The organism is Spirosoma oryzicola (genome assembly GCF_021233055.1).
GTDB lineage: Bacteria > Bacteroidota > Bacteroidia > Cytophagales > Spirosomataceae > Spirosoma > Spirosoma oryzicola.
Window position 1 is genome coordinate 1032572 of the sequence record NZ_CP089538.1, and the last position, 230686, is coordinate 1263257.

Here is a 230686-nt window from a genome sequence, read left to right on the forward strand (position 1 = left end):
CGGGACGGTTGTGTCGTTACTGAGTTCTTTGAGCGTTTCCAGGAAGGGAGGTAGCGGTTCGAACTGAACAAAGCTGTGCTTGAGCTCTTTACCCCGGTGCCAGAGCGTCATCACCGTAATAAGAATCAACCCGAGGAGAATTGATATCCAGCCGCCTTCTTCGAACTTGATCAGATTGGCGATCAGAAACGAGCTTTCGATACCCAGGAAGAGCAGGGTTATGGCGAGGGTCAGCAACGGATTAACGCGCTTTATGCGAAGGTAAGCGTTCATCAGCACGGTAGACATGAGCATGGTGAGCGTTACGGCCAGACCGAAGGCAGCTTCCATATTTTTCGACTCCCGAAAGTGAAGTACCACGCCGATACAACCCGCCATCAAAAGCCAGTTGATCTGTGGAATGTACAATTGCCCCCGGAAATCAGTCGGGTAGACCACGCGCTGACGGGGCCAGAGCTTGAGCCGTATTGCTTCGCCAATTAGCGTAAACGATCCACTGATAAGCGCCTGGCTGGCAATAATGGTGGCGAGTGTGGCAATGCCGATGGCAAAGATCAGCAACGAGGGCGGTACAATTTCGTAGAAAGAACTCGTCGGGCCGAGCTGTTTCCCCAAATGCTGCATCAACCAGGCTGCCTGCCCGGCGTATGACAGCAGAAGCATCAGTTTCACAAAGCCCCAACTAACCCGGATATTACCCCGACCGCAGTGTCCCATGTCCGAATAGAGTGCTTCGGCTCCGGTCGTGCAAAGGAAAACACCACCCAACAGCCAGAATCCTCCGGGGTAGTCGCGCAGCAAGGTAACAACATGCCAGGGATTCAGGGCACGTAGCACCCCCGGATGCTGCACCAGCGATAAGAATCCAATAATACCGATAAAGGCAAACCAGATAACCATGATTGGGCCAAATAATCGGCCAAGCCATTGCGTGCCAAACTGTTGCGTAATAAACAGCAGAACGATGATCGCGAGTACAATCGGAACGGTGTCGAGTTTGGGATAATAAATCAGCAAGCCTTCGATGGCCGATGATACGGAAATGGGGGGCGTAATGATGCCATCAGCAAGGAGAAAGCTGCCACCGACAATTGCTGGATAAAGCATCCACCGTCCCGTGTATCGGCGCACGAGGGTATACAGCGAGAAAATACCGCCCTCGCCATTGTTGTCGGCATTGAGGGTGATGATCACGTACTTAAGCGTAGTCTGAAACGTTAGTGTCCAGAAAACAGCGGAGAACGAGCCAAGGACTAGATTTTCCGTCAGGATGCGTTCGCCGAAGATGGCTTTGTAGGTGTAGAGGGGCGATGTGCCGATGTCGCCGAAGACGATACCAATCGAAATTAGTAAGCCTTGTAAAGAAACTTTATTGAGATGAGAATGGGCAGAAGGTAGCGAAGCCGAGTTCATGCTGCAAAGCAAATTAAATCTAATCAGGCGTTAAGTACCGGGTAATCGAAAAAAGAAAACGGCTCCGGCTTCTGGGTCGGTTCGTAGCCCGATTTCGCCACCCATCGACTCGATAAATTCTTTCGAGATAGCGAGTCCCAGCCCTGTACCACTCGATTGCCCGTTGTTGCCCGGTGCCCGAAAATAACGGTCGAAAATACGATCCCGGTGCTCAGGACGAACCCCGGCTCCATAATCGCGGACTTCAAACTCGACCTGCTTACCGAGCGAAGAAACCGATACATCGATCTTGTTTTCCTCGGGGCTATGGCGTACGGCATTCGACAGAAAATTGACCAGTACCCAGGAGGCTTTATCCGGATCGGCTTTTACGGTTGGCAGGTCGGCGGGCGCATGAATGGCAAAATGAACGTTTTTTTGGCTGGCTGACACCTGAAGCGCCCGGGTTGCGTACCGGACAATGTCCATCGGCGCTACGTTTTCGATCTTGAGTTGAATCTGCCCGGATTCGACCTGCGCCATATTGACCAGTTCGCTTGTGATACTGAGCAGCCGCTCGGCATCGTCGCGGACGTGGCCGATGAGTTGCTTTTGTTCGACGTTCAGTTCGCCGATGCGACTGTCTTCCAGGAGTTTTAAACTCAGTTTGATGCTGCTGATTGGTGTTTTCAGCTCATGCGAAACCGTAGCAATGAAGTTGGTTTTGGCCTGATCAAGTTCTTTGAACGGAGTAATGTTTTCGAGCATGATGACCCAACCCGCCGGACGTAATTCACCATCGCCGGTGGGAGCGACCGTAACCGCATGAATTTGTTTGTTGAAAAAGCTTTCTTTGCCAGCGCCATCTAGTCCCGGATCGTAAATTTTCAACAGGCCGTTATAAGTCGGTTGACTGGGTGCTTCGGTCCAGTGCTCGGCCATGAGGTCCTGAATCAGCGTGCGTAGCAGGTCGTTGACGGATGCCACATCGGGCGCATAGCGTCCAACCAGCTTGGCTTCGTCAATGCCGAGCAGGCGGCACGCCACCGGATTGGCGAACAGGATTTTTTTGTTTTCGTCGAGGCCAATAATGCCGTCGCTCATCAGTTGAATCAGCGTGTCAATCCGCTTTTTCTCAAACAGCAGCTTAGCCAAGTTCGAATGTTCGTACTCGTCCAGCTTCTGCGCCATCGAGTTGAACGACCGCGCCAATTCGCCAAACTCGTCACTCGACCGAAAATGCAATCGCTCTTCAAAATTGCGGCTGGTTATTTCCCGAATCCCTCGGGTTAGCTCCCGAACGGGTCGGGCAATGTAGCTGGGGAAATTAATGATAAACGAAAAGACGATCAGAAAGCAGATAGTACCCACCACGGCCAGCAGCAGCAGCGCGTCCGTAGCGGTTTTTTCGGCGGTACCGTTCTTTCGGAACATGGCCTGCCGGTTGATGTCATCAAGCTGGAGCAAAGCCGATTGCAATCGTTTCAGGGCCGCTGAGTCGGCGGGTATCGTCTTTAGCCGGTTAAAATCGCGTCGTAAAGCGGTGGTAAGTTCCTGCTCGCCTTCTTCTGTCACATTGGCTTCCTGCTTCATCAAATTCTCGTTGAACCGGTGCAGGGCGTCGGGGTCGGTAGCCCGATCAAGCAGGGCTTTCTGCATGTCGCTGGTGTACTGAAGCGAGCTGTAATTGTCTTTTAGAATCGCCTGCGAATCGTCGGCTAGCTCATGGAGGTAATAAGCTCCCAGCCCGCCGAGTCCGAGAATGATGGCGAACATAAAGCCTAAGCCGAGCGATATTTTTGCTTTGATCGTCATGACAGAATAATCAGGTCGGTAGCGGAGTCAGATAGTTTATTCAGCAATTGGTTAAAGGCGTTTGTGCGTAAAATGACCTGAATTAAGGTAATGTGTGGTTTCCCAATGCATACGGTGGTGACTTTTCGTTGTTCCGCCGTTTCGGCAATAGCGCTGACAATGTTCTTGCTTTTAACCTGTATTACTTCCGCCCCCAGCTCCGTCGCCAGTTTAAGATTGTTGATCAAATAGCGCTGCACATCCAGTTTGATTCGGTCGGCGTCTTCGTCGGGTGTCTGAACGTAGAGTACAAACCAGCGGGATTGGTAGTAACTCGCTAGCCGTGCCGTTTTGCGAATGACCCGCCGGGCTACCTCGTGGTTACTGCTGATAGCCGCCAAAAACCGTTCTGGCTTCAACTGCGTGCTGGGCGACACCTGTGTTTCGATCTTGCGCTCGACGGCGGTAGCCACTTCTTTGAGCGCTAACTCGCGAAGTTGCAGGATCTTATCGGGCTGAAAAAAGTTGCCCAGCGCCGTTTCGACTTTCGCTCGGTCATAGATCTTACCGTCTTTAAGCCGGGTAATTAGCTCGTCGGCAGTCAGGTCGATATTGACCACTTCATCGGCCATCTGAAGCACCCGGTCAGGGACGCGTTCGGTTACATCGATGGCCGTAATCTGACGAACGGCGGAGTAAAGACTTTCAATGTGCTGAATATTAACCGCGCTGATCACATTGATGCCCGCATCCAGAATCTCCAGGACATCCTGCCAGCGTTTTTCGTTTTTCGAACCCGGAATGTTCGTATGCGCCAGTTCGTCAACGATGACCAGTTCAGGGTGTAAATTGATCACCGCCTGCAAATCCATCTCGTCGAGTTCGCGCCCTTTATAAAACAGCCGACGGCGGGCAATAACGGGTAAACCCGTAACCAGCGCCTGGGTTTCGGCCCGGTTATGGGTTTCGACAAAGCCAATCCGGACATCAATGCCCCCGCGCAACAAGGTGTGCGCTTCCTGCAACATCCGGTATGTTTTACCTACGCCGGCACTCATACCAATGTAAATTTTGAACTTCCCCCGCCTGGACTGGCGGAGGAGGTTCAAAAAATGTTCGGCGTTCTGATCGCGGTTGTCGCTCAGCATTATGGGACGATTGACGGCTAGAACGAAACAGCCAGACTGGTTGTCAGCGACGTATTGGTCCGGCTAAGGTTGCTAGTGGATTCAAAGATAGCGTCTTGGCTATTGTAGAGTTTACCTTCGATGCGGAACACCGCCGAGGGCAGGATAAAGTAGTCGACGTTGAGCGAATACCCCCAGGTTTTAAAGCCGTTCGGTGTACCCGTTGCAATGATGACACCATTCTTGTCGTCGTAGTATTCAACGCGTCCCGCCAGTTTCAGCGCGTCGCTGATCGAGTACCGCACGATAACCACGGGCGAATACCAGACGTAGCTACCAGTACCAACCCGCTGATTGTTGGAGTCGACGGGTTTGCGGTCAGCACCAATATCGAAGCCGAGAATGGCGCTGACCTTTCGGTTGGCGTTCAGGATAGTATAGACATTATTGTAGAAACGCGTCTGCTTCAGCGAGTCAGGACGATCACTACCGAGGAACGCGCTCCAATTCAGGACAACGTTGGCGTTGGGTTTGTACTGCACCTGCGTGCTGAGGGCAGGACCCGAATAGCCGGGCAATTTAGCAATCCGTTGCCAGCCATTAACGACGGAGCCAAGCAACGTCCATTTGCCGTTCGGCGTGTTGTAGGTCAGCTTGGCTCCCGACAGGTAGTAAGGCGAATTTTCGGCTACCAGGCTGCGGGTCAGCGTCCAGCAATCTTTCGAGATGGCGCTTTCGAAACCGATGTGCGATCCGAATATACCCGCGTCCAGCCATAAATCGCGCGATTTACTTAGCTTAACACCCGCATTTGCTTCAAACACGTTTCGTAACAATGGTTGTTCAGCCGCGTAGTTGTATTGGGCATACGTACCGACCTGAATCGCCAGATTAGCCCGTACGCGTTCGGCGCTGTAGGCGGCTTTCAGGAAGGCCAGGTTGATGTTGATTTCTCGGTTACGCTTGTGGTTGTACAGAAAGCCGGGCCGTTCCTGGCTGGTTTTGGGAGCCGTAAAATCGTGGGTATAATAGGCTTCTGCGTAGCCACTAATGGTAAGCCCCCCATTAGCTGGTGGGGTTGGAGCCGTGGTTGTAACAATTGTCGTATCTGTGGTTGTTTGTGCCCAGCAGGGGAGGGTAGCCGCAGCACACGCGGTAGTCAGCACGACGTAAACGAATGGTTTCATGGTTGTTTTGTTGTACTCAATGCACGAAGCGAAAAAGAACTAAATTGTTCAGCGACAGAAGGCTCCGTCGCTGAACGGGAGGGTTGATGGTGTTATTTTAGCTGGTCCAGGGCGACATTCAGTTTCAGGACATTTACCGTAGACGGACCCAAAAGCCCCAGCAGTGGACCTTTGGTTTGTTCGTCTACCAGTTGATTCAAGCGTTCGGCACCGATACCCCGGATTTTGGCGATCCGAGCCACCTGAATTTTAGCGGCTGCGGGCGACAAGTCCGGGTCAAGTCCCGAACCCGAAGCGGTGACTAATTCCGCCGGAATGTCTGCCTTCCGAATCCCCGGATTGTGCACCAGAAACGTGTCGATGCGGACCTGAACAGTTTTCAGGTAATCGGGATTGGATGGCCCTTTGTTCGAGCCAGCGGAACCGGCTGCGTTGTAATCGACGGCTGATGGACGGCCGTTAAAATACCGGTCTTCCGTGAATTTCTGACCGACTAGCGCGTATCCGACGACCTTACCGTTAACGGTGACCGTTTCGCCTTTACCACCACCCGGGGCCAATCGGCTGACGCCAGCGATCACAAGCGGATAAATAACGGATAAGATGACCAGCATCACAAGCGTGAGCCGAAGTGCGGGGCCAATGTGCATTTTCATGACGATTAATTTTTTATTGAGCCGTAACCGGGCTTGCCGGTTGCGAAGTACTATTTAGATGAATAAGCCAATAACCAGATCGATCAGTTTGATACCGATAAACGGAGCGATAATACCGCCCAGGCCGTAGATAAACAGGTTTCGACGGAGTAGCGCCGATGCGCCAATCGGTTTGTATTCGACACCCCGCAGCGCTAAAGGAATCAGCATCGGAATAATGATTGCGTTGAAAATAACCGCCGACAGAATCGCTGATTCAGAACTGTGCAGCTTCATGATGTTGATCGCCTGCAAAGCCGGGATCGATACGACGAACAGGGCGGGTACAATGGCGAAGTATTTGGCTACGTCGTTGGCAATCGAGAAGGTCGTCAGTGTACCGCGCGTAATCAACAATTGTTTACCGATTTCAACGACCTCAATCAGCTTGGTTGGGTCGTTGTCCAGGTCCACCATGTTACCCGCTTCTTTGGCCGCCTGCGTTCCTGAGTTCATCGCAACCCCTACATCGGCCTGGGCCAGTGCCGGAGCATCGTTGGTACCGTCGCCCATCATCGCGACCAGTTTACCCCCGGTTTGCTCGTGGCGGATGTAGTTCATCTTATCTTCCGGTTTGGCTTCGGCGATGAAGTCGTCTACCCCTGCTTTCTGCGCAATAAACTTGGCGGTCAGTGGGTTATCGCCCGTTACCATCACCGTCTTGACGCCCATCTTCCGAAGCCGGTCAAACCGTTCCGAAATGCCGGGTTTAATGATATCCTGCAACTCAATAACACCTTTCACAACTTCATCTTCGGAGACAACCAGCGGTGTGCCCCCGTTGGCGGCAATCTTTTTGGCTTGCTCTTCTGTTGCGCTCGGAAATGGATTGCCCGCCCGCGTCACGATGTTCCGAATGGAGTCGGTAGCCCCTTTGCGAATGCGGGTAACCGAGCCGTTCTGACCCGTCGGAATGTCGATACCCGACGAACGCGTTTCGGCGGTGAATTTGATCAATGTTGCGCCATCCGTCGATAAGCGGTTGGTCAATGTTGGACCCCACTCTCCGCTGCGCGCCAGCTCAACAATGGATTTTCCTTCCGGCGTTTCATCGGCCAGCGAACTGAGCGCCGATGCCCGCACCATGTCGTCTTCCGATACGCCCGGAGCCGGGTAAAAATGAGTTGCTTTCCGGTTACCAATTGTGATCGTTCCGGTTTTATCGAGCAGCAAAGTGTCGATGTCGCCCGCTGTTTCGACGGCCCGGCCTGACTTGGCAATAACGTTTGCCCGCAAAGCTCGGTCCATACCCGCAATTCCGATGGCCGACAGTAGCCCGCCAATCGTCGTTGGAATCAGACAGACAAACAAAGAAATCAGGGCCGCAATCGTGATCGGGGTGTTGGCGTAATCGGCAAACGGTTTGAGCGCTACGCAGACGATAATAAAAATCAAGGTAAAACCGGCTAATAGAATCGTCAGGGCGATTTCGTTCGGCGTTTTCTGGCGGCTGGCGCCTTCAACGAGAGCAATCATTTTATCGAGAAACGATTCGCCCGGCTGCGTGGTAACCTGTACTTTGATCCGGTCCGACAGCACTTTTGTACCGCCCGTGACCGACGATTTATCGCCACCGGCTTCGCGAATGACCGGAGCCGACTCGCCCGTAATCGCGGATTCGTCGATGGTAGCCAGCCCTTCAATGATTTCGCCGTCGGCGGGGATGATGTCACCCGGTTCGCAAAGAAAAATATCCCCTTTAGCGAGTTGCGCCGACGAAATAATCTCTACTTCGTTGGTGTACATGTTGCCCACCGGACGAACCACTTTGGCGGGCGTTTCCTGCCGCGTTTTGCGGAGTGATTCGGCCTGTGCCTTGCCCCGTGCTTCGGCAATGGCTTCGGCGAAGTTCGCGAACAGGATCGTCAGTAACAGAATCGCGGTAACAGCAATGTTGTAACCCAGCGAGCCTTGGGATGTGTCGCCCGTTGTGGCAATGTAAGCTGTTACCAGCACCATGACCACCGTACCGATTTCGACCGTAAACATGACCGGATTCTTGATCAGAATCGACGGACTTAATTTAACAAATGACTCCCGGATGGCGGTACCAACGAGTTCACGCTGGAATAAAGAGGGAGAAGATGATTGCTTTGCCATTGTATGGGTATGAACGATGACTCCGTTGATTTCAGGAGTGGTAGCTTCGGGTGAAACCAGCGAGATCAATGAATCAGAAAATCAGTGTTTGAGACTAAAGTACTCGGCCAGTGGACCCAGCGTCAGCGCGGGGAAGAAAGAAAGCGCCGTGATGATGAGGATGACGGCGAAAGTCATCAGGCCAAACGTGGCGGTGTCGACCGGAAGCGTACCGGCTGATTCAGGAACGAATTTCTTTTTGGCGAGCAACCCCGCAATCGCAACTGGTCCGATGATCGGAATGAACCGACCCAGGATCAGGACGATACCCGTTGCGTAGTTCCAGAAAAAATTATTGTCGCCCAATCCTTCGAAGCCCGATCCGTTGTTGGCGTTGGCCGACGTAAATTCATACAGCATTTCGGTGAATCCGTGATTGGCCGGGTTATTGAGCCAGGCCGATGGTTTGACAAGCCAATCGGACGCGACTCCCGAAACACCGTCGGCGTTGACGAAGTACCACGCGGCCAATGCCGTACCGCCTTTGACTAGTAACGTACTCAGGAGCGCTACGACGGACGCAATCTTGATCTCCCGCGCTTCGACTTTCCGTCCGAACAGTTCGGGGGTACGACCGACCATCAGCCCGGAGATAAACACGGCAATGATCAGGTAATAATAGTAGTTCAGGAAGCCGACGCCACAGCCGCCGTAGAACGCATTCGTCATCATACCCAGCAGTTCCATCGTACCCGAAAGTGCCATCGAAGAATCGTGCATGGAGTTGACCGAGCCGGTCGAAATAACGGTTGTCAGAATGCTCCAGTAAGCCGACGCCATTGGTCCAAACCGTACTTCTTTGCCTTCCATCGCCCCCGTAGGCTGGCTAACGCCCAACTGGGCAATCGCCGGGTTGCCGTGTATTTCGGCGATTAGCGTGGGAACGAGCAGGCAAAGCACGCCAAGCGTCATGACGCCATATACTACCCAGGTAAACCGTCTCCGTTTGATCAGGAAACCCAGCGCGAAAAGCATGGAAATCGGCAGGAACACCTGCGCTACCATCTCAACGATGTTGGTGAAGTAATTCGGGTTTTCGAAGGGGTGCGCCGAGTTTGCACCGAACCAGCCACCGCCGTTGGTACCAACGTGTTTAATAGCGATCATGCCAGCCGCCGGACCGCGCGAAACACCGACCGTGTCGCCCTGCATCGTGACAATGCTGTCCTTGCCGTCGAAGCTGGCTGGTGTTCCGTTGAAGGCCAGTAGCAGGGCAACGATAAAGGAAATCGGCAGTAAAACCCGGGTGATCGCCTTGACGAAGAATACGTAGAAGTTGCCGACCGTCTCGACCACCGTGGGTAAAAAAGACCGGACAATCAGCAGCAGCGAGGCCATGCCTGTAGCGGCTGATACAAACATCAGGAAGTTAATGACAAACAACTGCGTCAGGTAGGTCACGCCCGATTCGCCCGAGTAGTGTTGCAAATCGCAGTTCACCAGAAAGCTGATAGCCGTATTGAACGCCAGATCGGGGGGCATGGATGGGTTTCCGTCGGGGTTGAGCGGCAATGTTCCTTGTAGCACGAGCAGCGTGAAGGCAAACGCCAGCCACACCGCATTGATCGTTAAGAGCGCTACCAGATTTTCTTTCCAGCTCATTTCGCGGGTCGGATCAATACCGCCCAGGCGGTAGATGAACCGCTCCAAAGGGCCGTTGGCGGATTCTGGTTTAAAGACGTTGGCAATGTATTTGCCTAGTGGTATAGCCAGTAAAACGGTTATTCCGTACATAGCCACAACCCCTATTAATTCAGTTGACATTTGTTTTAAAGAGTGAAAGCGTGAATAATCAGCGGAGTATCAGCAACGTCAGCTTTTGCTCGTGGGTGATTAGAATTTTTCGGGTTTTATCAGTACGTACAGCATGTACGCGAAAACCAGAAGCGAGATGATGAATAAGCCGGTAAGCATGAGTATGGAGTGCGGGATTGAATAAGTCATCGAGTGCGTTATTGGCAGATTTTAATTGCCTGATCACTCATTGGCTCAGATGTGTTCAAACCACTCGATGACTTTATAAAAGAATAGGAAGCAGAGCAGGGCCGTTACGATCAAAAGGACGGTTTCCATGAAAGCATTTCTGTTTGGTTCGAACAGGATATGCCAAAAAGTATTCCAGTGAAAAGATAATTAGTTGCTTTGTAAGCTAATCAACTGGTGATCAATCGACTGTATGTTTTCGGCTTATGTGTTTTAGCAAACACAGTTGTCTTGACCTTCTCATTTTGGGAAGGTCAATTTTCATTTTGGGAAAGAAGAAACAGGAGATATTGTATGGGATGGCTCGAAAAACGACCAACGCTAGGCTAGCCTAATCGGTATTCTTCGATCTTTCGGTAAAGCGTACTTAAGCCAATACCCAGTAATCGGGCTGCTTCCGCTTTGTTACCGTTTGTGTGGCGTAAAACCTGTTCAATATGATTTTTTTCAACGCTTGTCAGGTCGTACGAAAACGGGGTCGAAGAGGAATTTGAAGGAGATTGAACATCCAGCGGAAGGTATTCAGGCAGTAAGGTTTGTCCGTCGCTGAGGATGACCGCCCGTTCAATGACATTTTTCAATTCGCGGATATTACCCTTCCAGTTATACCGGGTAAGGGCTTCCATAAAAGCCGGACTTAGGCTCATCTGCCTTTTGCCAATTTTGGCGGCTTCCTGCTGAGTCAGTACTTGGGCAAGCGCCGGAATGTCGTCGCGCCGGTCGCGCAGGGGAGGTAGTTCAATGGAAAACACCGAAAGCCGATAGTACAGATCCGACCGAAAAAGGCCCGACTCGGCATCGTGTTTCAGATCGCGATTCGTAGCGGCAACCACGCGTACGTCGGTTTTCGTGGGTTTTGTGTCGCCCACGCGCATAAACTCGTGCGTTTCGAGCACACGCAATAATTTAGCCTGAAGGTCGAGGGCCATTTCTCCGATTTCATCCAGAAAAATAGTGCCTTTGTTGGCTTCTTCAAACAATCCTTTTTTGTCGCGTGCGGCACCGGTAAAAGCACCCGCACGATGCCCAAAGAGTTCGCTTTCCAGAATTTCTTTGCCCAGTGCACTACAGTTGACGGCAACAAACGACCCCGTCCGGCGGGGGCTGGCCTGGTGAATGGCCTGCGCAAATACTTCCTTACCGGTTCCGGTTTCTCCGGTCAGCAGCACGGTGGTATCGGTCACCGCTACCCGGCGCGCCAGATCCACCGCCTGTTGAATGGCTTTTGAGTGGCCTATGATCTTCTCGAAACCGTACTTCTGCTGGACCTGCTCTTCCAGCCGCTTGATCCGAAATTGCAGTTCCGCTTTTTCGATAGCCCGGCTCACCAGCGGAATGATTTTATCGTTGTCGTCGCCTTTGGTGATGTAGTCGAACGCGCCGTTTTTAATTGCTTTCACGCCGTCGGCAATGGTGCCATACGCGGTCAGTACGATAACCTCCGTAGCTGGTTGCATCTTTTTTACCTGCGCGGTCAGATCGATACCATTGCCATCGGGTAGCTTTACATCGCTGATGACCAACTGCACTTCGGTGCGTTCCAACGTACGAAGCCCGCTCCGGACATCGTCTGCTTCCAGAACCTGATAATCTTCTAACGTCAGGATTCGAGCGAGCAACTGACGGAGTTTAGGTTCGTCGTCAATAATCAGGATGGTGCCAGGCATAGGGGTAAGTGCCGGTTGGGCGTAATGGAGAGGCCGGAGTCGGCTTGATTCGTTCGGCAAAGATGATAAAGCCGTTGAGGATTTTCAGCGCGAGCGACCAAATAAATTACGTACTGATTCGCAGCCAGCTCCGAACCGACACCTTAAACCCGACTGTAACTCGCCGTTCGGTTTTCGAAATAATGACCAACAGGCTGATTGTAGTGGGTGTTTAACCACCAATTCATTTACTCAACAGCTTAAGGGTGATGGCTGATTCATATCACTTCCTAGGAACGTTCGCCGAATTGATTGGAAACAATCCTTTGGGTAAGTCATCGATAGGTTCATCTGGCGATTTGGGGCAAATAATACAGCTTTTGGGATAAATGTTATAGTGGCTGATACATATGTTATAGTCCAGAAAGGACTTGCTCCGTTACCTTTGCCTGTCTTGGCTATTCAACAATTGCCGTCGACCCCAGGTGTTTAGCCAGGACTGTCCCGTTAATGTTAGAGCACGGGCTACATCGAATACAGCTTCAATGCGGAAGCGGGCAACCTGATTTCGAAGGATGAGTGGGGTCCCCTGGATGTTCCGCTCTGTAAGCAGGACTGCAATACGTTTAACCAGCGCGATGGCTATTCGTATAGCAACAACAGCAGTTACTCAACCCCGGATCTCGGCTTGCTCCGCCTGAAATTGGGCGTTTTTAACTAAGCGTTGCAGGCCATAGATCGAGTAATTGACAGCGATACTCCACTGGGCTAAGCTACCCTGTAAGAGCGGTTCTTTGTCAGCAAAATCCAGTGAGTGCTGAGCAACATACAACTGATCTTTACCGAATTATCTATCCGCATGCTATCAACGATACGTTATCAGCTACAAACTTATATTAATACAACCCACCCCCGGACCCGGAAAATACACATCAATACCGTATTCAGTTTATTCAGTAAGGCCGGTAGCATGGGGGTATCACTGCTGTTAGTTCCCTTAACGATTGATTACTTATCGGAAGCTACGTACGGTACCTGGGTGACCATTAGCTCAATGACTTCTATGCTCATGTTTTTCGATTTAGGCATTGGTAATGGTCTACGCAACAAATTTGCGGAGGCTGTTTCTAAGCAAGATCGCAGGCTAGCACAGACGTTGGTAAGCACCGCCTATGGTATTTTCGGTATCGTGCAAATAGGCTTTATCGTATTGTTTTTTCTCTTCATTAATTACATTCCCTGGGCGCGGTTGCTCAATACGACTATTGATCAGCAGCAATTGCAACTCGTGCTGCTGGTAATGATCGTGGCTATGGCCATCAAATTGGTACTCGACATTCTGACGTATGTGCTGCTGGCGTTGCAGGAGTCGGGTCAGGTAAACGTGATTAATTTTTTGGCGAACGGGCTAGTGCTAATTACTACCTACGCACTCACCCAGTTTAGCCACAACAAGTTGATTTATCTGGCTGCGGTGACGGCCCTAAGTCCGATCCTGGTGCTGCTGGTGAGCGGTATCCTGTTCTATCGATCTCGCCTAACCATATACCGGCCATTGGTTGGACTCATCGACTGGACTCATGCCCGAAGTATCTTATCGCTCGGCTACAAGTTTTTTCTGATTCAGCTCTGTTTTATCGTGGTATTTTATACCGATAATCTACTGATCAATTATCTATTTGGCCCCGTAGCGGTAACCACCTATTCGATTGCCTTTCGCTATTTTATGATTGTCAACACGTTGTTTGGGCTGGTTGCTGTACCCTACTGGTCGGCCTTTACGGAAGCCTCTACCCGGAATGACATAACGTGGATGAAACAGACGTGTCGGCACTTGTACAAGCTGTGGCTGGGCTTAGTAGGCGTGGTGACCTTGATGGTTGTGTTCGCCCAGCCGGTCTATACGCTTTGGGTTGGTCAGCGGGTAAGCGTTCCGGTAGAACTAAGTAGTAGTTTAGGCTTGTTTGTGATCATTACCAACTGGAATCTGGTAGCCAGCACGGTGCTCAATGGACTAGGCAAAATGCGCTTGCAAGTCTACTATGCCCTCCTGACAGCGGTGACCAACATTGCTTTAGCGCTGTTTTTCGGGAAGTTCTTGGGGTGGGGGAGTACAGGTGTGGTGTTGGCCTCGGTTGTGGCGTTGTTGTGGGGAGCGATTCTGGGTACAATCCAGATGTACAAACTGCTTAAAGGAACGGCCTCTGGCTTCTGGAATCAATAAGCTGCTTGTTTATTGATGATTCCAGGACTCATCGGGGCTTAGCGTTGTCTGGAAGCATGAACAAGAGAGGGTTTATCATCAGAAACAATTGACTCCTGACGATAAACCCTCTCTCGTTGCTTGACCGATTATCCGTTTATTTTATGACACTGGTTTGACCGAACTTGGTCCCAAAAAAATCAGCCTTGTTCCACGTTGGGCGGCTGTCGGCCTGGGCGGCTAAGTAGCCAATCAGAAACTGCAACTGCACGTGTTTGGCCGCAGCGTTAAAATCGAACGGTTGATTGATGTCGTCCTGTGGCGAATGGTAGATCGTCGCCCGCCAGTCGAGGTTGAGCTTCGTCCCGTCGAGTTTAGGATTGCCCGTCTGAGAGCCGCTTTTAATGTAAATAGCTGGAATTCCCTGCCGGACAAAGCTGAAATGATCGCTTCGCATAAACACGGTCTGTTCGGGAATTGGGTCAGGGCTAATTTGCACGCCCACAAAGTCAGCAGCCAGTTTCGTTTCGCGTCCCAGGCTCGAATGTTCTGCGCCATACGGAACAATGTCGAGCAACGGATGGAAAAAGAAAGGCATGTCCAAGCAGAAATTCGCGACGATTTTTTCTTTCGGTACGGTCGGATTGCTGGCGAAGTAATCGGAACCGAGTAACCCCATTTCTTCGCCCGTAACGCCAACGAACACGATTGAACGTCGGGGGGCTTTCGGTAATGCAGCAAATAAACGAGCCGTTTCGAGGTTGATGGCGACGCCCGATGCGTTGTCGTGCGCACCGTTGTAAATCGAATCGCCCGGCGTGGATGCGCCGTTCACGGGTCGGCCAATACCCAGGTGATCGAGATGCGCGACGTAAACGATGTACTCATTCTTGAGAATCGGGTCGGAGCCGGGTAGAACGGCCACTACGTTTTGTCCCGCGACGTCTTCCACTACATCGGTTTGGGTGCGCATCCGTACCGAAATATTCAGCGGGAAAGCTTGTGGTCGGTTCTTCAGGGCAGCGGCAACCGCATCGGTAAACGAAGTTCCGGCATTGGCAAAGACCAACCGCGCTGCCGAATCGCTTAGCGAAGCTGATCCTTTCAAACTGGGAAAGGTGCGCTGGGGTTTGCCGCGTTTGTCGAGCCAGCGGTAGATGCCTTGCCGGGCGCGTGGAGCGGCTGTTTCGATGCGATTGCGCAGGTCGGTGGGCAGGCTAAACGACAGAACGCCCACGGCACCGTGAGCCGCAGCCATTTCGGCTTTTGCCGATGAATAATAAGCTCGCTGGTTCGACGGGAAAGCGGTTGGTGCTCCGTTGGCATACGCTACGATTTTTCCTTTCACGTCAATGTTGGTGTAATCGTCGTAACCCAGTTCCGGGGCCGAAACGCCATAGCCGACAAAAACGACGGGCGCATTGACATCGCTATCCGCATGGTCGGGGTTAGGGTTCAGGATAAACTGCTTACCGTACGTCAAAAGCTGGTTATTGCCTTTATTTGACAAGGTCAGCGAACTGGTTTTTTCCCGCACCTGCCACCGGCGTAGCGGTACCGCCTGACGGTACGTGTTGTTTTCGCCAGCCGGTTGCAGACCCAGCGCTTCCAGTTGCGTTTGTACGTAATTGGCCGCCAAGGCAAACCCCCGAGTACCGGGCTTACGACCTTCGAGCGCATCGTCGGCCAGAAAACGCATGGCCGCTCGGATCGCTTCGGGTCGAACCGTTTTGGCAACGGCCTGGGCTTCGGTGGGTATCGTACCCGGTTGGGCAAAAGAGAGTGCCGCTCCACCTAGACTTAGGAGTAGGGTGAGCGGGAGAGAAACAGAAAAACGCATGATGCAACGCTGAAATACGAAAACAATTGACTAAGATAGCCGACGATTTCGTGTCGATCAAATGGTACCGAAGCTACTAGCCGCAGTACGGTTGGTTTCCTGTAAACGGGCGATAGCGTTTATCGCCGTAGCTATTCGACCTGAGTGGTTATCGTAGCGAGACGAATGAACTGAATGTAAATTGACAATGAAGAAAGTACCGGTAATTATTGACTGCGATCCCGGCCACGACGATGCTGTAATGCTTATGCTGGCGGTTGGCAGTGGCTTGTTTGATATAAAAGCGATCACTACCTCAGCGGGTAATCAGACGCAGGAAAAAACGCTCAAAAATGCGCTTCGGCTAAAGACGCTACTGGCGATTGACACGCCCATTTACAAAGGAAGTGACAAGCCGTTGTTTCGTAATCTGATCATTGCCGATCAGGTGCACGGCGAAATGGGAATGGACGGACCTATCCTGCCGGAGCCGGTCATCACGCCAGAGTCTTTGTCGGCTATCGAAGCGATTGCCAACATCCTGACGGAGAGTTCAGAAAAGATAACGATTGTACCAACCGGTCCTCTGACGAACATTGCTACGTTTCTGCTGGCTTATCCGCACCTGAAACCGCGCATTGAGCGAATCTCGATGATGGGTGGTGGCGCTTTTCGGGGAAACATGACGCCTACTGCCGAGTTCAACATTTACGTCGATCCCGAAGCGGCTGCCATTGTTTTTCAGTCGGGCGTGCCGATTACCATGTGCGGTCTGGACGTTACGCACAAGGCGCTGGTTTTTCAGGAAGACATCGAACGCTTCCGCTCGATTGGCAACCGGACGGGGCAGGTCATCGCCGAACTGATGGACTTTTTTTCGATCTTTTACCGGAAAGAACGGCCCGAACTCGACGGTGGTGCCGCACTACACGATCCCTGCGCCATCGCGTGGCTGATCGATCCGTCCATGTTTCAGTCGAAAGCCTGTTATGTCGATGTAGAAGTGACGGGTAAACTGACTGCCGGAACGACGGTCGTTGATTTCTTCGACGTGCTTAAAAAGACGCCCAACGCCGAAGTCGTCTATGACATCGACCGCGAAAAATACATTCAACTGATCTACGATTCGGTTCTTGGGTTGCCCTAGAACCAGGGTCGTCTGACTTTGAACGAACGCTTGAGGCCGCTGATCAGCAACAGGGCACCGATGATGCCGAAGATGACAGCCAGTATCGTAACGTGCAGAATGGCGAACAACACCGCTACGATAAGCACAATGACGGACGCTTTCAGTTTCCAGCTGATGCGCTGCCACCAGTTAAGTTCTTCGCGGAGCGGCATGCCTAAACTTTGCCGGATTTTGTTGCCAAGCCGGAGTTGCCCTTTGGGTTTGGGCTTCGGACGCGGTTGCTGACTAAGCGATTCCGTGGATTTCGACAACAACGACTGAACCCGGTGCATCCGCTGCTGAACCCGGCTCGTAACGGATGCGCTAAACTCATTTTCGCGACTGGCAACTGCCGGGGCGGCTGCCTCTGCCGTACTTATAATAGGCTGTTCACTGGCCAGAGCCGAATCCGGAACGGCTGGTGCTGGAAGCGTAGCAGGACGATCAACGGCTAACCGGGCAGCCGCTGGGTGGGCTGTGTGTTGAAAATAAGCGACGGGCCGGTGGCAGGACGAAAGAGAAAAGTATAACGCAGTAACGAAAAGGACGGCGGTATTTTTCATCAGGCTATGTTGTACGAGCGGAAATGGCAAATGCAAAACGTTCCCATACAACGAATCGGAATGGCTAGTTGATATGAATTTAGAAAAAAAGTCTACTAAGCCGTTTTCGTTTGCCCTGAAAATAAGCTAGATAAGTATGATCGGTAGCGCATCTTTCTTTTGTCGTAAACTCTCGTTCCATGAAGCGAATTCTGATCGGACTGTCTCTTAACCTTTGCGTACTCGGTTTGGTCAACGGACAGGCAACGGAGCCGACGTACAACTACGACGAAGCAAAAGTAGGAACCTACACACTACCCGACCCGCTGCTTACAAAAAGTGGTCAGCGCGTAACGGACAAAAAAGGATGGGAGCGTCGCCGGGGCGAACTGCTGGATCTGTTTGCCCAACACGTGTACGGTCAAACGCCCACCGACAAGGTGAAATTGCGGTTTCAAACCGTAAAGACGGATAACAATGCCCTGAACGGGCTGGCGATTCGGAAACAGGTGTCTATTCGCTTCGTCGATTATCCGAAACTTCCGCCGATTGAGGTGCTGTTGTACGTACCGAAGTCCGCTAAAAAATCAGTTCCGGTATTTCTCGGGCTAAATTTCTGCGGCAATCACTGCGTAACTACGGAAACTGACATACCGCTTTCGACGCGATGGATGAGCAAAGCTGCGGACGTTACAACAGACGGACCGAACGGCGAACCCCGCGCTACCGAAAAAGCCCGTGGCTTGCAGGTTCGGCGCTGGCCTATCGAAACAATTTTGAAGCGGGGCTACGCGCTGGCAACGGCTTATTACGGCGATATTGAACCGGATCACCCACAGGGTTGGCGTTCGGGAATCCGCTCGGTTTTGGGCGATACCAGCCGCGCGGATAACTGGGGAGCCATTGGAGCCTGGGCCTGGGGAATGAGCCGTATTGCCGATTACCTTGCCACCGAATCGGCGATTGATGCACAGCGGATTATTAGTATTGGCCATTCACGCATCGGGAAAGCTGCTTTGTGGGCGGGGGCGCAGGACAAACGTTTTGCCGCCGTAATTGCCAATGAAGCCGGAGAAGGCGGTTCGGCACTAGCCCGACGGTGGTACGGCGAAACCGTTGAACGAATCAATACGTCTTTCCCGCACTGGTTTTGCAACCGGTACAAAACCTACAACAAACGTGTTTCTGACTTGCCCGTCGATCAGCATGAACTGCTGGCGCTGGTAGCACCGCGACCGTTGTACGTTGCCAGCGCGGAGGAAGACCAATGGTCGGACCCGAAAGGAGAGTTTTTGGGAGCGGTTCAGACCGAGCCTGTGTACCGCCTGTATGGTAAAGTAGGGCTGGGAACGACCACCCTTCCAGTGGTCAATCAACCGGTTGGGCAAACCGTGCGCTACCACGACCGCACCGGTAAGCACGACGTTACGGACTACGACTGGGAGCATTACCTGCGGTTTGCGGATGAATTAGTTCGGTAGTCCTGCCTACCTTTGCGGTATGACTCCCGATAACGATCCCCGTCCGTGGACGGTTGAAAGCTCCGAATACATTCACCAGTTGCCGTGGTTTACGGTTCGTAAGGATGCCATCCGAATGGAAAGTGGCGGCTCAATTCCCGATTATTTTATTCTTGAATACCCCGATTGGATCAACGTCGTCGCGGTGACAACGGACGGCCAATTGGTGCTGATCCGGCAGTATCGCCACGGCATCGCAGGGGTTCACTACGAACTATGCGCGGGTGTTGTCGATCCGAACGAAGATCCGCTTGTGGCAGCCCAGCGCGAACTACTAGAGGAGACGGGTTTCGGGGGCGGTCAGTGGACACCGTTGATGACACTCTCTGCCAATCCGGGGACACACGCTAACCTGACCCATGCTTTTCTGGCAGTGGGCGTAGAATTGCAACAGGCGCAGCATCTCGAAATAACCGAAGAAATTACGGTCCATGTGGTGTCGCCGGAACGCACCTGGGAAATTATCAATAACGGCGAAATGATGCAGAGCCTTCATCTGGCTCCTTTGCTGAAGTATCTGGCTGGTCGATGATTCTTTATATTTCCTGACCAGCTGGACTTATTTCGCGGTATCTTTGCGGTTCACTATTGGGATTGGGTTGATTTGTTGAACAGGCAACCCAATTTGAAGACGAATCGTTAGGAATGATCATCCCTCTTGCCCACCGCGCTGATCAAACGCAGGAATACTATTTTTCGGTAAAACTGACCGAAGTCCGTCGCTTACAGGCGGCTGGAAACGATGTAATTAACCTGGGTATCGGGAACCCGGACCTGATGCCGTCGGCCAATACGATCGATGCGCTTATTCAGTCGGCGCAACAGCCAACGGCGCATGGGTATCAACCGTATAAAGGTACCCCCGGCCTACGTAAGGCTATAGTGCAATTTTATGCGCATACCTATGGTGTGCCCCTCGATGCCGATACCGAAATTTTACCGCTGATCGGTTCGAAAGAAGGCATTACGCATATCTCGATGACCTTTTTGAACGAAGGCGATCGGGTCCTTGTCCCTGAACTGGGTTATCCGGCCTACCGGGCCGTGAGCAGCATGGTAGGGGCGAAGGTTGATGAGTATCCGTTGCTGGAATACGGTGGCTGGCAACCCGATTGGGACGTTATGGCTGAGCTGGTGGCGCAGTCGTCGGACAGCGGGCGGACCAAAATTCTGTGGATGAATTATCCGCACATGCCGACGGGCGCACCTGCTACCCACGCGTTGTTCGAGCGTGCCGTACGGTTTGCGCATGATCATCGGATATTGCTCTGCCACGATAATCCGTACAGCCTGATTCTAAACAAAAAATCACCCATCAGTCTCTTGTCCATCGATGGAGCGAAGGACGTGGCTATCGAACTAAATTCGTTGAGCAAATCGCACAATATGGCCGGTTGGCGCATTGGCTGGATGGCTGGTACCAAAGCGTACGTCGATGCGGTGCTGACGATGAAGAGCAACGTCGATTCGGGGCAGTTTAAACCGCTGATGGACGCAGCCTCCGAAGCGCTGACCAACTCCGACGACTGGCATCGGGAGCGTAACGCCGTTTATCAGGGACGATTGGATGCTATTCACGCGTTTCTGGATGCGCTTGGCTGCACGTATACCACCGATCAGGAAGGATTATTCATCTGGGCTAAACTACCCGAGTCGGTGGAGTCGGCGGAGAAGCTAGTGGATGATCTGCTACAAACGAAACATATATTTATCGCACCGGGCTTCATCTTTGGACCGAAAGGTAATCGCTACATCCGGGTGTCACTCTGCATGCCAAAAGAACGCATTGAAGAGGCCGTAAAACGCTTAACATCATGGTCGTAAGTATAGTGGGAATAGGGTTGCTAGGCGGGTCGTTCGCGCTGGCAATTCGTGAGAAATATCCGAAAATGCGCTTTATCGGCGTCGATGCGTCGGTTGTGAATGGTCAGCTGGCGTTGGCTAAAGGCATTGTTGATGAGGTGTTGCCACTGGCCGAAGCGGTAGCGCAAAGTACGCTGGTTGTCATGGCTACGCCGGTCAATGTTATTATTGATCTGTTGCCGGTTGTGCTTGAGCATTTGCCGCCGGGGGCTACCGTAATCGATCTGGGATCAACAAAAGGGCTGATCTGTAGCATTGCCGATGCGCACCCCAAGCGGGCGCAGTTCGTCGCCGTTCACCCGATGGCCGGAACCGAAAATTCGGGACCCGGCGCGGCTTTCAAAGAGTTGCTGCCCGGTAAGAACCTGATTGTCTGCGATCGGGAGAAAAGCAATCCAGAAAGCCTGACGCTCACCGAAAGCCTGTTCCGGGATATTGGCATGAAGTTGTTTTACATGACTCCGAAAGAGCATGACCTGCATCTTGCCTACGTATCGCACCTGAGTCACATCAGCGCATTTGCCCTCGGGTTGACGGTGCTGGAAAAAGAAAAAGACGAGCAGGCCATTTTCGACATGGCGAGTACCGGCTTTAGCTCGACGGTGCGACTGGCCAAAAGCTCTCCGCAGATGTGGGCACCCATTTTTGACCAGAATCGGGCGAATGTTTCGGATGCGCTGACGGCTTATATCGAATTTCTGCAACGTTTCAAAGAAGTTATCGACAACCAGGATTTGACGACCTCCTTCGAGTTTATGCAGCGAGCCAACGTCATTCGGCGCGTACTGGACGGTATTGAAAAACGGTAATAATTTTATTGCCGACAGACACTTAGACGGAGTTATCTAAAAACTTGACAGCACGGGTTATACAAAAAACGTTTCTGTTGGTTTATGAAGAGAATACAGGACAGTCATACTTGTCCCGTTTCTGACTAACCAACTATAAATAGTTATGCAATCAACAGAAACACCAGCAGTGCAGGCTGGCACAATTACAATTGGCGGTGATCTGACCGTAAATCGGATGGCTTTTGGGGCAATGCGCTTGACGGGTGACGGTATCTGGGGACCACCGAAAGATCACGACGAGTGCATTCGCGTGCTGAAACGTACGGTCGAACTCGGAATTAATTTTATTGATACCGCTGACAGCTACGGTCCCTACGTGTCCGAAGAACTCATTGCCGAAGCGTTACATCCGTACAAAGAAGGTCTGGTAATCGCAACAAAAGGGGCACTACTTCGTACGGGTCCAAACCAGTGGCCGGTAGATGGGAGCCGTAAACACCTGGAAGAAGCTCTTGATGGTAGCCTGAAACGACTGAAAGTAGAGCAAATTGACTTGTATCAATTGCACCGATTTGACCCCCAGGTGCCTTCTGAGGAGTTTTTAGGCTTTCTGAAAGAAGCTCAGCAACAGGGAAAAATCAAGCACATCGGTTTGTCGGAGGTAGATATCGAGCAAATCGAGGAAGCCAAGCAATATTTCGAGGTTGTGTCTGTCCAGAACATGTATAATTTCGGTGAGCAGCGATGGAATAACGTCCTGAAATACTGTGAGCAAAATAACATCGCGTTTATCCCGTGGTATCCGTTGAACGCCGGTAACGTATCTGCTCAGCAGGCGATCAAAAAAGTAGCCGAGCGTCACAACGCAACGGATTATCAAATTGCGTTGGCCTGGTTGCTGGCTGCATCGCCGGTTATGCTGCCGATCGCTGGAACGTCGTCGGTCAAACACCTGGAAGAAAACGTGCAGGCCGCAACCATCAAGTTGACGGACGAAGATTTTCAAGATATGCCGCTTCCTCAGTAAGGTACTTCCATTCGGCTTATGAACGGTTATAAGTGCATAAGTCGAATGGAGCATCGCTATTCATCACAAATCAAGCGCTAAACGATCATGGCTATACCAACCAATCAGGATACCCAGCAATTGCTGGTTTCAACGCTACAGCGGTTACAGCAGGGAGCCGAGCATATAAGTCCGGTCGATGAGTTAATTAGTCAATGGAGTGATGCCCTGGGAGAAGGTAATCTAACGCTCGAAAACGTCGCTGATGAGCTGTTCGCGCTGAAGCAGGCACTCGCCGAAGGAAAAGCGGCTAAAATTGCCGGATCGTTGCACACGCTTAGCAAACTGACCAAGCAAGCGGCCAGCGAATCGTCGGAGGTGGGTTTGGTTGGGCAATTGCTGCAACTAGCCGAAGTTCTTGATGGTTTATCTGCCCGAGTCGCTCAGTCGTGATTGTATCGCTGATAAACGAGCAACAAAAAATGGAATGTCGAACGACATTCCATTTTTTGTTTAAGCATGTATAATCTTATGCTGCCTGATGCAAAGCTTTGATCTTTTCGTGAGCGCCTTTTAGCTCGCTCAACTGCTTCTGTAGATCTTCTTTGATGTATGCGGGGATGTTGTCCTTCTCAATAGCATCCTGATAGGCTTCCACCGCTGCGTTCTCACCGAATTCTACGGAACTCAGGATGGTATCCCGGTTTTTGCCCGTAACAGCCGATTTAATGTCGATCCATGCCCGGTGCAATTTGCTCGACAGATCTGTCGAACCTGCGTCAGCAACAGCCGTACCATCGATCCGAACGATGTGCTCAGCTAATTGGCTGCGGAATTGTTCGCTCTGGATGATCATGTGGCGGAACAGATCGTTCAGTTGAGCATCTTCGCTGTCTTTGATAGATTCTTCGTAGCCGTGAATGCGGTCATTGTTGATTTTGACCAGATCGTTGAGGTCATCAACGATTTCTTTGTTATCAATCATGACAATTTTGCTTTGATAGTTAATGAATTCAAAGTCAATAACCCTTCGATTGATTAATTGTTTGTGATGTAACGACCTGACAATAAAAAAGAGACTACTAAGAGCCTCTTTTTTATTGCTGTTGCAGGAAGACTGTGATTACAACCGGATAATCTCAGCGCCGATAGCGTTCAGACGGGTATCGATGTGTTGGTAACCCCGATCAATCTGCTCGATGTTGTCAATGATACTGGTGCCCTGCGCCGATAAAGCCGCGATCAGTAAAGCAACGCCCGCCCGAATATCGGGAGACGACATGCGAATACCTTTTAGGGGAATCTGACGGTTCAGCCCAACAACGGTTGCCCGGTGCGGATCGCAGAGGATGATCTGCGCGCCCATGTCGATGAGCTTGTCCACGAAGAACAACCGGCTTTCAAACATCTTCTGGTGAATGAGTAGCGTTCCCTGGGCCTGAACCGCCGTAACGAGTACAATGCTCAGCAGATCGGGGGTAAAACCAGGCCAGGGCGAATCGGCAACGGTCATCATGCCGCCATCAAGGAAGGATTCGATTTGATAACGGTCCTGCGCCGGAATGAAGATATCGTCGCCCCGGTACTCGATCTGAATGCCTAACCGACGGAACTGGTCGGGGATGATACCCAGCTCGGGAATCCGGCAGTTCTTGATGGTGATTTCTGATTGGGTCATAGCCGCCAGGCCAATGAACGAGCCAATCTCGATCATATCGGGAAGCATGGTGTGCTCGGTCCCGTGGAGTTCCGATACGCCTTCGATGGTGAGCAGGTTAGAACCGACGCCCGAAATTTTGGCCCCCATCGAATTAAGCATTTTGCTCAACTGCTGAAGATAGGGTTCGCAGGCTGCATTGTAGATAGTCGTTGTGCCTTCGGCCATAACAGCGGCCATCAGAACGTTGGCCGTACCTGTTACCGAAGCTTCGTCGAGCAGCATGTATGTACCCCGCAGATTGCTGGCATCCACCTGATAATAGCCGCCATCGTTAGCATCGTAGTTGAACTGAGCTCCTAGTTTTTCGAAGCCCAGGAAGTGCGTATCCAACCGACGACGCCCGATCTTATCGCCACCGGGCCGCGGAATCCGGCCTTTTTTGAAACGGGCGAGCATGGGACCGAGCAACATGACCGAACCCCGGAGAGCTGCGGCCTTGCGCTTGTACGTGTCGCTTTCGAGATAATCGAGGTTAACATCCGATGCAACGAAGCGGTACGAATTTTCGCCGATTTTGGTTACCCAAACGCCGAGGTCGCCCAGCAGATCGATGAGTTGATTGACATCCCGGATTGTTGGAATGTTATGAATCGTGACGGGTTCTTTGGTTAACAGAACAGCGCACAGGATTTGGAGGGCTTCGTTTTTTGCCCCCTGAGGAATCAGTTCACCTTTGAGCTTGCGCCCACCCGTAATTTGAAATGAAGCCATTGCTAGTATAATGAATGATGAAATAACAAACGATGAATGATCAATGCTTTCGGAAAAGGACATTCATCATTCACCGCCCGTTACTGTCGATACTACCGTCTCCGGCGGTCGTTATTGCGATTATTGTTTGGTCGGCCTCCCTGGTTTGGCCCGTCGTTGCGGAAGTTGCGCTGATTACCGCCCTCGTTGCGGTTGTTGGGACGCCCTTGTGGGTTGTCGCCCCGGTTGTTCCGATTGCCCGGTCCGTCGTTGCGGAAATTGCGCTGGTTGTTGTCGTTCCGGTTATTAGACCGGCCCTGGGCGTTATCGTTCCGGTTGTTCCGGGCCTGATTGCCGCCGTAATTTCCACCGACGCGTTGTGGTTGATTTTGGTCACCGGTGCGTTCGCGCGGAGTCGCGTCTACCAGACCCTGTTCCCGAATCAGTTTGATATCGTCGCTCAACTTCCCGTTTGACAGTTCGATCAGACTTTGGTAGATCGTTTCGTCTTCGACGGCCTCCTTGTTCCAGGCCTGATAAAAAGTCCGCATGAGCCGCATCAGGTATGATACGAACGCGCGCTTTTCTTCAGGGTCTTCTACCGAAATTGCTTTCGCTATCAGTAAATCAACGTTTCGGCCGAAGTGTTTAAATTTCAGATGGTGCGTATTATAAGGAACGGGCTGCGGTTTCTTGCCCAGTGCTTCTTCCGACGGTGGTGGATATGGACTATCTACATCCAGCGTAAAGTTCGATATGATGTACAGGTCATCCCACAATTTGTTGTAGTAGTCCTGCCCATCTTTCATGTTGGGGTGAATTTGACGCATCAACTCAACCAGAATATGCGCGTAGCGGGTGCGCTTTTCCCGGTCTTCGATGTTGACCATGTTGTCAACCAGTTTTTGGATACTGCTGCCGTATTCTTTCAAGGGCATTGACTGATTTATGAAAAGAAAACAAAAGTACAAAGAATGCCGCAAGGGGCAAGGGACAGCCAGCACCTAGTCGGTGATAGATGCGTTCATTGACTGATCTGCAAGTAACCGCACTCGTATAAGCAGAATAGTCAATATCGTTACTTATTTAACAACAGAGCCTTTAGCAACCGAACAGGATGGGCGGAAAGCCCTATCTTTGCCGGCCATAGTCAAATTCCGGCCTAAGGCTGTTTACCATGTCATTAATTCGCACCTACCGACCTGAGCTTACCGATACATTCCGATTGAGCGTGCCTATTATCATTGCTCAGCTGGGCGTTGTGTTGATGGGTGTTACAGATAACCTGTTTGTCGGGCGATTGTTAGGAGCCGTTCCGCTGGGAGCCGCTGGTTTGGCCAATTCGCTGTCTTTCCTGATGTCGAGCATTGGTGTGGGCGGACTAAGTGTTGTCGCTGCGTTGGTGTCAAAAGCGCACAGCCAGCAGGACGCAGCCGCCATTAATCGGTTGTTTCGGGGTGGATTACGCGTATCGCTGCTTTTCAGCGTAGTATTCGGCGGTTTGTCGGTATTGCTGGCGTTTAATTTTAGCTTGTTTGGACAGACTGCGGAAATAACCAAGCTCGCCCGCGATTTTATGCTGATCGTCAGTGTATCGCTGTTGCCCTTGCTGGTTTTTGTCGCCACTCGACAATTGGCGGATGGCCTACGCTACCCACGGATCGCCATGGCAATCACCATGTCGGCGCTGGCGCTGAATGCCTTTTTCAATTATGTACTGATCAAGGGAGTCGGGCCATTTCCCGAATTAGGATTAATGGGGTCGGCAACGGCTACGTTGCTTTCCCGGCTGTTTATGGCGGTGGCCATGTTGGCTTATGTGTACCGATCAGCACGATTTAAACCGTATCTGCAACAAGCGTTTCGAAAGCTACCTATCAATGAGGAAGTTAATACGATTCTGAAGCTCGGTGTTCCCGGTGGATTAACGTTCTTTTTCGAGGTCGCCACGTTTTCATTGGCTGTTGTGATTGTTGGCTGGCTGGGTGAGGATCGACTGGCCGCTCACCAGATTGCTATAAACATGGTGTCGGTGACGTATATGATGGCAACCGGTATTTCGTCGGCTGCGGCTATCCGGGTGGGGGCCGCTGTTGGCTCGGGTAATCGCGAGGGTGTGTTTCGGGCGGGTATAGCGGCTTTTATGCTGTCGGTAAGCTTTATGAGCCTGGCCGCTGTCTTATACCTGACAGCCAACGAATGGTTGGTATCACTTTACATCCGCGATAATCCTGCTGTTATGCGCATCGCTGCTTCCTTGGTCATTGTGGGTGGATTCTTTCAGCTTTCCGATGGGGTTCAGGTTGTAGCGTTGGGATGTCTGCGGGGCTTATCCGATGTCAATGTACCCACCATCATTACGTTGTTTTCGTACTGGGTCGTCGCGCTGCCGTTGAGCTATGTGCTTGCTTTTTCGTTTCGCATGGATGCCATTGGCGTGTGGATCGGTCTACTGATGGGGTTGAGCATAGCCGCTGTTTTGCTTACGATCCGTTTCTTTCGGCGCATCCGTCGCTTTGATCTTAACGGAATTGATCTACAGCCGAGTTCAGGTAGCCATTGATGAGCGAACATATCTAGCTATCTGCTAGATTTATACCACTTTAGCCTTATGTCTCTTAAATGTATAGACTATACTAGGCAAATTAAACAGTGGCTAAAGGAAGATAATATAGGATAAAATATTGGATGTATAATTTAAGGATAAGAAGATAATCGGAAAATAACAGGATGTCGGTATCATTGTGTAGCGCCAGACCTGGTAAACGTGTCTTTGTCGAGATAATGACTCGTTTGCACAGATCGTGGATCTATTCTTTTACCAATAAACCCCGATTGTATGTCTGTTTATCTACTTAACCATGCCCGAAAAAAGCTTCGGCACTGGTGGTTGTTCACCCTCTTGCTGCTGATCTCCTCGGTCGGCTACGCGCAGACAAGTATTACCGGAACCGTTACCGACGCGGGTACGGGTGAAGCACTGGCTGGAACAACAGTCCAGGTTAAAGGAACGAACGTCGGTGCGACCAGCGACGCCAAGGGACAGTATCAGATTTCGCTGCCTGCTAACGGACGGATACTTGTTTTTTCGTTTATTGGCTACCAGCCCACGGAAGTTACGGTTGGTAATCAAAGTGTTGTCAACGTTAAGCTGACGAACTCAGATAATGCGCTGGGTGAAGTCGTTGTGGTCGGGTATGGCGTGCAGAATCGCCGGGATATTACCACCTCGATCGGATCAGTGCGGTCGAAGGATCTGGCCAATCAGCCTGTGGCCAGCTTCGATCAGGCACTGGCGGCTAAGATTGCCGGGGTGCAGGTAACGCAAACGTCGGGGGCTCCGGGGGCGGCTTTGTCGGTTCGGGTGCGCGGTACCGGCTCAATCAGTGCGGGTAACGATCCACTCTACGTCATCGACGGTATTCCGCTTTCGCGCGACACCAAATACGCGACCGGGAGCACCAACACACAGTTTCCCGACAATCCGATCAACGTACTCAGTACGATCAATACCGACGATATCGAGTCGATTGAAGTGTTGAAAGATGCGTCGGCGGCTGCCATTTACGGTTCACGCGGCTCGAACGGGGTGGTCTTGCTGACGACCAAGCGCGGAAAAGAAGGAAAAACAGTCGTTAGCTACGATGGCTACGCGGGTGTTCAGCAGGTGTCGAAGAAGATCGATATGGTCAACGCCTATGAATATGCCCAGCTTAGCTACGAAGCTAAAAATAACGCGTATCTGGACCGCAACCCGAACGGTAAAGCGACCGATGCCAATGACGTTCGCAGTCGGGGGGTTGGTGCGCCAAGTACGCTTATCCAGCCCGAAATTGTGCCGTACCTGTCGGGTCAGTCCGGTTTGACAAATACCGATTGGCAGGATGCAATTTTCCGGTCGGCGGCCATTCAGAATCATACACTGTCTATCTCGGGCGGAAAAGATAACGTTCGTTTTTACGTATCGGGCAACTACCTGAACCAGCGGGGCGTCGTAATCAATTCTGGCTACAAACGCTATAGCGCGCGGGCTAACGTCGAAGTGAAAAGCGGTCGGTTAACGGCTGGTATCAACCTGAACCCAACTTACGGGTACCACGATCTGGTCAAAGCCGAAGGGCCTTATCTGGGCGAAGGAATCATTGGATTGGCCTTGCAAATGCCGCCGATCTTTCCGGTTTACAATACCGACGGATCGTATAACTGGGGTGGCAACGCCTGGGGCTACGGGGCTACGTCCATCCTGAACCCGGTGGCTATTACCAATGAAGTACGGGACAAAATGAGCCAGATTCGGTTGCTGGGTAACGTGTACGCGCAGTATAACTTCACCAAAGATTTGTCGTACCGGCTTAGTCTGGGTACCGACATCAACAGTTTCCAGCGCGATTATTACCGACCCTCGATCCTCGAAGTGCGCGACCGGAAGGGAGCATCGGTACCGACGGGTTTTTCACGGGCGCAGAATTTTGTGGACTGGCTGGTTGAAAACACGGTTAACTACAACCATGCATTCGGCGCGCATAACGTATCGGCGCTGGTCGGTTTTACGTCGCAGAAAGATCGTCGGGTTGCGAATGAACTTACAGCTACCAACTTCCCGAATGATCTGGTAACGACGCTCAACGCTGGGCAAGTTTCGTCGGGTAGCTCGGATATTCAGGAGTGGTCGTTGCTGTCGTATTTAGGTCGGGTTCAGTACGATTACAACGGTAAATACCTGCTGTCGGGCGCCGTTCGGGCGGATGGGTCGTCGCGGTTTGGTCGTGATAACCGGTGGGGTTATTTCCCCTCGGTATCGGCTGGCTGGAATATTTCGCAGGAGCCGTTCCTCAAATCAGCTACCTGGATGAGTGATCTGAAAGTACGCGCCAGCTACGGTCTGACCGGTAATTTTCAGATTCCAAACTACGGTTCAATCAGTCTGCTGAGCTACCAAAACTACATTTTGGGACCTGAAACGATTGTGAGCGGTCTGGCACCGAGCAACTCGGCCAACGACAAGCTGAAGTGGGAAAAAACGGCGATGCTTGACATTGGTTTCGACGTTAGTTTCTTCCGCAATAAACTGAACCTTACCGTCGATTACTACAACGCCAACACCTCCGATCTGCTGCTAAACGTGCCTGTTCCGCGTGCATCCGGCTTCAGCACGGAGTTGCAGAATATCGGTAAGGTGAACAACAAAGGAATCGAGTTTACGCTGGGAACGCGCCAGACATTCGGGCGTTTACGCTGGGATGCCAGTGCGAACATTGCGTCCAACAAAAACAAAGTCGTCGCCCTCGGACCGTCGGGTGATCCGATCATTGTGGCGGGTGGTGTGGCCGGAGCGCAGTTCATTACGCAGATCGGTCGTCCTATCGGCGAGTACTACACCATGATCTACGACGGTGTATTCAAAAATCAGGCAGAGGTCGATGCTTACCCGCATACGTCTACGACCCGCCCCGGCGACTTCAAATTTATCGACAATAACAAAGACGGTAAAATCGATTTCAGCAGCGACCGGGCGGTTACGGGTAGTTATTTTCCAAAGTATACGTTTGGGTTCAACACCAATCTGGCGTACGGTGGATTCGATCTGGGCGTTGCTGTACAAGGTGTTCAGGGCCACAAAATTCTGAATCTGCTGCGTCGCTACGTTTATAATATGGAAGGAAACGGTAATCTGTTCAAAGGTGCGTTGAACCGCTGGCAGTCGGCCGAAAATCCGGGCAACGGACTGGTTAACCGGGCCAATCGGCTGGCATCAGGATCGAACGGTGAAATTTCGACCTGGCATATTGAAGATGGCTCGTACGTACGAATCCGTACCATTACGCTCGGCTACACGCTACCGTCTACGCTGCTGTCGCGTCTGGGACTTAGCCGGGCACGCGTGTACGTAACCGCTCAGAACCCGTTCACCTTCACCAAATACCTCGGTTTCAACCCGGAGGTGAACAGCCGTCCCGATAGTGCTTTATCGTCGGGTGAGGATTATGGTACCTATCCGTTACCGCGCACAACGTCGGTCGGTTTAAACCTTTCATTCTGAAACAGCCATGAAAAAGATAACCTTACTTGTTGCCTGTCTGATCGGCTTGTCGGCTTGTCAGAAAGATTTTCTGGATTTAAAGCCTCAGTCGCAACCTAACGTCGATAACTTTTATAAAACCGCCAACGATTTCGGCAATGCGGTAAACGGTGCGTACGACGCGTTGCAAAGTGCCAATCAGTACGGTGGCGATTATAACACCTTGAGCGAAGCGCGGAGCGATAATGTTCTCGATAACGACCCTTCGTCCGGTTCCGGTCTGCGCTACAACATAGACCGGTTTATTGAACCAACAACGAATACGGTGCTGCGGGATACCTGGGGGAGTCTGTACACGGGCATAAACCGGTGTAATCTGATCCTGGACAAGATCGACGCTGTATCGATGGATGCTACGCTGAAAGCCCGTTACAAAGGAGAAGCGCAGTTTATTCGGGCGTTGTCGTATTTCAATCTGGTGCGGTTGTGGGGGCGTGTTCCGCTCGTGCTGACCGCCGGAACGACTACCGAAGCTCGTTCGTACAAGCGTAACGAGGTAACCGAAATCTATACCGCGATTGAAAAAGATTTGACCGATGCCGCAGCGGGTTTGCCAGCCAGTTATACGGGTAACGATGTCGGACGGGCTACGTCGGGCGCGGCCAAAGGGCTGTTGGGAAAAGTTTACGTTACCGAGAAAAAATATGATCTGGCTGTACCCGTACTGAGAGATCTGGTAAACGGAACAACGTACCAACTGCTTCCGAATATCGCCGATGTGTTTTCGGTGACGAATAAAAACAACGCTGAATTGCTGTTCGCGGTGAAATTCAAAAAAGGCGGGTTGTTAGGCGAAGGGCACGGCTCCTGGTACGGAACGAGCATCGGCGACAACATCGAATCGTCGCTACGGGCGGCTTACGCGGCAACGGACAAGCGGCTACCCCTGACGGTTCAGGTTCCGGTACCTAGTAGTATCAACGTTGTACCAAGAAAGTTCTACGATGAGCTATCGGCTACCAACGACGTCGGCAACGACTTTCCGGTATTGCGTTTTGCTGATGTGCTGCTGCTGTACGCCGAAGCGTTGAACGAAGTAGGGTATCAGGCCGATGGCGAAGCGTTCAAAGCGCTGAACCGGGTCCGTACGCGGGCGGGCGTTGCTACCTACACCGCTGCTCAACTGGCAACGAAAGAAACATTTCGGACGGCGGTTATCAACGAGCGACGGCTGGAACTAGCACTGGAAAATGATCGCTGGTTCGATCTGATCCGCACCGGAACCGCCGTTGAGGCTATCAAGGTAACGGGAATCACCATGCCCGCCAATCGGGTTGTATACCCAATTCCGCAGTCGGAAATCGACGTATATAACAACAAAACCACCTTTCCGCAGAACGACGGTTATTAACTGTAACGTGGGCCTCTGGTCCGCAGGGTGAAGATGAGTGTTGTTGGTGACTATAGCAACCGGCTTCTCTCTGCGGACCAGAGGTCCGCGTTACGTTAGAAGACCAGGTTAAAGGTGCTGCCCGTTCCGGGAGTGGACGTAGCGGTTAACTGACCACCGTGAAGCTGCATGATCTGTCTTGACAGGCTCAGGCCAATGCCGGAGCCTGTTTTTTTTGTGGTATAGAATGGGATGAAAATCTGTTCCAGCGCTTCGGGTTCGATGCCCGGTCCATTGTCCGATACGCTGATGATAACGCGTGGACCATCCGCTACGGCTTCCAGATGAATTGCCGGGTCGGGCGTTTTGTCAAGGCTTTCTACCGCATTCTTCAGTAAGTTGATCAGAACCATTTCGATCTGATCGGCGTCGGCGCGGATAGCCAGATTGGGCAGCGCTGTTGTCGTCGTAATTTTGACCGATTGTTTATGGCTGTTCGCTTCGGTGAGTTGTACGGCGTGTCGCATCAGCTCAGCTACCGAAACGTCGGCAAAGTTGGGTTGCGGAATCGTTGTGAAGTGCCGGTACGCGTCCACAAACCGCATCACACCCGCACCGCGTTGCTCGATGGTGGTCAGGGCATCCCGAAGATCGGTAACCGAAGAAGAAAACAACTGATCCGATGTATCGAGGGATGAGAGTCCGGATTCGGTGATCGGTACCAGATCGGTTTCGACAATATCGCGCATCGTGCCCGCCAGTGATACGATGGGCGTAATCGAATTCATGATCTCGTGCCGGAGAACCTTGGTCAGGTTTTGCCACGCGTCCAGTTCGCGCTGTTGCAGCTCGGTACGGATATTTTGCAGTGACGCTACCGTTACCAACCGACCCCGTAGCCGAACAGCGGTGCACCGAACGGATAATTCGCCATCGGTTCCGGTTTGGTACGAAACGGGTGTAGACGAAGCCGTGGATGACTTAAGCACGTTGACCAGATCGGCATGGGTAGCGTTAAGATCGCCGAGTGTGCGCAGTCGGTACGTGCCTAACAAGCGCAGGGCGGTCTGATTGACTAACTCCACTTGCCCTGCCGAATCAAACGTCAGCAAACCGACGCTGACGTGCTGAACAATGGTATTGACATAATGAAGGTTCGCTTCTTTTTCGGCTCGTGCCTGCCGGAACGCATCCAGTACTTCGTTGAACTGGTCGTTGAGTTCGTGAAACGACGGACCAAGGTTGCTGTCGGCCCGGAAGGCAACGGCGAAATCGGAGTAGCGCACTGACTCCAGAAAGCGCGTTAGCTTGCGGTTCAGGCTGGTAACATATCGGTAGAGGTTTACCGATATGACCACCAGCACAATAAACAAGGGCAAGAACACCAGGCCGTTACTGCCTTGCAGGTAAAAGTAGGTTACGGCAATAGTCAGGGCGACCATCACCGCGATACGCCACCCAACCCCCAAGGCAAAACGATTCATGGCTTAGGCGATCCAGGTGAATGGGTATTCAAGAGTGGGTACTTTGGTTCGATCAGCAATCCGACGTAGCCGGTTTGGTAAGGCCATCACATAATCGCGGGCGCGTTGACCGGCATCGTCGAGATCCGTTATCGATGCGATTTTCCAATCCGTCAACAGATCATCCAGAATCTCAATATAGTCGTGCGTCGTGTAGACACCGAGCCGCTGGGCCGCGTCGGAGAAGTGGCTAAATGTCTGCCCGATTTTAACGCCGGTTTCGCGCAGGAAGTGAGCGGGCATCACAATCTTTTTGCGCATCATATCCTCAAAAGCCAGCATCATCTCCGTAGGATCAACCTCAAAAATCTGACTCACGAACGCTTTGTACGCTTTGGCGTGACGCATCTCGTCGGAGGCAATGACACCACAAATTTTAGACAGTTGGGTACAACCCGCTTTCTTAGCCAGCGTAGCCGTTCGGCGGTGCGACAGGTTGGTGGCTAATTCCTGAAAGGAGGTGTACACAAAATTGCGGTACGGATCGCGGCCCGTTCCAATATCAAAGCCGTCGGCAATGAGGTACTGGGTTGATACTTCCATCGCCCGCATGTTGACCCGTCCCGACAAGTACAGAAACTTGTTCAGCAAATCACCATGCCGGTTTTCTTCGGCGGTCCAGCCCCGTATCCACTGCGTCCAGTTCTGCGGACCACTCTGATCGACACCTTCCATATCCATCAACCAGGATTCGTAGGTGGGCAGTGCTTCTTCGGTAATTGTATCGCCGACAAGTACGGCTACGTAATCGTAGGATAGTTCACGAACGCTTTCGCGCAGCAACTTAACTTCGTCCAGAAAATTGTCCTGTGTGGTGTCAGGCAGCAGGTCAGCCGGTTGCCAGTTTGTTTCAATTGGTTTAAGAAAATCACCTAGTACGGTATCTATTTTCTCACCAACGAAACGCATTACGTCCACACGTGAGGCTGATAATATCATAGGAATAATAAAAGAAAATGATCAATCCAATCAATCGTATTGCAAGGTACGCTTAAAACAAACGATAGATTGGGTATGGTTTGCTTTTTATGGCAGACTAAAACGGACGGATTGCTATTTTTGGGGTAAAATGCCGTTACAGGCGCTTGTGCTACCGAAAAAGACTGTATGAAAAAAATTCTGGATTATCTGCTGAGCTGTGTCTACCTGCTTTTCTTTGGATTAACGTTATGTGTATTTCACGTTCTTCAGGTGGTGGCATTTCATGGATTCGGTAAGCCAGCGCACAAGAAAGTAGTTGACTGGATGAATGCGTTTATTTCGTACGGCTGGTACCTGACCGGAAGCAGCATCCGGTTTGAGCAACCGCAAAACCTGCCAACCGACCGCCCGATTATTTTTGTCGCCAACCACCAGAGCATGTTCGATATTTCGCCGATTATCTGGTTCTTACGTCGGTACACACCCATCTTTGTTTCCAAGATCGAGCTGGCGCGGGGAATTCCGGGCGTATCGTACAACCTGCGAAAAAGCGGAGCCGCCCTGATCGACCGTAAAGACCCGAAACAAGCGATTGTTGAGATTGCCCGGCTTGGCAAACACATCCAGCAAACCAAGCATTCGGCGGTTATTTTCCCCGAAGGAACGCGGTCATCGTCCGGTCAGATGCGCCCCTTCGTGGCGGGCGGACTGGCTATGCTGCTCAAGCGGGCTCCATCAGCGCTTGTTGTTCCCATTGCGGTTCGGGGAACAGGACATTTCAACCCCAAAGGAATCTTCCCGCTGACCTCGTTTTCAAAAATGTCGTGGTACGTTCTGCCGGGTATCGAACCTGCCGGACTGACGCCAGATGATATTGTTCGGCAGGCACAGGAAGCTATTGCGCAGGAGCTTGGTGTTGCGGGAGGTGTCGTTAGCGAGTAAGCCAGTACCAGCGCAGACAAGGCCGTAGAATCCAAACATTTATTGCCCTAGAACAGCCAAAAGGCGTATTTCTGAGGTAACAGTTGCTCCTGCCTCCATTACCTCAGAAAAGAAGATTTATAAACCGAATTTTTCGAGCCGTCTGTACAGCGCCTGACGCGATACGCCCAGTTCGCGGGCCACGTCGGTAATGCTACCCCGGTGTTTTTGCATGGCCTGCTGGATGAGTTGGCGTTCCATGTCTTCCAGTTGCAGCGTTTCGTTGACCGGCGAGGCTGTTGCCGATGAATCTTTTCTGAATACGAAATTATCGGGCTCCAGCAGCGTTCCCTGTGTTAGTTCCGGACGGGCCAGAATGACGGCTCGCTCGACGGCATGTTGCAACTCTCGGACGTTTCCCGGCCAGCGGTACTGTTTCATTTCAGCCAGCAAAGCCGGGCTTAATCCCGAAACCGAACGGTTGTACTGCTTGGCGTACTTTTTTAGGAAATAGTCGGCTAGTGTACCAATATCGGACGGACGTTCGCGCAGGGGAGGTAGATGAAGCTCAATGGTGTTGATCCGGTACAGCAAATCCTGTCGGAATTGCCGCTCAGCTACCCGCTGGTTCAGATCCGAGTTAGTCGCACAAACGAGCCGAACATCAATTGCGCGGGCTTTGTTTGAACCGACACGGGTAACCTGCCGCTGTTGAAGCACCGTTAGCAAGCGGGCTTGCTGGGCTGGCGTAAGGTTACCTATTTCGTCCAGGAAAATGGTGCCGCCGTTGGCTTCTTCGAACCGACCCGCTCGGTCGTCACGGGCGTCGGTGAACGCGCCCTTCACATGGCCGAACAGTTCGCTTTCAAACAAGCTTTCCGTCAATGCGCCCACGTCAACGCTGACAAATGGTTTGTCGCGTCGGTCCGACTGGTCGTGAATGGCGCGGGCTACTAAATCTTTGCCCGTACCATTTTCACCTAAAATCAGCACGTTAGCGTCGGTCGGGGCTACCTGCTCGACTGTTTCCAGAACAGGACGCATTGCCGAACCGATGATGGTTGCGTGTTTGCCGTTCGTTTTTCCGGCGGGTTTTTCCTTCGATCCTTTTTCGGATTCTTCTTTATCCGGCTTCCGGCCTTCAACAGCTCCCCGGATCGTATCCAGAAATTTATCGTTCTGCCAAGGTTTCAGCACAAAATCGACGGCTCCTGCTTTGATGGCTCGTACGGCCATTTCGACGTCGCCGTACGCGGTAAACAAGATGACTCTGGCTTTTGGGTCGATGTCCAGAATTCGGTCGAGCCAGGCAAATCCCTCGCGACCACTGCTTACATCGCGCTGAAAATTCATGTCCAGTACAATCGCATCGTACCGGTTGTTATTCAGTAGAAAAGGCAATTTTTCGGGATTCTTTTCGATGTCTACCGCACTAACATGCCTTTTTAGGAGCAGCCGGGCCGCTAGCAGCACGTCGGGATCATCGTCGACGAGGAGGAGTTTAGCATCTTGCATATACCAAAGATAAAGAGTCAGCCGATTTGTTGCACGCAGGCACCATTTTCCACTAAATTAAGCATTTCTTACGTACTTTCGCCCCTAAAGTCGTTGAGCGGTTATTGGTCGTGATTTATGGTCATTTACTGGCAATTAATCGTCCAACGATTAGTTAATGCCAACTGATGACAGATAATCCTCAACCACTCAACGACCGCTGGTTTTACGCGCTGGTAGCGGCTGGCGTCTTCCTGAACGCAACGGGATTGTTCCCGCCAATTCTCGAACCCGACGGGGCTTTGTACGCCTGCATCGCCAAGACGATGGCCCAGACGGGTGATTTTGTTGATCTCTACGCCGTTGGTCACGATTGGCTCGATAAGCCCCACTTTCCGTTCTGGGTGTCGGCGCTGAGCTACCTCGTTTTCGGCATCAACACGTTTGCCTATAAATTTCCGGCGCTGCTGTTTTTTCTGGGTAGCGTTTTGTATACCTACAAATTCGTTCGACTCTCATACGCCAAACTGACAGCTCAGGTTGCCGTTCTGGTGTTGCTGACGGCCTTTCACGGTGTGCTTTCGAACAGCGACGTGCGGGCTGAACCGTACCTGATTCTGCTAATCATTGGTCCGGTTTACCATTTTTACCGCGTATTTCTTGGCACGTCTCGAAGTTGGCTGCATCTCGTCTTAGGTTCGTTTCTGACGGGTTGTGCGCTGATGACAAAAGGACTGTTTGTACTCGTGCCGATAGGTGGGGGATTGGTAATTCACTGGCTGCTGACGGGCAACTGGCGTGAGTTCCTGAAGCCGCGCTGGTATCTGGCCGTGGTCCTGTCGTTTGTGTTTACGCTTCCCGAAATTTACTGTTTGTATCAGCAGTTCGATCTGCATCCGGAGAAAGTGGTATTCGGCAATACCAACGTTTCGGGTATCCGGTTTTTCTTTTGGGACAGTCAGTTTGGCCGTTTCTTCAACACGGGGCCCATCAAAGGGGCAGGTGACAAATTTTTCTTTGTCCACACCCTGCTTTGGGCGTTTTTGCCCTGGTCGTTGCCGCTGTACCTGGGCGTCGGAAAAACAATCACAGCCCTGGTCAAACGACAGAATCCTTGGCCAACTCAGTCCCTCCAGACCGGGTCAATCCAGACCGGATCCCTCCAGACCGGGTCAACTGGAACTAGTTCTGAGTATGTCTCGCTGGGGTCAGGACTCGCTACCTTTCTCTTATTTTCGCTATCTGGCTTTCAATTGCCGCACTATTTGAACATCGTTTTTCCGTTTTATGCCATCATGACCGCTCAGTTTCTGGTCGATCTGAGCCCCGTGAATCTCCGTCGCTGGACCAATGCGCAGACGGTTATCGGGGTGCTATTGGCTGTGCTGATCGTTGCGGTATTAGTCGTTGTGCAACCTGCGCATCTGGGTCTGGCCCTGAGCTGGACAATGCTCATTGGTTTTTCGACGTTTGCCTTTTTTCGGAAAAATACGATGCTCTCGTTGATGGGGCGCATGGTCGGGGCGATGCTGTTGCTGGCGGGTATTTTGAATCTGTTTCTGTATCCGACGTTTATGCAGTACCAGGCGGGTTTGGCCGCAGCCCGTTTTGTGAACGAACAACCGCAGCTTAAGAAGCGGCCAACTGTGCTCTACGGTTCGGAAACGTTTGGCGAAAGCTCATGGTCGTACGAATTCTACGTACAGACTCCAACGCAGTACATTCACGAAAACTCGATTGCCGTACTGGAGCAAATGAGCCGTCGGCAGCCCGTACAGGTTTTTACGACCAACACCTACGCGGATTCGCTCGAAGCGCACGGGTTTCAGGTTCGTCGGGTCGCCATCTTTCCGTACTTTCATATCAGTCAGCTGACGTACGACTTTCTGAATTACAACACGCGGTCAACAACACTAAAGCCCTACGTACTGGCCGATGTCAGGCGGTAGAGAGGGCAATTGTGAAACCGGACAGCTATCTGTCCGAAAGCGGACATGATATTTGCTTCACATGTGCGCAATAGTCTGTTAATCAGTGGGTATTGTTAATTGGCATGACTATTGGCGAAGTGAAATAGGCGGACGAGCTTGGGCCACTGCTCTTTTATTCCCTCGTTCGCTTATTAAACATGGATCGCGTCTTACCTAAACGTTTCTGGACAAACCAACGTATCGCCATTTTCGCAGGGGGTACGCTGGTCGTGAGTTTATTAGCATACACATTTTTGTTCGCCGACCGCCGGTCGAAGCTGAACGTCGAAAAAGATAAAATAACCGTATCGAACGTAGCCACCGGACCTTTCGAAGATTTTATTGCCGTTACGGGCGTGGTGCAGCCGCTAAAAACCATTCGGCTGGACGCTATCGAAGGCGGTTATGTAACGCAGAAATTGGTCGAAGGGGGGAACATGGTTAAAAAAGGCGAGGTGCTGCTGAAATTGGAGAACCAAAGCTTAAAACTAAGCTTCCTGCAATCCGAGACCGAAGCCAACCGACTTGTCAACGACTTACAAACTACCCGCCAGCGCTTACAGGTCGAGCGGTTTACGCTCCGTAAAACACTGGCCGATCTCGATGCCCAAATCGATCAGTTAAAAGATACCTACGACCGTCAGGCTAAGCTATACAAAGATAAAGTCGTGTCGGAAGAAGACTACCTGAAAGCCAAGCGTGCCTACGAGCGGATGGCGGGCCAACGTACGATTGAAGTCGAAACGCAGAAGTACCAGGAGCAGAATGCTAAGATACAGATCAAGCAACTCGAAGAGACACTGCAACGCACGCAGCGCAACGTTGCGCTCTGGCAGCAGACTCTGGACAATCTAGTTGTGAAAGCACCGGTTTCGGGACAGCTGTCGAGCATCGATGTAGAAGTGGGCTCGAACATCAACCGGGGACAGAACATTGGCCAGATCGATGATTTGAACGGGTTTAAAATGCGCGTGGGCGTTGATGAACATTACATTAGCCGCGTATTTTCGGGCTTGAAAGGTTCATTTGAATTCAACGGTAAAACGCACGAGCTGGAGATCAGCCGCGTGTATCCCGAAGTGAAAAGCGGCCGGTTTGAAGTCGATATGAATTTTCCAAAAGGTGCGCCCGAAGGCATCAAGCGGGGGCAGTCGTCACCTATTCAATTGGAACTGGGTAAAGCCGCTAAAGCAACGCTGCTGCCGGTTGGTGGCTTCTTCTCCGACACGGGCGGTAACTGGGTGTATGTGCTGGATAAGTCGGGTAAGCGGGCCGTGAAGAGACAAATCACATTAGGTCGCAAGAATCCTGAGTATTACGAAGTGCTGGACGGCCTACAACCCGGTGATCAGGTTATTACGAGTTCCTACGAGAATTTTGGTGACAACGAAGTACTTGAATTTTAATCTTTTTTTGACAGGATTTACAGCCGGGCCGCCGGGCGGATTGAATGATTTCAATTGTCTGCTTTATCCTGTCAAAAAACACGAATCGTAGGGCTGCTCATAGGATTGCCATGATTTCAATTGTCTATTTAATCATGTCAATCCTGTAAATCCTGTCGAATAAAACATGATCCTGTAAATCCTGCCAAGAAAAAAATATGATCCAGACAGTCAACCTTCAAAAACTCTTCGCCACCGAAGAAGTAGAAACCACCGCCCTGAACGGCATCAACATGGAAGTGCGCGATGGCGAATTTGTTGCCATCATGGGCCCGTCCGGTTGTGGCAAGTCCACCTTGCTGAATATCCTTGGTTTGCTGGACAACCCAAGCGAAGGTGAATACAATTTCTACGGAACACCCGTTGCCCGAATGACGGAGCGCCAGCGGGCACAACTGCGTAAAGGGTCCATCGGGTTTGTGTTTCAAAGCTTCAACCTGATCGACGAATTGACGGTTTATGAAAACGTTGAGCTACCGCTGTTGTACCTGAAAACGCCCCCCGACGAGCGTAAAGCGCGGGTTGAAGAGGCTCTGGAACGGATGAGTATCATGCACCGGCGGAATCACTTTCCGCAGCAACTCTCGGGTGGTCAGCAGCAACGGACAGCCATTGCGCGGGCGGTTGTCGCCAAACCAAAGCTGATCCTGGCCGATGAACCGACGGGTAACCTCGACTCGAAAAATGGAGAAGAGGTGATGAAACTACTGGGCGAACTGAACGACGAAGGCACCACGATCATCATGGTAACGCACTCACCCTACGATGCTGGATTTGCGCACCGGATCGTGAACCTGTTCGATGGTAAAGTGGTGACCGAAAATTTCCACGTATAACCCGAAACGGGGTTTAAACCGATTGCTAGAAATAAATAGGCGGCTGAGAAACGGCCTGTCTAATTCCGCGCATCTTTTTAGTGCTGTTGATGGCTCTGTTTCGACTTTTATCCTGAACCCTTATGCTCCGCAATTACTTCAAAATCGCTGTTCGAAGTCTGCTCAAGCACAAACTTTACTCGGGTATCAACGTGTTTGGGCTGGCGCTTGGCATGGCCTGTAGTCTGTTGATTGGCCTGTGGGTAAAGGACGAGTTGAGCTATGACCTGTTTTTGCCCGACGCGGAGCGTATTTGCTTTGTACGAGTCAACTTCACGAATCCAAATGATCCTGCGGCTGACATTGCCACCAATTTTGTGACGCCCGGCCCGTTGCAGGAAGCCATCGCCAAAGACGTTCCCGAAGTAGCGGCCACTGTTAAAACGGATTACGGCCCGGAATACCTGATCAAAGTCGGTGATAAGACAGCCAAAGAACGCGGCCATTTTGCTACCGATGATTTCTTCGGCGTGTTCAATTTGCCCGTCGTTGCCGGTAATCCTAAAGCGGCTCTGAAACAGCCCAATCAAATCATCCTCACCCGAACAGTCGCCGAGAAGTTCTTCCCGAATGGGGAGGCTTTAGGACAAAAACTTCAGCTGAATAACGATAAATACTACGTAGTAGGAGCTGTGATTGAGGATGTTCCGCATAACTCCAATCTGCAATTTGGCTGGCTTGTCAACTGGAACGTTCAGGCGCAGGACTGGATGAAAACCTGGGGAAATAACTCTTTCAGAACGTATGTTCGGCTAAAACCACACACCACCGTGGCGCAGGCCGAAGCCGCCATGAGTACCATTTATCCGCGCCACGCGGGTAAAAATTTCGCGACTGGGCGACCGACGCTTCAGCCGCTTACCGATCTACATCTGTATTCGGATTACAAAAATGGAAAGAGCGTGGGTGGACGTATCGAATACGTTCGCGTTTTTGCGTTGGTGGCTTTGTTTATCCTGCTGATTGCCTGCGTTAACTTCATGAATCTGGCCACGGCCCGCTCGGCAACCCGCGCTAAAGAAGTAGGCGTTCGCAAAGTAGTTGGGGCCTTACGTTCGTCATTGGCGGGGCAGTTTCTAAGCGAATCCGTGCTGACAAGTCTGCTGGCGGCTACGTTGTCGCTGGGCTTTGTATGGCTTGCGTTACCGTCATTCAATACGGTGTCCGGTACTACATTAACCCTCGATCTGACCGATCCAGTACTCTGGCTCATTGTGCTGGGATTAACGATCATTACGGGCGTGCTGTCGGGAAGTTATCCGGCGCTGTTTCTGTCCTCGTTACAGCCTATTAAAATTTTGAAAGGCCGCCTTCAGGTAGGCACGGGGCCTGCGCTGTTTCGTCGGGCTCTGGTTGTTTTTCAGTTTTCGCTGTCTGTTTTCCTGATTGTCGGTATGATGGCAGTCAGTAAACAAATGAATTACCTACGTACCAAAAACCTCGGTCTCGACCGTGAAAACGTGTTGTACTGGCCTATCGAGGGCTTTTCCGAAACAAAACAATACGAAGCGTTCCAGCGCGAAGTTGTCCGGTTACCGTCGATTGCCTCAGCCACTACGGCTGGGTCGTTACCAATCGACATCCAGGGTTCATCGGGCGATTTGCAATGGCCGGGGAAAGATCCGCGTCAGGACAATCAGGTATTCGCTATGTTTGTGGGTAGTGATTTTGCCCGGACGATGAACATCAAACTGGCCGACGGACGTGACTTTCAGGCCAGCAGCCCCGCCGACTCATCGAACTATATCATCAATGAAGCAACGGCCCGGTTGATGCATATGAAAGACCCGGTCGGTAAAGAAGTGCAATTCTGGATGGGAAAAGGTCGGATTGTTGGGGTGCTGAAAGATTTTCACATGCAGTCGCTTCACGAAACCATCAAGCCGATTATACTTTGCTTCAACTACCTGAACACAAGCTATCTGCTGGTAAAGACCCGGCCTGGGCAAACCCAGCAGGCGATTGCGGATCTGGAAAAGCTGTCCAAAGGATACAACCCGAACTACCCGTTCAATTTTCATTTCCTGGATGAAGAATACGAAAAGCTGTACCGGGCCGAGCAGCAGGTGCATACGCTAATTAACTATTTCGGAGTACTGGCTATTTTGATTTCGTGTCTGGGCTTATTTGGTCTGGCCGCATTTACGGCCGAGCAGCGCCGGAAAGAAATTGGCGTTCGTAAAGTGTTGGGAGCCAGCGTTACCAACATCGTTGGGCTACTGTCGCAGGATTTCCTCAAACTGGTTCTGATTGCGCTCGTGCTGGCTTCCCCCTTGGCGTGGTGGGCGTTGAGCAAATGGCTCGATACGTTTGCTTACCAGACGGAGCTAACGTGGTGGCTCTTCGGAGTGGCGGGTGCTCTGGCTATTGTTATTGCGTTCCTGACCGTAAGTTATCAAAGTATCAAAGCCGCTCTGGTCAACCCGGTTACTAGTCTGAAAGCCGAATAACATCACAGTGCTATACGAAAACAAGTATGGCCTATTATCATACCGTTTATGCTTCGTAACTACCTCAAGGTTGCTTTCCGAACGCTTTGGAAAAACCGAACGCACACCTTTATCAATGTCATTGGCTTGTCGGTGGCGTTTGGCACATGCATCCTGTTGTTTCTGACGGCTACTTTCGAACTGTCGTACGACCACTTTCATACCGATTCAAACCGGATTTTTCGGCTGCATTTCCTGTCGTCAAATCGGGATGGTTCGGTTAACAAAGAGTCGCCTATGCCTTTCCCGATTTCGCCCGCGCTGAAAGCCGAATTCCCCGAACTAGAAGGGGTGACGCGCTGGTTTGATCGGAGCGCGAGCGTTCGACGGAATGACCAGACGTACACCAAAGATGTTCGGATGGTAGACGCCGATTTCCTGCACATGTTTACGTTTCCGCTCCAGAAGGGAAATACCCGGACGGCTATGAACAGCCTAAGTGATATCGTCATCAGCGGAAACATGGCCAAAGATATTTTTGGTAGCGAAGACCCTGTCGGTAAACCACTTCAACTACGGCTAAACAATGAATGGAAGGCATTTACCGTAACCGGTGTTATCAACAATGCCCCAAAAAACTCGTCGTTCGAATATGATGCGTTTATTCGGAGTGAGAACGCGGGCGACTATGCCGATAATAAAGGCCGCTGGGATCACGGTAGCCATGATGTTTACGTCAAGCTAAAGCCCGGTACGGACCCGCAAACGCTGCAACGACGTACGCAGGCGCTGATGAACAAGTATTTTGCTTCCGATATGAAGGAACGGCAGGAGCAGGGGTACCCGAAAAATGAACTGGGTTTTCAGCGAAGCCTGATACTTCAACCGCTGCTGGACGTTCACTTCGACACTGAAACGACGCATGGTGCCGGTATCAGCCGCACCTACGTATTCACGCTGATGCTCGTTGGCCTGTTCATTCTGGCGATTGCCTGCATCAATTTCATCAACCTGACCATTGCGCAGTCGCTTTCTCGGGCGCGGGAAGTCGGGGTACGGAAGTCGCTGGGGGCGCAGCGGGGGCAACTGTTCGGCCAGATCTGGGGCGAAACCGTGCTACTGTGTTTCGGTGCGTTGCTCATCGGGTTAGGTCTGGCTTATGGTCTGCTACCGGTATTCAATCGGCTGTTCAGAAGCCAGCTGACGCTGTCCGACTTTCTCCAGCCAACCGTTTTGTTGACAACGATCCTGGGCTTTTTGCTGATCACCTTGGTCGCGGGCGGTTATCCATCCTGGTTTGTAACCCGCTTCAATGCGGTGGAAGTGCTTAAAGGAAAAGTGAAAGTGAGCCGTCCCGGATTACTGCGTAATTCACTGATCGTAACGCAGTTCACAATAGCCTGTCTGCTGATTGTCTGTACCGTTATTGTCCGCCAGCAGATTACGTACCTTCAGCAGAAACCGGTGGGGCTGGATAAAGAGCAGGTCGTTAGCATACCGGTCGGCAACGGACTAAACGGCAACGACGTACTGAAAACCATGCGCGACCGGCTGTCCAATCAACCCAACATCGTGGCTGTGTCGGGTTCCGGCGTCAACATTGGCGCGGGGCTCGACGGGAGTTCGTCGCGGTCCATATACGGATTTATGTACGGTAAACGCGACGTCAGTTGTGACTGGCTACGCGTCGATACGGATTATTTGAAAACAATGGGTATCAAGCTGCTGCAAGGACGCGACTTTAGCCCTAGTTTCAGCACCGACTCCAGCTCGAGCGTGCTGATTACGCAAAGCATGGCCAAGGCGTTAGGCGAAACGAATCCGGTGGGCAAGTTTATCAAGCCTGACAATAAGACGTTCCAGATCGTTGGTGTCGTTGCGGACTTCAATCTATACTCGCTGCACCAGGAAGCAAAACCCATTGCTTTACAAATGCAGTCGAGCTTGCCCATTCAGTACATTCTCGTGCGGGTGAACCCCCAGAATCTAACGGGCGCGATGGAAACCATTAAGGCATCCTGGAAATTGATAGCGCCCAAACAAGAATTTATCGGCTCGTTTCTGGACGAAAACACCGAACGCTGGTACAAACGAGAACGACGACTGGCAAATATCTTCTCATCGGCCGCCGGTATTGCTATCGTGCTGTCGTGCATGGGTCTGTTCGCGATTGCTTTGCTTACCATTCGGCAGCGGACCAAAGAGATCGGCGTTCGGAAAGTGCTGGGTGCGTCGGTGTTTAGCATTGTCGGACTGCTCTCCCGCGATTTTCTCAAACTGGTCATTGCGGCTATTATCATCGCATCGCCGATTGCCTGGTACGCGATGGATCAATGGCTGGCCGATTTCGCTTACAAAATTGACATCGAGTGGTGGGTGTTTGCGCTGTCGGGAATTCTCGCTATCGTGATTGCGCTCCTGACGGTGAGTTTCCAGAGTATCAAAGCCGCTTTAATGAATCCGGTTAAATCGCTCCGTAGTGAGTAAATAACCACTGGTCTACGCCTTCGGAAAGAAATACTGTTTATTGTTCTTAAAAAAAGCCTGGACACAATTGTATCCAGGCTTTCTGTTTAACGAAAAATCAGTGCGTAAAAGTAACAGGTAGTTTTCCGTGAGGCTATTACATTTGTGTCAAAAAATATATAATTCAGGTAGGATTGATTGCCGTGAACGGTGGTGTCGGCGGGGCCGCCCGCGCGGTTCTCAAAACCGACACGGATTGTTGACGCCGAGTGTCGGTTTCTCAAAACCGACACGGATTGTTGACGCCGAGTGTCGGTTTCTCAAAACCGACACCACTCACCCAGCATCACATCACGTATTTTACGGATTCCGGACAATACGTGATGTTTTAAGAACCGCGCGGGCGGCCCCGCCGACACCACCGTTCACAGCAAATCTGACAGGCGTGTGGGATGCGCGGTCGATCATACTCGTCTACGAACAGGCTTTACCCCAGGACGTGGTTAGCCAGGACTTTTTGCAGATCGTAGATATTTACGCTCTTGTTGAACTTCTTGGTGATGCTGGGCGTCTGTTCACTCGAGATCCATATTTTCAACTCCGCGTCCAGATCTAAATGTCCGGCTGTTTCGATGTTGAAGCGCGTGATGGCCCTATACGGAATAGACAGGTAATCGATTTTACGGCCCGTAACACCTTGCTTATCGACCAGGATTAACCGTTTGTTGGTGAACATAAACATGTCTCGGACAAGCGTAAAGCCAATTTCAATGACTTCGCTGTCCGACAGTAAATGCCCGTATTCTTTACTGAGTGATTCAGGTGTTACGGTACCTGCGTTGCCTAATAGTGCGGAGAATAAACCCATGCCACGAACTGTAATTGGTTGAACAGGTAAAGTACGATATTCGCACTTTTTACCTTTAAAATTATTTCTATAGTTGCCGCTACGTATTCTTGATTGCTGGAGTCTGGGCTAGTGTCCACAGCCGTACGAAAATGTCCGGTATCGGACATTTTTTATGTCGTTTTCTAGTTAATGGTCTGATTAATAGTAAGTTGTTGGTCTGGCATGATCCTGGCTTTGAATAGCTACGCATAAGCCTTCTAATTAAGACCTACCCATTGCCGATTATGAAAACGCTACTTACATTATCCCTTCTTGTAATCGGCTTTAGCGCAATGGCGCAACGGTCGTCGTTTAGTAAAGAAGTGACGACCGACGGTCAGCAACTTCGTATTCGTGTTGATGCGCAACAGGGGGAGCATTCGGTTCATTACAACCGTTCCTTCGACGTGTCAGAAATGGACGCCAGAGCTGTCAAAGCACTAGAAAATCACATCCTCGATTCACTAGATCAGGCCTTTGAGGGGCGGTATGCTGGAATGTTCAACGAACGCAGACACGACGCGAAGCCCAGAAAAAAACAGGAGGAATCGAGTTATACCGTCAGCGTTACGACCAGCACTACCGAGAGTCGCGATGAAACGGCGGTGGCCAAAGCGACGGGTGAGCTTTCGGCGAGCGATACTACACCTTTGTCGGTTATTCACCGGGAAGACAAAGAGAACGGGCGGCTATGGATGCAGTATACGTTTCAACGGGATGGCGACGAGCTCGTGTTTGAGCGTACGGCCAATGTACTCGGCAAAAGCGACCGTGAAAAGAAAGCGATCATCCGGGAAACGGAGCGTAGCCTGGGCCTTAAATCCGTGAATCAATAAAAAATACGACCTTCAGAAGGGCCACCGGGAGCAAGCGTAATCTTGCTCCCTGATTCTTCATGGACAATCAATTCGTTTGCCGAGACTATACAAGCGAAACTGCAACCACATCATGCGGGTAATTTCTTCGGGACGATGTTGGCTGTTGGCGACGGTCGGTGGAGGAAACGGGCCTATAAATTTGCAACCTCATGTTGACAAGCTATCTCAAAATTGCCTGGCGAACGCTTCAAAAACAGCGCGGTCTCACCTTTATCAACATCGCTGGCCTGGCGGTCGGCCTGGCATGCTGTCTGCTCATTACGCTGTATGTGCTCGATGAGCTAAGCTATGACCGGTACAACACGAAAGCCGATCGAATCTACCGGGTGCAGGCCGATATCAAGTTCGGCGGTAACGATGTTCACCTTGCCGTAACGCCCGATCCAATGGGGCCAACGCTCAAGAAAGATTACCCGCAGGTCGAGCAATTTGTCCGCCTGCACCAACGGGGTACATGGTTGGTCAAGCGGGCTGGTAGCCCAACGAATTTGCGGGAAGATAACATCACGTTTGCCGATTCTACCCTGTTTGACGTATTCACGCTACCCCTGCTGACGGGTGATCCTAAACGAGCACTGGCTGAACCCAATACCGTCGTCATCAGTGAGTCGGCTGCCAAGCGACACTTCGGGAAGCAAAACCCGGTCGGACAGATTCTGGTGTTTGATAATAACGAATCGTATCGCGTATCAGGAGTGATGCAGGATATGCCGAAGAACGCGCATTTCCACAGTGATTTTTTCGTGACCATGCTCAGTGACAAGTACCCCTGGGGGCAGTGGTTGAGCAATAATTATCATACGTATATTGTGCTGAAACCCGGTACGGACCCTGCCGTTTTTGCCCAAAATTTCGAGACCGTCATTCAGAAATACGCCGGACCACAGGCCCAGCAGATGGTTGGTGTTACCATCGATCAATTTCGAAAATCAGGGAACCGGCTGAACTACTGGATGACACCGCTCACCGACATTCATCTTCGCTCAAAACAACAGATCGAACTAGCCCCCAACGGCGATATTCAGTACGTCTACATTTTCTCGGCGGTGGCGCTTTTCATTCTGCTGATCGCCTGCATCAATTTCATGAATCTGGCTACGGCCCGTTCGGCCAACCGGGCGCGGGAAGTGGGTGTTCGGAAGGTTCTCGGATCGGAGCGTAATCAATTAGTTGGTCAGTTTATGACCGAGTCGGTCTTAACAACCGTACTGGCGATGCTGGTAGCGTTGGTAATCGTCGGTATCGCCTTGCCCGGCTTTAACGCACTGGCCGCCAAAGAGATGCGTATTGAGCAACTGATGTCGCCGGTTATGCTGTCTATCCTGGTCGTTTTACCGATAAGCGTTGGCTTACTGGCGGGTATTTATCCGGCTTTGTTTCTGTCGTCGTTTCGTCCGATTACCGTTTTAAAAGGTAAACTGAACGTGAGTTTCCGAAGCGCCGGATTACGAAGCGGCCTGGTCGTGTTTCAATTTATGATGTCGATTATCCTGATTGTCGGCACCATCATCGTCTATCGTCAGCTAACGTACATTCGAACCAAAAATCTGGGCTTCAACCGGGAGCGGGTGCTGAAGATCAACGATGCCTACGCGCTCAACAAGCAAGCCGAAACGTTCAGGCAGGAAGTGCTGCGGCTGCCGGGCGTCGTTAGCGGCAGTATGTCGGGCTATTTGCCAACGCCATCCGATCGAAGCGACCAGTCGTTTTTTCCGGAAGGGCAGGTCGATCAGAAGAAAGCGGTTAGTATGCAAAAATGGCTTGTCGATTACGATTATGTGCAAACGCTTGGTATGCAGCTAACCAACGGACGAAATTTCTCGCGGGGGTTTGGCTCCGATTCGTCGGGCATCATCCTGAATGAGACAGCGGCTAAACTGTTTGGCGGAAAAAATATCATTGGTAAACGTATCGCAACCTTCGATAATCCGCAAAACACGGTATTGAAGACGTACACGGTCCTGGGTATCGTCAAAAATTTTCACTTCGAGTCGCTTCGCCGTAACATTGGTGCCTTGTCGTTAGTCCTTGAGCCTAGTACGGGTGCGGTCTCGTTCCGGCTTAGCAGTACCGATCTACCCGCATTGCTGCAACAGATCGAAGCCAAATGGAAAGGGCTTGCCCCCGGTCAGCCGTTTAGCTATCAGTTCATGGACGACAGTTTCGACGAGATGTACCGGACTGAACAGCGGGTTGGAAGCATTGCGCTGACGTTTGCCTTGCTGGCTGTACTGATCGCCTGCCTGGGACTGTTCGGACTGGCGGCCTTTATGGCTGAACAGCGTACGAAAGAAATCGGGGTTCGGAAGGTATTAGGAGCCACGACTTTCAGCATTGTTGGGCTTCTGTCCAAAGACTTTCTTAAACTGGTATTGATCGCCATCGTACTGGCTTCACCCATTGCGTGGTGGGCTATGACCCAATGGCTCGCTGATTTCGCCTATAAAGTTAATCTGGAGTGGTGGGTGTTTGCGCTGGCAGGAACGGTAGCCGTCAGTATTGCCCTGCTGACGGTGAGTTTCCAAAGCATCAAAGCCGCCCTGATGAATCCCGTGAAGAGTCTGCGGGCAGAATAAACGGGTACTATTAATTTTAGTCAATCTCTTTTTTTTGTCATTCCGAGGAACGAGGACTCTTCGCGCTCGCCTATTTTTTGTGCCGTGCGGAGGTTCCTCGTTCCTCGGAATGACAAAAACAATCTGAAAATGACATTCTAGAGTACTTTACGTGTAGCTTATGCTTAGAAACTATCTCAAAATTGCCGTTCGGAACCTGGTGACAAACAGGGTTTTCGCTGGTATTAATATCATTGGTCTGGCGGTCGGACTGGCGTCGTGCCTGTTACTGTTCGTGTACATTGCGCATGAACTGAGCTACGATGACTTTCAGCAGAAAGCGGATCGAATCGTCCGGGTGACGATGGAATACAGCATGGAAGGCAAGGTCGGTAAAGTACCAGAGACCGGCACGAAAGTAGCCCCCGAATTTGGTCGTCAATTTCCTGAAGTTGAATTGGGCGTTCGGATGATCAACCGGGATGCGGTGGTGATCAAAGGGGACCAGCAGTTCAGCGAAAAACGCGTTGTGTTCGCGGATTCTACTTTCTTCACGATGTTTTCCTTTCCCCTGCTCAAAGGAAATCCGCAAACTGCACTGGCCGGGCCAAACCTCGTTGTACTGTCTGAAACAAAAGCCCGTACTTATTTTGGCATGGAAAACCCAATCGGAAAGTCCCTTCGCATCAATACCGGCGGCTCTTTTCGGGATTATTCCGTAACGGGCGTGGTGGCCGATTGTCCGGCTAATTCACAGATTAAATACGACCTGCTGACCTCGTTTGCTACATTGCCCGCTGCCAAAACCGAAGAGTGGTACTCCGCTAACTACGCCACATATTTACTGCTTCGTAAGCCCGACGATATAGCCGCTTTACAGGCGAAGATACCGGCCTTTATGAAGACCCAGTTTCCTGATGAAACACCGTCAGCCAGTGATTACCTCACGTACAATCTTGAACCAATTCGGCGGGTACACCTACATTCTGACGTGGAAGGGAATTTTGAACCCAACGGTGATTTAACCTACATCTACATCTTTGGGGCCATTGCGGTGTTGATTCTGCTCATCGCCTGCGTTAATTACATCAACCTGGCTACATCGCGGGCCGTCGAACGGGCGCAGGAAGTGGGCGTTCGGAAAGTGATGGGTGCAATGCGCGGGCAACTGTTCGGACAGTTCATTGGCGAGTCGGTTATCGTTACCGCAGTAGCCACACTACTCGCGGTGTTATTGGCCTGTTTGACCTTACCGCTTTTCAACAGCGTGTCAGATCGCCATTTCGCCATCGATGTTTTCTTTAAGCCGGAAAACGGGCTGGTGTTGTTGGGTGCTAGTGTGCTGGTCAGCTTACTAGCCGGCAGTTATCCGGCGTTGGTGTTGTCCGGCTTTCAGCCAATTCGTGTGTTGAAAGGTCATTTGAAAACAACAGGTGCGGGGCAGTTTCGGCGGGCGTTGATTGTGTTTCAGTTTGCCATCACGGCAATCCTGATTGTCTGTACGTTACTCGTTCGGAACCAGTTGCAATTCGTTCAGCAAAAAAAGTTAGGCTACAATAAAGACCATGTCCTCTTATTACCCGTCGACAGGGAGGTCAACGAAAAAATAAGTGCCATCAAAAGTGAGTTTAGGCAAAACGCGGATGTACAGCATGTTTCCTTGGCGTCCAATTCGCCGGTGTTCGTAGGCGGTGGCTATGCGATGCGCCAGCCGGGTATGCCGGAAGGCCAGCGTAAGATGGTGACCGGGCTGACCATTGACGAGGATTTTGTGAAAACAACGGGCTTGCATCTCATTGCGGGTAGCGATTTAAATGCGGTGGATATGGACCGCATTGCGCGTTCGGATAATGATAGCCTGACGCGCAGCCGATTTATTCTGAACGAATCGGCGGTGAAAGAGCTAGGCTGGACCCCGCAGCAAGCCATCAACCAGCGGCTCGATGTAAGCGGGCGACTGGGTCTGGTCAAGGGTGTTGTGTCCGACTTTCACTTTGCGTCCATGAAACAAAAAATTGGCCCAATGGCACTTTTCCCGCAGAACGGTGGTGAAATTCTGCTCGTCAAGCTCTCGGGTAATCAGTTGAGCAATACGCTCCAATTTCTGGAAAGCAAATGGCGGACGCTCATCCCGAACCGGCCATTCACGTATGCGTTTATGGATGAAGAATTTGATAAAATGTATGCCGCCGAAACGCGTACCGGACGTATTTTCAGCGTTTTTGCTTTTTTATCGATCTTCTTGGCGTGCCTGGGTCTGTTTGGCTTGTCGGCTTACACAACTGTTCAGCGCACCAAAGAAATTGGCGTTCGCAAGGTGCTGGGCGCATCCGTATTCAGCATTGTCGGATTGCTGTCTAAAGATTTCTTAAAGCTCGTGCTGGTGGCTATTGTCGTAGCCGTTCCTATTGCGTGGTACGCTATGAATCAGTGGTTACAGGGATTTGCCTATCGAGTCGCTATCGAGTGGTGGGTGTTTGCGCTGGCGGGCATACTGGCTATCGGCATTGCACTCATTACGGTCAGTTTTCAAAGCGTAAAGGCGGCTCTACTGAATCCGGTGAAGTCGTTGCGTTCTGACTAATAAGCTTAACGTTTTTTAACACGCTGATAAACAGGTTTGCACGTACCTTGCTAGTACTTGGTAATGTCCGTGCACGATGATTCAGAACTACGCTAAAATTGCCCTGCGCACGTTGCGTTCGCAACGGTCTTACACGCTACTCAATGTAGTTGGCCTTACGGTCGGTATGGCGGGTGGTCTGCTTATTTTTCTGTTTATTCATTATCATCTGAGTACAGATCGGCACCATGCTAAATTCGACCGTATCTTTCGGGTAGTCACCGATTTGCACCTCGAGGATGGCTCGGTCGAATACTATCCTGAAGCGCCCCTGCCGATGGCACAAAAGCTGCGCACCGCCTACGCGCCGGTGGAACAGGCGGCTTACCTGAAAATGATTCGTGAGTTGACGGTCAGTATACAACGGTCCGATCAAACGACGCCAGTCCGTTTTCTGGAACATAAAAGCACGGCATTTGTCGAGCCCGAATTGTTTGGTATTCTGGATTATCAGTGGGTACGGGGTAACCCGAAAACGGCGCTTCGCGAACCCAATAGCGTTGTCCTGACCGAGTCGTGGGCCAGACGGTATTTTGGCAACGCTGATCCGATGGGCCAAACGCTGAATCTGAACCACCGGGCCGATGCTACCGTAACCGGTATTCTCGCTGATCCGCCTAAAACGACCGATACCGACATCAATCTTTTTGTTTCGTTGCCGACGATTGGACAGCTCGATCCCGGTTATGACCGACAGGATTGGGGAAATATCAACAGCACAGACCGCATTTTCGTTGCGCTCAAAAGTCCGGAATCGGGTGCAGAAATGGAGGCTGCCATGCCCGCCCTGCTAAAGACACAGTTCGGTAAAATGGCCCGGTTTTACCGGTTTCATTTTCAGCCCCTTGCAGATGTCCATTTCGATGTCAAACGAATTGTAGGCGGGGCAGTTCGTTCCTCGCTGCTGTGGTCGCTGGGTCTGGTCGGCTTGTTTCTGGTGCTGACGGCCTGCATCAATTTCGTCAATCTGGCGACGGCTCAGGCAATCCGGCGAAGTAAGGAGGTTGGTATTCGTAAAACGCTCGGCAGTACGCGCGGGCAATTGGTGCGACAGTTTTTATTCGAAACCGTCCTTATTGTGGTGGCGGCTGCGATTCTTGCGCTCCTGTTGGTTCTGGTGACACTACCGTTATTCAACCAATGGCTATCCAGTCAATTAGCGCTTCAACTGGACTGGCCAACGATCGGATTTGTGGTGTTGCTGTTCGGTAGTATTGTTGGGCTGGCGGGCGGCTATCCGGCTGCGGTGTTGTCAGGGTTCAGTCCCTGGGCGGCTTTGAAAGGAAGTTTACCTGCTCGGGCTGGGGGCAATTATTCGCTGCGCCAGGGATTGATCGTCGTTCAGTTCGTTGTTTGCCAGGCGTTGATTGTCGGGGCTATGGTCGTCGCTACGCAAGTGCGGTACATGCGCGAGGCTGATCTGGGGTTCAACAAAGATAACGTCGTTATGGTGGCGCTTCCCGATAATCAGAAAAATCGACTAGAAACACTCCGCAATGAACTGCTACAGTATCCAGAAATCAAATCGGTTAGCGTTAGTCGTGATCCACCTTCGGGGCGGTTACTGTATGGCGGTTCATTCAAGCTAGATAATAAAGCGGATTGGGAGGCTTACCCCATCCGCGAACGAATTGCGGATGCCAATTATCTGAACACATATGGCTTACGGCTGGTTGCCGGACGTAATATTATCCAGAGTGATACCATTCAGGAGTATCTGGTCAACGAAGCGTTTCTACAGAAAATTGGCGTGCGCAACCCGCAGCAGATTCTGGGCCGTAAACTGCACTATCATCTGTCGAAAGTGCCCTTGCCCATTGTCGGTGTTGTTAAGGACTTTCATCAGCGTTCACTCCACGAACAAATAGGCCCTTGCCTGATCGCCAGTTACGCACCTTTCTTTAGGCAGGCGGGCATTCGCGTGTCTGGACAAAATTCGGAACAGACGCTTGATCAGATCAGAAAAACCTGGGAGCAATTATTCCCGAACGAAGTTTTCGAATACAGCTATCTGGACGAACAACTGGCTAAATTCTACGAAACGGAAAGCCTGGTCTTTCGATTAGTAAACATTTTTGCGGGCATTGCCATTCTGATTTGCTGTCTGGGCTTATACGGGTTGGTTTCTTACGCGGTAGTACAGCGACGAAAAGAGATTGGCGTTCGGAAAGTATTGGGGGCATCGGTAGCGAGTATCGTTTCGCTGCTTTCGGGTGATTTTCTGAAACTGGTCCTCCTGGCTATTGTCGTTGCTTCGCCCATTGCGTGGTGGGCCATGAACCAGTGGCTACAGGATTTTGCCTACCGGATTGATTTGTCGTGGTGGATGTTCGCGCTGGCGGGTGTACTGGCAACGGGAATTGCCTTTCTGACTGTTAGTTTACAGAGTGTGAAAGCCGCTCGGGTAAACCCAGTCAAAAGTTTGCGAAGCGAATAATCGACGCTGAAATCGAGTGTTCTAGCCGGTTGTAAGCTCGTCCGGTTCAGGACGGTTAATTGTCCATAATCGGACATTGGTTTTTGTTGTCAAGGTGATAAAAAGCGGCTCAGACGTATCTGAGCCGCTTTTTCGTTTTCTGGCCGGTCATTTGCTCAGCAAAAATAGAAGTAACCCTGCCGATGGAATGAAACGCACGTACTTGGGCGAGTTTGAAGAAGTGGTTTTGCTGACGGTTGCCGTGCTGGAACTGGAACACCGGGCTTATGGGGTAGCCATCACGCACGAGATTATCGGGGAGACGGGCCGGTCGGTGCGGTTGAATCAGATTCACGCGGCACTGCAACGGCTGGAAGAGAAAGGTATGGTAAAATCAGAAATGGGGGAGCCCACCGCCGAGCGGGGTGGGCGTCGTAAGCGGTTATTTACGGTCACGGCCTATGGGCGTCGGACCATGCAAGAAATTCAGGATGTGCGGGCGAGTTTGTGGACCCGCCTGATTAGTCCGTTCAAACTGGTTACGAGCTTATGACACCCACCCCACCTCGCTTCGCCGATCGACTGCTTCGGTTTTTCTGCGATCCGTATCTACTGGAAGAAGTGCAGGGCGACTTGCACGAGGAGTTTGCCTATCAGGTTCAGCGAGTTGGCGAACGGCGCGCGCGCTGGCGCTACTGGCGGGATGTACTGGGGTTTATCAGGCCACTGGCTGGACGGTCCCGGACTGGACGGTCCCAGACTGGAGGGTCGTCTTTTATGAAGCGAAGACAGCGTAATGATCCATCCACTTTTTTCCTAAACGCAGCCATGATTCGAAATTACGTTGCTATTGCCCTCCGCCAATTGTGGAAGAATCAGTTGTTTAGCTTGATAAATATCACAGGACTAACCGTTGGTCTGGCCGTGAGTATGTTCATTGCGCTCTACGTGTGGCACGAATTCCATTATGATCGTTTCGAGCCTTTTGCCGACCGTACGTACCAGATCGTATCGGTTGCCAAGTACGGTGATCAGGAGGTTACCTTCTCTGGATTGCACGAATCGTTTGGGCGAGCTATTCAACAGCAGATTCCGGAAGCCGAAGCGGTCGTTCGTTTTTCGGCGGGTTTGGGTGAGGTTGTGTTGCAGTCGGATCAAAACCACCGCTTCAAAGAGTCTGCCATTGGTTTTGCTGATCAGTCGATGCTGTCGGTGATGGGGCTGAGGTTGCTTCATGGTGATGCGAAAACCGCACTGAGCGAACCGAGTCGAATGGTGTTGACGCGTCAGTTGGCCGAGAAATATTTTGGTGCGCAGAACCCGGTAGGTAAAACGCTTATTTTCGATAAACAATACCCATTCACAGTGTCGGGTGTTCTTGACGATCTGCCAACCAATTCGGTAATTCAGTTCAACGGGTTGGTGTCGCTAAATTCCATGCCAGCCCTTGGTGCCCGGCATCAGGATACATACCAGCGAACCGGCTTCTTGACTACGTATCTGGTGCTGCGCCAAGGTGCTAAAGTGAGTCAGGTCGAAAAGAAACTGGATAAAGTAAAAGTAGGCGTCAATTTTGTTGATGCGTCCGCAAAGATCTTTCTTGAACCACTGCCAACGCTTCACCTGGGTGGACACGGTGACGGTGCTCGCAATGAGCGGCAGTCGCTGTACATTTTGTTGACGGTCGCTTTGGTGATTCTGGTGTTAGCGGTGATCAACTACGTTAGTCTAACGACTGCTCGTGCAACGAAACGTGCTCGTGAGGTGGGTGTTCGAAAAGCAATCGGCGGACAACGTAGCGAACTAATCTCGCAATTCTTTGTGGAGTCATTTTTGACAACAACGCTGGCCTTTCTACTGTCACTGATCCTGCTTCAGGTGCTTTTCCCGTGGGCGAATCAGGCGCTTGACCTGCACATGGACAAGCGCGTTCTGACGCAGGGACCTTATTGGGGTGTAATGATTGGCTTGTGGTTGAGTTGTTCGCTATTGTCAGGAAGCTATCCGGCCTTGTTGTTGTCCGGTTTCCGACCGGCCCTTGTTCTGAAGGGAAATGTCAGTTCGCGGCAGAGTGGTGCCAGCGTGCGTCGGGTCTTCACGACAGTTCAGTTTACGGCCTCGATTGGACTCCTGATTTGCAGTGTCGTGCTTTACACGCAAATGCAGTTTTTACGGACAAAGAGCCTGGGTATTGACCGGGCGCAGGTTGTCGGCTTACGCATAGACGGCGATATGGTGCCTCAGTTTTCCGGCTTACGGGACAAAATTCGGCAATGGGCGGGTAGTGAAAACGTGGCCGTTACAAACACCCAGTTGTTCACCAACAACATCATGACCTATTTCCTGCAAGCTGAAAAAACAAAGAAACAGCTTATGGTCAATTCCATGACCGTCGATAAGCCGTTCTTTGCCATGATGGGAATCCGATGGCAGTACCCGCCAATGGGGTGGGAGGCTGGTCCGGTAACCAAGGAATTGAATATTTACAACCAAACGCTTATCAAAGAAGCTGGTATAGCCGACGATCCGCGACAGCAGGCGGCTCCCTTTAAAAATGAACCAACCGACGGGGTTGTCAACGATTTCCACGTGCGCAGTCTGCACGGTCCCGTATCACCCATGCGTCTGACCGTAGTGAGCGATACCAACCGGACGATGCTGGCGGATGGCGGCTATATTCTGGTGCGGCTGAACCCGCAGACGAACGTGCCGCAAGCGCTGGACCACCTCAAAGAATTATACAACGCGCATCAGCCAACATCCCCATTCGACTATTATTTTCTGGATGAAGCCTATAACAAACTGTATGCTTCTGAAACGCGGTTGATGCAGCTGTTCAACGGCTTTACGGGACTTACGCTCTTAGTCGCCTGTCTGGGATTGCTCGGGTTAATGACGTTCACGGTTGAGGTACGGACTAAAGAAATCGGCGTGCGGAAAGTGCTAGGGGCTAGTGTCGCGGGAATCGTCATGCTGCTTTCCCACGATTTTCTCAAACTAATCGGTATTGCTCTCGTCATTGCCTCTCCGATTGCCTGGTGGGCGATGAACAGCTGGTTGCAGGATTTTGCCTACAAAATTGACATCGAATGGTGGGTGTTTGCGCTGGCGGGTGGACTGACAACTGGTATCGCTTTGGTAACCGTCTCGATGCAAAGCCTAAAAGCGGCTCTGACGAATCCCGTCAAAAGTTTGCGGTCCGAGTAGAAATAACCAGGGCGCCTGCGTAGTCATCAATGACTCGTCAGGCGTCTTTCCCTTACTGTCTGTAAAGCGGACAAACGCTGTCCAAAAACGGACAGTGTTTTCAGCGTTATCTTACCCAAAACTACCAATGTAGCCCGCAAGAGGCTTATTAGTTAATTGGCATCGCATTTGATCGGCATTATCGTATAAAATAGGTCAAAGTATGAAAAGGGCTTTTCTGGGTGAATTTGAAGAGGTCGTTCTACTAGCCGTCGCGATTCTCGATGAGAGTGCTTACGGCGTTACGGTAACGCAGGAGATCGAGCAGCAAACGGGCCGTGCGGTTGGATTCAGTACGGTTCACACCACGCTGCAACGACTGGAAGAAAAAGGGTTTCTATCGTCTACAATGGGCGGTGCTACGGCTGAACGTGGAGGCCGACGAAAACGCTTTTTCGCCGTAACCGCTGCGGGCCGGAAAGCCTTGCAGGAAGTGAAACAGGTACGCGAGCAGTTGTGGAGTGCGTTGCCTCCGCAAACACTTCAACTGATGGGGGGCTGATATGGATATGAACCAGCCTAATCCGCCCCGCTGGGCGCAGACGCTACTAAGAGGGTGGGGGGACCCTAACACGGAGGAAGAAGTCCAGGGCGACCTGCTCGAACTCTACGCTTATTGGCTACAAACGGTGGGGAAGCGAAAAGCAGACACGCGCTACTGCCTCAGTGTCCTGAAGTTGCTGCGACCGCTGGCCCGCCGGAAGCGATCAAACGAATATTCTGCTCCTTACTTTCTCCATCCCATGATGATCTGGAACTACCTAAAAATTGCCCGCCGTCAATTGTGGCGAAACCGGCTTTTCACGGCCTTAAACGTAGTGGGCTTGTCGATTGGCGTTAGTGCCTGCTGGATTATTTACCGCATCGTCGCGTTCGATTTCAGTTTCGATACGCAAAACCCGAATCGGGATCGTATCGTCCGGGTGGTAAGTGGGTATGAAGTGGACGGAAAAGAAGTCAGAAATCCGGGATCGCCCCTGCCGATGGCCGACGCGGTACGTGAACAGATCGAGGGCGTAGAACGAGCTATTCCCGTACGGAAACAGTGGATGGAGTCGGTACAGATTCCGCAGGCAGTGGGCAAACCCGTACGATTTAAAGACGTTGAAGACATTGTGGCTACGGACACCAACTATTTTCGAATGGTACCTTACCAATGGCTTTCCGGCGATCTGGCTCACGCGCTGGTCCGTCCTAAGCAGGTTGTGCTGACCCAAAGCCGGGCGAGTCGCTATTTTCCCGGCTTATCGCCCCGGCAACTGCTGAACCGAACGCTGGTGTACGAGGATACGCTTCAGATGCAGATAGCGGGGATCGTTGCGGATCTGCCTTACGCATCCGATTTTAGAGCGCAGGAGTTTGTCTCCGTTTCGACGTTCAAGGAAGTGGCTAGTCCCGAAGAGTGGAGCAACACTAACTCTGGTACGCAACTGTATTTGATGGTCCAGGCCGGAGTAAATTATAAGCAGCTGGAAGGGCAATTGAATGACCTATCACGCAAGAACTCCGAAGCGGCTACGAAAAAATGGAGTCATTTCAAACGGTGGCACTTGGTTCAGCCATTGGCCGATTTACACTTTGGCGTAGAATACCACGAGCGCGAACGCCGGGCCAATAAAAACGTTTTGTACGGCTTAATTGGACTCGCCGGGTTTATCCTGGCACTAGCGGTGATCAATTACGTCAATCTGGCTTCGGCGCAGATACCACAAAGAGCCCGCGAAATCGGGATTCGAAAAACGCTCGGTAGCCGTCGCCGTCCTCTGATCATGCAATTTCTGGGCGAAACGGCGGTCATTACGCTGCTAGCGTTCGTTCTGGCATACGGTCTTTCCGGGCTCTTTTTTACAAACTTCAGCGATCTGGTACCCGAAGGCATGGATCAGCATACGAACTGGGTGGTCGTGATACTATTTCTGGTTGTGCTACTGGCTGTTGTAACGATGCTGGCTGGTCTATATCCCGGCTGGCTGATTACCCGGTTCAAGCCCGTCGTCGTCCTGCGCGGGCAGACGGGCTACACGCTGACGGAAGGCCAAAATCGGCTAACGCTCCGTAAGAGTTTAATCGTATTTCAGTTCTTTGTTGCTCAATTATTTATCGTCGGTGCTCTCATTGTCAACCAGCAGCTAACCTACTCGCTTCAGGCCGACATGGGCTTTGTTCGGGATGCGATATTGATGGCGCAACTGCCTTGGAAAAGCATCGAAAACCAGCGGATTGACAAGCGATTAGCGCTGAAACAGGAGTTGCAGAGAATACCGGGTGTGGCGGCTGTTAGTCTGGGTGATCAACTGGCTTCCAATTCGTATTCGAGCAATGTGCACCAGTACGTTGGGAAGAAGGGAACGGTTGAATTAACCCTCTTTCGCAAACACGCTGATACCGATTACATTCCGTTCTACAAAATTCCGTTGCTAGCCGGGCGTAATCTGCAACCCAGCGACACCATTCGGGAGTATGTCCTTAACGAAACGGCGGTCCGGGCGTTGGGCTTCGACCATCCCCAGCAAGCTATTGGCGCTTTTTTGAAAGAGAATGGGGGCGATGCAAACCGGACGGTGCCGATTGTAGGTGTAGTCCGCGATTTTCACACGCGTTCGTTCAAAGAAGAAATTCAACCCGTTGCGCTGATGACTGACCGGGATAATCTTAGTACGTTCAACATCAAGCTAACATCGGGTCGACCCACGGACTGGCAAACGACCATTGACGAAATACGTCGTGTCTGGAAACAGTTCTACGCGGAGGCTCCTTTCGACTACCAATTCTACGATCAGACGTTAGAGGAGTTTTATAAGCAGGAACTACAACTGTCACGGGTTGTGAACCTGGCCACTGCCGTAGCGATCCTGATTAGTTGCCTGGGTTTGTTTGGGCTGGCGACCCTGACGGCTCATCAGCGAACGAAAGAAATTGGCGTTCGGAAGGTGTTGGGAGCCAGCGTTGCCAGTGTGGTGGCCCTGCTTTCCAAAGACTTCGTTAAACTCGTGATCGTCGCTATTGGCATTGCCTCGCCGTTGGCCTGGTACGTGATGAATCGCTGGCTGGAGGAGTTTGCGTACAAGATTGCTATGCCGTGGTGGGTCTTCGTGCTGGCGGGTGTACTGGCAACGGGAATTGCTTTATTAACCGTAAGCTACCAGAGCGTCAAAGCGGCCTTGCTGAACCCAGTCAAATCATTACGAAGTGAATAGCTCATGCGCATCCCGAACAACGAATCCCGAAATGGTGGTGATGCGCGGTTTACCAGCGGAGCACCCCGACCGCCCCGCTGGGCGCAGACGCTGCTAAGGTGGTGGGGCGATCCCACTACCCAGGAAGAAGTCGAAGGTGATCTGCTCGAACTCTATGCCTACTGGGTGCAGACCGTTGGTGAACGTCGTGCCCGCTGGCATTACGGCCTCAGTGCCCTGAAATTGCTGCGACCGCTGGCCTGTCGGAAGCGATCAACCGTGTATTCAACCCCTTTTCCCCTAGGCCCTGACATGATCCGAAATTATTTCAAAATCGCTTTCCGAAACCTTGTCAAGAACAAGACGTATTCGTTGATCAACATTGGCGGACTAGCCGTAGGCATGGCTGTGGCGATGTTGATCGGTTTATGGGTGTACGACGAATTATCGTTCGATAAATCGTTTGCCAACTACGACCGGATTGCGCAGGTGATGCAGCACCAGACGTTCAACGGAACAACATCATCGAGCGAAGTAGTTCCTATTCCAATGCGGGCGGCTTTACGCAATGAATACGGAACGAACTTTAGCCATATCGCCCTGTCGTCGTGGGCTACTGAACACATCCTGGCGGCCGGGCCAAACAAATTTATGAAGCTGGGCAGTTTTGTCGATCCTGATTTACCCGAAATGCTTTCCCTGAACATGGTGAGCGGAACGCGGTCGGCGCTCAATGATCCTACGACTATTCTGCTGTCGGCATCGGTGGCGAAAGCCTTGTTCGGTGAAAAAGATCCCATCAACAAACTGGTCCGATTTGATAACAAGCAGACGGTCAAGGTAGCGGGTGTCTACGAGGATTTTGCCAAAAATACGACGTTTAACGAAAACTCGTTTTTGCTGCCCTGGCAATTTTGGATAAACACGCAGGCCTGGGTAAAACGGTCGGAAGAGAACTGGTCCAACAATTCGTTTAAACTGTTTGTGCAACTGGCGCCGAACGCCGATCTGAGCCGCGTTTCAGACCAAATCAAACGGATCAAAGCGACCCACGATAAAGACCTAGCCAAGTTCGATCCGAGGGTTTTTCTGTACCCAATGAGCCGCTGGCATCTGTATTCGGAGTGGGAAAACGGGGTGCCTGTTCGTGGGCGGATTCAGTTCGTGTGGCTGTTCGGAATCATTGGCGTTTTTGTCTTGCTGCTGGCTTGTATCAACTTCATGAATCTGTCAACGGCGCGTTCCGAAAAACGAGCGAAAGAGGTAGGCATTCGCAAAGCGGTCGGGTCGATGCGCAGTCAGTTGATCAGCCAGTTTTTTAGCGAGTCGTTACTGGTCGTGTTTATTGCTTTGGTGGTGTCGCTGGGACTGGTACAGCTTATGCTGCCGTGGTTTAACGCTATTGCCGACAAAAAGATGGTCATTCTGTGGGCTGATCCGTTGTTTTGGGCACTTACGTTCGGGTTCAGTCTGCTGACCGGTTTGCTGGCGGGTAGCTATCCAGCTTTCTACTTGTCGTCTTTTCAACCAATCAAAGTGTTGAAAGGAATGGCTTCATCGACTCGGGTGGGTTTCGGACGGTTGGCCGCTACTCCTCGTCGGGTGTTGGTTGTGGTGCAGTTTGCCGTGTCTGTAACGCTGATCATTGGTACGGTCGTTGTTTTTCGGCAAATCCAACATGCTAAAAGCCGTCCGACTGGCTACGACCGGAACGGCTTGCTGGGTATTGCGATGAACACCCCCGAATTGTACGGGCATTACGAGGCTATCCGAAACGAACTACGCCAAACCGGTGCCGTACTCGACATGGCCGAATCATCGAGTCCAACGACTGATGTGTGGGCCAACGACGCTAGCTTCGACTGGAAAGGTAAAGATCCGGATCTATTGGGCGATTTTGGTACGGTAGCCGTCACGCACGATTTCGCCAACACGGTCGGCTGGCAATTTAAGCAGGGGCGTAATTTCTCGCGCGATTTCTCGACCGACTCGCTCAGCGTGGTTGTCAACGAAAGTGCCGTAAAGTTTATGGGTTTGAAGCAGCCCCTGGGCGAAATTCTGAAATGGAACGGCAAGAAGTATACAATCGTCGGGGTCATTAAAGACATGGTGATGAGTTCGCCTTTTGAACCCGTGAAGCAAACGGTTTTTCTGCTCGATTACCAATGGGCCAATATCGTTATCGTAAAGCTAAACCCGCAGTTGAGTATGAGCGAGGCTCTGGAACGCATCGAACCTATTTTTCGAAAATACAATCCGGGCAGTCCTTTCGATTACAAGTTTGCCAGCGACGAGTACGACCGTAAGTTTCGCGCCGAAGAGCGTATTGGGCAGTTGGCTTCCGTGTTCGCCATCCTCGCCATTTTTATCAGCTGCCTGGGCTTATTTGGTCTGGCTTCGTACATGGCTGAGCAACGCACCAAAGAGATCGGTGTGCGTAAAGTACTCGGCGCGTCGGTATTTAATCTGTGGCAATTGCTGTCGAAAGACTTTATCGTCCTGGTTGTCATTGCCGTTCTGATCGCGTCGCCAACGGCCTATTACGTCATGAATAGCTGGTTGCAGCAGTACGCGTACCGTTCGGATCTGTCGTGGTGGATTTTTGCTTTGTCAGGAATGGGAGCACTGGCGGTTACCATGCTGACCGTAAGCTACCAGAGCATCAAAGCCGCTTTGATGAATCCGGTCAAATCGTTGAGAAGCGAATAAGTTGATTGGTTGCACGCTGGAAAAGCACCACTCAAGTCACAGGTTTTTGTAATGACGATAGATGGTAGAGATACCATCATCCTGGAGGGCGCACGGATGTCGATGGATCACGCAATCAAGCCTCAAAAAAAGATCGTTCAGCCTTGTGGCTGAACGATCTTTTTTTGAGGCTTGATTGCAGGAAGGGGTCTTGAATGAATACCTCCTTTCTTATATTATTCTCTTCGAGGGTATTTGCTCTAGCTATAATATTTGAACTATAATGGCCATTGTAAAAGTCGAAACGACTTGAAAGGTGTCGTAAGTGCCCAGATGGGTTACCTATGGCGTTTGGATGGATCGCTAAATGATCTTGTCGATGCGGACTTGTACCTAGGCTTCGGTACAACTATGGTTTAGTGCATCGATTTGGTAGCCGATAAGCGGATATTCCAGATTACCAATTTAACCCTACCCGGCATGGTTGCCTTTACTTTTTGCCAATGCTAGTATGCTTCATAGATAAATTCCTCGTTGTAAAACGGTTCAGCTCTGTAGCGCCTAGCCAGCAGTCCGTTTGCATTGTAGGTTAACTGATACGTGCCTGTTTGGTTGTTTTCGCTAAGTTTATCAACGCTGAAACCAAATATTGGCCCAAATCCATACAAAGGATTAGGAGCATTATCATACGTAAATGTTTGCACCGAGGGCTCAGGTGTACTTCCGTTGTAGTAAAGCAACTTTACTACATTGTTACCTGCATACGTAAACTCTTCTGCAAAATTGGATACTCCGTCCACGTAAGTGATTCGAATTGGGGTTTTGCGGCCAGGCTCATAATAGAGGGACATGACGCCATCCTTTTTGAACTGGGTCGTATTTGGGTAGTTAATAAAAGACGTATATGTTTCTATATTACCATTTGTATCGTAGCTAGGTATATATCGAATTTGCGGTGAGCCAATACCGTAATTGTAATTAAGGTCAAATTGGGTTGCCCGTCCTTTTTCGTCGTAAGAAATGCGGGATAGTAAAGTTCCTATTGAAGGATAGTTACTGAACGTAAAGCTAGATAATCTACCCGCGCTGTCGTAGTCAAAGGTATAGAGATAAGGAATAGTTGTCTCCATTTTATTTATTGCTTTTAATCTGAATCGCTGCTGAGGAACACGGTGATCTTGACAGGATAACAGGCATATAGCAATACTGAAAGCTAAGCTGAGCCGTAATAGCTTACTAATTGTAAAGGAGAGAGACATCTTGTAGTTATTAAGTGGATATTTTGATCAAGCAAATATGCACAAAAATACCGCTTCTATGAATGCCAAGTTGTCAATCAAAAATATTATTTGACGATACACTATGACGTCATTAAATGCATTCTGAATGTAAACCTAATCTTCACATCTAGAGATGTTGAAACTCACTTTTCGTTTTGTAATAAACAACTCATAAAGCAGTGCTTTTTTTGTCCGTTGGTGTACAAATAGTGTCCGTTTCTGGACAGCCGTCTTTCTTCGATTCACTCAAGACAGGCTCCTACGTGGCAGAATGAGCCATTCTGTAGTTTGGCAAGTGATTTGACATACCGAAATAGAGGAAATAAAACGACGAGGCTAACGCTACTATTTACCGTATGCGACGGAGTGATTTAGGCGAGTTTGAAGAGGTGGTTTTGCTGGCGGTGGCGGCCCTTTCTCCTTCGGCGTATTCAGTAGTAATCGCTGAAGAACTGGAGCGGGAAACGGGCAATACGGTCAGCACGGGAGCGGTTCATGCGGCCCTGCAACGGCTGGAGCAGAAAGGCTACCTGACCTCGCTACTAGGTGAGGCAACCGCTGAGCGGGGCGGGCGACGAAAACGCCTGTTTACCGTTACGCCCCTGGGCGGACGGGTGCTGAGCGAGGTACGCGCCGTGCGGAATCGACTATGGGACCGGATTGTCCCCCACACGATACTCAAGTGGAGTTGACCCCTGAGCCGTATGAAACCTGATCAATCGCAAAAGCCGCCCTTGTCGAAGTGGGTCGACAAACTGCTCGGTTGGCTGGTGGCTCCGCATCTGCGTGAAGAGGTATTGGGCGACATTCACGAACGCTACGCCCGGCGGGTGCAGCGCCTGGGTGAACGCAAAGCCCGTCTTACGTACTGGCGCGAGGTGCTCGCCTACGCAAGACCCTCATTCATTACACGTAAACCATCACCGTATTCTACCCCAAGCTATACAGACATGCTACGGAATTATCTGAAAATCGCTTTTCGCAACCTGATCAAGCAGAAGGGTTACTCGTTTATCAACATCGCGGGGTTGTCGGTCGGAATGGCGGTTGCCATGCTCATCGGTCTGTGGATACACCACGAGTATTCATACGACAAGTTTCTCCCGGACTATCAGCAGCTGTACCAGGTACGACGAAATTTCAACAGCAACGGCGACACGCTCACGTTTACGACGACATCCCTCAAGCTGGCCGACGCGCTACGTTATCAGATACCAGAAGTTGAACAGGTTGCCGAGAGCGATCATATGGGTTCTCACGGGCTCAAGGTCGGCGATAAGAAAATTTACCTGAACGGTGCCCAGATCGGGGGCGACTTTCTGCAAATGTTTCAATACCCGCTGGTCGAAGGGAAAGCTAGCCTGGCGCTGAAAGACCCTTATTCGATTGTGCTGACCGAATCGACCGCCAAAGCGCTGTTTGGAAGCGAAAATCCAATGGGTAAGATCGTGCGGTTCGACAACCAGAACGATCTAAAAGTAACGGGGATTCTGAAGGATCTACCCACCAATTCGTCGTTGCAGTTCAACTACCTCGTTCCGTTCAGTTATTACGAAGCCACGGTAAACAACGTGCGGATGGATCGCAGCGGCAGCTTTGGTAATAACGGGTATCAAATCTTCGTCAAACTCAAACCCGGCGCATCCTATGCACAGGTTTCCAATAAAATTGCCTTGATTCAGCATACAGAGCGGAACAATAGTAATGCGATGAATTCGGTAGTGATCCTGCAACCGCTGCAAAACTGGCATCTGTACTCCACGTACCAGAATGGAAAAGAAACGGGTGGATTCATTGAGTACATCCGAATGTTCAGCGTGATTGGTATTCTAGTCGTTCTGATTGCCTGCATCAACTTTGTGAACCTGACCACCGCCCGTTCGGCCAGACGAGCCAAAGAAGTAGGGGTCAGAAAGTCAGTTGGTTCGCAACGGCAGCAGCTCATCGGCCAGTTTCTGATCGAATCGTTCCTGCTTACGGTTGTCGCCTTCCTGTTCTCCCTGCTCCTGATGCAGATCCTGTTGCCCGCATTCAATAGCCTGACTGAAAGCCAGATCGCTATTCCGTACACGACGGCTGGGTTCTGGATGGCGGTGCTGGGCTGCCTGCTGATAACGGCGCTGCTGGCCGGTAGTTTACCCGCCTTTTATCTGTCTTCGTTTCAACCCGTAAAGGTGCTAAAAGGTACGATGCAGGTTGGAAAAGCGGCTTCGTTACCGCGTAAGGTATTGGTGGTCGCTCAGTTCAGCTGCTCCATTGCCTTGATCCTGAGCGCCATCATCGTTTTTAAACAAATCCAGCACGCGAAGAACAGGCCGACGGGGTACGATGTCAACCGGCTGCTGATGACCAACATGAACCTTGAGCTCAGTCAGAATTTCACCGTTCTGAAAGATGAGTTGATCAAAAACGGCATTGCTGAGCAGGTATCGCAGTCATCGAGTCCGGCGACGGATATCTGGTGGCATTCCGATCTGGACAAATGGCCCGGCAAAAACGCGGGTGAAACGGTAGAGCTGGGCGTTATACTGGTTGCTAAGGACTACTTCAAAACGGTAGGCATGACGCTGGCGCAGGGTCGGGATTTCAGCGGTGAAAACGATACAACCAGCGTTATTTTTAACGAAGCGGCCATTAAACGGTTCCGATTGCCGAACCCGATTGGTCAGCTCATTACCTGGCAGGGAAAACCGCTACGCATTGTCGGTGTCGCCAAAAACGCCCTGATGCAATCGCCTTTTACCAAAGCCGACCCAACGATGTTTGTCTGCACGTCGTTCCCGCTCAACGTCCTTTTGTACCGCATTTCCCCCCGTCTAACGACGCAGGAGGCCCTTAGCAAGATGACGGCTTTGTTCAATACCTACAATCCGTCGTATGCCTATAGTTATCAGTTTGCCGACGAGAGCTACGCTGCCAAGTTTAAGCAGGAATCGCTCATTGGAAAACTGGCTGGGATTTTCGCTGGTCTGGCCATCTTTATTTCCTGTCTGGGTTTGTTTGGTCTGGCTTCGTTCATGGCCGAACGACGTACGAAGGAGATCGGGGTTCGGAAAGTACTGGGGGCATCGATACTCAATGTCTGGGGGCTTTTGTCTAAAGAGTTTGTCTATCTGGTTGGTATCGCCTTTCTCATCGCCACACCCGTAGCCTACTACCTGCTCTCAAACTGGTTGCAGAAATACGAATACCGGACGGAGATGTCCTGGTGGATCTTTGCCCTGACGGGTCTGGGTGCCATGGTTGTTACGTTGCTCACCGTCAGCTTTCAAAGCATCAAAGCGGCCTTACTGAATCCGGTGAAGAGTTTGAAAATGGAGTAGGGCATCAACCGTATGAACGATAACTCGACACCCCGGAATCGTACCGGAACGCCCAAATGGGTCGATCAATTGCTCGGTTGGGTGGTGGCTCCGCACCTGCGGGAAGAAGTGCTGGGCGACGTTCACGAACGCTACGCCCGGCGCGTACAGCGCCTGGGTGAACGCAAAGCCCGCTTTACGTACTGGCGCGAGGTGCTGGCCTACCTGCGGCTTTCTTTTATAAAACGTCAACCGAACGAATACCCCAATCCAACGACTACAGACATGTTTGGAAATTACGTAAAAATCGCCGTTCGAACGTTAAGCCGCCACAAGCTGTACACGGCCCTGAATGTGGCGGGTCTGACCTTTGGTATCACCTGTTTTTTACTGATCGGCTTGTACCTCTTCGATGAGTTGACGTTTGACCAGCAGCACCGCAACACGAACCGGATCTACCGGGCGATTCAGCACAAAAAGACACCGACCGATGCGCTGACGATTGCGGCATCGAGCTACAAAATAGCTGAAGAAGCGAAAAAAAACATCGGTGAAATAGACAATTCGGCGCGTATTGCCCGGACCGGACGCGCTAACCTATCAAATCCCGAAAACAAGCATTCGTTTCAGGAAACCGTCACCTTTGGCAATCCGGGCTTGCTGACCATGTTTGATTTTGACGTCATCTATGGTGACAACAAGTCGGTACTGAATGAACCGAACGCCATTATTATCGTCGAAGAATTGGCGCAACGACTGTTTGGTCGAACGGACGTTATCGGTAAAACCGTTGAATTTGAGTTGAATAAACCGCTGAAAATAACGGCTGTTCTGAAAAATCATCCCCGCAATTCGAGCTTCGATTTCAAGGCAATCGTTTCGGAAGCGACCATCAGCAACGATGACGAGTTTACGGAGTGGATACAGGATTGGGACTCTCAAAATTTTACGACATTTTTTCTGCTAAAAGAAAAGGCTGATCCCCAAATCGCGGCTCGGAAATTAACGGATCTGTTGAACGCCCACGTAAAATGGGAGGCCGGTCATGCGGTGAATTACACGCTGCAACCCCTGGCCGACGTTCACCTGTATTCCGAAGGTATTGTAGACGGTGCCCGAAACGCTAACGTGGACGCCATGAGCCAGGGCGTTTTGCTGTACATCAAAATTTTCGCCATCGTGGGGCTGTTTGTGTTACTCATCGCCTGCATCAACTACATGAACCTTGCCACCGCCAGAGCGTCTAACCGGTCGAAGGAAATCGGCGTTCGGAAAGCCAACGGGGCGTTTCAGAGCCAGCTCGTTTACCAGTTTCTGATCGAAGCGCTGCTCGTCACCACGATCTCGTTTCTGCTGGCCGTAGCGTTGGTCAATCTACTGCTGCCAGTCTTCAATCAATTCACTAACAAAGAACTGTCGCTGGGTATTCACAGCGACTACCGAATCTGGCTTTATAGTCTTCTGGCGATTATCGTTACCAGTTTGCTGTCGGGGAGTTATCCGGCCTTTTTACTGTCGCGGTTTAGCCCGCTTTTGCTACTCCGGAATCTCAAAAGTCAGAACAGCGGAAGCTTGTCGTTGCGGAAAGGACTGGTCGTTTTTCAGTTCACAATTTCGGTGATTATGATGATTGCTACCATCGTGCTTTTCCAGCAGGTCCAGTTTGCGAATAACAAGGATTTGGGGTTCAACAAAGAACTGTTGCTGGTCGTCGATATTAATAGCGGTGACGTACGAAAAGACGCTCAGACGATTAAAACTGAGTTTAGCCGGATTCCAACGGTCAAACACGTATCGGTTACGTCGCGGGTACCCGGCGAATGGAAAGCCATTCCGACGGTTAAAATCAGAACCGTGGGCAATACCGATCCGCATAATGTGGCGTACTGGATCGGAGCCGACGAAGACTTTGCCCGGACCTTTGACGTCAAACTGGTGGCGGGGCGAAACTTTGGGGGAGTGAGCGATTCGTCTTCGGTGATTCTGAATGAAACAGCGGCTAAACTGCTCCACATCAAGGAAGCATCGGGTCAGCAGGTTGAAATACCAGCGCGCGCGATGGGCGGGAGCTACCGGCCACTCAATGAGGCCAATGAGCCATTTAGAGCCAGAGTCGTCGGCATCGTGAATGATTTTCACTTTCAATCGTTGCGCGAGAAAATTGCCCCGCTGGTGTTAGGCTACCAGAAAAATCCTGTGCATACCATTGATTATTTTACAGCCCGAATCGAAGGTCGGGACATTCCGGCGACGTTGGCCCGAATGAACGACGTGCTGATCAAAACGGACCCGACGCACCTGCTGGAATATCATTTCCTGGATGAACAATTAGCGCGTTTCTATGCCGAAGACCAACGCCGTGAAACCCTGCTGATCTGGGTGGCTCTGATTACGATTGCCATTGCCTGTCTGGGTTTGTTTGGGCTGGCTACGTATGCTGCCGAACAGCGCATCAAAGAAATTGGTGTGCGAAAGGTATTAGGAGCCAGCGTGCTGAATTTAAGCGTTTTGCTGTCGAAGGATTTTCTGAAGCTGGTTTTGATCGCTAATGGAATTGCTTTTCCCATTGCCTGGTGGGAGGCTAATCAGTGGCTTAGCGAATTTGCGTATCACATTCAGATTGAATGGTGGGTCTTTGCCGTTGCGGGTGTTCTTGCCATCGCGATTGCGTTAACAACGGTTAGCTATCAGGCTATCAAAGCGGCTCTGGTTAACCCCGTCAGAAGTTTGCGAAGTGAATAGAGACCGGGTACTCGTATGAATTCGAATCGATCCGGAAACCCCCAGCCCCCGCCCACCTGGGCCGACCGGCTGCTGAACTGGCTGGTGGCTCCGCACCTGCGGGAAGAGGTGCTGGGCGACAGCCACGAACGCTATTACCGACGCCTGCAACAACTGGGGCCCGCCAAAGCCCGACGGTTGTATTGGCAAGAGATGCTGGCGTACCTGCGCCCATCGATGATCAAGCGCGAAACCACCAATGGGTATGCTTCACCTTATTGTTTAAGTCCGGATATGCTACGAAATTATGTCACGGTCGCCTGGCGAAACCTGAGTCGAAATAGAGCGTTTTCGATCATTAATCTGTTGGGTCTTGCCCTCGGTATGGCGTGTAGCCTGCTGATCATGCTATGGGTGCAGGACGAACGCAACGTGGACCGTTTCCATGCCAACGGTAATCACCTTTACCAGGTCTACGAACGACAATATTTTGAGGGGAAAGCGCAGGCCAGCTATTTTACGCAGGGGCTGCTGGCCGATGAACTCAAGCGTACGATTCCCGAAATACAGTATGCCAGTGCGATCGAGTCGAGTTACCCGACCACGTTTGCCAACGGTGACAAAATCATCAAAATGAGCGGAACGTTTGCGGGCGCTGACTTCTTCCGCATGTTTTCCTATCCTTTTTTGCGGGGAACCCCCGCTACCGCACTAGGCAGTCCCGGCGGCATCGCCATCTCCAGAAAAATGGCTGACCAGTTTTTCGGGAGTCCCGAGCAGGCAATGGGCCAATCGATCCGGTACGAGAATAAGGAGAATTTGCGCGTAACAGCAGTCTTCGAAGACCTACCGGCCAATTCGTCGCAACAATTCGATTTTCTGAGGCCGTGGGTTGATTTCGTCAAAGAAAACGAGTGGGCAAAAACCTGGACCAGCACCGATCCCATGACGTACGTGCAATTGCGCCCGGACCGGGATGGTAAACCCGCTGATAGGGCAAAAGTCGAAGCGAAGATCAAGGACTTCATTGCTCGCTACTTGCCAAAGAGTAAAGGCTTTGTGGTTGAATTAGGCCTGCAACCGTATCCGGAGAAATACCTGCATTCGACGTTTAAAAACGGTCAGCTCGATGGGGGGCGGATTGAGTACGTACGGCTGTTTAGTATCGTAGCGGTCGTTATTCTGCTGATTGCCTGCATCAACTTCATGAACTTGGCCACGGCCCGGTCTACCAAACGGGCAAGGGAAGTGGGTGTCCGGAAAGTGATTGGTGCGGGTCGTTCATCGCTGATCGGGCAGTTTGTGGGGGAGGCTTTGCTGATCACGTTCGCTTCGACACTCATCGCTCTGTTGCTGGTCGTTTTGCTCCTCCCGGCTTTCAGTACGCTCACTGGGAAAATGCTGGTTTTGCCGATTGGCCAGCCCGTGTTTTGGGCCTTTTTAGTAGGCTTACTCGCGCTGACCGGTCTTATTGCGGGTAGTTATCCGGCCTTGTTTCTGTCGTCTTTGAGTCCAATCAGCGTGTTAAAAGGCAGCGGCCCGTCGGCACGACTGCGGTTCAACCCCGGTACAACGTTTTTTCGTCAGGCCTTAGTCGTGTTTCAGTTTGGCTTGTCGATTCTGTTCATTGTCGGCACGATTGTGGTCTACCGCCAGATGCATTACGTACAAACGAAAAACCTCGGCTACAACCGCGAAAACCTGATTTACGTACCTATTGAAGGTGATTTGATCCAGAAATACGACCTCTTCAAGGACGAGCTAGCCAAGCAGGCAGGTATTGTGGCTATCTCCCGGATGCGTGAATCACCGACCGAGATCGGGCATCACGTTGACGATGTCAGCTGGCCGGGTAAAGACCCGAATCTGAGAACCGCCTTTGCCAATACCGCCGTTGGCTACGATTTCGTGAAAACGCTGAAACTGAAACTGCGGGATGGCCGCGATTTCTCGCCCGAATTCGGTACGGACTCAATAAGCTACATCATCAATGAAACAGCAGCGGCCAAGATTGGCGCTAAAAATCCGATTGGTCAATCGCTGGATTGGGGGAGACGTACCGGTAAAATCATTGGCGTACTCGCCGACTTTCATTTCAACTCGATGCGGCAATCCATCGAACCCCTGATTATTCGGTTGGACAAAAACGCCGAATGGGGGACTATTCTGGTTCGTACCGAAGCGGGTAAGACCAAAGAAGCCCTTGCGAATCTGGAGAAAATCTGCAAGGAACTGAACCCGAAAACGCCCTTTATGTACCAGTTTTCCGATCAGGAATACGCCAAGCTGTACCGGAGTGAGCAAGTGGTTAGTCAGTTAGCCAACTATTTCGCCATTTTAGCGATTTTCATTTCCTGCCTGGGTTTGTTTGGACTGGCGACCTTCACGGCGGAACAGCGCACCAAAGAAATTGGGGTGCGCAAAGTACTCGGCGCATCGGTAGCCAGCGTCGTAGCGATGCTCTCGACCGATTTTCTGAAGCTGGTTCTGGTGGCTATTGTCATTGCCTCACCCGTGGCCTGGTATGTGATGCAGCAATGGCTAAAAGGCTTTATCTACAAAATGGAGATCGAGTGGTGGGTATTCGTACTGGCGGGCTTTCTCTCGGCGGGCATTGCGCTACTGACCATCAGCTATCAGAGTATTAAAGCCGCTTTGATGAACCCGGTCAAAAGTTTGCGAAGCGAATAAGATTACCCTTTTTTGAGAAAAAAATCAATAGCCAACTGCCTTTACTTAAAAATCGACTTAGTAACACCCAGAAATGGAATTGGCATAACATCAGTTACTGACTTAATGCTATTGAACGTTTCATTACAGACCAACTCAACCAGAAGCGATTACGAAACCGTACCCTCCATTGATAAGATTGGGGCGTTTCACCTGTAGGTGTTACATTATATCCATGCCGACGGTATTTGATAAGTGCCTGGGTTAGAAAGTAGGGAGTACCTTGACGTTCAACCATCAATCCAATCCACCAATCATGAAAGTATAGTTGAGGAGGGAATGGTAGAGCGTATGCCAACACTTCGCGCTTAAAGGCCATGCAACATCCCATGTATGAATTTTTCCATAGGTTACGCCAAAACCCCCGGCGGCTTCGGCGGCTTTCAAAGAAAGAATCATGCAATATTTTGCCGTCCTTGTCTACAATTTGGCAGTCGGTTACAACCAGATCATAATTAATCAAACTATTCAATACGGTCTGTACTTTATCAGGGTACCAAATGTCATCTTGATCAGATAAAAAGATAAAAGCTCCCTGGGCATGCTGAAGAGCATTCTCGAAGTTCTGGGCCGGTGATTTATGACCTTGACTGTAAACTAAACGTATACGCTGATCACCAAAAAAATTAATTAACTGAACTGTTTTATCGGTTGACCCATCATCTGATATAATCAACTCATCATCTACTGTCAATTGATCGAGAATGGAACGTATTTGCTCTTCAATAAATAACGCACCATTGTAGGTGGCCATACAAACACTCACTCGCTTCATTTGTGATATCAGAATAGAATGTTCTTAGCTTACACTGCCTTGTTCTATCATCATTTTTTACCCTAATTGCTTGAATAGGTATCACCTAGCTTGTAGATTACTCTTTAGCTTTTAATCGTCCAGAACACACTTTACAGACTTCAAGTCTAAATGTTCCTGATTGAAGTTCTTTTCGAATAGCAGTAAAATGATCGCCCCACCATATATCCTTTAGTAAATGGCTGTCTTTAACGTTCCCGAAGGATTCTGTGATATGAAAGTCATTCGTGCAGACGACTTCCCCTGTATGAGTTATTGCAATTTCATCAGACAGATAAAAGCAACGATTTAATGTCCTGGTTTTTTTTGGCTTTACGGTTCCTCCGCGATTAAACAAGGTTGCATCTTCAAAATCGTGTAACCGCAAATATTTAGCTGCATCAAGCTCCTTTTCCTGTATGTCAATGACGTTTTTGGGCCATTTGGGCGTATGTCTGGTTATTAGAAATCCACTAACACCAGCTTCAACAAGTTGTCTGTATTTCGATCTATCGAGTTTAATGCCATTGGTGTGAATAATGAGCTGGGCTTTAGGCAGCTTTTCTCTGGCCATGCGCATCAAACCAACAAGACGTTCATCAAGTGTGGGCTCTCCGTAGAAATGAGGACTTATTCTTCCTGAATAGGGAAAACAGGAAAGGTCGTCCAGTATCTTGCCAAAAAGTTCTTCAGACATGTATTCATCCCCTCTACTCTCTGTGGATATAGGACAATAAGAACACTTAAGATTACATTTTGAGTTGATTTCTATATCTAAAGCAGTGAATATGTCTGTTCGTCCATAGGTGGCATATTTATTAGCCATATTATAAAGCCCTCGTACTGTAGGCTTTATAGGCTCAGGAGTATGAACGCGCATAAACCTATAGAAAGGATTTAGTATATAAGGGAGTTTCATGAAAATTTATTAAGGTTAAAGGAGTTCACACATTACAATACTAGTACTATTTAAATTTCACGAATAATCCTCAGAGCCGTGCCTATTGAATTTTGCGATGCGAACTTCAATAGGCACGGCTCTGAGGATTATTCGTAAAACTATTATTAAAAAGTGGGTTTTGATATAGCACACGGTCGAAGCACAGAAATTTGATACCACTGTACTTCTAAGATGATGTTACTAAATCCTTTAAGTGTAAATTGACTGTCTATTTAGTCTCTGCATTTAGGAATATTAAAATTCGCTTTTCATTTTATGATTAGTACGTATACTGGATAAATCCACCGTTCACAATCGGACGTAAACTGTCCACTTTCGGACATGAAGAATTGGTGTCAGGCCGTTTCTGGTTCAGAAACGGCTTTTTTTGTTCATGGCACGGCTGTTGAACAAGTCCCTGTTAGTCCAATCGAATTTATGAAAGCTATTCTTACGTTCCTGTTGCTCGGTGCTGGTTTTGGCGCGTTGGCCCAATCATCATCTACGCTGAGCACAACCATTAACGACGACGAAAAAACACTGTCCATCCAGATCGAGGGGGATCGCAATGGACGGACCATCAACTATGATCGTAAATTTGATGTGCGCAAATTGAATGCTGCCGAGAAGGATGCGCTTAAAAATCGGGTGCTGGATTCGCTGGGCGTTGGCGAGTCGGCTCTCGGATCAGAAACCGCTACGAACCGGGATCGGCCAGTCAGAGGTACCGTAGGCGGACCGACTCCGCCGAATCCTGCCGGAAACGGTCCGATAAGCGGACCCAAATCACCTGCTCAACCGAATGCGTCAGCAAATACGGGACAAACGATGGTTACGTTTCGATGCGAAAGCTGCGCGGGAAAAGTCAAGCTGGAAGTGGCCAGTCCGACCGAAGATTACGCGATTGAACGAGACGCCAAAGTAAACACCGACAAACGGCTGTTCCCCTACCAATTGGCCCTAAGTCCGGGTGAATACAAGCTAACGTACTACCAGAACGGCGTATTGCAGATTCAATCCACATTCACGGCGAAGGCGGGCGAAGCAAACACCGTTGTCATCAAATAAGCGTTGCGATTAACGCGTACGACTAAATTTCCCGAACCGCTATGCTACGGAACTATCTCAAAATTGCCTTTCGCAATCTGATCCGAAACAAGGTCTTTTCGATCATTAACCTGCTGGGTTTGTCGACCGGCATTACCGTATGCCTGATGATCTTTCTGTTCATCAGCAACGAGTTCAGCGTAGACAATTTCCACAAAAATGGCAAAAGCATCTACCGTGTAATGCGCGGTATGGATCATGAAGGCAAAGAAGTCGCTGTTTCTTACCTGTCGGGGCCGTATGCAGCTGCGTTACTAACCGATTTTAAGGGGCAGATCACCCAGGCGGTTCGGGTGAACCCTACGAATGCGTTGATTACGTCCCAGAACAAATCGTTTCACGAACGAAAAATAATCAATGTCGACCCGACCTTTTTCACGTTCTTTTCTTTCCCCTTGCTCAAGGGCGATCCGGCTACGGCATTGATCGACCCGGCGAGTGTGGTTCTGACGGAGTCGACGGCCAAAAAATACTTTGGTAGCGTCGACAACGCAATGGGCAAGATTATTAAAGTCGATAAAAACCTGGCCGTCAAAGTGACGGGCATTGCGCAGGATGTGCCCGCTAACTCCCACCTCGATTTTGATCTGGTCATTCCGCTGGAAAACTACAAAGACCGGGGCTGGATGACCGCCTGGATCAACCATAATCTGTTCACGTATGTGCAACTAGCGCCGACGGTAAGCGAAGCACAGGTCGAACGCAATTTTCCGCGCTTCATGGACAAGCACATCGGTCTTCTCATGAAAGAATCCGGTTTCAAATTCACCTTATCGCTCACTCCGTTACGGGATATTTATTTTGAAGAAGGAGTCATCGATAGTGCCAAACACGGCGACAAGCGTGTGGTCTATATCTTTCTGTCGATTGCGATTCTTATCCTGCTGGTGGCCTGTATCAATTTCATGAACCTGTCGACAGTTCGGGCCGTGGAGCGCTCCAAAGAGATTGGCGTCCGGAAAGTATTGGGGGCCGTCAAAGGGCATCTGGTATGGCAATTTATTGGCGAGTCGCTCTTGCTGACGGCGCTCTCGTGTCTGCTCTCGATTGGCTTGCTGGCGCTGGCGCTGCCTGCGTATACACAACTGCTGGGCTATCCATTATCCATAACGGCTCACGTCCTGCCAATCGTACTGTTTCTGCTTGGCATCATTGCGGTAGCGGGGTTCCTGTCGGGCAGTTACCCGGCCTTTGTTCTGGCTGCTTTTTCGCCCATTCAGGCCTTAAAAGGTCGGCTGCGGCTGGGCAAAGGTGGTGTTTCGTTGAGGCAGGTACTGGTTATCGTGCAGTTCAGCATTGCGATTTTGCTGATGCTCGGCACCGCCATCGGTACGCAGCAGATGAGCTACCTCAAAAACAAACAGCTGGGCTACAACAAAGAGCAAACGCTGGTCGTACCCATCGACAACGAAGACACGTATAACTTTTTCGTGGGCCACAAACCGGAGCTGCTGGCCCAGAGCCGGATCGAAGCCGTTTCGATGATGTCGGGCGAGCCGGGTGGTTTTTTCGACGGCTATATGTTCGATGTCGAAGCGCACGCCAACCGCTGGAAAGCCCGGACGGAATTTGCCGATTTCGATTACGTGAAAACGCTGGGGCTGAAACTGGTTGCGGGACGGGATTTCTCGCCCGCGTTTCCCACCGACACGGCGCAGGCCGTTCTGATCAACCGAACAGCCGCTGCCCGATTGGGCTGGACACCCGAACAAGCCATCGGCAAATGGCTGCGAAATACAAGGCACGACAGCACAAGACGCACTATCATTGGCGTGGTCGAGAATTTCAACTTTCTGTCGTTGAAAGAAGCCATCGAACCATTGATTATTGCGCCCAACGACGACCGACGGGTTGCCCTGATCAAGTTAAAGCCCGGCAATCTGTCCGCTGCGGTCGAGACCATTCAGCAACTGTACGCCAAAACAAGACCCGCTTATCCGCTTACGTACCATTTCCTGGACCAGCAGTTCGACCAGATGTACCAGGCTGACCTGCGTCAGCAAACGATCTTAAGTATTTTTGCCGGTCTGGCTATTTTCATTGCCTGCCTGGGGCTGTTTGGTCTGGCTTCTTTTTCGGCCCAGCAGCGTACCAAAGAAATTGGTGTTCGAAAAACCCTGGGGGCATCGGTGGGCAGTATTATCGGGCTGCTTTCGGGCGATTTCCTTAAACCGGTCGGCATAGCGATTCTGATTGCCAGTCCAATTGCCTGGTACGCCATGAATCGCTGGCTCCAGGGCTTCGCTTACAAGATCGACATTTCGGGCTGGGTCTTTGTGGCTGCGGGTAGCCTGGCGCTGGCCATTGCGTTTATCACGGTCAGTTTTCAAAGTATCAAGGCCGCCCTGGTCAATCCGGTCAAGTCACTACGAAGCGAATAAATCCTTACGCTCATGCTACGCAACTACCTTAAAATCGCCTGGCGGAATATCGTCACAAACAAAGCTTATTCAGCCATCAATATTGGTGGGCTGGCGGTGGGCCTGGCGGCTACGCTGCTCATTTTTCAGTACGTTGCTTTTGAACGGAGTTATGACCGGTTTCATGAACATGCCGACCGTATTTTTCGCGTCAAAGCCGACCGTTATGAGAAAGGCGCTCTATCGACCGAATGGGCAGGCGGGCCGTTTGCCGTTGGCAGCCACCTGAAGGCTGCGTTCCAGGAAATAGAAGAATATGCCCAAGTTTATGTTCGGAACAACCTGCTGCTGGAAGCACACAACCGGAAGTACAAAATAGAGCAGGGTGCGTTCGTCACTCCGTCGTTTTTTACCGTTTTTTCCTATCCGCTGCTGACGGGTAGTAAGCAAACCGCGTTAACTGAACCCAATACGGGGGTTATTTCGACCTCATTGGCGAAGCGGTTGTTCGGAACCCAAAATCCGATGGGGCAGATCATCACGATAGAACGTGAGCTTCCGATCAGAATAACCGGCGTGTATCAGGACTTCCCCAAGAGCTCTCATTTGAAAGCCGATTACCTGATGTCGTTCAGTACCTTTCAACGGGTGGTGAACCCCAAAAATGAGCCGGATAAAGTTCTTGCTAATGCCTGGGACTGGGATGGTTGCCTGACGTATCTGCTCGTAAAGCAAGGCACAGATCCCGAAAAGCTAGCGGCAAAATTTCCCGCTTTCCTACAGAGTAAAGAGCAGGTAGATCCAAAAACGGGGAACCGGCTGGACCTGCACTTGCAGTCGCTACCCGACATTCACCTGTATTCCCATTTTATGTTCGAAGCCAGTCCCAATGGCGATGGAAATTCGGTGTATGTGTTGCTGTGTGTGGCCTTTTTTATCATTTCCATTGCCTGGATCAACTACATCAATCTGGCAACGGCCCGCGCCATTGGCCGGGCTAAAGAAGTGGGCGTGCGGAAAGCCGTTGGGTCATACCGAAGTCAGTTGATTGGACAATTTCTGGTCGAATCAGCCTTACTCAACTTCATGGCCGTCGTACTGGCGTTCATTAGTATCATACTAGCCCTTCCGCTATTCAATCAGTTTACGGATCAGCAGCTAACCTATTCGTTTGTGTGGTCGGCCCGTTTCTGGCTCGGCCTGGGATCGATGTATGCCATTGGGACGCTTTTGTCGGGGGCTTATCCCGCGTTTGTGCTGTCTAATTTTAATCCGGTTTCGGTGCTTAAAAATGGCGTTTCAGCGTTCAAAGAAGGTGTTTTCCTGAGAAAATCGTTGGTTGTTATTCAATTTTCGGCTTCTGTTTTTCTGCTGGTTGGCACCATCACCGTATTTCGTCAATTGCAGTTTATGCGTAGCCAAAACCTGGGCATAGATATTGGCCAGACACTGGTGCTGGACAGGCCCATAAACGACTCTACACGCGTAGCCAAAACAAAGGCATTCAAAACGTATCTCCTTCAGCAGTCGGCTATCAAAAGCGTTGCCGTATCGGGGTCAATTCCCGGCGAAAAGGTGGAGTTCAACGCAGGGGGTATTCGATTAGCGGGTACGCCCCAGGAAACTGGCAAACAGTATCGCGTGATTGGAGTCGATTATGATTTTGTGAACGCATTCGGGATGAAGGTCATTGCCGGGCGTAATTTCGACACGAAACTAGGCGAAAAGGATGCCGTGGTTTTCAATAAAACCGGTATCAAACAGTTAGGATTCACCAGTCCGGAGAAAGCCCTGGGTCAAAAAATAGATTTCTGGGGGGACATACTCACCATAGTCGGGGTAGTCGATGATTTTCACCAGCAGTCCCTTCGGGAAGCCTACGAGCCGCTTATTTTGCGCCTGGACCCTGGCGTAAATGGGCAGCTATCCATCAAACTGGCCGACAGTAATCCCACGCAGGGTATCGCTACTGTAAAGAAAGCTTGGTCGCAATTTTTCCCAACCGACCCGTTTGTGTACTCGTTTTTGAATGAACGGTACGACAAACAATACCGGGCCGATGAGCGGTTTGGGCAGGTATTCGGCTTCTTCACTCTGATGGCCATATTGGTAGCCTGTTTAGGGCTGCTCGGTCTTGCCACCTTCACAGCCCAACAACGCACCAAAGAAATTGGCGTCCGCAAAGCGCTGGGAGCCAGCGTCGGAAGCATTGTCTCGCTGCTTTCCAAAGACTTCCTGAAACTGGTGCTGATTGCCATTCTGATTGCCAGTCCAATTGCCTGGTATGCCATGAACGAATGGCTCCAGGGCTTCGCTTATAAAATCGACATTGAATGGTGGATGTTTGCGTTAGCGGGCGTTCTGGCGGTGCTGATTGCCTTTGCTACGGTGAGTTTTCAAAGTATCAAGGCCGCCTTGGTCAATCCGGTCAAGTCGCTACGAAGCGAATAAATCCTCTTTCTTATGCTACGCAACTACCTTAAAATCGCCTGGCGAAACATCATTCGCAACAAAGCGTTCTCGGCAATCAACATCCTGGGTCTGGCGCTCGGTATGGCGTGTAGTCTGCTGATTTTCCTTTGGATTCAGGACGAGCTACGCGTGGATAATTATCACGCCAACGGTCCTCAGCTGTACAACGTGATGGAGCACCAGTTTTACGACGGTAAGATCGTAACGCACGGGGCGACACCCGGTTTGCTGGCCGATGAGCTGAAAAAGCAGTTTCCCGAAGTGCAGTATGCCGCTGGTATTACCGGATGGGATGCGCGCCTGACCTTTACCGTTGGCGACAAAGTAAATAAAGAATCGGGACGGTGGGTTGGTGAGGACTGGTTCAAGATGTTCAGTATCCCGCTCCTGGCCGGGACACCCCAAACGGCGCTGGCTGAACCGAATAACCTCGCCATTTCCCGAAAAGTAGCCGAAACGTATTATGGCAGTGCCCAGGCGGCTTTAGGAAAATCGATGCGGATCGACAACGAAAAAGATTACCGGGTCAGTGCCGTTTTCGACGATATGCCCGAGCAGTCGACGGACAAATACGATTTTCTGCTCAACTGGCAGGATTGCCTCAGCCGAAACAGTTGGATGAAAGAATGGGATAGCAACGGTCCCCGGACGCGCGTCATGCTTCGCCCCGATGCGAACGTTGCCAGCCTGCAAACCAAGCTGAAACCATTTATGAAGAAATACAATACCGGTCTTGGCCCTAAATTCAACATCGAGCTGTTTCTTCAACCGTATGGTGACGCGTATCTGTATTCAAGTTTTGAGAACGGGCAGCAATCAGGTGGGCGCATCGAATACGTTCGTTTGTTTGGCATCGTGGCGGTTTTCCTGCTGCTGATCGCCTGCATCAATTTCATGAATCTGGCTACGGCTCGCTCAGCCCGGCGGGCGCGGGAGGTGGGTGTCCGGAAAGTGGTGGGTGCCATGCGGAGTCTGCTGGTTGGACAATTCGTTGGCGAAGCGCTGCTGCTGACGGTGTTGGCATTGGTAATCGCGCTGGCCGCTGTCTGTCTGATTCTCCCCGGCTTCAATACCCTGACTGGCAAGCACATCAGCCCACAGCCTACTCAGGCATCGTTCTGGCTGATCCTGCTCGGTATGACGCTTATTACGGGGGTGGTAGCGGGGAGTTATCCGGCCTTGTTTCTGTCGTCGCTGAATCCGGTTCGGGTGCTGAAAGGATCGCTTAAGTTCGGGTCGGGAGCGCGGTTGTTCCGGCAGGGGCTGGTCGTTTTCCAGTTTGTGCTATCGATGCTACTGATTGTGGGTACGATGGTCGTGTACCGGCAGGTGAACTACGTGCAAACCAAAAACCTTGGGTACGACCGCGAAAACCTGATTTTGCTGTCGTCTGATGGCGAGGTTGGTGCGAAGTACGAAACGTTTAAAAGCGAGGTGCTGCAACTGCCCGGTGTTCAGACGGTATCCTTCATGGATGAATCACCGACGGGTTTGGGGAATAACACGGGTGGCGTCGAATGGCCCGGAAAAGACCCCAATGTGGATATCCTGTTTACCCACGTGGGGGTGGGCTACGATTTCCTGAAAGCCTTAAAAATCAAGGTAGAAGGCCGCGACTTCTCGAAAGAGTTCGGGACGGATTCCAGCAACTATTTAATCAACAAAGCCGCGCTGCAACGAATCGGTTATAAAAACCCAATCGGTCAGCCGTTGACCATGTGGGGCAAGCCGGGCAAGATTGTCGGGGTGGTAGACGATTTTCATTTCCAGTCGTTACACGAGTCTATTCAGCCCCTGATTGTTCGTCTCACGCCCAATGCAGTGGGAAAGAGCATCATCATTCGGACGCAGCCCGGCCAGACCAAACAGGCTCTGGCTACTCTGGAAACGTTCTGCAAAACGTTTAATCCCAAGGTTCCGTTTGCGTACAAGTTCGTGGACGAGGAATACCAGAAGCTGTATAAGAGCGAGACGGTTGTGGGTAGTCTGACGAACTACTTTGCCTTCCTGGCTATTTTCATTTCCTGCCTGGGTTTGTTTGGTTTGTCGGCGTTCACGGCGGAGCAACGGACGAAAGAAATCGGCGTTCGCAAAGCGCTGGGCGCATCGGTGAGAAGTATCGTTGGCTTACTCTCGCAGGATTTCCTGAAGCTTGTTGTGCTGGCTATCGTGATTGCGTCGCCGTTGGCCTGGTACGCCATGAGCCAGTGGTTGGAGGGGTATGCCTACAAGACCGAGCTATCCTGGTGGATGTTTGCTCTGGCGGGATCGATAGCCATTGTGATTGCGTTTGCAACGGTCAGCTTCCAGAGTATCAAAGCGGCTTTGATGAACCCCATACGGTCATTACGATCCGAATAAATTAGTGCGGCCTGGGGCGGGTACTGGCCTCCCTGCTCCGGGCCAATGCCTTCTGTCTTGTTTCAAACTCTTCGCTTTATGCTTCAGAATTACATAAAAATCGCCTGGCGTAATTTGGTACGCAACCGCGTGTTTTCGGCGATTAATATTATCGGACTATCGCTTGGTATCGCTACATGTCTGCTCATCAGCCTGTTTGTGCTCGATGAGTTGAGCTATGACCGGTACAACGAAAAAGCAGATCGTATGGTACGCGTTATTTTCCGGGGCTCATCGGCCGGCGGAAAGATGAACGAAGCGCACGTGATGCCACCCACTGCACAAACACTGAAGGCCGATTACCCGGAAGTTCAGGAAGCGACCCGGATTCGGTTGGGTGGAACGCCGGTCGTGACGGTCGATACAAAGACGTTTCGGGATGCCGCGGTTGCGTTCACCGATTCCAACTTTTTTCAGGTGTTTACGCTGCCGCTGCTTGAAGGCAGTGCAAAAACAGCCCTGGTTCGACCCAATACCGCCGTTATTACAAAGGCAATGGCCCGTAACTACTTCGGCAATGAAGATCCTGTGGGTAAAGTAATTACCATGAAAAGCTGGAACGCCAGCTACCAGATAACGGGGGTTGTCGAGCAGGTTCCGGTCAATTCGCATTTTCACTTCGATTTGTTCCTGTCGATGGCCAGCCTCCCGGAAGCAAAATCATCTTCCTGGGTTACGTCTGAATTTTTCACCTATCTGGTTCTGCCCAGCGGTTACGATTACCGGAAACTGGAAGTTAAACTGCCGCAGGTGGTTGAAAAATACGTAGGACCACAATTGCAGCAGAGCATGGGCATGAGTCTGGCGCAGTTCCGTCAGAAAGGCAACGACATTGGCCTGTACCTGCAACCGCTGACGGACATTCACCTGCATTCGGATTTTGCCTATGACTTATCGGCTTCCGGCAACATTCAGTACGTGTATATTTTTGGGGCTATCGCGCTGTTTATGCTGCTGATCGCCTGTATCAACTTCATGAATCTGTCTACCGCCGGGGCGTCGAAGCGGGCGAAAGAAGTAGGTATCCGCAAAGTACTGGGTTCAATGCAGCAAAGCCTGACCAATCAGTTTCTGGTCGAGTCACTGCTGCTAACTGCCATTGCCTTATTGCTGGCTGTCGGGGTAGTTTACCTGGCCTTACCCGCGTTTAATGAACTGTCGGGAAAGGCGTTAACGCTCAATTTCTTAACTACGGGTTGGTTACTGCCTGCTCTGCTGTTCTTTGGTTTGCTGGTTGGGATTCTGGCGGGAAGCTATCCCGCCTTTTTCCTGGCTTCGTTCAGACCTGTGGCCGTTTTGAAAGGGTCCTTGTTCAAGGGGAACAGCAAAAGTATCGGGGTTCGCAGCGGTCTGGTCGTGTTTCAGTTCTTTGTTTCGATTATCCTGATGGTAGGCACGACGGTGGTGTATCGGCAACTGGACTACATCCAGAACAAGAAGCTGGGGTACTCGAAAGATCAGGTGCTGGTGATGACCGAAACCAGTCTTTTGGGTAAAAACGAAGCCGTGTTCCGCGATCAGATTGCCCGCGATTCCCGTGTCGTAAACGTGAGTACATCGGGCTATCTGCCAGCTGGTCCCAGCAACAACAACAACTTTTTTGTTTATCCCGAAGCCAACTCGACCCAACTGGTAAAGACGCTTCGCTACGATGTCGATTACGAATACATCCCCACGCTGGGTATGGAACTGGCTGCGGGACGGAACTTCTCGAAAGCGTACGGAACCGACTCAACGGGGGTAATTCTGAACGAAACAGCCGCCAAAACGTTGGGCTGGGCGAACAAGGCACTGGGTCGTACTATTACCCATGCCGATAATCAGGGCCACACGACTTCCTTACGGGTGATTGGGGTGGTGAAAGATTTTCATTTCAAATCGCTGCACGAGCCTATTTCTCCCCTGGTCATGACACTGGGACAAACGGGAGGCACCGTGATTGCAAAAGTGAAAACCAAAGACATAACGGGGTTGCTTGCTTCACTGAAAACGCAGTGGAACCAGCTTACTACCGATGCGCCTTTTACGTACGCGTTCCTCGATGAACGATTTAACGACACGTATCGGGCCGAGCAGAAAATAGGTCAGATTCTGGGTCTCTTCGCCGGGTTAACCATCTTCGTCGCCTGTCTGGGTTTGTTTGGTCTGGCTACGTTCACCGCCGAACAACGCACCAAAGAGATTGGCGTTCGGAAAGTCCTTGGCGCATCGGTTATGGGTATAATCGCGCTGCTTTCAAAAGACTTTCTGAAGCTGGTTGCGATTGCGCTGGTGGCTGCGATTCCGGTATCGTGGTACCTGATGGACCGCTGGTTACAGGATTTTGCCTACAAGATCAGCATCGACGGGTGGACGTTTGCCCTGGCGGGTGCGCTGTCTGTTGGTATTGCCTTATTGACCGTCAGTTCGCAAAGTATCAAAGCGGCCCTGGTCAACCCGGTCAGGTCACTTCGTTCTGAATAAGGAGTCAGGAGGGCGTGGGGCTGGCAAGCTACACGCCTGTGTTCTTTGCCAACCGCAATACTGGCCGATGTTATGTTGAAAAGCTATTTCTCAACCGCTCTCCGCGCTCTGAAGCGCAACTGGAACTACACGGTAATCAATGTTGTCGGGCTAACGTTTGGGTTAGCCTGTTGTCTGGTTCTGTTCCTTGCCATTCGCTACGAACTCAGCTACGACCGCCACCATGCCAACGCTGACCGTACGTACCGGATGATCACGTATTACCGGGATTCGGAAGGCGATGACCGCAATACAGGAGTTCCAATGCCCACTTTGGCAGCCCTTCGTACCGACTTTCCCGCGTTGGAACACCAGCTGACGATGGTGTATGAATTATATGGTGGCTTAGTGAAAGCGGGCGAAAACCAATCCAGTAAGTTTCTTGAGGATGGGGGCGTTATGGCTTTTGTCGAGCCTGCGTATTTCCGGTTGTTCGATTACCAGTGGAAAGAAGGTAATCCGCAAACGGCGATCAAAAACCCGAACACGGTCGTGTTGTCGGGGCGGATGGCCCGTAAATATTTTGGCGACGCTGATCCGGTAGGTAAATCCATTCGGGTTGAGAACAAAATGGATTTTGTGGTAACGGGTGTCGTCGCGAATCCACCCGCCACGACCAATCTACCGTTTGAGGTTTTGCTGTCATTTGCGTCGCTCAAACAATTCGGAGCCAACGGCGGCTGGAACGACTGGAAATCGAACTATAGTGGTGCTCAACTGTACATGACGCTACCGCCAACCCTTTCGGCTGCCCAGATGGAGCGCTCGCTCGTGCCGTTTGTCCAAAAATACATGAGCCCAGAGGATGCTAAACAACTTCAGTACGAATTACAACCGCTGACCAACATTCATTTCGACGCGCGCACGGGCAATTCGGCCAATCGTACCGTCAGCAAACGAATGATTTGGGCAATGGCATTGATCGGTGTGTTTATCCTGATTACGGCTTGTGTCAACTTCATCAATCTAGCGACCGCTCAGGCCATTCGGCGGGCAAAGGAAGTGGGCGTTCGGAAAGTGCTGGGCAGTTCACGGGCGCAGTTGGTCCGGCAGTTTCTGGGTGAAACAGGTTTGCTGACGGGGTTGGCTGTTGGAATGGCCTTTGTGTTGGCTCACCTGTCATTACCCTACGTCGCCGAACTGCTCGATATAAAAGCCGTTGCGCTGGTGCTGCTCGACCCATTCGTGATTGGTTTTGTGGTGTTGCTGGCCGTGCTGACGACCGTGCTGGCTGGTTTTTATCCGGCCCTGGTCTTGTCGGGTTATCAGCCGGTACTGGCGCTGCGGGGCAAAATTCGAATGGCTGGCAACAGCCAGTTAACTCTGCGCCGGAGCCTGATTGTATTTCAGTTCGCCATCTCGCAGATACTTATCATTGGAACCGTCATCGCTTACAGCCAGATGAGCTACTTCCGGTCGGCGGATGTAGGGTACGACAAAGAGGCTGTACTAACGGTACAAATCCCCGAACGCAAAGCAGGACAATTGGAAGCCCTGAAAGCCAAATTAACGGACCTGCCCAACATCCGGTCGATGAGTTATGGGCTTTCGATACCCTCGTCGGATGGCAACTGGTGGACAAGTTTCACCTATAACAATGCCGCCAAAGAGGCTGATTTCGGTGTCGTTATGCGCTGCGCCGATACGGCCTATCTAAATACGTATGGCTTAAAACTGATTGCCGGTCGAATGTACCACCCTGCCGATACAATGCGGGAAGTGGTGGTGAATGAATCCTTCGTGAAGAAGCTAGGCATTCGGCAACCACAGCAAATTATTGGCAAATACCTGGCCTTAGGTGGTACTGGTAACGCTAACAAGCAGATCGTGGGGGTAGTGAAAGACTTCAACACGTTCTCTCTGCACCAGAAAACAAACCCCAGTGTACTGACCACCCAGCGGGATGCCTATCACATACTTGGTATCAAGTTATCAACTCAGCAGGGCGGTACCGTAGCCATCAGTCGACTTATCGGCGAGATCGAAACCGCCTGGAATACGGTCTTTCCTGATTTTGTGTTTAAATATGAATTCCTGGACCAGACACTGGCGAACTTCTACAAGAGCGAGGAACGCATGTATGCCTTGTTTCGGCTGCTGGCGGGGATTGCTATTTTCATCGGTTGCCTGGGCTTATACGGCGTGGTGGCATTCATGGCCGAATCCAGAACCAAAGAGGTTGGCATCCGCAAGGTGCTCGGTGCATCAACCGGTCACATCTTCGGCTTGTTCTCCATTGATTTTGTCCGGCTGGTTCTGATTGCATTGGTCATTGCTTCGCCGATAGCCTGGTACGTCATGGACAAGTGGCTGGCCGATTTTCCGTACAAGATCACTATTGCCTGGTGGATGTTTGCCCTGGCCGGTTTGTTCGCCATCGGTATTGCGCTGTTGACGGTGAGTTTTCAGAGCGTAAAAGCCGCCCTGATGAATCCGGTCAAATCACTGCGCAGTGAATAGAAATTGATACTGTCTAACTAGCTGAACTGTATGCTTAAAAGTTATCTAACCACCCTCCGGGCCCTGAAGCGAAACTGGAGCTATTCCGTTATCAACGTGCTGGGCCTAACCCTGGGGCTTGCCTGCTGTTTGCTGCTGTTTCTGGCGATCCGCTACGAACTGAATTTCGACCGGCATAATGTCCACGCGGATCAGCTATACCGGATCATCACGTTTGACGTAACGTCGAACGGCGACCGTCGGGAGGTGGGTATGCCCTTACCCGCGTTGCCTGCTTTGCGAAACGATTTTCCGGACCTAAAGAATCAGGTGACGATGGTTAACCGAATTACCAACGTCGTGGTGAGCGTTGGGGATAAAGCCAGCCGGACAACGAAAAAATTTCAGGAAGGCGATGGTGTACTGGCTTTTGTCGAGCCTGAATATTTCCGGCTGTTTGATTACGGCTGGAAAAAAGGAAGTACCCAAACCGCGCTTTCCCGACCAAATACGGTGGTACTGAGCGAGCGGATGGCTCAGAAATATTTTGGTACGGACAACCCGATCGGGAAGGTGCTGCGTGTCGAGAATAGAATGGATTTTGTGGTAACGGGTGTCGTACAGGAGCTACCCGCCACAACGAGCGTTCCGTTTGAAGTCCTTCTTTCGTTTGCCTCGCTGAAACAGTACGGTGCCTCCACAAATTGGGATGACTGGCAATCAACCTACGGCGGAGCGCAGATTTACATGCGGTTGCCCGGTACTACCGCCGAGCAGGCAACGGCTTCGGCGCAGATGGAGCGGCAGTTGGCGGCCTTCATCAAAAAATACCACCGCCCCGAAGATGCTCAAAACCTGCGCTACGAGTTACAGCCCTTAACCGCCATTCATTTCGATACGCGCACGGACAACTACAGCAAGCGGACCATTAGCAAGGAAATGGTCTGGGCGATGGGGCTGATCGGTCTGTTTATCCTAATTACGGCCTGTGTCAACTTTATCAACTTAGCGACGGCGCAGGCCATTCGGCGGGCCAAAGAAGTCGGTGTTCGGAAGGTGCTGGGCAGTTCGCGCGGTCAGCTGGTGCGGCAGTTCCTGGGCGAAACGGGCGTACTGACGAGTCTGGCAATGGGACTGGCTCTGCTGATTGCGCAGCTAGCGTTGCCGTACGTTGGCGAGTTACTGAACATCAAACCGGGAGCCGCTCAGCTAACCGACCCTACGGTGCTTATCTTCCTGGTAGGGCTTGGGGTTCTCACAATCGGATTAGCAGGCTTTTATCCGGCAATAGTGCTGTCGGGCTATCAGCCTATTCTGGCACTGAAAGGTAAAACGCAGGCGTCGACGCCCGGCCGTTCACGGGGTATTGCGCCCCTGTCGCTTCGGCGCGGATTGATTGTTGGTCAGTTTGCCATTTCGCAGTTGCTGATTATCGGTACCATCATTGCCTACAGCCAGATGAGCTACTTCCGGTCTGCCGATCTGGGGTACAGCCGGGACGCGGTGTTGTCGGTGCTTATTCCGGAAAAAAAACCGGGACAGCTGGAAAGCTTGAAGGCAAAGCTGACGGGTCTGCCCGGTATTCAGTCGATGAGCTTCGCCATGACCACGCCTTCCTCGACCAGCAACTGGACCACGGGCTTCCGATTCGAGCATACGGATAAAGAACCGGACTACGGTGTATTGATGCGTCCCGCTGATACGGCCTATGTGCGTACGTACGGTCTGAAACTGCTGGCTGGTCGAATGTATCAACCGGCGGACACCATGCGGGAGTTTGTTATCAACGAAGCTTTTATGAAACGACTGGGCTTTCAGAAACCCGAACAGGTTATCGGTAAATTGATGACGGTGAATGGCGAGGAGACCCGAAAACCCATTGTTGGTGTTGTTAAAGACTTCAATATCTTCTCTTTACACCAGCGAATTGATCCTAGCATCCTAACCTCATACCGCGATCAGTACCGTAGTTTGGGCATCAAACTGGCAGCGGGTTACACGAGTCCCGAACGCATTAGCCAACTCATGAGCCAGGTAGAAACGGCCTGGAATGCCACGTATCCCGACTTCGTTTTCAAATACACGTTCCTGGACGAAACGCTCGCCCGATTCTACCAGAATGAAGAACGGATGTATTCGCTGTTTCGGCTGCTGGCGGGGATCGCCATTTTTATCGGTTGCCTGGGCTTGTACGGTGTCGTGGCATTCATGGCCGAATCCAGAACCAAAGAAGTCGGTATCCGGAAAGTGCTGGGCGCGTCAACCAGCCACATTTTCGGCTTGTTCTCCATTGATTTCGTGAAACTTGTCCTGATCGCCCTGGTGCTCAGTTCTCCGCTGGCCTGGTACGTGATGAATCAGTGGCTCCAAAAATTTGCTTACAAGATCGACATCGAATGGTGGATGTTTGCCCTGGCGGGTCTGCTAGCTGTAGGGATTGCTCTGCTAACAGTGAGTTTTCAGAGTATCAAAGCGGCCCTGATGAACCCGGTCAAAAGTCTGCGTGGTGAATAAGCTAATCGTCTATCCATTGTTGCCCGTTTATGCTGCTCAATTATTTTAAAATCGCCTGGCGGAATCTGATCCGGTATCGTACGTACAGTCTGCTGAACATCCTTGGATTGGCAGGAGGATTGGCTTGCGGTATCCTCATCTTTCTGACAACGCAGTTTCTCGTTGGCTTTGACTCCTACCACACCAAGGCCGACCGTATCTACCGCGTGGTGACGCAGATGAAGCACGACGAGGTGCGGTTCTCACGCGGAACGCCCAAGCCCCTGGCCGAAGTACTGCGTCGCGATTTTCCGGTAGTAGAGCAGGTGGCCCGGTTGGAACGGTTGCATGACCGGATCATCAGCGTACCCAAACCCAACGGTGGTTTCTTAGCCAAGTTCAACGAAACGAAAACGGTTTGTTTCGCCGAGCCGCAACTGTTTAGCATCATCGACGCCGACTGGCTGATCGGTAATCCGCAAGCGACACTATCAACGCCAAATTCAGTAGTGCTGACCGAAAAATATGCCAGGAAATACTTCGGCACTGCGAATCCCATCGGCAAAACGCTGCGCTTTGATAATCAGCTGGATCTGAACGTGACCGGTGTCTTGAAAGATCACCCGGCCAATACGAATTTCAATTATGAAGCGTATATCTCCTACAGTACGATTGCCGGACTGGCGGGCGCTAACGAGTCATTACGTGATTGGTACAACGTCAACAGCGAGGCTATGTGTTTCGTTGTGCTACCAACCGGCGCACCCGCTGATCGTCTGACAGCTGCTTTTCAGACGATTCGGAGAAAAGCCTATACGCCCGACAATCAGAAAGTGTATAGTTTCTTGCTGCAACCGCTAAACGATATTCAGTTTAACGTTCAGTATGGTGGTCGAGTGGACAGAAGGCTTTTGGTCGCGCTGAATCTGGTTGGGTTGTTTCTGGTGATTTCAGCCTGCATCAATTTCATCAACATGGCGACGGCTCACGCGCTTAAACGCTCAAAAGAAGTTGGGGTTCGGAAAGTGATGGGCAGCACGCGCGGGCAGTTGTTCGGGCAGTTTATGATTGAAACCGCGATCATTACGCTGCTGGCGGTACTACTTGCGCTGGCTCTGACGCACACGGGGCTTCCGGCGATGAATGAAGCCATGTCGGTACTCAACGCCCATATGTCGTTGGCTGACTTAGCACAGCCCAAACGGCTATTGATCCTATTGTCGCTGGTGCTGGCCGTAATTCTGCTGGCTGGCTTTTATCCGTCGTTGATGATGGCGGGTTTCAATCCGATAACGGCCTTGCGGGGGCGACTAACGACGCAGGCGGTGGGCGGCTTCCCGGTGCGGAGGGGATTGGTGATCGTTCAGTTTTTTATCGCTCAGTTGTTTACGATCGGCGTGGTAGTGATCATGGCGCAGCTGCGTTACGTTCGAAAGGCCGATCTTGGTTTCAACAAAGAAGGCATTATGCTGGTGGATCTGCCCGGTCAGGCGATGGCCGATCCGCTTAAGCAGGAAATGCTGCGGCATCGGATGCTGCAAACACCCGGCATTCGGCAGGTTGCGTTAATAAATCAGCCCCCCGCTTCGGGAACCATCAACCAGTATTCGTTCTCGTACGATACGCGCACCAAACCGGAAGACTTCGAAATACAAACCAAGATCGGCGACGTAAATTACCTGCCTTTGTTCGGCATGAAACTAGTGGCCGGACGTAATTTTCTGACTACTGATAGCACCTCGCAGGACGTGATCGTGAACGAAACGGTTGTCTCCCGACTGGGAGCGCGCGCACCGGGCCAGGTGATAGGCAAGCGGATTCGTATCTGGAATACCGACAAAACGATTGTCGGGGTCGTGAATGATTTTCACACCAATTCGCTGCGGGGTTCGGTAGAGCCGGTGATGATCGTCAATGATGGTATGCGCAGCCGCATGGCTGCGCTGAAAATGGATGGTAACGACTTGCCAAAGACGGTAAAAGCAATCGAAGCTGTTTTTAACGGGGTCTTTCCCGAATACGTCTTCGAGCACCGATTTATCGATGAACTGCTGGACGAATTCTACAAAGCCGAACACATCATGTTAGCCCTGACGCAGGTGTTTGCGCTGATCGCTATCCTGATTGGCTGCCTGGGCATGTACGGGCTGGTGGCGTTTATGGTGGAGTCGAAAAGCAAGGAGATTGGGGTGCGCAAAGTGCTCGGCGCTAGTGCTGGGCAGGTGCTGTGGCTGTTTGGACGAGAGTTTGGTCGCCTGATTGTCGTAGCTTTTCTGGTTGCCGCTCCGCTCGGATGGTGGCTAATGAATACCTGGCTACAGGATTATGTCTACCGTACGCCACTGACAGGCTGGATGTTTTTGCTGACGATCCTGGTGACCACTGCCATTACGCTACTGACCGTTTCGGCACAGTCTGTGAAAGCGGCTCTGACGAATCCGGTTAAAAGTTTGAGAAGCGAGTAAATACGTTGTCAATCTCAATTTCATAACGCTAAACACCTATGGCACACATCGCTATTCCTATTCCCTCGACACCCGGTAAACAGGATATTGAAATCGACGTGACGATCAACGGTAAAAAGCACGAATTGCATTACCGTGTGGAGCTATTTTACTGGGGTGATTGTACCGTTCCGACCTTCGATCGCGTAGAATGTTTGCGTGAGATGATTTCGCACTACGATCAGGACTGGTCGCTTTACTACATCGGCGCACCCACCGACGATTTTGTCCCCATCGCATTTATGAAAAAAGGCGACCGGGAAACGCAGCGAAAGCTGATGATTGGTACCATCTGATTTCTGATAAACTGCTTAATCCGTTGTAAGCTATGTTCCGCAACTACCTTAAAATTGCGCTGCGCAATCTCTTGAAACATAAAGCCTTTAGTTTTATCAACATTGCCGGTGTAGCGGTGGGACTAGCTTGCTTTCTGCTCATTGCGCTCTACGTTAAGGATGAACTCAGTTACGATCGCTACAATGCAAAGATCGACCGGGTGTATCGGGTGAGCCGTACCTTTCTGTCTTCCCAGGGCGCTGCATCGTTGAAACTGGCGCGGCTGGCTCCCCCGTTTGGACCGTTGATCAAGCAGGATTTTCCGGAGGTCGAGCAAGTTGTCCGGACGCTTGAAAATGGGGGTCTGATTCGCTACGGCGAACATGCTTTCAACGAAGACGATTTGTTATTCGCCGAGAAAAACCTGTTCGACGTGCTGGATTTTCACGTTGTGCGCGGCAATCCCGCTCAGGCGCTGGCGAACCCGTTTTCGATTCTGTTTTCCCGACCGATGGCAGAAAAGTATTTTGGCAACGAAAACCCCATCGGGAAAACAGTCCGGCTCGACAACCAGTATGATTTCACCGTTACGGGGGTTTACGAACCACTGCCCGCTCAGGCGCATTTTCACCCTGGCTTTTTGCTGTCGTTCTCTACGCTAAACGATCCGCGCGTCTACGGGGCCGAAAGGCTGCGGACGGACTGGGGTAACAACTCCTTTACTACCTATGTACTGCTTCGCGCAGGGGCGAGCCCGCAGCGGCTGGAAGCGGCTTTTCCCGACTTTCAGGATAAGCACTTTCCAGCGAGCGACGGTAAAGTGTCGGCCTGGTCGGTGCTAAACTTGCAGAACGTAGCTGATATTCATCTGTACTCGCATACCGACTCAGAAATCGAACCTACCGGCGACATCAAGTACATTTATCTGTTTTCGGCAATCGGTTTATTCATTCTACTGATTGCTTGCATCAATTACATGAATCTGGCAACAGCACGCTCGGCTGGGCGGGCCAAGGAGGTGGGTATGCGCAAGGTTGTAGGGGCCTTGCGCACTCAGCTTATTAGTCAGTTTCTGAGTGAGTCGCTGGTCGTGGTCTTGTTTGCGCTGGGTATCGCCATCGGTCTTGTGCTTCTCTGTTTGCCGGTACTCAACGATTTTGCGCACAAGCAACTCGAAATCAGTCAGCTGTATGACCCACTGTTCCTGAGTATTCTGATTGGAATAACCTTGCTGACGGGATTGGTAGCGGGGAGTTATCCGGCCTTTTTCCTGACTTCCTTCCGGCCATTGGGTGTATTGAAAGGGCAGGTTACGTCGGCGGTTCGGTCGGGGAGATTACGGCAGACGCTGGTCGTGACGCAATTCGCTATTGCGGTTACGCTGATTATCAGCACGGTGGTCGTTTACAACCAGATGAGCTACATCCAGCGGTACAAACTGGGATACAACAAAGATCAGGTGTTGCTACTGCCCGATGTTGGCGACGCGAACGTAAACTACGAAACCCTCAAACAGCAGCTTAAAGAAACGGGCGTTGTCGGTGAGGTAGGCCGGTCGTCGCGTATTCCTTCGGGTCGGTTGCTGGATTCGTACGATGCTTCTGCCCAAAAAGGCGACAGCATGGCCCCGGTCAACGTTAATCTGCGCGGGCTGCTCGTCGATTATGATTTCATTCCGGCGTACCAGATTGGTATGGTGGCCGGGCGCAACTTCTCCCGGTCGTTTTCAACCGATACAACGATGATCGTGCTCAATGAAACAGCCGTGCGGTTGTTGGGCTGGACACCCCAGCAGGCGATTGGCAAGGCATTTCGTTACGGTCCCACCAAAGGGCAGATTATCGGCGTAACAAAAGATTATCATTTTGAATCCCTGCACCAGAAAGTGTCGGCGATTGCTATGGTGATGACGACCAGTTCGCTCAATTGGCTGTCGGTACCGATTTCGGGGGATGTGGCTACGGGTATCCAGCGAATCGAAGCTGTCTGGAAACGGCTGTTTCCCAACCGACCGTTCAAGTATCAGTTTCTGGACGAACGCTTTGATCGGCTCTACGCCAATGAGCAGACGCAGCAGACCTTGTTCAGTGTTTTTGCGAGCGTTGCCATTCTGATTTCGTGCCTGGGTTTGTTTGGCCTGTCCATGTTTATGGCTGAACAGCGCACCAAAGAGATCGGGGTTCGCAAAGTGCTGGGCGCGTCGGTAGCGAGTCTGGTTACGTTATTGTCGCAGGAATTTTTAAAGCTTGTCGGTATCGCCATCCTGATTGCTTCGCCCGTTGCAGGCTGGGCTATGATGCAGTGGCTCGACGGTTTTGCTTACCACACGGTACTCAACGGGTGGGTGTTTGTACTGGCCGCTGTGCTGGCGGTTGGTATTGCCTTATTAACAATTAGTTTCCAGAGCATCAAAGCGGCTTTGATGAACCCGGTAAAATCGTTACGGTCCGAATAATCAGCAGACACGTACGGGATTCATTCCTGTGCGTGCTTTCTGCATCCTAAACTTCTCGCTCTATGTTTTTCAACTACCTAAAAGTCACGCTGCGTAACCTGCGCAAAAATCGCGTCTTCTCGCTGATCAACATTGCCGGGCTCGCGCTGGGCATTGCCACGTTTTTGTTTATTCTGGAATACATCGCCTACGAGCGAAGCGTCAATACGTTTCACCAGAATCTGCCCACGCTCTATCGGTTGCTCACCCAGAACCGTGAGGGCGACGTTTGGGTAGATATGTCTCCGCCCGTGGGACCGCTGGCCAAAGAGTCGTTCCCGGAAGTGCGTAATTTCTGCCGGATTGCGGAACATTCGGCCAATGGGATCGTCAGTGTTGATGACGGCAAACGTACACCTCAGTCGTTTCGGGAGGGCCGCCTGGCTTACGCGGATGCCAGCTTTTTTACTCTCTTCACGTTTCCACTCGTACGGGGAACGTCTACTACAGCACTCACCCGTCCTAATACGGTTGCGCTGTCGCAGACGCAGGCCCGTACCTATTTTGGCGATAAAAACCCAGTGGGTAGCACGCTGACGCTAAGCAATCAGTTCGGTAAAACACTCTACACGGTTACGGCGGTGTATACCGATATGCCCCACAATTCCGACCTAGCCTTCGATGCGATTTTTTCGTTGCAAACGCTGGCCAATCCGGCCAATCTGGCGGGCAACGACTGGGCGCGGTTAGACAGCTTCTACGGTACATACCTAACCACATTCTTACAACTTCCTGAGCAGCGACCCGGCTCACCGGCAGACTACAAAGCGTTGGAAGCTAAGATCAACAAGCTGGCGAAACAGCGTAATCCTGATGAGCAAAACCGGTATCTGCTGCAACCTGCCGAGACTATTCATCTGGCAGCCTCATTGAGCGATGTGTATCAGACTAGTGGTAGTTTAGGCTTTGTGTATTTGCTCAGCGGTATTGCGGGTCTGATCCTGCTGATTGCCTGGTTCAACTACATCAACCTATCAACGGCGGGCGCGCTGAAACGAGCCAAAGAAGTGGGCGTCAGGAAAGTGATTGGAGCCGGACGACAGCAGCTGATTGGACAGTTTTTGGGTGAATCTCTTTTGTTGAACATCGTTGGGTTTGGTCTGGCGCTGGGATTGGTTTATTCATTACAGGGTGTGTTTAATGATTTCGTGAAGAAAGATCTGTCGGTGAGTGGCCTAAATACGGGCGGTTTCTGGATTGTTGGCCTTTTCCTGTTGATCGTTGGGGCCGTATCCTCGGGTGGCTATGTGGCGTTTGCGCTTACGTCGTTTCAGCCGGTGCAGACCTTAAAAGGAAATTTACAGAAAGGAAAAGGAGGGTGGTTGCGAAAAACATTGGTAGTAGCGCAATTCAGTGCATCCGTAGCCTTGGTTATTGCTACGATGGTGCTGTACCGGCAATTGCAGTATATGCAAAACAAAGACCTCGGCGTACGACTGGCCCAACGGCTGGTGGTCAAAGGTCCGCAGGTTGATCAGAACGGCTCATTTAAAGCCGGAACAGCCGCCCTCGAAGACGAACTGAACCGCTTGCCCTATGTAAAAAGCTTTTGTCAGACAAGCATTGTACCGGGTAACTTCTACAACTTCTCGGCGAACGGGATAACCAAACAAGTTCCTCGGCCCGGTGACGAAAAGAAAGGCTATTCGATGGGGATCGTCGACGACCGGTTCCTGAAAACCTACGAAATCGGACTGGCCGCCGGTCGAAATTTTACGGTGGGAGAGGCCGAGTTGGGTTACGAAAAAAGTGCCAAAGTAATGATTAATGAAACCGCAGCCCGGCAACTGGGCTTTGCTTCCCCCGAAAAAGCCGTTGGGCAATTGATCAACTGGGGTCAACCGTTTGAAGTGGTAGGTGTAGTCAAAGATTATCACCACCAGGGCTTGCAAAAGGCCATTGAGCCCGCCATTTTCCTGCCTCGCCGGTCAGTAAGCGACCTAACGGTACAACTCACCACCGACCGAATGCCCGAAAAAATAGCGCAGCTGGAACGCCTGTACAAAGCCAGCTATCCGGGCAATCCGTTCGATTATTACTTCGTTGACGAACGATTCAATGAACAATACCAAAGTGAGCAGCAATACGGTCAGGTATTTACCGTAGCATCGGCGTTGGCGATTTTTATTGCCTGTCTGGGCCTGTTCGGACTGGCGGCTTTCACGACCGAACAGCGTAAAAAGGAGATTGGGGTTCGCAAAGTGCTCGGCGCATCGGTAGCGAGCATCGTTACACTGCTCTCCAAAGATTTTCTGAAGCTGGTTCTGATTGCCATCGTTATTGCATCGCCCCTGGCGTGGTGGGGTATGAACCAATGGCTCCAGAACTTCGCCTACAAAGTCGAGTTGGAATGGTGGATTTTTGCCCTGGCGGGATTGCTGGCAACCGGAATTGCGGTGTTGACGGTGAGTTTTCAAAGCATCAAAGCCTCAATAATGAACCCCGTGAAGAGCCTGCGGAGTGAGTAATGAAGAACTGATACATAAACCTTAACGTTTTTTAACAGAGCGTTTTACGTTGGCATATGTACCTTGGCGGAGCATCTTTTACGTACGCTCCATGTTCAAAAATTACCTTAAAATTGCCTTTCGTACGCTGGCGCGCAGGCGACTCTACGCCTTGGTTACGCTACTCGGCCTGACGATTGGCATTACGTTTCTGTTACTGATCGCCAATTACATCCAACGTGAACTGACGGTCAACCAATCCCTGCGCAATGCCCATCAGCAGTACATTGTGCAGAGCCGGTGGAAGATAACCGGAGTGGGTAATGAGATTGCCACGCTGGCTCCTTTGGGACCTACGCTAAAGCGACTGTACCCTGATCTGGTGGCCAATTATTACCGCAATTATGGCGTCACGGCCATCGTGTCGAATGGGCAAACCCATTTCCGCGAGTCGGTGCAGGTGGGCGACTCCACATTACTCGCCATGTACGGGTTTCCACTGGCGTATGGCGATCCGCGAACGGCGCTTCGCGATCCTAACTCAATCGTTGTTACGACCGCATTGGCTCAGAAGTATTTTGGGCAAACCAACGTACTTGGGCGGCAGCTGGTCATGCAAACGCCGAGGGCGGGCAAACAGCTTTTTACCGTTACGGGCGTGCTTCAGGAGTTGCCCGCCAACAGCGTTACGCACCTATTCGATCAGGGTGGTCAGGCGTTTATTCCGATGCGTAACTTCGGGTATTTCTCCGACGAAACAGCTTTGACGTTGTGGGATAACTGGGCTCTTGTTTCTTACCTCGAATTAAAGCCCGGTATCACGGAGCAACAGCTAAATCGGGCGGCAGCACAAACGATAAAAGCCTATGCTCCGCCGGAGGTTCAGAAAAATTTACAGGCTTATGCGAGCCCTTTACGGACCTATCATCTGAAAGCAAACAATGGGCTGATCGAGAAAATGGTATTGACCCTGGCGCTCGTCGCGTTATTTATCCTGCTGATGGCCGTCGTCAATTTTGTTAACATCACCATTGGCATGTCGGCTTCGCGGGTACGTGAAATCGGTGTTCGCAAGGCGCTGGGCGGACTGAAAAAACAGCTTGTTGGTCAGTTTCTAACCGAAGTGCTGCTGTTGACCGCTGGCGCTACGGTGCTGTCGTTGGTCTGCCATGAGCTGTTTCGACCGCTGTTTGCCAGTTTGCTTGATAAGCCCCTTCTCTCGCTGATCGACTGGTCGCCAGTTGCCTGGCTGGTTCTACTGGGAGCAATCGCTTTCGTTACCCTACTGGCGGGCAGTTACCCCGCATTCGTCTTGTCGGCATTGCCCTCGGTCGAGTCGCTGAAAGGTCGGCTGACCCGTTCCTTACGGGGTGGCGTTGGCCTGCGTCGGACCCTGATCGTTTTTCAATTTTCCGTTGCGGTATGCGTGGCCGTGGGTGCTTTGATCATTGGGCGGCAGGTTACGTTTTTCTTTACCAAAGAACTGGGTTATCAGAAAGAGCAGGTCATGACCGTAGCATCCGTACCGCGCGACTGGTCGCCGGAGGGGGTTTGCCGGATGGAGAACGCCAGAAACCAACTGGCTCGTATTGCGGGCGTTGCGGACGTAAGTTTCTCGTTTGAAATTCCTGACGGAGCGAGCAACGGTAGCGTCAGCGTGTTTCCGCAGGGGGGCGACAGTACACAGGCCGTAACCGCTACGGCGCTGGCAACCGACGAGCAATTCGCGCAAACCTACGGGCTGCAACTCAAAGCGGGACAGTTTTTTACCGGCGGTAGCCGCGACTCGCTAAACGTTGTCCTGAACGAGTCAGGAGCGAAGGCGCTGGGCTGGCTTAACCCAGTGAAGGCGGTAGGGCAGTTTGTTCGGTTCCGGGGCGAAGCGTTTCAGGTGGCTGGCGTGCTGAGCGATTTTCATTTCGGCTCGCTACACGATGCTATCCGGCCACTGGTTATCACCTCCGTTCGGAAAGACCCGATCTATCGCTATTTCTCGTTTAAACTCGCTACTCACCAGTTGCCCGAAACCGTGGCCGCTGTTGAACAAGCGTGGTCGCAGCTCTTCCCTGATTCGCCTTTTGAATATGCGTTCATGGACGATACGCTTCAAAAGCTGTACAGGACCGAACTGCAACTGAAAAAAGCGTCCTCGCTGGCAACCGTACTGGCACTCGTCATTGTGCTCCTGGGCGTATGGGGTCTGGTGTCGCTCAACGTTACCCGGCGGACCAAAGAGATCGGTATTCGGAAAACGCTGGGCGCATCAACGCTGGGTATTGTCAACCTGTTCGTTGGTGAGTTTGCATTGATTCTGCTGATTGCCAATGTCATTGCCTGGCCGCTGGCGTATTACTTCCTGGGCGGATGGTTAGCTGAGTTTGCCTACCGCATCGAACTGTCGTGGTTGCCGTTTGCGGGCGTGGCGGGTGCGCTGGTTTTTCTGACGGGCCTGGTAATCAGTACCCAGGCGATCCGGGCTGCGCTGGTGAATCCGGTCAAAAGTCTGCGTAGCGAATAGACACGCCCTTTGGTATTCGGGCACTGTCCGCAAGTGGTCAAAAAAAGCGTCCATTTGCGGACAATAAGGGAGTCATTGATTTAGTATATCGCTGATCAATAGATTCTTATGTTTTTGGTATGCCGTTTGGGACAAAGGTTGTAACGCTATACCTAAACGAAGCGATCTATGCTACGCAACTACCTGAAAATAACTGTCCGGACACTCTGGAAAAACAAATTGTTCAGCGGTCTGAACGTCGTCGGTTTAGGAATTGGTATGGCAGCCGTATGGCTGATGGTGTTGTACGTGGTCGATGAACTGAGCTACGACCGGTTTCATGCGAAAGCCGATCGAATCGTGCGGGTGGTTCAGCACGCGCAGTGGTCGGGTGGGAATCTCAATCTGGCCGTGACTTCGGCTCCGTATGCACCGGCCCTGCAAGCCGATTACCCGGACGTTGAGAAAACCGTTCGGTTCCATCCCGAAGGCGGGGGGACGATTACGTTCAAGGACAAGAAAATGGACGTACCCAACATCTTCTTCACCGACCCGACGGTGTTCGACGTATTTACGTTTCCGTTTCTGTACGGCGATCCGGCTACGTCACTAAGCAAACCGCAAAGCATTGTGCTGACTAAAAGCGTCGCCGAGAGTCTGTTTGGCGATGCGGGCAAAGCCGTTGGAAACGTGGTTGAATTCAGCAATCATTTTCCCAACACGGTAACGGGGGTTGTCGAGGATGTACCGGCTAACTCGCATTTGCAGTTCAGGGCGTTACGGTCCCTTCCCGATAAATACACGAGTGGCTGGCAAAACTTTGAGTTGTACACGTATCTGCTGCTTCGCGAGGGTAGCGATTATCGGACGCTGGAAGCTAAACTGCCCGGTTTTTTCCAGAAATACATCCGGAAAGAAATGGGTGAAGTCGATTATCGGATGGAGCTTCAACCGCTTACGTCTATTCACCTGCACTCGCATCTGGATTACGAAACCAGTCCAAACGGCAATGTGGCTACCGTGTCGATATTCAGCGTTGTGGCGGGGCTGATTCTGGTGATTGCCTGCATCAATTACGTGAACCTGTACACCGCCCGCTCCCTCAAACGAACTCGCGAGGTGGGTGTTCGGAAGGCCATTGGTTCGCACCGGCTGCAACTGATCGGACAGTTTCTAACGGAGTCGATGCTGATGGCCTGGCTGGCGGGACTGGTTAGTATTGGGCTGGTAACGACGGCTCTGCCTTATTTCAATCAGTTGGCCGATAAGAAGTTATCCGTCGGTGGGGTGAGTGATTTATTGCTAGCGGCTACCCTGTTTTCCGTATTGATTGGGGCGTTGAGCGGTTTGTATCCGGCCCTGGTGTTGTCGAACTTTCGACCGGTAGCCGCACTGAAAGGGTTGGTCAGTAATCAGTTGGGAGGCATTACGCTTAAGCAATCGCTGGTGGTGTTTCAGTTCGTCGCAACCATTGCGCTTATTGCCTGCTCGGGTGTGGTGTATCGACAGATGAACTTTGTGCAGCATAAAGGTCTCGGATTCAACAAAGAGCAGGTGCTTACCTTCCACATTGACAACGAAGCGGTTCGTCAGCGGGTCGATGCGCTGAAAGAGCGGTTGGTGCAGAATCCCCTTATCGAAAGTGCCTCCGCAGCCAGCAACCCGATTGGCAACAACAATATTGGCGGATCTGGGATGTTCATCGAGCAAAATGGCGTGATACCTACCCACACGCAGATTGTGCAACGGTTTGCGGTGGATGAGGACTACCTGAAAACGCTGCAAATAAAGCTGTTGCAAGGACGCACCTTTGCCGGATCATCCAAAAGTGAGCAGGAGAAAAGTGTGCTGATCAACGAAACGCTGACGAAAGAAATGGGCTGGAACGATCCAATCGGCAAGCGGATCGTCTATTATACGGATGCCGCCAATCACACGGCTGAAGCCCGCGTAGTTGGGGTAGTGGCCGATTTTCACACGTATTCGCTTCAGCACAAGATCGAGCCACTGGTTTTGCAACTACCTCAACCTGCGGATAAAGATAACCTGTACGTCCGAATCCAACCCGCCAAAACCGCCGAAGCGCTGGCGTACATCCGGTCTGTTTACCGAACATTCGATCCAGCCGCTACCCTTGATTTTCACTTTCTTGATGACAACTTCTCGCAGCAATACAAAGCGGAACAAAAGCAGGGGCAAGTCTTGCTGACGTTTACGATGCTGGCGGTGTTGATTGCCTGCATGGGCTTGTTTGGTCTGGCTGCATTCGCTGCCGAGCAGCGGACCAAAGAGATCGGGGTTCGCAAAGTGCTGGGCGCGTCGGTGAGTAGCATTGTCCTGTTGCTCTCGCGTGATTTGCTGAAGCTGGTAGTGATCGCTCTAGTTGTAGCTACGCCCATTGCCTGGTACGTTATGAATCGCTGGCTTCAGGATTTTGCCTACAAAGTGAATCTGGAGTGGTGGGTGTTTACCGCAGCGGGACTATTGGCGGTTGGCATCGCGTTGTTGACCGTTAGTTTCCAAAGCGTCCGGGCGGCTCTAACTAATCCGGTGACCTCGTTACGGTCGGAATAGAGCCGCCCCGTAACCTTAACTTTTTTTAACGGGGCTGTTTTCATAGGCGTACGTACCTTGATCGACAATCACTTACAAACGGTCATGGTCAAAAATTATCTGCTAATCGCCTTCCGGAATCTTCGGCGGAACAAACTCTATACCGGCATCAACGTAGGTGGGCTGGCCATCGGACTGGCCGCCTGCCTGCTCATGGTGCTGTACGTGAATCACGAATTTTCGTACGATTCCTTCCAGCCAAAAGCGGCCCGAATTGCGCGCGTAACCACGGGGATGAAAACGCCCGAATCGTGGTTTTCGCTCGGTGCTAGTCCGATGTTGCTGGCGGATGTGCTCAACCGGGATTACCCGGAAGTAGAAAAAGCGGTTCGGTTTCGAATGACGGCCGCGACGGTACAAACTGAAAACAAACTGGCCAGTGAAAGCGACGTGTACTACGCCGACAGTACTATTTTCGCGGTGTTTGCCTTTGATTTTTTAGCGGGAAATCCGGCAAAAGCGTTGGTAAATCCCAACAGTGCCGTTGTAAGCGAAACGTTTGCCAACAAATACCTGGGGCGTACCGATGTATTGGGGCAGCCGATCCGGATCAACCGGGAGACCTACCAGATTACGGGGGTCATGGCAGATCTGCCCAGCAATACCGATCTGCCCTTTACGGCGTTGTTGTCCAAAACGTTTCCGCCGACCACGACCTGGCTAGCCGACGATTTTCCGGCGTATACGTACGTGCTTTTCCGCGACCGGCCTGGCGACCTGACCAGCTTCAACAAAAAACTGACGCGCATTGCCCAATCGTACGTTAATCCCGAACTGAAAAAGATGGATGCCGAGGGCTACTTCGTCAATTTCACGGCGGAAATGCTGGAAGATGTTCATTACAGCCAGGGCAAGCTGGAGGATACGCCGAAGGGCAACAAGCAATACATCTACCTGTTCGTTTTTCTGGCGGCTTTCGTGCTCGTCGTTGCCTTGCTGAATTACATTAACCTGCTGACGGCGAAAGCCACCGAGCGAGCCAAAGAAGTGGGTATTCGGAAAGCCAACGGCGCGTTGCGTAACCAACTAATCGCTCAGTTTCTCTTGGAATCGTTTCTGATGAGCGGACTGGCTCTTTTGGGAGCGGGCAGCCTGCTGCTACTGAGCATCCCGTTTTTTAACCAGTTGCTGAGCATCCGGCTGGTTTTCTCCTGGCAGGAACTGGTCATACTGATTAGTTGTACGTGGCTGCTGATAACGGTGCTGGGTGGTTTGTACCCTGCATTTGTGATGGCGGGTTACCGACCGGAGGTGGTGCTGAAAGGAAGGCTGAGTGGCTACGGAAGTGGGTTGTGGGTACGAAAAACCATTATTGTTTTTCAGTTTACGCTGGCCGTGAGCATGATTGCCGGGGTACTGATCGTATACCGCCAAATGACATTCATTCAGCAATACGACGTTGGCTTCAACCGGGAAGAGATTCTCAGTGTCTACCTGCCCGACGATTCGACGGCGCGTAGCAATGCCCTGGCAATGGCCCATAGTCTGGAAGCGCGCAGTGAGATTGGCTTGTTGACACTCGGGACGGGTTTGGCAAACGGACCAATGGCTATGGCGTCAACCAACATTCAGACGCAGGGTAAGAAGCGAGAGTTGATGGTCAATTACCTGTTTATCGATGAGCGTTTTTTACCCCTCCTGAACATACGCTTAAAGGCGGGTCGTAACCTGTCGGCTCGGTCGAAAGCGGATCTGAACGGCGGTTTTCTGGTCAATGAAGCGTTCGTGAAACTGGCCGGCTGGAAAGAAGGGGTGGGTCAGGCCATTGAAGGCTTTGGTCACAAAGGAAACGTAGTCGGCGTGATCAAAAATTTCAACTACCGCTCCCTGCATAACCCGGTCGAACCGCTGGTGCTTATCTACAACACGGCACCGGTAAATAACGTGATGATGCGGATAAAGCCCGCAAACCTGACTATCGTAAAAACAATCTGGCAGCGCCATTACCCGAATTTTCCGTTCGAATACACGTTTCTCGACGACTCGGTTGATGAGCAGTACCGCAAAGATCGGTTGATGATGTCGGTGTTTACCGGGTTTGCCGGACTTACGGTGCTGGTTTCCTGCCTGGGGCTGTTTGGACTGGTGGCCTTCACGACCGAACGGCGCACGAAAGAGATTGGTATTCGGAAAGTACTGGGCGCGTCGATAACGGGTATCGTGTTGCTGCTTTCCCGCGATTTTCTTAAATTGGTTCTGGTTGCCATCGTGATTGCCAGTCCGTTCATTTATTGGTCGGCGAATCGATGGCTACAGGAGTTTGCTTTTAAAATCGAGGTGGAGTGGTGGATGTTGGTAGGGGCCGGGCTGATCGCCGTTGGCATTGCGCTCACGACGATTAGTGTTCAGTCGGTCAAAGCTGCGCTGGTTAATCCAGTGAAAAGTCTGCGAAACGAGTGACGAAAACTAGTCAGCGTAGCTTTATCCATGAAACGTGCTTTTACTTTTTTCGTCATGATGCTTTGGAGCGGACTGGCTAATGCCCAGCCAGGGCTGAAAGGGGAGTACTACAACGGAACCAACTTCGAAAAAAAAGTGGTGACGCGCATCGACCCAACGATTAGTTTTAACTGGCGGAATCGGAACCCCGCGCCGGGTGTCAATACGTCTTACCACTCCGTTCGTTGGACAGGCAAGTTGTTAGCTCCGTACACCGGACGGTACACCTTTTCGGCGAAGGTAGACGATGGCATTCGGCTCTGGGTGGGCAATCAAAAAGTTTTGGACGTGTGGCAGTTGAACGACTCCAAAAGCTTCACCGGTAGCGTTTCTTTACGCGCAGGCTATTATTACGATCTGCGCGTCGATTACTTTAATGACCTGCTGGAAGGCGAAATCTTCCTGGAATGGTCAACGCCCGACCCCAAGAAGCAGTTTCCCGATCCGTTTGCGTTCGAACCGGTTGCGGCTCGGTATTTCTGGCAAAAGGCTCCACCGGTAGCTGCCTCACCCAAGCCGGTCAACACGATTTCAAAAACACCGTCGGTAAAAGCAGCAGTCGTAGTCAAGGCCAAAGAACCCGTTGTCAAAGCAACGCCTAAGCCTGTCGCGTCGGTCGCGTCAACGCCGGTTCGTACGGCAAAGTCCGTTACCAAGGCAATGGCGGAACCGAACTCTTCCGAATCCTCATTAACACCAACGACGGAGGCTACGTTGACGCTCAGACCCGGCGAAACCGTTGTGCTCCACAATGTTCAGTTTGAGCAGAGTAGCTACGTGTTACTGCCGGAATCGTCGGTAGAGTTAAATAAACTGGTGCTGGCGCTGAAACAGAACCCGCAGTGGCAACTGGAGATCGGTGGTCATACCGACAATGTGGGCGATGCGCGTCTGAACCGGGCACTGTCTGAAAACCGGGCGAAAGTAGTGGCTAATTACCTGATTCGCTCTGGCATTGCTGAAGAGCGAATCGACGCAAAGGGATACGGCAGCGCGCAGCCGATTGCGGATAACACGAACGAAATGGAGCGCCTGAAAAACCGGCGGGTAACGATTCGGATTCGGTAGCATGACTTTATGCGCTAAGGTTGCGACGGTTCATGCTGTATGACGAAACACGAATCAGAAAATCTTTGGAACCGTGCAACCTTGGCAACGACAACCGCATCTTTAGGCTATAAACCACAACAAACCTTATGAAACGCACCCAGTTTCTACTAACCCTTTTGAGCGCGAGCACCTTTGCGCTGACATCATTAGCCGAAATCAAGAGCAGTAGCCGCATAAACGATGATAAGCCTTATTTGACGAAAAGTTTTTCGGGACGAATCAATGCGGTTCGGGCGGAAACCTCCGGCGGTAGTCTGACGATTGAAGGCGGAACGGACATGAACGCGAAAGTGGAGATGTACGTGCGAGCCAACAACGGAAACGACGATCTTAGTAAATCCGAGATCGAAGACCGACTCCGCGACTACGACATTACGGTTGCTTTAGAAAACAATACCATCGTTGCCACCGCCAAGCGAAAGAATAACGATTGGAAGCGGGGGCTGAGTATTAGTTTCCGGTTTTACACTCCCCGCAACGTATCGACCGATCTAAGAACATCGGGCGGGAGCATTCACCTGACAACGCTTTCGGGAACACAACGCTTCCGAACCAGCGGTGGTAGCCTGCACCTGAGTGATATTGAAGGCGACATCAATGGTCAGACATCAGGCGGCTCCATCCATCTCGACCGCTGCCGCAAAGACATCGACCTGCAAACGTCGGGCGGATCAATCGATGCTCGGGAGTCGTCGGGCAAACTGCGGTTGCACACCTCTGGCGGTAGCATTCGACTGGCCGATCTGAAAGGTAGCGTTGATGCGCAGACGAGCGGAGGCAGCGTAAACGGTGATGATATTGAAGGGGAGATCAAAGCCGGAACATCGGGTGGTTCGGTACGGCTTTCGCGCGTGGCGGGTAGTATCGATGCCAGCACAAGCGCCGGTAGCGTTGAGGTAGAAATCGTCAAACTGGGTGAATACGTCCGGCTGAATACGAGTGCGGGTGGTGTTCGGGTACGGATGCCGCTTGACAAAGGAATGGATTTGAACCTGAGCGGCAATCGGGTTAACCTGCCGGAATCGCTGGCAAAGTTTGACGGTACGATTGGAAAAGAACGCGTTCGGGGCCGATTAAACGGTGGCGGTATTGCGGTCAATATTTCGGCCAGCAGCGGCAGCGTTACGGTTAATCGGTAATGAAACAGCGGAAGTAGCTTAGTGATACAAACAAGGGTCAGCCTCAAGCTGACCCTTGTTTGTGTGGGGCAACAGCTGTTGATAAATAAACGGCTCGGGGTTATCTTTACGTAGATACTTTTCCGCCTGGAAGCGATGACTAGCTACGAACGTAATGCGAATCGATTGACGGTTTTTCTGCTGGTATTATTAGCGGGCTTAGCCGTCTTTGGTGTCATTCGACTGTCTGGCCCTATTCCTATTCATTTTAACGGTAAGGGAGAAGCAAATCGGTGGGGAAGCCCATCAACCTTACTGGTTTTGGCTTTCGTAGGGGGATCGGTGGTGGCTTTGCTCTGGCTGATCCGAAGCACACCTACCGAACTTATGAATTTTCCTGGTCCGCGCACCCCCACGAACATAGCGCAGCAACGCCAAAACTTCGATCAGCTACTGGCTACTGTTCGCGTCATCGTTGCTGGCTTGTTTTTGGCCATTATTAGCCAAATCATCTGGGTGAGTAGCTATCATCTGAACCGAGTCAGTCTGTGGCCCTCGTTTCTTTTTATTTCGTTGATTTTTCTTAGTGTTCTGGTGAGTCTGATTCGAGGGTACCAGTTGTCGGCGGGACGCTAACGAGTTTCGTTGTATCTTTGCTTACTATGTTCCGTCTTGCCCATAAACTGCCCTTCGCCAATCTGTTGCCGTCATTCGAGGGTGATCTGTATTTCGATGAGTCTCCCGAACATTCCGCTCAGCGAGTGCTGTACGCAACGGATGCGTCGGTGTATCAGGAAATGCCTATCGCGGTAGCGCTGCCGAAGTCGGTTGCTGACATCAAGCAGTTGTTACGATTTGCCCAGCAGCACAAGCTGGGCCTGATTCCCCGTGCGGCAGGAACGTCGCTGGCCGGGCAGGTCGTTGGCAGCGGAATCGTTGTCGATATTTCGAAGTATTTCGGGCAGATACTGGATGTCAATGCCGCTGAGCGCTGGGTACGGGTGCAGCCGGGCGTTATCCGTGATGATCTGAATGCGTACCTGAAGCCGTATGGTATCCTATTCGGGCCGGAAACGTCAACGGCCAGCCGGGCGATGATCGGCGGAATGATCGGGAATAATTCATGCGGTCTTCACTCGATTGTCTGGGGTACTACCCGCGATCATCTGCTGGATGTGCGTACGGTACTGAGCGACGGTGCCGAGGTGACGTTTGGTGCACTAACGCGCGAGCAGTTCGACGCTAAATGCCGGGGGGAGAATGTCGTTAGCCCACTCGAACAGCAGCTCTACGTTCAATTCCGCGACTGGCTATCGAATCCAACGATTCAGCAGCATATCCGGGAAGGGTACCCTAAACCAACCGTTTCCCGGCGAAATACAGGCTACGCGCTGGATGCGTTAGCGCATTTCTTTACGTCAAGTGACCAGGTCGGTGAGCCAAAGACATTCAATTTTGCGCAACTGATTGCCGGATCGGAAGGAACGCTCTGCTTTATTACCGAAGCCCGGCTAAATCTGTTGCCGTTGCCGCCCAAAGAAGCGGCTCTCGTCTGCGCACACTTCCCGACGATTCGGCAGTCGCTCGAAGCGAATTTAGTGGCGTTGCAGCATCAATGTTACGCGTCGGAACTGGTCGATGATTACATTCTGCAATTGACCAAAACCAACATCGAACAGGCCAAAAACCGTGCGTTTGTGGAACGCCACCCGGTAGAGGGCGACCCGAAGGCTATTCTGATGGTCGAGTTTTTCGATGATACGCCGGACGGAGTTCGGCAGAAAGCAGAGCGGTTCGTGACCGACTTACAGGCTCAACAGCTTGGCTATGCCTATCCGATTCTTTTCGATGAAGATACCAAGAAGCCCTGGGCTTTGCGCAAAGCGGGATTAAGCATTATGTACAACATTCCCGGCGACGAAAAACCTGCGAACGTTATCGAAGATACTGCCGTCGATGTGCACGATTTGCCTAACTATATCGATGAACTGGACCGCATGGCGTGGGAAAATCACGGCCTGAAACTGGAATACTCCGCCCATGCCGGAGCCGGTGAAATCCACGTGTTGCCGCTGATCAACCTAAAGTCGTCGGAGGGACGTACCACGTTCAGAAATTTGCTGATGGATACGGCGCAACTCGTCAAGCGGTACGGTGGTTCGCTGTCGGGTGAGCACGGTGACGGTCGGTTGCGGGGCGAGTGCATTGCTTTTATGCTCGGACCCGAAAACTACCAATTGTGCAAAGACGTGAAGGCCCTCTGGGACCCGCATAATACGTTCAATCCCGGCAAAGTAGTCGATACGCCCCCGATGAACGAATTCTTGCGGTCGGAAGCTGATGTCGTAATCGAACAGCCTAAAACCGTTTTCGACTTCTCGCGCGATGGTGGCTTGCTCGAACTGGCCGAAAAATGTTCGGGTTCAGGCGACTGCCGGAAGACGGCCTTGTCGGGTGGGACGATGTGTCCGAGCTACATGGCTACCCGGCGCGAACACGACACCACGCGGGCGCGCGCAAACATCCTGCGTCATTTTTACAGCAATGCGCAAAAACCAACGGAGCACGATTACGAAGCCGTCAAAGACGTGCTGGATCTGTGTCTATCGTGCAAAGCCTGTAAAGCCGAATGCCCGTCGAGCGTAGACATGACGCGTATGAAGGCTGAGTTTACCCAGCAGCATTACCGCGAAAAGGGTGTTCCGCTGCGGGCAAAACTGGTTGGTAATTTCACGAAGCTGATGTCGCTGGCCAGTGTGGTTCCGTGGGCGTACAATGCCATTTACGAGACCCCCGCGCTACGTAAACTGGCCAACCGAACCGTGGGCTTTCACCCCGACCGAACCATGCCGGAACTGTCGAAAACGACGTTGAAGAAGTGGTTCGACGGTAGGAAGAAAACGCCATCGCAAAGCGCTCCACGTGTGTTGCTCTTTGCGGATGAATTCACGAATTACAACGATGTAGAAGTCGGGCAAAAAACCGTTCAGTTGCTGGAACGGCTGGGCTACGAAGTCATCATTCCTGATCATGCAGAAAGTGGCCGGACTTACCTGTCAAAAGGACTCGTTGACGACGCCCAGAAGATAGCCGTTCGGAACGTAACCTTACTGAAAGATCGTGTTACCGAGGAAACTCCGCTAGTTGGTCTGGAGCCTTCCGCCATTCTAACCTTTCGGGACGAATACCCCAATCTGGTTCCGACCGAACTGAAAGCCGACGCGCAACGAATCGCCAAACACACCTACCTGTTCGAAGAATGGTTAGCTCAGGAAATCGAAAACAAGCGCATTGATCGTAAGCTATTTACAACCGAAACCCGGCAGGTGAAGGTACACGGGCATTGTCACCAGAAAGCCTTATCATCGATGGTGCCTGTAAAAAAAGCATTGTCATTGCCGTTAAATTACCAGGTACAGCTGATTCCGTCGGGTTGCTGCGGGATGGCAGGCTCGTTTGGTTACGAAGCAGAACATTATGATTTGTCGATGCAAATTGGTGAATTGGTGCTGTTTCCGGCGGTCCGGCAGGCTAACGAAGCGATTATTTCGGCGGCTGGAACCAGTTGTCGACATCAGATCAAAGATGGAACCGGCCGTAAAGCGCAACACCCGGCGGAGATTTTGTTCGACGCCCTTATATGAGTTTCTTTCTGACAGGATTTACAAGATTGACAGGATTTTTCATTTAGTGAGCATTTAATCCTGTCAATCTTGTAAATCCTGTCAGAAAACCTTTCCGCCCGCCAGCAATCTTCATCTAGTAAGTGTAATTCATCCTGTAAATCCTGTCAAAAAACCTTTTCGTCTGCCAGTGGTTTTCCATATACCTAAAGTATTCACGATTATGGAAAGCAACGCAAATCTTACCGATGGAGCCAGACAGGCTGATATAGTTTCGAGCGAACATGCGGAAACGATGTTCAGTGCCGACCAGGCCGAAACAAACATGGTAAAGTTGGTGGATGGCAAATTAGTCTCGACCGGCGATACCGATGATGATGTCTCTGACGATATGCCACGTATTCGCCTGGGAAGTGACGAAGAACGGGCGTTGACTGGCGACGATGAAAAGAAATACGAAAATTCAGATGCCGCCCTTCGGGTAGGCACCATGTTTGATCCGTCAGTGATGCCCAATGATCCAATAGCCGTTGGCGATATCACGGGTAATCCGGATGCCGGAGCGACGGTTAATACGGGATTACCTTCGGAAGGCGAATCGAATGATCGTACCGAGAAAGATTCGGATGCTACACCAACGAGTTCATTTGGCGCATGGGCGTTTCCGGCAGGCGTGGGATCGACAACAATTCAGGCGATGATTCCAACGACTCCGCCTTCACCCGATCCAACGCAACCCGTGCCGGGCATTCCCGAGACGCCACCCGCACCGCCCGTGCCAGGACCTGAAATTCCGGATCTGCCGGGAACGCCAAAACCAGCGCAACCAGAGATTGAGGAACCGAGTCAGCCCGACCGGTCGCACGAAATCAATGCTGGTACAACGGCGCAGCATAGCGTATCGACGACCAACTTTTTGACGTACACCGCCGAAGCATCGGGCCTGATCGATCAGTCTGACGTAAAGTCGGGTGAAGCGGTTCAGGGAACACAGTACCAGGGATTAGCAGCCGGTCCCGATGACGAAGGCATGGAGGAAAACCCTGACACAGGCGACTCTGCTCACGCTTATGATGTAAATGCTAAAGATGCTGATACCTATCAGCCAGGCGAACGGCCCGAAGAGAAAAAAGAATCGGAGAAATTGCCCCGCGAACTGGCTGATGAGAGCAGCGTTATGGCTCAGGATGCCATCTCTGGCCCGGACCGTTCTGACCAAAAATCAACGGATGGGTTGGATCGGAAATACAACGACCCAGAAGCGGCCCGCGATATGGCGAGCTAAACAGAAGGAATTTATCCAATGCGGGAGGGAATCTACGCTCAAAGGATGCCATCATGGTATCTCTGAGGCATAGGTTTTCTCCCGCGTTACTTTTTTCCTACTTTTAACGGCTAAATCGTTTTAAGCCCATGAAAAAGTTACTGATACCCTGTCTGTTGCTGAGTGCACTAGCTCTGGCAACTCCCCCCGGAAAAAAATCAAAGTGGACGTCGCTTTTTGACGGTAAAGAAATCAAAGGATGGCATAGCTATCACAAAGATGGCGTCGTTGGCTGGAACGTCGAAAATGGTACATTAACGCCTGATGGTACGGGCGGGGACCTTGTAACAGACAAAGAATACGAGAATTTCGAACTCGAATTTGAGTTTAAAATACCGAAGGGTAGTAATAGCGGTGTTGTGTACAAAATCATCGATAGTCCCGATATTAAATCAACGTATATGTCTGGTCCCGAATACCAGGTGATTGATGACAAAGGGTACGTGGATGGTGAGGGCAAACCGTACAAATTAAAAGATACTCAAATGACGGGCGCTAACTACGATATGATTCCTCCTTCGGACATGGCGGCTACAAAGGCTCCCGGCGAATGGAATAAAGGCCGGATTGTTGTCAACAACAACCACGTTGAGCACTACCTGAACGGCAAAAAAGTTGTTGATTATGAATACGGCTCCGACAACTGGAAGCAACTGGTTGCGAAAAGCAAATTTGCTAACTGGCCGTATGCTACGGCGCACGCGAAAGGTAAGATCGCCTTACAAAACCACAGTCCCAAAGAGCAGGTCTGGTACCGGAATATCCAGATTCGGGAATTGTAAGAGCTGCCTTTCAGTTGCGTTGAGATAGTAAAAGGTCACTCAGCCGTCATTCTAAAGCAAAAGCCCTGTACCGAGATACAGGGCTTTTGCTTTTACCTGTATTGGGTTTGGTCTACAGTCTGTACGTTTTTCTGAAAACGGATTTATATTTTATGAATCAGCTACTAGTAAGCAGTACTGAAAAATGCTTATCAACGTCAAGATTTCGTTGGGGTATTATAACTCAGTGAAGCAACTCTACTGATTGTCTATTACTAAGAACGCCGGGAAGTCATCTTGTAAAAGTGATAGTTGGCGCTACACATCTGTAAATCATACGTTTAAAGATAAGTGCGTAATAGCAATAAGAAAGTACGGAGTCAGTTCAACAGACTGCTTATCCATACCCGTGACAAAGGCATTTTATATAGGTAATCATAGGTATATAAATACTTAAAGTAGTAATTTTTTACGTTTTGTATCATATGTATATGATAAGTATAGGATAGGATAATAGAATTTTAACAAACCAATAATACTAGTATCATTGCAAACTTATTGGTAAGTGTGAATTTATTAATCTATGAAAAATTTAATTCTCCTCTTTCTCTTAACTGTTGCTTTTAGTGGTTGTAAGCATGCTATTGATAACCCACCTGTTCCCGTTGCTGCTCGGGAGTTCACGATTGCTTCTGATTCAGTCCAATTAAACCCATACGGTTATACACCATTGTCAGCTAGGATCAACTTCTCCGCTCCAATAGCCGGTAGATCGTTTATTCGGGTTAGAGGCAAGCATGGCAAGCTCACTAATGTCGAGCATACGTTCAACGACAAGGGAACTACGCATTCTATACCCGTGATCGGCTTGTACGCCAATTATACAAACACAGTTGACGTACGTGTACTGAGTGATGGTGGTGATACACTGGCTAAAAGTACGCTTACGATCCAGACGGGCGATTTGCCTCCCAACATGCCGCAATCTATCACGGCGGCTCCGTTTGACGAAAATAAGGTGGCTCCAGGGCTTATTCTGGTCAGTAACTTTAGTACATACGGAACGGGTGCGCCTTCGACTCCCTACTTTATGGATGCGTACGGCGACATACGATGGGTGTTGGATTACCGCAGTCACGATCAGCTAAAAACATTAAGTTTTGACAACGGCATTGAGCGGTTACGCAATGGTAACTTCTTTTTTGGCGATATAAATACATCCAGAATTTACGAAGTCGATCTGCTAGGTAAAGTAATAGATAGCTGGAACTTATCAGGCTATGTATTTCACCACAACGTCATCGAAAAGCCGAACGGCAACTTCCTTCTGACCGCCAGTAAGCCAGGTAGTATGGGCCTTAACGGGGTAGCAATGGTCGAAGATTACGTTATTGAAATTGACCGAACGGAGGGCGGTCTTGTCAACGAGTGGGATTTAAAACAATCGCTCGATGAACGACGGACGATCTTAGCCCAAAGCCCGCTGGTTAATGCGGATGATTGGTTTCATGGTAATTCTGTAGCCTACGATTCAACCGACAACACCATCATTGTATCGGGTCGTCACCAGGGCGTGGTCAAACTGGATTACGAGAATCGGGTGAAGTGGATTTTGGGCGCCCACAGAGGTTGGACCGTAAACCGACGTGGTGAAGATCTGAGAAAATTTCTGCTGAGCCCTGTTGACGCAAGTGGTGTTATCATTGCCGATACCGCCGTAAGCGACGGATCAAAAATAACGTCTGACTTCGAATGGAACTGGTATCAGCATAGTACTATATTCCTGCCCAACGGCGATATCATGGTATTTGACAACGGCGAGATACGAGAGTATAACCCTACGGCCAGCAAGTATAGTCGTGCTGTCGCCTACAAAATTGACCCTGTCAAGATGACTGTGCAGCAAACCTGGGCTTACGGTAAGGAAAGAGGAGTCGAAACGTATTCGCAAGTGGTTAGTGGCGTGCAGTTTTTGGCGTCGTCAAATCATATTCTGTTCACCCCCGGTTTTCAGGTCCCAAATACTACGGGTGAAGGAGGCAAAGTAGTCGAAGTGGAACTAGCGAATAAAACGGTTGTGTCCGAGATCAGTATTTCGTCAGCGAACAAGATGGGCTTTCACCGAGCTCGGAAAATGAGTGCTTATCCTTAATTGAATGGAGTAATTTCAGCAGACATAGGCTACTGATCTACTTCATCGATTGGTTATAGCACTGTCATAATTACAAGGTCTTAGGCTATCTGTTTAAAGAGCGCTTAAGACCTTTTTTATTTTCCAGGCACACAGGTTGTTGGACGGTGTTAAGTGCTCCACAAACAATACGGGTCTTGGTCGTAGCTATAGTCGGTAATGGTAATTTACTTATAAGTAAGATACTGAGTTTTATAAATTATATCATTAATTATTTTAAACTTTCCTATAAAAACAGAATATAATTTTACCTATAAAAGCTTTTATATTAGATTAGCTTCGAATCTATTTTAACGCCAATACAATTGAACTGTTTACGGAACGTGACTTTGCCGATGCGCAGAAACCAGCCGTGTAGTGCCTACTTGTGAGCGTTTTAGCCACTTCTAACCTATCTAACTCTTTAGTAACAATGAGAGAATTTTTTACGCGATGCTGTCTGGTCGCCTGTTTGCTACTTAGTGTAGCGGGCTATGCGCAGGACAAAATGTTGAAAGGACGGGTACTGTCCAAGGCGGATGGGACTGGTTTGCCGGGCGCAAACGTACTAATAAAAGGTACCGACCGGGGTAGCACAACGAATGCCGATGGTGAATTTACAATGAATGCGTCTGCCGATGCGATTCTGGTCGTCTCGTACATTGGTTATAAGCCAACGGAAGTAGCAGTTGGCTCGAAATCATCGGTTGACATCACGCTGGAAGAAGACGCGTCAAACCTGAACGAAGTGGTCGTTACCGCATTGGGCATTACGCGGGAAAAGAAAGCCTTGGGTTATTCTGTACAAGAAGTAGGTGGCAAACAGTTGACACAGGCACGGGCTACGAACTTTGTCAATGCACTGTCGGGTAAGATTGCCGGCGTGCAGGTTACGGGATCGAATGGAGCACCGGGCTCCTCATCACGCGTTCTGATCCGTGGTGCAAGCTCGATCGGTAGCAACAACCAGCCGCTTTTTGTGGTGGACGGTGTACCCATTGACAACAGCAACATCGGTTCGGGAACGGGTGTTGACTACGGGAATGCGGCCGCGTCGATCAACCCCGACGATATTGATAATGTGAGCGTACTGAAAGGACCGAGCGCAGCTGCGCTTTACGGGTCTCGCGGGGCCAACGGTGTTATTCTGATCACCACCAAAAGCGGACGAGGCAGCAAAGGCATCGGGGTTTCGGTCAACACCAATACGGCGTTTGACAGCCCATTCCGGCAACCCGAATGGCAGAACGAATACGGTCAGGGAAATAAAGGACTCTTTTCATTCGTCGATGGAACCGGTAAAGGCGTCAACGATGGTGTGGATGAAAGCTGGGGTCCCAAACTGGACGGTCGCCTGCTGCCACAGTTCGATTCGCCTATTGCCGCCGACGGTACCCGCACGCCAACCCCCTGGGTGGCTCATCCCGACAACGTAAACCAGTTTTTCCGGACGGGACGCACCCTGACCAATAATATTTCGGTGATGGGCGCGAACGAGAAAGGTGATTTCCGCGTGTCGTTCACCGATCTGAACCAATCGGGTATTCTGCCTAACACTGATTACAAAAGACGCACGGTTTCGATCAATGCCGGTTGGAATCTGACGCCAAAGCTGAGCATTCGGGCAACGGGTAATTACGTGCGTGACGGAAGCGATAACCGCACCAACTGGGGATTGTACTTTATCTGGTTCGGTCGTCAGGTAGATATGGAGAAACTGCAAAACTACCAGGCTCCAAATAGCATCTATCAATACAACTGGAACTACAACTACTGGGCTAATCCGTATTATTTCCTCAACCTGAGCACCCGCGCCAACGACAAAGACCGGCTCTACGGCAATATGTCAGCTACGTACAAATTTACACCCTGGCTGACGCTGACCGCCCGCACTGGTACGGACGTGTACGAAGATCGACGTAAGACGAAAAATGCGGCTCGCATCGACAACCTCAATGGTGCCAAGCAGTTCGACAGTTACAACGAAGAACAGATTTTCCTTCGCGAATCGAACTCGGACTTCCTGCTGAATGCGACGCACAAATTTGGTGAGTTCGACGTAACGGCTAACATCGGCGGTAACCACCGCTACAACTACGCGCAACGCAATTACATGGGCGCTACGGAACTTGCTATCCCGCGCGTGTGGAACCTGGGTAACTCCCGGCAGGCTAAAGTTGCGGAAAACTCCTACACCGAAAAGACCGTCAACAGCCTTTATGCTTCGGCTAACATCGGTTTCCGTAATTACCTGTTCGTCGATCTGACCGCCCGCAATGACTGGTCGAGCGCTCTGCCTGCCAGCAATCGGTCGTACTTCTACCCGTCGGCGGCTGTAAGTGCGATCTTAACAGACATCTTTAATGTAAGCTCACCGGTGCTGTCCTTCGCCAAAGTTCGGGCGGGTGTTGCGCGGGTTGGTAACGATACCGATCCGTACCGCCTGATTCAGTCGTATCGGTACGAAAATCCCTGGGGATCAACGCCTTCGCTGTCAGAGAACAACGCGATGCTGAATGCTACGCTGAAACCGGAGCTGACGAACTCATACGAAATTGGTGCTGAAGTAAAACTCTGGAACAACCGCGTTGGGCTGGACGTGACCTACTACGACAAGGTATCGTTCAACCAGATTCTGGACGTAAACGTATCACAGGCATCGGGCTTTAACTCGAAGTTGTTGAACGCCGGGAAATTGCAGAACCGGGGCGTTGAGGTTCAACTGAGCGCAACACCAGTTAAAGCGGGCGCTTTCCAATGGGACGTTATGCTAAACTGGGCGCAGAACCGCAACAAAGTGCTTGAACTGGCCGAGGGTCTGACGACTTACCAGTTAAATACGTCGTACAACCCATTGACGCAGGTTACGTCAACCAACTCGTTCCGGGGCATGTCGGTCGAAGCGCGGGTTGGTCAGCCATACGGTACGTTCTTCGGGCAAGGGTTCCTGCGTGATCCGTCGGGCAACATCATCTACGACAAAAGCGGTTATCCGCAGCTGGACCCAACGCGTCGGATTCTGGGCAACTTCACCCCAAAATGGATCGGTGGTTTGCAGAATACATTCAGCTACAAGCGGCTTTCGCTGAGCACGCTTATCGACATGCGGCACGGTGGCGACATCTTCTCGCAAACGGTCAATATCGGTCGCTACACGGGAGTGTTGAAAGAAACAACGATCGGTCGTGAGGATGGTATTGTCGGTCAGGGTGTAGTCAACACCGGAACCACCGACAACCCGGTTTACACGCCAAACACAACGCGGATCTCGTCGGAAGAATGGCATAAGAAATACTACTCACTGACAAACAACGAAGCAACTATTTTCGACGGAAGCTTTGTCAAACTGCGGGAAGTGAAACTGACGTACATGCTACCCGGTAAAGTGTTTAACCGACTGCCCTTCCGCGACATTGCCATTTCGGTAGTCGGTCGCAACCTGGCTTTGCTGCAAAGCAACGTTCCGCACATCGACCCCGAAACCAGCTACTACAACGATGGTAACCTGCAAGGAATCGAGAACGGTCAGATTCCAACTACCCGGACCGTCGGCTTCAACATCAATTTCAATCTGTAAACGAGTTTTGGGTTCGGCGTTCCATCCTCACTTTGGGTATTGAGAAGGCCGTACCCAAAACTGAAAATCATACTCGTTTCATGAAACGCATTTTTCATTCCTTACGATATAAAGCATTGCTGGCCGCTCTTATGTTGGGTACTGCGGCCTGCACCGGTGAGTTTGATACCATCAACACCAATCCCAACTCGCCCACGGTTGGCACTGCCGACCTGTTTTTGCCACACGGTATTCAGAGCGCGGTCGATGCCTACTGGGGTGGTTCGCTGGGTATGGATGTGGGTGATCTTATTTCGCAGTACTGGGCCCGTATTCAATACACTGACGCTGACCAGTACACCATCACCAATGATGTGTACGGAACCGCGTCGTGGCAGGTTTTCTTTATCGAATCACAGGCCGATTTTCAACGGATTTATAAACTCGGCGTTGATGGGAATAACCCGAATTATCAGGCCGTGGCGATCATCATGCGGTCCTGGGTGTTTTCGGTGCTGACGGATATCTACGGCGATATTCCGTACAAAGACGCGATCAAAGGGCTGGAAGGAACATTACAGCCTAAATACGATGCGCAAAAAGATGTTTATGCAGGGTTGGTGGCCGAGTTGAAAGTAGCCAATGATATGATCGTGCTCAATGACAATAGCAAAGCCATTGCGGGCGATATTCTGCTCAATAACAACCTGACGCGCTGGAAGAAATTCGCCAATACCCTGAGCCTGCGTCTGCTCAACCGGATGATCAACAAAGCCGATGCGCCCATTGATGTAAAATCGGAAATCAACCGGATTCTGGGCGACCCAACCAAATACCCGGTCTTGACGTCCAACGCCGATAACGTGCAGCTGAACTACCTCGACGCGACAAATAACAACAACCCGATCAACCAGAATCGGAAAACGCGCGACGATCACCGGGTTAGTGCCACGCTGGTGAACAAGCTCAAGGCGTTAAGCGATGCGCGGTTAGCCGTGTATGCTAACGCTCCTGCCGACGGTGGCGACTACAAAGGTGTGCCAAACGGCTTGTCCAACGCAGACGCTAACGCGCTAGGCTTATCGAAAACCTCGAAGGTGGGTAACTTTTTCGTATCGCCAACCGCGCCGGGGGTTATTGTGAGCTACGCCGATCTGCTGTTTACCAAAGCTGAACTAGCTTACAAAGGAATCACAGCCGCTGGCGACGTCGCAACGAACTACACCAATGGTATCACGGCTTCGCACAGCCAGTACGGGCTTACGGTTGCCCCTGCTTACCTGACCGCCAACGCGTTGAAATCGGGCGCGGATGGGTACACGCAGATTATGGAGCAGAAGTGGATCGCCTTGTACGGACAGGGGCTGGAAGCCTGGACCGAGTTCCGTCGGACGGGCCTGCCAGCTTTGCAACCTGCGGTGATCAACACCAACGGCGGAATCATCCCGACCCGTTTGCCGTATCCCGGCTCTGAAGAATCGTTGAACGCGACAAATTTCAACGAAGCGCTCACTCGCCAGGGTGGAAAGAACGATATGAAACTCAAACTCTGGTTCGCCAAATAATACCGTAACGTGGACATCCTGTCCGCCTAGTCGGGGGCTGACAAAATAACGTCTCTAACCAGGCGGATAGGATTTCTGCGTTACCCTTCCTCTATGAAAAACCGTATTGCTACTCCCTTGCTGGCTTGCCTGGCTGTTACCGTCTTTTCTGCGTCGGCGCAGGACGACAAGGCGCTGATTAAAAAAGCGCATAAGATTCACGAAAAAGCGTTTACCGTCGATACCCACGCTGATACGCCTATGCTGCTGTCGCGCGGTGGCTTCGACGTAACCAAAGACAACGATCCCCGCACGACCAATAGTAAGATCGATTATCCTCGGATGAGACGCGGTGGATTAGATGCGATCTTCTGGGCGGTGTATCTGGGACAGGGGCCACGCACCCCCGAAGGACACGAAACGGCGAAAAATAAAGCATTGGCTATTTTCGACGCTGTTAACACGACGCTGAAAAATACAGCTTCGGAAGCCGCTTTGGCGACAACGCCAGAAGAAGCGTTTCAGATCGGAAAAACGGGGAAGCGGGTCATTTTCATCGGTGTCGAAAACGGTTACCCGATGGGGCATGACATTACGATGCTCAAACAGTTTTACGACAAAGGTGCCCGCTATATGACGCTTTGCCATTCGAGCAACAACGATATCTGCGACTCATCGACCGACCCGAAAGGAGCCGAATATCAGGGCTTGAGTCCACTAGGAGAGCAGGTCGTGGCGGAAATGAACCGACTGGGTATGATGATCGACGTGTCGCACGTGTCGGATTCGACGTTCTACGATGTGGTTCGTTTATCGAAAGTGCCCATCATTGCGTCGCATTCGGGAGCGAAAGCGATCTGCGATCATCCGCGTAACCTAACGGACGATATGCTCAAAGCGCTGGCCAAAAACGGCGGTGTCGTGCAGCTAAATCTGTTGAGCGATTACGTGAAAACGATTCCGGCCAGCCCAGAGCGTGAAGCTGCGCAGAAAGCCATGATGGACAAATGGGGCGTCAAGGACCGTCGGGCAATGATGGCGGCCATGAGCAAGTTGTCGGAAGACGATCAGAAGAAGCTGCGCGAGGAATTTATGGATATCAACAAGAAATATCCGGTACAACTGGCGACGGTGAAAGATGCTGTGGATCACATCGACCATATCGTCAAACTAATCGGTATCGATCACGTAGGCATGGGTGCTGACTTCGACGGGGGCGGTGCATTGGCCGACTGCTTCGACGTGAGCCAGTACGAAAATTTCACGGTTGAATTTGTCCGCCGGGGGTATTCGAAGAAAGACATCGAAAAAATCTGGAGCGGTAATTTCTTCCGGGTGATGAAAGCGGTTGACAAAGGCAAATCCATGGAAGTTGCCAGCAAGTAATTCTAATTACAGTTTCCCCAAAAGCAGTGGGGGCAGGTTCTCAAACCTGCCCCCACTGCTTTTGGGGAATTACGCTTTTATGATCAATTAGTTACTTGCCCCGGCTCGCGTACGTTGGCACCTGTTCGCTGCTGAATGTCATCGCCCAGATCGGTGCGGGCTTCTTCGGCGATTTTTTCCAGCTTGGCGACGATTTCAGGATGCTGTTCCAGCACATCATAGCGCTCGCTCGGGTCGCGTCGAAGATCATACAGTGCCTTTGGAAATTCGTGCGTTTCGGTACTCGGACCCGGCTTGCCATTTTGTCCCGGCAGGAATCCTTCGTACGTACGGCCCGGATGCCCAAACACCAGTTTCCAGTCGCCCTGCCGAACGGCTTCCAGACTGTTCTTGCGGTAGTAATAATAAAAATGGTCGCGGGGTGTTACCGTTTCGTCACCTTTCAGCAGCGCCAGCCAATCGACACCGTCAATCCGTTGTTTGGGTAAGCGGGCACCGCAGATTTTGGCGACTGTCGGCAGGATGTCCATTGTCGTCAGCAGTTTGTTACTGACGCGACCCGCAGGCACCACGCCCGGCCAGCGCACCAGACATGGCACGCGGTGACCGCCTTCGAACGACGTGCCTTTGCCTTCGCGGAAACCACCCGCCGAACCCGCGTGGTCACCGTAGTTCAGCCAGGGGCCGTTGTCACTGATGAAAATAACGAGCGTGTTTTTGTCCAAGCCCTGTTGTTTCAGCTCCCCCAAAATCTGTCCAATCGACCAGTCGAGTTCGGTCATTACATCGCCGAAAAGACCGCGCGCGGTTTTACCTTTAAACTTATCCGAAACCGCCAGCGGAACGTGCGGTAGGGGATGAGGAACGTACAGGAAAAACGGGTCTTTCTTGTGCTTCCGAATAAACGAAACGGCTTTCTCCGTCACGGTCGATGTGATGTGACTGGCATCGTCCAGATTCTTGATTTCCCCTTTCGGCTCATTCCCCTCGATCCAGTGCAGCGGAGGAAACTTGACTGTAGGATGCTGCGGCCACATATCGTGCGAGTACGGCACACCGTAGTATTCGTCAAAGCCTTGCTGTAGGGGCAAAAACGCCTGCTTATCGCCCAGATGCCATTTGCCAAAGATGCCAGTCGCGTAGCCTTTCTCTTTCAGTAAATCCGCCAGCGTTTCTTCATTTGGGTTCAAACCAATGGGTGAATTTGGTCCTAACGCACCTGAAATACCTAATCGGTTCGGGTAACAGCCCGTCATCAAAGCCGCCCGCGATGCGCTACAAACGGCCTGAGCCACCAAAAAATTGGTGAAGCGTGAACCGTCAGCAGCCAGACGATCCAGGTTCGGTGTCGTGTAGTCGAGCGCGCCCGTAACCGACAGATCGCCATAACCCATATCGTCCATGAAAAACAGTACGACGTTGGGCGTTGCCGGAGCCGGTTTTTCAACCCAGGCCGTAATCAGCAGGCCGGTACTAATCAGGGCAAACGTGCTTAGGAGCAGATGCGATAATCGTTGCGGTAATAGAGTCATAGAGGATGGTTTACTACTAAAAGTGGTTGTGGGCTGTTCGTTACTACCAGCCGGGGTTTTGGGTAAGCGTTGGTGTCAGATAGCGTTCCCGTTGCGGAATCGGCCAAAGGTAATGCCGCGACTTGTCAAATGTTCGGTTAATACCCACGACCTGCACCGTCGCTAAGTCGCCGGTAGCGGTTTTGTAGGTGATGCCGTAAACCGGTCCTGGCAATACGGTTTCGGCTAGTTTCCACCGGCGAATATCAAAGAGTCGCTGCCCTTCGAAAGCAAGCTCGACCGTCCGCTCCCGGCGAACAATAGTGCGCAACTCAGCCTGGCTAACCGTGCTGCTGATCGACGGTTGTTTGACATCGGTACGGCTATTGCGGACGGCATTGATGGCGGCAAAGACACTCGCGTCAATCTGGTTGAGTTCGATTTTTGCTTCGGCGTAGGTCAGCAGAATTTCGGCGTAGCGCAGCAGAATGATGTTTATGCCGTTGTTGGTTGGATTGGCGTAATCCTCCGCGTTGACGTACTTCTTGATGTTAAACCCCGTTGTCGAAGCGATGTAGGTGTTCCCCACGGCGTCGGCTGTTCCGCTATTCGGCTCTGGTCGGAAGGTAATACCGCTGGGGAGCGGATCGCCGGTCAGAAAAACGGAAAATTTAAGCCGGGGGTCGCGGTTGGCGTAGGGAGTGGCCGGATCGTAACCGCTGGTAGCGTCGGTGATCAGCTTACCCGCCGTTGTCTCGTACATATCGACCAGCGCCTTTGTCGGTACGTAGGTGCTTGTTGCACTTTTCTGACTGTAAGGCGCGAGCAGGTTAAAAACGATATCGGGGTACGTATCCTTGATAAACTGCCGGTCCAGGAGCACTTCTTTATTGTTTTCGGCTGCGTAGGTAAACAGCTTTTCGTACGAATCATTCAAGCCGTAAACGCCAAGCTTCATCACCTGATCGGCAGCTGTGGCCGCTTGCTGGTACCGACCCGCCAGCAAATTGGCCCGCGCCTGTAAACCGACAGCGGCACCTTTCGTGATTCGTCCTTTGTCGGCAGCCGTGTACGTTGTCGGCAATAGGGCAGCGGCCTCGCTTAGTTCTTTGTCTACAAAATCCCAGACCTGCGCAATCGGAGCGCGCGTTAATTTCAGACTTTCGTCCAGCGAGATAGGCGTAGTGATCAGCGGTACATCGCCAAACAAAGCGGCTAGTTTCAGGTACTGATACGCACGCAGCGCTCTGGCTTCGCCTTTAAACTGGCTGATCAACGTCGGGTTGGACGACGCAACCTTATCGACATTCTGCAAAAAGTAATTGCACGCCCGAACGCCCTTGTACGCCTTTACCCATTCGCCGTACACCTTTGAACTGGTTGCGTCGTACTGACCGAGTTCGATGTACGCCTGCACGTCGAAGGGTTGGTTCGTATGGGCAATATCCGTCAAGGCGTCCCAGCTGATGATGTTGGTGCTGTCGAGGTCCGTGTACAGCGAATTGACCGCCAGCCGGGCGTCGTTTTCGGTTTTCCAGAACAAATTCTCGGATAGTCGGTCGTTCGGAACGGTATCCAACAAATCCCGGTCGCAGGAGGAAAGTGTAAGGCCAATCGCAAGCGATAGGAGTAAGACTAAACTAGAGCGGATTGATTTCATGAAATTTCTGTAAGCCAAAAGGGGTGGCGGTTAGTATTGCAGATTGAGTCCCAGTGTATACAGCGCCGTTTGCGGATAATACACCGCCCGACCGGAGCCAACCTCCGGGTCCAGGTTCCACTCGTTCAGCTTCGAAATGGTAAACACGTTGGTTGCTGATACATAGGCCCGTATCCGGCTCAACCGGACTTTACTCGCCAGCGCAGCCGGTAACGAATACGCTAGCTGAACGTTTTTCAACCGGACGTACGAGGCATTGATAACCAGCCGGTCGGACGTGGCAACGTTCCGCAAATCGAATTTTCGCGGGAGCGGGAAACGCGCGTCGGTCCGTTCGGGTGTCCAGTAATTGTTGGTATAAATGGAATGCGTAAAGCCTTCCTGATTGCCCATTTCGGCCAAAGCCCCCGCCAGGCGTGTATCGACTTTAGCTGCACCCTGAAACAACAGATTCAACTCGAAATTTTTGAAGGAAAAGCTTGAATTCAAGCCGAACGTGTATTTGGGAAACGAGTTGCCGATTGTAGTCATATCGTTGGCATCGATCTTCCCGTCTCCGTTTCTGTCCACGTATTTCACGTCGCCCGGTTTGGTGTTGGCGGCATAGGTGGCTTTGTAGTTGTTGATTTCTTCCTGCGTCTGGAACAAACCGTCCGTCTGGTAACCCCACAACGCATTGATCGGCAGGCCAACGGCAATGATGTAGCGCGGGTCGATGTCTGAGCCGGTAATGTACGGTCCGGTCCCTTTCAGATCGACGACTTTGTTTGAATTGATGCTGAAATTAGCGCCCAGATTATACTGGAAACCGGACGAGCTTCTAGCGCCCCGGTAGTTGAGCGCAAACTCCCAACCCTTGTTCTCGACGGACCCCGCGTTCTGAGGTGGCGCGATCAGACCGACCGTCGCTGGAATGTCCAGATTCAGCAAAATATCGTTCGTGAGTTTGCGGTAATAATCAACCGTCAGGTTTAGGCGATTACGGAAGAAAGACGCGTCCAGACCCAAATCCAGTTGAGTTGTCGATTCCCAACCCAGGTTCGTATTAGCAAGTGATGTCTGGCGATAGCCTTGGGCCGCAGCACCGTTGAATGTGTAGCCGCTCGCCCGCAAGGAAGAGTAATAGCTGTACAGATCGACCGACTGATTACCCGTAATGCCCCACGATCCGCGTACTTTCAGGTCATTGACGGTCGTTTGCAAGCCCTGCCAGAAATTCTCTTTCGACAGCCGCCAGCCCGCCGAGAAGGACGGAAAGAAGCTGTACTGTTTATCACCCGTAAACTTGGACGACCCGTCGAAGCGACCGTTTACTTCAACCAGGTATTTGCCGTCATAATCGTAGTTGACCCGCCCGAAATATGATCGTAGTCCAAAAGCCGCGTCGTAACCCCCATTGCTTTTCGTACCGTCGTTCGTTCCCTGACTAATTGATTGAATATCGTTGTTGTAAAATCGTTCGCGATAAGCATTCAGAAACGTTTGCGTATTGCCGATCTGCGAATAACCGAGCAAGCCTTTGACGTTATGATTACGGATATGCCGGTCATACGTAAGCAAGCTGATCAACGTGTATTCTTTCAGCGTGTTGCGTACCTCGGTCAGTGTGTTGTTCGCTACGGTCTTGGTGATGTTGGTGTTTTTGTCCGTGTTGACGTATGCGTTGGCAAAGTTCTTTTCCTGCGTGAAATAACCCCGGCCCGCTACCTGCGTCGAGAAGGTCAGGCCATCCAGAATGTCCCACTCACCTTTGACGTAACCGACCAGAAAATCCGAGAACCGCTTCGAATCGCCCCCAATTTCGGCGTACATCAACGGGTTATTACCCTGCGTGCTCAGGCCATACGTACCATCGGCGTATTTCGGGACGGCCCACAGTGAACCGTGTAGGAAGCGGTCAATGGGATCGACGGTCGGCGCTTGCGAATAATTATAGCGGTAGTTCAGGTCAGTGCTGACGCGCAGACGCGGGGCAATGGTATAATCGGAATTCAAACGAATCTCGCCGATCTTGCTGGCGTAATGCGTGATGATACCCGCCTGATCCTGATAGCGCACACTCAGCCGGGTACGAAGCGTTTCCGTACCGCCCGCTACGGATATCGTGTGGTTCTGCTGAGGGGCCGCATGGAGCATGGTCTGAAACCAGGTGTTTGGTAGCGGGTATTTCTCCCTGTCGCTGGTACTGACGTAGGTTTGAATCGACTGTTCGGTAAAGCGGGCGGGCAATGGCGAACCGGCGTTTGTGTACGCGGCAACCTGCATCCGCATATAGTCTTCCAGCCCCATCATGTGTGGTACGTTGATCGATTTCTGAATGGCGTAATAGCCGTTGTAATCGACCTGAACCTTACCGCCTTTGGCCCGTTTGGTTGTGACCAGTACCACGCCGTTGGTCGCCCGTGATCCGTAAATAGCCGTCGAAGCGGCATCTTTCAGAATCGAAATCGACTCGACATCGTCGGGATTAATATCCGACAATCGCTGCTCAATACCATCGACAATCACCAGCGCGTCGTTCTTACTTAAATCATACTGACCATTGGCGTTACTGGCTCCAGCACCGGCGGTACCATTTATGTTAAACGTCGTTACGCCCCGAATGCGAATGGCCGTGTTCGAGCGACCGGGTGAACCGCCCTGGTCTAGCACCGTAACGCCGGGCAACTGCCCCTGCAAGGACTGCTGGATATTAGAAACGGGCCGTCGGGCAACTTCTGCTGCGCCAATCTGCGCCACTGAGTTGGTCAGGCTTTCCCGCTTTTGTGTGCCGTAGCCGACAACGACAACCTCGTCAAGCTGTTTGTTGTCCGTCGCCAGCGAAATGGCAATGACCGTTCGGTTGTTGACGGCTATTTCCTGCGTGGTAAAGCCGATGCCCGAAAAAACGAGAACCGCATTGGTGGGTACATCGAGCGTGAACTTTCCGTTGACATCGGTGGTGGTTCCTTTCGTCGTCCCTTTGACGACCACGTTGATACCCGGTAAGGTTTCACCCGATTGACTCTTGACCGTACCCGTAATAGGACCCGCTGTTGTCCCGGCTTGGGCGGTAGCTACGCTGTTGCGAGCGAAAACCACCGACTGTGACCAGCCCAACCTGGGGCCAATCAGCAGAAGCGTTACCAAAAGACTCACCTGAGAGCGTTTGCGTATAAGCTTTATCATAGAAATGAAAATTGATTCGGTCCGGTAATCGGACATTGCAGAGGATGAGTAGTTAATCGATTAAACAGAGTCGCCAGCTAAGAGCAAAAAGATAGGAAAACCCCAATTTGCTATGGTACTATAGTTAAAAGGTGGGCAAAGTTTAGTAGGTGGGATTAGTTTTCCAAGCAAAATGTAAAATTTTGACAATCAATCGATTGTCTACTAGTCTATCGGGAAATACCCTTATTCGGTAAGGAAGTGCACTAGAGCAATGAGGCAGAAGTTGTTAGCAGGTTACGCGCTGGTAAGAATTGACTGTTCTGCTGAACGATGGGTTGTATACGTATAAGCTCGTGGTGTCGGTTTTGAGAACCCGTATTGTCCGGAATCCGTAGAACGCGTAATAGATAGGCTGATGTTTGAGTAGTTAGGTGGTTGGGCGGCCCCGCCGACACCACCCAACCACACACCCAGCACCTCAGAAAACCGTTAAACATCAGGCCGTAACCTCAAAACTTAGTAGTCAATTTTTTTGCGATTGGCTTTTACGTCGCCTTTTCGCTTCTTCTCGGCAATCCGTTCGGCCACCGACGCTTTCGACGGTTTGGTTGCCTTTCTGGCTTTCGGCTTTTCAAACGCTTTCTCAATCAGTCGGTAAAACTTCTTGGTAACCTTTTCTTTGTTCGCCAGCTGCGTTCGTTCGGTTTGGTGGGTAAGCACCAGTTCGCCGTCGGTCGTGAGTTTTGTCGCCAGTTTTTCTTCCAGAACAGCGCGCTCTTCCTCGGTTAATAGAGACGATGCCCGAACGTTGAAACGCAGTTCAGCTTTGGTCGCCACTTTGTTGACATTCTGCCCGCCAGCGCCCCCGCTCCGGGCAAACTGATACTGTATGTCGGGTTGTAAGCGGGTTGCATCCATGAATAATCGAGTCGATTAGTAGATTTTGTGTAAAAAACGCTAAGTAAACGAACAATCGCCTGTAGTAGCGGTTCTTTTTGTCAAAACTAATGGATTCAACGTTATGGCTCATCACGATCAGAAAATCGATACCATACTGGACGATACGCTGGCAACGCTCGGTGGTGGCGCGTCCTCCACAACACCCGATGCAGGCGTAGACCTTATTCAGGAGTGGATTTTCATTGTGCGCTCGAACGTGAGTACACAATGGGTCGCTGAACCCCTCGAGAAGCTGCGGGACGCAATTAATACCGGTACTGTTCGAGAAGTAGAGCGTATCCTTTACGATCTCTCCGGTGAAACAGTCGACCTAGCAAATAACGCTGCCGAAGGAGAATACAAAGTACGTTTGCAAAACTTGTCAACAGCACTAAAAGACTTTGCGCACGGACTGGCCAAATAAAGTCCGGGTGCCTTTACTCAACAAACAAAATCATGATTTCTCAAGACCAGAACCAGACTTCGCTCATTGAGCAAACAGTCAATACATTCGACGGAGCTATCGGCGAAACGACGGCCACCGACGGTTTATCACTCATTGATCAGTGGCTGAATCGGCTCGACGTAGCGGGCGACGAAGATACCGACGATATTGCGGATACGCTTGAAAGCCTGCGGGCCGAAGTGCACACCGCGCAACAATACAACCGTCCCGACAACCAGCGAATTGCGTCGCTGTTGCAGGACTTGATTGATCAGACCCGGAAAGTAGCTACCTCGGCTGAAGCTAGTGCCGAGCAGGTTGAGCTTTCTCAACTGATTGCCACGCTCGAAAACCTGCACCGGCAGGTTGCTCGTGCTACTGAACAAGCCTAGTATTCACCCCTAGCTAAACCCGATAATATGGCAATTAATCAGCATGCATCAAACTTAGTTGATGTAACCGTCAATGCGTTCAATGGCGATGTGACAAGTATTTCGCCGTTCGATGGAATCTCGCTTATTGACACCTGGATTACAACCTTGCGTAATGGTGGCGAGTCGGACACAATTTCGGTAGCCAACGGCCTAAGTGAACTAAAGGCGGAGCTACAGAGCGGTAACCCCAACGGATGGCATATCCGGGGCATCATGGAAAATCTGGTTAGCCAGGTTCGACAAAGGGCGGATTCGGCGGATACCGACGTGAAAACAAAACTGGACGCGCTTGTTGAAGCACTGGATGGTTTTAGTCAGCAGCTTGGTGGCTCGTCGAAACCAGCTAATACCGGAGGACAGGCACCGATGACCAGCACAGTCGGCGGTGAGTCGACCAACAGCGGGACCGGTACATCAGCAATGGACGACACAACGGGCAGCGATGCACGGAGTACGGGCGGCACGGGTGATGACTACAGCCAAGGGTCAGGTACACGATCATCAGGGGTTTCGAACGGGCCAATGCCCGACCATACGCCCCGGGATGAATCGGAAACCAGTACCGGAACATCAGGCGGTCGTTCGCAGTACTAAACCGTTGTCAACAGAAGGAGAGGGCTTTGCTAAAAGGGCGGGCTCTCTCTTTTTGTTGACGACAAACAAAGCGTCGTTGGACGGGTTCTAACAAATAACAAAACCAATTAACCTCCGCTTCGGCGGTCTTAACGAACATGGCAAATCAACACTCGCAGACAACTGGTTCGTCGGCCACTACATTGCTTGATGCAACCGTAGCGGCTTTCGATCAGGGACAGGCTGCAACCCCGCAAGAGGGTATGTCGCTTATTACGGACTGGTTTTCATCCATCAAAAATAATCACTCGACCGGCGATCTGGTAGAGCCGCTTACGCAACTGCACGATGAGTTGAAAACGGGTGAACCAAATCCACAGAAACTCCAGAAGTTGCTTAACGAACTGGCCGATAAAACGGAAAAAGCAGCGCCGAAAGCGGAAGGCGATCTACAATCACGCCTGCAAACGCTGGCAACGGCGCTGCGCAACTTCGCTGGTCAGATTTCAACGGCAGTATAAAACAAGACTTGGATAAAAAGTCTGTTGTCAGTGATTGGTGATCGGCTTTTTTGTAAACCAAAAACAGTAAACACATGGCTTCACACGCATTAGATCAGCGTCTGTTTGATCAGACGATTGGCATAGCCGACAATGGAACGGCAGCATCACCCGCTGATGGCGTACAGCTCATCAACGGATGGTTGAAAGTTATTGAAGGAAATAAAAGTACTGAACTGATTGAAGCAAAGCTGAAAGAGCTGCGCGGCTTGTTGCAGTTTGCCAATCCTGATGCGGACCGCGTTCGTAGTTTGCTGATGGATCTGGCGGATCATACCGAGCAAGTCAGCCAGGGATCGGATATTCAGGAGCCGACCGTCAAGAAGCTCGAAAACGTCGTTGATTCGATTCAAAAACTGGCCGAACAACTGTAAAACAAAAAAGTCAGTTTGCTGCCACACGCGCTGAATCAAAAATAGACGATGTGCCTTGCTTAGCAGCAAACTGGCTTTACAAAACGAAACTGCACATGATGGGATCTAACATATTGGAAGAACGGATGCTCCAGGATACACTTGGGGTGTTCCGGGACGATAGCCAGTCGAGTGTTACACCAGCGCAGGGCGTCATGCTGATCGATGGCTGGCTACAAGCGCTTCAGGGTGACCCGAATCTGGAACAGCTTGAAGCCGAACTCACCGAACTCCGCAATGAGTTGCAGAGTGGTCAGCCCAACGAGCAGCGCGTCCGGGAGCTGATGCTAAGTCTGGCCGACAAGACGCAGGCCATTGCCGAAGGTCCTAATGCCGAAGGTACCTGGACCGGCGGTTTGGAAAGTCTGTCAAAAATCTTACGGAATTTTAGTAATAAATTGTAGGGACGTGGCGGCTTCAAAGTCGCCACATTCCTTAGTTCAAAAGTATAAACTGTTCACTACTATATGGAAACGCAAACCACGCTAGAGCACAGAATGCTCAATGATATGCTGGGAGCATTTGGAGAAGGACATACAACGGTAGTTTCTGCGGAACAAGGGATTCTACTGTTGGAAGGCTGGATAAATGCATTACAGGGTGATATCGGTGCCGAACGGATTCTGGATGAGTTAAGACAACTACGGGATCAAATCAAGTCCGACCATTGCGATAACGATAAAGTCCGGCATTTGCTGTTGAGTCTGGCTAGCCACACATCCGCTATTTCGCACGAGCCGCGCGTCGATCCGGCAACCGCTGACCAGCTGAAACAGTTAGTAAACATTTTACGAAACTTTAGCAGCCAACTTTAATATGCTTGATCACGAAAAATCATCGGATTTGCTCGACTCCACGATGGACGTTTTGAATGCAGATCCTGCTACATCAACACCGCAAAGCGGAACGGGTGTCATCAACAGTTGGCTCGAGGAACTCCGCAAAGCGGACAACGCTGCCGACATCACAAACAGTCTTGAGCAAGTGAAAACGCAACTAGAAAGCGGTGAGATCAGTGCGGGCGAGCTAAGTGATTTGTTTACTACGTTGGCTACCCAAACGGTTGAATTCAGCACGCGCTTAGGATCGGAAGGGGATATTGCCTACCGACTCGAAGGCTTGGCATCGGCTCTACGCTCGCTGGCCGGTCAATTAGGGAATCAATAAAAAAGTCAGGGTATTCGGTTTACACGCATGATACGCCTTCCAAAAGAGGCTACATCCCTGTAAACCGAATACCGACAATCAGGGCTTTTGCTGGTTCCAGTAAATAAGCACGTTCAGCGTAGCACGACCCGATGCAATCAGGTCCAGATCCCCATCACCATCCAAGTCAGCCGCTTGCAGATCTTCGCAGGCCATCCGTACGCTGTCGTCCAGTGAGTACCCTTCCAGATTCCCTTCTTCTTTAGGCTTAAAGAGCCGGACTCCTACGGCTCCCGCTGCGTTTGGATTGCGCCATCCGGCTACAATCTGGTCACTACCGATTCCCAGAAAATCACCGCAAACAAGGGCGTGCCCCTGGCTGAGTATATCCGTCAACACATCGACTACTTTATCCTCAACTTTCGGTTTTGGTTTCGCAAACGTGTACGCTCCGCTTTCGACCTGTAATAGATTCCCGTGCATAGGCTGGATCGTTGCAATAGCGCTGCCACCGTTTAGCCGGCGAATTTCGCCAATACCTTCGGTGCCTTTCGTCAGTAACGGTAACGCATTGCTGGCCACTTCATCATCGTACGGACGCCACCGCTTTTTTCGCCACTCAAAAATGCCACCGCCTTCTTTTCCGGCAACAATCAAACCGGTAGTAGCACCATCTTCCCACAGCTCGAAATTATGCGTGAGGTGCATCGTCGAATCGACCAGGTGACGCTTCCAGGAATCCCTTGGATTTTTGGGGAACTCGTAACCCCAGATGCGAACACCCCGGCCTTCGCCGTTTTTGTTGCCCAGGCCGTGCAGCGGGACAACGATCAACTGGTGACTGTCTTTGCTAACCTTTGCCCAGCGCATTCGGTGGGTCGTCACTTCGTGGGGCAAGCGAATGGCTTCCCAACGTTGGGTCGGATCTTGGGGACGAACGAGGTAAAAAACGGCACCTGACTTCGTACTGTCGGTTGTTTCGGCGGGATTCCAGCCAGCACCAACAGCCACTTCAACGCGCCCGTCGCCATCCAGATCGCGGGCGGCAATGCACACATTATCCTGTGGCGTCAGATTTGCTGCCATTACATGACGTTTCCACGGGCTACTTTTATCGCCTGGATTCTGATACCAGACAAACTCTTTCTGATCGGCCAGTAGAATGTCGGGACGACGGTCGCCGTCGACGTCACCAATCGCCAGTCCGTAACCGATATCAATCTGATTATCGACAACCTGGATTTTAAAGTTGGGCGTGGTAGACTGACCAGCACTGTCGTGACTAAGCAATAGGGGCGCAGCCAGCAAGTAAGCCAACAAGGGGTGTTTCATCGTTTTAGATTCGTTTCGGACTCCCGACTTAGATGGATTCCTTCGCCCAACTGCATGACGCGGTAAGGCGTCCCGTATTGGTTGCAGGCTTTGATGAAGTCGTCGGGGTCAGCTGTGTTAAAGGCAAACAGATCGTAATGGTGCGAGACAACGAGCTTTGCCCCAATGGCTTTACCGAGCCGGGCGGCCTCGTCGGGATTAAGATTGCCCGCTACGCGTCGTTCGGGTTTATTGCCATTGATGGGCAAAAAGGCTACATCCACGTCAAACGGTTTCAGAATATCGACCAGGCCATCATACCAGAGCGTATCACCAGAATGGTACACGCGATAGGGGCCCAGTTCGACCATAAAGCCCATGAATTTACAGCGGCCTTCGGCGTCTCGTTCGAGTTCATTATGGGCTGCGGGAACACCGCGGATAACGAACCCATCAACCGTACTGGCTTGCCCGTCGTTCAGGCCGATGGGCCAGTGCCGTCCGCGCCAATGGGTGGACTGCTCCAAACGTTCGGCAACAAAATTGCGGTTGGCTTCGGGGATAACAAAGCGTAGCGACGGGTTTCCGGCCATGATCGGCAACAGCGTTTCGGCGTCCAGATGATCGGTATGGTTGTGGCTTGACGTTACCACGTCGATATCCGTGAGCTTGGCCGGATTAATGACAATCTCCGATAGTCGAACGTGCGGTTTATCCGTGTGGGCATACTTACGGCTTAGCGAATCCGACAGATACGGATCGAACAGCAGTTGTTTCCCGTTGTATTGCAGCAGAAAACCGCTTTGTCCAAGCCACCAGATATGCAGCATATCCGGTTTGTCTCTCGCTGAGGCTATATCGGCCAGTAGCGCGTCGTCTTTTTGAAAAGCAGGTTTAAGCATGGGCTGTTATCTGGAAGCGAACCGTTAACGACTGAAAGCGAAAAATCTTACGGCTTATACCGCAATCCACTCACCCGGCCCAGAATCCAGTCGATAGTTCGGTCCGGCAATAGCCTTGGTAGTATCCAACTGGTTAGTTTGTTTGGTACTATTGCGTACCGCGTATGAGGATGCTTTGTTTCGTGAATTTGCACAATACGCTCACCGAGGTAATCGACAGAAAAACCACGTTGCTCAGACGCTTCAACCTGCTTTAGAAACCATTGCATGGCCGGATAATAAGCCGTGTCCCGATAAGCGCTAATATCCGTCCCTTTTCCCCAGATCGGCGTTTTGACGGCACCTGGTCCAACAATAACGACAGGAATACCAAACAGTTTCAACTCCCGGCGCAAGCTGTGCGAGATGCCTTCAACGGCATGTTTGGAGCCAACGTACGCGCCCATAAACGGTATCGCAACCTGACCGTTAACCGAACTGATGTTGAGAATTCGGCCCGGCTGAACCGGATGGTTCGCCCGCGCGCCCAGCAAAGGCAGAAAGACCTGTGTAACCTGAATCAGTCCCAGCACGTTTACGTCGAAATGATTTCGGATGGTTTCGATGGGCTGATAGTGCAGCGGACCGCCAACGGCAATCCCCGCGTTGTTGATGAGCCCACCCAGGCCGCTGTCGCCGAGCTGATCCGTAAGCCATTGCGCCGATTTAGCAATGGCGCTGGCATCCGTTACGTCGAACACCAGCGGAACAAACCGAGGCCCCAGTTCCGCCTGAAGTCGGTCGGCGTCGGCCTGCTGGCGGACACTGCCAAAAACCGTATAGCCACGTTGAATAAACTGCCGGGCTGCCCCGTAGCCAATACCGGTCGATACGCCGGAGATGAGAATGTTTTTGCTGACGGGTTTCATGCTGTAAACATACCCATAATCCGGCTCAACAAACGCCCGGAAATTGGCGTTATCTTTTTCGAATTCGTTAGGGATACGGTAAATTGACAAACGAATCCGGCTCTGGTAAGCGAAAATCCTTATCGGTGTCGGCCAAATTAGTTACTCAGCACATCAATTCGTTAATCAGTCAACAGTTATGCAGGACATTGAGCCCTTCTACGGCTGGGAAAAATATTATACGTCGGCCGACGATGAACGGTCGCCGTTTCATGAACGGGAGTATAATATGCAGCAGTACGAAAACAACATATATGGTTATTACATCCACCCGCTTTGGGACGAAATCGGATCGGAAACGCTTTACTGCAAAATACTATACGCCAATTATGACCGACAGTTTGTTGTGATTGAGCTTTTTGGGGAATGGAATGACACGCTTCACAACGACATCATGTATCTGAAGCGGCAGGTAATCGATCCGTTGGTGTATCAGGAAATCAAATATTTTATTCTGATCAGCGAAAACATTCTCAACTTTCACGGTTCGGATGATAGCTATTACGAGGAATGGTTTGAGGATGTAGAAGATGGCTGGATCGCGGCTATTCATTCGCCGGAGTTTATCGAGCGTGAATGGAAAAAATACCACCTGGATTATTACATCAATTTTGGCGGTACGCTCGACATTGCCAACTGGCGAACATTAAAACCCGTCAATCTGTTTGAGCTAGTGAACAGCCTGATCGTGCGTCGGTTAGGGTAAGCACCCGCAAGGCTCTGTTCACGAGTTACCCATTACTCAAATCCCACAATCCTATGGAAAATAACGCGAAAAATACCACTGCTGACGATGTAAACGCGGCTAAATCGACGGCGGCAGAGAAGCTGGCGTCTTTCAAAGCCGAAGCGAACCAGCACTTAAACGCAGCCGCTGCGCAACTGGACGAGTTAAAAGACAAGCTGATTGCTCAGGCGCAGGAATTCGGAAAGGACATTGATGTGGAAGGCATCAAAACAAAAGCAACCGAGCATTTTGACGCGGCTAAAGCATCCACCGCCGATAATCTGGCCAACCTGCAAGCTCAGGCCGAAACGGTTTTTGCTGCGGCATCGGCCAAAGCAGATCAACTGTCGGAGGTTGCCGAAGATAAATTCGACGAATTGAAAGCCGAAGCCTCGGTGCAGTTCGAAGCCGCTCAGGTAAAACTGGACGAGCTGAAAGCCGAAGCGGCTCTTCAAATTGAAGAAGCCAAAGAAAAAGCAAAGAGCTTCTGGGAGCAGCTCTTTAAGTAAAAACAATACCGTAAGGGACGGCGAACCGGGTAAGGCTTAAAAAGTACGCCCAACGTTCGCCGTCCCTTTGTCTTTACAGCTAACTTTGCCTTTATGAGGCTCCAACTTCGTAAACCTGCTCAATCACTCAACAAAGCCTATGCTCGACAGGCCGTCACGCGGGAGCAGATGGATAAATTCCGGCGGGTACTGGCAGGCTTGTTTTCGCGGGTAAACGAAAAAGAGTCCGAAGACTATCAGCGAACGATTATTGCTGATTTCCTGCGTGACGTGTTCGATGCGGAGGCATTCGACCTGAGCGCCCAACAAGGAGTTGATATTAGTATTCAGCCGAAATCAGCTACGCAGGCTTCGACTGAAAAGGTGTCGTCCGGCGCGTCCGTGTCGGCAGTAGAGGTGCCGAGTGTTGTTGTCGAAACCAGAAAGGTGTTTGCCGGTGAGATGATGACACCGCTTAAGAACAACGTCAGGGCACTGCACGAACTGATTCTGCACTACTTCGAAAACGCCGAACGCGATCAGCCTACCGTTATCCGTCAGTTGATTATCACCGACGTTTACAACTGGTTTCTTTTCGATGAAGTCGATTTTCGCCGTTTTTTCTACAACAATGCCCGGCTCAAAAAGCTGTATCAGATCAAGCAGCAGCAACAGAAAGAGAACACCTTCTTTTTTGCGGAAACGGCCCGGATTTTACGCGACCTTGACGCCGAAATCCCCGTCACGTACCTGAACCTTCGCCAAACGGCTGACTCGCTCAATCGCGTTTCCGAACCGGGTAACCGCGCTTTACTGACGGCCCTTAAACTGCTTTCGCCGGAACATCTGGTAAAGCGTCCATTCGATAACGGCACCGGCTCGTTCAATCAGCGCTTCTACGATGAATTGCTGTGGATAATCGGATTGCGGGAAACGCCAACGGCTAAGATTGGCACGCGCATTGACCGGTTACCCCAAGACGAACGGTTAGAAGGCTCGTTGCTGGAAAATACGATTCAGCAGCTACAGGCGCGTAACGTACTGGGCTCGGGCGACGACTGGACGGATTACGGAGCCAACGAAGACGAGCAGCTTTTTGCCGTTGGACTTGACTTATGCATTACCTGGATCAATCGTATTTTTCTGCTTAAAGTGCTGGAAGGGCAATTGGGCAATTGCTATCCGGATGAGCCGCCCCGCCCGTTTCTGAGCGTACGATGTATTGATAAGTTCGCTTCGTTGAGTGAGTTGTTCGCCACGTTAACCATACCTGTTGAACAGCGTTCCGTAGATGCAATCAATCGTTTTGGTCGCGTTCCTCACTTGGGCAGTTCTTTATTCGACAAAACGGATCTCGAACAAAAAACGCTGACGGTCGATGCGCTTACTGCTACGCTCGAATTACCGCTGCTCGGACAAACCGCTTTGCGGAGTTCGCCCAATGAGCCGCAGACTGGATCGCTAGCGACGCTGCCTTATTTGCTAACTTTTCTGGATGCTTACGACTTTTCGGCTGACGGGTCTGTTGAAGTGATCGACGCAGATAAGCCCAGCATTCGTGCCGCTACGCTTAGTGTAACGCTCGAACGGCTTAACGAATATCGAAATGGCTCGTTGCCCATACCTGCCGCCGTAACGGCGTACACGGTTCAAGAGGCACTCCGTAGAGCAATACTGTCCAAGTTCACTACGCTATCGGAATCGATCGATCCTTCTATTCCCAATCTGAGCGGTGCGACGAGCCTTGCTGAGCTAAAAAGTCTTTTTCGGGATGCGCAACCCGATGCGCTGCTTCGATTAAATGCAATTGTCAACAGCCTGCGTCTTGTCGATCCAGCCGTAGGGAGTGGACGTTTTCTACTCTCGGCGCTCAACGAACTGATTGCTTTTAAAGCCGAACTCGGTATTCTCGTTGACATTAACGGACAACGCTTGCCGCAGCTTGCAATAAGTGTCGTTGATGGTGATCTGCTGATGACGAACGAAGACGGTGAACTGTTCACGTATACCGGAACCGAAGAGGACAATGCCACCTACTCGCCTTTCGAGCGGCAACGGATTCAGAAAACAATGTTTCACGAAAAGCAGACGCTTATCGAAAACTGTCTTTTCGGAGTAGATCGTGCTCCTGGTTCGGTGGCAACGTACCAGGTTCGTTTGTGGATAGAACTGCTAAAAAGTCTATATCGGCCAAGTGCTGAACCGCAATACCTTACTGTCCCCAAAGACCAATCTGCTAACCGGACAATGGTACCCAACGCGGATGACTCACCCGATGGGGTGGCTTTGCGGCTCACGCCGAATAGCAACGTGGGCAATTCGTTGGTGTCGCGCATTAGCGTTGATTTCCGGGTAGAAAGCCTGAGCAGCCTATCGGCGCGCGAAAAGCTTCAGGTCGATCTTGAGCAATACAAAGCCGACTTATTGACTCGTAAACAAAGGCATGATAACGCCGGGGACACCGAGACTCGTACTCGCATTAACGCATTCGAGGAGTCAATAAAGCTGCTTTTACCCACTGATCAGAAAGAAAGCGCATCGATCAGGCGGATGGAAGCAAAACTAGCGCAATCGACGCTGACGTTTGATTTTGTCGATAGCGACGACCGGTTTCGCAAACTGAATGAGCAACTGGCGGTTCGTAAGCAGGCATTCGCTAACCAGCAACGGCTGTTTCAGCAGGCGGTTGAGTGGCGGTTTGTATTTCCTGACGTTCTCGATGATGCTGGTAACTACGTGGGTTTCGATGCTGTGATCGGGTGTCCGGTTTACCCACGCTCCGATGATTTTAGCCGGTACAAGCCGTACCTACAAAAAGCGTTCCCTAACACGTATACGAGTAAGGCCGATCCGTACATCCTGTTTGTCGAACTGGGAATGCGACTGCTAAAACCAGATGGACATCTGGCTTATGTGTTGCCCGCAAAATGGATGCAGGTCAGTACCGCGAGTAAGCTGCGCAACTGGTTAACGACCAGACACATCGAACAGGTTCTGGATTATAGTAGTTTACTGACTACAGAGCAGAATACGTCTTCAACAAGCGTTTTGTTCGTAAGTAATACCGAAGCGACGCCGACATTTCAAGCGGTTAAGATCGACGCGCTTGATCGAAATGCGGATAATGCTGCGGTTACCAGTCAAACGGTGGAAATTGCTGTTGCATCCTTACAAGACACGCCCTGGAAACTATTTACTGCCAGTAACTAGTAATCAATACTAGTTCACCGTTGATTTTAGCGGGTTGAGTAATGCCAAAATTGTAGCATAACAAGGAAAACTAAAACGATACCGCCAATCTTACCGTTCGGTGAGTCCGTTCAGATTGGTTATTCCCGGCGCTGATTATATTTGTAAACCTACCAACCGTATTGGGTGTATGGGTAAGCTTCAACGTCACGTCATACTGCACCGGTTTCTTTGCCTGTTGATGGCTCTACATGTCATCAATGTCAGTATTGACGCGCCCGACCCATACGCGCACCCGCGCTATCCCGGCGAACGACGCGAAGATTTATCCATCAACGAAATTGAAAGTTTTGGCGAACTGCTGCTGGAAGAATGTTTCGGCTTCGAGAACGCCATTCCCGAACACGAAGAATCGGACGACGATTCCGAAGTAACCAACGTCGAACACGATTACTTCTTTCATCAACTTTTCGTATTCACGACCTTACCCGCGCGTTATTGGTATTTGATTCGGCAGTCCGTGCCCTTCAAACCCGCGCATGTGCCTTCGCACGTGCCCGAAATTACGTCTCCTCCTCCCCAGTACGCCGTATAACCAGAGCGGTTCGCGTTTGTACTGATTTAGTCTAGCTTCTGCTCACGATTGGTTGATAATCAAGAAACGTACTGTGCTTTCGGTCCAAAACAGATCGATACACGCCGTACGGTGTGTGCTTATTGACCAAATCTTCACTATAAATTAATTGGTGTGATCAATTGCTGGCAACCACGGAAAAGGTGGGCAGGCCGGACTGTTTGCACACAGGTACAATTCTACCTTCAAAACCATGAAAAACTATGAGATGTTGACCGCGCTCCTGATGGGTGCGGTAATGATCGGTTGCACAAAACAGGAAACGCAAACCGATCAGGCCGAGAAGCTTACCTTGCCCGTTGTCAAGCTGGCGCGCCAATCGACGACGCTTAAAAAAGAGTACGTTGGTACGCTCGAAGCCGTTCGGAACGTCGAAATACGGGCGCGGGTGTCGGGTTTCCTCGAAAAAATCTTTGTCGATGAAGGGCAGCCTGTCCGGCAGGGACAACTGCTGTTTAAATTAAATGAAGCCGAATACCGCGCCGAACTCGACAAAGCGAAAGCGAACCTGAAAAGTGCAATGGCTGGTGCCAAAACGGCCGAAGTCGAACTGGGCCGGGTGAAATTACTGGTCGATAAAAATGTTGTCTCACCCTCTGAACTGGAACTGGCTAAAGCGAAGCTGGATGCAGCGCGGGCGGCTATCGACGAAGCGCGCTCCATGCAGGACAATGCTTCCCTTCGGTTGTCGCACGCCAGTATCAAAGCACCGTTTGACGGCGTCATCAACCGGATTCCGTTTAAAATGGGCAGTCTGATCGAAGAAGGAGCCTTGCTGACATCGGTGTCCGACACCCGCGAGGTCTACGCGTACTTCGACGTGTCGGAGAAAGAATACCTGTCTTATGTTAAGAAACATCGCAAAAATCCGGAGCAGGGCGTTCGGACGGTGGAGATGTTGCTGGCCGATGATACGAAGTACCCACACACGGGAAAAATCGAAACGGTTGAAAGTGTCTTCGAAGAAGGAGCCGGGACGATTGCCTTCCGGGCGCGGTTTCCAAACCCCGAGAAGCTGCTTCGGCATGGCTCTTCGGGAAAGGTTCGGTTGGCAAACGATGTAGATGATGCATTGCTGGTCCCTCAGAAGGCGGTGTTTGAGGTGCAGGACAAAAACTACGTGTACGTGGTCGATAAGGCGAATAAAGTAAAATCACGGAGTTTCGTGCCGCAGGGTCGGGTTGATCATTACTATCTGGTGCAGTCGGGGCTGCAACCGGGCGAACGGGTTGTTTACGAGGGTATTCAAAATATCCGCGACGGCATGCAGATTATTCCCGAAGCCGTTCCTGCCGATAGTGTGGACTCACAGAGTACGCTCGCACAGCACTAACCTAGTTTACAGCCGCTGGTTTATCGCTTCATCGTTTTGGTGTGGTTCCTCCGGAGCTACCTCAAAACGGCGTTGTGGGCTATAAATCGTGTACCGAAACCTTAAAACATGTTTAATCTCTTTATTAAAAGACCGCTGCTGTCGGCGGTCATATCGGTGCTGATTACCCTGCTGGGCGGATTGGCACTGGTCGGTTTGCCTATTACGCAGTTCCCCGACATTGTGCCGCCTTCCGTAACGGTAACGGCTAAATACACGGGAGCGAATGCCGAGGTGGCTACCAAAGCGGTAGCCATGCCGCTGGAACGGGCCATCAACGGGGTGCCTAACATGGTGTACATGAACTCCACCTCCAGTAACGATGGGACAACGCTGGTGCAGGTATTTTTCAAAGTAGGCACCGACCCCGATCTGGCGGCCATGAGCGTTCAGAACCGCGTGACAACCGTGCTGGACGAGTTGCCACAGGAAGTGATCAAAGCCGGGGTATCGACGGAAAAAGAGGTAAACAGTATGCTGCTGTACCTCAACGTTTTCAGTAACGATCCGAGCGTTGACGAGAAGTTTATTTACAACTTCGCCGACATCAACGTGCTGGCTGAACTCAAGCGAATCGATGGCGTAGGCGTGGCTACCATCATGGGCGCTCGTCAGTATTCGATGCGCGTCTGGCTCAAACCGGACCGGATGACGGCTTACGGTGTATCGGCCGACGAGGTCGTTGATGCCATTCGCGAGCAAAACGTCGAAGCGGCCCCCGGTAAAGCGGGCGAGAGTGCTGACCGAGCCCCGCAGATGCTTCAGTACGTGCTTCGATACAGCGGTAAGTTTTTCGAGCCGAAGCAGTACGAAAACCTCGTGCTGCGGGCCGAATCCGATGGTTCGATCCTACGCCTGAAAGACGTAGCTGACGTCGAATTCGGATCGCTCAATTACGATGTATTGTCGAAAACGGACGGGCGGCCATCGGCGTCGATTATGCTTAAGCAACGACCGGGATCTAACGCGCAGGAAGTCATCAACAACGTAAAAGCGCGGATGGCGGAATTAAAGAAAACCAACTTCCCGCCCGGCATGACGTACAACTTCGCATACGATGTGTCGCGCTTTCTGGATGCGTCTATCCACGAAGTAGTGAGAACGCTGATTGAAGCGTTTGTGCTGGTGTTTCTGGTCGTGTTTCTGTTCCTTCAGGACTGGCGGTCTACCCTGATCTGTGCATTAGCAGTGCCCGTGGCACTGGTGGGTTCGTTTGCTTTCATGAGTGCAATCGGCTTTTCGATTAACCTGCTTACGCTGTTTGCCTTGGTGCTGGCTATTGGTATTGTGGTGGATAACGCCATTGTGGTGGTGGAAGCTGTTCACGCTAAAATGACGGAAGAACATCTGTCGCCGAGAGCCGCTACGTTTGCCGCCATGAAGGAAATCAGCGGAGCGTTGATCGCGATTACGCTGGTGATGTCGGCAGTGTTTGTACCCGTTGCGTTTATGTCGGGTCCGGTCGGTATTTTCTACCGGCAGTTTTCGCTGACGCTGGCCGTCGCTATTGTTATTTCGGGAATCAACGCCGTTACGCTGACGCCCGCTCTGTGCGCCCTGCTGTTACGCCCGACGCATGCACACGAAGCAACAGGATTGCTGGGTCGGTTTTTTGCCCGCTTCAACCGGGGTTTCGATGCGCTGACCGGTCGCTATCAAAAAGTACTCCGGCGAATCGCCAGCCGGGGTATGGTGACGGTTGTAATGTTGTTGCTCTTCGCGGCTGGTACGTGGGGCATCACGTCCTTTCTACCGAGTGGATTTATTCCGACGGAAGATCAGGGTATGATTTACGTGAACGTAACCACACCCGTTGGGGCTACGGTTAAACGAACCGAAGATGTACTGGACAAAATTCAGCGGGTGGCCTCGAAGATGGACGCCGTTGAAAACGTATCGACGCTGGCCGGTTATAGCCTGATGACCGATGGTAACGGTGCTTCGTACGGAATGGGTATGATCAACCTGAAAAGCTGGGACGCTCGTACGCAAACGGTGGACGATTTGATTGTCGCGCTGCAAGAAAATACGCGAGGCATTCAGGATGCGAGTATCCAGTTTTTTCCCCCACCAACGGTTCCCGGTTTTGGTAATTCCAGCGGTTTCGAGCTTCGTATGCTCGACCGTACGGGCTCCGGCGATTTACAGAAAACCAAGAAAGTTGCTGACGATTTTATTGCTGCATTGAAGAAGCGTCCTGAAATCAGCAGTGCTTTTACAAGCTTCGATCCGAGCTTTCCGCAGTATCTGTTGCAGGTCGATCAGGACAAGGCCGCCCAGAAAGGTGTGTCCATTGACAATGCGATGAATACCTTACAAACGCTGATGGGCAGTTTTTACGCGTCGAATTTCATTCGATTCGGGCAGATGTACAAAGTGATGGTGCAGGCTTCTCCCGAATACCGGGCCAAACCGGAAGATGTGCTGAACCTACGGGTAAAAAATGACGAGGGGGAGATGGTGCCTTATTCGAACTTCGTCAGCCTGAAGCGGGTGTACGGACCAGAGCAGATTACCCGCTACAACATGTACACCTCCGCGCTGATCAACGGCGATCCCGCGTCCGGTTATAGCAGTGGCGACGCCCTGCGCGCGGTTCAGGAAGTGGCCAGCAAGACACTACCGCGTGGTTATTCCTTCGAATGGTCGGGTATGTCGCGGGAGGAAGTGTTGTCGGGCGATCAGGCCATTTACATCTTTGCCATCTGTCTGGTCTTTGTGTATCTGCTGCTGGTAGCGCAATACGAGAGCTTGTTTTTGCCGCTTGCCGTATTGTTATCGCTGCCCGCCGGAATTTTCGGTTCGTTTGTTTGTCTGCAACTGGCTGGGCTGCAAAACAACATCTACGCGCAGGTATCGCTGGTGATGCTCATCGGTTTGCTCGGAAAAAACGCGATTCTGATTGTCGAGTTCGCTAACCAGCGTCAGCAGGAAGGACTGTCGGTTCTGGATGCCGCCATTGAAGGAGCCGTAACGCGCTTGCGTCCGATCCTAATGACCTCGTTAGCGTTCATTGCCGGACTGATTCCGCTTTGCATCGCGTCAGGAGCCGGAGCGTTAGGCAACCGGTCCATTGGTACAGCGGCTGCGGGGGGTATGTTTATTGGAACCGTCTTCGGACTGGTACTCGTCCCCGGCCTGTACATTCTCTTTGCTAAACTAGCCCAGCGATTTCCGTCGAAAACGTCTGCTACCGATGACGAATCGGAAACGGGTTCAAATCAACAATCCATTAAAACGAATGCCACTCGTACAGTCTTTCAAGAAACATAGTCTAACCTACAGTCTATTCATTTTTCTGGTCGGTCTGAGCGGTTGCCAGGCTGTCCGTACCCCTTCCCGGTCGCCGGGAGTGCCATTGCCCGCAACGTTTATCAACCGTACGGATTCGGTCGGTATCGGCGATCTGCACCGGACAAAACTGTTTTCGGACCCGTATCTGGTCCGGCTGATTGACACAGCCCTAACGCAAAACCCGGATCTCAAAATGGCTGTACAGCGAATAGAGGTAGCGCGGGCAAACTTTGTTGTTAGTCAGGGCGCGTTGCTGCCGAGTGTTAATGCGGTGGCCGCTGCTGGTTTTGATCGGTACGGACGGTATACGCTGAATGGCGTCGGTAATTTTGATACAAACCTGTCCGGCAATATTGACAACCAGCAACGGATTCCCAACCCGACCCCTGATTTTTTCCTGGGGTTACGCAGTTCCTGGGAGATTGATATCTGGGGGAAGCTCCGCAACCGTCGTCGGGCGGCTTACACGCGGCTGTTGGCATCGCAGGAGGGGCGTAACCTGGTTGTAACGGCGCTCACTGCCGAAGTAGCCCGGTTGTATTATACGCTCCTTGCGCTGGATGGGGAGTTGAACATTATCGAAGAGAACGAAGCCCTGCAACGACGTGCGGTTGAGTTGGTCAATGTACAGAAGGATGCGGGTCGGGTAACGGTGCTGGCCGTTCAGCAATTTACGGCTCAACTGCTCAACACACGCAGTCTGGAAGGTCGGGTGAGGCAACAAATCGTGGAGACGGAAAACCAGCTGAATGCATTGCTGGGGCGTTATCCGCAACCGATTTCGCGCGGTCAGACCATCGAAAATCAGCAATTGCCTGCTTCGGTTGTTGCCGGATTACCCGCGCAGTTGGTACGACGCCGACCCGACATTCGGCAGGCTGAACGCGAACTGGAAGCGGCTAATATTGACGTAGCCGTGGCTCAGGCCGAATTCCTGCCGTCGCTGACGCTGACGCCTTACATTGGGTTAAATTCATTCCGGGCGGCTACACTCCTAAACCCCGGATCGTTGGCGCTCGGCGCATTGGGGGGATTAGCCGCTCCGGTGTTCAACCGGCGGTTGCTGAAAGGGAATTATGCGGCTTCCGTTGCACAAAGCCGGGGTGCTTATTTTGCCTATCAAAAAGCAATTCTCACTGGTGTCAGCGAGGTTGTCAGTAGTCTGAAAGGGTTGGAGAATTACCGGTCTGTGGCGGATATACAAACGCAGGAAGTGGCGATGCTAAAAAACGCGGCTGTCACGTCGAACGAGTTATTTACGAACGGATACGCTACGTATCTGGAAGTGATTACGGCCCAGCGTAGCGTATTGGATGCGCAATTAGCGCAGATCGACACCAAGCGGTCGCAGTTTTTGTCGCTGGTCGATTTGTACCGGGCGCTGGGGGGCGGCTGGGAATAGCCGAATTGGCCGGGTTGTTCACCGAAACGAGGTGTCGGGTTCTAAAACCCGACACCTCGTTTCGGTGCTAGAGGCATTACGATTTATCCGTGATGATCGCAATCGTCAGTCGGCTGACGCAAACCAGTTTGCCTTCTTCGGTGGTGATCCGGATATCCCATACGTGCGTTGTCCGTCCGATGTGAATAGGCGTACAGCGTCCGTATACCCACCCGTCGCGCACGGAACGGATGTGGTTGGCGTTGACTTCAAGCCCAACGGCACGCTGTCTCGCGGGATCGTCGAGCAGCATGTACGAGGCTACGCTGCCCAGCGACTCGGCCAGAACGACCGATGCACCCCCGTGCAGGATGCCAAACGGCTGATGCGTTCGCGCATCGACGGGCATACGGGCGGTCAGATACCCTTCGCCCGCTTCTGTAAACTCAATACCTAACAGTCTAACAATCGAGTCGGCATGGGCAAACTCAAGGTTACTCAGGTCAAAGCCTGCTTTCATAATGCAGCGAAATTTGTTTAATTTTGCATTTGAATACAACGGAAGACAAAGCTAAAGGCTTGCAACAAAAAACCATATATTTGATTCGCCACGGAGAAACCGATTATAATCGGCGGGGTGTGGTGCAGGGGAGTGGCGTTGACTCAGATCTGAACGATATGGGTCGCGCGCAGGCGATGGCTTTTTTTCAAGCCTATCAGCATGTTCCTTTCCAGAAAATTTATATCTCCGGTCTTCGACGGACGTTTCAAACGGCCGAGCCGTTTATCGAACTGGGTATTCCGTTCGAGAAGCTGACGGGTCTCAACGAGATCAGTTGGGGCGTTATGGAAGGTAAGGTTCCGGGCAATATCGATAACGAGTATTACCGCAATCTGATCGATGCGTGGTCGTCTGGTAATACGGCGTTACCCACCGACGGGGGCGAAAGTCCCGACCAGGTGGTCAGTCGTCAGAAAGTGGCTATCGATAGCATTTTATCGCATCCCGATGAAGAAACCGTCCTGGTCGCTATGCACGGACGAGCCATGCGTATTCTGCTCTGCTGGCTTACCAATCGGCCTTTGTCGATGATGGATCACTTTGAACACAGCAATTTGTGCCTGTATAAGCTTCAGTATGATTACGATACGGCAGCGTTTACGATTGAAATTGCGAACGATACATCACACTTGCTGACGCTGGCGTTGGCTTAGGATGCGTAAACGGATATAGAAGGAAGAAGGCGGTAGATGGTTCTGCGGCCTTTATCCGTTTTTTCTCCCTTTCCTCCTTTGTCGCTTCCTTTGATGTAGTTCTCCCGCTTTTTGCCTTAAAATCTTGTACATTCGCTTATTGTCCGAAAAAGGACGATAAATGGAATGAGCACGTCAAAACAAAATATATATTGGTTTTGCCAGTTATTTGGCTGGTCGCTCCTCATCCTGGTGGAGTACCTGGCTTATGTACTGGAATCAGGCTTTGACCCGGAAGCCCTGTATCTGGCCATCGCGAATATTTTTCTGGGCATTACCCTGACGCACCTTTACCGCCTGATGATCCGGCGCTGGAACTGGGTGCGACTTCCGTTCTTTCAACTCGTACCGCGCGTACTTCTGTCGGTACTGGTGTTGGCCATGATCATGACGCTGGTTAACATTCCCATCGATCGGCGGCTTTTCCCTCAATACTTCATCGAAGAGCCTTGGCCGACGATCGGTTATCTACTCACCTGGGGTAAGAACATGCTTGCGTGGGTGCTTAGCTATACGGCCTATCACTACGTTGAAGAAAACCGAAACGCTGAAATTGAGCGTATTTTGCTCAAAACCAGTATTCGGGAAACCGAAGCAAAGGTGTTACGGTCGCAGCTTAATCCGCACTTTGTCTTCAACGCACTGAATAGCATTCGGGCGCTGGTGTACGAAAACCCGACCAAAGCGCAGCAGGGCATCACGCAACTCTCCAATCTGCTTCGTAATTCGTTGTTGGCCGACCGCCGGAAAACGGTTGAGCTGCGCGAAGAAATCAAGACAGTAGAAGATTATTTGGCTCTCGAAAAAGTCCGCTATGAAGATCGCCTGACTTCCCGCATAGAACTGGACAGCCGGACGCTATTCTGGCAGGTGCCGCCGATGATGCTCCAAACGCTGGTAGAAAATGCCATCAAGCACGGGGTATCAACGGCAGTCGGTGGGGGCTTTGTCGAGGTACAATCGACTATCGTTGCGGATAAACTGCATATCATTATCCGAAATACCGGCGTTCTGGGCGATAAGGAAGCATCGGGCGGTTTTGGTTTGGCGAATACTGCGCAACGACTCGAATTGCTGTATGGCCCCGAGGCTACCTTTCATATTTTTCAGGAAGAAGACAACCCTTTCGAGGGGCCAGTCGTTTGCGCCGAAATCTGCATTCCAACCCAGTCGGAAGGGATGTTCAGACGCCGAGAAGAAGCGGCTAAATTAAAAAACTAAGAACTACTATCGTTTATCGCATAAAGGCTTTAAGAGCATCGATTGGTACCTTATCCACAAGCCAATACGCTATAAACCGCAAACACATCTATGAAAACCCTGATTATCGACGACGAACGCCTGGCCCGTAATGAATTGCGTCGGCTGCTGGAAAACTTTCCCAAAATTCAGATTGTCGGTGAAGCGGCTAATGCCGACGAAGCCTTGCCCATGATTGATGATCTGGAGCCTGAACTGCTGTTTCTGGATATACAAATGCCGGGTAAAAACGGGTTTGAGTTACTACAGTCCATAGAAGGTAAAACGCCGGAGGTGATTTTTACGACTGCCTATGATGAATACGCGATTAAGGCGTTCGAGTTTAATGCGCTTGATTATCTGCTCAAGCCGGTTGAATTAGCTCGCCTTTCGGAAGCCATTCATCGCGTTGAAGAGGAACAGCAACACGCCAGCGAAGTTCAGGGGCATTCGATAGCCGGTATTGCCTCCAAAGTGCTGGGCGAGAACGATCAGGTATTTGTGAAAGACGGAGAGAAATGCTGGTTTGTAAAGTTGGGCAAAGTGCGTTTGTTTGAATCGATGGGCAACTACGTCCGGTTGTACTTCGACGATCAAAAGCCGCTGGTGCTCAAATCGCTCAACGCGCTGGAAGATCGGCTGAATCCAGCCACCTTTTTCCGGGCAAACCGCAAGCATATTATCAACCTGCAATGGATTGAAAAGATTGAACCCTGGTTTAGTGGGGGATTGCTGGTGACATTACGCGGTGGGGATAAAATTGAAATAAGTCGCCGGCAGGCAATACGATTTAAAGATTTATTAAGTTTGTAAGTAGTGAGGCCCTTTTCATTGGTTCGTGGGTAGGTCAATTGACAAGACTATCGTTCATGCATCGGATTGCTCAGTAAACCAATTACTCAACTTATTACTTACTCCCTGCATGAAGTATCTTTTCGCAGCGTTGCTTTGCGGTTCAACAGTTTTTTTTGCGGCTTGTAATCGGTTTAAATTGGGACCACCGGAGCTGGATCGCAAACAGTACGATCTCACCGGAGAAAGTAAGTGCGACACCTCACTCAACAAAGGTGTTGATGTGTCTGTATCGTACTTCTTGCTCAAAGAAGACTCGCAGGTGGCTCGAACGATCAATGACAGCATGCGCCACATCAGCGTTGGCAGTATTGTAGGCTGGCTCGATAGCGCAACCGTTGCCCGCAACCCCGAAGCCCGTACCGATATCAGTAAAGCAGCAACCCTGTTCGCTGCCGATTACGAAGCCATGATGAAGGATATGGATAAGCTGGGCGGTTGCTGGGAACTGAAAACTACGGCTGACACGGTTTATACCAGCCCAAATGCCATTACCGTCAAGGTCGAAACGTACGCCTATACCGGCGGGGCTCATCCGAACTCAAACCTGGCGTTTTATACCTTTGATCGGGAAACGGGCAGGACGCTGGCGCTAAACGATCTGGTTTCCGATACCACCGCGTTGCTGGGTGTCGTCGAAAAAGCGTTTCGGAAACAGCAGGATCTGCTACCGCAATACAATCTTGAAGAACGGGGTTACTTCCTACGCGACGGTCAGTTTTTTCTGCCTGCCAACATTGCAGTGGGTCGGGGTGGACTGATCTTTTATTACAATCCGTACGAAATAGCCGCTTACGCCGTCGGTCCGATTGAAGTGACGGTTCCCTACGAACAACTCAACGGTATCCTACGCGATTCGTGGTATTGATAACCTGAACAATCTCTCCTGGATATGACATTTGATCAGTTTACGGCTACACTCGACCAGCCACAACCACCAACGGACTTGCCTCCGCTGGTACAAGCGCTTTGGTACGATGCGAACGGCGACTGGGAACAAGCGCATGAGATTGCGCAAGCTCGCGAAGGCGAAAAAGCCTACGACCGTCTCCATGCCTACCTACATCGCAAAGAAGGTGATCGCTTCAACGCTGGTTATTGGTACCGTCGTGCCGGAGCCTCTTTTTTTGACGGAACCTTAGAGGATGAATGGGCAGTGCTGGTAAAGCAGCTTTTGGGGTAGCCACTCTTTCTGTGGCGAAAAAAAAGGCCGCTCTATGAAAGAGCGACCTACGTCTGTCGATGAATGGGTAATATGTAAACAAAGCTCAACCGGCAAAAAAAGAATCGTTGACCGTCGTAGCTTAAACCGTTTCTTCTATCAATACCTGGCTCACTGGCGTAAGTTCTAGTCCGAAGGCATCAGCAACGCCTTGGTACACCACTTTGCCATCAACCACGTTAAGTCCCAATTGCAGGTCCATGTTGTCGCGGCAAGCTTGCTGCCATCCTTTGTTTGCAAGTTGCAAAGCGTAAGGCAAGGTAGCGTTGGTAAGCGCAACCGTACTCGTGTAAGGAACCGCACCCGGCATGTTCGCTACGCAGTAATGCACAACACCATCGATGATGAATGTCGGGTCTTCGTGCGTTGTAGGACGGCAGGTTTCAATGCAACCGCCCTGATCGACGGCTACGTCTACCAGTACTGTACCCGCTCGCATCAGACTCAGCATATCGCGGGTGATGAGGTGTGGTGCTTTTGCACCCGGAATCAATACCGCACCAACGATCAGGTCACAAACCTTAATCATCTCGCGAATATTGTATTCGTTCGACATCATCGTCTGCACGTTCGGTGGCATGATATCCGACAAATAACGGAGCCGGGGTAGGCTAACGTCCATGATCGTAACGTGAGCGCCTAAGCCAGCCGCCATTTTGGCCGCCTGCGTACCGACAATTCCTCCACCCAGAATCAAAACGTTGGCAGGTTTTACGCCTGGAACGCCACCGAGTAGAATACCACGTCCTTTCAGGGGTTTTTCGAGGTATTTTGCTCCTTCCTGAACCGCCATCCGACCCGCTACTTCCGACATAGGCACCAGAAGCGGTAAACTACGATCGGGCCGCTCAACGGTTTCGTAAGCCAGACAAACAGCACCTTTCGCCAGCATGGCCCGGGTCAGTTCTTCCGACGAAGCAAAGTGAAAATAGGTGAACAGTAACTGATCTTCTTTGATCAGGTCGTACTCAGCCGCAATTGGCTCCTTGACCTTCATGATCATTTCAGCAATGCCGTATACTTCTTCGATGGTTGGAAGCATCGTAGCACCCGCTGCAATGTATTCTTCGTCCTCAAAGCCACTGCCTTCGCCAGCGTTGACCTGTACATATACAGTGTGGCCGTATTTGCGAAGTTCGGTAACACCCGCTGGTGTCAGAGCAACGCGGTTTTCATTGTTTTTGATTTCCTTCGGAACACCAATAACCATGACGTTTGGGACTTAAAATGTTGGTGATTAACTTTTGCAAAGGTAGATCAAATGGCTTTATTTTCTGAGTCCACCTGATTAATCAGGAAATAAGGATTATTTTTGGTTCTGCTGTGGGAAAATAGTCTAAACGATAGCTAAAATTTGGGCCTGTAGCGTAAAAAATTCGTCATGGTACAATTAGACGCGATTGATCACAAAATACTGGCTCTTTTGCAGGAAAATTCCCGACTGACAATTCAGGAAATCGGGCAACGAATCAATCTGTCAAAAACACCGGTTCACGAGCGCATCAAACGGCTCGAACGTGAAGGCGTTATTGACCGCTACGTATCAATTCTTGACAAAAAGAAGCTGGGGAATATCCTGATGGTATATTGTCAGGTAACGCTTGATCGACAAACGCGCGACGCTTTTGCTGAATTTGAAGCCGCAGTGCGTGGCTTGCCGGAGGTGCTGGAATGCAACCGAGTATCGGGCTCTTTCGACTATCTGCTGAAGATTATTAGCCGGGATATGGAAACATACAATCGTTTCCATCAGGATCAGTTATCAGTGATACCCGGAACGCTACACATCAGCAGCTTTTTTGTGATGTCGGAAGTAAAGAATTCAACGGTAGTGCCGCTGGGCTAAAGTAAACACGAACAGCTTGGAACGACCCTGCCGCGCAGAGCCGTTCCAAGCTGTATGATACGCAATTCGACTAGTTGCCTAGTGCGTTGTAGATCAGCAGTTGATTGGCGGTAACCACGCGGTCGCCGGGGGTTAGGCCGCCGGATAGAAACGTTTTTTGACCCACCGTTTTGTAAATATTGACCTCGCGCACGATAGGCTGGTTGTCTTTATTGACAGCAACAACGAAGTTACGGTTCTTGTCGAAAACGACGGATCCTGCCGGAATCGTGACACGTTTGTCGCGGCCAGCATACGTAACACTCACATTGGCAAACATTTCAGGTTTTAAGCGGTAGTCTGCGTTGTTAAGTGTGACACGCACTTTCAGCGTTTTGCTATCCGGGTCAAGCACGTTAAAAATCTTGTCGATGCGACCATGAAATACCTTGTCAGGGTAGGAGAGGGTGGTGATCGTGGCCGGATCGCCTTCGTGTACGTTTGATAGATCGGATTCGTACACGTTTGCCATGACCCACACCCGATCAAGGTTTGAGATGGTAAACAAATTTTCGGGATCGTCAGAGCGGAGTTCCATACCGGGCGACGCCGTTTTTTCGACTACAAATCCGCTCATGGGGGCTTTCACGATGTAAACCGAACCCGTGCCACCCAGAATCTGCCGCCGTTCGTTGACCCGTTTCAACTCACCTTTGGCAGCCAGAAGTTGCTCTTTACTAGCTACCAACTCCCGCTGCGAACTCAAGCCTGCGTTGGCCATGTCTTCGGTCACCTGCAAATTCTTTTGTGCAACGGATAGCTGGCCACGAGCCGCGATACCCTGCTGTTCCAGATCGGCCAAATCACCCGACCGTATAATGGCCATCGTTTGTCCTTTTTTTACAAAATCACCCAGGTCCGCCTTGATCGTTTCGATATGGCCGCCGACAAGGGGAAACACTTTAATGACCTGGTCCTGATTGAACGTAATCTTGCCCGTCAGGTTTAATTCATTGACTGCGTTTTCCAACCGGGCTGTATCATACTGGGCCGTCGCCAACAGGTTTGTTTCGTGACGTTCCGTTGCCGTCACGTCGTCTGATTTAGCCGACGAGCCGCAACTGCTTAGCCCACTCATCAGTAAAAGACCCGCTACAGCCGCTACAGCGCGCTGCCGTAGTCTGGCACTGGCCGACGAACGAACCAGAAAGCCAAAAGCCGCTGCTATTGGTCTGTCGGTACTTAAACCCAGCCGGTCAGTGAGCTGAAGAGGCCGGGAGCAGGGTGATATAAATGAATGTTTTTTCATGGATTAGTTTTGAAAGGGGTTAGTACCTACGGCAAAGCTTATTTCTTCGAGACTTTGCATACGGTTATTCTGGAGCTGAGCGAATTGAACCTGGCTGCTTTTGTAGGAATCAAAAAAGTCGAGGAACTCAACAACGTCAATATTTTGCTTTTTGTAGTTTGTCGTCACTCCGTCGATCAAGCGCCCAAAATCGTCGTTAAACTGTTGATCGAACGTACGGTAGAGCTGCTCCGTCTGTTGTGCTTTGGCATACGCCCGTTCGACGTCGCTATCGACTTGCAGGGTATACGCGTTTACGGTCTGCTGGCTGCTCTGGATACGTACCTTTGCCGCCTGGATATTACCCTGGTTTTTGTTGAGCACCGGTAGATTGATACCTACCCCAACTCCAAAATAGTTTGGTATATAGCTGCCATTACGGTCGTACGTGCCTTGAAGCGTAAGATCGGGAACGGCCATTGCTCGCTGTAAGGACAGGTTCTGCTCTTCCTGCTTCGCCAGATCGCGGTAGCCTTTCAGATCAAAACGATGCTGGTCCGCTAGTTGAAATAAACGACTCAAGTTCAGGGTATTCACAGAAAACTGGTTAATAAGGCCAGACCCTATAATTGGCTGAATTGTAACCGACGGGTTTGTATTCAATAAGACCGTCAGATCAGCCTGATCATCGATTAGCTTGCTAAGCAACTGTTGCCGCTCGGTTGTCAAGCTAAATAGGTAAGCTTTCAGGCGGGTCAAATCTTTCAGCGGTACGTTTCCTTTGCTATACTGCTGCTGGTAGAGCGACACGGTCTGTTGAAGCGTAGCAATCTCTTCGTTATATACATTCAGCGTCTGCCGAGTGTAGTATAGATCGTAAAAGGTTGTATGAAGCTGGTACGTCAGCGTACGCAAGAGGTCGTAAAAGCGGTCGGAAGCCAGTTCGGTATTGGTTCTGGCAATGGCAAGCTGCTTGTTTCGCTTCCCAGCCAGCCGGATTAGTTGTTGGACCTGTACGACCTGCTGAGCACTGCTTTGCCGAAAAGGCAATACTTCCTTCGTCTGCTGGTTATACGGCATCGTTTCGACGTAAACCGCCGGATTGACTCGCAGTTGCGACTGAATCTCGTATGCCTTGTTTTCATTGATACCCAGCTGAGTAGCCAGGACTGTCAGATTATGCGCTTTAAACTGTTCATCGGCTTGCGCTAACGTTAATCTGATTGTATCAGGGAGTACAGAAGAGGCAACTTGCGTTTGCGCTTCGGAAAAACTCATCGATAGAAAGAGAGCTAGCCATACGATCAGCACAGTGCGTATTGAAAAAACAAAAGTCGTTACTAAGCGGAGAATCATGTTGAAAGAATGTTCGTACATTTTTCAACAACAAAGGTCATCAGTGCCGATTAAACGGCGCTTAAACGCGAATTAAAAGGCTGTTAAATGCCTATGGGTAAATACCAGGGTAGATGTACTGGGTTATACTTGATTAAATTTATATAAGCTGTTGATTATTAGATTTTTACATTTAAAGTGAACGTGTTTTATTGAAACCAGATTACTCATAAAAAAAGAGAGTTGTGATCAATGACCACAACTCTCTGAAAAATTTAACAAGTCAGTTGACTATGCCTTAAACGCGTCTTTCGAGTGTTCAACACCGCTTTGCGCGTCATCAGCAAGCTGATCGACCTTGTTATTGTATTGTGACTTTAAATCTTCTTTTTCCCGGCTAAACGCATCTTGAGCCTGATCTTTATACTGACCATACTGCTCTTTTGCTTTGTCAGCATACTGGTTCACCTGCGATTTTGCTTGTTCGAAGCCTTCTTTCACCTGTGAAACGCCTTTCTGCAATTGATCTTTCAGGTCACCAGTCCGCTTGTTAGCTTCCTCAGTCAGCTTCTCGCGGGTTTCTTTACCGCTTCTTGGAGCTGTTAAAAGACCAATAACTACACCAGTGATAATACCTGTTAAAAAATCTCTTGAGCTTCTCATTATCTTGCTTTTTTAGGTGATTAGTGAATGTTAATACAGTTTAGTGCTTTGCCTTACGCTTTACTTGGCTAACTACGTCCTGCGTCTTAGAAGAAGCACTATCAACATAGTCGTTGTACTGGTCGCGAATATTGTCTAAACCAGATTGCAACTGATCCTGTAAGTCCTTGAAAAACGAATCCGATTCAGAAGTTATCCGTTTACGGGTCTTTTTACCACTTTCTGGGGCTAGCAATACGCCGACAATGGCACCTACGGCTAATCCCACTAAAATTCCTGGTAACGATTTCATGATTACTTGATTTAGTGAGTGAAGCATTTCGACGTTAGGCTAGAAAATTCTATACCAGAACAACTTTATGTGGGTAAGTTGTTGACAAATAATGGATTACCTATAGGATTGATAGCTATTGTGCGCAGCGGCAATGGGGTATTTTTTCCACAAAGGGGGCCAATAGTTCCTCACCCAATGCGCGTTTACCCACGAAGGTTTGTTAAGTCTCATAAGGGTAACAAAACAAAAAATCCCTACACTCAAATTGGTGCAGGGATTCCGTACCCACCGTAACTTGTACTTAACCTAAAATGAAACCACCTAAATATACAACCTCATTAGGTATGCTATGTATATTGTAACCAGAACAATCTGGCCTAAAAGGTAACCAACTTCAGTGTGCCTTAAACCCCTCTTCCTTGGATTAGGCGTAGGATTACTGCAATGACAGCGATAACCAGTAAGACGTGTATTAAACTGCCTAGGCCAAAGCTGTTAAAGCCTAAAAAACCTAAGAGCCAGATTATTATTAACACCACGGCTATCGTGTACAGCAAGCTTCCCATAACGTTAATTGAGTAAATCAGATTGATTGTCTCGCATTCGTCTTTTCTAATAGAAAAATGTGTGCCAAAAAGACGGAAACTACCAGAATGGGGTTAAAACAAACTTACTCGCTTGTAAATGAGACTGTAGTATCAATCCAGAAATTACAAAGAAGTTAACGGACCTATAAACGAGCGTTGTCGCAGTGTGGAATTTAATCCACAATTGTAGAAATAACGGGGAAAAACAGCCCATTATGTTGATCTGTTTTACTGAGCGTAGATCCTACTAATTCTGTTTTTAGTACCGATTAATAAGCCTAATGACCCCATTATCTGGACTTTACTAAGTATAACTACGCGATTATAGGGTGTTGTTTAGTCTTCGGCATAAAATTTCATGTAGTATGTCCAAAGCAATCCCTTTTATTAATTGGAGTAAAGCGATGATGGGAGTTAGCACCAGACCGAATTTTAGGCCGACTATAATGAATCCAGTTACCTCTACAAAGCGGGTTCTAATTGTTGATGACGAGGCAGATATTTGTTTATTATTGTCGGGTTTATTAAGAAAATTAGGATACATACCGACTTGCGCCCATTTTATTGAAGATGGTCGCCAATGTTTGAACAGTCAGCAGTTCGACGCGATTTTTTTGGATCTAAACCTGCCAGATGGATTAGGTTTCGATCTGTTACCATATATCAAACAAGATCAGTCAGAAGCCAAGATTATTATGATAAGTGCTTTTGATGGACAGGCTGAGCGCCGTCGAGCTACCGAGCAAGGAGCTGACTATTTTGTTGGTAAACCCTTTACCCGCCGTTCGGTCGAGCAGGCTTTGCAAACCATTCAGGTTTGAGTAACTTTGTTTGTGCAGCCATAAGTACCTTTCTCGTCTTTTCGTTCGTTATTTATCTGGCATAGGTTGCCTGAATCGGCTGCTACTACTTCATGGAAAAGATTTTAATCGTTGACGATAACAATGATATATGCCTGCTTCTCGAACGTTTTTTGAGCAAGCAAGGGTATAAAACGGCGTCGGTCCAACGGGGTGAGGATGGTCTCATGCTGTTAAGAAAAGAGACCTTCGAGCTGGTTATTTGTGATTTTAAATTACCTGATATTGACGGCTTGGAGATGTTGCGCCGAATCAAGGTGCTGAACCCCTCTACAGCCGTTATTATTATAACCGGCTATTCCGACGTAAGGATAGCTGTTCAGACGGTAAAGCACGGCGCGTATGACTATGTTACGAAGCCGCTTTACCCGGACGAAATTCTTCATACAATCAAGAACGCGCTCGAACGGCGGAGTCAGTCTCTAAGTGCTGCCGTCGAGCCGTCAGTTACTCCCGCTGCTTCTGGAACCACGCCCACAAAAGCAACTCCTTCTAAAACATCCACCAGTAAGGCGTTGGTAGCGCCTAATGGCAAGCGGTTTATTTTTGGTAAAAGCAGGGTAGCAGAACAGCTTCAAAAGCACATCGATCTGATCGCTCCGACCGATATGTCTGTGATTATAACCGGTGAAACCGGAACGGGCAAAGAGTTTGTCGCGAGTGCCATTCACTTGAAAAGCAAGCGGGCTGATAAACCGTTTGTCGCTATCGACTGTGGTGCGTTGAGTAAAGACCTGGCAGGGAGTGAGCTGTTTGGTCACGTCAAAGGTGCTTTTACGGGCGCGATGGCCGACAAAGCCGGTAGTTTTGAGTTTGCTAACGGGGGAACGTTATTTCTCGATGAAATTGGTAACCTTTCCTACGATAACCAGATTAAACTACTGCGTGTATTGCAGGAGCGTAAAATCCGTCGCATTGGCTCAAACCAGGATATTGCGGTAGACGTTCGCATTATCGTTGCTACAAACGAAGACCTTCGTGATGCAGTGCGGCAGGGACGTTTCCGGGAAGATATATACCACCGGATTGCTGAGTTTGAAATTCACTTGTCGCCACTACGTGAACGGAAGGCAGACATTATGATTTTTGCGGAGCATTTCTTGGAACTGGCAAATCAGCAACTCGAGAAGGATATCATCGGGTTTAATGACGAAGCCAAGGATAAACTAAAAGAATATTTCTGGCACGGTAACCTGCGTGAATTACAAAACGTAGTTAAGCGATCCGTACTGCTAACTCAGGGCGATTACATCGAGGTTGATGTATTACCTCAGGAGATTATATCGCCACAGTATCTGGCTCCCGAAAGTGTACCAACTGCTCAAGTAAGTTATGACCCAGCCCGGCCTGGTGTTCCGGTTATCAGTCAATCAGCTGCCAATCTGAAATCTGTTTCGGAAAATGCTGAGCGTGCTGCTATCTTGAAAGTCCTTGAAAAAACAGGGTACAACAAAACAAAAGCGGCAGAGGTCCTTAATATTGATCGTAAAACGCTGTATAATAAACTAAAGGCGTACGATATCCATTTATAGTTCCTATAATCAAATTCCTGCTTGACTGGTTTATACGCTACCGATAGCCTATGACCAATCAAGCAGGAATTGTTATTTTAGTTGAAGCTAAATCCTACCGATAACAGACCCACGCCGTTTTTAGCGTTGCCTAAGACCGTACGAGCCGCTCCGCTATTCGCAATGTTTTGTAAGCCTTGTGCGTAACGAGCTCCGATAAATGCTTTCCCGAAGTAAACATTCAGTCCACCCGCAAGGCCATAGTCGACTTTGTTGAAATTATCCCGATTGATGGCCGATGTACCCGTTCCAAAATCACCGTTCGAGTTGACATTCGAATTCAGGAGATAAGACACATACGGTCCTGCCTGAAGCTCAACAGCCTGACCTAGTTTGAAAGTAGCCAAGACGGGCAGTTCTGCGTAATTAAGTCGGAATGTATTTTTACCGTTAAAGCCAACAACATTGTAGTCAGCAGATGCGCCTTTTGTCGTGTAAAGAAGTTCTGGTTGAATGGCAAAAAACTCGCCGATAGGAGCTTGGGCAAACACACCAAGATGGAAACCAATACGTTCGTTTTTGTTTTGGACACCCTGGCTATCATAGTACAGGGAGCTAGCGTTCAAACCGCCTTTGATCCCGGCCCGGACGCGGCCTTGGGCCAGTGTAGCCGTGGAAGTAGATACGAACGCACCAATGGTTAAAACAGCAGCCGTTGCTAAAATACGCAGTGAGCTTTTCATCGTGTTTGAATGTTGGATTACAAAGCAGGAACACGTCCTGTTGCCTCACTTCATCGTAAAAATTCGTGCCAAAATCTGAAGACAAACGTTCGATTATTCAGCAATAGATTGTAAGTCAGCTCATTGGTTGCTCGCGCGTGAGAGGGGTGCCGCTTATCTGCTTGTATGGTCTGCTATTTTGCGGATTGTCTTCCACAAAATGGGGAACAATTCGATCAAAAAAGGAAAACAGCGCTGTACAGGATTAGGACAGACAATCATCGACGAGGTTATTTTGGCACGACGAAGAATAGCTTACAAAGCCCGGCTATCACCCCAACTTTTTTGCGTGCTTTTTACAACGGATACGAATACTCAATTAAGGGCTCAACGCGATTATTTTGTTTCCTACAAACCTTATAGATGATAGTTTTTTTTTACTTTTGAGCGATTGTAAGTAGGCGGAAAATCACGACAATACAGTTTACCTAGTTGACCGTTTTTCTGCTCGCTCAGTTTACGATACCTACCGTTTTGTAGGAATTGACAGAAAGTACTTTTCCGTAACTGCTTAACTCGATTGAATCCATGCAGCGAAAGCCTACCGTGATGACTATTCTTATTGCCGACGACGATGCAGATGATCGCATGTTCCTCGAGCAAGCGATGCGGCAGAATGGCTATAATCAGACAATTGAGTTTGTTGAGGACGGTGAACAATTGATGGAATATTTGAGGCAGGAAGGACGTTATAGTAACCAGAATGTCCCCTGGCCGAATTTGTTGATTTTGGATCTCAACATGCCCCGCAAAAATGGGTTTCAGGCACTCAGTGAAATAAAAGATGATCCTAAACTCCGTCGGTTGCCTGTGGTCGTTATGACGACATCATCTACGGACGAGGACGTGATCAAAACCTATAATCTTGGCGTTAATTCGTTTGTGACGAAACCCTTTAATTTTAATCGACTGGTTGAAATGATTGGCGCCCTGAAGACCTATTGGATGGATACTGTCAAACTGCCCTAAGTGATCATACTGACATTTACCGGCAAGTAAGGCATTTGCTGCTAGTGGACAACTGATCGTATGGACTACACTCCGAGAATTCTATGACTGCTGATTCTGCACTCGACGTTTCTGTTAAAAAAGACATTATTCGCGTTCTCCTGATTGAAGATGATGAGGACGATTACATGTTGACCCGGGCGCTTGTGTCGGCGCGGGAAAACGCAAATATTAAACTTGACTGGGTCGATAATTACGACAGGGCTTTGGAAGCGCTGGAGCAGAACGACCATGATGTTTATTTGGTCGATTACCGGCTGGGGCATCATACAGGAATCCATTTGATTCAGGAAGCCTTCCGGTTAGGGTGTCAGGCTCCCATGATTTTGCTGACGGGTCAGGACGATCTGACCGTCGATCAATCGGCTCTTGAACTGGGTGCCGCCGATTACCTGGTAAAAGGACGCATTGATGCCCAACTGCTCGGGCGTAGTATTCGTTATGCGCTCCGGCAAGCCAGCGTCTTGGCCGAAGTTGCCGAGAAGGAAAACAAATATCGTTCGCTTTTTGAACGATCAATCGATGCCATTTTCGTGGCTGACGAACAGCTTCACTTTCAGGATGCAAACCCTTCTGTAGAACGTTTGCTTGGCTACAGTCGCGATGAGTTACGAAAACTAAATCCCGCCCGCCTATTTACCGACCTGAACTTCCTGCGCGAGTTACGGTTCAACGTTCGCGAATACGGTCAGATCAAGGATTTCGAAACAACGCTTATCAGCAAGAATGGTCGTAAGCGTATCTGTCTGATTTCGGTCTGGGCCGTTGAGGACCGGGCTGGCCTGCCTGAATGGTATCAAGGGATCGTGCGGGACATTACCGATCAGAAAAAAGCGCAGCAGGACCTGATTCTGGCCGAAAAGCTAACCATGACGGGTAAAATTGCCCGCAGTATCGCGCACGAAGTGCGTAACCCGTTAACCAACCTGAGTCTGGCTCTGGAACAACTCAAAGACGAGCTGGAAACCGAGAATGAATACGTAACCATGTTTACGGATATCATTGGCCGGAATGTGGACCGTATCGGGCAGCTGATTACTGAGATGCTTAACTCGTCGAAACCTCGTGAACTCGAACGGCGTCGGCAGGATTTCAACGGTGTTGTAAAATCAACGCTGCAACTTATCAGTGACCGTATCAAGCTAAAGCGGATGCGGCTGGAAGTTCATTTCTCGAATGACGATTGTAATGCACTGCTCGACAGAGAACAGGTAAAAACCGCGTTGCTCAATATCCTAATCAATGCCGTGGAGGCCATGGAAGAAGGTAAAGGCGTGTTGGTAGTCAGTACGTTTTGTTCGGAGGATAGTCGCGTTTGTGTAGAAGTAACAGACAATGGCGGTGGGATCAGCGAAGCCGATCGAAAACGCCTGTTCGACCCTTTCTTTACAGGTAAGTCGGGTGGAATGGGCCTCGGGCTGACGGCCACGCAAAACATCATCAATAGCCATAAAGGCTCGATCGATGTCGAAAGTCAGGTTGGTCACGGAACCACGTTCCGACTGTATTTTCCTAAATAGGTAGCGGCAGATTGATAGTGTTAAGAACGCTGACAGCTACAGCTGCTTTATCCTTCGCTTTCTGATTTGAATCGGTATAGGTAAGGGGCTTTATGGGCTCCTCCACTATACTGCTTTTCCAGCCGTTCCAGAATGTCCAGCCCCAGCATCCTGCGCTGAAAGCTGGATCGGTGTAAAGGCTCCCCCAAAATGGTTTCGTAGAGACTTTGTAGGTCATTCATTGTAAACGTTTCCGGAAGTAGGTTGAAGCCTATCAATTTGCGATCTAAGTCAGCTCGTAATGTTTCCAGCGCTTTCTGCACAATCGTCTGATGATCAAGCATCAGAGTAGGTAGGTAATTCAGATCGTACCAGGAGCAGTCATCGGCCAGCAAATCGGGGTTCGGGACCGCCTTAGTGAAATCAACAAGAGCGTAATAGCCTACCGTAACAAAACGGCGCAGTAACCAATGATCGTCGTCGGGTGGCAGGTCCTTACCAGCCATGATCATTTGCAGCGGGACCGGGTCGTACCGAGCGAAATTTCCAAACGTATAAAACTGCTCCAAGTAGATGTCGTGAAGCCCTGTTCGTTGGGCTAAGGTCCGCTTGGCGGCATCGTTTACGTCTTCCTTTTCCCGAATAAAGCCACCGGGCAGCGCAAACAAATCCGTGTTCCGATACGCTAGCAATAAAATTTTAAGCTGATTGTCGTGAAAGCCGAAAATGACGCAGTCAATAGCTAATCCTGGTAGAAAACCGGCTCCATCGGGTTGAATTTCTTCTTGAATAACGTGTTCACGCATACGTTTTTATTCAGGTTATAACGAACAGAAATTTGGCGGTTTCAATATAAGCGCTTATTATTGTCTCACTTTGCTACAATGATAAAAATAATCATTAACAAGTTGCTGTCTCGTCTCTAATACCCTCGTTGAGACGGATCGCTCATTACTCCTAAACGATGAAAAAGCCTTTTATTTTACTACTTGCCCTGCAACTGACGGCGGGGGCATTTGCGCAGTCATCCAAAGACGCGCCCCAGATTAAAACCGCTAATGGCGTTGTCGAAGGAGTTGTCGAGCAAAGCGGTATCCGCTCGTTCAAAGGCATTCCTTTCGCGCAGCCACCCGTTGGAAACTTACGTTGGCAGGAACCACAGCCAGCCAAAAACTGGCAGGGTGTTCGTCAAACCAAAAAATTTGGTCCACGGGCTATGCAGCGTGCTTTGTTTGGCGATATGGGCTTCCGCTCGGATGGCATGAGCGAAGATTGCCTATACCTGAATGTCTGGACACCCGCCAAGTCGTCGAAAGAGCGGTTGCCGGTGCTCGTTTATTTTTACGGGGGTGGATTTATGGCGGGCGACGGCTCTGAGCCTCGTTATGATGGCGAAAGCATGGCTAAAAAGGGTATTGTCGCGCTTACGGTCAACTACCGACTAGGCTTGTTTGGGTTCTTTGCCCATCCAGAACTAACAAAGGAGTCTTCGCATCAGGCGTCGAGTAATTATGGCTACTTGGATCAGAGTGCAGCGTTGCGCTGGGTGCAGCAAAACATCGAAGCCTTTGGTGGCGATCCTAAAAAGGTAACGATTGCCGGTGAGTCGGCGGGGTCTGTTTCTGTTAGTGCCCAAATGGTGTCTCCTTTGTCGAAAGGGCTTATCGCTGGGGCCATTGGAGAGAGCGGTTCTTTGTTGGGAACTTTACCACCCGTTTCACTTGATGAAGCCGAAAAGCAAGGAGTTGAATTCGCAAACAGCGTAAATGCCAAGTCATTGGCTGAGTTACGGGCTATGCCTGCTGACCAGCTACTTGAAGCGACGGCTAAAGTTCCTTTCGGTCGTTTCTCGGCAGCGGTCGATGGCTACTTCTTCCCTAAACCTCCCGCTCAACTGTTTGCCGATGGCCAGCAGGCGCACGTTCCTTTACTGGTTGGCTGGAATTCTGAAGAAATGAGCGGTCGAGCTATTTTGGGTCAGGAAAAACCAACGCCAGAAAACTACACCAAAGCCGTGCAAAAACTATTTGGCGAACGTGCCGATGAGGTGTTGAAACTGTATCCTGCTACAACCGAAGACGAGGTTATGCAGGCGGCTACGGATCTGGCAAGTGATCGATTCATTGGATACAGCACCTGGAAATGGTCAGATGTTCAGGCTAAGACGGGCGGCAAACCCGTCTATCGTTATCTGTACTCACGGCCACGGCCCGCCATGACGCCCGAAATGGGTAATGCTGCGCCAGGGTTAGCGGGCGGAGTTGTAAAAGGAAACGATGCTTCAGCCGTAAAAATGCCGCCCGCTCGTGGCGCTGTTCATTCGGCGGAAATTGAGTATGCTATGGGAAATCTGGCGACCAACAAGGTCTATGCCTGGACGCCGGACGATTACAAAGTATCGGAGGTAATGCAGAATTACTTTGCAAACTTTATAAAAACGGGCAATCCAAACGGACCCGGTTTGCCAACATGGTCTGCCGTTGGTACTGGCAACTCGGCTCAGGTGATGCACATCGATGTAAACACCCGGCAGGAGCCAGAGCAGAATAAAGGTCGTTACCTATTTCTAGATCCATTGTACACAAAACAATAGAGAACAGACGGTAATTAGCTGTAAGGTTTCACCGTAAAGACTCATACCAGCCATAGGGTTTGTATGAGTCTTTTTTATGCGCGGACTAGATGGTAGATTATGTATATATGAAATATAGAACTTGCTGCTTAGATAAATTCATTTTTAAGGTTACTAACTAATTTATACTGTTTTATATAAGTAAATAAAGATTAAGTAATTAAAACTCTAAAAGTTTTTAATCATATAAAAAGTACAATTAAAGTTATTAATAAATAAGTTAAGGTATCTCTGCCAACAGAAGTGCGTGTGTGACAAATCCATAAAATGAATGTCGAAAACGGTAAGTAATACGTAGGGAAATTACTTACATGTGTCTTTCAGGCCTTTTGGGATTTTCGCCGAGATGAAGCTGCTGAGCTTACTGTTGTTTATGCTGTTGTGTGATACCTCGAAGGCCGAAATACCTGCTATTCGACGTATTACAGGCCATGTATTTGACGCCAAAAGTAAATTGCCATTGGCTGGTGCAAATGTATATGTGGCTGACAACAAGGAAGGTTGTCTAACGTCGGATGTAGGGTCCTTCTCAATCAGCGTACCAGCTAGCGCTACAACTGTTGTCACATTCTCTTATGTTGGTTTTGCCTCCGTCACATACGTTGTACGACCGGGTAGCAGCACTGAACTCAGCATTTTTCTGACCGCAGGACAAACCTTGGGTGAACAGCGTGTGGAAGGGAGTAAACAGCCGTCAGTAGGCAGCGACACACCGATGAGTACAGTGAGCCTTTCAATGACTCAACTTAAAAAAGTACCAGCATTATTGGGTGAGAAGGATGTGCTGAAAATGCTGCAACTGATGCCCGGCGTACAGAAAGGGTCGGAAGGGAACGCTGGTTTGTACGTTCGTGGAGGAGCACCGGATCAGAATTTGATTTTACTGGATAATACCCCAATCTACAATCCAAACCATCTGTTGGGTTTCTTTTCCGCCTTCAATGGTGACGCTTTGAAACAAGCAGACTTGACCAAGGGCGGTTTCCCCGCTCGTTTCGGCGGACGATTATCATCGGTTGTTGAACTAACGACGAAAGACGGAGCGACGGACAAGGTACATGCCGAAGCTACTGGCGGAATCGTTGCCTCTCGATTACTCGTAAGCGGACCACTAAGCAAAAAGGTTACGTACGTTGTAGCAGGGCGACGCACGTACCTGGATTTACTGACGGGACTGCTGGGAAAAGGCACGGACGATCAACCCGTGTTGAAAACGTTCTTTTATGACGTAAATGCCAAGTTGACGATTGAGGCTGGTGATAAAGATAAACTGTACGTTAGTGGGTACCGCAGTCACGATCGGTTTAGTAATGTCCGCACCGATGGTATTGCCTTACGCTCTGCTCTGCAATGGACCAACGAAGCCGGAAGTATACGCTGGCATCACCAGGGAGCCAGAGGGTTGGCGTTCGATCTGTCGATTTTGTCTAGTCGCTACCGCATGGCGGTGCAGGATGAACAGTTGCTTCCGGAAAACTCTTCAAACGGAACCTATAGGCTTGCTTATCAATCCGCTATCCGAGACGTAGGTGTTAGTTGTGCCCTTCATCAATATATCAACAAAAAGCACCAGCTTCGCTACGGAGTACAGGCAACCCAGCACGTATTTAATCCTCAGGCTTCGGTGTCGCTAACGGTTGCCGACCCTCCGGTGCAAACCGCCGATCATCAGGTTAATACGGCAGAAGCGGGTGCCTACGTTGAACACACCTGGACCCCCACTGATCGGTGGAGTATCAACAGCGGCTTACGCCTGAGCGCTTATTCGCTAATTGGTGGTCGTCAGGATGCACCTTCTGGATCGGCTGGTGAAAAATTATCGCTACCTGGCTACGTTCGTCCTGAGTCCCGGCTGTCGATGGCTTATCGGGCGGCACCAACGTTCACCCTGAAAGGATCGTTTGCCTTAATGAATCAATACGTTCATCTACTTTCCAGCGCTGGCGTGGGCCTTTCTACGGATTTATGGGTGCCCACAGTGGGGTCAGTCAAACCACAGCAGTCGCAGCAGATCGCACTGGGTATAGTCAAAAATTTCTCAACGGCAGGAATAACCCTAACGGTGGAGGGTTACCATAAACAGATGAATAATCTGCTTAGCTACCGGGAAGGGGCCAGCTTTCTGACCGCCGACACGAAGGGATCGATCCAATCAACCCAGTGGACCGACAATGTAACCAGCGGACACGGAAGATCCTCCGGAGCAGAGGTATTGCTGCAAAAACAGACAGGGCGGCTGTCGGGCTGGATAGGCTATACACTCTCCTGGACGAAGTGGCAGTTTGCTGAATTGAACGCGGGTAAGTCATTTTTCCCTCGCTACGACCGTCGCCACGACGCGTCTGTCGTTGGTATCTACGAACTAACGCCTTCAATCACGCTTTCCGGCTCATGGGTGTACGGAACGGGTAATGCGCTCACACTGCCACTATCACGTTATTCGGGCTACCTCGATCAAAAAGCGGAATCTAATCCAGCTACGGCTAGTACGCTTTATGGCTCTGGTCCAAACGTCAAGGAGTACAGCGAACGAAATGCGTTTCGGACCGATGCCTATCACCGGTTAGACATTGGTTTACGCTTCACCAGAAAGCGGACGTCTTACGAGCGGGTTTGGGAGTTGAGCGTTTACAACGTGTATAACCGCCGTAACGCGTTCCTCTATTCGCTGGAAGGAGAAGAGCAGGGTAAGGGAATGCCATCGAAAACGGTCTTGTACAAGTACTCGCTATTTCCTGTAGTTCCGTCAGTGAGTTACACCGTTCGGTTTTGACTGGCATTCCTGAAAAAGATAATCCGCTGAAACTTATGGTTTCTTTCGATAAAAAATGGCTATTGCTAGTTCTGTCTACGATACTACTAGCCTGCAACTCGATGCGGGAAGAGATCGTACCGCAGGCGCTTGCGGGGCAGTCCGATAAATTGGTTGTTGATTGCTTTATTTCTCCGCAGGATACGCTGCTGACCGCTAAAGTAACCCGGTCGCGTCCTGTTTTGGATAACGATGCCACCCGGCGCGTTGAAGTCTCCGACGCTGTTGTAACACTGTCTGACGGTAGTAACTCAGTTAGACTGGTCTATAATTCTCAATTGGCTTTATATGCGGTAAAAGCACAAAAAATGGTGGTTCGGTCAGGTAATACCTACCAATTGACCGTGCGCTACTCCACGGGTCAACAGGTGAGTGCAACCACGACAGTACCCTCAATGATTGCCCTCGATGCAATACAGCTTGATTCGGCCGTAGCGTCAGGACAGGTCAATGGGGAGAAAAAAGAGTATCGTCTTGTGGGAAGCTGGCAAGATCCTGCGAATGCGTATTACCGAGTCAAAGGAACTGTACGCGGTATACCCATCAATGCGCCTTCGAACTCATCCTATGGCAACCCGGAAGCTATGTCGTTCATTATGGCTACTAATTCGCTGGGTTTGCTAGCAAGTCAAAACAAAGCAGGAACCCTATCGGCTTCGGCGTTATTGGATAAAGACAGACTAAGCCGGCAATACCGATCAATGGCGATTAACGTTGACCTGATGCACGTTGACGAAGCTTATTATCAATACCATGTGGCCCTGGATCAGCAACTCAAAGCCGCCAACAACCCTTTCGCCGAACCCGTGATTATACCAACTAATATCCAGAATGGATTAGGCTGTTTTGGCAGTTACAATCAATCGAGAAAGACTGTGACGCTAAAATGAGCGCGACGAATCCTCTAGCATTGATCATCTTTAAGTTACTATAAATTTTAATATTTTAACTAATAGTTATTTATATTGCACAGGTGTTTCAATTGTAGTCAGTGTGACTTAGGTTAGACTACGCTAATTTCTACAACCTGTGAAGCGACTTTTCTTGATCATTTCTTGTCTGTCCGTTAGCTTTCTAACGTCTGCACAGATAGATTCTTTCCCTGTATCTGCTAAGCGACAAACATTTATTGACGCCGAAATCGGAGGTCTGATTGCATCGGGTAGCCGGACGCCTTTCTGGTTACAGGCTAATCAGTTTGGTCTTGTTCCAAAGAGTAGTCCGGCAGGGACGGTACGGGTGGGCATCAGCGAACGCTTTGGCATAAGTAGTATTCATCCAAATCGGTCTATTAGCTACGGTATTCAGGCCGTTGGCAATGCGGCCAGAACGTCAACTGTTTTGTTGCCGCAGGCTTATCTATCGCTTGAGCTGGGACGTTTTAGCTTGTGGGGGGGACGCAGGAAAGAAGTCATCGGTCTAGGCGATTCTACCTTAACATCGGGTTTTTACTCCTGGTCGGGCAATGCGTTGCCGATCACCAAAATACAGGTTGGGACGAACGGATTTACGCCGTTAGGTTTTACAAATGGGTTTGTCTCTATTCATACTTTCTTTGCGCATGGCTGGTTTGCCAATACCGATTCGGTCCAGGGGTCTTATCTTCACCAGAAAGCGTTTTATATACGCATTGGACGCCCCAATTCGCGCGTTCGACTGACGGGTGGCGTATTGCACAACGCTCAGTGGGGGGGACGCTCAGGCTATCTGCCACCCTCGCGTGCCAAGGATGGCAAGATGCCTTCCTCCTTCAAGGATTATCTGTATGTGTTAACGGCCAGTGAAGGCAGTGACTCCAATTCGCAAGAGCTGAGTGATTTTGATCGGGTTAACCGAGTTGGTAATCACTTAGGCTCCATCGATTTTAGCCTCGAAACAACAATAGGAAAGTGGGAGGTAATGGGTTATCATCAGCACCCTTTCGAAGACAAATCGGGCGTAGTTTTTATCAATTTTCCTGATGGCTTATACGGCCTTCGCTTACTACGCCGACCAGCCGAAGCAGGTGGTTTTCAACTACGCCATATCCTGCTCGAATATTTCAACACCATGAGTCAGAGTGGAGCGTACGTTAATACTGGAACGCGCTACGAAGGCCAGGACGACTACTTCAACAACTACCAATACATCGACGGTTGGGTGCAGAACCGACGCGTGATCGGTTCGCCGTTTATAGCCTACCGGTCAGACTTGCGGCCCGAACGGCAGAACGAGCATCCGGAAAAGCGCATTTGGGCTATTGCAAGTAACCGGGTTCAAATGGGGCACGTAGGATTGGCTGGTACCATTGGTCGGGGAGTGCAATGGCAAACTCGTTTATCGATTAGCCAGCATTACGGAACGCATCGTCATCCGTTTGTCCAACCCGTAGCGCAGTTTTCGGGGGCCGCCTGGTTAACCTGGCCGCTCGGCTGGTTAGGCGGTTCAGAATTAAAAACGGCTATTGCACTTGATCAGGGGCAACTTTACGAAAACACCCTGGGGGGGTGGATCAGTGTACGAAAGGTTTTTAAAACAGTGAAGTAAAGTGTTTTTACTGTCTTAGCCCATCCAGCAAGCCTTTGTATGCTAACTTCTTCTTATAAGTCGTGTCGAACGGCATCGGGGCATCGGGGCATTGACAGTCTTTAAGTTGATAGCTGTCTTTATCGCTAAGATTCCAGATCGTAATCCCATACCGCTGTTTTTTAGGAACAACATCTTTATAAATCTCAACTATCGATTCATACTTCTGCTCTTGGTCTTCCAGCATATCCTCTGTAATTGCAAGATTTTTAATCTTTTTTGTATTCAGACGAATATCCAGTTCGGAAATATGAACAAGCAATCCAACTGAAGTCATCACAGCGAGGCCTCGTCTGTACTGACTGTCAGAATGGTAGATAGATATATGGGATTGTAGACCAACACCATGTATCGGAATCTTTCTTTTTTTCAAATTCATCAGCATGGCTTTGATTGCCAATGCTTTTTTTAGATTGATCTCCTGACCGTAGTCATTATAGAATAGTAGTGCATTGGGATCTGCCTCGTGCGCGTATTGATAGCAACGAGCGACGTAATCTGGACCTAAATGCGCTGACCAGATCGATTTACGCAATGAACCATCATCATCAATGACTTCGTTGGCAACATCCCATGACTTAACTTGTCCTTTATAATGACCTATAACGGTTTGAATATGGCTCTTTAATAAATTCTCCCAGGCTATCGAATCCCCCTGAAATGCCTCAACCCATTTTGGTACACTTCGGTGCCAGACAAGCGTATGTCCATGCATACGTTTGCCGGTTGTACGGGCAAAATCAACGATAGAATCACCTCCTGACCAATCGTATTGATTCGGCGCTACGAGAAGCCGATTCATTTTTAACGCATTTTCCGACGTTATGCTGTTGAATTCCCGATTAACCGTACTTCGGTATTGCTTATTGCTGGTCAGCAGTCTGGCATCTACTGAAACACCTAAGGGGAATGGCGCGGCCTGTTTTAACGTTACGCTGTCTTGATTCAGTTTAGTGTTGTCAGTAGTAACACTACTATTTGTCAGGTGCCAGAACAGCGCTGATATTAACAAAAAAAACAGGTAACGCATGTGCATCTACGTTTTTGATCGATAAAACTACTACACAGTATTTCTAAGCGCTGCAAACTGCTGACCTCTAATCTGCCGAACGCGTCTGAGAAAAACAAAATTGCCGATTACGTAGCGCGTAAATAGTCTACGGGGCTCCAATAAAAGCCGAAAGGCCCACTCGCCACCAACCTGCCGGACCCAGTTCGGGGCTCTCACTACTTTGTTTCCCCAATAATCGATAATGGCTCCACCATTAACAATAACGCAGGGAAAATCGAGCTGTTCTTTGAGGTAGATTGATAGCTGCTCCTGCTTAGGCATCCCCATACCCAGAACAACCACATCAGGTCTGGCTTGCTGGATAAGGGGTAAGTAGTTTGCTATAGCATGAAAACCATGAGCGGTTAAAACAACATTGCTACCTTTTTGCGTCAAAAAATCGGAGGCTTGCTGAAGGTAAGGCTCTTCCGTACCAATTAAGGCAATGCGTTTATTTTTAGCGAGGGTGAGCAGTTGAGGAATAGTATCGGTCCCGCACATATTAACTCCTGGCTTCCGACCAATCGACTTGTACAGTATTTCAATTCCTTTGCCGTCTCGCAACAACCAATCGGATTTTAACAAAGCCTCTGCAAACTGATCGTTTCGATAACAGATATTAAAAGCGTGGGCATTGATAAAAGAGATAATGGTACAGTTCCGACTAGCAAGTGCGCTCTTGAATAGTCGATCAGCTGTTGCCTTATTCTCGATGAGGCTAACCTTATTGATTAAGGCCTGAGCAAGCTGTTTGGGAACAATGGAATAAGCGTTTTCCATAAATAAGTTAAACAATGGAATTGTAAAACGTAAGTCAAATAAGTACGGTGGGTTTAATTCGTTGCACAAAAAGGGTGTGTAAGTCAACTACCACTATGCTGTTATCGTATACTGAGCAGCGTTTAGCCGTGATTTAGCTAAGCTGTGGCTGTTGCATTCGCTCCGTAGCCATTTGTACAACCCAGTCGATCTGTTCATCAATAGTTGTGTAGGACGTATCGAGTAAAAGAGCGTCATCAGCTTGGCGTAAAGGGCTTACTGTGCGAGTCGTATCGTCATGATCACGCTTTTTAATATTGTCTAGAATCTCTTCTAGAGCGACAGCCTGCCCTTTATCGACCAGCTCAACCTGCCGGCGTTGGGCACGGATAAGCGCATCCGCCGTCATAAATACCTTGAGTTCAGCGTCGGGAAAAACTTGGGTCCCAATATCACGGCCGTCCATAACGATACCGCGCTGTTGACCCATCTGATGCTGTAATCGAACAAGGGTACGTCGTACTTCAGGAAGAGCACTAACCTTGCTTACCGAACTAGCGACATACAACATCCGAATTTCATCTTCCACGTTCACACCGTTCAGATACGTTTCATTCCGTCTCGTGATCACATTAAATTTAAATGAAATCGAAATTTGAGCCAGCGCATCCTGGACCGCGTGGGAATCGGTAAAGGGGATGTTATGTTGAAGCAAAAAAAGCGTAACGCTACGATACATAGCCCCCGTATCAATATAGGTGTACCCCAGACGGGCTGCAACTTGCTTTGCGGTTGTACTTTTTCCACAACCTGAATAACCATCAACGGCAATAATTAACTTAGGACAGTCGAACGTTGTGTTTTCTCCGGAAGAAATTAGCTGATCAGGTTGTAAAAGTTGCATCGGAATGATTTTATTAGTTTGTTATAAATAATTAGAGAATTTCCCTTTCTTAAAAATAGTACACTTGCCACCTACTGTCGCATCGATAATTTCGCGTCCATTCTGCTGATAAAAATCGCGGGCAAGTGCGTAAGAATATTCGGATTTATCTAAATCAGGTAATTTCCATTTAATTCCTTTTGGGAAATAATTGGGATCAAAATGGCTTTCATCTTTCTCGTAATTACGTACTTCCACCTTAGTCGCTAGTCCTTTTTCTTTGAAACTATGGTCCATGCCAATAATAACTACTTCTTTAAAACCCATATAGTAGGCTAGCTGTAGACAGGCATAGGTTACTGTTCCGCCAAAATGAGTGGGTTCAAGAATATTATCTTGAAAAAAAGGATTAAATGAGTAAGCTTCTTTCAGAAAGTGCGCTTTCGGGAATTGTTTGTAAAAGCGCCAGTTAAAGAAGGTCTCACACGAAAGATTATTGAAGTCTTCTTTAAATTGCTCAAGAACTAGTTCTTCAACGCAAGTCAAGAAAGTAGGGGTGAATCCGAGCTTGTCAAAGTAAATATAGAACCGGTTCATGCACATAGTATACTTATCTTTCAAAACCGAAAGATCCATGTCTTTAATACTTGGCCCATTCGCGATTAGAAAAAGCCGTTCTCCTGCGTAGCGATTATGAATTTGCTGAAGATAATCCCTATTTCGCTTTCCCTGATTAGAGTTATACCACGCCTGTGTAAACGGAACTTCTTTTAAACGACGTTCCACTGCTGGTAAGATACGGGACGGGGTAAATCTGGTTAGATCGATCATGATTACATTAAGTGTAATATTTTAATTTTGAATGTTGTTGAAAGCTAATTAATAGTAGTTACGAGTGTTGAATACGCAGTACTAAGTGGGTTTGTTCTAACAGGTTTGTAATTTGTTTGAGATAAAGTAGTTTTATGAGAATTACTAACCATTTCTGTAAAAAGAAATAAAAAGAATAGTATAAAATAGTTTGGCGAGTAGAAACCAATTAATGTTTCAGTTATTCCTGCAAAGAGATTAAAGCTAATAAAGCCAAAAGTTAGTAGACTAGTTTTTGTATTTATATTCCAAAATTTGGATATTCGTTTAGATGTATTATAGATTACTAAGCTATAAATAATTAACCCTAAGTATCCATAATCAAACAAGATTGTGAATAAAGTATTGTGAGAGGTTTTTAGATCACCATCAATCCAAGTTGAGAATATGTCGGCCCACTCTAAAGATACCCCTGATCCATAATGGCCAAAATACCCATAGCCGACTAAATGAATAGGTTTAATATTAAAAAACTCTGTTAAACATATGGACCATATAAGAAATCTTGAGTTACCAGTTGCTAGTTCTTCACTGTTTCTTGTTATCATATCAATAAATGGTAAATATGCTAACAGAGGTACGAAAAGATATAGAAACAGTGGTCCAAGTATTACCAGGTAAAATAAACGAGGTGTAATCTTTACAAGAAAATTTGAATTTTTTGATAACTTTAGAAAAAAACAAATCAATATAGGAAAGTATATTGCTACTCTTGAGTCTATTAGAAGTAAAGTGGATAATGATGTCACGCTACTGAAAAAAGACAGCAACTTATACTTTTTATCTTGTATAATAATTAATAATATTAAACTAATACTGAATATTGCTCCAATTATTACCGCGTAGTTATTCAAGCCGGTTGATAGTGGAAATTGTACTCTGTTTATCGTTAAACCTAAGTAGGATAGAAGTACGGCCTCCTTATTTACCACTTCTTCCGTCATTACGCTTTCCTTTAAAGTGACGCCGGATATCCACAGTGCAAAATTAACTAAGAAGTAAATAGTGTATGGAATGAGTATAAAATTGGCAACTATATCAATAACAGAAAACCCACGTTTATATACGTAATATCGAATGGCAAGTAGTAAAGCACTAAATAATAACAGGGTACTGATAGTTCGGCTAATGGTAAAACCTATCGTCTGGTCAGGATAGTTAGAACGAAAATTACCAATTAATATCATTACTAATAAGAAGAGTAATGATTTATTTTGTCCTATTAGAGCAAGGATAGTATTAATGTTGCTTTTTAAAGCATAATAATATAAGCATAACGCTGACAAAGCAATCGGTACAGTTTTAATGACAGAGGAATCAGAATAGGAATTTATTTGCAGTAAAGCAATAACGATTGTTAGAATAACGAGAGCCATTTTGATAAAATAATTTATAAGTTGATGAACTTATCTAAACTAATACGTTCAAATACCTCTAAGCTACCTCCGTCTGTACAGTTATAAAGTTGACGGCCGTAATTCTTGTAAATTTGATTGGCAAGATCGTAGTGATATTCTGAGCCTAGAAGATCTGGTAAGTCCCATTTAACTCCATCAGCAAAATATTTTGGATGAAAGTGGTTAGGATCAGATTCCCCTGCTTTTACAGTTTTATTTGACGGGCCTTTTGTTTCAAAATAATGATCACACCCAATGAGAGCTACTTTTTGAAAGCCCATATGAAAAGCTAGTTGCATAGCAGTGTAAGTAACAGTATGGCCTTGAAATAGAGAAACAGAGCAGTCACGAGCAAACTTCCTTGGAACAGCACAATATTTTATAAAAGCAACATTTTTTCTTAAATCAATAAGATTTGCTTTATCAGCATTCAAAAACAGTTGTATATCAGTAGAATTGAAAAAATCTCTATTTTGTTCGATGACATAATAGTTTGATGCTATAAAGCAGTTGGGGCGGAAACGAATTTCATCAAACAAAAGATTTAATTTGTTCAAACCGAAAAAATACACGTCACTGTCGATATATTTATCAAGGTCTACTTTTCGGAGTGATGGACCATTACAAATTATAACCGCTTTCTTGTCAGTATATTGGTTATGTAATTTTTTTAATCTAGCACGAGACACCCATGATCGGTAGTCTAGATCCCATTTAATACGTTTAGCTATTAAAGAAGTCGCTAAACGGTAAGGATTAACTGTATTCTCAGGTTCGTAGTTAAAAAGTTTCTCCATTACTGTAATGTTTTGCTTTTAAAGAATAAAACGGTTTTAGAAATACGTAAGTTAATGTAAATGGCATTGAGTAGACAAACAAGTTAAATGCCATTTTCAAACTTTTTCTTTTCAATAACCTAATTGACCAGTGGAAAGTAGGTGTTCCTATGGTATAATAGCGAGAAAATAAACGTCTTTTACCGCCAGGGTAAATTGACCTGTATTCAGATTTAATTAGTTCCTTTATGCCATGCACAACTTTAGTGTATTCTTTTACACTATTAGAATCGTGAACGCGGTATAAAATACAATGAGGGTTAGTAATCAATGCGAACCCAGCCGTGGTGCCTAAACGTAACATAAGGTCATGATCTTCCGCATGAGCTGTCTTGTTAGATCTTGCTTTAAATCCACCAACTTTTTTAAATTCTTTTTTACTTACTATTATATTACTAGCGCCAAACTCTAATACAATATCCTTAGATAGGTAATCTTTATAGTTGATGTATTGATAACTATTTTGCTCAATTTCTTTATATTGATCATTTGTTATAATTTCTGTATTTAGTCTTTTGGATATGATAATATTGATATTGTTTTTAGTAATACAATCGTGGTAAAAGTTTAGTGCATAAGGCATTAAGGAATCATCCGAATCTAGGAAAACAATAAATTGACCTTGAGATTTATCTACGCCAAAGTTTCTTGCAAGACCTGCTCCACAATTTTCTATATAATAGTACTTAACAGTTACATTGTCAATGTATTCCGTTGGAATTTGATTAATAACTTTTTCTGGGGATCCATCATCAATAATAATAACTTCATAATCCTTATATGATTGATTACGACAGCTCTGTAAAGCTTCAAGTAAAAAGTCTTTACGTTTGTAGATTGGTATTATAATAGAGAAGAATGGCATGTTACAGTTGAATTATATTTATTAAATATACAATGGTGAACAACAGTAAGGGCAAACCACTGGTGCTCTTTTCAAATTTCCAAAAGCTAACGTCGATGGATTTGTATGAGTAATATGCTGCGTACCAAGCGTAAAAACCCAGATATCCAGATAACATCCCAATCGGTATCGCGTAAAGCTGTAATTTGTCAATTAAAAGGAGTGAGGTCGCTATAAAGATCAAACCAGAAACTCCATCAGCAACATGTGCAATAATATGATTAGTTGTTAAATAGAGTTGCATATGCATAGCGCCATAGCGATGAACAAAATAAGCCAGGGATAGTAGTAGCCATAAATCGTTTGATACAAACTTTATATCACTATTGATATAGCCTAGTAAATGGTTTGAAGTAATGCTTACAGTAACAATGCCTACTACAAAAACAGTATGAGATAAGAACATTCCGTGTTGTGCCTTTTGGATTAATTGCTTCATATCTCCTTGCACACGTAAACGAGCATACAATGGTATTTTGCTGTAAAAGGGAGCCATTGATATCTCTCTAATTTGTGCTATAATACGTAGAGCCAGTAAGTAGGAGGCAACACTTTCGCTGTTGCCAATTTGAGCATATAATACACTGCTTAAATTGTTTAATCCATTTGACATGAAACCAGATATTCCACTTCGCCAGGCAGCAGGCCATATTTTTCTGAATAATTGACGATCAAAAGAATAGCCGATTTCGATAGTTTTAAATTTGTTGTTTTCTACAGTTCTACTTAGAAAATAATTGCGTATGACTGATAAAGCAACCCAAAGCTGATTAATAAATACTAGTAGGAGTAAACTGTCACTTACATAAAGACCAATAATAGATGAGCTAATAGCAGCGGTTGATGTGAGCGCTTCCCAACGTCTTACAAGCGCAATTTTATTGAGGCCCTCTAGGTAATTTGAATAGATAGAACCGTAAAATCTATAAGCAGAAGCGATAATTATTATTCCCCAAGCTAGCCAAGCCGATTGTGCATCTTTTACAAATGAGATAGGTCGTACCATCGACCAGCTTCCCAAACTTCCCATTACAATGATTACCAAAACGGTTAGCCATCCATACAGATAAGCCATGTTTGCATAAATCTTACCAACCAAGTTCCAGTTGGGACTGTCTGATTTTCTAGCAATTACCTTTGCCGACACAACTTGGGTTATTTCTTCTATGCCGCCCATCGCGTACGAAATCAACCGGATGAACGTATTTCTGAAGCCCATGTCCAATAAACTTTGGAGAGCTATTATCGTAGAGAACAGGTACCACAAGGCAACTTCTCCATCATCAAAACGCTTCAATATCAGTGGTAGAACAACAAATAAGCTTAGCGCTCGTGTTGCGTAACTCATCCACGAAGTTATCGTGGGCGAATTCCAAAGCTTATCTACAATAGTTTTCACCTGCATGACTTTATCTCTGAATTGTCCGATGGAGAGCGGGCGAAGACGATTCTTTCGCCCGCTTTCAGTTGTTTAGCGCAAATAGGAATTGTTACAAATCTTTTAACACTGAGCTGATTCCGCCGTCTAGGGTCAGGTTAGCGCCATGGATGAAGCCGGAGCTCTCGGAGGCTAAGAACAAAGCCATTTTTGCTACATCGTTCGGGCAGCCGATGCGCTGTACGGGGTGAATTCTACGTAGCTCGTCCAATGCGCTTTGGTTGCCGTCGAAGCCAGCTAATAGCATATCGGTTTCGATGGCTGCCGGACTAATCGCGTTGACACGAACTCGCCCTTCCAGATCTACGGCTAACGCTCTGGTCAAGCCGATGAGCGCACTTTTGGAGGTAGCGTAGCTAATGAATCGACGTTTGGTAAGCTGCTGGTGAATGCTACCGATGTTGATGATGCATCCGTTCACTTCTTCAAGCTGATCAAGGAAATGCTGGCTCAGTAACAGCGGACCCGTCAGGTTTACGGACATTGTGTGGTTCCAGTCGCTCAGCTTCAGGTCGTCTAGTCCGTCGAGCAGTTGTACAGCGGCATTGTTAACCAGTACATGAAGTTCTGGAATCAGCGCGTAAAATTTGAGCTTCCACTCTGAGCGGTACGCATCGTCGGTACTAAACCGGTGGAGGTCAAACTGAATCAGCTGGTCGGCCTGGTGATCGTCGGTATCACGAATATCCAGACCATACACGTAGTAACCATTTTCGCGGAACGATTGGGCGAGCGCACTACCGATACCACCCAATACCCCTGTGATTAGCGCCTTTTTCATAAATTATGCAACCGGTTCGGCGATTTCTAAAAATTCAAACATTGACTTGATTGCCTGATGGCTGGCGCGTTGAACACCCTGAATCGTATTGGAGCCGTTGTGCGTACCAAAGATGCAGCGGTCAAACTGGCGAAGCTCTGAATCAATTGGAAGGGGTTCGTTTTCGAATACGTCTAAACCAGCGGAATGTACTTTGCCGGATTTAAGTGCGTCGATCAGGGCAGCTTCGTCAATGATTGGACCACGCGATACGTTGACAATCCGTACGCCGTCCTTCATGCGCTGAATACTTTCTGCATTGATTAAGTGCTTTGTTGCTGGCGTCAACGCGCAGGTGGTCACGACGAAATCGGCTTTCTCTAGTTCTTGCGGAAAATCAAGAAAGTTGTAGTTTGCCTCATCTGACTCAGACTTTTTGGCGAAAGGATCATACACATTAATGTGCATGTCGAAGGCTTTCAGGAACCGGGCTGTCGCTTTGCCAATGTCGCCGAAGCCAACCAGTGCTACCGTGTGACCGGCAAGAGACATCCCTGCTGGCTTAACCCAGTTGCCCGCCCGAACTTCACGATCAATGTAGTAGGTTTGTCGAGCCAGGCCCAGCACGTACGATACGGCGATGGTGGCCACTTCGGCTCCAAACATCATCGGCGTGTTTACGATTGGAATATCCAGTTCTTTGCACGCTTTGAAATCAACGTTGTCGACGCCAATGCCCCACTTGACAGCGGCTTTTAGCTTTCCAGCCTTGCCCGCCCGGAACACCCGTTCGGTCGCCTGATCATCACCGATAATCCAGCCATCAACGGTTGGTACCAGATCAATCAGTTCTTCTTCGGACAACGTTTGAACAACTTTCGGAGCAATTACTTCGATGCCTGCTTCTTCGAAGATGGGAAGAAATTCCGCCAACTGGCCAAGCATCGGTGGGCACGTAATTAAAACTTTCATAGGGCTAGTTCAGGATAAAGTTCAGTAAAGAGGAATTCGGCTACTTTAAAATTCAGTTCAACGTCGATGTCCTGCGCTTCGATTTCGGGAATATCGTGCATGAACGGCCGGTCACCGATACGGTTATGCTTCTGAACAAGTGTCTCTTTTTTGAACAGATACATGCAGGAGTTTTCCATGTAGAGCGGTGGTAGATCCTGAGTCCGAAGTAGGATCGCTGGATTATGGTTGACTGCCCGAACTAACTGATCCCACAACCGCACCTGCATGCGCGTAACACCAAAGAGCGTGTCGTAAATGGGGTAATTTTTTAGAAACTGCTGAATTCCTTTTTCAATCGTTTCGGCCGACAGTAGTGGGTTTGTGCTATGGGTCTGTAAATAAAAATCCGCCGGAATCTGCTCACAGGTATTGAGCAGGACATTGTTCATCGGAATAGCCCCGTCGCGCAGATGTTCGGGCCGTTCTAGAACGGTTACAGTCGGGTAATAGATCTCCGTCTGTTCGATGACCGTTGGGCTATCCGTGTCAATCACCACCTGGGTAACCGAAGGACACTCGAGCAGGGTATCAATAATGCGATGAAAAAGGGGTTTGCCCGCGAAATCTCGGTAGTTTTTTCCAGGAACGCGCTCGCTGGAATGACGCATGGGCACAATAGCAGCAACGGAGTATGACATAAGCTTTCTATTCGTTTACGATTTTAGCTAGTTAATTCTGATACAATACGGCCCGGCAAGGAACGCCTTCGAGGCCCTGAACTTTCAAGGGTAAACACACCAGCTGGTAGGTTCCCGGCTCTACATTACCCAGGTAAATACCTTCTAGAATGACAACCTGGTTGCGCAAAAGAATCTGGTGCGTCGCAGGTGAGTCGGCGTAGCGCTGGATTGATAAATAATCGATACCGATGACCTCGACCTGATTATCTACCAGCCATTCGGCTGCATCGGCCGCCAGTGCTGTAAACGATTGCTGAAACGGCTTCTCGTACCACTGTGTGCGTGAATTGTCGGTACGAAGCAACAACCGATTCGGTACATCGTGTCCTACGTAGCGTTCCAGCAACTCGCGCGTGATCGTGTCCGTATTTGGAATCGATACGACCCGGCAGGAGCCAACCAGCGTAGTCAAGGAGAGCGATGTCGTATCCGCCCCGTCGGCGACGAAGTGCAAAGGAGCATCCAGGTGCGTTCCTGTGTGTACGTCCATGTCCAGTCGGCTCACGTTAGCGTCCGAATCGGGTCCAATCGTCTGAAGGGATTGAACCTGCACACCCATGCTGCCCGGCCAGGTAGGAAGGGTAGGGCCTAAGGTGACCGAGATATCGATTGGCGCTTGGCTATTCATACGCTATTTGTTTCATAAGCGGCTGAACGGCGTGTTCCACTTTCTCGCGCCGGAAGAATTCGTTCGGATAGTAGAACCGTTGGCGGAGCGTACGATCAAGCGTTCCTACGAAGCGGTAGCCCTGGTAAGTACCCCAGAATTGAAGCACCCGAAACATGGGTATGTCAAACACGTTGGCCAGAAAGGCTCCTGTTTGCATCGCAGCGCTGTAATCACTCAGAATATTAGTGACGGCCAGGTAAACGAAGTGCCAACTGTTGAACGTAGCGTGTGGCTTAAGCCGTTTAAACGCAATGGCTTCCCGGTAATACCGATTGTAGATCTTGCGGGGTGTTTCTTCGTGCACGTGAACGATAACCGCATCGGCCTGGTAGGCAATTTTGTAACCCTGCTGCTGTATAGCGCCCGCCCAGTGAAGATCTTCTAGCCCCGTTAGTGACTCATCGTAGGTCATCTGTTCCCAAAGCGAGCGACGAATGGCCGTGTTGGCATTGTTGCAGAAGGGAATAGACTGGTTGCTGTTCGAAACGTCCGGGAACCACTTGGCAAACAGCTGTTGCTCCGAGAATTTGCTTAGGTGATTGCCAATCTGCCGACCGTACGTCAAGGCCACTTTAGAATCTTCTAATGGGGCCAGCATCCGGTCAATCCAGTTGGTGTAAACGGGATACACGTGGGCACTGGCAAAGAGCAGAATATCGCCGGACGCATACTGACATCCCAGATTGAGCGCTCGTCCGAAGGAAAACTCTTCGGGCCGGATTTTTATGACCTGCGCTCCTCTGCTTTCGGCAATCTGAACAGTATTATCGGTTGAGCCTGAGTCTACTAGAATTATCTCAATGGTGTGCTGACTCTCCTGACGAGCAATGCCATCAAGTAGCTTACCGATGTGTTTTTCTTCATTAAAGGCACGTATAATGATACTGCACTTCATAAGTACAAGCTTTTGTGTTCTTAAATCGTTTTCTGAAGCTCAATAGCAAATCGTTGAGGCAATGCAGACTGTATTGTTCGAAGGATTTGCTACTATGAAATGATTACCATGCTTTCTTGTCACCAGTAAGCATCTTGAAAGCTGTCCACCAGCAGATTGACAGGTCGAGCCAGGGCGATTGCTTGCTGATGTAAAAGCGGTCGAAGCGTACCCGGTGTTCCATGTCGATTAAGTTAGCCGTTTCGCCCCGGCAGCCACGTACCTGAGCCAATCCCGTTATGCCCGGTTTGACGGCGTAGCGGCTCGCGTAAGACGGCAGCGTGTACCAGTGCTGCGCATCCAGTTGAACAGGGTGTGGTCGCGGACCAACGATGCTCATATCACCTAGCAGTACGTTAAACACCTGCGGCAATTCATCCAGATTCGTCTTGCGCAGAAAGCGGCCAATCGGCGTTATGCGGCTGTCATTCTTTGTCGCCTGCCGAAACTCTGCCTGTTTGTCAAACCGCATGGTTCGGAATTTCAGGCAGCGAAACGGACGACCGTTGCGGCCGGTACGTACTTGTCTGAACAGCATAGGACCGGGTGATGTCAGCCTGATAAACAGACCAATAAGGGGTACGATCCAGATCAGCAGTGTAACGATAACCAATCCAGAAACAACAACGTCGAATAGTCGTTTACCCCATCTGTGTCCGCGGGACAACTTAACTTGGTGACTGACTGTTGCCGAAAACGATTCGTTAAGTACTGCTGAATCATCGAGCGATGGCAAAGAAAAGCCGAGCATATACGAGGTGGGTTGATGGTGCGTGATGTAACTAGGCTGGTTACCGACGTTGACCAGTAGAGGCTTTCGCTATTTTAGCCGACTCTTCGTAATAACCACCGTAACTGTAACCGCCATATCCGTACTGATACGAATCACCGCCGGTGCCAACTCCATTCAGGATCAAATTCAGCCGCTGGAATCGGTTTTCTTTGTAAAGCGTATCGATCATCCGTAGGTAAGCTTTCGGAGTATGATCATGGCGTACCATAAACATGGTTGCGTCAACGTGCGGAGCAATCAACTGAGCGTCTGTGACTAAGCCAATCGGAGGAGAGTCAACGATGATGTAGGAAAACCGCTCCCGTAACTCCTTGAATAGCTGCTCGAGGGCCGGGCTACTCAGCAACTCTGCTGGGTTTGGCGGGATAGGACCACAGGTGATGATGTGGTAATTCGGAAAGCCCGGTATCGGTTGAAGCACATCGTCCAGCGTAGCTTCTTGGATCAGGTAGTTACTAATGCCTATCGTATTAGTCACACCCAGTACGGAGTGGATCTTAGGCTTGCGTAAATCCATTTCCAGGATGACAGTTGGCCGATCAACAAGAGCAAGGCTAGCGCCCAGATTTAAGGATAGGAACGACTTTCCTTCACCGCTGATGCTCGAGGTAAACATTATAACCTGGCTGCTGTTAGGATCACTTCGCAGGAATTGAAGATTCGTACGGAGGGCACGGATTTGTTCGGCGATAACCGAGCGCTGGTTCGATACCATGACCAGGGGCTCAACGCTCCGGCTGGCTACAATTTCTCCCAGGATTGGGACCTGTGATACCGACTCAACATCGGTCCGGCGATTTACGCGGTTGTTAAGGGCATCGCGGGCCGTCAATACACCCACGGGCATCATCAGACCAAAAAGGCCGAAGAGCAGGAAAATCATGCCTTTAACGGGTTTAATTGGCTCACTTCCCGTGCGGGGTGGGTCGATGGTACGGCTGTCAGCAACGGTCGATGCATACGAAAGAGCTGTTTCTTCCCGCTTTGCCAACAAGTAGGTATATAGGTTGTTTTTGATCGACTGTTGACGGGTAATATCGACCAGCGCGCGCTCTTTACTAGGTATCGTGCGAATCTGATTTTCCAGCAAACGATTGGTCGCTTTTAGCTTTTCCTGTCTGCCGCTAATCATCAACTTTATATTCTGAATGTTTTCGCTCAAGCTTTCTTTGGTCGCTTTGATCTGCGAGTCCAGCGATTGCAGAATCGGGTTGCTTGGGGTCGTTGTCCGGCTAAGCTGATCGCGCTGCAACTCCAGTTCACTTACTTTACCAACCAAGCCAACAAGTACAGGATCGTTGATTGCCAATACGCTGGGAGCCACACCCCGCTCGTTGGATTTGCTGGTCACATAGCGTTCGAGTTCCTGAATAACACCCAGTTGAATAGAAGCCTGATTCAACTGATCATCGTTGTCTTTCACCGTCGACAGGAATAGCTGAGCCTGTGAGCCAAGGTCCGTAATGCCTTTCGACGACTTGTATGATTCAACACCTTTTTCAACAGTCGATAACTCGCCCGCAATGAGCTTCAACCGCTCTTCGATAAAGTTCAGCGTATTGGCAGCGACGATATTTTTATCAACAATAGCCGCCTGGTTATACTCGGTGATCAGCTTGTTCAGCATCGCTTCCCCTTTATCCGGCACGGCGTCTTCCAGGGTCATTAGCAGTACAGTCGATACTTTGCTGCTTGCGTCTACGGTCAGCCTTTTCAGGTACTTTTCTACTGTTTCGCGGTGAGGGGAAACCTGAACGATCAGGGGCTCTGTAGACGCCTTTAGGGCGCGTTTTGGAAATACCCGCAAACGTCCGTACGGAGTCTGTATCGTTTGGTTAATCGGATAAACGGTACCCTCTATACGTACAGTTCTAGGACTCTCGATTGTGATCGGCAACGGTGTCTCATAAAGCTCATCATTACCTCTCTCAACGATCAGGCGTATCGGCGATTCATTGAAAATTTCCTGCTTCACCGTACTGGTGGGCCGAAAATATTGAACATCCAATCCAAGGCTCGTTACCACTTTGTCCATGAGCGCGTAGGACTTCAGAATTTCCATTTCGTTCTCAACGACCTTTTTAGGGGTGAAAATGTCCATCTCTTTCAGGATGTTATCCTCACTCAGGCCCTTCTTGTCGTCTTTGATCAAAAGGCTGGTCTGTACCTTATAGATTGGCGTCTGATAAATCAAGTAGGCATAAGCGGCTCCTCCTGCCAGCAAAACCGAAAGAACAAACCACTTCCAGTAATGCGCATACCGCATAAGAATCATTCGCAGATCAGGCGTAGTCTCCGCTTCGTACACTTGGTACGGAGCATAAGCATAGTTATTCTGATTCGACATGGTGATGCCTTTTAAGTGGATATAATGAGTTTTTAGAATCGAGAGAAAATGATCGCAACAAAGGATAAAGCACTTAAAGCAATAGGGAGGAGCTGGTTGGCTCGGTCGGCAGTAGCTGCGCGGACGCGACCGGGCTCAACATACACGACATCGTTGGGATGTAAGTAATAGTAAGGAGAGGTAAACAAATCACGGCGGGTAAGATCAATCCGGGAGAACGTCCGCTTGCCGTTTTCTTCGCGAATGACCAGCACGTTATCACGGCGTCCGTAGATCGTTACGTCGCCCGACAGACTAAGGGCTTCCAGCAGCGTAATTTGTTCGTTGGGGATGGTGTACAAAGAAGGTCGCATAACTTCCCCCATAACCGAAATTCTAAAGTTCTGATTGCGGACATTGACCGTAGGCTCCTTCAGATATTCTTTCAACGATTCTCTAAGAAGGTCTTTGGTTTGAGCAACCGTTTTACCTTTTACGTTGACCTTGCCGATCATGGGCAAATCGATCATACCCGCGTCATCAACCAAGTAACCGTTAACGGATGGAAGAGGGGTCGTACTTGCTATTGTGTTGGTGGCAGGTCCCCGGTCGGCTACGGCAAAAGCCATGTACGGATTAAAGAAAGCTGATGCTTCAGGGTTGAGACTACTTACCTGAACGGATAAAACATCGCCCGGCTGAATCGAAGGTACATAGCGGGCGGCTAGCGCCAGAGTATCTACTTTACCCGGCTCCTGCTGAAAATAAGAAAGGCGTTTTGTGGATACGCAGCCTGTCAAGACCCAGCATCCCACAACGATACTGATTAAAATGCCCGCAACACGTTGGGGTTTAATGACACTTGTTAAAGATGAGATCATAAGGTTAGAAATTTGTACGCTATTTGAAAGGGATGAAAAAGAATGATTTTGTTATCGTGAGTCCATGTATGGGAACATCTTGTCTTTTATCCTTATTTTTAACTAGTTACTTATCAGAGCTTACTATTAATGGTAATTAGGTATACTGTACTTTTCTTTTGTAAACCTTATGCAAATTTAGTAAAATTTTATTTACAAAAACAAGATAAAGTAAATTTAATAGTTCAAAAAAATGCTGATTAGTTAGATGTGGTTTATTTTATTCTATAGTTTAATTATTTCTGTGTTTTGTTATAAAGTGTTGTGCTTCAAAAGTAACCTTCATATACCTATCTTGATGTAAACGCTGATGAATTAATATATTATTCTGAAATATTGAAAATTTTAGTATTAAATTCTGTTTGGTAGAAATATATTTTTAGATGGAGTAAAAAGTTCAAATGGCACTCAGCTTAGAAGGGTGTACGAATCATTTTCTCAAAGATATCTGTTTATGATAACTTAAATGTTACTTTTAGGCTGATATAGTAAAACAGATCCACCATAATTTGTTACCTTGATGAAGTACCTGGTCCTTCTAGTAGTAACTATGCTGTCATCAACTGGCTATTCGTTTCAGGCAAAGCCGGATTCTGTAGGAAGAAAAGCTTTGCCCTACTCTGTCAGTCTTCAGCTTGGAACAAGTGGAGTGGGTCTTTATTGTAACCATGTATTTAATCAGTCAAGACGGTTAGCGATTCGAGTGGGTGGACAATATGTAGCATACCGTCAGCCCATTCGGATCGAAACCGCTCCGGATTCCTACATAGGTATCGACCCCGACTTGGTAATTAGCGTTTTGCAAGCGAGCCTTAAATGGAATCCCTTTCCGCATAACTCGTTTTTTATTGTTGGAGGGCTTGGCTACACCTGGCATCCAGCTATGCGTTTTGTCATTACCGCTAACGACAAGCTTAATCTTGGCGGGCTGGAACTGACACCGCAGGATGTAGGAGTCGTTAAGCTCGGAGTTCGGTGGCATCCGCTTGTTGGCTACGTAGGCTGGGGCTTTGGGCAGACAATGCCTCGCAAGCGGTTTGGAATCGGTTTCGAAATGGGCGTTTACTACCTGGGCCGTCCAAGCATAAACCTTGATTATGAGGGCTTCCTGGAAACAACTACTATTGATGAGCAAGTACCGGCCGTCGAACGTAATCTGTCAGGCTACCGCTATCTGCCTTCGATCAATCTAACACTCACGTATGCCCTCCATCGTTCTCGTTAACTGCTGTATTGTATGACATACCGTCACTGGCTGTTTAGCCTTGTTGGATCCATTGTAATCGTAGAGTCCTGCCGAAATCCACTTGATGGCGTTCAGCTTCGGACGAAAGATCCAATTCAGGCGGGCGTTGTTGAGCTCCGTCTTTACGATCCAGCCAGCAACCCGTTACCATCAACTAATCAAGTTAAAATAGCGGGGCCCGACGCAGCTAACATCGTCACCACGCTGAACACGACTCGTTATAAAGTTAATGCCGACGGAAATTTATTACTGGCGGCTTCGCCAATGGTTACGCTGTCTAGCCAGACGCCCTTGCGATTCACCGCTGTCGTTGAGGCTGCCGATTACCTGACTGTGATCCAGCCCATGACGTTAACGAGTCCCAGCCGGGTAACGCGCTACGTTCGCCGAATCAATATCAATAAGCCGCCCCGCGCACTTACAGCGGCTCGTACAACGGGGAGCGCTGATACCGATGGTACGGTATCCACCACCTTGAGATTGACAACTGCCGAGCAAACGAAAGACAGCGATCATGCAACCGTCACGATTCCGTCCGGAACAAAATTGATTGATCGTGACGGGCAGGTCGTCGGTGGTAAGCTAACAATAACCGTTATTCACACGAACGCACGCAGCAGCGATGCTACCAGCCAGGTTCCGGGAAACGGTATACTGTCGTACGTCAATGGCCGTAACGGGGCTCCCTCGCTTGGAAGCTTACGCGTGACATCGATTGCTGGTTCAGTAATGTTCGAGGTTTATAACGAGAACTACTTAGTAGCGACTAAACTCTCGCAACCGGCTCGCTGGTCAATGGAACTGAATCCGGCAACGGTCAATGGCAAAACGGGTCAGCCTGTTCGGATCGGTGATTCGATTCCGCTTTACAGCTACGACGCCTTTATGAATCGCTGGCAGGAGGAAACACCCGGCGTAGTAAAACGTAATGCCACTGGTTCGCTTGAGTACGAAGCGCAGGCTGCTGCCGTTGGATCGTATGTCGCAACCTGGACTGAGCCAATTTGTGACGTCGGTCCTGTATTTAAAATAGTAGGCAGTAAGCTTGCGAATGTAGACGTGAATTACCGTTGCAAACTCATCGATGTTGCGACAGGAACCCAAGTCGGTACGTTCTACGCAAACGCAAATAACAACGCTATCGTAAAGATCTATAACCAGCCCAAAGGACGTCAACTCAAGTTGCAGCTATACGACGAAACGGATGCCTGGGGCAAAGGCGCAAAAGGTGGATTAATTGCTGAATCGGCTAACGGACTACCCTGCGACGAGACAGCAATTCCGCTTAATTTGAGCGCTTTACCCGTGCCGCCCATTGTGAAACTGGAATTTTATTTTTCATGCCCCGGCGGTACAAAGCTGGATGAATCCTCACTACCTGCCGAAATACGGGTACAGTACAGTGAAGTAGGAAAAGGAAACTGGCATGATCTTACTATCGCCACGCGTACCCAGCGAAAAGTAACGTCATACAAACTGAAAGTCGGTGAAACCTACGATTTTCGCGCGAGTACAGACGGGGGAGCCACCTGGCCGTTGCGGCAAAGCGATTATCTAATCGAAAAGCTCGAATGGACGCTGAAGATAAAAGCTGAAATGTATTGTAAGTAAGCCGATCAGGGTGTAAGATTGCTGGTCGTATCTATTTCTAGGTTTCGTCCCGTACCTTTCGGGCGAATCGCTCCGATCAGCCAGTAATCGGTTTGGGTGGGTAGTATTCGTGAATTTATAAGAAGTCGATCATGCAGTTGTTTCTTCACCGCGTTGACTTACGCCTGAAACATACATTTACCATTGCGCACGACAGTCGGGATGTGCAGCCAACGCTCATTGTCGAATTGCGTGATGGTCACTACCGGGGTTTCGGTGAGGCCACCGCTACCCGCTATTACGGAATTACGATTGATGGCATGGTTGCGGTTTTCGAAGCGCTTCGTACCCGCATCGAGACGTACAATTTGACCAGCCCCGAAGTCTTCTGGACCGACATGCAGCCCTTGCTGGCCGAAAACCCGTTTGCGCTCTGTGCACTCGATCAGGCTGCCTGGGACCTATGGGCAAAAAAACAGCAACAACCGCTTTATAAACTTTGGAATCTTGATCCTGCTACTAGCCCCTTGACCAATTACACAATTGGACTTGATACCACCGAGCGGATGGTCGAAAAGATGCAGGAGTTGCCCTGGCCGCTGTACAAGATCAAGCTGGGTCGCCCTGAAACGGATTTGGCTATTGTTCGTGCTCTGCGAGCCTGCACCGAGGCTGTGTTTCGGGTAGACGCCAACTGCGGATGGACAGTTACCGAGGCAATCGAAAAGTCAAAAGCCCTAGCTGAATTAGGCGTTGAGTTTATCGAACAACCGTTGCCTGCCGACGATTGGGAGGGCGCAAAAATCGTTTATAAAGAATCCGTTTTGCCCATCATTGCCGATGAAAGCTGTATTGTCGAAACTGACGTTGACCGTTGCGCGGGCTATTTTCACGGTGTTAATATCAAACTGACCAAGTGTGGTGGCCTGACACCTGCCCGACGCATGATTGCCCGCGCCCGCGAGCTTAACCTCCGCGTGATGGTTGGTTGCATGACCGAATCGAGCGTTGGTATTTCGGCTATCGCTCAGCTGCTTCCTTTGCTCGATTACGCCGACCTCGACGGCTCGCTGCTGATTGCCAACGATCCGGCTACGGGCGTAACCTTTGATTTTGGTCGCGTTATCTATGCCGACGAAAACGGAACAGGAGCCAGTTTAATCAATACTGACCAAGCGTAGTCAAACTGATTAGTAAAGCGTAGTTTGTTACTATTCCTGAACCGCATACCGAGTTATACCATGTCCGATGCTTTTGTCGTCAATAACCTGCCTGATCGAACGATTACGTATCAGGAACGCGAGTACTTGTTTTTCAGCGGAACGGCTTACTTAGGCTTGCCGCAGCATCCTGCTTTTCAGCAACTCTTCGTTGAAAGTGTTGGCCGGTATGGTACCGTATTTGGTAGTTCGCGAAACGGTAATTTGCAACTTGGTATTTACGAGGAAGCCGAAGCCAAACTAGCCCAGTTTGTAGGGGCTGAGAAAGTGCTAACGCTGTCATCGGGGATGATGGCCGGCCAGGCGGTCGTTAATGTATTGCGGCTACAAAAAACAGAATTGATCTACGGTCCCTGCGCCCATCCCGCTATTTGGGATGGACCCGCTACGGCGCTGCCTTCCATGAGTTTTGCTGATTGGGCAGCGCAGCTACCAGCTCAGGTACAAACGATGCCAGCCGGGCCGCTGGCTATTCTATTAAATTCAATTGAAGCGGTTCGGTCCGAATACTACACGTTTGAGTGGGTCAATGCGCTACCCGATGACCGAGCTATAACGCTCGTGATCGACGATTCTCACGGGTTAGGTGTCCTCAACAACGGACGGGGTATCTGGCCGCAGGTGCCCAAAAAGCCTAATGTCAATCTCATCGTTACAGCGTCTACGGCAAAAGCGATGGGCCTACCGGGTGGCGCAATTATTGGCCGTACTGAAACACTCGCTGCGATTCGAAAAACAGCATTTTTTGGGGCGTGTTCACCAATTCCGCCCGCTTATTTGGATGCGTATCTACGGGCCGATGCACTTTACGCGGACCGTCGCGACAAATTGCAACAGAACCTGCTTTTAGCGGAAAAACTGTTGATACCAACGGGCCTGTTCACCCATGCCAAGGGTTACCCAGTGTTCTTTACCGAACAGGATGATTTATACCCGTTTCTGCTTGAAAGAGGTATCTTTATTTATTCGTTTGCTTATCCAACAGCCACCGACCGGGCAAATTCCCGGATCGTTATCAGCGCATTTCATGAGTTTGCCGATATTCAGAAGCTGGCGGAAGCGATCTACGCGTATTCGTTTTAAGATGTATGCCTAGTGTAGTGCTTGTGGTGGCAGGTTTGAGAACTTGCCACCACAAGCACTACACCACGACTTGTTATTTCAATCCTTCCAGAAAAGCCAGACTTCCGGGCATTTGTTCCATTGCGCGGGATGATTCGTCTTCGATAAAGAAATGCTTGACGCCTGATTTTTTCGCTTGCTTCATAATAGCGGCAATACCCACGTCGCCCTGCCCGAGCGTAACATTCGATTCTACATCCGAATGGCCCGTGTTGGTATCTGGTGTTCCGGGCTTTCGGTCTTTCAAATGCATGAGCAGGAATCGTTTCGGAAATTTCTGTAGTAAAGCAACGGGATCAAAACCGGGGGCTTTCACCCAGAATACGTCCATCTCGAAATTGACGTACTTCGGGTTTAGGTTAGCGGCCAGATAATCGAAGAAAGTGCCGTTCTGATACGGCTGAAATTCATAGCCATGCGTATGGTAGCAAAACGTGATCCCGTTGTCTGCCAGCAGTCGCCCCGCCGTGTTCAGCACATCAACGGCCCGGTCGGCATCGTAGATAGTAAATGCATCACCTGCGTGCGGAAGCCAGGCGCAGGTGACGTACTTAGCGCCCAGCGCTTTGGCTTCGGCAAGAACTTTAGGAACATTGTTATCTAGGTCTTCGTAACTAGCCCCGGTGCTGATGGCTTTGATCCCGTTCTGATCAAGCAGTTTACGGAAGTCGGTCAGACTAAGGCCATACGTTCCGGCAATTTCAGCTTCTCGAAAACCCAGTTGTTTCACTTTTGCCATCGTACCAGGCACGTCTTTGGCAAATTCATGGCGGAAACTGTAAAGCTGCAAGCCAACCGGCGCAGCTTTCTGGGCCTGAGCTATGAAAACGAGCAACAAAAGGCTGGTGAGCAGGATATAGCGTTTCATCTGAACAGGGTAAACGTCTTTTTTCGGATGGTTTCGTGGTGTTAGCGGACCCGCTGACACCACGAGGAAAGAGAAATATCGGGTTTTATTTCCCGGTCTGACTAGTGAATGTACTTTCGAAAATCTTGTCAGCGTTACCTGTCTCAAAACCTTCGCGCCGGTGCTGCCGCGTAATTTGATCGGCAGGCAAGTTGCGGAATTGGGGTAAAATGCGTCGTTCGGCAAACTCAACGTACGATCCGGCAATGCGAAAGGTAGCACCGTCCGCAAACTCAGCGTCAATCATTTGTGCTACAGTCGACGCTTGGCGCAAATCGCCGTCGGGACTGACTTTGATAGTGCCCCCCGCTGAGTTGAGCCGCAAACCCCGTCCGGTCAGGAAAGCCACAAACGCGTCGATTGTGTTGTAGCCCGGCTTAAGATTATGAACGCTAATCGTAAAGTGATTCAGGTAGTAGCGGTTGTAGATGACCCAGGCCGCATACTCGCTTTCCGTTAGCAACGTCTGATAGTCGGTCAGGGTCGGCGTTTCCCAGAGCGGCTGGTGCAGAAACTGGTCAACGGCTTGGGCATCGTCCAGATCGAGTGCGTCCACGGGATCGCTCGTTACCGTATCGGTATAACGGTGAATAATGCGTTGGGCTTGTTCTGACAATTCATCGACTCGCAGCTCGCTGGCAAAAATGCGCGGATAATTTGGTGCGGGCGGAGCGTACCAGTACGCCGTAAGTTTCTTTTCAACAAAGTTATATTCGTCACGTCGTTCGTAGCCGTAATGCAGAAAAATTTTCTCGAACGAAGCAATCCCTAAATGGGGAACACCCATCGTTCGAAAGGCAATATGATCGTTCTCGATTTCATCCGGCGATTGAATAATGCCTTCGTCGAGCATTGCGTCGAACACGCCCTGCACGTCGGGTACGCGCTCGCTGTAACGACGCATCAGGCCGCCGAGCACGGCATCCAGCGTCATTGTTGGGTCCTGAACGGGTTTGTTGGAAGGAGTTAGCATAGTTAGGTTTGGTATAACCGCCTGAGCGATGAGTTTACGAAGAAGGCACCCGCCATCGGCTATGCGCTACGAGTACTTCTTTACCTGAATCGCCGGAAGGCAGGCTACTCTGTTCAATGCGATGAATAAGACTGTCGTCGGTTTCCGCAACGGATTGAACGAGGAGCCGGTCGCCCCGGTGGCTTTCGGTACGGTAAACTAAATCAATTTCGGCTAATTCCCGCGTTTCTAACAGCTTATCATCCATTGATTCAATCAACCACGCTACATAGGCCACATTGTTGACATGCTGGTTCTGGTCAATGCTAAGCCAGCCAACGGTTACCTCGTTTTGGTGCGTGGGTGTAAATTGATTATTCTGAAAATGGGGTTTAAGGGCTAATTTCGGCAGCGTATTGCTTAGCTGGGGCGGTGATAACGTACGGATAAAATCGGGTAGGGGGACCATTGTTCGTTTGGCCGTACTGAAAACCAGCCATGTACTGGCCGCGTCAGCCAGCAGAGTACCGTCTTCGGCAAGAACCTGAAAGTCGCGGTAGATAAAGTATTTTTCGACAAAGGTGGGATAAGTAACCACCCGAATGGTCTGACCATACCGGGGGTACTGGTGCATTCGTAGCCGGAAGCGCATCAGCATCCAGCCGTATCCTTGTTGAGCCAGATCGTTAATACCGATTTTGTAATCAATTGCGTTTCGATTCGCTGATTCCTGCATCAAATTCATCAAGGCGGGAATACTCAATCGCCCGAAGGCATCGGTTTCGTAACCGCGTAGCGTAAACGTGTCCGTTTGGATAAAAGCCATAGTACAAAAGTAGCATGGCGTACGGTTAGGTTATACCCCAGCTACGGATTAACTCTGCTGTAGTGTCTTTGTTGAGCTGCTCACCTCCGTCAGCGCGATCGGTGAAGCGGAGGAAAGGGGGAGCGTGATGCGGAATTTAGTTTCCTTGCCAACCGTAGACTCGACCTTGATTTGACCCCGATGAAGTTCGATGATCCGCTGAGTCAAGGCTAAACCAATGCCGTGGCCCTGGATTGTCATCGTTGATTCAGAGCGGTAGAATGGCTCAAAAATATGTGGTAAGTCGGCGGTTGAAATACCGTACCCTCGGTTGGCGAAGGTCAAATGAACCTGACCGGGTTCGAAGGACAGCCGAACCGCTACACTTTCGTCGGGGGAGTATTTGCAGCCATTTTCCATAAGGTTCTGGAAAGCGGTTTGCAACAGCGATTCTTCACCCAGAATGACGAGGTCTTCTTCCTGATCCGGTAAGTTCTCGAAGTCGATGTCGATCTGATAATTCGGGCGTTTTTGGATGATCTGGCTTTGCGCCTGCCAGAGTAACTCGTCGATCCGCACCGGCTGGTAGTTGAGTGTGGCGACATCGGAACTAGCGCGGGCGAGTTCCAGTAACCCATTGACAAGCCGGATCATGTTTTTGACTTCGTCCAGCAGCGCATCGAAAGACGCTTCGTATTCCTGAGAAGAGCGGGTCTGTAGTCGAGTCACCTCAATCTGACCCATCATGACGGTTAGCGGAGTTCGCAATTCGTGGGAGGCATGGGAAACAAAGCTTTTCTGCGAAACGAACGCTTTTTCGAGTCGGCTTAATAATGCGTTGAAGGTCCGGGCCAGATCGGCCAGTTCGTCCCGCTGCCGCCCAACGCGAAGTCGTTCGTGGATGTTGGTTGCCGATATAGAGTTAACCTGCGCAATTAGCTCTGCGACGGGGCGAAGGGCATCGGTTGCAAACAGATAACCCGCAATGCCAACGATGAATAAACACAGTATCCAGCCAAAAATAAGGATTTGCCGCAGCCGTTCAAGCTTACTAAATCCGTAACGATCGCTGCCTGCGGCCAGGATTACGAACGATTCCTTCCGGTGGTTCTGATAACGAACCCCTACAGCTTCGATGTCGCCCAAACGAACATAACGAGACTGTTTAGGAGGAATCTTTTGCAAAAAGCTGGGCGTGACAGGAAAGCGAGGACGCTTGCTGCCCTGGCTGTACAGGACCCTGCCCTGGTTATTGTAAATAGTGATTTGCTCGTCGGCCATGACGGGCAAATCGGCCTGGGGTACTTCACCAACGTCTTCGCGCAGCCGTACGGTGGTCAACGCTTTTTCTTCTAACCGTTGCTCAAACTCCTGCTGCCGAAACTGGTCGTAGAGGTAGTACACCGACACCGAAAACAGTAACAGGATGGAAGCGACCAGCAGGACAAAAAGCAACGTTAATCGAGTACGGATATTCATTCGTTCGAGAAGTTAGGAGCTGGAGATAAGAATGGAGGAAGATCCATCGACTTTGATCATTCTATCTCCTCGTTTCTCACTCCTCTTTGAGCATATACCCCATACCGATCACCGTGTGAATTAGTTTGTGGGGAAAATCCTTGTCAATCTTTTTGCGCAGGAAATTGACGTAAACATCAATAACGTTGGTGCCTGTGTCAAAGTGTATGTCCCACACTTTCTCAGCAATATCAACCCGTGATACGACGCGTCCCCGGTTGCGCATGAGGTAATCCAGGAGTCCAAATTCTTTGGCCGTAAGCTCGATTCGCTTGTCACCCCGACGCGCTATTTTCTCGTTCAAATCTAGCTCCAGATCAGCTACTTTAAGCACGTTGGCTTGTAGACCGGCTTCGCTACTGCGCTTCGTAAGTGCCCGCAGGCGAGCCATCAACTCGCGAAATTCGAACGGTTTTACCAGGTAATCGTCCGCGCCGGACTCAAAACCCGTAAGCTTATCGTCAACCGAACCCATAGCAGTTAGCATCAAGACCGGAGTGCTAACCCGCTCTTGCCGAAGCGCTTGCACCACGTCGAAGCCATTCATCTTAGGCAGGTTAACGTCCATGACGATGACATCATAGGCATTACTAAGTGCCATATTACGACCTAGTTGACCATCGTACGCTACGTCAACTTCGCAGGATTGTTCCTCCAAACCCTTTTTTACGAACGAAGCCAGTTTTGGCTCGTCTTCAACCACAAGAATCTTCATATTGGCAACATACATAGCTATTTTGTGATTTAAAAGCGACAAACCAGTTTATTAGTTTGCTAGACCCAGCTAAAAAATAGTGAAGAGCGTAAGTTGGCTTGTTCAGGCCCACTCGTTTTCTTGCCTATAACAGGAGTTTAGTCGTTAATGCACATGGCTAGCTCATTATTAATTCACTTTTAAGGTGAGCCCGACTCAGTGCGATCGCACACGGTTCGAACGTACAATTCAACAGAAATTGTGTATCGTTCAATCAAAGAGATGTGTCTCGAACGATAGAGGACTTTCTCCTGTGGAACCGGGTGGGTAAAAATGTCTACACTTCTCAGGTTGATTTCTACACCTAGCGCTATTTACAGTTTCTACAGGGTAAATTTAACAATCGCCTAGTAATGAATAACTGATTGGCAGTTAACAGGTTATTCCATGAATGGGTGATGCTATGTAAGCGAAAAAAAAGTTGGCACAATATAGGTACACGTAGTTGCAATAAGATGACTGACACCATGATGTGGACACCGACTCATTTCCCAGCAGCTATGCGCTCACTTAATCCAAGCACACGCGCTAAGGCTATTGAAATCGCGAACCACCTGTTGGAACAAGGCGCAATGGATAAACAGCGAATTGTTGCACACAGTGTAAGCGAAGCACGTCAGTGGGCGCGTATGGGTCAGTCCAGCGCAATGAACAGCGGGTGGCAACCTCGCGTATAAATAACCTCCTAGCTACACATAAACTCCATCAGGTGATGATTTGGAAGAAAAACATTTACGACTCACTGACCAGCTGCGCTGCCCTTTGTGACGAATTTGCGACGGAATGTTCGCGTTCTGAAGATATTGAAAATTGGTACCGCAGCATCTTCCTAAATCTGGACTGTGCCGATATGTGTCGTCAGTTGGCTATGCTTTACGTACGTGGCTCGGAAAACACGCGTCTGCTAGCGAAAGCATGCATTGAGGTGTGCGAAAAATGTGCACAGGAAGTTAGCCAGTACAACACCCAACGTTGCCAGCAGGTGTACGCTATGTGTCAGCAAACGATTTGTAGCTGTGTAGGTATTTTGGATATGGCTTACCGGACGGATAGCGAACAACTCAATCCGGCCACCACGCCCGCGTCATTGTTCTACGGAATCGATCTGCGCGAAACGCTTTATAATTAGTCTGATAGTATCGTCAGTCGGTAGTGTGGGTCATTGGTTGGGTACACACCTCTCTGATACCTTGACTATCGACTTACTTTTTTTCACTCACGTTATGGAAACGAAGCCACAGAAAAACAAACAACTTGAAAAAGTCCGGGACCTAGTCGGAGATATTCGCATCGCCATGATGACGACCGTTGATGATCAGGGAAACCTGGTCAGCCGACCAATGGCTGCGCTACAAATGGACGAAGACGGAACGATCTGGTTTTTCACAAAGCGTAAATCGCCTAAAGTTGATCAGATCGACAACAACGACCATCGGGTCAATCTGTCGTTTGCTGATGTAGGGGATGCCGACTATGTTTCCATCTCCGGTACTGCCGACGAACTAGATGACCGGGCAAAAATAGATGAGCTTTGGAATCCACAGGCTAAAGCGTGGTTTCCGGAAGGAAAAGACGATCCTGAGTTGATTCTGCTGAAAGTGCATACGCAGATGGCCGAATACTGGAATGCCAGCGACAGCACAATGGTTCGGTTATTTCAGCAGGCTACAGCGGCCATCACGGGTAACCCACCAAAAATGGGTGAGAACGAAAAGGTATATAATTAACCTAATTAGTGCCTAAGAAAGAGAGAGAGACTGGACGGAAACTTGTAAATCCGTTCGGTCTCTTTTTTGCTTATAACCTTATTTCATTTCCATGATTGTTACCCAGACCGACTCAGGTTGGCAAATTATAAATCAGCAGGCGCACGGAATGCTTGCGGTCCAATTAGCATCTTGCTGGCAAGTTCAAAAACGTCCAATACACTGGTTCGAAACGCTGGTCGCCCTGACCGAGCACGATGACGGACAAGACCCCTGGGAAGGGCGTAATCACCTAACAACGGCTGGTGCTCCACTTCATTTCCAAATTCTGGAATATTCCGTTGATCAATGTCGGCGTATGATTCAGATTGGCTTGCAGAAAAGCCGCTGGAATGCGTTGATGCTTTCGATGCATACGTCATTTTTGTACGAGCCCAAACGCGGCCAGGACAAAGAGCTGGATGCTTTTCTTGATCAGCAGATTGATAATCAGAAAAAATGGCGCAAACAATACAACGCAACCAAAGCTGAAGCTCAGTATGCGTACGCATTTGTACAATGGTGCGATGCGCTATCGCTGGTATTGTGTATGAATCAGATGCCACCCGAATCGCGTCGTTTGGAGGTGAGCGTTGGACCCGATGGGATCTCGTATTACATCGTTCAGCGTAAGGATGGTTCGTTGAGCCTGGACCCCTGGCCTTTTGAAAAACCCACCATCGACGTACATATCGAAGCGTTCGACCTCAACCAGTTATTGTTTGCCGATGATAATGCGCTCTACAACGCCATTCAGGATGCACCAGTAACAATAAAGCAGTGGACGTTCTCGGAAAAAGCATAGCCACTGCTAAATAGCAGTGGCTATAGGCTACAATCTGATTGACGTTGAATCTATTTCATGCGTAACAGTACTGAGGAGCGGGCAGGGACCGTAAATTCCTGTCCACCTTTCGTTGGTTCCGTTTCAGGATTAATCTGTCCATCGAACGTGTTGATGACTACTTCCCACATGGATTGTTTGCGACCGATCTTAGGAAGCTTGAACGGGATATCTTCCCAGAACGCGTTCAGTACCCACACCAGTTGTTCGTCGCCAATGTCCTGACCATCTTCCGTTTGCTCCGTCACCTGAAGCCCGTCAATAAACAAGGCTATGCAGTGCGTTCCCGGATTATTGAGATCATCCTGGGTCATTTCATGACCGTCGGGACGTATAAACTGTACTTGCTCGGTAGTGAAAAACTTGCGCCGGCTTAGAATCGGCATCTCCCGCCGAAGCGCAGCAAGCTGACTCGTAAAGTCAAACAAAGCCTGTTGCTTGTCATTCCAGTCCCAGTTCATCCAGCTAATTTCGCTGTCCTGGTTATAACCGTTGTTGTTTCCGTGCTGCGTACGGCCACACTCATCGCCCATTACGAGCATTGGTGTACCCTGACTGAGCAGCATAGTTGTCAGGAAATTACGCTTTTGCCGTTCGCGCAGCGCGTTGATTTCCGGATCATCGGTAGGGCCTTCTGCGCCACAGTTCCAGCTCAGGTTGTCGTTTGATCCATCCTGATTGTCCTCGCCGTTGGCTTCGTTATGCTTTTCGTTGTAACTCACCAAGTCATTCAACGTGAAACCGTCGTGCGCCGTAATAAGGTTGACACTGTTGGCCGGTGATCGTCCGTCGCTCGAATACAGATCGGGGCTTCCTAATAGACGTAAAGATGTTTCGGCCGCTTTTCCGTCATCGCCTTTCCAGAAACCACGAAGCGCATCACGGTATTTTCCGTTCCATTCTGACCAGCGTACTGGGAAACTACCGACATGGTACGATTGAATATCCCAAGGTTCGGCAATTAATTTTACCTGAGCTAAGATCGGGTCCTGAGCAACTGTATCGAGGAAAGAAGATACGCGTCCAGCCTCTTCATCGGTACGAATCAGCGCAGCGGCCAAATCGAACCGGAAACCGTCGACGTGCATATCGGTAACCCAGTACCGTAGGCTGTCCATGACCATCTGCAACACCCGAGGATGGCTTAGATTAACCGTGTTACCCGTACCGGTATAGTCCATGTAATACTCCGGCTTGTCGCCCACCTGATGGTAATAAGCCCGGTTGTCGATACCCTGGAACGACAGCATTGGACCAAACTGGTTGCCTTCCGCAGTGTGGTTGTATACCACATCAAGAATAACCTCCAAGCCCGCTTTGTGCAGGTTTTTGATCATCTGCTTAAACTCCGTCACCTGCTGACCGGCCATTCCTGACGAGGAATAAGTATTCTGGGGAGCAAAGAAACCGATGCTGTTGTAGCCCCAGTAGCTTTCGTCCGTAAACTGGTGAACGGGCAACAGCTCAACGGCAGTAACGCCTAGTTTCTTTAGATAATCGATGCTTTCGGCTGATCCCAAGCCTGCATATGTACCCCGGATATTTTCGGGTAGGGTAGGATGCAGGTGTGTAAAGCCCTTCACGTGCATCTCATAAATTACCGAGCGATGCAGCGGAACGTCCGGGGCCTGATCATCTTCCCAATCAAAGCTTGAATCAACGACCACAGACTTCGGCATGGTTGGACCACTGTCTTCTTCGCTCATGATCAAGTAGCGATCATCAGACGGGTTTTTGTAGTCGTAACCTAACCACGAATCGTTGTGCGTAACGGGCTCATTGATGGCACGGGCATAGGGATCGAGCAGCAGTTTGTTGGGGTTGAAAAAGTAGCCCGCCTTAGGATCGTAAGGTCCATCAACGCGATAACCGTACAACTGACCTGGCTGCAAGCCATCAAGGTATATGTGCCAGACAAGTTCTGTACGTTCCGTCAGTGGAATGCGGGCTACTTCCCGACTAGGATCTCCCGCATCATACAGGCACAGGTAGGCTGCTGTGCTGGATTCACTAAAAAGGGCGAAATTAACGCCTTCGCCATCGTACGTGGCACCGAGTGGATAAGGCTTGCCCGGTTTCGATTGGATAGTCTCTTCGTCAGAGGTAGCCGATGTGTGTTTACTCATAATATTGTATAGGAATTACCCATATGCTGTTTAAGGAATTTAAGTAGAGGGTGAGCCGAGTTGTGAGTTGGCGAAGTGCTTAAACTGACTCGGAAAGCCTTTATTTCTACTAAACTCTTCATTGATAACTTCTCGATAAAAGAGAATGTTTTTTTAGGAAAAGGATACGGGAAATGCGGTACTCATTGCTAAAATAGAAGCCACAAAAAAGCCCGCCCCCAGAAGGGGCAGGCTTTCCGATCCCACCATTCACTACACTACCAAGGCCAGACGAGCCATCGACGCGTGCGCTGACTCAATGCTCTGTTTTTGCCGCAACAGTAATTCGCGGGTGCTGGCAACTAAGTCCGTTTCCTGAAGGACAGAATTATAGTCATCGATTGCTTCGTGATCACCACGCTTGCACTCTTCTACAGTTGCTTTATCATCATCGCTGGAGAACGTGGATTTGATATTAATCCATGCCCGGTGCAGATCAGCTACGAAACTCGTGCTGCCATCTGGCTCACCGCCCAGCGTCCGGATTTCCCGGTCTAATTCCATTGCAAATTCACCCCGTTGACGCGACTGCGTCAGGAACAGGCTTTTTAGCTCTGTGTCTTTTACGTTTTCTGAAGCTTCTTGGTATCCTTTTTCTGCATCGTGGCTACGAGTTAGCAGACGATTGAGTTGATCAAGGATTTCTCCGCGGGTTTCTTTGACTGACATAACGTTGTTTGTTTAATTGTGTAATGAATTGAAAAGATTTTGTAACGTTCGTGGTTGAGCAAATCAGAAAGTTAATTCGGTTCCTAGCTGTTACGATCCGGTATAGTCTGATAGTCCAGACCGTACTACATTTAGGTTATCTATTTTGTTGGGTCATGTCCCCAGTTTTTTAGGGAATATTCCCAATTTGAGTCTTCTACCTCTTTGGGGCGTTGAGCACTGTGTCGCTTTACATAACTAACAACCTTGCGCATGTGTGCGTAATCGTCGTCCGAAAGATCACCAGCCTTTGTATTCAGTATCTCAATGATACGTTCGCCAGACTTATGACCCACTGACTCGCTGTCATCGCCTTTCTTCTGTCCAACTGCTTTCGATTCATCCGTTTTTAGCCACTTTTGAATCTGAGAAGCCGACATGTTCACGGCATCATCGAAGTCGTCCCTGATTTGTTTCTTCTCTTTGTCATCTAGGGTTTCGGTTGCTGCTGCCATGATCTCTTTACTTTTTAGTTACTTCACTAGCTGATTTAACAATCTTCTTGTCCCCTTGCTTGAGAACAAGAGCAGGTTCTTCAGCGGAGCCTTTACGTTTCACTTTTGTCCCCTGGACTGTCTTCGTAATGTCTTCTTTATGGACTTCGGCAACGGTGCCTTCGGCTTTACCTTTCCCGTACTTCCATTCTACTTCGTCGCCTTTTTTCACCGTTGCCATCGTCTGTTTCGTTTACTTATTTAGTGGAGTCTAATTTTCCATTCTGAGCGTCACGCTGCATCTGCTTATTAGCAAAAACTGCAACGTCAACCCGGCGATTTTTCCGACGACCTGATTCGGTCGAGTTATCTGCAACAGGTTGGGTTTCGCCATATCCCAGTTCGTCTACACGAGAGGATTTCACACCTTGTGTCTCTAAGAAGCCACCGACAGCGTTTGCGCGTTGACGTGACAATTTCAGGTTATAGTCATCCGGGCCAGTTGCATCGGCGTGACCTTCGATCCGAATGTCCGTGTCTTCGTACTTGTTCAGCGTCTGAGCGAATTCGATTAACTGCTTTTTCGTTTCAGGCTTCAGTTCATACGAGTTCACATCGAACAGAATGTCAGAACCGAACGTGATTTTGATACCTTCGCCTACACGCTCAACTTGCGCGCTTGGCATGGTCCGCTTCATTTCTTCGGCCTGCTTGTCCATCCGTCGTCCGATTACGGCTCCGGCTGCGCCACCGACTGTTGCGCCTATGATCGCACCTAATGCGGTGTTACCTTTTGCGTATTTTTTACCGATAATGCCTCCAACCAACGCACCTCCGCCAGCGCCTACGGCAGCACCTTTTTGAGTTTTGTTTAAGTTGTTTTTCTGAGATTTACAGCTGGTTATCACATTGGTTGTCAAAAGGCTTGTCATTAAGAGTGCAACAAGCGATTTTTTACTAATAGATTTAAGCTGACTTTTCATGGATTGTGAATGATTGGTACTACCCTTTGACAGCCAAATGTTGTACCAGTTTAATTGAAGCGTTGTAGTATAGCCATGATTAAGTCATTGTTTATTGGGTAAATGTCTATTAGACAGTTAGTTGACTATTGCTTTGGGTGCTTTAGAACAGCGCTAAATTTTTGAGACAAAACAAACAAACGGTTGCAAAGCGGGAAGGTGAATGCCTACTTTGTGGAACCGACTCCACAAACACCACAGTTGTTTAGTAGATTATTGGATTGTCAGCTTTATTGTAGAAATGATAAAGGTATTACCTGACGAAAAGTTAGATTTTACTCTTTGGTTAGTATGCTGGTAGTCAGTACTATATCTGGTTGTTATGACGTAAATTATTCGATCTGAAAACAAACGAAAACAGCATAGACGACGTTATTTTAACCTACAGGTACTTTCTTGTTTTTCGTCAACTCGTTCATGATAACAATCAAATCGCTTTTGTCCTTATTACTGGTTGGGGGAATCCTTTTGCTGACACCCACCAGTTGTAAACAGAGTAACAATACTGACCCCGTAAATCCTGCGCCCGCCCGCGTCTTAACCAAAAGTTCGCTGATCGGCGAATACACCAAAGATCAGTTACGAAGTCGCTACACAGGTGCCTCTGTGCTGTTGCAGGCCTTCGTTCGGAACGACATCAGCGCTTACCGACTGGAATACACTACTACTAACACCGATGGAAAAAGCATTGCCGCATCGGGGCTATTGTTGATCCCCAAGGTCAACACGGCTCTGCCTTTGCTCAGTATGCAACACGGTACAATAACAAGTGATAACGACGCCCCTTCGAATTATCAATCAAGCAGTGAAGCCTACAGCCTTGGTTCTGTGTTTGCATCGTTGGGCTACATCATAGCCGCTCCGGATTACATTGGCTACGGCGCATCTAAAGATCTGCCGCACACCTACGAACACCGAAATGGGCTAGCTACGGCTTCGCTTGATATGCTACGGGCCACCCGCGATTTTTTAAGCGATAAAAACGTAAACTGGAACAAGCGGCTTTACGTCGCCGGCTATTCCGAGGGTGGGTATGCCACGTTGGCTCTTCAAAAGAAAATTGAAGAAGAAACCGGCAGTGAATTTAACCTAGTGGCTTCGAGCTGCGGAGCGGGCGCTTATGACAAACCAGCCTTTATGAAGCAGATCATTAATCAGCCCAGCGCAGGCGTTGATTACATCAACCGGCTTTATATCTGGGTATTGCAAACGTATGATCGTATCTATGGTATAAATCGTCCGGCAACGGGCTATTTCAAAGAGCCTTATGCAGCACAGGTTGCCGCCAACGGTATGAATGCGTCAATTAACGTGAGCATCAATCAGGCATTTAGTGATAGCTTTAAGCAGGGGATCAACAACGGTACAGACAAAGCGTTTCTGGATGCCGTACAGGATAATGATATCCACGACTGGAAGCCAAAAACGCCGACGCGCCTTTATCACGGTACTGCCGACGAAATTGTGTCTTACCTAAATTCGCAAAATGCTTACGATGCGATGCAGAAACGGGGAGCTACCAATGTTCAGTTGATGCCGATTCCTAATGCAACGCACGCGACGGGGATCTTACCGTTTATTTCAGGTACGTACGATTTCTTTAATACGAATCAATAGATCTCGGTTTAGTAGAACTGGCAAGCATTACCGAATAGTAATAATTGTGTAAGCTGCTTGGTGGGGTTGGCGTTCGCGCAACCCCACTTTTGTTTTAGCCCGGTCGTCGTCGTGAATCAATAAAAGCCGGTTATTATCTAAAATAGTCAGATCTTCCGCTTTGTGGCCTAAACGCAACGGCTGGCCCTGAACATTTCGAATAAACGTAAACGGCTTGTTGGCGTAGAGGTCGCTGGGTTTGATCGACCACAAATACGCATCCAGTTTGCCATTGGCTTCGAGCGATGTCAACAGCCAGAACCGCTTCCGCTTAGGGTCGTATTCCAAACTTGACAGGGCCAAAGGCTGTGGTAATGTTGACTCTACGTTAGCCGGATTGAAGTCTGCGATCAGTTTCCAGTCGTCAGCCAAACGAATGCGATTGGTTTTGTCGACGTTGTAAGAGACGGCAACCACTTTGATGCGGTGTTTAAATTCACTGTATGATTTACCTTCCTCGCGAATGCCAAATAACAGTTGACGGTCGGTAGCCGCTAATCCTTCCACTTTGAAATAAGGAATAGCCCCCGGAAATTCGTTTGTAGCCAGTACCTGCGCAATGCGTTGACGGTAAGCAATGGAGGTCGTGCTGTTATCATCAGGAGCCAACACGCGTGGGTGCTCGGGATCGCCGGTACGCCAGTACAGAATCGTATTGTAGCCATCCCAGTCGTGACTGTTGGGTTTAACGCGGTCGAAGGCGGTTGTTAAAAAAACAAACTTACCGTCGGGAGTACGGGCAAAGTCTTCGTATTTGTGCGCTTCTGTAAAAGCAGGCTGCGTCAGATAAGTAGGCGGTTTCGTTGAGTCCGAGAGAGTATTCGGTGCTTTACTGAACACGGAACTTTGTCCCGCAGGCATGTCTTTGTCGTTGGCGACTAGGATCTTATTGCCGTCAAAAAGAACCGCTGAAGCTTCGCACCAAACGGGTTGACCGTTCACTGAGGTACCTGGTGTAAAGCAGTTTAACAATCCTTCTTCCGTGATAGCGCCAACCGTAGGAGGCTTGCTGAATGGCGATGTAAGCGTCTTGCAGCCGTAAGAAACGAGCGCTACTGACAGCAGGATTGTGGATAGGCGATTTAGCATAGGGGTGGTGTGCGAGAGCAAAAACAAACGTACAAGAATCGGAATAAGCGGCAAAGATAACGCTAATCTGCTCTACCAGAACCGTATTCATAGGCAAATGAAAAAGCCCGGAACCTGCTGGCTCCGGGCTTTTCAAGAACGTATCAGAAACGGATTACTTATTTGAGCTATCACTCAGGTTCGTTCCGTATTTCATTTCGCCACGATCTTTCTCAACGGCTGAACGACCTTCTTTCATCCAGATTGGCATAGCCGCGTCTTTCAAGTAATAATCGAAGAACTGATACAATCGGATGCTCAAATCTTTGGCGTTGTGCCGCTGGGTCAGGTTGTGGCCTTCACCGTTGTAGACCAGCATCCAGACGGGTTTGTTCAACCGACGTAGTGCCGTAAACATTTCGATACCCTGGTACCAGGGGACGGCTCCGTCGGCATCGTTGTGGGTCATCATCAACGGCGTTTCAATCCGATTGGCGAAGAAAAGCGGAGAGTTCTCGATGTAATTCATGGGCTTATCCCAGAGCGTTCCCCCAATTCGGCTCTGCGTCTTTTCGTACTGGAATTGGCGAACCAGTCCCGTTTCCCACCGGATACCACCGTAGGCCGAGGTCATATTCGCCACCGGAGCGCCCGCTTCAGCCGCCCGGAACAGGTTGGTACGCGTGATGATGTATGCAGTTTGGTAACCGCCCCAGCTTTGCCCCTGAATACCTAGCCGGTTGCGATCAACGAAGCCTTTGTCAACTAAACTCAACACGCCCGGCACGATGCAATCATAAGCGTTGGGACCCGGCTGACCTGTTGTGTATACAATGTCCGGTACGAATACCAGATACCCGTTCGAAACGCAATACGGAATGTTAATGGTCGAACGGCTGGGAGCTGGAACCCGGTAATCATTCAGGGTTTCGGCGTTGCGCTCGTAGAAATACGTCAGCATGGGGTATTTCTTTTTCGGATCGAATCCTTCTGGTTTGAAAAGAAGGCCTTCGAGCTGAATCCCGTTCGTGCCCATCCATTTAACGATTTCGACGCTACCCCACCGAACGCTGTCCTGCTGTGGATTCACTCGGGTCAATTGTACGGGTGAAGCCAGTGTCGTGTCGGTCTGGAAAATGTTGATAGGTTCCTGGAAGTTGCCCCGGTAGAAGGTAACGACGGATGCGTTCTTCGCTTTGTTCAAGCCAAAGTAGCGGTGATTGCTGCGGGTAAGAACGGTTGGTTCGGCAACGGCCAGGCCATTTTTGCTTTTTAAAATGCCGGTTGCTTTGTCACTTTCCCAGATTCCGGTCAGGAACAACTCATTTTTCGGGTCAATGGCTTTTTCTGCCGAGCGCCGGAAAGGAGAATCATCGCTGTCGCTGTCGAGATCCGCACGACGCAGACGAATTTTGTTTTTGCGTCCCCAGCCAGCCGTTAGATTCGTTGGCTTTTCGCGGCCTGTTGGGTCGATCTGCCAGATGTCGTAACGGTCGTAGAGCCACACATACCGGTCGCCGGTTGTCCACCCTGCTGAACCGTAAGCACCGGGTAGGTTAGGCGTGTCGTGTTCTTCATCGAAGAATTTGCTGGGTAGACTGCGCGTCAGGTCAATCCGTTTGCTGTCGGCAATGGACCAGGCACGCCAGAGCGAATCCCGCTCATCGAACCAGTAGGCGTAGCTACCGCCGGGCGACAATCGGGGCTGCGACGCCATAATGTCATTGGCAATCCGCTTCTTTTCGCCGGTCTGGGTATCAATCAGGTATAAATCAGTATGACCGGGGTCCCACGACGCTTGTACCTGATAAGGCAGGTCGCTTAGGCCAAGTAAGTAGCGTGTACTCTTTTTCTCGTCGAACGTAACCGTCGGAATTTCGCGATTGGCCAAGGGTATTACTTTGTCCGCTGCCAAATCGTAAAGCGTAAGAAACCCCCGCTCTTTTTCTTCCTTAAGCCGACGTTGCTGCATGGGTTGCAGGCGGCTATCTGTCCAGGTCCAGATGTCCATCTTGACTTTCTCATCGTCGGGCGTCAGCGTATCTTTTGTGGGCTTCGGCGGAATCGGTGACGAAGAGAAATAAAGCCGTTTGCCATCCTCCGAGAACTTAGGCTCCCGGAACTCGTTGACCGACCATCCTTTCGGTAAAGCTTTTGTCGTTGTATCGACCACCGTGCGGAAAGGTGCTTCTGTTACGGGTGTTTTGCTTTTCTTTCCTTTGGCCGCAGCGGTTGCTGACAGGTTTTTATAATAGAGTGTAAAGACTTTTACGTCGGCACCGGCGCTATCTGCCGAAGCCATCCAGGCGAGTTGATCACCCGCTTTGTCGACGGCTAAGCCTTTGTAAATTTTTCGCTTCGAACTGGTATCGACCAGCATCGTCTGGCCGTTAGCCGTATTGAAAAGAAACACCCCCGGCACGGCATTACTCCCCGCTTTCAGCGAGTCGTTGGCGGATTCTTTGCTGTAGAAAATGGTACGGCCGTTATCCGAAACAACCACGTTGGAAACGTAACGAACGGTCTTCCGCGTGCCATCGGCCATGTTCAGGAGCGTCAGATCGTCGCCTTTCGGTTTTTTAACGGATCCTTTGCGCGTTGCTACGGTAGTGGTCGAAACGGGGGGGGCGGGCGTCAGCGTATCTTTTGTAGCAACGGGCTTCGTCGCGGGCGTTTCCCGACTTTCCTGGCGTACCTGCACAATCGCCAGCCACGACCCCGCATCTTTCCCGAACGCATAGGACTTTACGTTTGGCATCTTGGTTGGCTTACCCGTTGCCAGGTTCAGGACCAGCAGACTGTCCTTGGGCATTTCGTCCGGCTTTTTCTTTTTCAGTTTAGCCTTTTTTGTGTCGGCTGCCAAAGCCTTTACTTTCATAACCAGAAACTTGCTGTCGGACGTAAACTGGGCCATGTAACCACGCGGGAAAACGTAATGAGTCCGGTTAGCACCCGATCCGGTGCTGGTAACTTCAAGGCGTCCGTCGCCTTCCTGTGGATCGATCTGGTAGGCAATCCAGCGGCCGTCGTTCGATAGTTTCTCCGACCGAACGCTTTGCCAGCGATCATAATCACTAGCATTCAATGGCCGCTTGGTGGTCTGGGCAAATAGCGAACTGGAGAGTAATAAGCAAAAGAGAAGTCGATTGAAGAAGGTCATACATGAGGAATGTTACAACCAACGAAAATACTGAAAAATTAATTAGCAGGCAGATATTATTAGGTGTGAGTATATAGAATATATGAATTGTGCTATTGCAACAACGGAGTCACAGTAATTATACTTATAGATTTGGCTACGCACGAAAACTAATGAGAACTGATCTTTATAAGAGGGTTTAGATCGGTCGTCGAACAGACCCGCGTCAATCAATTCTTACTACATGCTGACGAATGGCAAGAACTGGTTGACACGGATTATAACTAACGCAATTGGACTACCCGCGGATGAGTTCTGCCAGACCTACACCCGAATCAGCTGCACCGTAGTAAACCCAGATGCGCCCGTCGGGCCATTGTATCCAGCCATTGGAAAATACCACATTCGGGAAAAAGCCTTCGCGCTCCCACGGTAGCTCAGGCGTCAACAGGGGAGCGTCGGAACGGTCAATTACCCGTGCGGGATCGTCTTTGTCGAGTAAGGCTAAGGCCAGCGCATACGAATGCGTCGGATCGGCTCCGTGGTAGCACAGCAGCCAGCCTTCGTCGGTCAGAATAGGTTCCGGACCCGCACCAATCTTGCCGCCTTCCCAAGCAAACGGATTATCAGGTAAACCCCGACCACCAAACAAAAACCGATGATTCCCCCAATGAACGCCATCGGTCGATTCGGCCAGCCAAATGGAAGGTTTGCCAATTTCGGAGACCATAGGCCGGTGCAACAGCATGTACTTCCCGTTGATGCGCTGCGGAAATAAAGCAACGTCTTTGTTCGGTGGAGGCAAAATCATACCCACGCGCTCGACCGTTCTAAAATCGGTGGTTACGGCTAACCCCACGCCGGGTCCATGTTCAGATACCGCCGTGTAGGTGATCCAGTATTTTCCTTCCAGGAACGTAATGCGCGCGTCTTCCACGCCAAAGGATTCATCCATCCGGGCCGGGAACAGAAAAGGCTTTTCGTCAATCGTAAAATGAATGCCGTCGCGGCTACGGGCAATGCGCAAATGGCTCAACGAAGTCAGATACACTTTGCCTTCAAGGGACACCACACGAGGGTCGTAGGGGTATGCAGGCTCCGCAAACTGTTTGACGGTTAAAACCGGAATGCCGTCTTGTTCTTCGATAAGCGGTACGGCAATAAAGCCTTTTTCGGAACGGGGCGCTTCGGCAACGCGCAAAAGCAGAATGACTTCATCGCCTACCAAACAGGCTGCGGGATTGAAAGCGCCAAGAACCTCAAATCCGTCGACGGAAGGCTTAACATCACTTGTTTTCAGGATTGGCTGGCCGGATAATCGGCGAAGCTGGTAATTTTTCATCAGAAATTTTTCAGGTTGTCATTCGTAAATTTCTGTGTATCATTTAGAGACAGTTAGTTCAGGATTGTCTTTTTATCAACTCGAAATCCACCCTGGTGTTTATATCCGTTTAGTCAATAAATTTACGACGCGGCTAACCTTCCAGCAAAGAGCCGCGTTATGACGTTTGAAATCACTTAATAGACTCTTTCTACCATGATTTACCAGCCAACGTTTGATCAGGACGAAGACGTGCTGATGTTGAACCCCGACCCTGAAACTGCCGCCTTTGACGACGAGGATGACGACGACTTCGACGGAGCCGAATTTGACGACCTGGGCTCCGGGGCTACCAGCGGTTACGGCGAAGACGACCTAGCTGACATTGAAGACGAGTTCGATGATGACGATCTCGATCTTGATGAAGATTTAGACGACGACAGCATCGACGACGATCTGGACGACGACAGTATGGAGTAAAATCCGAAAAATGATACACAACTAACCACCAGAAAGCATGACGCCATCTGAAGAAGAACCACTGATCACTACGGCTGATGCCGACAATGAGGGCACTGCACCCGACTCCGATACCCAGTCCTCGGCTGCCAGTGAGTCCGGCAACCGCACGTCTGAAGAAGGCCCGCGTTCACCAAACGAACCTGCCGAAGGTGGGGATGTGGATGTGTAGGTAGTTTACGATTTTCGGCTTATAATTTTACGAGATACGCAGTTCTTACCAGCAAACTGCTACCCGTGAATTATAAGCCGAAATTGCTTTATTGCTGACTGATTACCGACAGAAGCGTCTGGCATTTCATTTCAGTTTCCTGCCATTCGAGCTGAGGTACTGAATGCTCTGTCAGTCCGGCACCCGCGTAGAGCGTAGCTACGTTTCCTTCCAGCTTCATGCAGCGGATATGCACGAACAGATCGCTGGCCGGTCCTTCGTTATTGGTGTTAATATTGACCGGACCTACAAAGCCACTGTAAAGTTCGCGGTCGTGGGTTTCGTGTTGATTGATAAAGTCGAAGGCAATGTCGCGGGGAGTTCCACAAACCGCCGATGTCGGGTGCAGTAACCGAAGCATTACCGTTCCAAGTTGTGGATAACGAACGGCCTGCGTATCGACCGTAAAGCTCGTTGCCAGGTGCATCAGATTCCCGGCTATAATTGTTTTCGGGCCTTCTTCCTGATACTCCCGCAGACGGATTTTTTTAAAGCATTCGATGATGTAGCGGCTTACCAACGCCTGCTCTTCAATTTCTTTCTGCGACCACATCGCTTCGGGTGGCCGTTTAGGCGTTCCGTCCGGTTCAAACGCCGATTGCGTTCCCGCCAGTGAGTTGGTTCTGAAAATGCCGTTCGCGTCCACGCTTACGAGCCGTTCGGGAGTGGCGCTTATCCAGATCTGACCTTTCTCGGGGATGGATACCGCCGAAATAAAGGCAGTAGGGTACTTCTGACACAGTTTGTCAAATAACTGAACGGCATTCGGCGCGTCCGCAAAAAGTAAGCGCTTTGTTCGGGAGAGCACTACTTTCCGAAATTCTCCGCGCTGCATGGCCTCGACTGCTTTGGCAACATTGGTCGTGTAGTGCTTTTCCGCTTCGGGATCGACCAGCGCCGTGGGGGCCACCAGGGCTGATTGGGCCGTGCTATTCGTGTCAAACTGCTCAATAAGCAATTTTTGAAATCGATCCGCTATTTCGCCATTGTTGTTTACGGAGAAAGATTGGTTATCGTCTGAAAAACGAGCCTGAACATCAGCGCGTAGAAACAATGTCCGGCTGGGAGTAGCCGTGTCGGTGTTTAGATTGTCAAATGGGCCAACAAGGAAACCGGCGGGCAGCTCTTCAAGATCGGCTGAGACCTGCGGTAAGATTTCGTCAAAAGACACAATCAATTGTTTTTCCTGCTGGTTGGGTAAGCGCCAAAGGGCTGCGGGCAAACCTAAGGCACGGGAAGTTTCCCAAAAATCAACAGGGTTAAGCCGACGTTCGGTGGATTGCGTACTCGGAACTTCTATACGAACAGAATCAGATTGCATAATCAACGACCAACCGGATTAGTGGCGGTTGTTGATATAACAGTTTGTGAGGAAAATTTGTGCGAAATAGAATAAAACTGTTGTAGTCTTTTGTGGCAGAAGCTGTAACGAATGTCAAGTAGTCTAAAACAAAGGTACTTGTGTTCGCCAGGCGTCTTGTCAGCAAACCGATATCGGAAAGCAGACAGGTTAGTTTTGCTCTTTGAATTCCAGTATCATACCGTTTATACGGGAGCTGGCGGGAGCTGTTCCGTTAAATTCCGCTACTACAGAGCCGTCGGTTGAATAAGTGCCACCTGTGTTATTGCGGAGGTAAATGCGCTGGCCGCTAGGCTGGTACAAAGCCGTGATCTTGTATTGACCGATAGGAATGTCGGGAAAGCGGGCAAACTCATCCGTGCCCCGTGGGCCACAATGCACGGTTTCGGGCTGGGCCGTTGAGCCGTCAATGCGCGGGCTAATGGGGGTAAACGTAAAGGCGATGTTCTCGATATCTGTTATCTGGCTCGATTCGTTTTGCGTTATCTTTACTTCTCCGCCGTAATACTGGTTAGGCTGGTTGGCTTTGGGGCCGTAAAGCCGCCATTCGAAATTACAGACAACGCCATCCTGACCCGTAAATACTTCGGGATGATCAGGATGAAGCATTAACTGAAATCGACGTCCGTGGTAGATTCGCTCTAGTTCCGCCGACATTTTCCAGGCGCCAGCCGGGATTTTTATTCGGTAATTGCCATTGGTATCGGTTGTACCAACCAGCCGCTTGTGGTCGCTAAGGGTGCTGGTGGCGCTGATTACAGCGTCGGGAATTGGGTTACCCCGCATGTCGAGAACCTTCCCGACCGCATAGCCAGCATCGGAGCCCGGCGCGTAGCCGTTCTGTGTTTTACAGCCTGCAACGAAAAGAAAAAGGGGTAGTGTCAGTAGAAAGATTGTCTTTTTCATGCGTTGGTCGAGTGGTATGCATTCGTCGGAATCAAGCGCTGTTCCGGCAACAGATTAGACTACTCTTTTTCTCTACACAAAGCTATCGTCGTCAATCAGGCAGGAAAGGGGAAATTGTATGAACTGTAGATATTGACGTATGAAGTGTAGAAATAGTGGTTCGACCAATTGCATCACTTTCCCATCCAGTCTTTGAACGGCGTCAGTTTTTCCCGACTGACGATTACGTCTTTATCAATAACTGGCTTGAGCTGAACCGCCAGCCGATTCCCAAAATAAGGCTGAATCTGATCGACGCTACCGACGGACACCAGAAACGACCGGTTGATTCGGAAAAACTGACTTGGGTTGAGCATCGTCTCCAGTTCGTCGAGTGTGTAATCGATGGCTATCTTTCGTCCATCAACCGTTTTGAACTGGTTCATTTTGTTATCACTGAAAAAGTAAGCGATCTGCTGCGTATCGACTGCGATGAGTTTGTGTGCGTAGGTTACCAGAAACCGCTGCCGGTACTCTCTGGGCTGTAGCTGCTGCTGAATTTGCTGCACCAGTTTCTCAACACTCAGCGGATGCTCCGCACGGATCGATTGGTAATGCGCCTTCAAGCGATGAAACTTTTCCAGAGCGGCCTGCAATTCATCGGCCTGAACGGGTTTCAGCAAGTAATCGATGCTATTGACCTTAAAAGCTTTTATGGCGTACTCGTCGTAAGAAGTCGTAAAAATGACCGTGCATGTCACGTCGATTTCGTTGAAAATCTGAAAGCTTTGTCCGTCAGCTAATTCAATGTCCATCAGGATCAGATCCGGAGCATCCGGCTGACCGGGTTCGTTTGATCGGAGCCAGGCCACAGTTTCCCAGATGCTGCTCGTAACACCGACGACAGTTGCCCCTGGCTCAACGGACGTAAGCGTTTTTGTAAGCTTTTTGGCCGCCATTTCTTCATCTTCGACAATCAGAATTTTCATAGAAAGACTGGTTTGGGTAGGGTGGTCGATGGAGACAAACGGACTAACCGGTCATAAGTGGAACCGTAACCGCAAACTCAAGCTCGGTTTCTTCGACGGTTATCTCGCGTTGGTTCAGGAGTCGGAATTTTGCCGCGATATTAGCCAGTCCGATCCGCGTTGATGGTACGTTTTGAACCTTCTTTTGCAGGTTGTTTTTCACCGTAAGCAGACCGTCGGGCCGAGTGATGATCTGGACGGTCAACGGTTGCGTTTTGTGGATGATGTTATGCTTGACCGCGTTTTCAAGCAGGAGCTGCAAGGTTAACGAAGGCAGCAGATACGCTTCAAAACGGGGCTCGATGGCTAACTGTAAATGTAGACTGTCGCCATAGCGGGTTTTAAGCAAATGAAAATATGAGCGAATAAACTGCATTTCGGTAGCCAGGTTTGTCAACTCATTCTCGTTGTTCCGCAACAGATAGCGATATACTTTACTGAGTTCGTCGAGAAATTTTTCGGCCTGCTTTGCATCATCGCCGATCAGGTATGACAGCGTATTCAGGCTGTTAAACAGAAAATGCGGGCTAACCTGCTGTTTCAAGCTTTCAAGCTGAGTCTGTAGATTTTCTTTCTTAAGCGCTTCCGTTTCTTTTTCTGCTTTTATGAGTCGAGCGAAATAATAAGCCGCTTCCTGAACGCCTACAATTAAGACGCAGTAAATCAATGCGCCGGGGATGCTGTTGATGTACGAGGTTAGCGGATAAGGAGCGTGGTAGCCAGTGCTATTGACAACAAACATGTCCAGCCAGTCAACCAGCACAGAGGCTACCCAACAAACCGGAAGCACCAACAGGATACGCTTTTTAGTCTCGGAAAGAAGCGGAAACCAGTTGCGGAAGCGTACCAGTATCCAGCGATTAACTTCCCAGGTTATCGTCGTTAGTACCAGAAATTCAAGCACGGCCTTGACCGTTGCCAGGCCAAAGGAATGGACAAACGTTTGTGCTGAATACAGATCAAGCAGTAACAGCAGGCTGATACCACTGATGCGTACCCATCGATCATCAACTGGTTTTAAAGGATGGTTGGTCAAGAAAATTAGCTCATAGTTGATCCGAAATAAGTAGCAATGATCCTGACAGCCAAACACATTCTGGTTGGATTGATGAAAAACGGGGATGAACTGTCACTGGTGGCTGAACAGTTGCCAACTCTTTGCACGATGTAGCGGTAAACCGTCACCAAACCGCCGTACAAAAGCACGCATTTGGAAGGCACCAATCACCAATTGAACGAGCGCTTTCCCCGGTTCAGCCTGGTTTGACTTTCCGTTCGTCAACGGGTGGTTCATCTTTGTTTGCCCGGATTCGTATTGGCTACAGACAACCATCTACCGGAGCGGACTCTTTTATGAACAAACTAATCATTTTTGCGCTCATCGTTTGGGCTACACACCGAAAAGCTCATGGCCAATCGGCTGTGCCGACACTAGCTACCGATTTTCAGTCGCTGGTGGAAGCCGAACGAGCGTTTGCTGCCTATACGGAACAGGAAGGTATCAAAGCTGGATTTTCCCGGTTTTTGTCGCCGGAAGCTGTCGTTGTCGTACAGGGAAAGTTTGCCATCGGTAAGCCATTGTACGAAAAAGCGCCTTTCATCCCCGGCATTCTATCGTGGCGACCGGTTTATGCCGACATTGCTGCTTCGGGCGATTTTGGCTACACGACCGGACCCTTCGAAGTACGCGCTACAAGCAAAACAGATACGCCGACCGGCTTTGGTCATTACACGACCGTCTGGCAGAAGAATGACGCGGGCGTTTGGGAAGCCATCGCCGATGTGGGAGTGATCCACGACGCGCCCAGGCAAACCATCGCCCATCTGATTCCCCCGGCTACGTTCAACCAGAAATTACTGGAAAAAGTCGATACGCTTTCGCGACAGACCGAACTACAAATCGCCGAGCAAAAACTAGGGCAACTGGCTCGAAACTATTCGTTACAGGCGGCCTATGACTATGCGCTAGCCGGTGGTCAGGCTGTTCGGCTTTATCGGGCTGGTGACCTTCCAGTTACTGGAGCTGATGCCTCAGCGAATCGCGAAACCGCGACAGCTATCTATACGCTTAGTCGCGTTGCTGTGGCATCGTCCGGCGATATGGGTATTGCGTATGGATACGTCGAATATCAACAGAAAAAAGGGCCTTTTCTGCGGATCTGGAAGCGCCAGTCCGACTCATCCTGGAAGGTTGTGCACGAAGTACTGGATTTGTAACGCAGACATCCTATCCGTATTACGTCTAGCAGCGTATGTCTTTCAGCATCAGTTGCAAAGAAACGTTGCCATTGTAAACGTTTTGTTCTACCTGATAACAGATGGAGAACGGTTTACCGTACCGAAGCTGATCGGCCATGTGTCCGAAGCCGAATCCAACCCCCGTCAGTGTATGACCAGTCCGACCCTGGCGCACGCTGATCTTCAGGTGCTTTTCTTTCATGATAACCGGATCGCTGACCAGATACACATCCTCCGTCATAAACACCGGCTGCATGTTGTGCGGACCAAACGGACCCATTTGTCTCAGAATCCTGAAAAGTTTGTCGTTGATCTCGCTGAAATCGATGGGCAGATCAATATCGATCAGGGGGGTTAGGTGTTCCTCCTTGATCTTACGCGATACCACTTCCTCAAATTTCTGACGAAACGCGTCAATGTTGTCTACCGGCATGGTCATTCCGGCAGCAAAAGTATGGCCTCCAAACTGTTCCAGTAAGTCGGCGCATTCTTCAATGGCTTCGTACACATCAAAACCCGGCACCGAGCGCGCCGATCCGGCAGCCTTGTCGTGCGATTGAGTTAGTATGATGGTTGGTCGGTGAAAATGTTCAATGCAGCGCGACGCCACGATGCCAATGACACCCTTATGCCAGTTGGCATCGTAGAGCACAGTCGTCTTGGCTGTCAACATGGTTTCGTTTTGCCGAATCATCGACAAAGCCTGTTCCGTAATCGTGCTGTCGAATTCGCGTCGGCTGTTGTTGTGCTTATTAATCGCCATTGCAAACGCATCGGCTTCTTCTTCTGATTCGGCCAGCAAAAGTTGGACAGCCGCTTTGGCGTGTTGAATTCGTCCGGCGGCATTGATCCGGGGACCTAATCCGAAGACCACATTGGTGATGTCCAGTTCCCGCGAAAAACCGGCTATTTTGATCAGAGCTTTCAAGCCCGTGCGTGGACTCGAATTGATGTATTTCAAGCCAAAATACGCCAGTACGCGATTTTCGCCCGTCAGCGGTACAATGTCGGAGGCAATACTGACCGCTACCAGATCGAGGTACGGGTAGAGTTCGCCCAGATCAATCTGCTGACGCAGGCAGAAAGCGTGCAGTAATTTAAAACCAACACCGCAGCCACTCAGTTCTTTATAAGGATACGCACAGTCGTCACGCTTAGGGTCTAGTACAGCCGCTGCATCAGGAATGTCGAGGCCGGGGCGGTGGTGGTCGCAGATGATGAAGTCAACGCCGAGTGCTTTAGCTTCGGCTACCCGATCAATCGATTTGATACCGCAGTCAAGGGCAATGATCAGGGTAAAACCGTTTTCGGCGGCCCACTGAATACCTTGCTGCGAAATGCCGTACCCTTCTTTGTAACGATCCGGTATGTAATAATCGATGGCGGAGTGGTAGTTTTTCAGAAAACCATAAACCATGGCTACCGATGTGGTACCGTCAACGTCGTAGTCGCCATAGACGAGAATCTTTTCCGGCTGTTCGGGGCGCATTGCCCGTTGCAGCCGCTTGACAGCCCGGTCCATGTCCTTCATAGCGAAGGGGTCATGGAGGTGGCCGATTTCGGGCCGGAAAAAGGAACGGGCTTCGTCGAAGGTATGAATACCACGTTGCACCAGCAGTGCCGCCAGGAAGGGGCTGACGTTGAGCGACTGTGTCAATGATTCAATCGCCGACCGCTGTTCCGCCGAACTGGGGAAGTTTTTGGAGATCCATCGTTTTTGCGGAGGTGGCGGCTGGGCTATCATAATTGCAAGTTAAATCCGTTTTTACAAAAACACTGTATCTATGCTCATTTTGCTTTCGGCTTTAAGCCTTTTTATGTCTGGTGGAGAACCGGTCAAATCGCCTAAAAAGGCTAATCTACAAGTTGACATACAGAACGTCCGCACCATGAAAGGTGATGTGTACGTGGCCTTGTTCAACGCCAAGAATGCGTTCCCGGAAGGGAAGCCGCTGGAAGGGAAAAAGCTGGAAGTCAAAGAAAAGAGCGTACACACAACGTTTTCTGTCGATCCGGGCGACTACGCCATCGCTGTGTACCACGACGAGAATGGAAACGGAAAAATGGATAAGCGCGTGTTTGGCATCCCCAAAGAGCCTTACGGGTTTAGTAATAATTTCCGACCAACCATGTCAGCCCCAAAATTCAGCGACTGTCAATTCAGCGTCGGTGACGGGGGTAAGTCAATCAGTATTAAGCTGAATTAAAGGGTGTAAGATCACCTCTGGCTGCAAAAAAATCTGATCTTTCTGCTTTAGTGTACGCTATTTATCTCTTTCTTTAAGGTGCTTAACGTCATACTATGTTCTTATGATCGTTTCTATCTCGATCAAGTCGTAGCGTAACGTTAGGCCCTTACTGAAAGTGTATTCGTGAAAATCTTCCCCATCAGGCGAAACAAGCCTGTTTTCTGCCTTCGAAAGCATTCTATTCTGCTTAGGTAAAGACCCGTTGGTACTATTTACCCGACGCATATTCCATCCGTAACTTTTTGTCTATATCCATAATGCGTAAATCGTTTACCCTTTTTTTCCTCTTTATCGTACTCGTTAGTGCCTGCCGTAAAGCGGACGACCCGCAACCTGATCAGCCCCCTGTTAATCGAGCTCCAGCCGCCTTTTCGGTATCGGCTAAACAGGCTGCGGTCGATGCTGATGTAATCCTGACCTGGACCAAAGCCAAAGACCCCGATGGTGACCCGGTTACCTACGCAGTGGTCTGGAAAGACACGCTGGCCAAAAACCTGACCGATACCACGTACACGCTCAAGAATGTGGGCTACACGGCTGTGCTGAGCGGTACCGTCGTGGCTACCGACAGCAAAAAAGCGACCACTACGGCTGTTTTTAGTTTTACGACCGGTGCCTATCCGTACTCTGCCATTCCCGACGCCAATTTTGAGAAAGCCCTGATCGAGCTTGGAATTGATGATGTTCAGGATGGAAAAGTACTGACTGCCAATGCGCAGAAGGTGACACAGCTTAACTTATCATCAAAAGGAATCAAAAGCCTGCAAGGTATCGAGGTCTTTTCCAATCTGACTATACTGGGTCTTCCGGCCAATAGTCTGACCACACTGGATATTAGTAAAAACACGGCGTTGACCGTACTGGATTGCTCGTTTAATCAGCTAACGGCGTTAGACGTCAGCAAAAACACCCTGCTGGTGGAGTTGAATTGCAGCAGCGACCATCTGACCTCGTTAGACCTCAGTAACAATTCAAAGCTGACAAAACTTAGCTGTGGTACCGATGCCATCGTTTCACCGGGTATTAACCTGACCTCGTTAGACCTCAGTAAGAACCCAGCGTTGACCTACCTTTCGTTTGGAGGTAGCCGTGTAGGCTCGGTAGATGTCAGCAAAAACACCGCATTGACTTACCTGGATTGTAGTAGTCTAGGCTCACTGGATGTTAGCAAAAATACGGCACTAACGTACCTGTATTGCAGCGGTCTAAGTTCATTGGATGTCAGCAACAACACGGCGCTTACCTATCTATCCTGTGGGTACGGGACCCTAGCTACGCTGGATGTCAGTAAAAACGGGGCGCTGGAGAGGCTGGAATGTAGTCGTACCAATCTAGCCGCGTTGGATGTCAGTAAGAATCCCAAATTAACTCGCCTGTATTGTGCTGGGAATAAGCTAGCCACGCTGAACGTTACTAACACTACGGCTTTGACGTTTCTAAGTTGCTACGAGAATCAATTAACGGCATTAGATCTTCGGAGTAACAGCAAGCTAGCGGAGATGTTCTGTGGCAAAAACAACATTCGAACTATCTGCGTCAGCAGTCTTTCTGTGGTCACCAAAGACTGGAGCAAGGATGCGTCTGCTAACTACCAGGTTTGTCAGTAATCGCTAAGTGCCTATCGAAGCCCGTATGATTGGCCGAAACCACGCATACGGGCTTTGTCGGTTATAGCCATCAACACCCGCAAACTCGTTATAGACGGTGGCTCGTAGCCTGCGTCTGGTACAGAAAGTAAGACGCTGCTTTTTGGCGATTCAAAAATTATCCGTAATTTTATCCGGCAAATAACATCACCTGTTTATTTGCCATGAGCTTAGATACGAGCAAGTTTCTTTACGAGGCTCTCACCTACGACGACGTATTGCTGTTACCTGCCTATTCGGAGGTTCTCCCACGCGATACAAACACAACAAGCCAGCTTACCCGCACCATCCGACTGAACATTCCGCTTATCTCGGCGGCTATGGACACCGTTACGGAGTCGGCACTGGCGATTGCGATGGCGCAGGAAGGAGGCATCGGAATCATTCATAAAAACATGAGTGTTGAGGCTCAGGCCGACGAGGTCCGCAAAGTCAAACGCTCCGAAAGTGGGATGATCATCGATCCCATCACCCTCTCTGAAACCGCTACGCTGGCTGACGCGCTCAAGATCATGCGCGAGTTCAAAATCGGCGGTATTCCCGTGGTCGATGAGACCGGTAAACTAGTTGGTATTCTGACCAATAGGGATTTACGTTTTCAAAACGATCTGTCGAAACCCGTAGCGGGTATTATGACCCGCGAAAAGCTGATTACCGCCCGCGAAGGATTAACGCTGGAAGAAGCTGAAAGCATTCTTCAGGAGTATCGCATCGAAAAGCTGCCGATTGTGAATGACGATTATCATCTGGTCGGCCTGATTACTTACAAAGATATTTTAAAGAAGAAAAGCCATCCCAACGCCTGCAAAGACGAACTGGGTCGGCTACGTGTAGGGGCAGCCGTCGGCGTAACACCTGACCTGAACCGACGCATTGAAGCTCTCGTAAAAGCGGGGGTTGATGTGATCAGCGTCGATACCGCTCACGGACACTCGAAAGGGGTACTGGATGCTGTTCGCAACATTAAAGCGCAGTTTCCGAAACTACAGGTTATCGCCGGAAACGTAGCAACGGGCGACGGAGCCAAAGCACTTGCCGATGCGGGTGCTGATGCCGTTAAGGTCGGTGTTGGACCAGGTAGTATCTGTACCACCCGGATCATTGCCGGAATCGGTATGCCGCAGCTGTCGGCGGTTTACGAAGCGGCCAAGGCGTTACAAGGTACCGACGTTCCGATCATTGCCGATGGAGGTATTCGCTTTTCGGGCGATATCACAAAGGCCATTGCCGGAGGAGCTAGTACGGTTATGATCGGATCGCTGCTGGCCGGAACCGAAGAGGCACCGGGCGAAGTGGTACTGTACGAAGGTCGTCGGTTCAAAACGTACCGGGGCATGGGGTCGGTAGAAGCAATGGAGGACGGTTCGAAAGACCGGTATTTCCAGGATGCCGAAGACGACATCAAAAAACTCGTACCGGAAGGCATCGTGGGTCGGGTACCGTTCAAAGGCAAAGTGGCCGAAATCACCTATCAGATGGTTGGTGGTCTGAAAGCGGGTATGGGCTACTGCGGAGCTCCCGACATTCCGGCTTTACAGCAAGCGAAGTTCGTGAAAATAACAACGGCCGGTTCGCGCGAAAGCCATCCGCACGATATTTCGATTCAGAAAGAAGCACCCAACTATTCGGCTCGGTAAGCGCACCCGCGATTGCTGTACGTAGTTAGTAAGTAGTGGCTCTGAATCTCATAATCGGACAATTCATGTCGATTATGAGATTCAGAGCCTTTTTGTTGGAGACTGGTTTGAAGGCCGTTGCCTTTTTCGGTTCGATGGGCTTAATTTTTGAGAAAACTGTTTCGGAAAGGAGGTAGTTGTTAAAAAACTGTCGCACACTAAGCAGCGATGGAAATTTAAACAGACAACGTAATGGAAAAACGCAAAATTGGTCACTCAGAACTGTCGGTAGCCCCGCTATCGTTCGGCGGCAACGTGTTTGGGTGGACGGCTGATGAGTCTACCTCTTTTCAATTGCTGGATGCCTTTGTGGCCGCTGGCTTCAACCTAATCGATACCGCTGATGTGTACTCGCGCTGGGTGCCGGGCAACAATGGTGGTGAATCAGAAACGATCATTGGTAAATGGCTAAAACAGAGCGGCAAACGCGATCAGGTCGTTATTGCTACTAAACTCGGTGCCGAGATGGCTCCCGACAAAAAAGGATTGTCGAAGGAGTATGTCAAACAGGCGGTGGAAGACTCACTACGACGGCTGCAAACCGACTACATTGACCTGTACCAGACGCACTACGACGACCTGAACACGCCGGTTCAGGAAACGCTGGAAGCACTCGACAAACTGATCAACGAAGGTAAAGTGCGGGTGATCGGCGCGTCGAACTTTACACCCGAACGGTTAACGGAATCACTGGAAGTAAGCGAAAAATTGGGGTATGCTGCTTACCAGAGTCTGCAACCCGAATACAATTTGTACGACCGGCAAAATTACGAAACGCAGTACGAGCCTATTGTGCAACAATACGGCCTGAGCGTTATTAGTTATTATTCGCTGGCCAGCGGTTTCCTGACCGGCAAATATCGTTCGGAAGCCGATTTATCGAAAAGTCCGCGCGGGCAGGGCGTTAAAAAATACCTCGACGACCGTGGTCAATCCATCCTGAAAGCACTCGATGAGGTTGCGGAACAGTACAACGCCACGCCCGCCCAGGTGTCACTGGCCTGGCTAATGGCTCGTCCGGGGATCGCGGCTCCCATTGCCAGCGCCACCAGCGTTGATCAGTTGCACGAAATCGCCAAAGCCGCCGAGTTGAAGCTGGACGAAGCCGCAATAGATAAATTGACGACTGCCAGCGCGTGGTAGCTGTTTTTTTGACAGGATTTACGAGATCGGTTTGTAAACTTGACATCTCGTAAGTCCTGTCTTTAAAACAAAGTACCTATGAACCCACCAACATCATCCAAACTGATGTTGCATCAGGTGGTTACGCTGGTCATGTCGGTGTATGTCGTCCTGACATTACTCGTCAGGGAACTTGTGCCCATGCACAAAGAAACCCGGCAACTGCTCGATCAGATCGATACGGGCGTCTGCATTTATTTTTTGTTTGACTTCTTTGTCCGACTGTACCAGGCTCCCGACAAGCGAAAATTTCTGCGTTGGGGTTGGATCGATCTGCTGGCGAGTATTCCGACGCTTGACTGGCTGCGGTTAGGTCAGCTCGTGCGCGTTATCCGCATTTTACGCATGGTTCGTGCGTTTCGTTCCCTGCGCGAATTTCTGACCTACCTTTTCCGCAACCGTGCCAACGGTACCCTGTCGGTAGTCCTGCTCAGTTCCGTACTACTGATGATCTTTGGGGCTATATCCATTTTGTACGCCGAGCGGGTGCCGGAAGCTAACATAAAAACTCCGTCCGACGCCTTGTGGTGGGCTTTTGTTACCATCACGACCGTTGGCTACGGCGACCGCTTTCCAGTGACGACCTTAGGCCGATTCATTGCCGCCGTGCTCATGATTGCGGGGGTAGGCTTGTTTGGTACGTTCACCGGTTACGTAGCCAATTTCTTCGTTGAAGAGGAACAGGATAAAGACAAGGACGATCTACACGCACTTGTTGACGAAATTCGCCAGCTCCGCCAGAAAATAGAAGCATTGGAAAAACGCCTGGATTCGTAACGGATAAAGACTGCATTGCCAAGCGCCAAACGCTATCGATCTTCTTTCGACAGACTAGTGGGCAGATCGTACAGTAGCCACGTCTTGTTTTCAATAGCCGCTGACTTCTGCCGGATTAGATTAATAAAATCAGTGATACCCAACGGCTCATTTCCGTTGGCGTGAATAAGTACCAGACTGCCTTGCTTGGGCTGTTGATTTTTAGCCAGCCAGGCATCGCTACCGATGGGTAACAAACCAAAAGCCAGAATTTTATCGAATACGGCTTTATCGGAAACGAGTCCCGGAAATCGGAAAAAAATGGATGGAACCAGCCCGTTTTGAAGCATTGCCTGTTCGTTGAGCAGCACTTCATCATCGATGTTTGTATTGGCTTCCAATAGGAAATTTACCGGAAGCGGCAGACGCGGATTGAAGCGATGGTGGTACGAATGGTTGACCCACGTTATGACGAGTTCACCCCGGCTGACCAGATCTTTCAGATAAGCCAGATCGTCCTGATGCTTTTCCATCCAAAGTCCGGTAATCGTTATGGTGATCGGTATCGGCTTTTCTTCGGGCTCGAAGGCGCGGATCAACTGTTCAAATACCGAACGCGTTAAGGGTTTTGTTGATGGGCAAAGATCAATGGTCAGGCTGAAACCGCGCTCGGTTGTATCGGTTCGTTCCAGACCCGCATCCTGCAAATGCTGATCGCGCTGTTGCTCAGCCTGCAAAGCCCGGACGTAAGGTGCCTTCTGAAATGTCTGAGTTAGTTGCGACCAGGGCAACGTCTGAATATCATTAGCCGATAAACTGGAGACACTGGTTTTGAGCGTTTCGGGATTGACCAGGAGGTAGCGCGTTTGCCGGTTTTGCTGCCATTGGCGCAGTACTAGCTGCTGGGGTTGGGCACGGGTTTTCCCGAAATAGACACGATACTTGGTAATCTGGCCAAAAGCCGTAAAACTAATGAGCACGAATAAGCAACTGACACGCAGAAAACGGGACACTGGACGAATAATGGGGTTAGTGGTGTACAACGGACAAGCTCAAAGGTAATGCACCGTGCTGTTGGTGCCGTGCGTTGTGAGATTGATTTCCCGGATACCAATGCAATAATTGTCGACAACCATGTCAGGGGTATCCTGCTTCAGTTGGACGAATGTCGAAGGAGTTAGTAACGCTATCAGGTTTCCTCGCTGAACCACTTTTTCGGCGTGATAATGACCGCAAACCACCGTGATATGGCAGGGCGAACTCTTCATCAGTTGCAGAAAATCGTCGCTTTGCCGAAACGGGTAATGGCTGTCCATGTAGATCGCATCAGCTGGTAGGGGCGGGTGATGCATGAAAACAAGCAGGTTGTTGTGGCGCAAAGCGGCCACGTAGTCCTTTAGCCACGTCCACTGCTTGGGTGATAATTCCCCTTTGGCCGTATCCAGAAATAGGGTGGGCCGACCTTCGAGGGGTAAAGCGTAGTAAAACTCGTTGTCTTGCAAATGCTGCTTTCGCCCGAACACATCAGCCAATATTGCCGGGTCGTCGTGGTTACCGGCAATGAGGTAGTAAGGATAAGGAAGTTTGTCCAGTTCCTGCTTGATCCATGCGTAAATGGCATGGTCGCCAACCGCATTGGCGAGGTCACCACCGATGACCAGGCAATTTGGATTTATGGTAGGGAGAAAAGCGAGCGCCTTCAAAAAGTTTTGCCGCACATCGACGCCCATCGGGTTCTGGTCTGGCGTATCGATGTGTAAATCCGTGATGAAGGCGATTCGCATGAAAATTGGGATCAGATTGTTTTGGCTTCGTTCCAGTACACGTCCATTTCAGCCAGCGTCATCTCCTGCAAAGATTTACCGTTAGCACGCGCTTGCTGTTCTAGATACGTAAAGCGTTTGATAAACTTTTTGTTTGTGCGTTCGAGCGCTGTTTCGGGGTTAATATCAATAAAGCGGGCATAATTGACCAGTGAAAACAGCAGATCGCCAAATTCGCCTTCGGCGCGGCTGGAATCAATGGCTTCGTTCGTATCGGTATTGAACTCGTCTTTGAACTCCTTCATTTCCTCTTCCACTTTCTCCCAAACCTGTTGTTTCTCTTCCCAGTCGAAACCCGCTCCCCGTGCTTTTTCCTGAATGCGCATCGCTTTCACCAGCGCAGGCAGCGAACCCGGTACGCCACCCAGCACCGACTTATTTCCTTCTTTCAGTTTCAACTGTTCCCAGTTGGCTTTTACCTGATCTTCGGTTTCGGCAACCGCGTCGCCGTAAATGTGCGGGTGTCGGCTAATGAGTTTGTCGCAGATGCTATTGAATACATCGGCCATATCGAAATCGCCCGTTTCCGACGCAATTTTAGCGTAAAAAACTAAGTGCAATTGAATGTCACCCAGCTCTTTACGAATTTCGGTCTTATCTTTTTCCAGAATGGCATCCGACAGTTCGTAGGTTTCTTCGATGGTCAAGTGCCGAAGCGTATCCATCGTTTGTTTACGATCCCAGGGGCACTGGTCGCGTAGTTCATCCATGATCGTCAACAAGCGATCAAATGCCATTAGCTGCTCCTGACGGCGGGCGGGTAAATCG

174 protein-coding genes and 1 pseudogene (2 of these 175 cut by a window edge) are annotated in these 230686 nt (G+C 50.0%); 101 read left to right on the top strand and 74 right to left on the bottom strand.

Features of this window, described 5'->3' with window-relative positions; genetic code table 11:
- From LQ777_RS04250 to LQ777_RS04290, 9 genes are all read right to left on the bottom strand, one after another.
- Positions 1-1413, bottom strand: the 5' portion of a protein-coding gene (locus tag LQ777_RS04250; protein ID WP_232561280.1) for a KUP/HAK/KT family potassium transporter. The gene continues 549 nt to the left of window position 1, outside the view; only the first 1413 of its 1962 coding nucleotides appear in the window; its start codon is at positions 1411-1413; its stop codon lies beyond the left edge, outside the window.
- Positions 1414-1443: 30 nt separating this feature from the next.
- Entirely contained in the window at positions 1444-3207 is a 1764-nt protein-coding gene (locus LQ777_RS04255) for a sensor histidine kinase (RefSeq protein ID WP_232561281.1), read from the bottom strand.
- Positions 3204-4334 carry a sensor protein KdpD gene (locus LQ777_RS04260; protein WP_232561282.1) on the bottom strand — a complete coding sequence of 377 codons (1131 nt, stop codon included), beginning with the start codon at positions 4332-4334 and terminating at the stop codon, positions 3204-3206. Before LQ777_RS04260 ends, LQ777_RS04255 begins: the two co-directional genes overlap by 4 nt.
- Before the next feature lie 17 nt (positions 4335-4351).
- Positions 4352-5500 carry a porin gene (locus LQ777_RS04265; RefSeq protein ID WP_232561283.1) on the bottom strand — a complete coding sequence of 383 codons (1149 nt, stop codon included), beginning with the start codon at positions 5498-5500 and terminating at the stop codon, positions 4352-4354.
- 92 nt (positions 5501-5592) lie between these two features.
- Positions 5593-6156, bottom strand: a complete 564-nt coding sequence (locus LQ777_RS04270) for a K(+)-transporting ATPase subunit C (protein WP_232561284.1) — start codon at positions 6154-6156, stop codon at positions 5593-5595.
- A 54-nt stretch (positions 6157-6210) separates the two neighbouring features.
- Complete coding sequence (gene kdpB / locus LQ777_RS04275) at positions 6211-8295, bottom strand: potassium-transporting ATPase subunit KdpB (protein WP_232561285.1); 2085 nt, start codon at positions 8293-8295, stop codon at positions 6211-6213.
- Positions 8296-8376: 81 nt separating this feature from the next.
- Positions 8377-10098, bottom strand: coding sequence for a potassium-transporting ATPase subunit KdpA (gene kdpA, locus LQ777_RS04280; RefSeq protein ID WP_232561286.1), 1722 nt, complete (start codon positions 10096-10098; stop codon positions 8377-8379).
- A 69-nt stretch (positions 10099-10167) separates the two neighbouring features.
- Positions 10168-10278, bottom strand: coding sequence for a potassium-transporting ATPase subunit F (locus LQ777_RS04285; protein ID WP_341871365.1), 111 nt, complete (start codon positions 10276-10278; stop codon positions 10168-10170).
- Between the two features lie 365 nt (positions 10279-10643).
- Positions 10644-11984: a sigma-54-dependent transcriptional regulator gene (locus tag LQ777_RS04290; RefSeq protein ID WP_232561287.1), complete on the bottom strand. Its 1341-nt coding sequence runs from the start codon at positions 11982-11984 to the stop codon at positions 10644-10646.
- 838 nt (positions 11985-12822) lie between these two features.
- Between LQ777_RS04290 and LQ777_RS04295 the strand changes: the two genes are divergently transcribed.
- Positions 12823-14187, top strand: coding sequence for an oligosaccharide flippase family protein (locus LQ777_RS04295; RefSeq protein WP_232561288.1), 1365 nt, complete (start codon positions 12823-12825; stop codon positions 14185-14187).
- 136 nt (positions 14188-14323) lie between these two features.
- Here the strand turns inward: LQ777_RS04295 and LQ777_RS04300 are convergent, their stop codons facing one another.
- Complete coding sequence (locus LQ777_RS04300) at positions 14324-16006, bottom strand: M28 family metallopeptidase (RefSeq protein WP_232561289.1); 1683 nt, start codon at positions 16004-16006, stop codon at positions 14324-14326.
- Positions 16007-16193: 187 nt separating this feature from the next.
- Here LQ777_RS04300 and rihA point away from each other — a divergent pair, with 187 nt between their 5' ends.
- Positions 16194-17132 carry a pyrimidine-specific ribonucleoside hydrolase RihA gene (rihA, locus tag LQ777_RS04305; RefSeq protein ID WP_232561290.1) on the top strand — a complete coding sequence of 313 codons (939 nt, stop codon included), beginning with the start codon at positions 16194-16196 and terminating at the stop codon, positions 17130-17132.
- On the opposite strand, the gene LQ777_RS04310 is transcribed toward rihA, so the two are convergent.
- A complete protein-coding gene (locus tag LQ777_RS04310) occupies positions 17129-17716 on the bottom strand; it encodes a hypothetical protein (protein ID WP_232561291.1) in 588 nt (195 codons plus the stop codon). The genes rihA and LQ777_RS04310 overlap by 4 nt on opposite strands.
- 179 nt (positions 17717-17895) lie before the next feature.
- Here LQ777_RS04310 and LQ777_RS04315 point away from each other — a divergent pair, with 179 nt between their 5' ends.
- The 6 genes from LQ777_RS04315 (at position 17896) to LQ777_RS04340 (ending at position 23328) form a co-directional block, all read left to right on the top strand.
- Entirely contained in the window at positions 17896-19176 is a 1281-nt protein-coding gene (locus tag LQ777_RS04315) for an alpha/beta hydrolase family protein (RefSeq protein ID WP_232561292.1), read from the top strand.
- 19 nt (positions 19177-19195) lie between these two features.
- Positions 19196-19747 carry an NUDIX hydrolase gene (locus LQ777_RS04320; protein WP_232561293.1) on the top strand — a complete coding sequence of 184 codons (552 nt, stop codon included), beginning with the start codon at positions 19196-19198 and terminating at the stop codon, positions 19745-19747.
- A 113-nt stretch (positions 19748-19860) separates the two neighbouring features.
- The gene (locus LQ777_RS04325) at positions 19861-21039 is read left to right on the top strand and encodes a pyridoxal phosphate-dependent aminotransferase (protein ID WP_232561294.1); all 1179 of its coding nucleotides are present in this window, start codon (positions 19861-19863) and stop codon (positions 21037-21039) included.
- Positions 21030-21887, top strand: coding sequence for a prephenate dehydrogenase (locus tag LQ777_RS04330; RefSeq protein ID WP_232561295.1), 858 nt, complete (start codon positions 21030-21032; stop codon positions 21885-21887). The genes LQ777_RS04325 and LQ777_RS04330 overlap by 10 nt, the downstream gene beginning before the upstream one ends.
- A gap of 145 nt (positions 21888-22032) precedes the next feature.
- A complete protein-coding gene (locus tag LQ777_RS04335) occupies positions 22033-22896 on the top strand; it encodes an aldo/keto reductase (protein ID WP_232561296.1) in 864 nt (287 codons plus the stop codon).
- Between the two features lie 87 nt (positions 22897-22983).
- Positions 22984-23328 carry a hypothetical protein gene (locus tag LQ777_RS04340; RefSeq protein WP_232561297.1) on the top strand — a complete coding sequence of 115 codons (345 nt, stop codon included), beginning with the start codon at positions 22984-22986 and terminating at the stop codon, positions 23326-23328.
- A gap of 76 nt (positions 23329-23404) precedes the next feature.
- Here LQ777_RS04340 and LQ777_RS04345 read toward each other — a convergent pair whose 3' ends face one another.
- The 3 genes from LQ777_RS04345 to LQ777_RS04355 all read right to left on the bottom strand — a co-directional run bounded on the left by LQ777_RS04345 (position 23405) and on the right by LQ777_RS04355 (position 26217).
- Positions 23405-23860: a ferritin-like domain-containing protein gene (locus LQ777_RS04345; RefSeq protein WP_232561298.1), complete on the bottom strand. Its 456-nt coding sequence runs from the start codon at positions 23858-23860 to the stop codon at positions 23405-23407.
- 138 nt (positions 23861-23998) lie between these two features.
- Positions 23999-25306 (bottom strand): UDP-N-acetylglucosamine 1-carboxyvinyltransferase, encoded by a 1308-nt coding sequence (murA, locus tag LQ777_RS04350; RefSeq protein ID WP_232561299.1) that lies wholly within the window; start codon positions 25304-25306, stop codon positions 23999-24001.
- A 92-nt stretch (positions 25307-25398) separates the two neighbouring features.
- Positions 25399-26217, bottom strand: coding sequence for a DUF4290 domain-containing protein (locus LQ777_RS04355; protein ID WP_232562796.1), 819 nt, complete (start codon positions 26215-26217; stop codon positions 25399-25401).
- A 245-nt stretch (positions 26218-26462) separates the two neighbouring features.
- Here LQ777_RS04355 and LQ777_RS04360 point away from each other — a divergent pair, with 245 nt between their 5' ends.
- The 3 genes from LQ777_RS04360 to LQ777_RS04370 all read left to right on the top strand — a co-directional run bounded on the left by LQ777_RS04360 (position 26463) and on the right by LQ777_RS04370 (position 32715).
- Positions 26463-27848, top strand: coding sequence for an MATE family efflux transporter (locus LQ777_RS04360; RefSeq protein WP_232561300.1), 1386 nt, complete (start codon positions 26463-26465; stop codon positions 27846-27848).
- A 276-nt stretch (positions 27849-28124) separates the two neighbouring features.
- Positions 28125-31325: a SusC/RagA family TonB-linked outer membrane protein gene (locus LQ777_RS04365; RefSeq protein ID WP_232561301.1), complete on the top strand. Its 3201-nt coding sequence runs from the start codon at positions 28125-28127 to the stop codon at positions 31323-31325.
- Between the two features lie 7 nt (positions 31326-31332).
- Complete coding sequence (locus LQ777_RS04370) at positions 31333-32715, top strand: RagB/SusD family nutrient uptake outer membrane protein (RefSeq protein ID WP_232561302.1); 1383 nt, start codon at positions 31333-31335, stop codon at positions 32713-32715.
- Positions 32716-32810: 95 nt separating this feature from the next.
- On the opposite strand, the gene LQ777_RS04375 is transcribed toward LQ777_RS04370, so the two are convergent.
- Complete coding sequence (locus LQ777_RS04375; protein WP_232561303.1) at positions 32811-34178, bottom strand: sensor histidine kinase; 1368 nt, start codon at positions 34176-34178, stop codon at positions 32811-32813.
- Between the two features lie 3 nt (positions 34179-34181).
- The gene (locus LQ777_RS04380; protein ID WP_232561304.1) at positions 34182-35156 is read right to left on the bottom strand and encodes an acyl-ACP desaturase; all 975 of its coding nucleotides are present in this window, start codon (positions 35154-35156) and stop codon (positions 34182-34184) included.
- Between the two features lie 168 nt (positions 35157-35324).
- Between LQ777_RS04380 and LQ777_RS04385 the strand changes: the two genes are divergently transcribed.
- Positions 35325-36080, top strand: coding sequence for a lysophospholipid acyltransferase family protein (locus tag LQ777_RS04385; protein WP_232561305.1), 756 nt, complete (start codon positions 35325-35327; stop codon positions 36078-36080).
- A 117-nt stretch (positions 36081-36197) separates the two neighbouring features.
- Here LQ777_RS04385 and LQ777_RS04390 read toward each other — a convergent pair whose 3' ends face one another.
- The gene (locus LQ777_RS04390; RefSeq protein ID WP_232561306.1) at positions 36198-37574 is read right to left on the bottom strand and encodes a sigma-54-dependent transcriptional regulator; all 1377 of its coding nucleotides are present in this window, start codon (positions 37572-37574) and stop codon (positions 36198-36200) included.
- A gap of 167 nt (positions 37575-37741) precedes the next feature.
- Between LQ777_RS04390 and LQ777_RS04395 the strand changes: the two genes are divergently transcribed.
- The 5 genes from LQ777_RS04395 to LQ777_RS04415 all read left to right on the top strand — a co-directional run bounded on the left by LQ777_RS04395 (position 37742) and on the right by LQ777_RS04415 (position 46759).
- The gene (locus LQ777_RS04395) at positions 37742-39502 is read left to right on the top strand and encodes an ArnT family glycosyltransferase (RefSeq protein ID WP_232561307.1); all 1761 of its coding nucleotides are present in this window, start codon (positions 37742-37744) and stop codon (positions 39500-39502) included.
- Positions 39503-39681: 179 nt separating this feature from the next.
- Positions 39682-40929, top strand: coding sequence for an efflux RND transporter periplasmic adaptor subunit (locus LQ777_RS04400; protein WP_232561308.1), 1248 nt, complete (start codon positions 39682-39684; stop codon positions 40927-40929).
- Between the two features lie 197 nt (positions 40930-41126).
- Entirely contained in the window at positions 41127-41804 is a 678-nt protein-coding gene (locus tag LQ777_RS04405; RefSeq protein ID WP_232561309.1) for an ABC transporter ATP-binding protein, read from the top strand.
- Positions 41805-41926: 122 nt separating this feature from the next.
- The gene (locus LQ777_RS04410) at positions 41927-44293 is read left to right on the top strand and encodes an ABC transporter permease (RefSeq protein ID WP_232561310.1); all 2367 of its coding nucleotides are present in this window, start codon (positions 41927-41929) and stop codon (positions 44291-44293) included.
- A gap of 48 nt (positions 44294-44341) precedes the next feature.
- On the top strand, positions 44342-46759 hold the full coding sequence (locus LQ777_RS04415; RefSeq protein ID WP_232561311.1) for an ABC transporter permease: 2418 nt from the start codon (positions 44342-44344) through the stop codon (positions 46757-46759).
- A gap of 466 nt (positions 46760-47225) precedes the next feature.
- Here the strand turns inward: LQ777_RS04415 and LQ777_RS04420 are convergent, their stop codons facing one another.
- Positions 47226-47606 (bottom strand): PH domain-containing protein, encoded by a 381-nt coding sequence (locus LQ777_RS04420; RefSeq protein WP_232561312.1) that lies wholly within the window; start codon positions 47604-47606, stop codon positions 47226-47228.
- A 266-nt stretch (positions 47607-47872) separates the two neighbouring features.
- Here LQ777_RS04420 and LQ777_RS04425 point away from each other — a divergent pair, with 266 nt between their 5' ends.
- The 9 genes from LQ777_RS04425 (at position 47873) to LQ777_RS04465 (ending at position 65230) form a co-directional block, all read left to right on the top strand.
- Positions 47873-48463: a hypothetical protein gene (locus LQ777_RS04425; RefSeq protein ID WP_232561313.1), complete on the top strand. Its 591-nt coding sequence runs from the start codon at positions 47873-47875 to the stop codon at positions 48461-48463.
- Between the two features lie 191 nt (positions 48464-48654).
- Positions 48655-51081 carry an ABC transporter permease gene (locus LQ777_RS04430; protein ID WP_232561314.1) on the top strand — a complete coding sequence of 809 codons (2427 nt, stop codon included), beginning with the start codon at positions 48655-48657 and terminating at the stop codon, positions 51079-51081.
- Between the two features lie 160 nt (positions 51082-51241).
- The gene (locus tag LQ777_RS04435; RefSeq protein ID WP_232561315.1) at positions 51242-53644 is read left to right on the top strand and encodes an ABC transporter permease; all 2403 of its coding nucleotides are present in this window, start codon (positions 51242-51244) and stop codon (positions 53642-53644) included.
- 76 nt (positions 53645-53720) lie between these two features.
- Positions 53721-56120, top strand: a complete 2400-nt coding sequence (locus tag LQ777_RS04440; protein ID WP_232561316.1) for an FtsX-like permease family protein — start codon at positions 53721-53723, stop codon at positions 56118-56120.
- 187 nt (positions 56121-56307) lie between these two features.
- Complete coding sequence (locus LQ777_RS04445; protein ID WP_232561317.1) at positions 56308-56652, top strand: PadR family transcriptional regulator; 345 nt, start codon at positions 56308-56310, stop codon at positions 56650-56652.
- Positions 56649-59306, top strand: coding sequence for a permease prefix domain 2-containing transporter (locus LQ777_RS04450; RefSeq protein ID WP_232561318.1), 2658 nt, complete (start codon positions 56649-56651; stop codon positions 59304-59306). Before LQ777_RS04445 ends, LQ777_RS04450 begins: the two co-directional genes overlap by 4 nt.
- Positions 59307-59508: 202 nt before the next feature.
- Complete coding sequence (locus tag LQ777_RS04455; RefSeq protein ID WP_232561319.1) at positions 59509-59847, top strand: PadR family transcriptional regulator; 339 nt, start codon at positions 59509-59511, stop codon at positions 59845-59847.
- Between the two features lies 1 nt (position 59848).
- Entirely contained in the window at positions 59849-62542 is a 2694-nt protein-coding gene (locus LQ777_RS04460) for an FtsX-like permease family protein (RefSeq protein WP_232561320.1), read from the top strand.
- Between the two features lie 3 nt (positions 62543-62545).
- A complete protein-coding gene (locus LQ777_RS04465; protein ID WP_232561321.1) occupies positions 62546-65230 on the top strand; it encodes an ABC transporter permease in 2685 nt (894 codons plus the stop codon).
- A gap of 485 nt (positions 65231-65715) precedes the next feature.
- On the opposite strand, the gene LQ777_RS04470 is transcribed toward LQ777_RS04465, so the two are convergent.
- The gene (locus LQ777_RS04470; protein WP_232561322.1) at positions 65716-66339 is read right to left on the bottom strand and encodes a hypothetical protein; all 624 of its coding nucleotides are present in this window, start codon (positions 66337-66339) and stop codon (positions 65716-65718) included.
- Between the two features lie 506 nt (positions 66340-66845).
- Here LQ777_RS04470 and LQ777_RS04475 point away from each other — a divergent pair.
- The 4 genes from LQ777_RS04475 to LQ777_RS04490 are packed head-to-tail and all read left to right on the top strand — an operon-like array spanning position 66846 to position 75203.
- The gene (locus LQ777_RS04475) at positions 66846-67181 is read left to right on the top strand and encodes a PadR family transcriptional regulator (protein ID WP_232561323.1); all 336 of its coding nucleotides are present in this window, start codon (positions 66846-66848) and stop codon (positions 67179-67181) included.
- A 12-nt stretch (positions 67182-67193) separates the two neighbouring features.
- The gene (locus LQ777_RS04480; RefSeq protein WP_232561324.1) at positions 67194-69812 is read left to right on the top strand and encodes an ABC transporter permease; all 2619 of its coding nucleotides are present in this window, start codon (positions 67194-67196) and stop codon (positions 69810-69812) included.
- Between the two features lie 12 nt (positions 69813-69824).
- A complete protein-coding gene (locus LQ777_RS04485) occupies positions 69825-72533 on the top strand; it encodes an ABC transporter permease (RefSeq protein ID WP_232561325.1) in 2709 nt (902 codons plus the stop codon).
- Positions 72534-72548: 15 nt separating this feature from the next.
- Positions 72549-75203: an ABC transporter permease gene (locus LQ777_RS04490; RefSeq protein WP_232561326.1), complete on the top strand. Its 2655-nt coding sequence runs from the start codon at positions 72549-72551 to the stop codon at positions 75201-75203.
- A 94-nt stretch (positions 75204-75297) separates the two neighbouring features.
- Here LQ777_RS04490 and LQ777_RS04495 read toward each other — a convergent pair whose 3' ends face one another.
- Entirely contained in the window at positions 75298-75996 is a 699-nt protein-coding gene (locus LQ777_RS04495) for a glycosyltransferase family 2 protein (RefSeq protein ID WP_232561327.1), read from the bottom strand.
- 118 nt (positions 75997-76114) lie between these two features.
- Complete coding sequence (locus LQ777_RS04500) at positions 76115-76954, bottom strand: radical SAM/SPASM domain-containing protein (protein ID WP_232561328.1); 840 nt, start codon at positions 76952-76954, stop codon at positions 76115-76117.
- Positions 76955-77317: 363 nt separating this feature from the next.
- On the opposite strand from LQ777_RS04500, the gene LQ777_RS04505 reads away from it, so the two are divergent.
- The 24 genes from LQ777_RS04505 to LQ777_RS04620 all read left to right on the top strand — a co-directional run bounded on the left by LQ777_RS04505 (position 77318) and on the right by LQ777_RS04620 (position 124610).
- On the top strand, positions 77318-78043 hold the full coding sequence (locus LQ777_RS04505; protein WP_232561329.1) for a hypothetical protein: 726 nt from the start codon (positions 77318-77320) through the stop codon (positions 78041-78043).
- A 41-nt stretch (positions 78044-78084) separates the two neighbouring features.
- On the top strand, positions 78085-80463 hold the full coding sequence (locus LQ777_RS04510; RefSeq protein ID WP_232561330.1) for an ABC transporter permease: 2379 nt from the start codon (positions 78085-78087) through the stop codon (positions 80461-80463).
- 12 nt (positions 80464-80475) lie between these two features.
- Positions 80476-82893, top strand: a complete 2418-nt coding sequence (locus tag LQ777_RS04515) for an ABC transporter permease (protein WP_232561331.1) — start codon at positions 80476-80478, stop codon at positions 82891-82893.
- A gap of 12 nt (positions 82894-82905) precedes the next feature.
- Positions 82906-85275: an ABC transporter permease gene (locus LQ777_RS04520; RefSeq protein WP_232561332.1), complete on the top strand. Its 2370-nt coding sequence runs from the start codon at positions 82906-82908 to the stop codon at positions 85273-85275.
- A 78-nt stretch (positions 85276-85353) separates the two neighbouring features.
- Positions 85354-87777, top strand: a complete 2424-nt coding sequence (locus LQ777_RS04525) for an ABC transporter permease (RefSeq protein ID WP_232561333.1) — start codon at positions 85354-85356, stop codon at positions 87775-87777.
- Positions 87778-87849: 72 nt separating this feature from the next.
- Positions 87850-90276, top strand: a complete 2427-nt coding sequence (locus LQ777_RS04530; protein ID WP_232562797.1) for an ABC transporter permease — start codon at positions 87850-87852, stop codon at positions 90274-90276.
- A gap of 30 nt (positions 90277-90306) precedes the next feature.
- Complete coding sequence (locus LQ777_RS04535; RefSeq protein WP_232561334.1) at positions 90307-92769, top strand: ABC transporter permease; 2463 nt, start codon at positions 90307-90309, stop codon at positions 92767-92769.
- Between the two features lie 29 nt (positions 92770-92798).
- A complete protein-coding gene (locus tag LQ777_RS04540; protein WP_232561335.1) occupies positions 92799-95213 on the top strand; it encodes an ABC transporter permease in 2415 nt (804 codons plus the stop codon).
- 38 nt (positions 95214-95251) lie between these two features.
- Positions 95252-95548 carry a hypothetical protein gene (locus LQ777_RS04545; RefSeq protein WP_232561336.1) on the top strand — a complete coding sequence of 99 codons (297 nt, stop codon included), beginning with the start codon at positions 95252-95254 and terminating at the stop codon, positions 95546-95548.
- 32 nt (positions 95549-95580) lie between these two features.
- Positions 95581-97983, top strand: coding sequence for an ABC transporter permease (locus LQ777_RS04550; protein ID WP_232561337.1), 2403 nt, complete (start codon positions 95581-95583; stop codon positions 97981-97983).
- Positions 97984-98045: 62 nt separating this feature from the next.
- Positions 98046-100490 carry an ABC transporter permease gene (locus tag LQ777_RS04555; protein ID WP_232561338.1) on the top strand — a complete coding sequence of 815 codons (2445 nt, stop codon included), beginning with the start codon at positions 98046-98048 and terminating at the stop codon, positions 100488-100490.
- A gap of 91 nt (positions 100491-100581) precedes the next feature.
- Positions 100582-102987: an ABC transporter permease gene (locus tag LQ777_RS04560; protein ID WP_232561339.1), complete on the top strand. Its 2406-nt coding sequence runs from the start codon at positions 100582-100584 to the stop codon at positions 102985-102987.
- Positions 102988-103155: 168 nt separating this feature from the next.
- The gene (locus tag LQ777_RS04565; RefSeq protein WP_232561340.1) at positions 103156-105540 is read left to right on the top strand and encodes an ABC transporter permease; all 2385 of its coding nucleotides are present in this window, start codon (positions 103156-103158) and stop codon (positions 105538-105540) included.
- An 84-nt stretch (positions 105541-105624) separates the two neighbouring features.
- Complete coding sequence (locus tag LQ777_RS04570; protein ID WP_232561341.1) at positions 105625-107979, top strand: ABC transporter permease; 2355 nt, start codon at positions 105625-105627, stop codon at positions 107977-107979.
- Between the two features lie 27 nt (positions 107980-108006).
- On the top strand, positions 108007-109086 hold the full coding sequence (locus LQ777_RS04575) for an OmpA family protein (protein ID WP_232561342.1): 1080 nt from the start codon (positions 108007-108009) through the stop codon (positions 109084-109086).
- 128 nt (positions 109087-109214) lie between these two features.
- Complete coding sequence (locus tag LQ777_RS04580; RefSeq protein WP_232561343.1) at positions 109215-110267, top strand: DUF4097 family beta strand repeat-containing protein; 1053 nt, start codon at positions 109215-109217, stop codon at positions 110265-110267.
- Positions 110268-110402: 135 nt separating this feature from the next.
- Entirely contained in the window at positions 110403-110882 is a 480-nt protein-coding gene (locus LQ777_RS04585; protein WP_232561344.1) for a DUF1648 domain-containing protein, read from the top strand.
- Positions 110883-110908: 26 nt separating this feature from the next.
- Positions 110909-113890, top strand: coding sequence for an FAD-binding and (Fe-S)-binding domain-containing protein (locus LQ777_RS04590; RefSeq protein WP_232561345.1), 2982 nt, complete (start codon positions 110909-110911; stop codon positions 113888-113890).
- A gap of 202 nt (positions 113891-114092) precedes the next feature.
- Positions 114093-115154, top strand: a complete 1062-nt coding sequence (locus tag LQ777_RS04595) for a hypothetical protein (protein ID WP_232561346.1) — start codon at positions 114093-114095, stop codon at positions 115152-115154.
- Positions 115155-115282: 128 nt separating this feature from the next.
- Positions 115283-115975 carry a 3-keto-disaccharide hydrolase gene (locus LQ777_RS04600; protein WP_232561347.1) on the top strand — a complete coding sequence of 231 codons (693 nt, stop codon included), beginning with the start codon at positions 115283-115285 and terminating at the stop codon, positions 115973-115975.
- 562 nt (positions 115976-116537) lie between these two features.
- Positions 116538-118106 (top strand): aryl-sulfate sulfotransferase, encoded by a 1569-nt coding sequence (locus LQ777_RS04605; RefSeq protein WP_232561348.1) that lies wholly within the window; start codon positions 116538-116540, stop codon positions 118104-118106.
- A 451-nt stretch (positions 118107-118557) separates the two neighbouring features.
- Complete coding sequence (locus LQ777_RS04610; protein WP_232561349.1) at positions 118558-121701, top strand: SusC/RagA family TonB-linked outer membrane protein; 3144 nt, start codon at positions 118558-118560, stop codon at positions 121699-121701.
- A gap of 80 nt (positions 121702-121781) precedes the next feature.
- Positions 121782-123245 (top strand): SusD/RagB family nutrient-binding outer membrane lipoprotein, encoded by a 1464-nt coding sequence (locus LQ777_RS04615; RefSeq protein ID WP_232561350.1) that lies wholly within the window; start codon positions 121782-121784, stop codon positions 123243-123245.
- A gap of 93 nt (positions 123246-123338) precedes the next feature.
- Complete coding sequence (locus tag LQ777_RS04620) at positions 123339-124610, top strand: dipeptidase (protein ID WP_232561351.1); 1272 nt, start codon at positions 123339-123341, stop codon at positions 124608-124610.
- A gap of 83 nt (positions 124611-124693) precedes the next feature.
- Here LQ777_RS04620 and LQ777_RS04625 read toward each other — a convergent pair whose 3' ends face one another.
- From LQ777_RS04625 to arfB, 4 genes are all read right to left on the bottom strand, one after another.
- On the bottom strand, positions 124694-126142 hold the full coding sequence (locus tag LQ777_RS04625) for a sulfatase family protein (RefSeq protein ID WP_232561352.1): 1449 nt from the start codon (positions 126140-126142) through the stop codon (positions 124694-124696).
- Positions 126143-126185: 43 nt separating this feature from the next.
- Positions 126186-127781, bottom strand: coding sequence for a RagB/SusD family nutrient uptake outer membrane protein (locus LQ777_RS04630; protein ID WP_232561353.1), 1596 nt, complete (start codon positions 127779-127781; stop codon positions 126186-126188).
- Between the two features lie 30 nt (positions 127782-127811).
- Complete coding sequence (locus LQ777_RS04635) at positions 127812-130949, bottom strand: SusC/RagA family TonB-linked outer membrane protein (protein WP_232561354.1); 3138 nt, start codon at positions 130947-130949, stop codon at positions 127812-127814.
- A gap of 498 nt (positions 130950-131447) precedes the next feature.
- Positions 131448-131849 (bottom strand): alternative ribosome rescue aminoacyl-tRNA hydrolase ArfB, encoded by a 402-nt coding sequence (gene arfB / locus LQ777_RS04640; protein WP_232561355.1) that lies wholly within the window; start codon positions 131847-131849, stop codon positions 131448-131450.
- 103 nt (positions 131850-131952) lie between these two features.
- On the opposite strand from arfB, the gene LQ777_RS04645 reads away from it, so the two are divergent.
- From LQ777_RS04645 to LQ777_RS04680, 8 genes are all read left to right on the top strand, one after another.
- Positions 131953-132294, top strand: coding sequence for a hypothetical protein (locus LQ777_RS04645; RefSeq protein ID WP_232561356.1), 342 nt, complete (start codon positions 131953-131955; stop codon positions 132292-132294).
- Positions 132295-132326: 32 nt separating this feature from the next.
- Positions 132327-132707 (top strand): hypothetical protein, encoded by a 381-nt coding sequence (locus tag LQ777_RS04650; RefSeq protein ID WP_232561357.1) that lies wholly within the window; start codon positions 132327-132329, stop codon positions 132705-132707.
- A gap of 27 nt (positions 132708-132734) precedes the next feature.
- A complete protein-coding gene (locus LQ777_RS04655; protein WP_232561358.1) occupies positions 132735-133343 on the top strand; it encodes a hypothetical protein in 609 nt (202 codons plus the stop codon).
- Between the two features lie 137 nt (positions 133344-133480).
- A complete protein-coding gene (locus LQ777_RS04660; protein ID WP_232561359.1) occupies positions 133481-133843 on the top strand; it encodes a hypothetical protein in 363 nt (120 codons plus the stop codon).
- Positions 133844-133917: 74 nt separating this feature from the next.
- A complete protein-coding gene (locus LQ777_RS04665; protein ID WP_232561360.1) occupies positions 133918-134256 on the top strand; it encodes a hypothetical protein in 339 nt (112 codons plus the stop codon).
- A gap of 95 nt (positions 134257-134351) precedes the next feature.
- The gene (locus LQ777_RS04670) at positions 134352-134699 is read left to right on the top strand and encodes a hypothetical protein (RefSeq protein WP_232561361.1); all 348 of its coding nucleotides are present in this window, start codon (positions 134352-134354) and stop codon (positions 134697-134699) included.
- A 63-nt stretch (positions 134700-134762) separates the two neighbouring features.
- Entirely contained in the window at positions 134763-135110 is a 348-nt protein-coding gene (locus LQ777_RS04675) for a hypothetical protein (RefSeq protein WP_232561362.1), read from the top strand.
- Position 135111: 1 nt separating this feature from the next.
- Entirely contained in the window at positions 135112-135462 is a 351-nt protein-coding gene (locus tag LQ777_RS04680) for a hypothetical protein (protein ID WP_232561363.1), read from the top strand.
- Positions 135463-135540: 78 nt separating this feature from the next.
- On the opposite strand, the gene LQ777_RS04685 is transcribed toward LQ777_RS04680, so the two are convergent.
- Genes LQ777_RS04685 through LQ777_RS04695 form a run of 3 tightly spaced genes read right to left on the bottom strand, consistent with a single transcriptional unit; the run spans position 135541 to position 138652 of the window.
- Entirely contained in the window at positions 135541-136773 is a 1233-nt protein-coding gene (locus LQ777_RS04685) for an FG-GAP repeat domain-containing protein (RefSeq protein WP_232561364.1), read from the bottom strand.
- The gene (locus LQ777_RS04690) at positions 136770-137654 is read right to left on the bottom strand and encodes an MBL fold metallo-hydrolase (RefSeq protein WP_232561365.1); all 885 of its coding nucleotides are present in this window, start codon (positions 137652-137654) and stop codon (positions 136770-136772) included. Before LQ777_RS04690 ends, LQ777_RS04685 begins: the two co-directional genes overlap by 4 nt.
- A 47-nt stretch (positions 137655-137701) precedes the next feature.
- Positions 137702-138652, bottom strand: coding sequence for an SDR family NAD(P)-dependent oxidoreductase (locus tag LQ777_RS04695; RefSeq protein ID WP_341871367.1), 951 nt, complete (start codon positions 138650-138652; stop codon positions 137702-137704).
- 88 nt (positions 138653-138740) lie between these two features.
- Between LQ777_RS04695 and LQ777_RS04700 the strand changes: the two genes are divergently transcribed.
- The 7 genes from LQ777_RS04700 (at position 138741) to LQ777_RS04730 (ending at position 149707) form a co-directional block, all read left to right on the top strand.
- Positions 138741-139307, top strand: coding sequence for a hypothetical protein (locus LQ777_RS04700; protein WP_232561366.1), 567 nt, complete (start codon positions 138741-138743; stop codon positions 139305-139307).
- A 53-nt stretch (positions 139308-139360) separates the two neighbouring features.
- On the top strand, positions 139361-139837 hold the full coding sequence (locus LQ777_RS04705; RefSeq protein ID WP_232561367.1) for a hypothetical protein: 477 nt from the start codon (positions 139361-139363) through the stop codon (positions 139835-139837).
- Between the two features lie 93 nt (positions 139838-139930).
- Positions 139931-143026, top strand: coding sequence for a type IIG restriction enzyme/methyltransferase (locus tag LQ777_RS04710; protein WP_232561368.1), 3096 nt, complete (start codon positions 139931-139933; stop codon positions 143024-143026).
- A 169-nt stretch (positions 143027-143195) separates the two neighbouring features.
- A complete protein-coding gene (locus tag LQ777_RS04715; protein ID WP_232561369.1) occupies positions 143196-143600 on the top strand; it encodes a hypothetical protein in 405 nt (134 codons plus the stop codon).
- A gap of 232 nt (positions 143601-143832) precedes the next feature.
- Positions 143833-144972 (top strand): efflux RND transporter periplasmic adaptor subunit, encoded by a 1140-nt coding sequence (locus LQ777_RS04720; protein WP_232561370.1) that lies wholly within the window; start codon positions 143833-143835, stop codon positions 144970-144972.
- 108 nt (positions 144973-145080) lie between these two features.
- Positions 145081-148284 (top strand): efflux RND transporter permease subunit, encoded by a 3204-nt coding sequence (locus LQ777_RS04725; RefSeq protein ID WP_232561371.1) that lies wholly within the window; start codon positions 145081-145083, stop codon positions 148282-148284.
- Positions 148253-149707 (top strand): TolC family protein, encoded by a 1455-nt coding sequence (locus LQ777_RS04730; protein WP_232561372.1) that lies wholly within the window; start codon positions 148253-148255, stop codon positions 149705-149707. Before LQ777_RS04725 ends, LQ777_RS04730 begins: the two co-directional genes overlap by 32 nt.
- Before the next feature lie 76 nt (positions 149708-149783).
- Here the strand turns inward: LQ777_RS04730 and LQ777_RS04735 are convergent, their stop codons facing one another.
- On the bottom strand, positions 149784-150206 hold the full coding sequence (locus LQ777_RS04735) for a hotdog fold thioesterase (protein WP_232561373.1): 423 nt from the start codon (positions 150204-150206) through the stop codon (positions 149784-149786).
- 59 nt (positions 150207-150265) lie between these two features.
- Between LQ777_RS04735 and LQ777_RS04740 the strand changes: the two genes are divergently transcribed.
- The 5 genes from LQ777_RS04740 (at position 150266) to LQ777_RS04760 (ending at position 154214) form a co-directional block, all read left to right on the top strand.
- Entirely contained in the window at positions 150266-150901 is a 636-nt protein-coding gene (locus LQ777_RS04740) for a histidine phosphatase family protein (protein WP_232562799.1), read from the top strand.
- A 165-nt stretch (positions 150902-151066) separates the two neighbouring features.
- Positions 151067-152161: a sensor histidine kinase gene (locus tag LQ777_RS04745; RefSeq protein ID WP_232561374.1), complete on the top strand. Its 1095-nt coding sequence runs from the start codon at positions 151067-151069 to the stop codon at positions 152159-152161.
- A 90-nt stretch (positions 152162-152251) separates the two neighbouring features.
- The gene (locus LQ777_RS04750) at positions 152252-152992 is read left to right on the top strand and encodes a LytR/AlgR family response regulator transcription factor (RefSeq protein ID WP_232561375.1); all 741 of its coding nucleotides are present in this window, start codon (positions 152252-152254) and stop codon (positions 152990-152992) included.
- A 109-nt stretch (positions 152993-153101) separates the two neighbouring features.
- On the top strand, positions 153102-153899 hold the full coding sequence (locus LQ777_RS04755; protein WP_232561376.1) for a DUF3298 and DUF4163 domain-containing protein: 798 nt from the start codon (positions 153102-153104) through the stop codon (positions 153897-153899).
- A 24-nt stretch (positions 153900-153923) separates the two neighbouring features.
- On the top strand, positions 153924-154214 hold the full coding sequence (locus LQ777_RS04760; protein WP_232561377.1) for a hypothetical protein: 291 nt from the start codon (positions 153924-153926) through the stop codon (positions 154212-154214).
- A 121-nt stretch (positions 154215-154335) separates the two neighbouring features.
- On the opposite strand, the gene ald is transcribed toward LQ777_RS04760, so the two are convergent.
- Positions 154336-155463 (bottom strand): alanine dehydrogenase, encoded by a 1128-nt coding sequence (ald, locus tag LQ777_RS04765; RefSeq protein WP_232561378.1) that lies wholly within the window; start codon positions 155461-155463, stop codon positions 154336-154338.
- Between the two features lie 171 nt (positions 155464-155634).
- Between ald and LQ777_RS04770 the strand changes: the two genes are divergently transcribed.
- The gene (locus LQ777_RS04770; protein WP_232561379.1) at positions 155635-156099 is read left to right on the top strand and encodes an Lrp/AsnC family transcriptional regulator; all 465 of its coding nucleotides are present in this window, start codon (positions 155635-155637) and stop codon (positions 156097-156099) included.
- A 70-nt stretch (positions 156100-156169) separates the two neighbouring features.
- Here the strand turns inward: LQ777_RS04770 and LQ777_RS04775 are convergent, their stop codons facing one another.
- The 5 genes from LQ777_RS04775 to LQ777_RS04795 all read right to left on the bottom strand — a co-directional run bounded on the left by LQ777_RS04775 (position 156170) and on the right by LQ777_RS04795 (position 160204).
- The gene (locus LQ777_RS04775) at positions 156170-157387 is read right to left on the bottom strand and encodes an efflux RND transporter periplasmic adaptor subunit (protein ID WP_232561380.1); all 1218 of its coding nucleotides are present in this window, start codon (positions 157385-157387) and stop codon (positions 156170-156172) included.
- A 3-nt stretch (positions 157388-157390) separates the two neighbouring features.
- Complete coding sequence (locus LQ777_RS04780; RefSeq protein ID WP_232561381.1) at positions 157391-158644, bottom strand: TolC family protein; 1254 nt, start codon at positions 158642-158644, stop codon at positions 157391-157393.
- A 348-nt stretch (positions 158645-158992) separates the two neighbouring features.
- The gene (locus LQ777_RS04785) at positions 158993-159364 is read right to left on the bottom strand and encodes a YtxH domain-containing protein (protein WP_232561382.1); all 372 of its coding nucleotides are present in this window, start codon (positions 159362-159364) and stop codon (positions 158993-158995) included.
- 40 nt (positions 159365-159404) lie between these two features.
- Positions 159405-159656, bottom strand: a complete 252-nt coding sequence (locus LQ777_RS04790) for a YtxH domain-containing protein (protein WP_232561383.1) — start codon at positions 159654-159656, stop codon at positions 159405-159407.
- A 386-nt stretch (positions 159657-160042) separates the two neighbouring features.
- A complete protein-coding gene (locus tag LQ777_RS04795) occupies positions 160043-160204 on the bottom strand; it encodes a lmo0937 family membrane protein (protein ID WP_232561384.1) in 162 nt (53 codons plus the stop codon).
- Between the two features lie 386 nt (positions 160205-160590).
- Between LQ777_RS04795 and LQ777_RS04800 the strand changes: the two genes are divergently transcribed.
- Entirely contained in the window at positions 160591-161046 is a 456-nt protein-coding gene (locus LQ777_RS04800; protein ID WP_232561385.1) for a response regulator, read from the top strand.
- A gap of 92 nt (positions 161047-161138) precedes the next feature.
- Positions 161139-162617, top strand: a complete 1479-nt coding sequence (locus LQ777_RS04805) for a sigma-54-dependent transcriptional regulator (RefSeq protein WP_232561386.1) — start codon at positions 161139-161141, stop codon at positions 162615-162617.
- Positions 162618-162694: 77 nt separating this feature from the next.
- On the opposite strand, the gene LQ777_RS04810 is transcribed toward LQ777_RS04805, so the two are convergent.
- Entirely contained in the window at positions 162695-163339 is a 645-nt protein-coding gene (locus LQ777_RS04810; RefSeq protein WP_232561387.1) for a porin family protein, read from the bottom strand.
- A 567-nt stretch (positions 163340-163906) separates the two neighbouring features.
- Here LQ777_RS04810 and LQ777_RS04815 point away from each other — a divergent pair.
- Both LQ777_RS04815 and LQ777_RS04820 read left to right on the top strand, forming a co-directional pair.
- Positions 163907-164347: a response regulator gene (locus tag LQ777_RS04815; protein ID WP_232561388.1), complete on the top strand. Its 441-nt coding sequence runs from the start codon at positions 163907-163909 to the stop codon at positions 164345-164347.
- An 83-nt stretch (positions 164348-164430) separates the two neighbouring features.
- Positions 164431-165906, top strand: coding sequence for a hybrid sensor histidine kinase/response regulator (locus LQ777_RS04820; protein ID WP_232561389.1), 1476 nt, complete (start codon positions 164431-164433; stop codon positions 165904-165906).
- A gap of 47 nt (positions 165907-165953) precedes the next feature.
- On the opposite strand, the gene LQ777_RS04825 is transcribed toward LQ777_RS04820, so the two are convergent.
- A complete protein-coding gene (locus LQ777_RS04825) occupies positions 165954-166691 on the bottom strand; it encodes an NUDIX hydrolase (RefSeq protein ID WP_232561390.1) in 738 nt (245 codons plus the stop codon).
- A gap of 158 nt (positions 166692-166849) precedes the next feature.
- Between LQ777_RS04825 and LQ777_RS04830 the strand changes: the two genes are divergently transcribed.
- From LQ777_RS04830 to LQ777_RS04845, 5 genes and pseudogenes are all read left to right on the top strand, one after another.
- Positions 166850-168478 carry a carboxylesterase/lipase family protein gene (locus LQ777_RS04830; protein ID WP_232561391.1) on the top strand — a complete coding sequence of 543 codons (1629 nt, stop codon included), beginning with the start codon at positions 166850-166852 and terminating at the stop codon, positions 168476-168478.
- 412 nt (positions 168479-168890) lie between these two features.
- Positions 168891-169106, top strand: a pseudogene (locus LQ777_RS30650) (carboxypeptidase-like regulatory domain-containing protein); the annotation flags it as partial.
- 147 nt (positions 169107-169253) lie between these two features.
- Positions 169254-171290 (top strand): TonB-dependent receptor plug domain-containing protein, encoded by a 2037-nt coding sequence (locus LQ777_RS04835; RefSeq protein WP_425276940.1) that lies wholly within the window; start codon positions 169254-169256, stop codon positions 171288-171290.
- Positions 171291-171325: 35 nt separating this feature from the next.
- Positions 171326-172219: a DUF4249 domain-containing protein gene (locus LQ777_RS04840; protein ID WP_232561392.1), complete on the top strand. Its 894-nt coding sequence runs from the start codon at positions 171326-171328 to the stop codon at positions 172217-172219.
- A gap of 139 nt (positions 172220-172358) precedes the next feature.
- Positions 172359-173855 carry a capsule assembly Wzi family protein gene (locus LQ777_RS04845; RefSeq protein WP_232561393.1) on the top strand — a complete coding sequence of 499 codons (1497 nt, stop codon included), beginning with the start codon at positions 172359-172361 and terminating at the stop codon, positions 173853-173855.
- 7 nt (positions 173856-173862) lie between these two features.
- Here the strand turns inward: LQ777_RS04845 and LQ777_RS04850 are convergent, their stop codons facing one another.
- The 16 genes from LQ777_RS04850 to LQ777_RS04925 all read right to left on the bottom strand — a co-directional run bounded on the left by LQ777_RS04850 (position 173863) and on the right by LQ777_RS04925 (position 190090).
- Positions 173863-174924 (bottom strand): endo-1,4-beta-xylanase, encoded by a 1062-nt coding sequence (locus LQ777_RS04850; RefSeq protein WP_232561394.1) that lies wholly within the window; start codon positions 174922-174924, stop codon positions 173863-173865.
- 30 nt (positions 174925-174954) lie between these two features.
- Positions 174955-175725, bottom strand: a complete 771-nt coding sequence (locus tag LQ777_RS04855) for a WecB/TagA/CpsF family glycosyltransferase (RefSeq protein WP_232561395.1) — start codon at positions 175723-175725, stop codon at positions 174955-174957.
- 133 nt (positions 175726-175858) lie between these two features.
- Positions 175859-176608, bottom strand: a complete 750-nt coding sequence (gene cmk, locus LQ777_RS04860; RefSeq protein WP_232561396.1) for a (d)CMP kinase — start codon at positions 176606-176608, stop codon at positions 175859-175861.
- 21 nt (positions 176609-176629) lie between these two features.
- Complete coding sequence (locus LQ777_RS04865) at positions 176630-177418, bottom strand: 6-hydroxymethylpterin diphosphokinase MptE-like protein (protein ID WP_232561397.1); 789 nt, start codon at positions 177416-177418, stop codon at positions 176630-176632.
- 44 nt (positions 177419-177462) lie between these two features.
- Positions 177463-178833: an O-antigen ligase family protein gene (locus LQ777_RS04870; RefSeq protein ID WP_232561398.1), complete on the bottom strand. Its 1371-nt coding sequence runs from the start codon at positions 178831-178833 to the stop codon at positions 177463-177465.
- Positions 178834-178847: 14 nt separating this feature from the next.
- Complete coding sequence (locus LQ777_RS04875; protein WP_232561399.1) at positions 178848-179651, bottom strand: 6-hydroxymethylpterin diphosphokinase MptE-like protein; 804 nt, start codon at positions 179649-179651, stop codon at positions 178848-178850.
- Positions 179635-180555: a glycosyltransferase family 2 protein gene (locus LQ777_RS04880; protein ID WP_232561400.1), complete on the bottom strand. Its 921-nt coding sequence runs from the start codon at positions 180553-180555 to the stop codon at positions 179635-179637. The genes LQ777_RS04875 and LQ777_RS04880 overlap by 17 nt, the downstream gene beginning before the upstream one ends.
- A gap of 1 nt (position 180556) precedes the next feature.
- The gene (locus LQ777_RS04885; RefSeq protein WP_232561401.1) at positions 180557-181771 is read right to left on the bottom strand and encodes a hypothetical protein; all 1215 of its coding nucleotides are present in this window, start codon (positions 181769-181771) and stop codon (positions 180557-180559) included.
- 313 nt (positions 181772-182084) lie between these two features.
- The gene (locus LQ777_RS04890; RefSeq protein ID WP_232561402.1) at positions 182085-182813 is read right to left on the bottom strand and encodes an SDR family NAD(P)-dependent oxidoreductase; all 729 of its coding nucleotides are present in this window, start codon (positions 182811-182813) and stop codon (positions 182085-182087) included.
- A gap of 3 nt (positions 182814-182816) precedes the next feature.
- Positions 182817-183764 carry a phosphoglycerate dehydrogenase gene (locus LQ777_RS04895; protein WP_232561403.1) on the bottom strand — a complete coding sequence of 316 codons (948 nt, stop codon included), beginning with the start codon at positions 183762-183764 and terminating at the stop codon, positions 182817-182819.
- Complete coding sequence (locus tag LQ777_RS04900) at positions 183761-184444, bottom strand: acylneuraminate cytidylyltransferase family protein (RefSeq protein WP_232561404.1); 684 nt, start codon at positions 184442-184444, stop codon at positions 183761-183763. Before LQ777_RS04900 ends, LQ777_RS04895 begins: the two co-directional genes overlap by 4 nt.
- A 31-nt stretch (positions 184445-184475) precedes the next feature.
- The gene (locus LQ777_RS04905) at positions 184476-185114 is read right to left on the bottom strand and encodes a cyclase family protein (RefSeq protein ID WP_232561405.1); all 639 of its coding nucleotides are present in this window, start codon (positions 185112-185114) and stop codon (positions 184476-184478) included.
- Positions 185107-186051 (bottom strand): glycosyltransferase family 2 protein, encoded by a 945-nt coding sequence (locus LQ777_RS04910; protein ID WP_232561406.1) that lies wholly within the window; start codon positions 186049-186051, stop codon positions 185107-185109. The genes LQ777_RS04905 and LQ777_RS04910 overlap by 8 nt, the downstream gene beginning before the upstream one ends.
- Positions 186052-186154: 103 nt before the next feature.
- Positions 186155-186841 carry a sugar transferase gene (locus LQ777_RS04915; protein ID WP_232561407.1) on the bottom strand — a complete coding sequence of 229 codons (687 nt, stop codon included), beginning with the start codon at positions 186839-186841 and terminating at the stop codon, positions 186155-186157.
- Positions 186842-186881: 40 nt separating this feature from the next.
- On the bottom strand, positions 186882-189230 hold the full coding sequence (locus LQ777_RS04920) for a GumC family protein (protein ID WP_232561408.1): 2349 nt from the start codon (positions 189228-189230) through the stop codon (positions 186882-186884).
- 32 nt (positions 189231-189262) lie between these two features.
- Entirely contained in the window at positions 189263-190090 is an 828-nt protein-coding gene (locus LQ777_RS04925; RefSeq protein WP_232561409.1) for a polysaccharide biosynthesis/export family protein, read from the bottom strand.
- A 589-nt stretch (positions 190091-190679) separates the two neighbouring features.
- Between LQ777_RS04925 and LQ777_RS04930 the strand changes: the two genes are divergently transcribed.
- The 4 genes from LQ777_RS04930 to LQ777_RS04945 all read left to right on the top strand — a co-directional run bounded on the left by LQ777_RS04930 (position 190680) and on the right by LQ777_RS04945 (position 195268).
- Entirely contained in the window at positions 190680-191354 is a 675-nt protein-coding gene (locus LQ777_RS04930; protein WP_232561410.1) for a hypothetical protein, read from the top strand.
- Positions 191355-191366: 12 nt separating this feature from the next.
- Positions 191367-192986 carry a hypothetical protein gene (locus tag LQ777_RS04935; protein ID WP_232561411.1) on the top strand — a complete coding sequence of 540 codons (1620 nt, stop codon included), beginning with the start codon at positions 191367-191369 and terminating at the stop codon, positions 192984-192986.
- 131 nt (positions 192987-193117) lie between these two features.
- Positions 193118-194146, top strand: coding sequence for a dipeptide epimerase (locus tag LQ777_RS04940; RefSeq protein ID WP_232561412.1), 1029 nt, complete (start codon positions 193118-193120; stop codon positions 194144-194146).
- Positions 194147-194206: 60 nt separating this feature from the next.
- The gene (locus LQ777_RS04945; protein ID WP_232561413.1) at positions 194207-195268 is read left to right on the top strand and encodes an aminotransferase class I/II-fold pyridoxal phosphate-dependent enzyme; all 1062 of its coding nucleotides are present in this window, start codon (positions 194207-194209) and stop codon (positions 195266-195268) included.
- 73 nt (positions 195269-195341) lie between these two features.
- Here LQ777_RS04945 and LQ777_RS04950 read toward each other — a convergent pair whose 3' ends face one another.
- The 5 genes from LQ777_RS04950 to LQ777_RS04970 all read right to left on the bottom strand — a co-directional run bounded on the left by LQ777_RS04950 (position 195342) and on the right by LQ777_RS04970 (position 200204).
- Complete coding sequence (locus tag LQ777_RS04950) at positions 195342-196175, bottom strand: sugar phosphate isomerase/epimerase family protein (protein WP_232561414.1); 834 nt, start codon at positions 196173-196175, stop codon at positions 195342-195344.
- Positions 196176-196260: 85 nt separating this feature from the next.
- Entirely contained in the window at positions 196261-197187 is a 927-nt protein-coding gene (locus LQ777_RS04955) for a DUF1338 domain-containing protein (RefSeq protein WP_232561415.1), read from the bottom strand.
- Between the two features lie 34 nt (positions 197188-197221).
- The gene (locus LQ777_RS04960) at positions 197222-197992 is read right to left on the bottom strand and encodes an acyl-[acyl-carrier-protein] thioesterase (RefSeq protein ID WP_232561416.1); all 771 of its coding nucleotides are present in this window, start codon (positions 197990-197992) and stop codon (positions 197222-197224) included.
- 48 nt (positions 197993-198040) lie between these two features.
- A complete protein-coding gene (locus LQ777_RS04965; RefSeq protein WP_232561417.1) occupies positions 198041-199450 on the bottom strand; it encodes a HAMP domain-containing sensor histidine kinase in 1410 nt (469 codons plus the stop codon).
- A gap of 76 nt (positions 199451-199526) precedes the next feature.
- The gene (locus LQ777_RS04970) at positions 199527-200204 is read right to left on the bottom strand and encodes a response regulator (protein ID WP_232561418.1); all 678 of its coding nucleotides are present in this window, start codon (positions 200202-200204) and stop codon (positions 199527-199529) included.
- Between the two features lie 539 nt (positions 200205-200743).
- On the opposite strand from LQ777_RS04970, the gene LQ777_RS04975 reads away from it, so the two are divergent.
- The 4 genes from LQ777_RS04975 to LQ777_RS04990 all read left to right on the top strand — a co-directional run bounded on the left by LQ777_RS04975 (position 200744) and on the right by LQ777_RS04990 (position 202793).
- Positions 200744-200920: a DUF2188 domain-containing protein gene (locus LQ777_RS04975; RefSeq protein ID WP_232561419.1), complete on the top strand. Its 177-nt coding sequence runs from the start codon at positions 200744-200746 to the stop codon at positions 200918-200920.
- A 35-nt stretch (positions 200921-200955) separates the two neighbouring features.
- Positions 200956-201372 (top strand): four-helix bundle copper-binding protein, encoded by a 417-nt coding sequence (locus tag LQ777_RS04980; RefSeq protein ID WP_232561420.1) that lies wholly within the window; start codon positions 200956-200958, stop codon positions 201370-201372.
- 94 nt (positions 201373-201466) lie between these two features.
- A complete protein-coding gene (locus LQ777_RS04985) occupies positions 201467-201970 on the top strand; it encodes a pyridoxamine 5'-phosphate oxidase family protein (RefSeq protein WP_232561421.1) in 504 nt (167 codons plus the stop codon).
- A gap of 91 nt (positions 201971-202061) precedes the next feature.
- A complete protein-coding gene (locus tag LQ777_RS04990; RefSeq protein WP_232561422.1) occupies positions 202062-202793 on the top strand; it encodes a DUF3891 family protein in 732 nt (243 codons plus the stop codon).
- A 50-nt stretch (positions 202794-202843) separates the two neighbouring features.
- On the opposite strand, the gene glgX is transcribed toward LQ777_RS04990, so the two are convergent.
- The 5 genes from glgX to LQ777_RS05015 all read right to left on the bottom strand — a co-directional run bounded on the left by glgX (position 202844) and on the right by LQ777_RS05015 (position 207122).
- Positions 202844-204958 carry a glycogen debranching protein GlgX gene (gene glgX / locus LQ777_RS04995; protein WP_232561423.1) on the bottom strand — a complete coding sequence of 705 codons (2115 nt, stop codon included), beginning with the start codon at positions 204956-204958 and terminating at the stop codon, positions 202844-202846.
- Between the two features lie 252 nt (positions 204959-205210).
- Positions 205211-205666, bottom strand: a complete 456-nt coding sequence (locus tag LQ777_RS05000) for a ferritin-like domain-containing protein (protein ID WP_232561424.1) — start codon at positions 205664-205666, stop codon at positions 205211-205213.
- A 140-nt stretch (positions 205667-205806) separates the two neighbouring features.
- A complete protein-coding gene (locus LQ777_RS05005) occupies positions 205807-206160 on the bottom strand; it encodes a DUF3140 domain-containing protein (RefSeq protein ID WP_232561425.1) in 354 nt (117 codons plus the stop codon).
- Between the two features lie 7 nt (positions 206161-206167).
- Positions 206168-206380 (bottom strand): hypervirulence associated TUDOR domain-containing protein, encoded by a 213-nt coding sequence (locus LQ777_RS05010; protein WP_232561426.1) that lies wholly within the window; start codon positions 206378-206380, stop codon positions 206168-206170.
- Positions 206381-206396: 16 nt separating this feature from the next.
- Positions 206397-207122, bottom strand: a complete 726-nt coding sequence (locus LQ777_RS05015; RefSeq protein ID WP_232561427.1) for a YiaD family glycine zipper/OmpA-like lipoprotein — start codon at positions 207120-207122, stop codon at positions 206397-206399.
- 456 nt (positions 207123-207578) lie between these two features.
- On the opposite strand from LQ777_RS05015, the gene LQ777_RS05020 reads away from it, so the two are divergent.
- Positions 207579-208778 (top strand): alpha/beta hydrolase family protein, encoded by a 1200-nt coding sequence (locus LQ777_RS05020; RefSeq protein WP_232561428.1) that lies wholly within the window; start codon positions 207579-207581, stop codon positions 208776-208778.
- 27 nt (positions 208779-208805) lie between these two features.
- On the opposite strand, the gene LQ777_RS05025 is transcribed toward LQ777_RS05020, so the two are convergent.
- The 3 genes from LQ777_RS05025 to LQ777_RS05035 form a co-directional block, all read right to left on the bottom strand.
- Positions 208806-209906, bottom strand: a complete 1101-nt coding sequence (locus LQ777_RS05025; protein ID WP_232561429.1) for a hypothetical protein — start codon at positions 209904-209906, stop codon at positions 208806-208808.
- Between the two features lie 154 nt (positions 209907-210060).
- A complete protein-coding gene (locus LQ777_RS05030; RefSeq protein ID WP_232561430.1) occupies positions 210061-213045 on the bottom strand; it encodes a S9 family peptidase in 2985 nt (994 codons plus the stop codon).
- Between the two features lie 277 nt (positions 213046-213322).
- Positions 213323-214366, bottom strand: a complete 1044-nt coding sequence (locus tag LQ777_RS05035; protein WP_232561431.1) for a glycoside hydrolase family 130 protein — start codon at positions 214364-214366, stop codon at positions 213323-213325.
- 195 nt (positions 214367-214561) lie between these two features.
- Between LQ777_RS05035 and LQ777_RS05040 the strand changes: the two genes are divergently transcribed.
- A complete protein-coding gene (locus LQ777_RS05040; RefSeq protein ID WP_232561432.1) occupies positions 214562-214825 on the top strand; it encodes an adhesin in 264 nt (87 codons plus the stop codon).
- Positions 214826-214862: 37 nt separating this feature from the next.
- On the top strand, positions 214863-215036 hold the full coding sequence (locus tag LQ777_RS05045; RefSeq protein ID WP_232561433.1) for a hypothetical protein: 174 nt from the start codon (positions 214863-214865) through the stop codon (positions 215034-215036).
- Positions 215037-215124: 88 nt separating this feature from the next.
- On the opposite strand, the gene LQ777_RS05050 is transcribed toward LQ777_RS05045, so the two are convergent.
- The 4 genes from LQ777_RS05050 to LQ777_RS05065 form a co-directional block, all read right to left on the bottom strand.
- Positions 215125-216396, bottom strand: a complete 1272-nt coding sequence (locus LQ777_RS05050) for an isochorismate synthase (protein ID WP_232561434.1) — start codon at positions 216394-216396, stop codon at positions 215125-215127.
- A gap of 189 nt (positions 216397-216585) precedes the next feature.
- The gene (locus tag LQ777_RS05055) at positions 216586-217341 is read right to left on the bottom strand and encodes a carboxypeptidase-like regulatory domain-containing protein (protein ID WP_232561435.1); all 756 of its coding nucleotides are present in this window, start codon (positions 217339-217341) and stop codon (positions 216586-216588) included.
- A 173-nt stretch (positions 217342-217514) separates the two neighbouring features.
- Complete coding sequence (locus LQ777_RS05060) at positions 217515-218309, bottom strand: LytR/AlgR family response regulator transcription factor (protein WP_232561436.1); 795 nt, start codon at positions 218307-218309, stop codon at positions 217515-217517.
- Between the two features lie 43 nt (positions 218310-218352).
- A complete protein-coding gene (locus tag LQ777_RS05065) occupies positions 218353-219384 on the bottom strand; it encodes a sensor histidine kinase (protein WP_232561437.1) in 1032 nt (343 codons plus the stop codon).
- Between the two features lie 317 nt (positions 219385-219701).
- Between LQ777_RS05065 and LQ777_RS05070 the strand changes: the two genes are divergently transcribed.
- Positions 219702-220565: a nuclear transport factor 2 family protein gene (locus LQ777_RS05070; protein ID WP_232561438.1), complete on the top strand. Its 864-nt coding sequence runs from the start codon at positions 219702-219704 to the stop codon at positions 220563-220565.
- Between the two features lie 25 nt (positions 220566-220590).
- Here the strand turns inward: LQ777_RS05070 and recJ are convergent, their stop codons facing one another.
- Positions 220591-222330, bottom strand: coding sequence for a single-stranded-DNA-specific exonuclease RecJ (gene recJ, locus LQ777_RS05075; RefSeq protein WP_232561439.1), 1740 nt, complete (start codon positions 222328-222330; stop codon positions 220591-220593).
- Positions 222331-222370: 40 nt separating this feature from the next.
- Here recJ and LQ777_RS05080 point away from each other — a divergent pair, with 40 nt between their 5' ends.
- The 5 genes from LQ777_RS05080 to LQ777_RS05100 all read left to right on the top strand — a co-directional run bounded on the left by LQ777_RS05080 (position 222371) and on the right by LQ777_RS05100 (position 228116).
- Complete coding sequence (locus tag LQ777_RS05080; protein ID WP_232561440.1) at positions 222371-222793, top strand: DUF2141 domain-containing protein; 423 nt, start codon at positions 222371-222373, stop codon at positions 222791-222793.
- A 299-nt stretch (positions 222794-223092) separates the two neighbouring features.
- A complete protein-coding gene (locus LQ777_RS05085) occupies positions 223093-224442 on the top strand; it encodes a leucine-rich repeat domain-containing protein (protein WP_232561441.1) in 1350 nt (449 codons plus the stop codon).
- Between the two features lie 203 nt (positions 224443-224645).
- Positions 224646-226118 carry an IMP dehydrogenase gene (gene guaB / locus LQ777_RS05090; protein WP_232561442.1) on the top strand — a complete coding sequence of 491 codons (1473 nt, stop codon included), beginning with the start codon at positions 224646-224648 and terminating at the stop codon, positions 226116-226118.
- 231 nt (positions 226119-226349) lie between these two features.
- Positions 226350-227300, top strand: a complete 951-nt coding sequence (locus LQ777_RS05095) for an aldo/keto reductase (protein WP_232561443.1) — start codon at positions 226350-226352, stop codon at positions 227298-227300.
- A 78-nt stretch (positions 227301-227378) separates the two neighbouring features.
- On the top strand, positions 227379-228116 hold the full coding sequence (locus LQ777_RS05100) for a potassium channel family protein (protein WP_232561444.1): 738 nt from the start codon (positions 227379-227381) through the stop codon (positions 228114-228116).
- Between the two features lie 32 nt (positions 228117-228148).
- Here the strand turns inward: LQ777_RS05100 and LQ777_RS05105 are convergent, their stop codons facing one another.
- The 3 genes in view from LQ777_RS05105 to mazG are tightly spaced (at most 39 nt apart) and all read right to left on the bottom strand, a layout consistent with a single transcriptional unit that may run on beyond the window.
- Entirely contained in the window at positions 228149-229108 is a 960-nt protein-coding gene (locus LQ777_RS05105; RefSeq protein WP_232561445.1) for a polysaccharide deacetylase family protein, read from the bottom strand.
- A gap of 39 nt (positions 229109-229147) precedes the next feature.
- Positions 229148-229879 (bottom strand): metallophosphoesterase family protein, encoded by a 732-nt coding sequence (locus tag LQ777_RS05110; protein ID WP_232561446.1) that lies wholly within the window; start codon positions 229877-229879, stop codon positions 229148-229150.
- An 11-nt stretch (positions 229880-229890) separates the two neighbouring features.
- A protein-coding gene (gene mazG / locus LQ777_RS05115) for a nucleoside triphosphate pyrophosphohydrolase (RefSeq protein ID WP_232561447.1) crosses the window boundary here: on the bottom strand, positions 229891-230686 show its 3' portion. Its footprint extends 23 nt past the window's final position; only the last 796 of its 819 coding nucleotides appear in the window; the start codon falls outside the window, past its right edge; it ends in the stop codon at positions 229891-229893.

Coding starts and splice junctions, on each gene's coding strand:
- LQ777_RS04655 (WP_232561358.1), top strand. CDS start 132,735: ATGGCAATTAATCAGCATGCATCAAACTTAGTTGATGTAACCGTCAAT.
- LQ777_RS05035 (WP_232561431.1), bottom strand. CDS start 214,366: ATGAAAAATTACCAGCTTCGCCGATTATCCGGCCAGCCAATCCTGAAA.
- LQ777_RS04960 (WP_232561416.1), bottom strand. CDS start 197,992: ATGGCTTTTATCCAAACGGACACGTTTACGCTACGCGGTTACGAAACC.
- LQ777_RS04615 (WP_232561350.1), top strand. CDS start 121,782: ATGAAACGCATTTTTCATTCCTTACGATATAAAGCATTGCTGGCCGCT.
- LQ777_RS04660 (WP_232561359.1), top strand. CDS start 133,481: ATGGCAAATCAACACTCGCAGACAACTGGTTCGTCGGCCACTACATTG.
- LQ777_RS04750 (WP_232561375.1), top strand. CDS start 152,252: ATGAAAACCCTGATTATCGACGACGAACGCCTGGCCCGTAATGAATTG.
- LQ777_RS05070 (WP_232561438.1), top strand. CDS start 219,702: ATGAACAAACTAATCATTTTTGCGCTCATCGTTTGGGCTACACACCGA.
- arfB (WP_232561355.1), bottom strand. CDS start 131,849: ATGGATGCAACCCGCTTACAACCCGACATACAGTATCAGTTTGCCCGG.
- LQ777_RS04940 (WP_232561412.1), top strand. CDS start 193,118: ATGCAGTTGTTTCTTCACCGCGTTGACTTACGCCTGAAACATACATTT.
- LQ777_RS04675 (WP_232561362.1), top strand. CDS start 134,763: ATGGAAACGCAAACCACGCTAGAGCACAGAATGCTCAATGATATGCTG.
- LQ777_RS04920 (WP_232561408.1), bottom strand. CDS start 189,230: ATGTCGAATCAGAATAACTATGCTTATGCTCCGTACCAAGTGTACGAA.
- LQ777_RS04295 (WP_232561288.1), top strand. CDS start 12,823: ATGCTATCAACGATACGTTATCAGCTACAAACTTATATTAATACAACC.
- LQ777_RS05025 (WP_232561429.1), bottom strand. CDS start 209,906: ATGCTAAATCGCCTATCCACAATCCTGCTGTCAGTAGCGCTCGTTTCT.
- LQ777_RS04420 (WP_232561312.1), bottom strand. CDS start 47,606: ATGGGTTTATTCTCCGCACTATTAGGCAACGCAGGTACCGTAACACCT.
- LQ777_RS04565 (WP_232561340.1), top strand. CDS start 103,156: ATGCTACGCAACTACCTGAAAATAACTGTCCGGACACTCTGGAAAAAC.
- LQ777_RS04290 (WP_232561287.1), bottom strand. CDS start 11,984: ATGCCTGGCACCATCCTGATTATTGACGACGAACCTAAACTCCGTCAG.
- LQ777_RS04785 (WP_232561382.1), bottom strand. CDS start 159,364: ATGAGAAGCTCAAGAGATTTTTTAACAGGTATTATCACTGGTGTAGTT.
- LQ777_RS04665 (WP_232561360.1), top strand. CDS start 133,918: ATGGCTTCACACGCATTAGATCAGCGTCTGTTTGATCAGACGATTGGC.
- ald (WP_232561378.1), bottom strand. CDS start 155,463: ATGGTTATTGGTGTTCCGAAGGAAATCAAAAACAATGAAAACCGCGTT.
- LQ777_RS04415 (WP_232561311.1), top strand. CDS start 44,342: ATGCTTCGTAACTACCTCAAGGTTGCTTTCCGAACGCTTTGGAAAAAC.
- LQ777_RS04285 (WP_341871365.1), bottom strand. CDS start 10,278: ATGACTTATTCAATCCCGCACTCCATACTCATGCTTACCGGCTTATTC.
- LQ777_RS04390 (WP_232561306.1), bottom strand. CDS start 37,574: ATGCAAGATGCTAAACTCCTCCTCGTCGACGATGATCCCGACGTGCTG.
- LQ777_RS04915 (WP_232561407.1), bottom strand. CDS start 186,841: ATGCTCGGCTTTTCTTTGCCATCGCTCGATGATTCAGCAGTACTTAAC.
- LQ777_RS04855 (WP_232561395.1), bottom strand. CDS start 175,725: ATGGAAAACGCTTATTCCATTGTTCCCAAACAGCTTGCTCAGGCCTTA.
- LQ777_RS04805 (WP_232561386.1), top strand. CDS start 161,139: ATGGAAAAGATTTTAATCGTTGACGATAACAATGATATATGCCTGCTT.
- LQ777_RS04255 (WP_232561281.1), bottom strand. CDS start 3,207: ATGACGATCAAAGCAAAAATATCGCTCGGCTTAGGCTTTATGTTCGCC.
- LQ777_RS04800 (WP_232561385.1), top strand. CDS start 160,591: ATGTCCAAAGCAATCCCTTTTATTAATTGGAGTAAAGCGATGATGGGA.
- LQ777_RS04635 (WP_232561354.1), bottom strand. CDS start 130,949: ATGATAAAGCTTATACGCAAACGCTCTCAGGTGAGTCTTTTGGTAACG.
- LQ777_RS04450 (WP_232561318.1), top strand. CDS start 56,649: ATGACACCCACCCCACCTCGCTTCGCCGATCGACTGCTTCGGTTTTTC.
- LQ777_RS05010 (WP_232561426.1), bottom strand. CDS start 206,380: ATGGCAACGGTGAAAAAAGGCGACGAAGTAGAATGGAAGTACGGGAAA.
- kdpA (WP_232561286.1), bottom strand. CDS start 10,098: ATGTCAACTGAATTAATAGGGGTTGTGGCTATGTACGGAATAACCGTT.
- LQ777_RS05005 (WP_232561425.1), bottom strand. CDS start 206,160: ATGGCAGCAGCAACCGAAACCCTAGATGACAAAGAGAAGAAACAAATC.
- LQ777_RS04320 (WP_232561293.1), top strand. CDS start 19,196: ATGACTCCCGATAACGATCCCCGTCCGTGGACGGTTGAAAGCTCCGAA.
- LQ777_RS04325 (WP_232561294.1), top strand. CDS start 19,861: ATGATCATCCCTCTTGCCCACCGCGCTGATCAAACGCAGGAATACTAT.
- LQ777_RS04725 (WP_232561371.1), top strand. CDS start 145,081: ATGTTTAATCTCTTTATTAAAAGACCGCTGCTGTCGGCGGTCATATCG.
- LQ777_RS04775 (WP_232561380.1), bottom strand. CDS start 157,387: ATGAAAAAACATTCATTTATATCACCCTGCTCCCGGCCTCTTCAGCTC.
- LQ777_RS04585 (WP_232561344.1), top strand. CDS start 110,403: ATGACTAGCTACGAACGTAATGCGAATCGATTGACGGTTTTTCTGCTG.
- LQ777_RS04905 (WP_232561405.1), bottom strand. CDS start 185,114: ATGAATAGCCAAGCGCCAATCGATATCTCGGTCACCTTAGGCCCTACC.
- LQ777_RS04690 (WP_232561365.1), bottom strand. CDS start 137,654: ATGCTTAAACCTGCTTTTCAAAAAGACGACGCGCTACTGGCCGATATA.
- LQ777_RS04480 (WP_232561324.1), top strand. CDS start 67,194: ATGAAACCTGATCAATCGCAAAAGCCGCCCTTGTCGAAGTGGGTCGAC.
- LQ777_RS04910 (WP_232561406.1), bottom strand. CDS start 186,051: ATGAAGTGCAGTATCATTATACGTGCCTTTAATGAAGAAAAACACATC.
- LQ777_RS04570 (WP_232561341.1), top strand. CDS start 105,625: ATGGTCAAAAATTATCTGCTAATCGCCTTCCGGAATCTTCGGCGGAAC.
- LQ777_RS04470 (WP_232561322.1), bottom strand. CDS start 66,339: ATGGAGACAACTATTCCTTATCTCTATACCTTTGACTACGACAGCGCG.
- LQ777_RS04575 (WP_232561342.1), top strand. CDS start 108,007: ATGAAACGTGCTTTTACTTTTTTCGTCATGATGCTTTGGAGCGGACTG.
- LQ777_RS05040 (WP_232561432.1), top strand. CDS start 214,562: ATGATTTACCAGCCAACGTTTGATCAGGACGAAGACGTGCTGATGTTG.
- LQ777_RS04795 (WP_232561384.1), bottom strand. CDS start 160,204: ATGGGAAGCTTGCTGTACACGATAGCCGTGGTGTTAATAATAATCTGG.
- LQ777_RS04770 (WP_232561379.1), top strand. CDS start 155,635: ATGGTACAATTAGACGCGATTGATCACAAAATACTGGCTCTTTTGCAG.
- LQ777_RS04930 (WP_232561410.1), top strand. CDS start 190,680: ATGCTGTCATCAACTGGCTATTCGTTTCAGGCAAAGCCGGATTCTGTA.
- LQ777_RS04610 (WP_232561349.1), top strand. CDS start 118,558: ATGAGAGAATTTTTTACGCGATGCTGTCTGGTCGCCTGTTTGCTACTT.
- LQ777_RS04870 (WP_232561398.1), bottom strand. CDS start 178,833: ATGGCTCTCGTTATTCTAACAATCGTTATTGCTTTACTGCAAATAAAT.
- LQ777_RS04875 (WP_232561399.1), bottom strand. CDS start 179,651: ATGGAGAAACTTTTTAACTACGAACCTGAGAATACAGTTAATCCTTAC.
- LQ777_RS04955 (WP_232561415.1), bottom strand. CDS start 197,187: ATGCTAACTCCTTCCAACAAACCCGTTCAGGACCCAACAATGACGCTG.
- LQ777_RS04440 (WP_232561316.1), top strand. CDS start 53,721: ATGATTCAGAACTACGCTAAAATTGCCCTGCGCACGTTGCGTTCGCAA.
- LQ777_RS04310 (WP_232561291.1), bottom strand. CDS start 17,716: ATGAAAAATACCGCCGTCCTTTTCGTTACTGCGTTATACTTTTCTCTT.
- LQ777_RS04935 (WP_232561411.1), top strand. CDS start 191,367: ATGACATACCGTCACTGGCTGTTTAGCCTTGTTGGATCCATTGTAATC.
- LQ777_RS04500 (WP_232561328.1), bottom strand. CDS start 76,954: ATGAAACTCCCTTATATACTAAATCCTTTCTATAGGTTTATGCGCGTT.
- LQ777_RS04475 (WP_232561323.1), top strand. CDS start 66,846: ATGCGACGGAGTGATTTAGGCGAGTTTGAAGAGGTGGTTTTGCTGGCG.
- LQ777_RS04315 (WP_232561292.1), top strand. CDS start 17,896: ATGAAGCGAATTCTGATCGGACTGTCTCTTAACCTTTGCGTACTCGGT.
- LQ777_RS04715 (WP_232561369.1), top strand. CDS start 143,196: ATGGGTAAGCTTCAACGTCACGTCATACTGCACCGGTTTCTTTGCCTG.
- LQ777_RS04820 (WP_232561389.1), top strand. CDS start 164,431: ATGACTGCTGATTCTGCACTCGACGTTTCTGTTAAAAAAGACATTATT.
- LQ777_RS04510 (WP_232561330.1), top strand. CDS start 78,085: ATGCTACGGAACTATCTCAAAATTGCCTTTCGCAATCTGATCCGAAAC.
- LQ777_RS04790 (WP_232561383.1), bottom strand. CDS start 159,656: ATGAAATCGTTACCAGGAATTTTAGTGGGATTAGCCGTAGGTGCCATT.
- LQ777_RS04345 (WP_232561298.1), bottom strand. CDS start 23,860: ATGATTGATAACAAAGAAATCGTTGATGACCTCAACGATCTGGTCAAA.
- LQ777_RS05080 (WP_232561440.1), top strand. CDS start 222,371: ATGCTCATTTTGCTTTCGGCTTTAAGCCTTTTTATGTCTGGTGGAGAA.
- LQ777_RS05100 (WP_232561444.1), top strand. CDS start 227,379: ATGAACCCACCAACATCATCCAAACTGATGTTGCATCAGGTGGTTACG.
- LQ777_RS04680 (WP_232561363.1), top strand. CDS start 135,112: ATGCTTGATCACGAAAAATCATCGGATTTGCTCGACTCCACGATGGAC.
- LQ777_RS04595 (WP_232561346.1), top strand. CDS start 114,093: ATGGAAAGCAACGCAAATCTTACCGATGGAGCCAGACAGGCTGATATA.
- LQ777_RS05110 (WP_232561446.1), bottom strand. CDS start 229,879: ATGCGAATCGCCTTCATCACGGATTTACACATCGATACGCCAGACCAG.
- LQ777_RS04950 (WP_232561414.1), bottom strand. CDS start 196,175: ATGAAACGCTATATCCTGCTCACCAGCCTTTTGTTGCTCGTTTTCATA.
- LQ777_RS04560 (WP_232561339.1), top strand. CDS start 100,582: ATGTTCAAAAATTACCTTAAAATTGCCTTTCGTACGCTGGCGCGCAGG.
- LQ777_RS04260 (WP_232561282.1), bottom strand. CDS start 4,334: ATGCTGAGCGACAACCGCGATCAGAACGCCGAACATTTTTTGAACCTC.
- LQ777_RS04590 (WP_232561345.1), top strand. CDS start 110,909: ATGTTCCGTCTTGCCCATAAACTGCCCTTCGCCAATCTGTTGCCGTCA.
- LQ777_RS04830 (WP_232561391.1), top strand. CDS start 166,850: ATGAAAAAGCCTTTTATTTTACTACTTGCCCTGCAACTGACGGCGGGG.
- LQ777_RS04340 (WP_232561297.1), top strand. CDS start 22,984: ATGGCTATACCAACCAATCAGGATACCCAGCAATTGCTGGTTTCAACG.
- LQ777_RS04300 (WP_232561289.1), bottom strand. CDS start 16,006: ATGCGTTTTTCTGTTTCTCTCCCGCTCACCCTACTCCTAAGTCTAGGT.
- LQ777_RS04400 (WP_232561308.1), top strand. CDS start 39,682: ATGGATCGCGTCTTACCTAAACGTTTCTGGACAAACCAACGTATCGCC.
- LQ777_RS04735 (WP_232561373.1), bottom strand. CDS start 150,206: ATGAAAGCAGGCTTTGACCTGAGTAACCTTGAGTTTGCCCATGCCGAC.
- LQ777_RS04530 (WP_232562797.1), top strand. CDS start 87,850: ATGTTGAAAAGCTATTTCTCAACCGCTCTCCGCGCTCTGAAGCGCAAC.
- LQ777_RS04460 (WP_232561320.1), top strand. CDS start 59,849: ATGGATATGAACCAGCCTAATCCGCCCCGCTGGGCGCAGACGCTACTA.
- LQ777_RS04515 (WP_232561331.1), top strand. CDS start 80,476: ATGCTACGCAACTACCTTAAAATCGCCTGGCGGAATATCGTCACAAAC.
- LQ777_RS04850 (WP_232561394.1), bottom strand. CDS start 174,924: ATGCGTTACCTGTTTTTTTTGTTAATATCAGCGCTGTTCTGGCACCTG.
- guaB (WP_232561442.1), top strand. CDS start 224,646: ATGAGCTTAGATACGAGCAAGTTTCTTTACGAGGCTCTCACCTACGAC.
- LQ777_RS05045 (WP_232561433.1), top strand. CDS start 214,863: ATGACGCCATCTGAAGAAGAACCACTGATCACTACGGCTGATGCCGAC.
- LQ777_RS05000 (WP_232561424.1), bottom strand. CDS start 205,666: ATGTCAGTCAAAGAAACCCGCGGAGAAATCCTTGATCAACTCAATCGT.
- LQ777_RS04815 (WP_232561388.1), top strand. CDS start 163,907: ATGCAGCGAAAGCCTACCGTGATGACTATTCTTATTGCCGACGACGAT.
- LQ777_RS05050 (WP_232561434.1), bottom strand. CDS start 216,396: ATGCAATCTGATTCTGTTCGTATAGAAGTTCCGAGTACGCAATCCACC.
- LQ777_RS04900 (WP_232561404.1), bottom strand. CDS start 184,444: ATGTCATACTCCGTTGCTGCTATTGTGCCCATGCGTCATTCCAGCGAG.
- LQ777_RS04880 (WP_232561400.1), bottom strand. CDS start 180,555: ATGCCATTCTTCTCTATTATAATACCAATCTACAAACGTAAAGACTTT.
- LQ777_RS04425 (WP_232561313.1), top strand. CDS start 47,873: ATGAAAACGCTACTTACATTATCCCTTCTTGTAATCGGCTTTAGCGCA.
- LQ777_RS04265 (WP_232561283.1), bottom strand. CDS start 5,500: ATGAAACCATTCGTTTACGTCGTGCTGACTACCGCGTGTGCTGCGGCT.
- LQ777_RS04670 (WP_232561361.1), top strand. CDS start 134,352: ATGATGGGATCTAACATATTGGAAGAACGGATGCTCCAGGATACACTT.
- rihA (WP_232561290.1), top strand. CDS start 16,194: ATGAAGAAAGTACCGGTAATTATTGACTGCGATCCCGGCCACGACGAT.
- LQ777_RS04380 (WP_232561304.1), bottom strand. CDS start 35,156: ATGATATTATCAGCCTCACGTGTGGACGTAATGCGTTTCGTTGGTGAG.
- LQ777_RS04535 (WP_232561334.1), top strand. CDS start 90,307: ATGCTTAAAAGTTATCTAACCACCCTCCGGGCCCTGAAGCGAAACTGG.
- LQ777_RS05055 (WP_232561435.1), bottom strand. CDS start 217,341: ATGAAAAAGACAATCTTTCTACTGACACTACCCCTTTTTCTTTTCGTT.
- LQ777_RS04720 (WP_232561370.1), top strand. CDS start 143,833: ATGAAAAACTATGAGATGTTGACCGCGCTCCTGATGGGTGCGGTAATG.
- LQ777_RS04270 (WP_232561284.1), bottom strand. CDS start 6,156: ATGAAAATGCACATTGGCCCCGCACTTCGGCTCACGCTTGTGATGCTG.
- LQ777_RS04760 (WP_232561377.1), top strand. CDS start 153,924: ATGACATTTGATCAGTTTACGGCTACACTCGACCAGCCACAACCACCA.
- LQ777_RS04445 (WP_232561317.1), top strand. CDS start 56,308: ATGAAACGCACGTACTTGGGCGAGTTTGAAGAAGTGGTTTTGCTGACG.
- LQ777_RS04335 (WP_232561296.1), top strand. CDS start 22,033: ATGCAATCAACAGAAACACCAGCAGTGCAGGCTGGCACAATTACAATT.
- LQ777_RS04395 (WP_232561307.1), top strand. CDS start 37,742: ATGACAGATAATCCTCAACCACTCAACGACCGCTGGTTTTACGCGCTG.
- LQ777_RS04430 (WP_232561314.1), top strand. CDS start 48,655: ATGTTGACAAGCTATCTCAAAATTGCCTGGCGAACGCTTCAAAAACAG.
- LQ777_RS04990 (WP_232561422.1), top strand. CDS start 202,062: ATGATTGTTACCCAGACCGACTCAGGTTGGCAAATTATAAATCAGCAG.
- LQ777_RS04650 (WP_232561357.1), top strand. CDS start 132,327: ATGATTTCTCAAGACCAGAACCAGACTTCGCTCATTGAGCAAACAGTC.
- LQ777_RS05095 (WP_232561443.1), top strand. CDS start 226,350: ATGGAAAAACGCAAAATTGGTCACTCAGAACTGTCGGTAGCCCCGCTA.
- LQ777_RS04890 (WP_232561402.1), bottom strand. CDS start 182,813: ATGAAAAAGGCGCTAATCACAGGGGTATTGGGTGGTATCGGTAGTGCG.
- LQ777_RS04365 (WP_232561301.1), top strand. CDS start 28,125: ATGTCTGTTTATCTACTTAACCATGCCCGAAAAAAGCTTCGGCACTGG.
- LQ777_RS04525 (WP_232561333.1), top strand. CDS start 85,354: ATGCTTCAGAATTACATAAAAATCGCCTGGCGTAATTTGGTACGCAAC.
- recJ (WP_232561439.1), bottom strand. CDS start 222,330: ATGATAGCCCAGCCGCCACCTCCGCAAAAACGATGGATCTCCAAAAAC.
- LQ777_RS04605 (WP_232561348.1), top strand. CDS start 116,538: ATGAAAAATTTAATTCTCCTCTTTCTCTTAACTGTTGCTTTTAGTGGT.
- LQ777_RS04925 (WP_232561409.1), bottom strand. CDS start 190,090: ATGATCTCATCTTTAACAAGTGTCATTAAACCCCAACGTGTTGCGGGC.
- LQ777_RS04945 (WP_232561413.1), top strand. CDS start 194,207: ATGTCCGATGCTTTTGTCGTCAATAACCTGCCTGATCGAACGATTACG.
- LQ777_RS04625 (WP_232561352.1), bottom strand. CDS start 126,142: ATGACTCTATTACCGCAACGATTATCGCATCTGCTCCTAAGCACGTTT.
- LQ777_RS04520 (WP_232561332.1), top strand. CDS start 82,906: ATGCTACGCAACTACCTTAAAATCGCCTGGCGAAACATCATTCGCAAC.
- glgX (WP_232561423.1), bottom strand. CDS start 204,958: ATGAGTAAACACACATCGGCTACCTCTGACGAAGAGACTATCCAATCG.
- LQ777_RS04550 (WP_232561337.1), top strand. CDS start 95,581: ATGTTCCGCAACTACCTTAAAATTGCGCTGCGCAATCTCTTGAAACAT.
- LQ777_RS04405 (WP_232561309.1), top strand. CDS start 41,127: ATGATCCAGACAGTCAACCTTCAAAAACTCTTCGCCACCGAAGAAGTA.
- LQ777_RS04370 (WP_232561302.1), top strand. CDS start 31,333: ATGAAAAAGATAACCTTACTTGTTGCCTGTCTGATCGGCTTGTCGGCT.
- LQ777_RS04455 (WP_232561319.1), top strand. CDS start 59,509: ATGAAAAGGGCTTTTCTGGGTGAATTTGAAGAGGTCGTTCTACTAGCC.
- LQ777_RS04895 (WP_232561403.1), bottom strand. CDS start 183,764: ATGAAAGTTTTAATTACGTGCCCACCGATGCTTGGCCAGTTGGCGGAA.
- LQ777_RS04465 (WP_232561321.1), top strand. CDS start 62,546: ATGCGCATCCCGAACAACGAATCCCGAAATGGTGGTGATGCGCGGTTT.
- LQ777_RS05060 (WP_232561436.1), bottom strand. CDS start 218,309: ATGAAAATTCTGATTGTCGAAGATGAAGAAATGGCGGCCAAAAAGCTT.
- LQ777_RS04505 (WP_232561329.1), top strand. CDS start 77,318: ATGAAGAATTGGTGTCAGGCCGTTTCTGGTTCAGAAACGGCTTTTTTT.
- LQ777_RS05020 (WP_232561428.1), top strand. CDS start 207,579: ATGATAACAATCAAATCGCTTTTGTCCTTATTACTGGTTGGGGGAATC.
- LQ777_RS05015 (WP_232561427.1), bottom strand. CDS start 207,122: ATGAAAAGTCAGCTTAAATCTATTAGTAAAAAATCGCTTGTTGCACTC.
- LQ777_RS04965 (WP_232561417.1), bottom strand. CDS start 199,450: ATGAATATCCGTACTCGATTAACGTTGCTTTTTGTCCTGCTGGTCGCT.
- LQ777_RS04490 (WP_232561326.1), top strand. CDS start 72,549: ATGAATTCGAATCGATCCGGAAACCCCCAGCCCCCGCCCACCTGGGCC.
- LQ777_RS04705 (WP_232561367.1), top strand. CDS start 139,361: ATGGAAAATAACGCGAAAAATACCACTGCTGACGATGTAAACGCGGCT.
- LQ777_RS05030 (WP_232561430.1), bottom strand. CDS start 213,045: ATGACCTTCTTCAATCGACTTCTCTTTTGCTTATTACTCTCCAGTTCG.
- LQ777_RS04435 (WP_232561315.1), top strand. CDS start 51,242: ATGCTTAGAAACTATCTCAAAATTGCCGTTCGGAACCTGGTGACAAAC.
- LQ777_RS04980 (WP_232561420.1), top strand. CDS start 200,956: ATGATTTGGAAGAAAAACATTTACGACTCACTGACCAGCTGCGCTGCC.
- LQ777_RS04600 (WP_232561347.1), top strand. CDS start 115,283: ATGAAAAAGTTACTGATACCCTGTCTGTTGCTGAGTGCACTAGCTCTG.
- LQ777_RS04495 (WP_232561327.1), bottom strand. CDS start 75,996: ATGGCCACCTACAATGGTGCGTTATTTATTGAAGAGCAAATACGTTCC.
- LQ777_RS04580 (WP_232561343.1), top strand. CDS start 109,215: ATGAAACGCACCCAGTTTCTACTAACCCTTTTGAGCGCGAGCACCTTT.
- LQ777_RS04555 (WP_232561338.1), top strand. CDS start 98,046: ATGTTTTTCAACTACCTAAAAGTCACGCTGCGTAACCTGCGCAAAAAT.
- LQ777_RS04730 (WP_232561372.1), top strand. CDS start 148,253: ATGCCACTCGTACAGTCTTTCAAGAAACATAGTCTAACCTACAGTCTA.
- LQ777_RS04825 (WP_232561390.1), bottom strand. CDS start 166,691: ATGCGTGAACACGTTATTCAAGAAGAAATTCAACCCGATGGAGCCGGT.
- LQ777_RS04755 (WP_232561376.1), top strand. CDS start 153,102: ATGAAGTATCTTTTCGCAGCGTTGCTTTGCGGTTCAACAGTTTTTTTT.
- LQ777_RS04780 (WP_232561381.1), bottom strand. CDS start 158,644: ATGAGTTTTTCCGAAGCGCAAACGCAAGTTGCCTCTTCTGTACTCCCT.
- LQ777_RS04710 (WP_232561368.1), top strand. CDS start 139,931: ATGAGGCTCCAACTTCGTAAACCTGCTCAATCACTCAACAAAGCCTAT.
- LQ777_RS04540 (WP_232561335.1), top strand. CDS start 92,799: ATGCTGCTCAATTATTTTAAAATCGCCTGGCGGAATCTGATCCGGTAT.
- LQ777_RS04485 (WP_232561325.1), top strand. CDS start 69,825: ATGAACGATAACTCGACACCCCGGAATCGTACCGGAACGCCCAAATGG.
- LQ777_RS04745 (WP_232561374.1), top strand. CDS start 151,067: ATGAGCACGTCAAAACAAAATATATATTGGTTTTGCCAGTTATTTGGC.
- LQ777_RS04885 (WP_232561401.1), bottom strand. CDS start 181,771: ATGGGCGGCATAGAAGAAATAACCCAAGTTGTGTCGGCAAAGGTAATT.
- cmk (WP_232561396.1), bottom strand. CDS start 176,608: ATGCAACTTTTACAACCTGATCAGCTAATTTCTTCCGGAGAAAACACA.
- LQ777_RS04330 (WP_232561295.1), top strand. CDS start 21,030: ATGGTCGTAAGTATAGTGGGAATAGGGTTGCTAGGCGGGTCGTTCGCG.
- LQ777_RS04835 (WP_425276940.1), top strand. CDS start 169,254: ATGACTCAACTTAAAAAAGTACCAGCATTATTGGGTGAGAAGGATGTG.
- LQ777_RS04975 (WP_232561419.1), top strand. CDS start 200,744: ATGCGCTCACTTAATCCAAGCACACGCGCTAAGGCTATTGAAATCGCG.
- LQ777_RS04685 (WP_232561364.1), bottom strand. CDS start 136,773: ATGAAACACCCCTTGTTGGCTTACTTGCTGGCTGCGCCCCTATTGCTT.
- LQ777_RS04375 (WP_232561303.1), bottom strand. CDS start 34,178: ATGAATCGTTTTGCCTTGGGGGTTGGGTGGCGTATCGCGGTGATGGTC.
- LQ777_RS04810 (WP_232561387.1), bottom strand. CDS start 163,339: ATGAAAAGCTCACTGCGTATTTTAGCAACGGCTGCTGTTTTAACCATT.
- LQ777_RS04700 (WP_232561366.1), top strand. CDS start 138,741: ATGCAGGACATTGAGCCCTTCTACGGCTGGGAAAAATATTATACGTCG.
- LQ777_RS04630 (WP_232561353.1), bottom strand. CDS start 127,781: ATGAAATCAATCCGCTCTAGTTTAGTCTTACTCCTATCGCTTGCGATT.
- murA (WP_232561299.1), bottom strand. CDS start 25,306: ATGGCTTCATTTCAAATTACGGGTGGGCGCAAGCTCAAAGGTGAACTG.
- kdpB (WP_232561285.1), bottom strand. CDS start 8,295: ATGGCAAAGCAATCATCTTCTCCCTCTTTATTCCAGCGTGAACTCGTT.
- LQ777_RS04545 (WP_232561336.1), top strand. CDS start 95,252: ATGGCACACATCGCTATTCCTATTCCCTCGACACCCGGTAAACAGGAT.
- LQ777_RS04385 (WP_232561305.1), top strand. CDS start 35,325: ATGAAAAAAATTCTGGATTATCTGCTGAGCTGTGTCTACCTGCTTTTC.
- LQ777_RS04970 (WP_232561418.1), bottom strand. CDS start 200,204: ATGAAGATTCTTGTGGTTGAAGACGAGCCAAAACTGGCTTCGTTCGTA.
- LQ777_RS04620 (WP_232561351.1), top strand. CDS start 123,339: ATGAAAAACCGTATTGCTACTCCCTTGCTGGCTTGCCTGGCTGTTACC.
- LQ777_RS04840 (WP_232561392.1), top strand. CDS start 171,326: ATGGTTTCTTTCGATAAAAAATGGCTATTGCTAGTTCTGTCTACGATA.
- LQ777_RS04865 (WP_232561397.1), bottom strand. CDS start 177,418: ATGATCGATCTAACCAGATTTACCCCGTCCCGTATCTTACCAGCAGTG.
- LQ777_RS05085 (WP_232561441.1), top strand. CDS start 223,093: ATGCGTAAATCGTTTACCCTTTTTTTCCTCTTTATCGTACTCGTTAGT.
- LQ777_RS04410 (WP_232561310.1), top strand. CDS start 41,927: ATGCTCCGCAATTACTTCAAAATCGCTGTTCGAAGTCTGCTCAAGCAC.
- LQ777_RS04360 (WP_232561300.1), top strand. CDS start 26,463: ATGTCATTAATTCGCACCTACCGACCTGAGCTTACCGATACATTCCGA.
- LQ777_RS04985 (WP_232561421.1), top strand. CDS start 201,467: ATGGAAACGAAGCCACAGAAAAACAAACAACTTGAAAAAGTCCGGGAC.
- LQ777_RS04645 (WP_232561356.1), top strand. CDS start 131,953: ATGGCTCATCACGATCAGAAAATCGATACCATACTGGACGATACGCTG.